The following is a 230,686-nucleotide window of genomic DNA, read 5'->3' as shown; positions in this document are numbered from 1 at the left end:
CCCCTGGCGGGTACAACGCGCCGCAGCCCACCGAGGGCCTCCCGCAGCCGAGCCGTCCGGCCGCGGCGCCCGGCGGGTACACCGCGCCCCAGCCGCCGGACGCCCTGCCCCAGCCGAACCCCCGCTTCTCCGCGCCGGGGCAGGTGCCGTGATGACCCAGGCACCCGGGCCCGCGCCCCGCGCCGGTGAGCCCGTCGACGTCGCCGACGCTTCGGTCGGCGAGCTGATGTCCAACGTGATGAAAGACGTCTCCACTCTGGTGCGGCAGGAGGTGGAACTGGCGAAGGCCGAGGTGAAGGCCGAGGCGGGCAAGGCCGCGAAGGGCGCGGGCATGCTCGGCGGCGCCGGGTTCGCCGGCTACATGGTCGCGCTGTTCCTCTCCATCGCCCTGTGGCAGGCCCTGGAGAACGTGATGGACGGGGGCTGGGCGGCGCTGATCGTCGCGGTCGTGTGGGTGATCGCCGGTGCCGTGCTCTACACGACGGGACGGCGCGAAGTCCGCCGGATCAACCCGAAACCCGAACGCACCGTCGAGACGCTGCAACAGGTCCCCGACGCACTGAAAGGCGAACGATCATGACCGAACCGGAGCGGATCCGCCGCGAAATCGAAGGTACGCAACGCAATCTCAGCACGGACGTGAACGCCCTCACCGAGAAGGTGACGCCGGGCCGGATCGTCGAACGCCGCATCGGCCGGATGCGCACGGCAGTGGGCAACGCGCGGGACCGCGTCATGGGCACGGCGGCCGACCACGCGTCGACCGCGGGCGACAAGGTGGGCTCGGTCGCCTCGACCACCCAGGACAAGGTGAGCTCGGCGGCCGACGCCGTCAGCGAAGCGCCGGCGTCGATCCGGCGCGGTACGCAGGGCAACCCGCTGGCCGCCGGCCTGATCGCCTTCGGCGCCGGCTGGCTCGTGTCGTCCCTGCTGCCCGCGAGCGAGCCGGAGCGCCGGCTCGCCGGTCAGGCGACCGACCTCGCCCGCGAGCACGTGGCCCCGGTGGCCCAGCACGCGGCCGAGGAACTGAAGGAGAACCTGCGGGAGCCCGTGCAGCAGGCGGCCCAGTCGGTGAAGTCGGAAGCGGCCGACGCGGCGTCCACGGTCAAGGACGAAGCGCGCTCGGCCACCGGCGACGTCACCGACCGCGCCCAGGAGGCCCGGGAGAACGTGCGCTCGCAGAGCTGAGGCGCCGGTTCCGGGGCGCGGCCCGCCCGGCCGCGCCCCGGCCCCTGCCCGCGGGAAGGAATTCCGATGTCCGCGTACGCCCCACCCCGCGGCGACTCCCTGATGTTCGTGGGGACCGCGACCACGGTGCTCCGGCTGGGCCCGTTCACGCTGCTCACCGACCCGAACTTCCTGCACCGCGGCCAGTGGTCCTACTTCGGACAGGGCCTGTTCTCCCGGCGGCGCACCGAACCCGCGCTGCAGCCGGCGGACCTGCCGCCGCTGACCGCGGTGCTCCTTTCCCACCTGCACGGCGACCACTTCGACCGGATCGCCTCGCGCGAACTCCCTCGCGACACCCCGATCCTCACCACCGGGCACGCGGCCACCCGGCTGCTGCGGCGGGGTTTTCACGCGCCGCTCCCGCTGCCGACGTGGACGACGGAGACCTTCTCGGACGGCGACGCGCGGCTCAAGGTGACGTCCGTGCCCGCCCGGCACGCCCCGGGGCCAGCCCGGCGGCTGCTCCCGCCGGTCATGGGCAGCGTCCTGGAGTACCGCGCGACGCCGGAGGCCGAGCCACTCCGGATCTACTTCAGCGGCGACACCGTGCTGCACGACGAACTGCGGACCATCCGGGAGCACTTCCCCGGCCTCGACCTCGCGGTCGTGCACCTGGGCGGCACGCGCGCGTTCGGCGTGCTGGTCACGCTCGACCACCGCGGCGGCGTGGACCTGCTGAACCTGCTGGAGCCCCGGCGCGCGGTCCCGGTGCACTTCGACGACTACGGGCTTTTCCACTCACCGGTGTCCAGCTTCCTGGACGAGGTCCGGCGCCGCCGTCCGCCGACCCGGGTGCACCTGCTGCAGCGGGGCGAATTCCTTTCCCTGTGATCCCGGCACGGTCCCGGTGCCGCCGGGCGGCACCGGGACCTGCGGAGGAACCAGCGTGTCGAAACCGTTGTCCTGGTTGCGCGAACTCGACGGCTCCCGGCACGCCGGCGTCGCTGCCGCGAGCTGCGCCTGGAGGCGCGGTGGCCGGGCCTGAAGAGGCTCTACCGGCCGCTGTCGGGGCAGGCAGCGCACGCCGTCGCCGGGGAAAACCCGGAAGCCGTCACGGCATCACTCCCCTTTCCTCGGTGTCCGTTCGCTTCGCCGTCCGCGGCCGCGGAGGAGCTCTCTCCCGCCGCGGGCACTTCGCGGCGAGCAGGCGGACACCCGGACGTTTCCTGTCCGGCATCGTCGTTCACTCCCCGGATCGTCTCGCGATGTCACCAGGTCATGTCCTGCTCTCCCTTATTCGTATAGCACCGAACGGAGATCGCTTCAAGTCCTCAAAGGACTCACAGCCCGCGGGCCAGCACCGCTTGCGTGACCCGGTCGTCGACGGACGACGTCGGCGCTTCCCGCCCCACCCACGGCTCACCGCCGAAGTAGGTGCCGAAGATGTTCTCGGCCGTGCGGGTCGCCAGCGCCTGGGTCGTCAACGTCGGGTTGGCGCCGCCCACCGCGTTGGGCAGGGCCGAGTTGTCGGCGATGTACAGCCGGTCCACCCAGCGGGCCTCGGCCGTGCCGTCCAGCACCGAGTCCGCGGCGTCGAAGCCCATCCGCATGCTCGACTGCACGTGGAGCAGCAGCGGCGCCCAGCCGAGCCGGTGCACCCGCCGCGCGCCCGCGAGCCGCATCAGCTCGGCCGAGCGCGCGGCGAGGTGCTCGCGGTTGCGGCGGGTCCGCGCGGTGCGGGCGCGGTGGCGGACCTCCACGCGCGGTACCGGGCCGTGCGGGTCGGGCGGGATGACCGGCGACCGGGTCACCCGGTTCCCGGGCTGGACGTCGTCGTCGGTGACCACGAGCGCCGTGAGCAGCTTGTTGACGTCGCCCAGTGCTGCCTTGAGGTCGGTGCCGACCAGCCGCCCGAGCGTGTCGGCGCCCTGGGGGCCGACACCCGCGCCGTTGTCGTAGTAGCCGGCCATCCCGGCGTCGCTGTAGGCGAACGCGAAGGCCTGCAACGCCGGCGGCAGGCAGACGTTCTCCACGCCGCCGTAGCCGGGGAAGTCCATCCGGCAGTTGGAGCCGGCGCCCTTGGCCGCACCGGTGTGTTCGTCGAAGACGCCCACGACCCAGTCGAGGTGGTGCTCGGTCAGCCCGCGCCCCACCCAGTCGTTCGGGTTGGGCAGGCCGCTGTTGAGCCACAGCCGCGGGTTTTCGACGCAGCCGCCGGCGAGCACGACCACGCGGGCCTCCACGGTGTGCAGCGCGCCGTCGGGCGTGCGGAAGACGACCCCGCGCGCCACCGTCCGCGAACCGGACTGCTCGGTCAGCACCCGCACGACGTAGGCGCCGGTCAGCAGCTCCGCGGCCCGCCCGCCCGGCGCCCACGCGTCCGCGGTGAGCATCATCGGGACGTAGGAGTTGTCGGTCGAACGCTTGGCCTTGAGGTTGCGCGGCGCGCGCCGCGGTTCGAGGCAGCCCTGGAAGCAGTGCCCGCAGAAGGTGCAGCCCTGTGCTTCGGGGAAGAGGAGCCGGGCCGGGTCGCCGGTGCGGCCCGCCGTGCCGTGCGGCTGGAGGATCGCGTTCTCCTGCGCCCGGTAGGACGGGCCCCGCAGGTCCTTCCAGGTCTGGTGGACCAGCCCCATCCGCTCGGCGCCGCGGAAGAAGACGGCTTCCTTGGTGCCCATCGGCGCGGTGCGCACCGGGAGCGTCTCCTCGCACCACTCGAAGTACGGCCGGAGTTCGCCGTAGGTGAACGGGAACACGTGCGCGGTGTCGTACTCGGCCCGGTCCGCGCCTTCGTAGCCGGCGAACACGCCGGGCGCCGGGCGCGGGCTGTTGCCGAAGTAGTGCAGGGTCGTCCCGCCGACACCCGCGATCTGCCAGACGAACGAGTTCTGCGGGAAGTCCCGCAGCCACGGCGCTTCCTCGCGCCGGGCCGGCCCGACCCGGAACCGCCCGGTGAGCGGTTCGTTGGTGTCGTACTCCAGCCGCGTCCACTCCTGTTCGGGGCGCAGGTGCCGGGCCCCGGCTTCGAGCACGAGCACGTCCAGCCCGCGCGCGGCGAGTTCCTTGGCCACGACGGGCCCACCGCCGCCGGCCCCGACGACCACGATGTCGCGCATGCGCTGGTGCCTCCCTAGTCCGTCACCGGTCGATTCCGCGGTAATAGCCCCGGAATTCGCTCCACCCTTCGCCGACCCCCTGGTAGGCGCTGATCCGCCAGCCCACCGGAACCGCGGTCAGCCGATTCGTCACCCGGTCGAACACCCCCGCTTCGGAATAGGCGAGGAATGCGGCGAGCGTCGGGAGCGTGTCGAGGATGAATCGCACCGGCGTGCCGTCGGCCAGTCCCGGTTCCTCGAGGCGCCGGAAGACCTCCACCTTGCCCGCGAAGGAGAGGTTGGCGAACGACGCGGCGAACGGGCCGAACGCGGCCATGGGGTCCACCTCGATCGCCACGAGGTTGAGGATGGCCGCGACCGCGGCCGCGCCCGGCAGGTTCAGGTCGAAGGGCCGTCCGACGATCGGGTACGGAATCGCCTGGTCGTAGCCGTACCGCAGGGCCGGACCGGCACCGGCCGCCACGCCGCCGTCGGTGCTCGACGTCCGTCCCTGCCGGACCGAAAACGCGTCCCGGCCCGGCACGAGGAAGGCCGCGAGCCCGTCCAGGGCGTCGTCGACCGGTGGCAGCGGGAGGACCGCGGCCCGGGCCGGAACGGGACTGCCCAAGGCGAGCAGAAGGGGGATCGCCGCGGCGCCGCCGAGCACCACCCGCCGCCGGATCGGCGCATTTTCCGGGGGTTCCGGGACAGGAGCAACCATGATCACCACCACGTTTCTCGTCCGGTCGGGGAATGCCTCGGAAACGTCCGTGCCTGACGACTTTAGGCGCGTCCCGCCCCTTCTCCTGCCGGCACCGGCGGATCACCCGATCGGCCCCGGCCGGGTTGTGGCGGGAGACGGGATCCGCGGGGCTTTCCCCGTCCTCCGGTGACAATTTTTCCGGATGCACCCGTGCGGAGCAGCCGGCCGGCCCCGTGCTCACCGGGCGTCTCCCGGCCCGGGCCGATCGGGCGGCCCGGGGGCCGCGTCCTTCCGCCGTTCAGTAACCGTTCAGTCCGCTTCCGTGCCGGAAACCACCGCACCGCAACGGTTCGGCGAAGATCGTGCGGTGGCCGGTGGCGGGCGCGCCGCGTATGGTCGTCCGGCGTCACCTTGGGAGCGCTCCCAAGGTGGGCACCGACGAAGGAGGACAGCGTGGTTCCCCGACGGATCCGCCCCCGCAAAACCCTGCTTTCCCTGGTGGTGACGGCCGTGACCGCCGTGCTGCTGGGCGGCGTGCTCAGTGGCGTCGCCGACGCGCACGGGTCGGCGACCGACCCGCCCTCGCGCAACTACGGCTGCTGGAACCGCTGGGGCAGCGACTTCCAGAACCCGGCGATGGCGACGACGGACCCGATGTGCTGGCAGGCCTGGCGAGCCGACCCGAACGCGATGTGGAACTGGAACGGGCTCTACCGCGAAGGCGTCAAGGGCAACCACCAGGGCGCCATCCCGGACGGGACGCTGTGCAGCGGCGGCCGCACCCAGGCGCCCCGGTACAACGCCCTCGACACGGTCGGCGCGTGGCAGATGGCGAACAAGGACAACCGGTTCACGCTCACCATCACCGACCAGGCCCGCCACGGCGCCGACTACCTGCGGGTGTACGTCACCAAGCAGGGCTTCAACCCGGCCACCCAGCCGCTGGGCTGGGGCAACCTCGAACTGGTCGCCCAGACGGGCCGCCTCGCGCCCGCCGGGCAGTACCAGGTCGCGGTGAACGCGGGCACCCGGACGGGGCGGCACATCGTCTACACCATCTGGCAGGCGAGCCACCTCGACCAGTCGTACTACTTCTGCAGTGACGTGAACTTCTCCGGACGCTGACCGGCTTCACGGCTGACTGATTTCACGGGCGGAGCCGGGCCGCGGAACACCCCGCGGCCCGGCTCCGGGCTACGCGGGCGCGTACCGGCCGAACCAGGCCGCGGCCGCCCGCAACGGGACGTCCACCGGCGCGATGCCGGGGTACCAGGCCTTTTCCCATTCCAGCGACACCCACCCGGACCACGAACGCAGCAGCTCACCGCACTCGCCGAGCGGAACGACCCCCTCCCCCGGCGGCACGGGCGCCGGGTCCGGCCGGCCCGCGACGTCCTTGACCTGGAAGTAGCCGAGGTAGGGGCCGAGCACGGCGAAGGTGGCGGCCGGTTCCTCGCCGGCCCGCCACGGGTGGACGGCGTCCCACAGCACGGCGGCCAGGTCCGGTGCCTCGAACCCGGCGACCAGGCTCCGGGCGGCGGCCCCGGTGGGGTGCGAGTCGTGCGTCTCGACGAGCAGCCGCACCCCGGCATCCCGCAGCTCGTCGAGGACGGCGGCGATCCGGGGCCGGGCGTCCGCGTCCCCACCGGGGAAGACGCGGATCCCCGGGGCACCGATGCGGTGCGCCAGGGCGATCAGGGCTTTGAGCTCGTCGACGACCGGCCGGTCGGCCCCGGGCGCGGCGACTTTCACGTACCCGGCGAGGCAGGAGACGGCCAGGCCCGCCCCGTCCAGGACGGACCGGACGGCGTCGGTGGCCGGGCCGGAGAGGCCCAAGTGGACTTCTTCGTCGGGGTGCACGCGCAGCTCGAGGCCGGCGCAGTGGTGGGCTTGCGCGATGCTCACGGCTTCGCGGACCGGGATGCCGGGCATCCCCAGCGTGCTCACCGCAAACCGCCACCCCATGGCAACCTCCCCGCTCGGCTGCGGCGAGTGTAAGCGCTTTCAGCCGCACCGTGCCACGCCGGTCGCGGCTGGGGTTCCCCGCCGTTCGCCCTCACTTTCCCTATGAAAGTGATGTGGAGGGTCCACCTCCGGATCGCTGTGGAGGCGGGCGCGCCGGGTGCCCGCGCCCGGCGGCCAACACCGCCGTTCGCCCCCCACGGCGGAGGCGGGCACGCCGATGCCCGCGCCCGTGATCACCTCGGGCGCGGGCATCGGACCCGGCTCAGTGGGCCTTGTTCTGACCGCGGCCCGCGGGCGCACGGCCGTTCGCGCCGTCGGCGGCCTTGGCCGCCTTGTCGGCGGGCTTCTCCGCCGGAGCCGGCGTCGGGGTCTGCGCCGGCTTGGCCGCCGCCTGCGAGGTCGGCGTCGGGGCCTGCGCCGGCTTGGCTGCCGCCGGCTGCGGGGCCGGGGCCGGCTTGGCGGCTTCGGCCGTGGTCGCCGTCGGCTGGGTTGCCGGCTTGTCCTCCGGCTGCTTCGCAGCGTTCTCCTCGGCCAGCGGGTTCGGACGGCGGATCTGGACGACCGCCACGATCGCCGCCGCCACCGCGCCCATCGCCACCAGCCACGGCCAGCGGGACCGCTTCGTGCGCTCCCCGCGCGCCACGCCCTTCGCCTCCTGAAGCGCCACCGCCAGGTCGCGCTTCGCCGTGGCCACGGCCTTCCGGCGCCGCCGGCCGGAGTCGCCGGCCGAGCTCACCACCGTCGCCACCGCCTGGGCCGCCTTGCGGCCCGGGTCGCGCATCTTCGCCGCGCGGGCCAGCACCTCGTCGCGGGCGGCGCCGGAGTTCGCCAGCACGTCACGGCGTGACGACCGCGTGCTCTTGTCGAGGTCCTTGGTCGCCGCCCGGCCCACCTTCGCGAGTTCGTCCTTGCCCTCGGCCAGCTTCCGATCGGTGATTTCGACCGCCCGCGCGGCCGCGGCCGCCCCCACCCGCGCGGCCTCCGCGGCGAGATCCCGTACGCCGGCCGCCGCCGTCTTCACCGATCGCCCGACCGGGGCGTCGCCCTGGCTCATGTGATCACCTCTCACTCGTCGCAGCAGGCATCACCTGCTCAGCTCACACCTGTGGGCTACCCAGTGAAGGCGCATCCGGAACCTCGACCACCCATCGGCGTCACCGCGGCCGCTCAAGCCCGCTCCACGTCCAGCGGCAGGTGCCGGACGCTCACGATCACCGAAGGGTTCTGGAACACCACCGGCGCGTCCCTGGCGACCGCCAGGTCCCGGTACCGCTCGAACAGCACTTCGAACGCGACCCGGCCCTCCAGCCGGGCCAGCGGTGCGCCGAAGCAGAAGTGGATGCCGTGGCCGAACGTCAGGTGCGGATTGGGGTTCCGCGCCGGTTCGAACGACTCCGGCCGGTCGAACAGCGCCGGATCCCGGTTGGCCGCCGCCAGGTCCGCCATCACGATCGAGTTCTCCGGGATCCGGTGGCCACCCAGCTCGATTTCGCGCGTCGTGCGGCGGCCGAGCTCGGGGAACGGCGGCAACATCCGGAGCACTTCCTCCAGTGCCGCCGGCAGGCCACCCGGCGAAGAGCGCAGTCCGGCCGCCGCGAGCGGGTTCCGGTCGAACGTCACCACCGCGTTGCCGAGCAACGCGGTGGTCGTGATGTGGCCCGCGATCAGCAGCAGCGCGACGAACCCCACGATCTCCTGGTCTTCGAGGCGTTCGCCGTTGAACTCCGCCGCCACCAGCCTGCTCGTCAAGCCGGGGCCGGGGTGGGCGCGGTGGTGGCGGATGTGGTCGAGGATGTAGGCGTTCATCTCGCGGATCGTCGGGGCGATCGCGTCCAGCGCGCGCTGGATGTCGGCCATGTCGGCCGACTCCCCCAGCTGGTCGCCGCTGAAGAGCACCTGGGCCCAGCGGGTGAACAGCGGGCGGTCGGCCACCGGGACGCCGAGCAGCTCCGCGATCACGATGATCGGCAGCGGGTACGCCAGCGCGTCGACGACGTCGAAGCGGGACTCGCCGGCGACCTCGTCGAGCAGCTCACCCGCGATGGCCCGGATCCGCGGTTCGAGGCCCGCCACCACGCGCGGGGTGAACGCCTGGCTGACCAGCGTGCGCAGCTTGCGGTGGTCCGGCGGGTCCATCCCGACGAAGTTGCCCTTGCGGAAGGTCTCGAAGTCCTCCTGGACCGGGGTGAGCCCGCTGAAGTCCGACGAAAACGCCGCCGGGTCGGACAGCACCCGCGAGACGCCCGGGTGGTCGAGCACCCGCCACAGCCCCCGCTCCTCGTCGTGGTGCACCGGGCCGCGCTCGCGCAGCTCGGCCGAGCGGGCCAGCAGGTCTTCGAAGGCGAAAGCGAGGTCGGGTTCCTGGGTGGTCATGACGTTTTCTCCTCGGTCGTCGTCGGCTGAGGTGCGGGGACGGTTTCGGCGGGCGTCAGTGCGTCGCTGCGGGGGAAGTGGCGCAGGGTCGGGCTGACCGTGACGACCAGGGTCACCAGTGCGATCCCCGCGGCGCACAGCACGACGGCGCCGGAGCCGGGGAACGCCTGCACCATCAGGCCGCCGAAGGCGGGCCCGGTCGCCGCGGACACCCCGCCGATCACGCCCATCACGCTGGTCAGCCGCCCGCGCAGCCGGTCGGGGGTGAGCAGCAGCTGGTAGGTCCCGATCGTCGTGTTGGCGGTCGGCGGCAGCAGGGCCATGGCGACGAACAGCGCGCCCAGCAGGTAGCCGTCGTGGATCACGGCCGCGAGCGGGGTCAGCAGCGTCAGCACCCAGAACACGCTCATGATCGACACGTAGGGGCTGAGCCGCCGTTGCAGGTAGGGCGCGATCAGCGACCCCACCACGCCGCCGACGCCGAGCATCGCGGCCATCACGCCGATCTCGCCCGAGGTGACGCCGCGTTCCTTGGCCAGCACGATGATCACGATGTAGTAGGCGCTGAAGAAGAAGTTCAGGCTCACCGCGCACGCCACCGTGACGCGCACGTGCCGTTCGCTCCACACCCAGCGCAGCCCCTCGGCCATCTCCTTGCCGAGGTGCCCGCCCTCGACCGGTGCGGCCGCGGGGCGCGGCGCCCGGACGAAGGTCAGCGCGACCAGCGAGATCAGGTGGACGAGCACGTCGAAGGCGAACGGGACGACCCGCCCGATGCCGTAGAGGAACCCGCCCACCGCGGTGCCCGACAGCTGGCCGAGCGCGCCGCGCGCGGAGTTCATCGCCAGTGCGGTGGGCAGCTGGGCCGGGGCCACGACCCCGGCCAGCATCGCGCCCTCGGCCGGGCCGAACAGCGACCGGCAGCAGCCCATCACCGCCGCGACCGCGATGAGGTGGGGGATGCTCACCGCCTCCCACCAGATCGCCGCCGCCAGGCTCGCCACGGCCAGCGCGTACACCGCCTCGCAGACGAGCAGGATCTTCTTCCGGTTCCAGCGGTCGGCCAGCGCGCCCGCGGGCAGCCCGGCGACCAGCTGCGCCATCGCGTCCACGCCGAGCACCAGCCCGGACAGCGCGGGCGAGCCGGTCACCGCCAGCACCAGCAGCGGCAACGCGATCATCGACGCGCTGAACCCGGCCTCCGACAGCGCCTGGCTGCCCCACAGCAGCTGGTAGTTGCGGTTGCGTGAAAGCCGCGTGGTCACCGCCGCTCCTTCCGGGGAGCCGGGGCCAAGCTGTCGGCGGCGATCCGCCGCAGGGCCGCCGCGAAGTCGCCGGCCACCCCTTCGACGGTCCGCCGGTCGTGGCGACCGGGCTGGTAGATCAGGGAGAACACCAGCTCGCCGTCCTGGACCGCGCCGACCAGGTCGAGCAGGTGCGGGTGGTGCTCGGCCGGGTCGTGGTCGCGGCCGAGCGAACCGCGGACGGCGGCGTAGAGGCTCTCGGACGCCGGCGTCCCGGCGGTTCCGGAACCGTCCCACTGGCCGAGGTAGTTGAACGAGATCTGGGGCCGCGGCCCGGCGAGCCGCTCCCGGACGCCCGCGCCGGCCAGGTGGCGCAGGGCGCCGTAGCCGAATCCGTTGCCGGGCACCGCCCGCAGCTGCTTGCGGACGGACTTGACGAGCGTCCGCCAGTCGGGCGTGTCCGTGGTGCCGACCGACAGCGCCACCGGGAACAGCGTGGTGAACCAGCCGACGGTCCGGTTGAGGTCGACGCCGTCGAGGACGTCCTCCCGGCCGTGGCCCTCCAGGGCGATCGACACGTCCGGGCGGCCGGTCCACCGGGCCAGCGCCCAGGCCAGGGCGGTGAGCAGGACGTCGTTGACGCGCGTGCGGTAGGCCGCGGGCGCCGACCGCAGCAGGGCGTCGGTGTCGGCGGCGTCCAGCGTCACGGTGACCTCCGCCGTGCCGGTGGCGTCGCCGTCGTGGTCCACCGGCAGTTCGCCGGGGACGGGCAGGCCGGTCCAGTACGCCAGTTCGTCGTCGAAGCCGCCGTTCCGGACGTGGTCGCGCAGGCGGTGCGCCCAGTCCCGGAACGACGTCGTCCGCGGGCCGAGGTCGACCGGGACGTCCCGGGCGGCCTGGCGGTAGGCGGTGTCGAGGTCGTCGAGGAGGATGCGCCAGGAGACGGCGTCGACCACGACGTGGTGCGCGGCCAGGAACAGCCGCGGCCGCCACGCCGGACCGGCGGTGACCAGGACGGCGGCCAGCAGCGGGCCCTTGGCGAGGTCGAACCCGGCGTGGACGTCGTCGGCGATCCGCTCCAGCGCGGTCGGCCGGTCGGCCTCGGGCACGGCGGCCAGGTCTTCGTGCCGCAGCCCGGGCACCGGCTCGACGTCGGCGTTGTGCTGGTCCCAGCCGTCTTCGGTCTTGTCGAACCGCATCCGCAGGGCGTCGTGGTGGGTCCACACGGCGGCGAGGGCCTTCCGGAGCGCGGCGGCGTCGAAGCCGTCGGCGAGCTCGACCAGCATCGACTGGTTGAAGTGGTGCGGGTTGACGGTGTGGGTGGCGAAGAACCAGTCCTGGATCGGGGTCAGCGGCACGGGGCCGACGACCGGGCCGTCCGCCTCCGTCGGCTCGGCCACCGCGCCGGCTTCGGGTGCCAGTGCGGCGACGGTCTGGTGCAGGAAGATGTCCTTTGTGGACAGCCGAAGGCCTGCCTGCCGGGCCCGGGACACCACCTGCATGCTGAGGATGGAATCGCCGCCCAGCTCGAAGAAGTTGTCGGCGGTGCCGACCCGGTCCAGGCCGAGGACCTGGGCCCAGATCTCGCAGAGCACGCGCTCGGCCGGGGTCGCCGGCTCGACGTGCCCGGTGGCGGGCTCGGCCGCGGCGGCGACCACGGGCAGGGCGCGGCGGTCGACCTTGCCGCTCGGGCCGAGCGGCAGGGCGGGCAGTTCCAGCAGGGCCGCGGGCACCAGGTGCCCGGGCAGCGACCGGGTCAGGAACTCGCGCAGGGCCGCGGCGCCGACCGGGTCGGTCCCGGCTTCGGCGACGAAGCACGCGACCAGGCGCTTGTGCCCCGACTCGTCCTGCTGGACGGCGGCCACGGCGGCGGCCACCCCGGGGTGGCGGGTCAGCGCCGCCTCGACTTCGCCGAGCTCGATCCGGAAGCCGCGGACCTTGACCTGGTCGTCGGCCCGGCCGGAGAACTCCAGGTGCCCGCCGGCGGTCCACCGGACGACGTCGCCGGTGCGGTACATCCGCTCCCCCGGCGCGCCGAACGGGTTGGCGGTGAACCGGTCGGCGGTCAGGCCGGGCCGGTCGAGGTAGCCGCGGGCGAGGCTCGGCCCGGCGACGTACAGCTCGCCTGCCACCCCGACCGGCACCGGTTGGAGGGCGGCGTCGAGCACGTAAACGCGGGTGTTCGGGATCGGCCGTCCGATGGGTGGTGGCGTGCCCGGCACCAGGGGGTCGCTCCAGGTCGCGACGATCGTCGACTCGGTGGGGCCGTAGGCGTTGATCATCCGCCGTCCGGGTGCCCACCGGTCGACGAGCTCCGCCGGGCAGGCGTCGCCGCCGACGACGAGCGTACGCAGGTCCGGCAGGCCGGTCGCCGGGACGGTGGCCAGCGCGGCGGGCGGGATCAGGGTGTGGGTGATCCGGTGGTCGCCGAGGAATTCGGCGAGGGGCTCGCCCAGCAGCGGCTCGGGCGGGACCACGACGAGCGCGGCGCCGGCGGGCAGGGCCAGGCAGAGTTCGAGGATGGCCGCGTCGAAGCTCGGCGAGGAGTAGGCGAGGACGCGATCGCCTTCGGTGACGCGAAGGTGCTCGGCCTCGGCGGCGGCGAAGGACGCCAGCCCGGCGTGGGTGACGACCACGCCCTTGGGGCGGCCGGTGGAGCCGGAGGTGTAGATGACGTAGGCCGGGTGGTCGGGCCGGACGGCCACGGGCGCGGCCGGCGCGGCCTCGAACAGGGCCGGATCGTCGAGGTTCCGCACGGCCACGCCGTCGGGCACCGGCGGTGCCAGGTCCGCCAGGCTCAGCACCAGGGCCGGACGGGCGTCGGCGAGCATGAACGTGATGCGCTCGATCGGGTAAGTCGGATCCACCGGGACGAACGCTCCCCCGGCTTTCCACACCGCGAGCTGCGCCACCACGAGCTCCACCGACCGCGGCAGGGCCAGCGCCACGATGCGCTCCGGGCCGATGCCGTGCCCGGCCAGCACCCGCGCCAACCGGGCAGCGCGGTCGTCCAGCTCGGCGTAGGTCAGGGACTCGCCCGCGACCACCGCCGGCGCGTCCGGCGTCCGCCGCGCGCGGGCCGTGATGAGCTCGGGCACCGTCGCCGGCTCCACCGGGCGGGCCGTGTCGTTCCAGGTGTGCAGGACCAGGTCGCGTTCGGCCGCGCCGATCAGCGGCAGCCGGGCCAGTGGCCGGTCCGGGTCGTCCGCGACGCCCGCCAGCAGCACACCCAGGTGCGCGGCCAGGCGGTCGATCGTGGCGGCGTCGAACAGGTCCGTGTTGTACGTCAGCGCGGCCCGCAGCTCGCCGCCGTCCGGCTGGAACTCCAGCGTCAGGTCGAAGTTGGCCGCCGTCGCCGTCTGCGGGAGCTCCTCGGTCTCCAGCCCCGGCAGCCGGGTCGCCTCCCGGGGGCTGTTCTGCAGCACCACCATCACCTGGAACAGCGGCGTGCGGCTGGGGTCCCGGCCGGGCTGCACGGCGTCGACGACCCGGTCGAACGGCAGGTCCTGGTGGTCGAACGCCGCTCGCACCCCCGCGGCGACCTCGTCGAGGAACGCCGTGAAGGCCGTCTCCGGGCGGACCCGCGACCGCAGCACCAGCGTGTTGACGAAGAACCCGACGAGCCCTTCGAGCTCGGGCCGCTCCCGGCCGGAGGTGACCGTGCCGACGGCGACGTCGTCCTGGCCGGCCCAGCGGCCGAGCAGCACCTGGCACGCCGCGACGAGCGTGGTGAACAGGGTCGTCTCGCGCTGCCGGCTCACCTGCTCGAGCCGGCCGGTCACGGCCGCCGGGACGACGATCTCGCGGGTCGCGCCGCGGGTCGTGCGCACCGGCGGGCGGGGCCGGTCGGTGGGCAGCTCCAGCGGGGCGAGGTCGCGCAGGCGCTCGGTCCAGTAGCCGGCCTGGCCGGCCAGCACCCGCTCGGCGAGCCGGCCGCGTTGCCAGGCCGCGAAGTCCGCGTACTGCACCGGCAGCGGCGCCAGGTCCGCCGGTTCGCCGTGCAGCGCGGCCGCGTAGAACGCGCCGACCTCCTCGGCGATGAGCCCGTTCGACCAGCCGTCGGTGACGATGTGGTGCACGACCACGGTGAGCACGTGCTCCCGCGGCGCGAGCCGGAACAGCTTCACCCGCAGCAGCGGCCCTTCGCCCAGGTCGAAGGGCTGCTCGCCGTCGGCGCGCAGGAGCTCCGCGAGCTCCTCCTCGCGAGCGTCGACGACCGGCAGCGGGACCGGCGACGGCGGGTGCACGACCTGGACGCCGTGGCCGTCGGCCGAGCCGAACGTGGTGCGCAGCGGCTCGTGCCGGGCGACCAGCGCGGTGAACGCCCCGGCGAGCGCGTCGACGTCCAGTTCGCCGCGCAGGCGCACGGCGGAGCTGGTGACGTACTCGGTGCCGCCCGGCTCGAACTCGTCGAGGAACCACAGCCGCTGCTGGGCGAAGGACTGCGGCAGCTCGCGGTCGCGGGGTACCACCGGGATCGGGTCCTGGACGGTCGCTCCGACGGTTTCGATCGCGGCGGCGAGCCGGGACACCGTCGGGTGGGCGAACACCGCCCGCGGCGACAGCGAAACGCCGCATTCGGCCAGCAGCCGGGACACCAGCCGGATGCTGAGGATCGAATCGCCGCCGAGCTCGAAGAAGTTGTCCTTCGCGCCGACCCGCTCGACCCCGAGCAGCCGCTGCCAGATCTCGGCGACGGCGCGCTCGGTCGCGGTGGACGGCTCGACGTAGGCCCGCTGCGAGGCCACCGGGCCGTCCGGGACGGGCAGCGCGCGGCGGTCGACCTTTCCATTGCGGTTCAACGGAAGCGCGTCGAGCACGAGGACGACGGCGGGCACCATGTACTCGGGCAGCGCCGCGGCGGCGTGCGCGCGCAGCTCGGCGGGGTCCGCGGTGCGCCCCGGCGCGGCGACGACGTGCGCAATCAGCCGCCGAGTACCGGAAGCGTCCGTGTGCACGGTCGCCACCGGCTGGGCGATCGCCGGGTGCGCGGCCAGCACGGCCTCGACCTCGGCGAGCTCGATCCGGAACCCGCGCAGCTTGACCTGGTCGTCGGACCGGCCGAGGAACACGAGTTCGCCGCCGGGGCCGCGCCGGACGACGTCGCCGGTGCGGTACATCCGCTCCCCCGGCGCGCCGAACGGGTCCGGGACGAAGCGCTCGGCGGTCAGGCCGGGACGCCCGAGGTAGCCACGCGCCAGACCCGCGCCGGCCAGGCACAGTTCGCCGGGTGCGCCGGCCGGCAGTGGCCGCAGCTCGGCGTCCAGCACGTACGCGCGCATGCCGTCGAGCGGACGGCCGATCGGCACGGGCTCGGGAACGCCGGCCTCGCCGGTCATCCGGAACGCGGTGGCGAAGGTGGTGGTTTCGGTGGGGCCGTAGCCGTCGACCACGACCAGGCCGGGGCACGCGGCCTGGACCGCCCGCACCACGGCGGGCGGGACGACGTCGCCGCCGGTCCACACCTCGCGCAGGCCGCGCAGGCAGTCCGGGGCGTCCTGGGCGAGCAGCCGGAAGAGCCCGGCGGTCAGCCACGCGGCCGTCACGTCGTGCGTGGAAACCGCGCGCCGCAGCGATTCGACGGTCAGGTCGGGCCCGGCGGGCAGGACCGTCGCGCCCCCGGTGAGCAGCGGGACCCACAGTTCGTAGGTGGAGGCGTCGAAGGCCAGCGGTGAGTGCGCGAGCACCCGCGTGTGGGCGCCACCGGTGAACCGGCCGTCCTGCGCCAGCGCGGTGATGTCGCGGTGGCGCACGGCAACGCCCTTGGGGACACCGGTGGAGCCGGAGGTGTACATGACGTACGCGAGGTTTTCCGGGCTCACCGGGCAGTCCGGCGCGGTCCGCGACCGCTGCTCGCCCACCGTCAAGACCGGTCCACTGTGGACGGCTTCGGCGGTCGGCACCCAGGTGTCGCCGGCCACCACCACCGACACCCCGGCCTCGGCGAGCACGGCACGCAGCCGCTCGTGCGGCGCCCGGGTGTCCAGCGGCACGTAGGCCGCCCCCGCCTTGAGCACGGCGAGTTCGGCGACGACGTGCGCGGGCGAGGGTTCCAGCAGCAGCCCGATCCGGTCCTCGGCGGCGACGCCCAGCTCGGCCAGCCGGTGCGCCAGGTGGTTCGCCCGCTCGTCGAGCTCGGCGTAGGTCAGGGTCCGGTCGGCGGCGTGCACCGCGGGGGCGTCCGGACAGCGCCGCACCTGGTCGGCGAACAGCGCGGGCACGGTGGACGGCGTCCCGGCGGCACCCGGGCCGTGGGCGTCGGCGAGCACCCGGGCACGTTCGGCGGCGTCGACCCACGGCACCCGGGCCAGCGGCCGGTCCGGGTCCGCGGTGACGGCGTCGAGCAGCAGCACGAGCCGGTCGGTCATGGCCGTGACCGTGCCGGGGTCGAACAGCGCCGGGTCGTAGGCGAGGTCGAGGGCGAGGCCTTCGTCCAGGGACGCGCGCAGGCACAGCGGGAAGTTCGTGGCGTCGGCCGAGGCGACCTCGACGACCCGGGGTGCGCCCGCGGTGGCGGGCTCGCTGATCGGGTAGTTCTCGAACACGACCATGCTGTCGAACAGGTTCTGCCCGGCGGGGACGTCGCTGAGCGGGCGCAGCCGGGCCAGTGACACGAAGTCGTGGTCCCGGGCCTCGCTCTGGGCCGTCTGCAGCTGCCCGAGCCACCGCGCGACCGGCTGGGTGCCGTCCACGCGGACGCGGGTGGGGATGGTGTTGATGAACAGCCCGATCATGGTCTCGACCCCGGCCAGGTCGGCCGGGCGGCCGGAGACGGTGGTGCCGAAGACGACGTCCCGGTCGCCGGAGAGCATCGCCAGCAGCAGCGTCCAGCCGCCCTGCACGACGGTGTTGACGGTGAGGCCGTGGGTCCTGGCGAACTCCCGCAGCCGCAGGGTCGCGGCCGGCGGCAGCTCGATCCGGACCGAGTCGGTGGAGCGGGACTGGTGGGCTTCGGCGGGCGGGCGGTCGTAGGGCAACGCCGTCGGCGTGTCGAACCCGGCCAGTGCGGCCCGCCAGAACTCGTCGGCGGCGGCCTGGTCGCGCCCGGCCAGCCAGCCGAGGTAGTCCCGGTACGGGCGGCGGGTGACCAGGGCGGGCCGGACGCCGGCGGTCGCGGCGGCGTACTGCTCGCAGGCCTCGGCGAAGACCTGCGCGGAGCTCCAGCCGTCGAACAGCACGTGGTGGGACGTCCAGATCAGGTCGGCTTCGTCGCCGGGAAGGGCGGCGATCGTCAGCCGGGTCAGCGGGGCGCGGGTCAGGTCGAACGGGACGGCCCGGTCGGCGGACAGGGCCTTCGCCAGTGCGGTTCCGCGCTCCGCGGGGCCGAGGTCGCGCCAGTCGTGGTGGGTGACCGGCAGGGTCGCCGCGCGGTCCACCACCTGCACGGGCTCTTCGACCCCGGTCCAGACGAGCCGGGTGCGCAGCACCGGGGTCCGGTCGACGACCCGCTGCCAGGCCGCGGCGAGCGCGGCGGGGTCGGTGACGCCGGCGAGCCGGATGCGGACCTGCTCGAAGTAGGCCGGGGAGCCGTCGTCGAGCAGGGTGTGGAACACCATTCCGGCCTGCAGCGGCGTGAGCGGGTAGATGTCCTCGACCGCGCGGCCGTCGCCGGCCACCGTGTCCAGTTCGGCCGGGCTCAACCTGACCAGGGGGAAGTCCGACGGCGTGCGGCCGCCGGCCCCCGGGGTGGCGCAGTGCGCGACGATTTCGCGCAGCGCCGTGAGGACTTGTTCGGCGAGCCCGCGCACGGTGTCCTCGCGATGGACGTCCGGCGCGTAGGTCCAGGCCAGTTCGAGGCCACCGCCGTCGACGATGCCGACGACGTCGAGCAGGGCCGTGCGCGGCCGCTCGGGGTCGACGTCGGCGCCGAGGTCGCCGCCCCAGCCGCGGTACAGCCCGGCTTCGTCGCCGCCCGCGGTCCACTGCCCGTGGTAGTTCAGGGAAATCTGCGGCACCGGGCCGTCGCGCAGGGGCGAGTCCGGCGTCAGCCACCGCAGCACGCCGTAGCCGACGCCCTTGCCGGGCACGGCCCGCAGCTGCTCCTTGACGGTCTTGAGTGTCGGGCCCCAGCCGTCGCCCGCCGGGAGGGTGAGCGCCACCGGGAACTCGGCGGTGAACCAGCCGACCGTGCGGGACAGGTCGAGGTCGTCGAAGATCTCCTCGCGGCCGTGCCCCTCCAGGGCGACCAGGACGCGCTCGCGGCCGGTCCAGCGGGCCAGCACCCGGCCGAGCGCGCTGAGCAGGACGTCGTTGATCTGCGTGCGGTAGACCTCGGGGACCCGGTGCAGCAGGGCGTCGGTCGTTTCGGGCTCCAGGCGGACGGTGACCGTGCGGGCGCGCCCGGCGGTGTTCTCCCCCGCCGCGTCCACCGGCAGGTCCGGGACGACGCCGTCGAGCACGTCGGTCCAGTACGGCAGTTCGGTCTCGAAGGCGTGCCCGGCCAGGCGGTCCGCCCAGCGGAGGTGGCTCACCGGGGCCGGGCCGAGGTCGGCCGGCCTGCCGGAGACCACCTGCCGGTAGGCGGTTTCCAGGTCGTCGAACAGGATCCGCCACGAGACGCCGTCGACCACCAGGTGGTGGACGACCAGCAGCAACCGCGGCGGCCGTCCGGGCGTCGTGAGCAACGCGGCCGCGACGAGCGGACCGTCCTCGACCCGCAGGGTGGCGCGCATCCCGGCCGCCACCGCATTGGTGTCCACATCGGACAGTTCGGGCACGGTGACGTGCCGGAGCGCCGGGATCTCCGCGTCCGGCCGGAACTCCTGCCGCCACCCGCCGCCGGTGCGGGTGAACCGGGTGCGCAGGGCGTCGTGGCGGGCCAGCACCGCGTGCAGGGCGGTTTCGAGGGCGGGGATCTTCACGTCCGCGTCGAGTTCGGCGAGCGTGGACATCGTGAAGTGGTCGTGGTGGCCGGTTTCGAAGAACCACCGCTGGATCGGGGCGAGGGGGGCCGCGCCGGTGAACCCGGTTTCGGTTTCGGCGGGTGCGTCGGCGACGGCGACGAGCGCGAGTTCGGCGATGCTCTGGTGGCGGAAGACGTCCCGGGAGGTCAGGCGCAGGCCGTGCCGCCGGGCCCGGGAGACGACCTGGATGCTGAGGATGGAATCGCCGCCGAGTGCGAAGAAGTTGTCGTCCACCCCCGGGTCCGCGACGCCGAGGACGTCGGCCCAGATCCGCGCCAGCAGCCGCTCGGCCGGGGTGCGCGGGGCGGTCCGGCCCTCGGCCGGGGCCGGGTGGACGGCGGGCGCGGGCAGCGCGCGCCGGTCGACCTTGCCGCTGGTGGCCAGCGGCAGCCGCGCCAGGGGAACGAACACCGAGGGCACCAGGTGCTCGGGCAGGGTCGCCTTGAGCGCCGTCCGCAGCCGTGCCGGGTCCGCCGGGACGCCGTCGGAGCCGTCGGTGGGGACGACGTAGGCGACCAGCCGGGCGTGGCCGTCGTCGTGGCGGGCGACGACCACCGTGTCGGCGACCTCGGGCAGGGCACGCAGGGCCGCCTCGACCTCGCCGGGCTCGATCCGGAAGCCGCGGATCTTGACCTGGTCGTCGACGCGGCCGAGGTACTCCAGGTGCCCGTCGGCGGTCCAGCGGGCGCGGTCGCCGGTGGCGTACACCCGGCTGCCGGGCGGGCCGAAGGGGTTGGCGCGGAAGCGGTCCGCCGTCAGCCCGGGCCGGTTGAGGTAGCCGCGGGCGAGCTGGACGCCGGCCAGGTGCAGTTCGCCGGGCACGCCGATCGGCGCCGGGCGGCCCCGGTCGTCGAGGACGTAGGCCTGCACGTTGCCGAGCGGGCGGCCGATCACTTCGCGTGCGGTCTCGCCGATCCGGCACAGGGTCGCGTCGACCGTGCACTCGGTCGGACCGTAGAGGTTGAACGCGGTGACGCCGTCGAGATCGCTCAGGTCGCGCCACAGCGCTTCGCCGACGGCTTCCCCGCCGAGCAGCAGCACCGGCGGCCGGTGTGCCGCGAACCCGGCGTCCAGGAGGTGCCGGACGAACGACGGCGTCGAGTTCACCAGGTCGATCCGGTGCTCGGCGACGTAACCGGCGAGCACGGCGGGGTCGAGCCGGGTGTCGCCGTCGATCACGTGCAGCTCGTGCCCGGCGGTGAGCATCAGCAGCACGGTCTCCCAGGACGCGTCGAACGAGAACGCCGCGGTCAGCGCCACCCGCAGCCGGTCCTTCCCGGCCGCGGCGGTGAACTGGCCGGCGTGGTCGACGGCGAAGTTGGCCAGGGCGCGGTGGCCGACGAGCACGCCCTTCGGCGTTCCGGTGGAACCCGAGGTGTAGATCGCGTAGGCCGCGTGGTCCGGGGTGAGCGGCGCGAGCCGGTCGGCGTCGGTGAGGTTCGCGTCCGTGTCCCCCGCGGTGACCGGCTCGGTCAGCACGAGCACCGGCTGCGCGTCGGCCAGCAACGCTGCCCGCCGCCGGGCGGGCAGCTCCGGGTCCAGGGGCAGGTGCACGGCACCCGCCTTGAGCACCGCGAGCATCGTGACCACCAGCTCGGCCGAGCGCGGTAGCGCGACCGCCACCAGGCGCTCGGGCCCGGCACCCCGGGCGACGAGGACGCGCGCGATCCGGTTGGCGCGGGCGTTGAGCTCGGCGAAGGTCAAGGTCGTGTCGCCGCAGACCAGCGCGGTCGCGTGCGGGGTCCGGTCCGCGAGGGCCTCGAACAGCTCGACGACGGTGGCGTCCGGTACCGGCCGGTCGGTGGCGTTCCACCTCGCCACGACCAGTGCCTCTTCGGCCGCGGGCAGCGGCAGGGTGTCGACGGGCCGGTCCGGCGCGGCCACGACGGCGGTGAGCAGGACCGTCAGCTGCTCGGCGAACCGCCGCATCGTCGCCGCGTCGAACAGGTCGGTGTTGTAGTTCAGCGACCCCCGCAGGCCGTCCGGGTTCTCCTCGAACTCGACGCTCAGGTCGAACCCGGCGGTGGTCATCGGCAGGGTCAGTTCCCCGGCCGTGAGCCCGGCGAGCGCGGGCAGGCGGTTGCCGGCGTTCTGCAGCGTCACCAGCACCTCGAACAGCGGGGTGCGGCTGGGATCGCGGTCGGGGCTCAGCTCGTCGACGATCCGCTCGAACGGCACCTCCTGGTGGGCGAAAGCGTCCAGGACCGTCCGGCGGACCGCGCCGAGCAGTTCGCCGAAGCCCCGCCGTCCGTCCACACGGGACCGCAGCACGACGGTGTTGACGAAGAGGCCGACGAGGTCCTGGACCTCCGGGTGGTCCCGGCCGGAGGTGACCGTGCCGACGGCGACGTCGTCCTGCCCGGCCCACCGGCGCAGCACCAGCTGGCAGGCCGCGACCAGCGCCGTGAACAGGGTGGTGTCGCGGTCCCGGCTCAGCCGCCGCAGTCCGGCGAGGGCCTCGGCGCCGATGCTGAACTCGTGCTCGGCACCGTTCGCCGTCCGCGTGGCCGGCCGTGGCCGGTCGGCAGGCAGGTCGAGGGGGCGCAGCCCGTCGAGTTCGTGGCGCCAGAAGCCGAGCTGTTCGTCGAGGAAGTCGCCGGTGAGGCGCTCGCGCTGCCACGCGGCGAAGTCGGCGTACTGGATCGGCAGCGCGGGCAGCTCGGCCCGCTCGTCGCCGTAGAGGGTGGCCAGCTCGCCGATCAGGACGCCCATCGACCAGCCGTCGGTGATGATGTGGTGCAGGGACAGGACCAGGGCGTGGTCGGCCGGGGCCAGGCGGACGAGCCGGGCCCGCAGCAGCGGCCCCCGGGCCAGGTCGAACGGCCGGGCGAGGTCGTCGGCCAGCAGCCGTCGCAGGTCGTCCTGGCCGGCCGCTTCGGTGACCGGCAGGGCGAGCTGCCACGGTTCCCCCACGACCTGGCGGGGCCGCCCGTCGACGGCCGGGAACGTGGTGCGCAGCGACTCGTGCCGGGCGATCAGCGTGGTGAGCGCCCTGGCGAGGGCGTCGGGCCGCAGGTCCCCGCGCAGCCGGACGCCGAAGACCGTGACGTGGTCGGTGCTGCCGGGGGCGAACTCGTCGAGGAACCACAGGCGCTGCTGGGCGAAGGACAGCGGCAGCTCGCCGTCGCGGTCCACCGGGGTGATCGCCGCGGAGAGCGGGGTGGCGGACGCGGCGGGCAGCACGGCCGCCAGTGCCGCCACCGTCGGGTGGTCGAACACCGTGCGCGGGGACACTTCGACGCCGAAGGCTTCGCGCAACGCCGAGGTGAACCGGATGCTGAGGATGGAATCCCCGCCCAGTTCGAAGAAGTTGCCGTCGGCGCCGACGCGCTCCAGGCCGAGCGTGGCCGCCAGCACCGTCGCCACCGTGCGTTCGGCCTCGGTGCGGGGCTCGGTGAACCCGGCGTCCCCGGTGCCCGCCGAGGCCGGGGCGGGCAGTGCCCGGTGGTCGAGCTTTCCGTTGCGGGTCAACGGGAGTTCGTCGAGGGTGACGAACGCCGAGGGCACCATGTAGTCCGGCAGCGACCGGCCGAGGTGCTCGCGCAGCCGCGCCGCGCTCGGCGGGGCGTCCGGTGTCGCGGCCACGACGTAGGCGACGAGCCGCTTGCGGCCGGGCTCGTCCTCTCGGGCCAGCACCGCCGCCGAGCCGACGTCGGGCAGGGCGAGCAGGGTGGCCTCGATTTCGCCCGGTTCGATCCGGAAGCCGCGGATCTTCACCTGCTGGTCGGCGCGGCCGTGGTAGCGCAGGACGCCGTCGCGGGTGCGGGACACCCGGTCGCCGGACCGGTACATCCGGGACCCGGGCGCGCCGAACGGGTCGGCGACGAACCGGGCGGCGGTCAGCCCGGCCCGGCCGAGGTAGCCGCGGGCGAGGCCGTCGCCGGCCACGTACAGCTCACCGGGCACGCCGGCCGGAACGGGGTTCAGGTCCGTGTCGAGGACGTACCCGCGCAGGTCGGGCAGCGGGGTGCCGATGTGTCCCGGAGTATCCACTTCGGACTCGAGGTCGTGGTGGGTGACGTGCACGGTGGTTTCGGTGATGCCGTACATGTTCACCAGCCGCGGGCCGCGGTCGCCGTGCCGGGCGAACCAGCCGGTCAGCCGCCGCGTTTCCAGGGCTTCGCCGCCGAAGACCACGTACCGCAGCGCGAGCCGTTCGCCGGCTTCCGGGTCGTCTTCGTCGGCCCGGATGAGCTGGTAGAACGCCGACGGGGTCTGGTTGAGCACGGTGACGCCCTCGTCGGCCAGCAGGCGCAGGAACTCCCGCGGCGAGCGGGACACCGCGTGCGGCACGACGACGAGCCGGCCGCCGTGCAGCAGCGGGCCCCAGATCTCCCACACGGAGAAGTCGAACGCGTAGGAGTGGAACAACGTCCAGACGTCGCCCGAGCCGAAGCCGAACCGGGCGGCGGTCGCGGCGAACAGGCGGGTGACGTTGCGGTGCGGGATCACCACGCCCTTGGGCAGCCCGGTCGAGCCGGAGGTGTAGATGACGTACGCCGGGTGGTCCGGCGTGCAGCGCGGCGGCGGGTCGGTCACCGGGCCCGTCTCGTCGTCGACGGCGGCGAGGTCTTCGGGGGCGAGGACGGCGACGGGATCGGTGTCGGCGAGCATCCGCTCGACGCGCTCGCCCGGCGTGGCCGGGTCGATCGGCAGGTAGGCGGCCCCGGCCTTGAGCACGGCGATGATCGCGACGACCTGTTCCGGCGAGCGCGGCAGGCGCAGCGCGACGAACCGTTCGGGTCCGGCGCCGAGCGCGATCAGCCGGTGCGCCAGGCGGTTCGCCCGTGCGTTGAGCTCGGCGTAGGTCAGGTGGGTGCCGTCACCGGTGAGCGCGACCGCGTCCGGGTGCGCCGCGACCTGGGCGGCGAACAGCTCGGTGATGGTCGGCGCGGGCAGCGGCACGGGCCGGTCGGCGGTGAGCCCGGCGCGGTCGGCGGCCGGCAGCCACGGCAGCCGCGCGATCGGGCGCTCCGGGTTCCCGGCGATCTCCAGCAGCAAGGTCTCCAGCCGGGCGGCCAGCTCGGCGGCCGTTTTCTCGTCGAACAGCGCCGGGTCCGTGCCCAGCTCGAAGCCCAGCCGCCGGTCGACGTAGGCCCGCAAGGTGACCGGGAACGTGGTGGCGTCGAGCGCGGTCACCTCCCGCAGGGTGACGCCCGCCTGCGCGGCCGCGTTCTCGTCGAAGGGGTAGTTCTCGAACGCGACCATGCTGTCGAACAGGTTCTGCCCCGAAGGGACGTCGCTGAGCGAGCGCAGCCGCCCGAGCGCGAGGAAGTCGTACCGCCGGGCCTGGTTCTGCTCGTCCTGAAGCCGCTGCAGCCACGACAGCACCGGTTCGCGGCTGTCGATGTGCGTGCGCGTCGGAACGGTGTTGATGAACATCCCGATCATGTTCTCCACGCCCGGCAGGTCGTCGGGGCGGCCGGAGACGGTGGTGCCGAACACGACGTCGGACTCGCCGCTGGAGTGCGCCAGCAGCAGCGCCCACGCGCCCTGCACGAGGGTGTTGACGGTCAGGCCGTGGCGCCGGGCCACGTCCCGCAGCCGCGTGGTGTCCTCTGTGGACAAGGTGGTCCGGATCGTCCGCGACGAGCGCGTCCGGTGGGCCTGGGCCGGCGGCCGGTCCCACGGCAGCGGGGTCGGGGCGGCGAAGCCGGACAGCACGGTGCGCCAATGGTCTTCGGCGGCCGTGACGTCCTGCGCGGCGAGCCAGCCGAGGTAGTCGCGGAACGGCCGGTGGGCCGGCACGCGCGGCACCCGGTGCTCGGCGAGGGCGGCGTACTGCTCGCACACCTCGGTGAAGATCTGGGCCAGGCTCCAGCCGTCGAGCACGATGTGGTGGGAGGTCCAGATCAGCAGCACGCGGTCGTGGGTCAGCGCGATGACGGCCAGCCGCATCAGCGGCGCGGTGGTGAGGTCCAGCCCGGTGGCGGCGTCTTCGGCCGAAAGCCGGTCCAGCTGGGCGGTCTGCTCGGCCTCGGACAACCCCCGCCAGTCGTGGCGGGTGATCGGCACGACCGCCCGGTGCCGCACGATCTGCAGGGGTTCTTCGACGCCGTCCCAGACCAGCTCGGTGCGCAGCACGGGGGTCCGGTCGGCGACCTGCTGCCAGGCCCGGGCGAACGCGTCCGGGTCGCGGACGCCGTCGAGCAGCATCCGCGCCTGGTCGACGTAGGCGTCGGCGGTGGGATCGAGCAGGCTGTCACATCCGGCGCTCCGCCCCGGGCCGGGGGCTCCGCCACCCGGACCCCCCGCAAAGAGGCTGTGGAACAGCATGCCCGCCTGCAAGGGAGTCAGCGGGTAGATGTCGTCGACTTCGCGGCCGTCGCCCGCCAGCCGGTCCACAGTGGACTGGTTGAGGCGGGCCAGCGGGAAGTCCGACGGCGTGCGGCCGCCGCTGCCGGGCGACGCGCAGTGCGCGACGATCTCCCGCAGCGCCGTCAGCATCGCCTCGGCCAGCCCGCGGACGGTGGCTTCGTCGTTGACCTGGTCGGAGTAGGACCACGTCAGCGACAGCGCACCGGACTCGACCACGCCGGTCACGTCCAGCTGGTAGGTGCTCGCCTCGTCCGGGGCGATGTCCGCGCCCGGGCTGTCGAGCCTGCCGCGGAAGAGCCCGTCCGCGCCGGCTTGGGCGTCCCAGCGGCCGTGGTAGTTGAAGCAGATCTGCGGCAGCGGGAACGCCTGCAGGGCGTGCCCCGGCGCGCCGGGCTCGCCGAGGTACCGCAGGGCTTCGTAGCTGAGCCCCCGGCGCGGGACGGCCCGCAGCTGTTCCTTGACCGCCTTGAGCGTGGCACCCCAGTCCCGCGACGGCGGCAGGTCGAGCGCCACCGGGAACTGCGTGGTGAACCAGCCCGCCGTGCGGGAGAGGTCGACGCCGTCGAGGACGTCCTCGCGGCCGTGGCCCTCCAGGGCGATCAGGACACCGTCGTCCCCGGTGCGGTCGGCCAGTGCCCGTCCGAGCGCGCTCAGCAGCACGTCGTTGACCTGGGTCCGGTAGGTCGCCGGGACGCGGTGCAGCAGCGCATCGGTGTCTTCGGTCCCGAGGGTCACGGTCAGCGTGCGGGTGGAGCCGGTGGTGCCCGCGCCCGCGTGGTCGGCCGCCAGGGCCGGCGGGACCCGGCGGGCCACGCGCGTCCAGTGCTCGAGGTCGTCGTCGAACCCGCCGGCCCGGACGTGCTGCTCCAGCAGGTGCGCCCACTGGGTGAACGGCGTGGCCGTCGCGGCGAGCCGGACCGGTGCCCCGGCGACCACCTGGCCGTAGGCGGTTTCGAGGTCGCCGAGCAGCAACCGCAGCGAAACGCCGTCGGCCACGAGGTGGTGCACGGCCAGGAACAGCAGGGGCGGCCGCGTGCCGCGGACGAGCAGGGCCGCGCCCGCGAGGGTGCCGGTGGTGAGCTCGAGCCCGGCGCGCACCTGCGCGGCCGCCGCCTCGATCCCGGCGCGCTGCCCGGCGTCGCCGAGGGAGGACAGGTCCCGGACCCGGAGGACCCCGGTCGGCGGTGCGGGCGTGACTTCCTGCCGCCACTGCCCGTCGACGGTGAAGAACCGGGTCCGCAGGGCGTCGTGGTGGGCGACGACCGCGTCGAGAGCGGTCCGCAGCGCCTGCGCGTCGACGTCGGCGGGCAGTTCGAGCAGCTGCGACATCGTGAAGTGCGCCAGCGGCCCGTGGGTGGCGAAGAACCAGTGCTGGATCGGGGTGAGCGGCGCCGGGCCGGCGACCGGCCCCGCCGCCGGGGTGTGCACCGCGGCCGTCTGCACCGCGGTTGCGAGCCCGGCGATGGTCTGGTGCAGGAAGATGTCGCGCGAGGTGAGCCGCAGGCCGGCCTGGCGGGCCTGGGCGACCACCTGGATGCTGAGGATCGAATCGCCGCCGAGGCCGAAGAAGTTGTCCTCGACGCCGATGCGGTCGTTGCCCAGCACCTCGGACCAGATCGCCACGAGCTGGTGTTCGACGGCCGTGCGTGCGGGCACGTAGGCCTGGCCGCCGTCCGGCGGCGCGTCCGGTGCCGGGAGCGCGCGCCGGTCGACTTTGCCTTGCGGGGTCAGCGGAATCGCGTCGATCGGGACGAACGCCGATGGCACGAGGTAGTCGGGAAGGGTGGCCCGCAGCGCCGTGCGCAGGTCCGCCGCCGACGGCGGGACTTCGCCGGCCCCGACGACGTAGGCGACCAGCCGGGCGTGGCCTTCCGCCGGCCGGGTGGCGACGACGACGGCCGCGGCGACCTCGGGCAGCCGCACCAGCGCGGCCTCGACTTCGCCCGGCTCGACGCGGAAGCCGCGGATCTTCACCTGGTCGTCGAGCCGGCCCAGGTACTCCAGCTGCCCGTCCGCCGTCCAGCGGACCCGGTCGCCGGTGCGGTACATCCGCTCGCCCGGCTCGCCGAAGGGATTCGCGACGAAGCTGCCGGCGGTCCGGCCCGGCCGGCCGAGGTAGCCGCGCGCGAGCTGCGCCCCGGCGAGGCACAGCTCGCCGGGCACCCCCGCGGGCACCGGCCGCAGGTTCTCGTCGAGCACGTAGGCGCGGGTGTTGGCCAGCGGACGGCCCAGCACCGGACGGCCCGTCGCGCCGACCCGGCACGACACCGCGTCCACTGTGTACTCGGTCGGGCCGTAGAAGTTGTGCGCCACGGTGACTTCGGCGCCGGCGAGGTCCCGCCAGAGCGTGTCGTCCAGTGCTTCGCCGCCGAGCATGAGGATCTTCGGCCGGTGCCGCGGATCGGTGAGCAGCCCGGCGGGGATCAGCCGGCGCAGGTAGGTCGGGGTGAGGTCGAGGAAGTCGATCCGGTGCTCGGCGATGTAATCGACCAGGGCGTCCGCGTCGAGCCGGACGTCGTCGCCCACCAGGTGCAGCTCATGGCCATCGGCCATCAGCACCGGGCCCTCCAGCGACGTGTCGAACGACAACGTCGCGGTCAACGCCACCCGCAACCGCCGCCCCGGCGCGGCGAAGTCGTTGCGGTGGTTGAACAGCAGGTTCGTCAGGTTGCGGTACGGGACGGCCACCCCCTTCGGGCGGCCCGTCGACCCGGAGGTGTAGATGACATAGGCCGTGTTGTCCGGCCGGAGCGGCGCCACGCGGTCCGCGTCGGTGAGATCCGCGGCCGAGTACTCCCCCAGTTCGGCGCCGATTTCCAGGGTGTCGAGGACGAGACCGGCACCGGCGTCGCGCAGCAGCAGTTCCTTCCGGTCGGCGGGCAGCGCGGGGTCGATCGGCAGGTACACCGCGCCGGCCTTCAGCACGGCGAGGAAGGCGATGACCGCCTCGGCCGTGCGCGGCAGCGCGAGGGCCACGACCCGCTCGGGTCCGGCTCCCCGGGAGACGAGGTGGCGGGCCAGGCGGTTGGCGAGTGCGTTGAGCTCGGCGAAGCTCAGCGCGATGTCCCCGGCGACGAGGGCGGTCTCGTCCGGACCGCGCTGGGCCTGGGATTCGAACAGCTCGGTGACGGTGGCCGCGGGGACGTCCAGCGCGGTGTCGTTCCACGCGGTGAGCAGCCGGTGCCGCTCGTCCCCGGTCAGCAGCGGCAGCTCGCCGACCGGGCGGTGTGCCCCGGCGGCGATCGCGGTCAGCAGCACGGTGAGGTGCTCGCCCAGCGCGACGGCGGTCCGCGCGTCGAACAGGTCGGTGTTGTACTCCAGGGACCCTTCGAGCGCGTCGGCGGCCGGCTGGAATTCGACGGTCAGGTCGAAGTTGGCGGCCCGGCGGGCCACCTCGACCGGCTCGGCCGTGAGCCCGGCGAAGTCCGCCTGCCCGGCCTGGCTCCCGTGCAGCAGCACCATCGCGTCGAACAGCGGGTTGCGGCTGGCGTCGCGGTCCAGGCGCAGTGCTTCGACGAGCTTTTCGAACGGGGCTTCGGCGTGTTCGAAGGCTTCCAGCACCGTCGAACGGACGGCGTCGAGGAACGTCCCGAACGGCACCGATTGGTCCACAGTGGACCGGATGACGACGGTGTCGACGAAGAACCCGACCGTCCGCTGCAGCTCGGGGCGGTTCCGGCCGGAGACGACGGTGCCCACGGCGATGTCGGTCCGCCCGGTGTAGCGGGCGAAGAGCACCTGGCAGGCCGCGACCAGGACGGTGTACAGCGTGGTGTCGTGGACCCGGGCCAGTTCGGCCAGCCCCGCCGCGACGCCGGCGGGGACGCTGAAGTGGTGCACGGCGCCGGCCGTGGTGCGCACGGCGGGCCGCGGCCGGTCGGACGGCAGGTCCAGCGGTTCCACGCCGGCCAGCTGGGTCGTCCAGTAGGCGAGGTGCCGGTCGAGGGCGGGCCCGGCGAGCCGGTTCCGCTGCCACACGGCGAAATCGGCGTACTGGACCGCCGGTTCGGGCAGCTCCACGGCCTCGCCGCGGACCGCGGCCGCGTACAGCGTGCCGAGCTCGCCGACCAGGATGCCCATCGACTCGCCGTCGGTCACGATGTGGTGGGCGGTGACCAGCAGGACGTGGTGCGTCTCGGCGACGCGCACCAGCAGCAGCCGCACCAGCGGACCGCGGCGCAGGTCGAACGACCGGCCGTACTCGGCCTCCAGGACCTCGTCGAGGTCGGCGGGCCGCAGCGCGGGATCGGTGGTCAGGTCGACCGTCCGCACCGGGATCTCCGGCGCGGGGTGGACGACCTGCACCGGGGTGCCGCCGGTGTCGTCGATGGTCGTGCGCAGGGATTCGTGCCGCGCGACCAGCCGCGCGAGCGCGCCGGTGAGCGCGCCGGTGTCGAGCGGGCCGGTCAGCCGCAGGGCCACCGCGCTGTTGTACTCCGCGTCCCCCGGGCGGAACTCGTCGAGGAACCACAGGCGCTGCTGGGCGAACGACAGCGGCAGCGCGTTCTCCCGCGGCGCCCGGCCGATGACGTCGGTCCGCTCCGCCCGCCCGGCCAGCCGGCGCTTGAGCGTCTCCCGCAGCTCCGCGGGCAACGCGTCGATGCGGCTCTTCCTCGAGGTGGTCATCGCTTTCGTTTCCTCACAGCGCAAGTCGGGGGTGGTGCGGGGGCGGTCGGTCAGGAGGCGCGGCGGCGGCGCCGGGCGACGCGGCCCCCGGCCTGCATGGCGCTGACGGTGCCGGTGGCCGGGTCGGTCAGGAAGCGGCCGCCGATGATCCGGCGGCCGGTGCCGGGTTCGCGCACCGAGAACGACCCGTCGCGCAGCAGCGCCAGCTCGGGGTAGACCTCGCCGTCGACGACGAGGACGGCGCCGCCGTCCGCGCGGACGTCCACCTGGTACTCGAGGTCGCCGTTGGTGTAGCTGCCCGTCAGGTCGGCGGCCGGGCGGGCGGCCCGGCCGAGGTCCTGGGGCAGTTCGTAGTCGCCGACCGGGAGGCCTTCGGCGCGCAGGGCGGCGACCAGGTCCGTCCACAGCGCCGAGCCGGTGCTCCCGTTGGTGGTGAGTGCGACGACCCGGCCGTGTTCCGGGTCCACCCGCAGGTGGCAGGAGGTGCCGTCCGCGGTGCCGTCGTGGCCGGTCCAGTCCGCGTCGGCGCCGCGGTAGCCGGCCAGGCCGAGCCCCCAGCTGTCGGCCAGGCCGAACGGCTCCGCCCCCGGCACCGGGCCGCGCATGAGGTCGACGAGGTCCGGCGGCAGCGGGCCGTCGCCGCCGCAGATCATGCGGCCGAACGCGGCGAGGTCCCCGGCGCTCAGCGCGAGCGCCCCGGCCGCGGCCTCGACGGGGGTCAGGGTCTGCGCGACCGGCCGGGCCCGGCCGGTCGCGGCGTGCACGGCGTGCCCGCTGACGTGGGCGCCGGTCCGGCGCCGCGCACCCGGCGCCACGACGAACGCGGCGTCGATGCCGAGCTCGCCGAGCAGCAGCGTCTCCATCGCCTCCCACCAGCTCATCCCGGTGATGGCCTCGACGACGTAGCCGGTGAGCACGTACCCGACGTTGGAGTAGGAGAAGCACTGGCCGGGCGGCTGGACGAGCCCGGCGTCGCGGCAGGCCCGCAGGTACCGGCGGGCCGAGCCGGCCCCGTCGGTGGCGGCGCCGAGCGCGGCGGGCAGCCCGCCCGTGTGGCTGAGCACCTGCCCCAGGGTGGGTCTGCCGACCTGGGCGCCGAGGCCGTCCAGGTGCTCGCCGAGCGGGTCGTCCGGGCTCAGGTCGCCGTCGGCGACGAGCAGCATCGCCAGTGCCGCGGTGAACGCCTTGGTGATGGAGCCGGCCGGGAACTTCGCCGTGGCGGCGATCCCGCCGGCCACGGCGGAGCCCGTCCGGCCGCCGTCGTGGACGACCAGCTGGGCGGCCGGGACGCCGTGGCGGTGGGCCAGGCCGGTCAGCAGCCGCTGCAGCCTGCCGTCGGTCGTGGACCGCGGCTCGCGGACCGGCACCCCGGGTGTGGACTGGGAAAGCGTCGAAGGGTAGGGCATGAGGTGGGGACCTTCCGCGTCGGGTCGAGGGAACGGGTGGTCGTGCGTGGAAAGGCGGGTGCTAACCCGCTTTCTCACTCACCACGAGCCGCGGCAGGCTCGGCGTCGGCGGCCATCTGCCGCTGCAGGCTCAGCGGCCGCATGTCGGTCCACACCTCGTCGACGTGGTCCATGCATTCCTGCCGGCCGCCGCGGAACCCGTCGGCGCGCCAGCCCGCGGGTACCTCGTTCGCCACCGGCCACAGCGAGTACTGGCCCTCGTCGTTGACCAGCACCTGGAATTCGGCGTCGTCCTGCATGGGTTTTTCACCTTTCCGGTAAGGGGTTTTCAGAGGTCTTGGGCGGCGGCGAGCCGTTCGAGGTCCTGCAGGACCCGTTCTTCGACGAGCTCCGCCAGCGCCAGCACGGTGCCGGCGGTGAGCACGTCCTTGGGGGTGATTTCGACGTCGAAGGCGGATTTCGTCATCGACGTGATCTGCAGGCTGCGCAGTGAATCGCCGCCGAGGGCGAAGAAGTTGTCCTCGACGCCGACCCGGTCGAGGTCGAGGGCCTCGGCCCAGATCGCGGCGAGCACCTCCTCGGTCTCGGTTTCCGGGGCCGCGTACCCGGCGCTTTCCACCGGCGCGGCCGGGGCGGGCAGGGCCCGCCGGTCCAGTTTTCCGTTGGCCGTCAACGGAAGCGCGTCGAGCCGGACGAACGCGGCGGGCACGAAGTGGGCGGGCAGGGCGGCGGCGGCGTGCTCCCGCAGCCCGTTCCCGATCCCCGGCTCGCCCACCACGTAGGCGATCAGCCGCCCGCCGTCCGCGACGACGGCGGCGTCGCGGACTTCCCGGTGCTTGCGCAGCACCGCCACGATTTCGCCGGGCTCGATCCGGAAGCCGCGGATCTTGACCTGGTCGTCGGCGCGGCCGAGGAACTCCAGCGTGCCGTCGGCGCGCCACCGCACCAGGTCGCCGGTGCGGTACATCCGCTCCCCCGGCGCCCCGAACGGATCGGCGAGGAACCGCGTGGCGGTGAGCCCGGGCCGGTCGAGGTATCCGCGGGCGAGCCCGGCGCCGGAGACGTACAGCTCCCCCGCGACGCCGATCGGCACCGGCCGGAGGGCGGCGTCGAGGACGCGGACGCGGGTGTTGCGGATCGGGCGGCCGATCGGCGGGGTCGCGCCGGGTTCGAGGGGTTCGCTCCAGGTCGCCACCACCGTGGTCTCGGTGGGCCCGTAGGCGTTGACCATCCGGCGGCCCGGCGCCCAGCGGGCCACCAGGTCGGCCGGGCAGGCCTCGCCGCCGACCACCAGCGTGCGGAACGCGGGCAGGTCGACGTCCGGCACGCTCGCCATGGCCACCGGCGGGATCAGCGCGTGGGTGACGCCTTCGTCGCGCAGCACGGCGGCCAGGTGCTCGCCGAGCAGCGGCCCGGGTGGCGGCACGACCAGCGCGGCCCCCGCGGGCAGTGCCATGCACAGTTCCAGCACCGACGCGTCGAAACTCGGCGACGAGAACTGCAGCACGCGATCGCCCGGCCGGACGTCGAAGTGGGCGATCTCGGCGCCGGAGAAGCTCGCCAGGCCGGCGTGGGTGACGACGACGCCCTTGGGGGTCCCGGTCGAGCCCGAGGTGTAAATGACGTACGCCGGCGCGGCCGGCGACACCGAACGGGCGAGCGGGCCGGCCGGGCTGTGGGTCTCCGAGCCGTCGAGGACGAGCACGTCGGCCACCGGCAGCGGCGTCCCCGGTTTGGTCACCACGACGACCGGCTTCGCGTCGGCGAGCATGAACGCGATCCGCTCGGCGGGGTAGTCCGGGTCGACCGGCAGGTAGGCGGCGCCGGTCTTCAGCACGGCCAGCTGCGCGACGACGATCTCCACCGAGCGCCCCAGGGCGAGCGCGACGATCCGCTCGGGCCCGGCACCGCGCGCGGCCAGCAGCCGGGCCAGCCGGTCGGCGCGGGCGTCGAGCTCGGCGAAGGTGAGCCGTTCGTCGCGGGAAACCACCGCGACGGCTTCGGGCGTGCGAGCCGCCTGGGCCTCGATCAGCTCGGTGAGGGTGACCGGCGGGACTTCGTGGCCGGTGTCGTTGAACGCCACCAGGACCTGGTCGCGTTCCTCGGCGTCGAGGACGTCGAACTCCCGCAGCGGCCGGGCCGGGTCTTCGGCGATCGCTTCCAGGAGGTGTTCGAGCCGGCGGGCCAGCCGCCGGATCGTCGCCTCGTCGAACAGCGCCGGGTCGTAGCCCAAGCCGAGCGACAGGCGCGGGCCGGGTGCGGCCACGACGCTGAGCGGGTAGTTGGTCGTCTCCATCGCCTGCAGGTCCCGCAGCCGCACGCCGGGGGCAGCTGCATCATTGGCGGTGACCGGGTAGTTCTCGAACACCACGAGGCTGTCGAACAGGTTCCGGCCGCCCTCGACCCCGCTCCAGGCCTGTACCGCGGTCAGCGGCACGTGCTCGAACCGGCGCGATTCCGCCTGCGCGGTCTGCAGGCCGCGCAGCCAGCCGGCGACCGGGGCCGCCGGGTCGGCGGTGACCCGCACGGGCAGGGTGTTGATGAAGATGCCGGTGATGTCGTCGACGCCGGCCAGCCCGGCCGGGCGGCCGGACACCGTCGCGCCGAAGCAGACGTCGTCCTGGCCGCTGTGCCGCGCCAGCAGGAGGGCCCACGCGCCCTGCACGACGGCGTTGACGGTGAGCCGCTCGCGCCGGGCGAACGCCGCGAGCCGGGCGGTCGCCGCCTCGCCGAGGTCGCGCCCGACCCACGTCGACGAGCTCGATTCGTGAGCGGACGCGGGGATCCGGTCGTACGGCAGCGGCGTCGGCTCGGTGACGTCGGCGAGTTCGCGGCGCCAGTATTCTTCGGCGCCGTCGGCGGTCTGGGCGCTCAGCCACGTGACGTAGTCCCCGAACGGGCGCCGGTGCGGCAGGGCGGGCGGCGTGCCGTCACGCAGGGCCGCGTAGGCGGTGCAGACGTCGGAGAGCACCTGGAAGACGCTCCAGCCGTCGAGCAGGACGTGGTGGAACGTCCAGACGAGCTGGACGGCGTCGTCCGGCAGCCGGGCCACGGTGACCCGCAGCAGCGGTGCGGCCGCCAGGTCGAACGGTTCGGCGCGGTCGCTCGCGAGCAGTTCGCGCAGGGCTTCCTCGCGGTCGCGGTCCCGCCAGTCGAGTTCGGTGACCGGGACCCGCGCCGCGCGGTGCACCACGAGCAGCGGCTCGGGGACGTCCTCCCAGACGACACCGCCGCGCAGCACCGGCGTCCGGTCGACCACGTACTGCCAGGCTTCGCCCAGCACCCGCGGCTCGGTGACGCCGTCCAGGACGGCGGTGACCTGTTCGAAGTAGACGCCTTGGGATTCCTGGGAAAGCCCGTGGAAGACCATGCCCGCCTGCATCGGGGTCAGCGGGTGGATGTCGGTCACGCCGCGGCCGTCGCCGGCGATCCGGTCCACCCGCCGCTGGTCCAGCCTGGACAGCGGGAAGTCGCTCGGCGTGCGGCCGCCCGCGCCGGGCTCGGCGCAGTGCGCGACGGCTTCGCCGAGGGCGGCCACCAGTTCCGCGGCCAGCTTCTCGACCGTGGCGGCGGTGTGCGTGTCGCGCGAGTAGTACCAGGTCAGTTCCAGTGCCTCCCGGTCCACCCGGCCGACGACGTCGAGCAGGTGCGCCCGGCCCGCGCCGTCGCCGACCGCGGAGTCGAGGCTGCCGGCGGCGCCGTCGAGGCGGCCCAGGTAGTTGAAGCTGATCTCGGGCCGGAGCGCGGGCGCGGTCCCGGTCAGGTACCGCAGCGCGCCGAAGCCCACGCCCCGGCGGGGCACGGCACGCAGCTGTTCCTTCACCGACTTGAGCAGCGCGCCCCAGTCGCCGTCGATCCGCAGTGCGACCGGGTACAGCGAGGTGAACCAGCCGACCGTGCGGGACAGGTCGACGTCGTCGAACAGGTCCTCGCGGCCGTGGCCCTCCAGGTCGATCAGCACGCCGTCGCGGCCGGTCCAGCGGGCCAGCACCCGGCCGAGTGCGGCCAGCAGCACGTCGTTGACCTGCGTCCGGTAGACGCCGGGGACGTCCTGCAGCAGTGCCCGGGTCAGCTCGGCGTCCAGGCGGGTGGTGACCGTGCCGGTGCCTCCGCCGTCGCCGTCGCCGTCGCCGTCGACGGGCAGGGCGGCGTCGACGGCGAGCGCCTCGCGCCAGTGCGGCAGTTCGTCGTCGAAACCGCCGGCCTCGGCGTGCGCGGCGAGCCGGTTGGCCCAGTCGCGGAACGACGTCGTCTTCGGCGGCAGCGGGCCACCGCGGTAGGCGGTTTCCAGGTCCTCCAGGAGGATCCGCCACGAAACGCCGTCGACGACGAGGTGGTTGACGGTCAGCCGCAGGGTCGCCGGGTCGAGCAGCTCGGCGGTGAGCAGGGGCCCGCGGGCCACGTCGATCCCGGCGCCGAGGAGCTCGGCGGCCGGTTCGGCCGGGGCGTTTTCCTGGCCGCAGACGGTGAACCGCATCCGCAGCGCGTCGTGGTGTTCGACCAGGGTGGCCAGCGCCGCACGCAGCATCTCGACGTCGAAGGGCCCGGCTCGCTCGATCCGGACCGACTGGGTGAATTCGTTCGGGTCACCGAAGTCTCCGGCGAAGAACCAGAGCTGGATCGGGGTCAGCGCAGCGAAGCCGGTGACCGGCCCCTGCTCGGCGGCGGTGACCGCGGCCGAGCCCGCCGCGACGGCCAGCGCGGCGACGGTCTGGTGGGCGAACAGGTCCCGCGGGCTGAGCGCCAGGCCGTGGCGCCGGGCCCGGGAAACGACCTGGATGCTGAGGATCGAGTCGCCGCCGAGTTCGAAGAAGTTGTCCTCGACGCCGACGCCCGGCACGCCGAGCACGTCGGCCCAGACCTCGGCGAGCACGCGTTCGGTGTCCGTCCGCGGCGGCACGTACCCGGCCGCCGGTGCCGCGGCGGGTTCCGGGAGCGCCCGGCGGTCGACCTTCCCGTTGGCGCTCAAGGGAAGCACGTCGAGGGTGACGAAAGCCGACGGCACCATGTAGTCGGGCAGTTCCCGCTGCAGCCACGCCCGCAGGTCCGGCTTCCCGGTCGTGACGACGTAGGCGGCCAGCCGCCGGTCCCGCGCGACGACCACGGCCTCGGTGACGTCCGGGTGCGCGGCCAAGGCCGTCTCGATCTCGCCCAGCTCGATCCGGAAGCCACGGATCTTCACCTGGTCGTCCGCGCGGCCGACGAACTCCAGCACGCCGTCGCCGGACCAGCGGACGACGTCCCCAGTGCGGTACATCCGCGTGCCCGGCGCGCCGAACGGATTGGCCACAAAGCGTTCCGCCGTCAGCCCCGCCCGGCCGAGGTACCCGCGGGACACACCCATACCGGCGACGAACAGCTCCCCCGTCACGCCCGGCGGGACCGGCCGCAACCCCTCGTCCAGGACGTAGGCGGCCATGTTGTCCAGCGGCCGCCCGATCGGCATCGCGTCCGGGACCGTGGCTTCGGGAGCCAGGAAGTACCGGCTGGCGAAGGTGGTCGTCTCGGTGGGGCCGTAGCCGTCGACGACGGTCAGCCCGGGGCAGGCGGCCCGCACCTGGCGGACCGCGGCGGCGGGCACGACGTCCCCGCCGGTCCACACCTCGCCGAGACCTCGCAGGCACCCAGGGTCCTCCTGTGCCAGCAGCCGGAACAGCCCGGCGGTCAGCCACAGCGCACTGACTCCCTGCCGGGTGACGACGTCACGCAGCACCTCGGCGTCCACATCGCCGGGCGGGGCGACGACCACCCGGCCGCCGTTGAGCAGCGGCACCCACACCTCGTAGGTGGAGGCGTCGAACGCCTGCGGCGAGTGCAGCAGCACGGTCCGGTGTGCCTCGCCCGTGAACGACCGGTCCGAGGCCAGGGCCACGATGTCGCGGTGGGTCACCGCCACGCCCTTCGGCTTGCCGGTCGACCCGGACGTGTACATCACGTACGCGAGGTTTCCGGGCCGCAGTGGGACATCCGGCGCATCCGCCGGGCACGTCCCGGCCACCCGGACGACCGGTCCACTGTGGATGTCCTGATAGGACTCTTCCGCGATGACCACGGAGACCCCCGCTTCGGCCAGGACCAGCCGCATGCGGTTCGCCGGGGCCCGCAGGTCGACCGGCACGTACGCGGCCCCCGCCTTGAGCACCGCCAGCTCGGCGACGACGACGTCGGCCGACCGCTCCAGCAGCAGCCCCACCCGGTCCTCCGCCCGGACACCCAGCTCGATCAGCCGGTGCGCGAGCCCGTCGGCACGGGCGTTCAGCTCCGCGTAGGTCAGGTCGTCGACCGCCGGAGCGTCCGGGGTCCGGCGGACCTGGTCGGTGAACCGGCTCACCACCGTGGCCTCGGCCACCGGGTGCGCGGTGGCGTTGAACGTCCGCAGCACGCGCTCGCGGTCGTCGTCGGTCAGCAGGTCGAGCTCGCCGACCCGCGTTCCGGGGCTCGCGGCGATGCGCTCCAGCGCCAGCAGCAGCTGCCCGGCCAGCCGGTCGATGGTGGCCCGGTCGAACAGGTCCGGGTCGTGGTCGAACGACACGGCCAGCCGCTCCCCGGGCGTGACGACCACGCTGAGCGGGTAGTTGGTCGGCTGCAGCTCGCCTTCCTCGTGCAGGCCGATCCCGTGCGCGGCCACGGCCTCGGTGTCGAACGGGTAGTTCTCGAAGACCAGGATGCTGTCGAACAGCGTGCTGCCGCCCGCCCAGCCCTGCAGCTGGGCCAGTGACACGAAGCCGAACCGGCGCGCGCGGGCCTGGGCCGTCTGCAGCTCGCGCAGCCAGTCCGCCACGGTGAGCCCGTCGTGGACGCTCACCGGCGCGGGCAGGGTGTTGATGAACAGCCCCGCCATCGACTCGACGCCCGGCAGGTCGGCGGGCCGCCCGGACACGGTGGTGCCGAAGACGACGTCGGATTCCCCGCTGTAGCGGGAAAGCACGAGCCCCCAGGCGCCCTGGACGATCGTGTTGAGCGTCAGGCCGGCGCGCCGGGCCAGCTCACGCAGGCCGTCGGCGGGTGCCGACACCCGGACCGACGCCGCGGACCGCGCCCGGTGCGCTTCCACCGGGCGGCGGTCGTAGGGCAGCGGCGTCGGCATCCGCAGGCCCGCGAGCTGCTCGCGCCAGTGTGTCTCGGCGGCCGCGGTGTCCTGCTCGCCGAGCCAGCGCAGGTACTCGCGGAACGGCGGGCGCCGGCCCGCGACGGCGGCACCGGCGTATCGGGCGCACACCTCGCCGAACACCTGGGCGGCGCTCCAGCCGTCGAGCAGGACGTGGTGGAACGTCCACACCAGCAGGACGTCGCCGCCGGGCAGCCGGGCGAACGCCAGCCGCAGCAGCGGCGCGGCCGCCAGGTCGAACCCCTGTGCGCGGTCGGCTTCGAGGAACCGGTCCTGTTCGCGGGCGCGCTCGTCGCCGTCCAGTGCCGTCCAGTCGAGGTGGACGACCGGGACAGTGACGGACCGCTCGACGACCTGCACCGGTTCGTCGAGGCCTTCCCAGACGACCCGGGTGCGCAGCACCGGCGTGTCGGCGACGACCTGCTGCCACGCGCGGGCCAGGCGTCCGGGGTCGGTGATGCCGGTCAGCCGCAGCCGCACCTGGTTGAGGTAGGTCCCGGCCGCGCCGTCGACGAGGCTGTGGAAGACCATGCCCGCCTGCATCGGGGTGAGCGGGTAGATGTCCTCGACCGTCCGGCCGGTGCCGGCGAGGCGGTCCACCGCGGCCTGGTCGAGCCGGGCCAGCGGGAAGTCCGACGGCGTGCGGCCGCCGGCGTCCGGCCGGGCGCAGTGCCCGGCGATCCCGCTCAGCGCCGCGAGGAGCGCGTCGGCCAGCCGGCGCACGGTGGCTTCGGTGTGGACGCCGGTGGAGTGGTGCCAGGTCAGTTCGAGCTCGTCGCCGACGACCGCGCCGACGACGTCGAGCTGGTGCGCGCGGGTCTGTTCGGGGTGCGCCGCACCGCCCAGCCCGCCGCCGTGGTCGAAGCGGCCGAGGTAGTTGAAGCTGATCCGGGGTTCGAGGCGCGGGGCGGTGCCGGCGAGGTGGCGCAGGGCGCCGTACCCGATGCCCCGGCGCGGGATCGCGCGGAGCCGTTCCTTCGTCGTCTTCAGGGCTTCGCCCCAGTCCGCGCCGGACGAGGTGAGCTCGACCGGGAAGATCGACGTGAACCAGCCGACGGTCCGGGAGAGGTCGATGCCGGGGAACAGGTCTTCCCGCCCGTGGCCTTCGAGGTCGACGAGGACGCGGTCGCGGCCCGTCCAGTCGGCCAGGACCCGGCCGAGCGCGGTCAGCAGGACGTCGTTGACCTGCGTCCGGTACGCCCCCGGCACGTCGTGCAGCACCGCGCGGGTCTCCGCCGCGGGCAGCCGCACGACCACCGAGCGGGCCGAGCCGTAGGTGTTGTCGCCGGTCGCGTCGACCGGCAGGGCCGGGTCGGCGTCGATCGCGGTCCAGTGGGCGAGTTCGTCGTCGAAGAAGCCGTCGGCCGTGTGGCTGGTCAAGGTGCGTGCCCAGTCCCGGAAGGACGTCGTCCGGGCCGGGAGCTCGCCGCTGTCCAGGAGGGTGTGCAGGTCTTCCAGGAGGATCCGCCACGACACGCCGTCGACGACGAGGTGGTGTGCTTCGAGCGTCAGCGTGGTGCCGGACAGTTCGGCCCGCAGCAGCGGTCCCCGTTCCAGGTCGATGGTGGCGCCGAGGACGTCCTGGGCGTCGGGCGCGTGGTGCTGGCCGTCGGGGGTGAACCGCAGCCGCAGGGCGTCGTGGTGCAGCTGGAGATCGTGCAGCGCGCGGCGCAGCACGGCCGGGTCCGGCGGGGCGGGCAGCTCCACCGAAACGGACTGGACGAACTGCCCGGGGTGCACCGGCCGCGGGTCGAGGTACCAGTGCTGCACCGGCGTCAGCGGCATCTCCCCGGTGACCGGTTCGACATCGGCGACCGCGGCCGGGGCCGCCGGGGCGGCGGCGAGGGCGAGCGCGGCGACGGTCGGGTGGTCGAACACCTGGCCGGGCATCAGGTCGAGGCCGGCCCGGCGAGCACGGGAGACCACCTGGATGCTCAGGATCGAGTCGCCGCCGAGCTCGAAGAAGTTGTCGTCGGCGCCGACCCGGTCCGCCCGCAGCACTTCGGCCCAGATGCCGGCGAGCAGCCGCTCGGCGTCGGTGGCGGGTTCGCGGTACCCGAGCCCGGAAACGAAGTCGGGCGCGGGCAGTGCCCGGCGGTCGACCTTCCCGTTCTGGTTGAGCGGCAGGGCCGCGAGCGGCACGAACACGGCCGGGACGAGGTAGTCCGGCAGCGAGCGCAGCAGGTACTCGCGCAGGTCCGGTGTCCCGGTCGCGACGACGTAGGCGACCAGCCGCTTGCTCCCGCCGTGCTCGGCCGCGACGACGACGGCCTCGGCGACGTCCGGGTGGCTGGTCAGCGCGGTCTCGATCTCGCCGAGTTCCACGCGGAAGCCGCGGATCTTCACCTGGTCGTCGGCGCGGCCGACGAACTCCAGCACCGCTGCGTGACTACCGGGGCTTCGCCCCGGGCCGGGGGCTTCGCCACCCGGACCCCCTGAAAGCGAGCCGCCGGACCAGCGGACGAGGTCCCCGGTCCGGTACATCCGCGCCCCGGGCGCGCCGAAGGGATCGGCCAGGAACCGTTCGGCCGTCAGCCCCGGCTGCCCGAGGTAGCCACGGGCCAGCCCGGTGCCGGCCAGGTACAGCTCGCCGACGGCGCCCGGCGGCACCGGCCGCAGCCCGTGGTCGAGGACGTAGGCGGCCGTGTCGTCCAGCGGACGGCCGATCGGCAGCACGTCCGGCACCGGCTCGCCCGGCGGCAGGGGGAACCGGGTGGCGAAGGTCGTGGTTTCGGTGGGGCCGTAGACGTCCACCACGGTCAGGCCGGGGCAGGCGGCCGCCAGCTGGCGCACCGCGGCCGGCGGCACGACTTCGCCGCCGGTCCACACTTCCCGGACGCCGCGCAGGCAGGTGGGGTCCTCCTGCGCCAGCACCCGGAACAGTCCCGCCGTCAGGAACAGCGCGGTCACCCCGTGCGCGGCGACGACCCGGCGCAGCACGTCGGCGTCCAGGTCGCCCCGCGGCGCGACGACGACGCGGCCGCCGCTCAGCAGCGGCACCCACATCTCGTAGGTCGACGCGTCGAACGCCAGCGCGGAGTGCATGAGCACGGTCCGGTGCGCGGGGACGGCGAAGGACCGCTCCCGCGCCAGGGCGACGACGGCCCGGTGGCTGACCGCCACGCCCTTGGGGGTCCCCGTCGAACCCGAGGTGTACATGACGTACGCCAGGTTCTCCGGCCGGATCGCCACCTCCGGCGCCGCGGACGGCTCGTCGCCGAGCCGGTCGATCGACACCGTCGGTCCACTGTGGACATCCTGGGCGAGCGCCAGGCCGGCGTCGTCGGTGACCACCACGCGCACGCCGTCCAGCAGTGCCGTCAGGCGGCTCCGGGGCGCGCGGGCGTCCAGCGGCAGGTACGCACCGCCGGCCTTGAGCACCGCGAGTTCGGCGACGACGACGTCGGCCGAGCGGCCGAGCAGCAGGCCCACCACGCCGTCCCGGGGTGCTCCGAGGTCGAGCAGGCGGCAGGCCAGCCGGTTCGCCCGGGCGTCCAGCTCCGCGTAGGTCAGGGTTTCCCCGCCGGTGACGGCGACCGCGTCCGGGGTGCGGCGGACCTGCTCGGCGAACAGCGACGGCACGGTCGCGTCCGGGTGGTCCTGCGCGGTGTCGTTCCACCGCGCCACGACCTCGCGGTGTTCGGCATCGGTGAGCATGCGCAGCCGGGCGAGCGGCTCGTGCGGCCGGGTCGCGAACTCGGACAGCAGGGTTTGCAGGTGCCCGGCGAACCCGGCGATCGTCTCCGCGTCGAACAGCGCGGGGTCGTACCCGAACAGGAACTCCAGGCGCTCCTCGCCGGGGTAGGCGACGACGCAGAGCGGGTAGTTGGTCGTCTCCACGCCGCGCAGGTCGCGCAGCCCGAGCTCCGCGGTGACCGGGTAGTTCTCGAACACGAGCAGCGTGTCGAACTCCCCGCCCCAGCTCTGCAGGCGCGCCAGGGAAAGGTGGTCGAACCGCCGCGCCTCGGCCTGGGCGTCCTGGAGCTCGCGCAGCCAGCCGGCGGCGACGGCCCGCTCGTCGACGTCGGCGACGACCGGCAGCGTGGTGATGAACATGCCGGTGATCTCGCCGGCCCCGGGCAGCTCGGCGGGCCGCCCGGCGACCGTGGTGCCGAAGCAGACCTCGGGCCGCCCGGTGTGGCGGGCCAGCAGCACCGCCCAGGCACCCTGGACGAGCGTGTTGAGGGTCAGCCCGTGCCGCTGCGCGGCGGTGCGCAGCGGCCCGGCGGGCAGCTCGATCCGCAGCGAGGCCGTCGACTCGACCGGGTGCCCGCCGGGGACGCGGTCGGTGCGCAGCCTGGCCGGCTCCGGCCGTCCGGAAAGCCGGGCCCGCCAGTAGTTCTCGGCCGCCGGCTCGTCCTGTTCGGACAGCCACCGGACGTGGTCGCGGAAGGGGCGGCGGGCCGGCAGCGGGCGCCCGGCGTGCGCCGCCGCGACGTCGGAGAGCACCTGGAAGAGGCTCCAGCCGTCGAGCAGCAGGTGGTGGAACGTCCAGACCACGCGGACCTCGGTCGCCGAGACGCGCGCGAGCAGCAGCCGCATCAGCGGGAGCTCGCCCAGGTCGAGGCCTTCGTCCCGGTCGGCCGCCAGCACGGCGTCGAGGTCCACCGGTCCGGTCGTCCAGTCCTGGTACTCGACGGGCAGGGTGACCTGCCGGTGGACCACCTGCACCGGGGCGTCGAGGCCGTCCCAGACCACCCGGGTGCGCAGGACCGGCGTCCGGTCCACCACCCGCTGCCAGGCACGGCCCAGCGCTTCGGGGTCGGGGGCGTCGCCCAGCACGAACGTCACCTGCTGGAGGTAGGCGTGGCGGCCGCCACCGGTGAGCCGGTGGAAGAGCATGCCGGCCTGGGCCGGGGTGAGCGGGTAGATGTCCTCGACGTCGCGGCCGTCGCCGGCCAGCCGGTCCACCGCGGCCTGGTCGAGCGCGGCCAGGGGGAAGTCCGACGGCGTGCGGCCGCCGGCGCCCGGTCCGGTGCAGTGCGCGGCGATCCCGGCGAGCCCGTGGACGAGGTCGTCGGCGACGGCGCGGATCGTGGCTTCCGCGTGGAGCTGCTCCGAGTAGAACCAGGTGATCTCCAGGCGGCCTTCGGTGACCCGGGCCACGACGTCGACGGCGTGCGCGCGGACGTCCGCGGGGTGCTGCGAAAGTTCCAGCTCCCGCTCGAGCCCGCGGTAGAGCTCACCCTCGACCTCGAAGCGGCCGAGGTAGTTGAAGCTGAGCCGGGGCGTCACCGCGGGGGCGGTCCCGGCGAGGTACCTCAGCACGCCGTAGGACAGGCCACGGGCCGGGATCGCGCGCAGCTGCTCCTTGACGGACTTGAGCAGGGTCGCGATGTCGCTGCCGGCCGCGTCGAGCGCGACGGGGAACATCGACGTGAACCAGCCGACCGTGCGGGACAGGTCGACGCCGTCAAACAGGTCTTCGCGCCCGTGGCCTTCGAGGTCGACGAGCACGCGCCCGGCACCGCTCCAGCGGCGCAGGGCCCCGCCGAGCGCGGCCAGCAGCACGTCGTTGACCTGGGTGCGGTAGACGCCCGGGACGTCCTGCAGCAGCGCCCGGGTCAGCTCGGCGTCCAGCCGGGTGGTCACCGTGCGGGTGCTCGCCACCGTGTTGACGCCGTCGGTGTCCAGCGGGATCTGGGCCCCCGTGACCGCCCGCCAGTACGGGAGGTCGCCGTCGAAGGAGTGGACGGCGAGCCGATCGGCCCACTCCTGGAAGGACGTCGTCCGGGCGGCCAGGCCGCGCCCGTGGTAGGCGTGTTCGACGTCCTCCAGGAGGATCCGCCACGAGACGCCGTCCACCGCCAGGTGGTGCACGGCCAGGCGCAGCGTCGTGCCGGTGAGCTCGGCACTCACCAGCGGGCCGTGTTCGATGTCGATCTCCGCGCCGAAGACGTCGGCCTCGCCGGGCTCGGCGTGGAACTGCGTCCAGCCGCCGTCGGTGCGCCGGAAGCGCAGCCGGAGGGCGTCGTGGTGGGCGGCGACCGTGTTCACGGCCGCGCGCAGGCGGTCTGCGTCGACGTCGTCGGCGAGCCGGACACTCAGCTGCTGGACGAAGTGGTCCGGGTCGGCCGGGCCGGTGTCGAGGAACCAGTGCTGGATCGGGGTGACGACCACCTCGCCGGTCGCCGCGGGCCGCTCGGCCACGGCCGCGGGCTCGGCCACCCCCGCCGCCGCGGCGAGCGCGGCGATCGTCTGGTGCCGGAAGACGTCCTTGGTGGTGATCCGCAGGCCGGCCTTGGCCGCCTCGGACACCAGCCGGATGCTGAGGATCGAGTCGCCGCCGAGCTCGAAGAAGTTGTCCTCGACGCCGACTTCGGGCAGCCCCAGCGCGTCGGCCCAGATGGCGGCGAGGAGCCGTTCGGTCTCGGTGCGCGGCGCGACGCGGGTGGTGCCGCCGGTCCAGTCCGGCGCGGGCAGGGCACGCCGGTCGAGCTTGCCGCTGGGGTTGAGCGGCAGCCGCTGCAGCGGGACGAACGCCGCGGGCACCAGGTGGGCCGGCAGCGAGGCGGCGAGGAACTCCCGCAGGCCGGCGGGTGCCTCGGGCACGACGTAGGCAACCAGCCGCTGGTGCCCGGCATCGGTGCGCGCGACCACCACCGCCTCGGTGACGTCCGGGTGCTTCCGCAGTGCGGCCGCCACCTCGCCGGGCTCGATCCGGAAGCCGCGGATCTTGACCTGGTCGTCGGCGCGGCCCAGGTACTCCAGCTCGCCGCGGGCGGTCCACCGCACGACGTCGCCGGTCCGGTACATCCGGGCGCCCGGCCCGGCGAAGGGGTCGGCCACGAACCGGCCCGCGGTCAGGCCCGGCCGGCCGAGGTAGCCGCGGGCCACCCCGGCACCGCCGAGGTGGAGTTCGCCGGGCACGCCGACGGGCACCGGCCGCATCCCGCGGTCCAGGACGTACGCGCGGATGCCGGCGATCGGGCGGCCGATCGGCGGCGGGCGGTCGGTGTCGTGGTACCACGCGGTGGCGTACACAGTGGACTCGGTGGGCCCGTAGATGTTGGCGACCCGGCTGCCGGGCAACGCTTTCCGGATGTCGTGCAGCGCGTGCAGCGTCAGCGCCTCGCCGGCCAGGACCACAGTGGACGGCCGCACCGACACCGCGCCCTGGGCCAGCAGCTGGGCGAACGCCGACGGCACGCCGCTGACCAGGCCGACCGGACGGCCGGTGTGCTCGCCTTCCCCGAGGGCCAGCACGTCCCGGACGATCTCCACGGTGGCGCCGGTCATCAGCGGCGCGAAGATCTCGAACACCGAGACGTCGAAGTTGAGCGACGTCGAAGCGACCACTGTGGACCCGGGCCGGAAGACGTCCCGGAAGCCGGTTGCCGCCCAGGCCATCAGGTTCGCGGCGCTGCGGTGGGCGACCACGACACCCTTGGGGCGGCCGGTCGAGCCGGACGTGTGGATCACGTAGGCGGGGTGGTCCGGGTTCGTGGCGCGGGCGAGCGGGTCCGGGGACCGGCCGTCGAGCAGGGCCGGGTCGTCGAACGCGAGGGCGGGCACGGACCCGGGGCCGCGGCCGTCCGGGGTGAGCAGCAGGGCCGGGCCGGCGTCGTCGAGGATCAGTTCCTGCCGGTCGGCCGGGTAGGCCGGGTCGACCGGGAGGTAGGCGGCGCCGGACTTCAGCACACCGAGCAGGGCCACCAGGATGCGTTCCGTGCGCGGCAGGGAGACGGCGACGAACCGCTCGGGGGCGGCTCCCCGCTCGGCCAGGACCCGGGCCAGCCGGTTGGCCTGCTCGTCGAGCTCGGCGTAGGTGAGCGAGCGGTCCTCGCAGACGACGGCGACCGCGTCCGGCGTGCGGGCCGCCTGCGCCTCGAACAGCTGCGGCAGCGTGGCTTCCGGCGCTTCGAGCTCCGGCCCGCGGGACAGGTCGCGCAGGTGGGCCAGTTCGGCGTGGCCCATGAGCGGCAGTTCGGCCACCGGCAGGTGCGGCTCGGCGACCACCGCCTCCGCCAGCACGCGCAGGTGCCCGGCGAAGCGGTCGATCGTCGCGGCGTCGAAGAGCGCGGTGTCGTACTCGATCGCGAAACTCCGGCCCTGCGGCCGGAACTCCAGCACGAGGTCGAACCGGGCCCGGGGGCGGGGCAGATCGTGCTCGCCCATGCGGAGGGCGCCCGCCTCCCGGGGCCGGACGAGGTCCTGCTGCAGCACCAGCAGGACCTGCACCAGCGGGGTCCGGCTCGGGTCGCGGGCCGGCCGCAGGTCGTCGACGACCTGGTCGAAGGGCACTTCGGCGGCGGCGAAGGCCGCCAGCGTCGTTTCCTTGACCCGGCCGAGGAAGGCGTCGAACGGCTCCGCGGGGTCGACCGCGGACCGCAGCACGAGGGTGTTGACGAAGAACCCGGCGAGCCGTTCGAGCTGGTCGTGGTCGCGGCCGGACACCGCGGTGCCGACGGCGACGTCGTCCTGCCCGGTGTAGCGGGCCAGCAGCACCTGGACGATCGCGGTCAGCGTCGTGAACAGCGTCGCGCCGGTGTCGTGCCCCAGCTCGGCGAGCTTCCCGGCCAGGTCCGCGGGAAGTGCGTACCGGCGGATCGCGCCTTCGGTGCCGCGGACGGGCGGGCGCGGCCGGTCGGTGGGCAGGTCCAGCGGTTCGAGGCCGGCGAGCTGCGTGCGCCAGTACGCCAGCTGCCGGTCGCGCACCGGCCCGGCCAGCCGGTCGCGGTGCCACCGGGAGTAGTCGCGGTAGCCGATGTCCAGTGGCGCGGGCTTCTCCCCCGCGTAGAGCGTGGCGAGCTCGTCGACGAGCAGGCCCACCGACCAGCCGTCGGTGACGATGTGGTGCTGGCACAGCAGGAGCAGGTGTTCCTCCGGGCCGCGGCGGATCAGCGTGGCGCGCGTGAGCGGCCCGGCGGCCAGGTCGAAGGGGCGGTCCAGTTCGGCGGCGAGCTGCGCGTCGAGGTCCGGCTCGGCGTCGGCTTCGCGGAGCGGGATGGTCCCCTCGGCGGCGACGACCTGGACGCCTTCGCCGTCGACGGTCCGGAACGTCGTCCGCAGCGGCTCGTGCCGCGCGGCCAGCCCGTCCAGTGCGGCGCGCAGGGCCTCGCGGTCCAGCGGGCCGGAGAGGGTGAGGCCGACACCGGCGTTGTATTCCGTGCTGCCGGGGTGCTGCTGGTCGAGCACCCAGAGGCGGCGCTGGACCGGCGAGAGCGGCACGACGGCGTCGTGGGACGCTGGCTCGATCCGGCCGGCCGGGGCACTGGATCGAGCCGGCAGCAGCTCGGCGAGCTTCGCGATGGTGCGGGCGTCGAACACCACCCGCGGGGACAGCTCGGCGCCGAAGCGGGCGCGGATCCGGGCGAGCGCCCGCGCCCCGAGGATGGAGTCCCCGCCGAGTTCGAAGAAGTCCGCGTCGACGCCGATGTCCGGCACGCCGAGCACGTCGGCCCAGATCTCGGCGAGCGCCTGCTCGGCCGGGGTCCGGGGCGCGGTGTGGGCGGCCCGGACCTGGGCCTGCCAATCGGGTTCGGGCAGCGCGTCGCGGTCGAGCTTGCCGTGGTGGGTCAAGGGCATCCGCTCGAGCGGGACGAACGCGGCCGGCACCATGTACGGCGGCAGCCGGTCGGCCGCGGCGGCGCGCAGGTCCGCCGGATCGGCGTCGCCGACGACGTAGGCCACCAGGCGCTTGACGCCGGGCCGGTCCTCGCGGGCGGCGACGACCGCCTCCCGGACGTCCGCGCGGCTCAGCAGCAGCGCTTCGATCTCGCCGGGCTCGATCCGGAACCCGCGGATCTTGACCTGGTGGTCGGCCCGCCCGACGAACTCCAGCTCGCCGTTCGCGGTGCTGCGGACGACGTCGCCGGTCCGGTACATCCGGGCACCTGGCTCGCCGAACGGATCGGCGACGAACCGGCTCGCGGTCAGCCCCGGCCGGTCGAGGTAGCCGCGGGCCAGCCCGGGGCCGGAGAGGTAGAGCTCCCCGGTGGCGGCCGGGCGCAGCGCCTCGTCGAGCACGTACGCGGTGGCGTCCGGCAGCGGACGCCCGATCGGGGGCGTGCCCCCGGGGACCAGCGGGTCGCTCCAGGTGGCCACGACGGTGAACTCGGTGGGGCCGTAGGAGTTGATCATCCGGCGCCCGGGGGCCCAGGTCCGGACCAGTTCGGGCGGGCAGGCGTCCCCGCCGACGATCACGGTGCGGAAGGCCGGCAGCGCGGCGGCGTGCTCGGCGGACAGCGTCGCCAGCGCGACGGGCGGGATGAGCGCGTGGGTCACCTCGTGCCCGGCCAGCACCTCGGCGAGCCGGTCGCCCAGCAGCGGGCCGGGCGGGGGCACGACCAGCGCCGCCCCGTGCGGCAGCGCCATGCCGAGCTCGAGGATCGACGCGTCGAAACTCGGCGAGGAGAACTCCAGGACCCGGTCGCCGGGCCGCACGTCGTACCGTTCCCGCGTCGCGGCGAAGAACCCGGCCAGGCCGCGGTGGGTGACGAGCACGCCCTTGGGCACGCCGGTCGAGCCGGACGTGTAGATGAGGTACGCCGGGTGGTCGACGTGCAGCGGGCGCGTCCGGTCGGCGTCGGTGAGGTCGTCGCCGGGCAGGCCGTCGAGCAGGCCGGGTTCGCCGAGGTCGAGCGTGGCCGCCTCACCGGCGCCTGTCACGGCGGCGCGCTTCACGACGAGCACCGGCCGCGCGTCGGCGAGCACGAAGGCCAGCCGCTCGGCGGGCTGGTCGGGGTCGACGGGCAGGAAGGCGGCGCCTGCCTTGGCCGCCGCCAGCTGCGCGACGACGAGGTCGGCCGACCGCGGCAGGACCAGCGCGACGACGGTTTCCGGGCCGGCGCCGTGCCGGATCAGCAACCGCGCCAGCCGGTTCGCCCGCGTGTTCACCGCCGCGTAGGTCAGCGTGCCGCCGTCGCCGGTCAGCGCGGGTTCCGCGGGGGTGCGAGCGGCTTGGGCCTGGAACAGCCCGGCGAGGGTACGCGCGGGTACCGATCTGTCGTCGTCGGCGGCAGGAACCGAGACGTCGTATCGCGGCATTGCGAGAGCCTTTCGAGCACGGGGTGAGGTCAGCGCAGGGCCGTCCGGGCGCTGGGAGAGAACACACAGCTGGGGCCCGCGACCAGGGAATTCGCGAGAAACCGCGACCGGATCCGGGCATTGCTCCCGCCGCGGCCGCCGGCTTTTTGCCACTCGTTCAACAAATCGGCCCGGCGTGCCACACACCGGGCGAACATGCTGGAACGAGCGCGAGACACATTGATCCTTTCCACCTGACAGCCGCGTGGCAACTCCCGGAAACTGTTCCGATTTCGACGGCACCCCCGCCGCGCCGATTGGGCACCAGCGACCGCCGAACGCTCGCGACAACCAGCGTTCTTCGTGCAACAGGTCGGTCACCCGGCAGTCGAGTACCCCCAAGACCAGCCGGATTGGCCTCACGCTACCCAGTGGACGCCCTACTCGTACCGCCGAACGGAGCATTGGCAAAAATGTTCGAAAATCGCGGAGGTTTGCCCAGACAGCGAGTAGTACAGCGACGATTATTGTTCACTCTTCTGCCGGAAAATGTTACCTCGATTGGGAGGTTTGGCTTTACGGCAGACCGCTCACCTGGGACGACACACCGGCACCAGGGTGACGAGGGCGGCCGAGACGCCGAAGTGGGCAACTTTCGAACGTTGTGCTTCAGCTTACGCCGCATCACCCGATTGGCGGGTAACGCGGAAGACACGGCCACATCGGTGAAATGATCGAATTGATGAGGAGGGTTCGGGAGGTGTAGCACAGATCCTTCGAAGTCCCACCAAGCGGGCAAAGGTGCCCCGGGAATGCGGCGGCCCCCGTTTGCCCGGCGGTTGAACAGCGTTCAACTGGGGCGGGGCCGGGGTCCGCCCGGGGAGGGACAGCGGGACCCTAGAGGAGGAGGCCGGAGCCAACGAGGCGCGGACAGGAGCCACCCGGGGCGGCGGCCGGGCCCCGCCCACGGCGACGACCACGGGAGCGATCCGGAGCAGCAGCACCCACCCACGGCAACGATCACGAGCACCATCCGGAGCGGCCCGCCGGCACACGCCACCGGCCCAGCGGCGAACCCGGCGCGATCCAGCCGCCCCCCGCCGCCCGCACCTGCCCCGCGGCGAGCGGCACCGGCCGCGGACGGCGTTGAACCGCCACGGGGACGGCCGCGAGCCGCAGTGGTTGCCGCGAGCTGCCGCGGCTCGCCGCGAGCCGCCCCGAGCTGCCGACTCCAGCCCAGCCCGGCCATAGGCGGCACTTCCCCCTCCCCCGGCAGAGTTCCCGCAAAGTTGCCTATCTGCGTCTCGCGCCGTCCGTCGCGGGCCGGGGCCGGCGGGCCAGGCGGTCGCCGACCGGACTCGAGGCAAGGAACGGCCGGACCAGGACTTTGCCAGGCCCTGCCTCCCCGCGGCGGTCGCACCCACCGATCCCCCGCCCGGCCGCCCCACCAATCCGCGGCGGCCGTCAACTCCCCGCTTTCGTCCATCACCGCCCACCACCGGCCGCCACCCTCGGTCGGGCATTTCGGGAACGGGCCCCACACCGAACCGGGAAACGGCCGGGCACTCGCGGGCGCCGCCGCGAGGCCACCATCCCCGGCGCTGTCCGGAAAGGACGTCCACAATAGACCCGAAACCACCCATGCCGGGAGGCCTCAGCGTCTCTGCCGTCGCGACACCCCGGTCGCCGACGGCCAGGGTGGGTGAAGTTGTTCTTCACCCATTGAGGCGATACCGGCCTGCTTGCTGCTCCGATGCGGGCAATTACGCCGAACGGACCCGCCCGTTTCCGCGCGAGTTGAATTCCCTTTCGGGCCGGTTGTGGATACACTTCGCGGCGAACGCTGCGCGCATTGTGCAGTTCGCGTTCTCGAGCGCACATCCACCGGAGGAGGACCCAAGTGGCCCAGAAAGTCTCCGTCGAGATCCTCGACGACATCGACGGCAGCACCGCCGCCCAGACCGTGCAGTTCAGCCTCGACGGCGTCGCCTTCGAAATCGACCTTTCGGATCGGAACGCAACCGCCCTGCGCCACGAACTGGCCCGTTACATCGACGCCGGCCGCCGTGTCGGCGGGCGCAAGGTCCGCGTGGCCACCGGCCAGTCGACCACCGCCTCCGATCGCGAGCGCAACCAGCGGATCCGGGCCTGGGCGAACGCGAACGGCTACGACGTCTCCGAGCGGGGCCGCCTCTCCTCCGAAGTCGTCGCCGCCTTCGAGCGGGTGCACGGCGCCGACACGGAATCGTCCGCGCCGTCCCCGCGAAAGCGCGCTCCGCGCAGGAAAGCCGCCGCCTGACTCCCGAAAACGGCAGGTCGCGCGCGGCGGCTGAGGCCGCCGGAAAGAACAAGACTGTTTCTCCGCCGAATCGCCGTGCACCCTCGATGTCACCGATCACCGGATGACAAGAGGAGCTCGAGCGTGCCCGCCGGCAACGAAACCGATCGCGAACTCGACGTCGAACAGGAATACCTGACCACCCTCTACGCCGAAGCCGACACGCTGCGCGAACACGCCGCCGCCCGGCTGACCGCGGCGGACCCGGCGACGGCGCCGTTCTGGCGAGCGGAAGTGTCCCGGCTGGAAGCCGCCGAAGACGGGCTGTGCTTCGGGCGGCTGGACATGCGGGACGGCAGCCGTGTCCACGTCGGCCGGCTGGGGCTGTTCCGCGGCGACGAGCCGCTGCTGCTCGACTGGCGCGCGCCCGCGGCCCGGCCGTTCTACACCGCGACCATGGCCGACACCCACGGCGTGCGAAGGCGGCGGCGCATCACCACGCGCGGCCGGGCGGTCCTCGCCCTCGACGACGAACTGCTGGACACCGAGGCGGGCGGAGACGACGTCCTGGTCGGGGCCGCCGCGCTGATGGCGGCGCTGACCGCGCAGCGAACCGGCCGGATGCGTGACATCGTCACCACGCTGCAGGCCGAGCAGGACCGGATCGTCCGCGACGACCACCCCGGCGTCCTGGTGGTGCAGGGCGGCCCGGGCACCGGCAAGACCGCCGTCGCGCTGCACCGCCTGGCCTACCTCCTCTACACCCGCCCGCACCTGCGTGGCCGGGGGGTCCTGGTCGTCGGCCCCAGCCAGGTCTTCCTGGCCTACATCGGCCAGGTCCTGCCCGGCCTGGGCGAGCACGCCGTGGTGACCTCGACCGTCGCCGGCCTGTACCCGGGCATCACGATCGGCCGGACCGACCCACCCGAAAGCGCGGTGGCCAAGGGCCGGGCCGACCTGGCCGTCCGGATCGCGGCCGCGGTGCGGACGCGGGTCCGCCTGCCCGGCGAGCCGGTCGAGATCGCGTTCGAGCGGGAAGTTCTGGTGCTGGACCCGCGTACGTGCCGGAAGGCCGCCGACGCGGCGGCGCACACCGGGCTACCGCACAACCAGGCCCGGCTCGTCTTCCAGCAGCGGATCGTCGCCGCGCTCGCGCAGGACCTGATCGACAGCATGGAAAACGTGGTGTTCACCGAGACCGGCGAGTCGCTCGACGGCGGCAGCGCCGACGGCCGGCTGAGCGCGGCCGACCTGCGTGCCCTCGCCGCCGCCGGCGTGGTGGTCGACCCCGGCCAGGAGGACGGCCCGCGGCGGCTGCTCGACGAGACCGACGCGGCCCGGCTGCGGGCCGCGCTGCTCGCCGACACCGGAGTGGGTGCCGTGCTGGACGAGCTGTGGCCGCCGCTGACCGCGCCGGAGGTGGTGGCCGGCCTGCTCGGCACCCCGGGTGACGTCTGGAGCCCGGCCGACGTGCCGTTGCTGGACGAGGCCGCCGCCGTGCTCGGCGAACGGGCCGGCGAGACCTTCGGGCACGTGGTCGTCGACGAGGCGCAGGAACTGTCCGCGATGGCCTGGCGGATGCTGCTGCGACGGTGCCCTGCCAAGTCGATGACCGTCGTCGGCGACCTCGCCCAGACCGGCGACCCGGCCGGCGCCACGTCGTGGGACGACGCGCTTCGGTCGCATGTGGACGATCGATGGCGGCTGGCGCAGCTCACGGTCAACTACCGCACCCCGGCCGAGATCATGGCCGCCGCGGCCGGGTTGTTCGCCGCCCACCACCCCGGTCTGCGGCCTCCGCGGTCCGTCCGCCACGCGGGCGAACACCCCTGGCGCCGTCGCACCACGCTCGAGGAGCTGCCCGGCATCGTCGCCGCCATCGCCGCCCGCCACGAGGACGGCCGGCTGGCGATCATCACCCCGCCGTCACACCACGACCGGCTCACGGCGGCCGCGGCGGTGCGCACCCCGCCCGAGCTCACCGACCCCGTCGTCGTGCTGACCCCCGGCCAGGCCAAGGGCCTGGAATTCGATGCCGTGCTCGTCGTCGACCCGGCCACGATCCTCGCCGCCCCGTTGGGGCACAACGATCTCTACGTCGCCATGACCCGCGCCACCCGGCACCTGGGGATCCTGCACCCCGGCCCGCCACCCGCCGAACTGGCCGGCCTCCTCGAGCACACCGCCTGATCGGCCCTTGTGACCAACCCCCGGGCACCCTACGGTCGGCGGGGTCCGGGTCGTCGCGGGGAGGAGCCTCGGGTGCTGGGAACCCTGCTGGCGAGCGCACTTCTGCTGACCGGCACCGCGCCCGCCGTGGCCGCCGCCGGCTGGACGCCGTCACCGATCGTCTGGACCACCTGCCCCGATGATCCGGACAGCCCCGCGCCGCCGGACGGCGAGTGCGGCACGGTGCGGGTGCCGCTGGACTGGAACTCCCCGCACGGGCCGTCGATCGAGCTCGCGGTGGCCCGGCACCGGGCCACCGATTCCGCGCACCGCCTCGGGGTGCTGCTGGCCGATTTCGGCGGCCCCGGCTCGTCGAGCACGGAATTCGCAGTGACGCCCGGGGTCTTCTTCAGCCCGGAGGTCCAGGCCCGGTTCGACGTCGTGGGCTTTGACGTGCGCGGCACCGGCCGCAGCGAGTTCATCGAGTGCCCCGACACGGGCAAGCCGCCGAGCGCCGAGCCGGCGGGCCCGGCCGAGTTCGCCGCGCTGCGGGCCTACAGCGAGAAAGCGGTCGCCGATTGCCGCGCCCGCAACCTTCCCGTCTTCGACCACGCGAACACCGCGGTCAACGCCCGGGACATGGACGCGGTCCGCCGCGCGCTGGGCGAAGCCCGGATCAGCTTCCTCGGCATCTCCTACGGCACGCTGCTCGGCCAGCAGTACGCCGAACAACACGGCGACCGGGTGCGGGCGATGGTGCTCGACAGCTCCATCGACCACAGCGCCGGCATCGAGCGCTTCCTCGGCGACCGGGCCACTGCCGCGGACGAGGGGTTCCGCCAGTTCGCCGCGTGGTGTGACCGGACGACGACCTGTGCGCTGCACGGCCAGGACGTCTTCGCCGTCTGGCGGAAGGCCCTCACCATGACCAGCGGGATGCCGGAGGAGCGGATCGAGCTGCGCGACCGGGTGCTGAAGGACATGTACGGCCCGGACTGGGACGACGCGGGCCAGGCGATCGCCGAGGCCGTGGCCGGCCGGCCACGGGTGACCACCCGGTTCTCCTACAACTACGCCTCGATCCGCCTCGCGGTCGTGTGCCAGGACTTCGACCTCCGGATCCGCGGCTTTGCCCACTACTCGGCATTGCACGCCGAAGAGCTGCGCCGCGGACCGCTCATGCGCGGCAGCACGCTGAGCCACGGCGAAGCGATGGCGTGCCTGGGCGTCCAGGGCCCGCCGGCGAACCCGCCCCACCGGCTGAGCATCCCGCGCGCCCCGCGGATCCTGCTGCTGAACGCCCGTTACGACCCGGCGACCCCGTACGCCTGGGCCCTCGCGGTCCACCGGCAGGCACCGGCGAACACGACGTTGCTGACGTACGAGGGCTCCGGCCACGGGGTCTACCAGCGGAATGCCTGCACCCGGTCGGCGACGGACCGCTACCTGCTGACGCTGGAGACACCGCGGCACGACGTCAGCTGCCCGGCCTGACCCGCCGCTACCGGTACTCGGGCGTCCACCGCGTTTCCCGGACCGCCTTCGCGACGTCGTCTTCGCTCATCTGCGGGGCGACGCCGTCTCGAACGGCCTGGACGGCGACGGCGGTCGCGATGCGGGTCGCGATTTCCGGGACGTCGTCCCAGGACGGCAGCAGCGGTTCGTCCGGGTCGGCCAGCGCCGGGGACGCCTCGCCGAGTGTCTTGGCCGCCACCCGCATCATCTCGTCGGTGACCCGGGTGGCCCGCACCGCCGTGACCGCCAGGCCCACCGCGGGGAAGATGTAGACGTTGTTGCACTGCGCGACCCGGCGCTTCCGGCCGTGCCGCTCGACCGGCGCGAACGGGGAGCCGGTCGCGACGAGGGCCCGGCCGCCGGTCCATTCGTCGAGCTCGCGCGGGTGCGCTTCGGCGCGGCTGGTGGGGTTGGAGAGCGGGAAGACGATCGGCCGGTCGGTCTTGCCCGCCAGTTCGCGCACGATTTCTTCGGTGAACGCCCCGGCCGCCGTGGACAGCCCGAGCAGCACGCCTGCGTCCACGTGGTGGACGACGTCGGCCAGCCCCGTGCCGTCCCAGTCCCGGACGCGCTTCGCCGGCTGTGCGAACCGGCGCTGCCCGGAAGAAAGACCCGCCCGGTCGTCGGTGAGCAACCCGTCGATGTCCACCACCCAGATGCGTTCCGCGGCTTCGGCGTCGGACAGTCCTTGCGCCACCATCTCCTGGCGGATCATTTCCAGCACGCCGATGCCGGCCGAGCCCGCACCGAGCATGACGACCTGCTGCTGCGACAGCGGGCGTCCCGCGGCCTCGGCCGCGCCGTGCAGGGCGCCGAGCGTGACCGCGGCGGTGCCCTGGATGTCGTCGTTGAAGGTCAGCATTTCGCCGCGGTAGCGCTCGAGGATCGGCAGGGCGTGCGAAGTCGCGAAGTCCTCCCACTGCAGCAGCACGTCCGGCAGTTCCTCGCGCACCGCCGTCACGAACTCGTCGACGAAGGCGTAGTACTCGTCGTCGCCGATCCGGCGGTGGCGCCACCCGAGGTAGTTCGGGTCCTCGAGCCGTTCGACGTTGTCCGTGCCCACGTCCAGCACGACCGGCAGCGTCCGGGCCGGGTCGATGCCACCGATGAGCGTGTACAGCGACAGTTTCCCGATCGGGATCCCCATCCCGCCGATCCCCTGGTCGCCGAGGCCGAGGATGCGCTGGCCGTCGGTGACGACGATGACGTCGACGTCCGCGTCCGGCCGGTTCCGGAGCACCTCCCGCAGCCGTCCCCGGTCGGGGTAGGACACGAACAGGCCGCGCGGGCGGCGGTAGATGTCGCTGAACCGCTCGCACGCCTCGCCGACCGTGGGCGTGTACACGATCGGCAGCATTTCTTCGACGTGCCCGGCGAGGAGCCGGTAGAACAGCGTCTCGTTGCGGTCCTGCAGGGCCCGCAGGTAGATGTGCTTGTCCAGGTCGTCGCGGCGCCGGGAGAACTCCTGGTAGGTGTGGGCGACCTGGTCGTCGAGGGACTTCACCGCGTACGGCAGGAGGCCGGTCAGCTCCAGGTCGTGGCGTTCTTCCCGGGTGAACGCCGTCCCTTTCGTCGTCAACGCGTCGAACAGCCTGCTCTGTCCTTTGTGTACCATCAGCTCCTCCGCGGGCCGGGTGCTCCTCGTCCACTCCCGACACTGCCACAGGAGCCGCCGCGGGGCAGGCCGGTCACCAGCGGTAGTTGCGGCGCAGGGCCCGCTTCACGACCTTCCCCGTGGCGTTGCGCGGCAGCTCGTCGACGAACACGACGTCCCGGGGCACCGCGAAGCGCGCGAGCCGCTCACGCACGTGGGAACGCACCGTGTCGGCGTCCAGCCGGGCGCCCGGGACCAGCACGAGGTAAGCCGCCAGGCGCTGGCCGTACTTGGGGTCGCGGACGCCGACCACCGCCACCTCGCGGACTTCCGGCAATGCGAGCAGGACTTCCTCCACCGGCCCCGGGGCCACGTTTTCGCCGCCGGACACGATCATCTCGTCCTCGCGGCCCTGGACGAACAACAGGCCGTTCGCGTCGACGTACCCGCGGTCGCCGGTGTCCATCAGGCCGTCGCGGACGTCCAGCTGTTCGCCGTCGGTGTACCCGTCGAACAGCAGGCGGTTGCCCACGTAGAGGCGGCCGGTCGCGCCGGGCGGCACCGGGTTGCCCGCGCGGTCGAGGACGCGGAGCGCCGTGCCGATCGGCGGGCGGCCCGCCGTGCCGCGCGCCGCCCGGAGGTCACGCGGGCCCGCGATCGCCGCCCACGAGACCTCCGTCGAGCCGTACAGGTTGTAGAGGATGTCGCCGAAGGCGTCCATGAACTCCTCGCCCAGCCGGCCCGGCAGGCCCGCGCCGGAGCTGGCGACCACGCGCAGCGAGGACAGGTCGTAGCGGGCGCGCGTCTTCTCCGGCAGGTCCAGCAGCCGCCGCAGCATCGTCGGCACCGCGAACAACGCCGCGCACCGCTGCCGTTCGATCATCGACAGCGTTGCTTCCGCGTCGAACCGCCGGGGCAGCACCAGCCCGGCCCGCAGGGCCATGCCGAGCTGGAGCGCGGCCAGGCCCCAGGTGTGGAACAACGGGGCGGCGACCAGGATCGGCTCCCCGGAGCGCAGCGGGATCTCCGACAGCACCGCGGCCGCGTCGGCGACGCTGTGCGGGGTCGGGCGGCGCGCGCCCTTCGGCGGGCCGGACGTGCCCGAGGTGAGGACGACGAGCCGGCCGGGCTTGCCCGGCGGGGCGATCCGGGTGGGTGGCTGCGCCTCGATCAGTCCTTCGATGGTCGGACCGTGCCACCCGTCGCCGGGCGGCCACGTCCACAGCTGCGGGATCTCGGACGGCAGGTGACCGCGCAGGGCGGCGAATTCGGCGTCGGCGAGCACCAGCTGGGACCCGTGGTGCAGCGCGAACTCGGCCGCCTGCCCCAGTGCCAGCCCGGTGTTCATCAGGGCCACGTCCGCACCGAGCTTGCTGCAGGCGATCATCGCTTCGACCATCGCGTTGTGGTTGCGGCACATCAGGAGGACCCGCGACCCCTCGGTGATGTCGTGGCGCTTCAGCACCGCGGCCAGCCGGGTGGTGCGGTCGTCGAGCTCGCCGAACGTCCGCTCGGACCGTTCGTCGCACAGCGCGAGGGACTCCGGCGCACGGCGCGCCGCCGCCTCGTAGCCGCCGGCCAGGGTCGAGCCCCACCGGCCGACCGACCTCAGCTGCCGCAGCGTGCCGGTGGGCTGGGCCGGGGTGAGCACCCCGGCCTTGACCAGGATCCGGGCGAGCTCGCGCTTCGACGGGCGGGGCGGCGGCGGATCCGCCGCGGGAACGCCGCCGAGGTGGTCGCTGATCGCCGCGACCGCGTCCAGGATCCGCTGGCGGATCTTCGGGACCGCCGGCGACCGGCCCTCGAGCAGCGTGAGCAGGATGGTGATCGTGCAGCCTCCGGACACCGGACGCAGCACGACGGACATCCGGTGCTGCCGTCCGGACCAGGCCAGGTGCTCGTCCCGGCGGTGGACGAAGATTTCGGCCTCGCCCTCGCCGCCGGCGCGGTACCGGTAGCGGGCACCCCGGCCGATGGCCTCGGAAACCGGCTCACACGAGGTGATTCCCCGGACGAACCGCGAGTACAGGTGGGGACTGCCCACGATCGTCCACACAGCCGCGGGTGCGTGCGGCACGGTGGCGGTGATCTCGATGAGTTCCGGCTCCATCAGGTCGCATCGGGAGGAGCCGCCGGCACGGTGGTCATGACTCGGCTCTCCCTTTGTCGTTCCGGAGGTTCAGTCGTTCCGGGACTTCGGTCGTTCCGGGGTTCGGTCATTCCGGGGTTCGGCCTTTCGGCCGGTACGCCGAGCATCCGTTTGCGCCGACGGTCGTGTCAACACACGGTCGCACGATTCGATGTATTCAATCGCGAAGAGCGAGCAAAAACCCGGGAAGCACGGAACGCTTAACACGTTTCTCACGCTTTCGCGGACAACCACGGCGGCGGGCCGGTGCTGCCCCGGACCACCAGCGACACCGGCACCCGTTCGAGCGTCGCCACCCGGATCCCCGACCGGACCTCGTCGAGCAGGGTCCGCACCACCTGGGTGCCCAGTTCGGCGAACGACTGCCGGACCGTGGTCAGCGGCGGCCAGAAACTCCCCGCCTCCGCCATGTCGTCGAAACCGGCCACGCTGACTTCGCCGGGCACGGACCGGCCGGCTTCGTGCAGCGCACGCAGCAGTCCCAGTGCCATCTGGTCGTTCGCCGCGAACACCGCCGTCACGGCCGGGTCGTGGGCGAGCACCCGGCCGAGCGTGTAGCCGGACCCGGCCGTCCAGTCCCCCACCACCGGCAGCGGCACCCGCCGGTCGAACCGCGTCAGCGTCTGCCGCCAAGCCCGTTGCCGGTGCTCGGCCGCGAACGAATCCGTCGGGCCCGCGATGTGCCAGACGCTCTCGTGGCCGAGCTTGAGCAGGTGCTCGGTCGCCAGCACGGCTCCCTGCGCCTGGTCGGTGTCGACGGTCGGATACCCGGCGCGGGCATTCGAATCGACGACCACCATCGGCAGCTCCTGCGGGAAAACGCTGCCCGGCCAATCCAGCGCGTATTCTTCGACCAGCACGACCAAACCGTCGACGTCGTGCTTGCCCAGTTCCCGGAAAGCGTCGGTCACCGCCTCGCGGGTCGGTTTGCCCAGCGGCATCAGCTTGATCGCGTATCCCTCGGCCGCGGCCGCCTGCGCGATGGCGTCGAGCGTCCGGCTGTTGCCGAGCGTGGCCAGCGTCGAGGTGAGCACCCCGATCGAGCGCGCCGGATCCGGCAGCACGACCGCCGTGCCACCGCAGAGCTCCCCTGCCGTCCGCTGTCGCACGCCGCCCACCCCTCCCGGTAACTCCCGCGCCGGCTTCCCGTTACGACGAGGTGACCACAACGCGGCGCGATGTTCACCTTGACGTCGGCAACACCACCCTTCGCGACGCTCGTCAGTCACCCGCCATCCCCCGCGCGGAAGCGGGCTCCGACCTGGGCGCCTACGGCGCCGAAGGCCCTCGGCGGCCGAGGGCGTGCCGGCTCGCCGGTGAACAAGGTCACTAAGCGCGCGCTCAGTCAGGGCCGGCCGCGACCCGGAGCGTCACGATCAGCTTCCCCGTGACCAGGACTCCAGGGCGATCAACGTCTTCGTCCCCGTCACCTGGTGGTGCCGCCGGATCTCGTCGATCGTCTTCTGCAGGTGGGCCATGTCCCTGACCCGCAGCCAGACCAGCGCGTCCGGGTCGCCCGCGATCGTGAACACCGCCTGGGCCTCCGGCATGCGGGTGGTCGTCCGGAGGATCTCGGCCACCTTCGTGTTGCCGACGAACCGCAGCTCGGTGAACGCCTCGATCCCCCAGCCCAGTTTCGCGTGGTCGACCTGGACCGTGAACCCGGTGATCACCCCGCTCTCGCGGAGCCGGTCGATGCGGCGCTTGACCGCCGCCGTGGACAGCGTGACGCGGCCGGCGATGTCCGACAGCGTGCGGCGGGCGTCCTCGCGCAGCAGGCCGAGGATCTCGTGGTCGGTGGCGTCGAGCAGCTCGTCGGGCATGCGCCTCAGCGTAATCACACGCAAAAATCCGCGCCCGATGACGCCGAACACCACCGAAATTTGCGTCCACTACCCCGATCCCGGGACACCTGTTGCGCGACTGTGGCGCACGTCGCACAGTGCCCGAACCGCACCCGAGGCGAAGGGAGCCGCGCCGTGGAGACGTTCACGCTGGAGGACCGCTACCTGCGGGAGGCGGGGACCGTGCACCTGACCGGGGTGCAGGCCCTCGTGCGGCTGCTGTTCGACCGCGTCCGCCACGACCGCGCCCGCGGCGGCGACCCCGCCGTCTTCGTCTCGGGCTACGAGGGCTCGCCGCTGGCCGGCTACGACCTCGAACTCGGCCGCCGGGCGACGCTGCTGGAGAAGCACGACGTCGTGCACCGGCCCGGCCTCAACGAAGAGCTCGCCGCGACCTCGGTCATGGGCAGCCAGCTCGTCGCGGGGGCCGGCGGGCGCCGCGGTGTCACCGGCTTCTGGTACGGCAAGGCACCCGGTCTCGACCGCGCCACCGACGCCCTCCGCCACGCCAACCTGGCCGGCACCGACCCGCGCGGCGGCGCGGTCGCGCTCGTCGGCGACGATCCCAACGCCAAGTCGTCCACCGTCCCCTGCGCGTCCGAGCTCGCGCTCGCCGACCTGGCCATCCCGGTGCTCTTCCCCACCGACGCGCAGGACGTCCTCGACCTCGGCATGCACGCCGTCGAGCTGTCGCGGGCCAGCGGGCTGTGGACGTCGCTGAAGGTCGTCGCCAACGTCGCCGACGCCTCGGGCACCGCCACCGTGAGTCCTCAGTGGACCGCGCCGGAGGTCGACCGGGCGTACCGGCACCAGCCGACCTCGCGGCTGCTCGGCACGAGCCTCGCCGAGCTGGAGCGCAGCCTCTTCACCGTCCGGCTGCCGCTCGCCTTGGCCTACCTGCGGGCGAGCGGGGTCAACCGGATCACCGTCCGCGGGCCGGCCGACCGGATCGGTATCGTGTCCGCCGGGAAGTCCTACCTGGACCTCCAGCAGGCGCTCCGCGCACTCGGGCTCGACACCGAAGCCCAGCGGCGGCACGGCATCCGCGTCCTCAAGCTCGGCGCGATCCACCCCCTCGAGCCCGCGATCGTCCGCGAGTTCGCCGACGGGCTCGACGAGATCGTCGTCGTCGAAGAAAAGCGTGCCTTCATCGAGACCGCGCTCAAGGAAATCCTCTACGGCGCCCCCGGCGCGCCGCGGATCACCGGCAAGAAGGACCTCGACGGCCGCCCGCTGTTCACCGAACTGGGCGAGCTGGACCCGGACGGCATCGCGACCGGGCTGGCCCGCCGGCTACCCGGGGACATCCCGCCGGTCGCGGCCTACCGGGGACGCCGCCGTCGCGAGCGCATCGCCGTCCCGCTGCTCGCGCGCACGCCGTACTTCTGCTCGGGCTGCCCGCACAACTCCTCGACGAAGGTCCCGGAAGGCACGCTGGTCGGCGGCGGCATCGGCTGTCACACCATGGCGCTGTTCATGGAGCCCGACCAGGTCGGCACCGTCCTGGGCGTGACGCAGATGGGCGGCGAAGGCACCCAGTGGATCGGGATGGCGCCGTTCGTCGAGGCCGGGCACTTCGTCCAGAACATCGGCGACGGCACGTTCACCCACTCCGGCAGCCTGGCCGTGCGCGCGGCGGTCGCCGCCGGCGTCAACATCACCTACAAGCTGCTCTACAACTCCGCCGTGGCGATGACCGGCGGCCAGGACGCCGTCGGCGGGCTGCCCGTCGAGAAGGTCGCCGCGCTGCTGCTCGTCGAGGGCGCGAAGCGGGTCGTGATCACCACTGACGCGCCCGCGAAGCTGCGACGCCGGAAGCTGCCCGCCGGCGTCGAGGTCCGCGACCGCACCGAACTCCTGCGCACGCAGGAAGAACTGGCGGCGGTCAAGGGCGTCACCGTGCTGATCCACGAGCAGGAGTGCGCGGCCGAAAAGCGCCGCAAACGCCGCCGCGGCAAGCAGGCCGCGCCCGCGACGCGCGTGGTCGTCAACGAGCGCGTCTGCGAAGGCTGCGGCGACTGCGGCACCAAGTCGAACTGCCTGTCCGTGCAGCCCGTCGACACCGAGTTCGGCCGGAAGACGGCCATCCACCAGTCGTCGTGCAACGTCGACTACTCCTGCCTGGCCGGCGACTGCCCGTCGTTCGTCACCGTGGTGCCGTCCGGCCGGACGCAGCGCCGGAAGGCCGCCGAACTGCCCGCGGACGCCGTCGCCGCGCCGCCGGTGTCCACCAAGGACTTCACCGTGCGGATCACCGGGATCGGCGGCACCGGCGTGGTCACCGTGACGCAGATCCTCGCCACCGCCGCGGTGCTCGACGGACGGCACGTCCGCACGCTCGACCAGACCGGGCTCGCGCAGAAGGGCGGCGCCGTCGTCTCCGACCTCAAGGTGACGGTGGAACCGGTCGAACAGGCCCCGAAGCTCGCCGGCGGCGAGTGCGACCTCTACCTCGCCTGCGACGCCCTCGTCGGGGCGGACGCGGCGAACCTCGGGGTCGCCGACCCGGCCCGCACGACCGCCGTCGTCTCCACGACCGAGGTCCCGACCGGCCGGATGGTCGTCGACACGACGGTGTCCTTCCCGGACCGCGGCAGCGTGCTCGCCCCCATCGAAGCCGCCGCATCGCGCACGGTGTCGCTGGACGCACGCGGCCTGGCCGAGGAGTTCTTCGACGACGACCAGTTCGCCAACGTCCTGCAGCTCGGCGCGGCCTACCAGACCGGCGCGATCCCGCTTCCCGCGCCGGTGATCGAACGCGCCATCGAGCTGAACGGCACGCAGGTCGCCGCGAACCTCCAGGCGTTCCGCCGTGGCCGCCTGCTCGTGGCCGAGCCCGCGGCGCCGTCCCCGGCACCGAAGCCGGCCGCCGCGAAGCCCACCGCGGCGCGGGCGCTGGTGCACGCCGCGCCCGGCTCCGAACTGGCGCGGCTGCTGGACATCCGCGTCCCGGACCTGGCCGCCTACCAGGACGAGGCCTACGCCCGCGCGTACGCGGAGTTCGTCGAGCGGGTGCGGGTGCTGGAGGACGGGCCGACGGAGATCACCGAAGCCGTCGCCAAGCACCTGTACAAGCTGATGGCGTACAAGGACGAGTACGAGGTCGCGCGGCTGTCGCTGGACCCGGCGTTCACCGACGGCCTCGAGGACCGGTTCGGCGCGGGCACGCGGTACGCCCACCGGCTGCACCCGCCGGTCCTGCGGGCGCTCGGGATGCGGCGCAAGATCAGCCTCGGGCCGTGGTTCCGCCCGGCGTTCCGGCTGCTCCACGCGCTGCGCCGGCTGCGCGGCACCCGCTTCGACCCGTTCGGCCGCGCCGAAGTGCGGCGGGTGGAGCGGGCGCTGATCGAGGACTACCGCACCGTGGTCCTGCGGGCGTTGCGCTCCGGGGACGCCGGCCGGGCGCGGGTGCTGGCGGAACTGCCCGACGTCATCCGCGGCTACGAAGACGTCAAGCTGGCCAACGTGGCCCGCTACCGCGAGCGGCAGGCCGAAGTCCTCACGCCCGCAGGTAGCTGAGCATCGCCTGGGCGCCGTCGGGGACGCGCAGCTTCGTGCCGACGTCCCCGGCGTGCTGCCGCGCGGCGGCGGTGCCGATGCCGAGCAGCCGCCCGATCGTCGGCACCGAATGGCCCTCGGCCAGCAACGCCACGACCTCGCGCTCGCGGGCGGTCAGCGTCGCCACCGGGTCGCCGGGCCGGGGCCTGGCCAGCTGGACCGCCACGACGTCCCGGTCGAGGACGGTGCCGCCGGCGGCGACGCGCCGCAGCGCGTCGAGGAACTCCTCGGGTTTGCCGACGCGCTCCTTGAGCAGGTAGCCGGCCCCGCCGCCCCCGGCGGCCAGCAGGTCGCCGGCGTAGCCGTCTTCGACGAAGGCCGAAAGCGCGAGGATCGCCAGGCCCGGCACGCGGCGCCGGGCTTCGAGGGCGGCGCGGAGCCCTTCGTCGGTGAACGTCGGCGGCATCCGGACGTCGACGACGGCCAGGTCCGGTTCCGCGATCTCGACCGTCGTCACCAGGTCACCGGGGTGGTCGACGGCGGCGACCTCGAACCCCTCGCTGCGCAGGAGCAGTACCAGCCCTTCGCGCAGCAATGCGTCGTCCTCCGCGATCACGATCCGCACGGCGGCTGCCTCCTCGCGTCCACGTCATCCCCTGCCTGGATGCACGGACGCGCGCGGGAAAGCGTTCAGCTTTGGTCGGACCAGCCGCTCAGCCGGGTCAGCAGGCGCTCGAGGACCGCCGGGTCCGCGGCCACCGGGTCGCCGGAGACGGGCTCGTCGACGAGCGTGCGGCGGTCCTGGCGCCGCGGCAGGCGCACCTGCCGCGCGGTCATCCCGCCCGGCAGCGGCAGTTCGCACCAGGTGGTGCGGCCACCACCGTCGGCGGGCGCGACGCCCATCCGTTCGCCGGGCCGCCCCGGCGTGTCCGGCCGCCCGGGGACGTCGTCGTCGACCTCGATCGAGAGCACCTCGGCGCGCAACCGCAGCCGCAGCGTGACGAAGGCGGGCGCCTTCGGATCGCCGGCCTCGACCACGGCTCCGACCAGGTGTCTCGCGGTGGCGGTCACCTGCTCCAGCATCGGCAGCAGGGACCAGTCGGTGAGAATCAGGCGGACGAACAGCTCGGTGACCGGAAGCGCGCTGGGCTGCGCGACGAGCCGGATGTCGTCCATCTGGGAGGTGTGCGCGCTCAAACCCGACCTTCCTCGCCCCGGTACAGCCCGTGCCGCACCACGTCAGTCCGCCCGCCGCGGCACGGTACCGCCCAGCCCGGGTGTTGCCGCCGTCGGGGCCACGGGTGCGAGATCCTCCCGCGGGTGGGCCGCTGGTGGGGGGCCATGGGATCGAGCGCGGGACGGCCGGATCACGGCGGCGAGGGTTCCGCGCGCCGCCCGGGGCCAGGGCGAGATCCCGCCACGCGGCTGCGGCCGCGGCCGCGGCTGCGGCTGCGGCCATCGGGCGAGGCCCGCCACCGGCACCAGAACCGCCCACCGGCCGCAGCCCTCGGGCGAGGCCACCGCCCGCCACCGGAACGCCCCGAAGCCCCGCCTCCGAGCCGACCCGCACCGCCCCGGCCCCCGCCCGCGACCAGTGCCACCCCGAGGCCCCCGCCTCCCAGCCGGCCCCGCCCCGCACCGGCCGCGCGGGCGTCACCGCGCGGCCGGGCTCCGGACCCCCGGCACGGCCCTGATCACACCCGGGCCGGCACCCACAGCTCGTCGATGGCGCGCTCCGCCGCCGCGAGGCTCTCCTCGGCGAGGGGAACCAGCTCCGCCATCGCCGGGCGGACCGCTGCCAGCGTCAGCTCCGCGGTGATGAAGCGCGGCTCCAGCCCGGTCAGGGAAACGCCGTGCGGCAGCCACTGCTGGGCGTGGTCCCAGCCTTCGCGGGGCGTGCCTTCGCCGTAGCCGCCGCCCCGGCTGGCCAGCACGACGAACTCGCGGCCGCCGAGCAGGCCGGTGTAGGTCTCGGGGTCGATCGAAAGACCCGGGGCGATGAGGTGGTCGACCCAGGCCTTGACGCTGCTCGGCGGGCCGAAGTTGTACAGCGGCAGGCCCAGCAGGACCGTGTCGGCCGCCTTCACCTCGCCGACGATGTCGAGGGTCCGCGCCCAGGCCGCCGTCTGCTCCGGAGTGTGCTGTTCCGGCGGGGTCCGGTCGGCCAGGCCGCCCGCCGCGTCGAGGTGCGGAAGGGGGTTCGTGCCCAGGTCGCGGTAGGTGACCGTGCCGTCCGGGTGCGCCGAGCGCCACGCCGCCGCGGCCCGCGCGCTGAGCCGCCGGCTCACCGAGGCCTCGCCCTGGATGCTCGAGTCGATGTGCAGGAGATGCGCCATGTCGTTAGCCGTCCATAGATCGTTGGTGCAAGACAAACTATTGATAGCACATCGACCATTGGCTTGCCCATATACTGGGCGCATGACCTCGCTCCCGGTCGTCGACCAGCCCCCGCACCGCTGCGGTGCGCTGGTCGACCACCTCGCGCGCCGGCTGCGGCTGCGCAGCGAGTCGGTGCTGGCCCCGCTCGGGCTGCGGCCGCGCCACCTGATCGCCCTCACCGTGCTGCGCGACCGCGGTGGCAGTTCGCAGCAGCACCTGGCGAAGATGCTGGAAATGGACAGCACGAACGTGGTCACCCTGCTCAACGAGCTGGAGAACGAGAACCTGATCGAGCGGCGCCGGTCACCCGCCGACCGCCGGCGGCACCTGGTCGAGCTGACCGACGTCGGCGCGAAGCTGCTGGCCCGCGCCGAGTTCGCCTTGACGGCGGTCGAGGACGAGGTGTTCAGCGCGCTGAGCGACGACCAGCGCGAAACGCTCTACACGCTGTTGCGGCAGGCGGCGAGCAAGACGGCGACGGAAGCCTGCCGGGAAACCCCGCCCTGCTGAGGCTCAGGCGCCGGCGATGTCCCGCGCCAGCTGCCGCGCTTCCGGCAGCGTGAACTTCCCGGCGATCTGCGTGGCCCCGTCGGTGATGGCGGCCTGGATCTGCGGCGCGGTGAGCACCTGGCTCCGCACGACCATCGCGACCTGCTTGCCGACGTTGCGCCCGGTCCACTCCGCCCACGTCCGCGCCGCGGCGGCGGTGAAGGTGAGGTCGACGAAGGAACTGCCCGTCGCGGGATCGAGGCGGGCCTGGACCCAGCCCACGTCCGCACCGCTGAGGAAAACCGGGCCGAGCACGTACCGGGTGCCCTGCACGCGGTCGCAGCTGACCAGCGGAAGCGCCGGGTCGTCCCGGCCGTCGAGGGCGTCCGGCGCGCCCGCCGCGCAGTCGAGCGCTCGCGCGGCGGCCTCCTGCGTGGCGGGGTCGGTGCTCTGCCGCTGCCCCGGTGCGCCGGCGGCGGGCCCGGGCGGCAGCTCGCTCAGCACCGGACGGAACCGCAGCCTCGTCCCGTCTTCGATGACGAAGCCGTCCTGGGAGGCGTGGGCCCGGCCGGGCACGTCGGCCGAGCACCCGGCGGCAGCAGCGAGGACGGCGACGGCCGCGAGGAGAATGCGCACAACCGCTCATCCTGGCGGGTGCGCACCGGATTCGTCGAGAGTTTCCGGCGGAAAGAGGCGCGGCATGAAGCCGAGCATCAGCGCCGACCAGACCACGTGCGTCAGCAGCGGCGCCTGCACCCCGCCCGACCGGCCGCGCTGCCAGGCGAACAGCGTGCCCATCACGGCCGAAGCCAGCACCAGCGCGGGATTGCGCGTCGCCGTCGTGGAAAGCACGTACACCGCGGTCGAAACCCGCGCTCCGGCCGCGTCGTAGAGCGCGCCGCGGAAGAACACCTCTTCCGCCGCTCCCGTGAGCAACGTCGTCGCCGCCACCGAGGCCGTCGAGCCGCGGCGGGCGTGGTCCAGCACGCCGGCGATCGCCCGGCGCAGCGGCGGGATGCGGCGGGCCACCAGCGCGCACCCGTAGAACACGCCGAACGCGCCCGTCCCCGCCGCCACCGGCTGGACGACGTCCCGGCGGCCCCGGCGGACCGGCCCCGCGGCCCGGGCGCCGGCGAACCACGTCGCCGCGACCGACGCCGTGAGCACGTGGAACCGGCGGGATCCGGGACGGCTGGCCAGTGACGCGCCGAGCAGCCCGGAGCCGGCGGCGGTCACCACGGCGAGGACCGGCTTCACGCCGTCCGCCTGCTCTTCGCCCGCTCGCCCAAGGCCTGCAGGACGGCTTCGTCGTAGCCCATCGGCTCGAACTCGACGATCCGGCGGATCGCGTCGTCGCGGACGACGACCTCGTTGGTCATCGAGTCGATCAGCGCCCGGCCGGTCGTGACGTCGATGTCCGTGACGAGCGAAAGCCAGTACGACGACAGCCGCGGGGACAGCAGCGGCACCGGCAGGATCAGCAGCGGCCGTCCCTCGATCGCCGCCACCCGCTGCAGCATGTCGCGGTAGGCCAGCACTTCGGGGCCGCCGATGTCGAACGTCCGCCCGGCGGCTTCCGGGTGGCCGAGGACGCCGACGAGGTAGCGGACGACGTCGGCGACCGCGATCGGCTGGGTGCGCGTGCCGACCCAGCGCGGGGTCACCATCGCCGGCAGGTGCTCGACCAGCTGCCGCGTCAGCTCCCACGACGTGCCGCCGTGCCCGACCACGATCCCGGCGCGCAGCACCGTGACCGGCACCCCGGTTTCGCCCAGCAGCCGCTCGACCTCGCGTCGGCTGGCCAGGTGGTCCGACAGGGCATCGTCGTCGTCCCCGAGCCCGCCGAGGTAGACGATCCGGTGCAGGCCGGCGTCGCCCGCGGCCCGGGCGAACGCCCGCGCGGCGTCGGCGTCGCGGCGCTTGAAGTCCGCACTGTCGAGTGAATGCACGAGGTAGTAGGCGGCCTCGACGCCCTTGAGCGCGTCACGCAGGGAACCGACGTCGGCGACGTCGCCGCGCACGGCTTTCCCGGCGCCGCGGTACTTCGCGGGGCTGCGGGTCATCGCGAGCACCTCGTGCCCGGCCGTTTCCAGCGCCGGGCACAGGCGGCTGCCGACGAACCCCGACGCTCCGGCCACCAGCACCCGCATGCCCGCGACGTTAGCCGGGACGGCCTTCGCGCGCAGATCGTCCGCTGCCGGCGAAGCAGACCGCGGCGACGACCCCGGCGCAGCCGGTCAGCTGCGCCCACCCGGGTGTCTCGCCGAGCAGGCCGATGCCGAGCACCGCGCCGACCGGCTGCAGCAGCATCAGCGTCGCCCCGGTGGTGGCGGACATCCGGTGCAGCGCGGCGGAGATCAGCAGCCAGCCCGCCAGCTGGCCGACCCCGGCGAGCGCGGCCAGCCAGCCGAACGCCGGCCAGCCCGGCGCCAGGTCGAGCGTCCCGGTCGGCACGCCGAGCACGACGGCGACCGCGCCGGCCGAGACCGTGGCGAGCACCAGCGCGTGCGCCTGCGTGCCCGTGCCGCCGCTGAGCCGGATCAGGAAGAGGTAGCCGGCGTACCCGGCGCCGGCCAGCAGCGCCGCGACGGCGCCGGTGACCGGGTCCGGGCCGAACGAACCGGTGCCGGCGAACCCGCCGGCCAGCACAATCCCGGCGAGCAGTACGGGCACCACGACGAGGAACCGCTTCGACGGCCGCTCGGCCAGGAAGGCGAAGGCCAGCAGCGGCACGATGACGACCTGCACGGCGAGGAGCACGGTGGCGATGCCGGCGCCGACCCGCGGGATCGCTTCGCCCCAGAGCACGAAGTCCAGGCCGAGGCCGGCCCCGGCCAGCAGCGGGAAGAGCACGCGGCGGCGCGCTGCCGGGCCGGCCTTCCGCCGTTCCCGCCCGGCCAGCAGGACCAGCACCGGCAGGGCGAGCAGGCAGCGCCAGAACGCGCTCGTGCTGCCGCTGACGTGGGAAACCCTGATGAAGACCGACGACAACGCGATGCAGAAGCTGCCGAGGGCGGCGAGCAGCCGCGGATCGAAGCGGCGGGTGAACGTCGGGGCGGGGCGGGCGGCGGTCGTGAGCACGCCTCCAGCGTGCGGGGCACAACTGTCAAGGACAAGCGACGATTTCTGCGGGAAATTCGGTAGCATCACTACCGTGTTTGGACTCGAGCGGATGCGGGCGCTGCACGCGGTCGCCACCCACGGCTCGGTCGCCGCGGCGGCCGAGTCCCTGCACGTCACGCCGTCCGGGGTGTCGCAGCAGCTGGCGAAGCTGGAACGGGAAGCCGGCCAGCGGCTGCTGGAGCCGCGCGGCCGCGGCGTCCGGCTGACGACGGCGGGCCAGGTGCTGGCCGGGCACGCGGAACGGATCCTCGCGCAGGTCGCCGCGGCGAAGGCCGACCTGGAGCTGCTGCGCGAGGACGTCATCGGGCCGCTGCGGATCGGCGCCATCCCGACGACGGTCCACGCACTGCTGCCGCCCGCGCTGGCCACCCTCGCCGCGCAGCACCCGCGGCTGGCGGTGACGCTGCACGAGGGCGAGGCCGAGCAGACCATGCCCCGCGTGCTGGCCGGCGACCTCGACGTCGGGGTGCTGGAGAGCTGGAACGACCGCCCGACGGTGATCCCGCCGTCGGTGACGCGCATCGCGCTGTTCTCCGACGTCGCGGACCTCGCCTTGCCCGCCGGGCACCGGCTGGCCCACCGCAAGGCGGTCGATCTGTCCGAAGTGGACGACCTGCCGTGGATCGGCTGGAGCGCCGGGTCCGGGTGCCACGAGTGGCTGGTGCAGGTGCTGCGCAAGCAGCGGCTGGAGCCGCGGATCACCTGCACGGTCGGCGGTTACCCGACCCAGCTGGCGTTGGTGGCGGGCAACATCGGCGCCGCGCTGGTACCCCGGCTGGCCCGCGACCGGCTGCCCGACGGGGTCAGGATCCTGACCACGCGCCCGGCACTGACCCGCACGATCTACGCGGTCTGCCGCGCGGGTGAGGAGGACCGCGGGGCGGTCCGGGCGTGCCTGGACGCGTTGCGAACGGCCTCGGCGCGCTTCGAGAGCGCGGGACGGCCCGCCGCCTGATCCATCTACTGTGGACGGTTGAGCCGGGCCACCATCTCGGTCACCAGCCGGCCCGGACGCCGGTGGTGCACCAGGAAGATCTCCCGCGCCGGCCGCGCATCCGCCGCGTCGCGCACGTCGACGCGCGCCGGACTCACCCGTTCGAGCACGCTCTCCGGCACGAACGCGACGCCCAGCCCGGCCTCCACCAGCGCCACGATCACCTGGTAGTCCCGGGTCTCGTACGCCACCCGCAACCGGACGCCGGCGGCGCCGGCGAGCTGCTCCAGACAGGCCCGGTTGGGCACGCCCGGGCTGCCCGAGATCCAGTCTTCCGCGGCCAGCGCCGCCAGGGTGAGCCGGCGGACGCGCGCCTTCGCGTGCCCCTTCGGCAGGATCAGCCGGAACCGCTCCGAGCGCAGCAGGGTCCGGTCGAGGCCGCGCGGGTCGGGCAGCGGGGCGCCGGGGTAGCGGTGGGTGATCAGCAGGTCGAGGTCCCGGGCGCGGACCAGGCCGTACCCGTCCGGTGGCTCCAGGTCCAGCAGCCGCAGCGCCACCCCGGGGTGGTCACGGCGGAAATCGGCGAGCGCGGCGGGCACCAGGGTCATCCCCGCGCTCGCGAACGTGCCCACGGTGAGCTGCGCCGGCTCCTCCTCGAGCAGGGCGCGGACCGTCCGCTCGGCCGTGCGCAGCTCGCCGACGATCGCCTCGGCGTGGGCGAGCAGCGCCTCCCCGACCGGGGTGAGCGTGACGCCGCGGGCGTGGCGGCCCAGCAGGCGGGCGCCGACGTCGCGCTCCAGCTTGGCCAGCTGCTGCGAGACGGCGGACGGGGTGAAGGCGAGTCTCTTGGCGGCCGCGGCGATCGAGCCGGCGTGCGCGACCTCGGCCAGCACGGCCAGGCGGTGGGCGTCGAGCACGGAAGCCTCCAGCCGTAAGTTGTGCTAAATCGAGCATAGGAGACGTCGCTGGTGCTTACGCCCGGTCCGCGCGCATGCTGGACACATGATCAGTACTGCGGATGTGGAACGGGCGGCCGCGCGCATCGAGGGCCGGGTCCGCCGGACGCCGGTGCTCGCCGCGGACGAAGGCGTGTGGTTCAAGCTGGAGCAGCTCCAGCACACCGGGTCGTTCAAGGCCCGCGGCGCCTTCAACCGGATCCTCGCCGCGGGTGCGCAGACCGGGGTCGTGGCCGCTTCGGGCGGCAACGCCGGCCTCGCCGTCGCCTACGCCGCCCGGGAGTTCGGCCTCCCGGCGCGGGTCTACGTCCCGGCGACCGCGCCCGCGGTCAAGGTCGCGAAACTGCGGCAGTTCGGCGCGGCCGTGGAACTGGTCGGCGAGAAGTACCTCGACGCCTACGACGCGGCTGTGAAGCACGCCGCGGATTCCGGCGAGCTGTTCTGCCACGCGTACGACCAGCCGGACATCTGTGCCGGTCAGGGCACCCTCGGCCGGGAACTGCTGGAGCAGGTGGGCGACCTGGACACGATCGTCGTCGCGGTGGGCGGCGGTGGGCTGCTGGCCGGCATCGCCGCCGCGGTCGAGGGCCGGGCACGGGTGGTCGGCGTCGAGCCGCGCACGATCCCGACGCTGCACTCGGCGCTGGCGGCGGGCGAGCCGGTCGCGGTCGACGTCTCCGGCGTCGCCGCCGACTCGCTGGGCGCGACCCGGCTCGGCGACATCGCCTTCGCGGTCGCCACCCGCACGAACGCGGGCTCGGTGCTGGTGGACGACGCCGCCATCGTCGAAGCGCGGGCGGCGCTGTGGGACCGCTACCGCCTCGCCGTCGAACCGGGCGGGGCGACGGCGTTCGCCGCGCTGCTGTCCGGCGCCTACCGGCCCGCACCGGGCGAACGGGTGGCCGTCGTGCTCTGCGGCGCCAACTCCGACCCGGCGACGCTCACTTCCCCGACAGCAGCGCCACCACCGGGGCGAACTCTTCGAGGAACGCACCGTTGACGCTGACGTAGGACACGCCGAGTTCTTCGCGGCGCCGTTCGAGCTCCGCCGCCATGTCGTCGGCGCTGCCGCGGAGCATGGCCAGCGAGTCGTGTTCGGCGAGCGTCTCGGCGTCGACCCCGAGGAAGCCGCGGATCCACGGCGGCACGTGCTCGCCGACGGCCCAGATGTTCAGCGACAGCTCCACGTCGCGGTCACCGGCCGCCTCCCGGATTTCCCCGACGTGCCCGGCCATTTCTTCGCGGGTGGTCAGCGGGCCGCCGGCGAGGGCGACGATGTCGGCCTTCGCCCCGGCGAGGCGGCGCACCTTCGGCCCGCCCGCGGCGATCATCACCGGCGTGTGCGCGTCGCCGTCGAGCCGGCGGACGTGGTCGACGGTCTCGGAGATCGAGTCGAGGCGCTCCTGCCCCGAGCCGTAGGGCAGCCCGAGTTCTCCGGCCTGCTGCCGCATCTCCGGCCGCCCGGTGCCGAGACCGAGTTCGAACCGGCCGCTGGTCACCACGGTCAGGCTGTGCGCCTCCCAGGCGGCCGCCCGCGCGGTGCGCAGCGGGCTGGCCAGCACGAACGAGCCGACGCGCAGCTCGGTCGTCGCCGCGGCGGCCGCGGCCAGCGCCGCGGTCGGCGTCGGCATTTCCAGGCTGTCCGGGCACAGCAGCGTCGAATAGCCGAGCTCTTCGGCGCGGCGAGCGGTGGCCAGCCAGCCAGCTGCGTCATTGGCGCCCGCGACCACGCCGAACCGGAACGCCTTCTGCGGCATCGAAGTACCCCCACGTCGTTGGTCCTTCGATCAAACCACCGGTGCGCCCGGCCGTGCCACCACGACCGGGCGCGCGCCCGGCATCAGCCGCGCTGGTACTCCTCCCAGGTGACCTTCGCGACCTGGGGGCCGTCGTCGGCGCCGCGGCCGGCCAGGCCGTTCATGCCCAGGTAGTAGTCGCCGGTCTGGTGCTGGGCACCCGACGACAGGTCCGGGTCGGAGATGGCCATCGCGTGGATGTGGGGGTCGAAGCCCTGCGCCGGCGTGCGGTACCAGGCCGCGAACCCGACGTTGCGCAGCGCCTTCAGCAGGTTCGTCCGGTTGGTCGACGACATGCCGGACACCGAGATGTCCATCGCGCCGCCGCCGTCGTGCGTCCCGGCCGAGGCGTCGACGCCACCGGCGTTGTACGAGCCCTGCGTCAGGACGACCTGGAAGCCCGCCTTTCCTTCCGCCGCAACGAGCATCGCCTTGGTGCGGGTGTTGAGCGTCCGGCCGTGGTAGGTCACGCGGCTGCCGGCGGAAACCGGGTTCGTGACCGTGTAGCGGCCTTCGCCCAGCTTCTCCAGCGAGGTCTTGCCCGGCAGGCCGGAAGCGTCGAGACCGGTGTAGCCCAACGACTTCTGGTACTGCGAGTACGCGGTGATCGTGGTGGTGCCGAAGTAGCCGTCGACGTACTGGCTCGCCAGCAGGCCCTTCGCCTGCAGCGCCTGCTCGACGAGCAGGACGCTGTCGTGCGCGCCGGGGGTCTGGGTGTCGTCGGCGCGGCGCGGGTCGATCTGGGCCGCCTTCAGCACGGTCTCCATGTTCGCCGCGGGCAGCACCGTCGTGGCCGCAGTGTCGGCCTGGGCCGGTGCGGCCACGGCGAACGTCGCGGCGGTGAGCGCCGTGAGCACGGCGGCCTTCGTGAACATCCTTGTCCTCCATGGGTCGGAATCTCTACGACGAGGAGAATCACGCAACCGGATACAAGGGACGTACAAACCGGATCCGCCCGGCGCGGAGCCCCGTCGGCCGCCGGTGACGAGGTGTAATCCCACCCACAATCCTTTCGGGTTTCCGCTGGTCCAGCCGTGTCAGCTGTCGTCACGCAGAGTTTCGAGCGTCCCCCTCTGGACGCTCCCGTGCTCGTTTCGTAACCTGTTCGAGATCTCGCGGCCCCCGGTCGTCCCCCCAGACGGCGACGCGAGATCGCCGCCGATACCCCCTCCCCGGGTACCGGACCCCACCGCGGGCTCTTCCTGTTGCGGTCGAGCGCGCCCCGGGGACGGCGAGGCCCCCGACTCGCCGTCCGGTACCCGCCGGCGGCCGATCAGCAAAGGAGCCCGCGCGAGAATGCGTTCGCATCCCGTCAAGCGCGTGGTGTCAGGTGCCCTCGCTGCAGCCTCGGTGATCACCGTCGTCACCATGGCCCAGCCGGCTACCGCCGCCCCCGTCCCCGTCCTCCAGGCGCCGCCCACCGGCTCGGACGCCCTCGCCAAGTACCGCGATCTCGCGGCACAGGCGGAAAAGCTCAACGAGGACCTGCTTCGCGCCCAGGACGACCTGACCGCGAAGCAGGGGCAGCTCGACAAGGCCAACGCCGACGTCACCAACGCGAAGAACGCCGGCGCCCAGGCCATCGAGGCCAAGAAGAAGTACCAGTCCGAAGTGGACAAGTTCGCCGACGCATCCTTCACCAGCGGCGTCCAGATGAACAAGCTGTCGGCACTGCTGGCCGGAACGTCCACCCAGGACTTCCTGGACCGCTCCGCGGCGCTCGAGGTCATCGCGACCGACAAGAACGCCGCGATGGACAACCTCAGCGGCGCGGCGGCCAAGGCCGCGGCGGCCGAGAAGACGGCCGCCGACGCGGCGAAGCAGGCGCAGGACGCCCGTGACGCGGCGGCGAAGCTGACGTCGGACATCGAGGCCAAGAAGAAGGACCTGCAGACCCAGATCGACCAGATCGAGGCGCAGAGCCGGACCCTCAGCAGCGCGGACCGGGCCGCCCAGAAGGACACCGGCGGGGCCGCGCCGAACGTCAAGGCGCCCACCGCGGCCGCGCAGGCCGCGGTCAACGCGGCGCTGAGCAAGCTCGGGAGCGCCTACGTCTGGGGCGCCACCGGGCCGGGCACGTTCGACTGCTCGGGCCTCATGCAGTGGGCGTACAAGCAGGCCGGCATCACCCTGCCGCGGAACTCCGCGGCGCAGGCCGGTTTCGGCACCCCGGTGTCGCGTTCGCAGCTGCAGCCCGGCGACCTGGTCGCCTACTACTCCCCCGTGTCCCACATCGGGATGTACATCGGCGACGGCAAGATGGTGCACGCCCCGACGAGCGGCGACGTCGTCAAGATCTCGCCGCTGATGAGCGAGTACGCGGGAGCCACGCGCCCCACCGCCTAGCGTCCGGCCGGTGCCCCGTTCCGCGAAGTGTAGAAATCGCGGAACGGGGCACTTTGCGCACATGGACGAGAACCCTGACGCCGCCACCGTCGAAGCCGTCGGCAAGGTGACCGAGGCGCTCGAGACGATCGAGCGCGCCCGGGGACACCTCTACTCCTTCCACCAGCTGACCGGAAGCGGGGACCTGGCCCTCGGCGAGGCCGTGGAGCAGCTCCGCGAAGCCGGGCACGGCGACTGGGCGCGGCGGATTTCCGAAGAGCTCATCGGGCTGAACGTATTACCCGATCGGTGGACTTTCCAGGTCGTCGAGGAGTACGACGACGGCTACTACAAGGCGTGCCGCGACCTCGAGCGCGAGCTGCTGGCTTCCCTCACCGGAGGGCGCCGCCACCTGCACGAACAGCAGATGAAGGACGACCGCCGCACGCACGGGCGGCCCGGCCACGAGGCGGGTGCCCCGAGCACGCCCCCGGCCGGCACGTGAGCGGCGGTTGTCGGACCCCTGCGCTACAGTCGAACGCAGGCGAACAGGTGTTCGATCAGAGTCGAGGCCTCAAGGATTCGAGGGGAGCTGTGTCATGACGGATCAGGTGGAACCGAACCCGGAGAAGGACCCCAGCGACTGGACCACCGGGGACGAGCCGATGACCGGGCCGCAGAAGTCCTACCTGCAGACGCTGGCCCAGGAAGCCGGCGAAGAGGTGCCGGACAACCTGACGAAGGCGGAGGCGTCCGAGCGCATCGACGCCCTGCAGAAGGCCACCGGCCGCGGCACGTGAGGGCGCACCGAGGCGTGGATTCGGGGGGCGCCGCTGTGCCCGACGCCACGGCTTGCCGCTCACCGGTGCGGGTAGCCGGGCAGCTGATGCCTCGATGAGTGAAGGCTCGCGTACCGGGTATCTCCTGGGCATGTCCCAGCCGAACGAACAGCAACCCGAGATCGCGCGGCCCGCCACCCCGGATCCCGGCCGGCCCGAAGACCGGCTCTACCGTCCCGGCGACGGCGAACCGCCGGACAGTCCCGAAGAAGCCCGGGACATCGGGGCAAAAGTGATCGGCGAACTGCGGGAGCGCCGCGGAAGCTGAGCGTTCAGGCCGCTTCCGGCAGCGCCGCACCCGTCACGCGGAGCAGGAACTCGGCGTTGGAACCGGTCTTGCGGAGCTGCTCCAGCAGCTGCTCGATCGCGTGCGGCCCCGGCAGCGCCCGCCGGACCTCGCGCATGGCCACGAGTTCGGCCGGGGTCACCAGCAGTTCTTCGCGCCGGGTGCCGGATGCCGCCACGTCGACCGCCGGGAAGACCCGTCGCTCGGCCGCCTTGCGGTCGAGCTTCAGCTCGGCGTTGCCGGTGCTCTTCAGCTCCTCGAAGAACACCGTGTCGGCCAGCGAACCGGTTTCCACCAGCGCCGAGGCGATGATCGTGAGCGAACCGCCACCTTCGATGTTCCGTGCCGCGCCGAGAATCCGCTTCATCGGCTGCAACGCGGCCGCGTCGACGCCGCCGGACAGTGTGCGGCCGGACGGGCGTGCCGAGAGGTTGTACGCGCGGCCGAGCCGGGTCAGCGAGTCGAGCAGCAGGACGACGTCTTCGCCGTGCTCCACCATGCGTTTCGCGCGCTCGACGGCGAGTTCCGCCACCGCAACGTGTTCGGCGGGCGGACGGTCGAAAGTGGACGCGATCACCTCGCCGCGCACGGTCCGGCTCAGCTCGGTGACCTCTTCGGGACGCTCGTCGGCGAGCAGGACCAGCAGCCGGCAGTCGGGGTGGTTGACCGACAGCCCGTGGCCGATTTCCTGCAGCACGGTGGTTTTCCCGGCTTTCGGCGGCGAAACGACCAGGGCCCGCTGCCCCCGGCCGATCGGGGTGACGAGGTCGATGACGCGGGGCAGCAGCCGCCCGGGTGTGGTTTCGAGCAGCAGCCGCCGGTCCGGGTGCACCGGCACGAGGTCGGTGAAGCGGGGCCGCGGTTCGTCCGGGTCGCGGCCGTTGACGCTGACGATCTTCTCGGTGGTGCCGACGAGTTCGTCGCCGGGCCGCAGGTTGTGCTTGCGGACCAGCGAAAGCGGGACGGCGACGTCTTCGGGCACCGGCCGGTAGCCGGGCCGGACGAACGGGGTTTTGCCGGACAGGTCGAGGATTCCGTGAAAAGACATGGGTGTCTCCAGAGAGGGTGCCGGGCCTGCGCACGACGGCGAGACCGGTGGTGGAGGAAAGAGGCCGACTGGCCTGGATTCCGGGAAGCTGCCTCCGGGCGGCCGAGGGGCCGACATCCGCGAGGAGCGTTTCCACTGTAGCGACAGATCTCACGAAGCACAACGGGTAAGACCCCGTGGCGGTGGGTAGTCCACCGGAGAGCCCGCTGATACGGGGAACCGCGGCTGAACGATGGGAGCGGATCGTGTATCGACATACCCCGGAGACTGGCGTCGATACGGGCGAGAGCACCGACGCCGACCAAGCCGGGACCACGGCCCCGGAGCGCTTCACCGCCGGAGCCGTGGTCGTCTCGACCTTCGAAGAGCTGGCACCGGCCTTGCCCAACGAGATGGCCGGCCTGCGCCGCAAGCTGATCCACTGGCTGGGCGAGTTCCCGCTCGACCCGGACAGCACGCACGACATAACGCTGGCCACGTACGAAGCACTGGCGAACGTGGCGGCGCACGCCTACCCGGACGGCCACGGCTGGGCCCGCTTGCAGGCCCGCCGAGAGGGCGACACGGTCACGGTGACGGTCACGGACACCGGCTGCGGCATCCCGGCAACGCGCCCCCGGGCAGCGGCCCTGCGCACCTCGGGTGGCCGCGGCTTGCTGCTGATCGACCAGGTGGCGGACCAGTCCGACATAGACACGGGCACAAAGGGGACAACGGTCCGCATGACCTGGCGTCCCCCGTCCCTCCGCGACGCAGGCTAGGCTCGCCACGCCCCGCCGACCAGGCCCGGGCCTGTTGCGAGCCAAGCGGCAGCCAGATGACTCACCGAGCCTGCCGCAAGCCCAGCAGCGGCCAGTCGACTCGCCAAAGCTCCGGCCGCGAGCCAAGCAGCAGTCGGCTGACTCGCCGAAGCTCGTCGCGAGCCAAGCTGCGGCCAGGCGACTCACCAAGCCCGCCGCAAGCCCAAGGCAGCCGACAGCTGACTCGTCAAAGCCGCGCGAGCCGTGAGCCGCGAGCCAGGCAACAGCCCATCGACTCGCCGAACCCCTATCCCCGCGCCAACCGGCGGCCGATCGGCTCGCCAAAGCGCCAGATCACCCCACGCCCGCCGGCCGCCCAGCAGCGCGCCGGCGGGCCCGTGCGCGGCGGCCTACCGGTTCAGCCCGCCGCTCACCGAGCACATCGCCCGGTCGTCCCTCTTTCCCCGGCCGCCCTCCCCCGGCGGCCCGTGCACTCCCCCAAGCTCCCCTCAAGCTTCCCTCAAGCCGCCTCGGCCAGGCGGACCAGCCTGTTCCTCGGGTACGAAACCAGCTCTCGCTCCTCATCCGTGGTGAAGATCTCGACGGAATCCTCCAGCAACTCCGCCGAATTCACCTGCAGCTGCCACGCGGGCAGCCCCGGCGCCGGCTCGTGCCAGAACCACTGGCCCTTGGTGAGCTGGTGCGCCGGGACTGTCGCGTCGTCCGTTTTCATGTGCTGAGGCTATCCGTCACCACCGACAGTTTTCGCAGCACCTCGAACCTGTGACGGCGACCACTGATGACGACCACTGTGGACTAGCCGGTCGCGCAGGTCACGGTCGGCGCCGTCAGGTTGCCGCCGTGCTGGACCGTGAAGCCGATGACGTTGCCGCTGCCGTTCGGCCTGGCCGTCAGGACGTAGCCCGTGCTGTCCCACGTTCCCGTGTAGTTCCAGCTGCCGCTCACCTTCTGCGGCGCGTGGAACGTCACGGTCAGGACCCAGTTGTTCGTCCCCGACACCGTCACCTGGCCGTTGAAGCCCACGTTCCACTCGGCCGTCTTCACGTAGGCCGCCGAACAGCCACCGGGGGAAGGCGTGGTGGGGGTGGTCGGGGTGGTGGTCGTGCCGCCGTCCGGGGGTGTTCCGCCGTTCAGCGCCTCGAGCACCGCCGTGTAGGCCGCCTTCTTCTGGCCGTTGCCGTCGAAGAGCAACGGCTTGGCCGACGCCCGCCACGAGTCCGTGTCGCGGATGCCCCACACCGTGATCCCGGTGCACCGCACGACCGCGAGGCACGCCGAAGTCACCGTGCGGAAGTTGTTCGCCTGCGCCGTCCCCGAGCCCTCGATGTCCAGCTCGGTGATCTGGACGTCCACGCCGAGGTTCGCGAAGTTCTGCAGCGTCGTCTGGTAGTTCGACGGCACCGGGCTGTTGGGGTTGAAGTGCGACTGCAGGCCGACGCAGTCGATCGGCACGCCGCGGGACTTGAAGTCCTGGACCATGCGGTACACGGCCTGGGTCTTCGCGTGGCTCCAGTCGTCGGTGTTGTAGTCGTTGTAACACAGCTTCGCGGCCGGGTCGGCGGCCCGCGCCGCGCGGAACGCCGCCTCGATCCAGTCGTCGCCCGTGCGCTGGAGGTTCGAATCACGCCGGGCACCGGAGCTGCCGTCGGCGAACGCCTCGTTCACCACGTCCCACGCGAAGATCTTGCCGCGGTAGTGGGTGGCGACCTGGGTGACGTGGTTGAGCATCGCCTGCCGCAGCGCCGGCCCCTCCATGCTCTGCATCCAGCCCGGCTGCTGCGAGTACCAGGCCAGCGTGTGCCCGCGCACCCGGGCGCCCTGGCTCGTCGCCTGGTTCACGATCCGGTCCGCGTTGGCGTAGGAGAATTGGCCCTGCGAAGGCTCGGTCGCGTCCATCTTCATCTCGTTCTCCGGCGTGATCATGGAGAACTCGCGGCTCAGGATGCCGGTGTACACGCTGTCCGACAGCTTGCCCGCCGAGACCGCCGTGCCGAAGTACCGCCCGGTCCGGGCCGCCGCGCTGCCCAGCGTGCTCCCCGCGGGCGGCGTCGAAGACGTCGTCGTGGTCGGCGTGGTGGTCGTCGAACCACCGCTGTTCAAGCCGAGGAACGCGATCGCGTACTGGAGCATCCCGTTCTGCGGCAGGGAGTGCCCGGCCCCCTGGACGCTGATGCCCTCGACCGGCGCCTGCGTGCCGGTGCCGCCGTAGCGGGTGCGCGTCCAGCCGGACTGCGGGGCATCGCTCGACGACGGCGTCTGGCTCAGCCCGTGCAGGTTCGTCCACTGCTTGATCTCTTCCCCGAAGTTGGGGTAGCGCAGGGTGTCGTCCGCCGTGCCGTGCCACAGCTGCATCCGCGGGAACGGGCCGGTGCGGCCCCCGCTCAGCTGGCGGGCCTGGTCGCCCCACTGCTGCGCCGTCTTGGTGACCTGGCCGTTGGCGCACTGGCTGTTCCAGCTCGACCCGTCGGTGGTCGCGAAGCAGCCCGCGGGCACGCCCATGAACGCCGAGCCGGCGGCGAACACGTCCGGGTACTCCGCGGCGAGCACGTTCGTCATCATCGCGCCCGAGGAGAACCCGGTGGCGTACACGCGGGAGGAGTCGACGTTGTAGCGCTGCTTGGCCCAGTTGACCATGGAAAGGATGCCGACGGGGTCGCTGCCGCCGCCGCGGGTGAGCGCCTGCGGTGAGGAAACGTCGAAGCACTGCCCGCTGCGGGTGGCTTCCGGGAACACGATGACGTACCCGTACTGGTCGGCCGCGGTGACGTAGTCGCGGGCGTAGCCGTTGAAGATCGCCGACGCCGATCCGGTGCAGTAGTGGACGGCCACCAGCAGCGCCGGGCGGGCGGCGACGCGGTCCGGGACGTACGTGTACATGTTGAGGTTGCTGGGATTGCTGCCGAAGCCGGTGACCCGGGTCAACGTGGCCGCGGACGCCGGCTGCGCCGCCACGACCAGCACGATCGCCGCGGCGATCGCCAGCACGGCGGCGGAAAGGGCGGTGAGGAGTCTTCGCACTCGAGGAGATCCTTTCCGGGGCGGGAACGCAGCTTGCCGACAGATGGTTCGTCGCCGCGCCCGGCCGGTCAACGATTATCGAAACGTTTCGGGAACTTTCGAGCGGTTCACCGATCGGCCGTCCCGGCGGAGTTCTGACAGGATTCCGGGATGACCGAGCTCCTGCTGGGCCCGCTGCTGCGGCACGTCGACGCCACCTCGGCGACGATCTGGGTCGAGACGGACGGCCCGTGCGAAGTGCGCGTCGGTGACACCGCCGCCCGGACGTTCGAGGTCTCCGGCCACCACTACGCGCTGGTCGTGCTCACCGGGCTGGCACCCGGGCGGAGCACGCCGTACCAGGTGCGGCTCGACGGCGACGTCGTCTGGCCCGAACCGGACGCCGGCCTGCCGCCGAGCCGCATCCGCACGCTGAAACCCGGCGACCCGCGGTTCCGGCTGGTGTTCGGGTCCTGCCGCAAGCCGCTGGAGCAGAACGCGCTGGGCTCGGACGCGCTCGCCGCCTACGCCCACCGGATCGCCGCCCTCGACGAGGCGGAGTGGCCGGAATCGCTGCTGCTGCTGGGCGATCAGGTCTACGCCGACGAAACCACCGGCGCGACCCGCGAGTGGCTGGCCACGCGCCGCGACACGAGCCGCCCGCCCGGCAACGAGGTCGCCGACTTCGAGGAGTACTGCCACCTGTACTTCGAGGCCTGGTGCGATCCGGCGGTCCGCTGGCTGCTCTCCACCGTGCCGACGTCGATGATCTTCGACGACCACGACGTCCGCGACGACTGGAACACCTCGCAGGCCTGGCGCGAAAAGATGGCCCGCACGCCCTGGTGGCCGGAACGCATCCGCGGCGCGCTGGTCTCGTACTGGGTCTACCAGCACCTGGGCAACCTGGGGCCGCGGGAACTGGCCGAAGACGACCTCTACCAGCGGGTGTGCAAATCGGGTGTGAACAACGCCGAGCTGCTGCGCGAGTTCGCCGACCGGGCCGACCGGGAGGCCGACGGCGCCAAGGGCACCCGGTGGTCCTACCGGCGCGACTTCGGCGCGGTCCGGCTGCTGGTGATCGACTCGCGGGCCGGGCGGATCCTCGAGGGCGGGCAGCGGTCGATGATCGGCGAGGAGGAGTTTCGCTGGATCGAACAGCAGGCGTCCGGCGAGTTCGACCACCTGCTGATCGGCACGTCGCTGCCGTGGCTGCTGCCGACGGCGCTGTCGGCCGCGCAGTCGGTCAACGAACGGCTCTGCGCCCGGCCCGGGCTCGTCGGGCGGGTCGGCGAGTGGTTCCGGCAGCTGGTGGACATGGAGCACTGGCCCGCGTTCCGCGCCTCGTTCGAGCGGCTGGCGAAGCTCATCGCCCGGGTCGCGGACGACGGACCGGCGTCGGTCAACGTGCTTTCGGGCGACGTGCACCACGCCTACGTGGCGCGGGCCGCGTTCCCCGGCGGGACCGCGGCACCGGTCCACCAGCTGACCTGCTCGCCGGTGCACAACACCGTGCCGTGGTACATGAACCGGCTGTTCCGGGCCGGCTGGTCGAGGCCACTGACCAGGGCGAGCGAGTGGCTGGCCCGCCGCGCCGGGGTCCGGACGGCGCCGCTGTCGTGGCGCTGCGTGTCCGGGCCGCACTTCGGGAACGCGGTGATGGCGCTGGACATCGACGGGCGCACGGCCACGGCGACGCTGCTGCGGCCCGGCGCCGACGAGGAGCCGGTCCGGCTGGCCTGAGGGTGGGTGTGGCACGGCCACCCTCGTGAAGCGGTTCCGGGTTAGCCTCGGATCGTGGCCAAGGAAAACGCGCTCGGAGAGTTCCTCCGGGCCCGCCGTCAGCAGGTGGGCCCGGAAGAGCTGGGCCTGCCCGCGGGCGGGTCGCGCCGGGTCGCGGGCCTGCGCCGCGAGGAGGTGGCGCTGCTGGCCGGCGTCAGCACCGACTACTACATCCGGCTCGAGCAGGGCCGGGAGCGCAACCCGTCGGCGCAGGTCGTCGACGCGCTCGCCCGCGGGCTGGCGCTGGACGACGACGCCTCGGCCCACCTGCACCGGCTGGCCCAGCCGGTGCCGGGACACCGTCGCCGCGCCCGGCGGCCGGCCGTCCACCAGGCGCAGCGGGTCAGCCCGAACCTGCTGCGCCTGATGGACGGCTGGCCGGGGACGCCCGCGGTGGTCCTCGGCCGCTGCCTCGACGTGCTCGCGCACAACGCGCTGGGCCAGGCGCTGTTCGACGGGCACACCCACAGCGGCGACCTGGTCCGCCTGGTGTTCCTCGACCCGGACGCCCGCGAGTTCTACCCGGACTGGGAGCGCGTGGCCGTCAACACGGTCGGCGGCCTGCGGGCGGCCGCCGGGATCGACCCCGACGACCCGCAGCTCATCGACACCGTCGGCGAGCTGTCGGTCAAGAGCGCGGACTTCCGACGGCTGTGGGCCCGCCACGACATCCGGCAGAAGACCCACGAAACCAAGCGGTTCCGCCACCGGCTGGTCGGCGAGCTGGAACTGAGCTACGAGGCGCTGACCGTCAACAGCGCCCCCGGCCGGCAGCTGATCGTCTACCAAGCCGAACCGGGCAGCCCGTCGGAAGCGGCACTGGCCCTGCTGGGCAGCCTCGCCGCCTCCTGAACCACCCTTTCCCATCCATCCACAATGGACGGAGTACTTCGTCGTGCCCGAAAAGCGTGCCATTCCAGGAAAACCCGCCGGTTCCGAAGATACCGTTTGGTTCATCACCGGTTGCTCCACCGGCCTCGGCCGCGCACTGGCCGAAGCCGTGCTCGACCGCGGACTGCGCGCGGTCGTCACCGCCCGCGATCCGGCGCGGGTCGCCGACCTCGCCGAAGCGCACGGCGACCGCGCGTTGGCCCTGCCGCTCGACGTCACCGACCACGCCCAGGTCGTCGACGCCGTGAAGCGGGCCGAAACGGCGTTCGGCCGGATCGACGTCCTGGTCGGCAACGCCGGCTACGGCTACCTCGCCGCGGTCGAGGAAGGCGAGGACGAAGAGATCCGGAAACTGTTCGACACCAACGTGTTCGGCCTCGCCGACGTCACCCGCGCGGTGCTGCCGGGCATGCGGGCGCGCCGCCGCGGCCACATCGTCACCGTGTCTTCGCTCGGCGGCTTGGCGGCCTTCGGCGCCACCGGCTACTACCACGCGACGAAGTTCGCCGTGGAGGGGTTGTCGGAATCCCTGGCCGCGGAAGTGGCGCCGCTGGGCATCAAGGTGACCATCGTGGAGCCCGCCGCGTTCCGCACCAACTGGTCCGGCCCCTCGATGCGGCAGTCGGCGATCCGCATCGACGACTACGCCGGCACGGCGGGCGCCCGCCGGGAGGCGACGCTCTCGACGTACGGCCGTCAACCGGGCGACCCGGCCCGCGCGGCCGAGGCGATCCTCACCGCCGTCGGCAGCGACGAACCTCCGCTGCGCCTGCTCCTCGGCCGGGCCGCCCACGACATCGCCACCGCCCGGCTCGACACCCTCCGCGCCACGTTCGGCGCCTGGCGCGAGACCACCCTCGCCGCCGACTTCCCGGAAGGAACCCTGTGAAGACCGTCCTCATCACCGGAGCCAGCAGCGGTATCGGCCGCGCCACCGCGCTGCGCCTCGCCCGCGAAGGCCACCACGTCGTGCTCGGCGCCCGGCGCGAAGACCGGCTGACCGCGTTGGCCGAGGAAATCCACGACGCCGGCGGCACCGCCGACGTGCACCGCCTCGACGTCACCGACCGTGCGGCCGTCGCCGCGTTCGCCGACGCCGCCGTCGAGGCACACGGACGGCTCGACGTCTTCGTCGCCAACGCCGGCGTGATGCCGTTGTCCCGCCTGGATTCGCTGCACGTCGACGAGTGGGACCGGATGCTCGACGTCAACGTCCGCGGCCTGCTGCACGGGATCGCGGCCGCCCTGCCGCACTTCCGGCGCCAAGGCGGCGGCCACTTCGTGACGATCGCCTCCACCGGCGCGCACGAGGTGGTGCCGACGGCCGCGGTCTACTGCGGCACCAAGTACGCGGCCCGGGCGATCACCGAAGGCCTGCGCCGGGAAGCCGGCCCCGGCCTCCGCGTGACGACCGTCTCCCCCGGCGTCACCGAGTCCGAACTGGCGGACAGCATCACCGAACCGGGCGCGCGGGAGGCCATGCGCGCCTACCGCGCGGTGACCCTCTCACCGGACGCCATCGCCGGAGCCGTCTCCTATGCGATCGGCCAGCCGGACGACGTCGACGTCAACGAGATCGTCGTGCGGCCCACCACCCAGCGCTGACCCGCCGTGTCGACCCGCCCATCACGCGTGTCGGCTCGGCAATCACGCGTGTCGTCCCTTCCGGCACGGCGGCCGCAGCGCTCGGCGGCCGGCCCGGGTGATCGGGGAGCCGACACGCGTGATCAGGAGGTCGACACGCGTGCTTGCGGGGTCGACACGGCGGGGGTGGGCTCAGCGCTCCAGCTCGGCGATGACCCGCGGGATCTCCGCGACGAGTTCCCGTGCCAGCAGGCCGGTGCTCCCGGTGTCCGGGATCAGCCGCTGGCCGGCGACGGCGTGGACGTGCGTTGCCCAGCAGGCCGCCTGGTCGACGGCCGCGCCGCGGGCGAGGAAGCCGCCGGTCAGGCCGGCCAGCACGTCGCCGCTGCCGGACGTCGCCAGCCCGACGTGGCCGCTGCCGTCGCGCCAGACCCGGCCGTCCGGCGAGGCGACCACGCCCATGAGCAGCACCACCCCGCCGTAGCGCGCGGCGATCCGCTTCGCCGTCTCCAGGTCGTCGACGTCCTTTTCCTCGCAGCCGTCGAGGAAGGCGGCTTCGACCCGGTTCGGGGTGAGGAGGAGGCGGCCGGACAGGGGTTCCGCGAGCGCGGGGTCCCGGCTCAGCGCGCCGAGCGCGAACGCGTCGAGCACCACCCGCGCGGCCGGGGCGATGGCGGGCACCAACCGCCGCAGCAGGTCTTCGGTCTCCGAAGCGCCGGTCAGGCCCGGGCCGACGACGACGGTGCCGGCGTCGGGCAGCACTTCGGCCAGCCGGTCGACGGCGTCGGCGGCGATCGCCCCGGTGCCGGTCTCGGGCAGGCCGAACACCGACGATTCGGGCACCGAGACGCCGAGTGCCGTCGCGTGCCGTTCGGCGACCGCCACCTGCAGCGTGCCGGCCCCGGCGCGCAGGGCGGCGGTCCCGGACAGCGCCGGCGCCCCCGGCACGGTCCGGGCGCCGCCGACGACGAGCACGGTGCCCCGGTCGGCCGCGCCGATCCGCCAGTCCCGCAGCAGGGCCGGGCTGATCGGCGCCGGCTCAGGTGAGCTGCTGCGCGGCATCGTCGTCCGCCGTCGGCGGGGTGTCGGTGGCGTGCAGGTGGCCGATCTCCTGGGCCAGCACCATGGTGAACCCGCCGTCGGAGTCGCGTTCCCAGGCCGTGACCGAGCCGTTCGGGACCTCGGTGGCCTCGGCCGCCCGCAGCAGGTCGGGTTCGGGCAGCCCTTCGAGCAGGTAGCGCAGGGCGAAGACGGTCATCTCGTGGGCGGCCAGCAGAACGCGCTTTCCGGCGTGTTCCACGCTCAGCTCGGTCAGCAGGGACCGCAGCCGCAGCACGACGTCCGCCCAGGACTCCCCGCCCGGCGGCCGGTAGTAGAACTTGCCCAGCCGCCGCTTGCGCCGCAGCTCGTCGGGCCACCGCTCGCGGACGCCGTGCGAGGTCAGCAGGTCCAGCACGCCGAGCTCGCGGTCGCGCAGCCGTTCGTCGGGGATGATCGCCACCCCGTCGGGCGTGGCCAGCCGTGCGGTGTCCCAGGCGCGGCGGTAGGTCGAGGTGACGACGACGTCCGGCGGCCGCTGCGCGAGGAACTCCCCCGCCGCCGAAGCCTGTTCCCGCCCCAGGTCCGTGAGCGGCACGTCGGCGTCGCGCTCGGCGACGTCGATCACGTCCGCGCCGGCCGACTCCGCCGCTTCCCTGGCCATGTTCCCGGTGCTCTGGCCGTGCCGCAGCACACCCACCCAGTCCAAGTCGACGTTCACGTCGCCCAGGTACCCCGGGAGACCCGCCGACGAAACCCGGGATGGTTAGGCAGGCAAAGGAGCCAAGGCTAGGGTCGTTCCATGTCGCGAAGTCTCGACGCCCACGGCCGGCTGCAGCAGCTCGAATCGATCATCGGTGCCCCGGCCGAGCACCTCGGCCTGACCGAGCTGCTCACCGAAACCCTGCGGCGCCTGCGCGAGGCCATGGCCGTCGACACCGCGACCGTGCTGCGGTACCAGGCCAACGGCCGTCAGCTCGTGGCCACCGCCGCGGCCGGCATCGAGGAGGAGGTCCACCAGGGCGTGCGGGTGCCGGTGGGCAGCGGGTTCGCCGGCCGGGTCGCGCTCGAGCGGGCGCCCGTCATCCTCGACCACGTCGACGAAACCACCGTCGTGAACTCCCTGTTGTGGGAACGGGGACTGCGCGCCATGCTCGGCGTGCCCATGGTGGCCGGGAGCGAACTCGTCGGCGTGCTGCACGTCGGCTCGGTGACGCCGAGGCGGTTCGACGAGACCGAAGTGGCCACGCTGCAGCTGCTCGCCGACCGCCTCGCCATGGCGGTCCAGGTGGAGGCGCTGGAGGAGAACCGCACCGCCACCATGGCACTGCAGCACAGCCTGCTGCCCAGCAGCCTGCCCGAGGTGCCGGGCCTGTCCTTCGGCACCCGGTACGTGCCCGGTGCGGAAACCGGGCTCGGCGGCGACTGGTACGACCTGTTCTCCCTGCCGGGCGACCGGCTCGGCGTCGTGATGGGCGACGTCTCCGGCCACGGTCTCGACGCGGCCGTGATCATGGGCCGGCTGCGCAGTGCCCTGCGCGCCTACGCGCTCGACTGCGAAAGCCCCGCCGAGGTGCTCACCAAGCTCGACCGCAAGGCCAACCACTTCGAGCACGGCGCGATGGCGACGGTGGCCTACGGGATCATCGGCCCGGGCCGCGAGGCGTTGACGTTGTCCCTCGCCGGCCACCTGCCCCCGGTGTTCGCCCGGCCGGGCGAACCGGGCCGGCTGGTGGACGCACCCCCGGATCCCCCGATCGGGCTGACCATCGGCGAGCCCGAGCGGCGCACCACCGTCGTCGAACTGCCGCAAGAGGGCGTGCTGGTGTTCTACACCGACGGGCTGGTCGAGCGACGGGACCGCCCGGTGGACGTCGGCATGCGGAAACTGGCGGAGACCGTGCGCGCCGGCGATCCCGAACGGGTGTGCGCGCAGGTCATGGCCAAGATGATCGGGAACCGGGCGGCCCAGGACGACGTCGCCCTGCTGGCCCTCCGGCGGTGGAGCGTCCCGGCCGGCGGCTGACGCGGCCGGGACGGCACGGTCAGGACCCGGCCAGTGCCGCTTCCCGGGTCGGGAACAGCGAAAGGCTCGACTCGAGCCCGGTCAGCTGGATCGGGCGCAGCGTGGCCCGGCCAGACGCGACGATCCGGACAGCGGTGGCGGATCCGGCGTTGCGGTGGATGGTCAGCAACGCGGTCAGGCCGGGCGAGGCGAGGAACTCGACGCGGCTCAAGTCGACCACCAGCACCGGCGGCTGCTCCGCCAGTGCTTCGTCCGCGGCCTGGACGAGGGCCGGCGCCGTGGTCGTGTCCACGTCTCCGGCCACCTCGACGACGACTGCCTCTCCTTGCCCGGTCCGGGCGATGCGGAATTCCCCGAACGGCACCGCGGTGGCCGAGCTCTCGGTGTGGGTGTGCTCGGTCATGGTGTTCTCCTGCCCTCGGCGCACCACCGGTCGGCCCGGTGGGCGCACGTGATCACGAAGGCTGTCTGCTCAACCGTGGTCAATCATGCCTGTCCCGGCGACACACCGCCGTGTCAGCGCCCCCTCCGCTTCTCGCCGCCGTCACGAGCAGGCAAGATGGGCGCCATGGGCGAACGGGACGTGACGGGGGACGCACTCGGCGACGCGGTCGGCTCGGCGGGATCGGTGGCGCTGGAGCACCGGGACGGCACGGCAGTGCTGCGTGTCGAGGGCGCGCTCGATCTCGCCCTCGCACCGAAACTGCGCCGGATGGCCGAACGGGCGGCGCGGCTGCGGCCGTCGATGCTCGTCATCGACCTCACCGGCGTCACGTTCCTGGCCTCGGCCGGCATGGCCGAACTCGTCCGCGCGCACCGCGGGCCTGCCGCTTCGGCGCCGCTGCGGGTGGTGGCCACCGGCCGGATCACCCTGCGCCCGCTGGAACTGACCCGGCTGGTCGACGAACTGGCCGTCTACCCGTCGCTGTCCGACGCGCTGGTTCCCTGATGACGTCCCGGCCGGGGTTCGACGCGGTGCTGGCCGCCGTGCGCCGGGCTTTCGTGGACGGCGACGGCGCTCCGGTGGCCACCGCGGTCCGTCCACTCGGTCCGGCCGAGGTACGCGCGGTGCTCGGCGACCACGTCGCGCTCGCGGTGACCGACGGTGTGGTGCTGGCGGATCTGGTACCGGGCAAGGAGATCACCCACGCGATCGCCGTCGCCGCCGACGGCGACCTCGGCGCATTGATCTACACCACTCGGGAAACCGGCGAGCTGCCCGCGGCCGTCACCGCCGCCATCGAGGCCGTCACCGCCGGCCTGGCGGGCACCGTCCGGCGCCTGCGGGGCGAAACCGCGGTCCTCGACGCACTGCACTCCATCGGGCGCGAACTGACCGCGCAGCTCGACATCGACCGGATCGTGCAGGCCGCGACCGACGCGGCCACGAAGGCCACCGGAGCCGGCTTCGGCGCGTTCTTCTACAACCTGATCGACGAGTTCGGCGAGTCGTACACGCTGTACACGATTTCCGGGGTGCCGAGGGCGGCGTTCGCCCGGTTCCCCATGCCGCGCAACACCGCGGTGTTCGCGCCGACCTTCGACGGCACCGGCACCGTGCGCAGTCCCGACATCACCCAGGACCCGCGGTTCGGGAAGAACGCGCCACACCACGGCATGCCGGAAGGCCACCTGCCCGTGTGCAGCTACCTGGCCGTCCCGGTGACCAGCCCGACCTCCGGGGAGGTGCTGGGCGGGTTCTTCTTCGGCCACCCCGAACCCGGCCGGTTCACCGCGCGGCACGAGTACCTGGCCGAGGGCATCGCCGCCTACACGGCCATCGCGCTGGACAACGCCCGGCTTTACGAACGCGAGCGCACCCTCGCCACCGAACTCTCCCGCAGCATGCTGCCGGTCGCCCCGCCCACCCCCGGCCTCGACGTGCTCACCCGGTACCTGCCCGCGGCCACCGGCAGCAAGGTCGGCGGCGACTGGTTCGACGTGCTCCGGCTGCCGTCGGGCGCCACCGCGTTCGTCATCGGGGACGTCGTCGGTCACGGCGTCACCGCGGCGACGGTGATGGGGCAGATCCGGACGGCCGTCCGCAGCTACGCCCTGCTCGAGCTGCCCCCGTCGGAGGTCCTGCGCAACGTCTCCGAGCTGGCCACGGGGCTGTTCGGCGAAAGCTTCGTGACCTGCTTCTACGCGGTCCACCGGCCCGCCGACGGCACGCTCGCCTACGCGAACGCCGGCCACCTGCCCGCGATCCTGATCCGCCCCGGCGAGCCGCCCGAGCAGATCGGCGAGGCGCTGGCGCAGCCGCTGGGCGTCGGCTCGGTCTTCCCGCAGCGCACCGCGGGCTTCCCGGTGGGCGCGGACCTGGTGCTGTACACCGACGGGCTGGTCGAAAGCCGCACCCGTGACCTCACCCTCGGCGTCGAATGGCTGCTGGCGGGTATCCCCGCGCTGCTCACCGCGGCCGACCTCGAAACGGCGTGGGACAAGCTCGTCGACGAACTCACGCGCGGACGGCACGACGACGACATCGCCGTGATCCACGTGCGCCACCGCGGAGAGGACACCCCATGACGGACCCCCTCCCGCCGGGTGCGCCGGCGCCCCCGGCCTCGTTCCACCAGCGCACGGCCGCGATCGCCGAACGGCTGCCGGACCTGCGCGAAGCACTCGCCCGCTGGCTGGCCACGCTGCAGCTGAGTCTCGAACGGCGGGAGGACATCGTCCTCGCCGGCTACGAAGCGATGGCCAACTCGGCCGAGCACGCCTACCCCGCCGGGGAGGCGGGCCCGGTCGACGTCCGGGCCGAAGTGCTGCCCGGGCGGGTGATCGTGACGGTCACCGACTACGGCACCTGGCGGCCGCCGTCCGGCTCGGACGGGCTGCGGGGGCGCGGCCTGCTGCTCATCGACACCCTCGCCGACCAGAGCGCGCAGGTGCACCGCGACGACGGCACCACGGTCACCATGACCTGGCTGACCAGCTGACTCATCGGGACGCGGTGTTCCCACACACATCCGGCGGGGCGATGCCCGGTGAAGTAGGCTCGGCGCGGGCCGCGTGAACCTGGAGTGTGATGAGCGTCGGGGAAGAGGCCGGCCAGCGCGCCGTGTTTCCCGGGACCAGCCGGATGGCCGCCCGGATGCGGGACTTCGACTGGGCTTCGTCCCCGCTGGGCGAGCCGCGGGACTGGCCGGCCAGCTTGACGACGGCGGTCCGGATCTGCCTGACCTCCCGCTTCCCGATGATCGTCTGGTGGGGCCCGGAGCTGCGGTTCCTCTACAACGACGCGTACCTGCCGCTGCTGGGTACCAAGCACCCGGCGCTGGACAAGCCGGGCCCGGAAGTCTGGGGCGAGATCTGGCACATCATCGGGCCGATGCTGGAGAGCGTGATGGTCACCGGCGAGGCGACCTGGTCGGAGGACCTGCTGCTGCCGATGAACCGGCACGGCTACTGGGAAGAGACCTACTGGACGTACTCCTACAGCCCGGTGCACGACGACCGGGGCGCCGTGCGGGCCGTGTTCACCGCGGTCACCGACACGACCGAGCGCGTGATCGGCGAACGCCGGCTGGCGACGCTGCGCGAGCTCGGGGCCCGGGCCGGGGTCGCCCGGACCGTGGACGAGGCCTGCGAGGTGGTCGCCGAGGTGCTGGGCCGGGCCGGCGCCGACGTCCCCTACGCCGCGATCCACCTCCGGGACGGCGATGGCGAGCTCACGCTCGCGGCGGTCACCCCCGGCGGCGAAGGCGCGGGTGACGCGGCCGCCTGGCCGCTGAAGGACGTGCTCGCCGACGGGGTCGCGCGGACGGTGTCGGGCGGGGCGTTCGGTGAGCTGCCGCCGGGCGGCTGGTCCACGCCACCCACCGAGGCGATGGTGCTGCCGCTGCCCGGCGACGCCGGCGACGCGGCCACCGGGGTGATCGTGCTGGCGGCGAGTGCCGGACGCGCGCTCGACGAGTCCTACCGGACGTTCCTCCGGCTGGTCGCCCAGCAGACGACGGCCCTGGTCAACGGCGCGATCGCCTATCAGGTCCAGCAGCAGCGCGCGGAGGAGCTGACCGCGCTGGACGCGGCGAAGACCACGTTCTTCGCCAACATCAGCCACGAGTTCCGGACCCCGCTCACGCTGATCCTGGGCCCCGCCGCCGAGCTGCGGGAGGCGCTGGCGGGCGCCGGCGAGCGGGTGCGGGAAGAGATCGACGTCATCCAGCGCAACGCGCAGCGGCTGGGGCGGCTGGTGAACAACCTGCTCGACTTCTCGCGGATCGAAGCCGGCCGGATGCAGGCCCGCTTCGAACCGGTGGACCTCGGGACGTTCACCGCGGAGCTGGCGAGCGTCTTCCGCGCCGCCGTCGAGCGGGCCGGGCTGGCGTTCGAGGTCGATTGCCGTCCGTCGGACGACCCCGTCCACGTCGACCGCGGGATGTGGGAGAAGGTCGTCTTCAACCTGCTGTCCAACGCGGTCAAGTTCACCTTCGACGGCGCGATCCGGGTGACCGGCACCGTCGAGGCCGGGCACGCCGTGGTCGCCGTGTCCGACACCGGGATCGGGATCGACGCCGCCGAGCTGCCCCGCCTGTTCGAGCGGTTCCACCGGATCCCGTCGGCGCGGGCGCGGTCGAACGAGGGCAGCGGGATCGGCCTGGCGCTGGTGCGCGAGCTCGTCGGCATGCACGGCGGCAGCGTCGCCGTGGAGAGCGCGCCGGGTGCCGGGACGACGTTCCGGGTCCGGTTGCCGCTGGGCACCCGGCACCTGCCTGCCGAGCACGTCGTCGAGGAAGCCACGACCGGCGGGCCGACCGCCGAGTCCGCGGAACCGTACGTGCAGGAAGCCCTGCGCTGGCTGCCGGACGACGACCGGTCCGCCGATCCGGCGCCTCGCGACGAGCAGGCGGGTGCCCGCGTGCTCGTCGCCGACGACAACGCCGACATGCGCGACTACCTCGTCCGGCTGCTGCGCGACGACTACGCGGTGACCGCGGTGCGCGACGGCGTCGAGGCGTTCGCGGCCGCCTGTGCCGAGCCGCCGGAGCTGATCATCAGCGACGTCATGATGCCGCGGCTGGACGGCCTCGGCCTGCTGGCCGAGCTGCGCGGCGACCCGCGCACCGCCGCCGTGCCCGTGCTGCTGCTGTCGGCGCGGGCCGGGCAGGAAGCCGCCGTCGACGGGCTGGCCGCGGGGGCCGACGACTACCTCGTGAAACCGTTCTCGGCGCGGGAACTGCTCGCCCGCGTCCGCACGACCGTCCAGCTGGCGAGGCAGCGGACGCAGCACGCCCGGTGGCGCGCGGCGATGATCGACTCGCTGCAGGAAGGCTTCTTCGTCTGCGACGCCGAAGGGCGCGTCGTCGAGATCAACGCGGCGTTCACCGAGCTGCTGGGCTTCGGCACCGGCGGGCTGCCCTACGCCCCGCCGTTCCCGTGGTGGCCGGACCGGGACGGCGATCCGGCCGCCCACCGCCAGGTCGCCGAGGCGGCCGGTCGCGCGTGGGACGAGCCCGCCGGCAGCCTGGTGCTGCCGATGCGGCACCGGGACGGGCACCGGGTGTGGACCGCGATCGCCTACAGCCGGCTGCACGACGACGAGGGCCGCCGCCGGGTGGTCGGCACGGTCCGGGACGTCACGGCCGAGCGGTACGCCGTGCAGCGCGAAAGCGCGCTCGCCTCGATGAACCAGCGCCTCGCCGTCATCAGCGGCGTCACGGAGGTGCTCCGCGCCGGGCTGGAGCTGCTGCGCGAGCTGTGGGACGCGCAGCGCGTGCTCGCGGTGACCTGGCCGCGGGACGGCGAGCCGGAGCTCGCGTCCACCGATCCCGCCGACCGGCGCTGGGCGGACCTCGCCGCGCCGCTGCGGGCGACCCTCGACCACGTCCGCTCGCTCCCGGCGTTGCACGCGGCCCCGGCCGGCAGCGGCGCGGGCACCACCGTCGACCACCCCGGCGGCCGGCTGACGCTCTGGGTCGACCCCGCGCCGGGCCGCCCGCTCGGCACCGAAGACCGGACGCTGCTGGCGCTGCTGGCCGGGACGCTCGCGCACGCCCTGCGCCGCGCCCACCGCGACGACCGGCAGCGGGAGGTCGCCCTCGCGCTGCAGCGCTCGATCCTGGGCCCGGCCCGGCTGCCCGACGGCTTCGCGGTGCGCTACGAGCCGGCGAACCCGCCCCTGGAAGTCGGCGGCGACTGGTACGACGTCGTCCCGCTGGCCGGCGACCGGATCGGCATCGTCGTCGGCGACTGCGTCGGCCGGGGGCTGGCCGCGGCCGCGGTGATGGGCCAGCTGCGCAGCGCCTGCCGCGCGCTGCTGCTGGAGGCCAGCAGCCCGGCGCACACCCTCGCCGCGCTCGACCGCTTCGCCTGGCGGCTGCCCGGTGCCCTGTGCACCACCGTCTTCTGCGGCATCCTCGACCCGGCCACCGGCGCGCTCACCTACAGCAGCGCCGGGCACCCGCCCGCCACCCTCGTGCACCGCGACGGCACGACGGAGCTGCTGGACGACGGTGGCAGCGTGCCGCTGGCCGTCCGCGTCGCGGCGCCGCGTCCGGAAGGGACGGCGGTCGTGCCGATCGGTTCGCTGCTGGTGCTCTACACCGACGGGCTGGTGGAGCGCCGCCGCGAGTCGCTCGACGAGGGCATGGACCGCGCCACGAAGGTCGCCCACGACACGCGGGACGCGGAGCTCGGCGACCTGGCGGCCGCCCTGATGAACCGGCTCCGCCCGGCCGACGGCTACGAAGACGACGTCGCGCTGCTGCTCTACCGCCGGTCGGTGCCCCCGCTGGACTTCGAATTCCTCGCGCACCCGGACCACCTCGCCTCGACCCGGCGCTGGCTGCGGGCGTGGCTGGACAACGCGGCCCTCGAACCGGATCTCGCCCAGGACGTGCTCGTGGCGGCGGGCGAGGCCTGCGCCAACGCCGTCGAGCACGCCTACCGCGACGGCGCCGGGGCGACCGCGCACCTCACGGCCACGCTCACCGGCGCGCACCTGGTCGTCACGGTGACCGACCGGGGCCACTGGAAGCAGCCGCCGCCGGACAACCACGTGCTGCGCGGGCGCGGCGTGCCGATGATGGAAGCGCTGGCCGACGCGGCCGCCTTCCGGCACGACGCCACCGGGACCACCGTCACGCTGGAATGGAGGATCGGTTCGTGACGACGGCACTCACGCTGGTCAGCGGCCCGGGCGACGACGGCGACCGGGTCCTGACCGTCACGGGTGAGATCGACATGAGCAACGCCGCGGAGTTCGGCGCCGCGCTGGACCGCGAGCTGGCGGCGGGCACCGCCGTCACGGTGGACCTCACCGCGGTGACCTACCTCGACAGCGCCGGCGTCGCGGTGCTGTTCGACCGGGCGGGCGAGCACGACCTGCGGCTGCTCGCGCCGCGGCTGCTCGACCGGGTCCTGCGCGTGTCCGGGCTGAGCCAGGTCGCGAAGGTCATGATCCGCTGAACGGTTGACCGCCGGGACACGGGGTAAGCGGGCCGCAGCGACGGCCGTCGGATGGGTTGTGCTGCTGTCCGTCGCCAGGTGGCCCCGGCGCCCAACCCACGACGTTCAGCAGCGAGCGCCGGGCCGGAGCCACCGCCCCCTTTCGGTCTCCGGTGTTGCGGCGGTGTTGCAAGATGCCCGGCGGACGCGGGTAAGGTTTTGCCGATCCGTTGAAGCAGCAGCGGTTCGGCACTGCCGCAGCCGTCCGGGACGGAGATGACCGAGTGACCGGTGAGCCGATCCTCCCCGAGCACCTCGACGAGCTGACCGCCGCGATGGCGGACCTCACGGGGGCACTGGAGACCGAACCAGCCGAAGCGGAAATCCTCGACGCCGTCTGCGCCGAAGCCGTCCGGGCCATCCCCGGCGCCGACATGGCGAGCATCACGGCCATCCGGGAAGGCGAGCCGACGACGGCGGCCTGCACGGACGAGCGAGCCGTCGAGATCGACCGCATCCAGTACGCGGCGGGCGCGGGTCCCTGCCTGGAGGCCGCGAAGACCGGCGAAATCGTCCGGGTGCCACTGGCCACGGCGGGAGCGGCGTGGCCCGAGTTCACCACCCACGCCCGCCGGCTCGGGGTCGGCAGCTACCTGGCCGCGCCCCTGCGCGTCGACGAACGCCTGTTCGGCGCCCTGAACCTCTTCGGCTACGGCAACCACGGCTTCGAGGAGACGGACTCACGGCTGCTGCAGCTCTACACCACGGTCGTCTCGTTCGGCCTGCGCACCACAAGGCGCTACCACCGCGCCCGTCAGCGAACGGTCGAGCTCGAAGCGGCCATGCGCTCCCGAGCGGTGATCGAGCAGGCCAAGGGCATCTTGATGGCCGTACACCGGATCAGCGCGGACGACGCGATGAAGCGCCTGGTCACGGAGTCGCAGCACACCAACGTGAAGCTGCGGGAAATCGCGACCCGGTTCGTCGAAGACCTGTCCTCGGCGGAGTCGCCTTAGGCCGGTCAGGCGGTGTGACGGTTGGCGACCTGCAGGTGACTACGGTCTGGCCAGTTCACGCCGCCCGACATCGGTCAGGACGTAGTGGCGCTGGGGTTCGGCGGATGAGGGATCGTCCCACCCGTCCGTGACCCAGCCGCGTTCGAGCAGCAGCGTCAGCAACGGGTACAGTCGTCTGCTCTGCACGTTCGCCGCCCGGCGCAGATCGTCACCGTGGAAGCGAGCGTCGGCAGCTCCCGCGAGAAGCACCGCCGCCAGCCTGCGCATTTCCCGGGTCGACCGCATGACCCGATCCTAGACCTCGTCGTCCTGCCCCGGCGGATCCTGTGGCCACGCCGGTGGGTTCGGCGGCCACCGGAACAGGCTCGACCGGGAGCCACCGCCCGGTCGGCTTGGACCGGTCGGCTGCTGCGGTGGGCAGCTCCCCGCCGAGCCATAGGCCACATTCCCTTCCTGGCCTCCGGTGAGGCAGCTCCGCCGGTCGCGGCGACGTGGGCTCTTGGACCTCCGGGGCATGGGCTGCTCCTAGCGCCTCGGGGGCGGAGGCTGGACGGGACCTCGTTGCGGGGCGGGGTTGTCGCGTGTGGGAGAGCTGGGCCTGTCCTTGCCCGGCCCCGGCCTTGTCGGCCCTGGTCCTGCGGGATTGCGCGGCATCGACCGTCCTTCGGTCCGGTGCGCGGGAGATCAACTGGGTGCATCGCGGGTCACCACCTCGAACAAGCCGCCGGTGAACTCACCGGCGGCGGACGTGCCGGTGCGGGGTGCGGACGCGGGCCCGGACGTGCACGGCGCACGCCGGACACGTCCACCCGCGCCGGGGCACCACGACGTGCCGGCTGATGCCGGCACGGTCGTGCTCAAGCGGAAACGGTGCGCGGAGCAGGCACCACGGCAACAGCAGCTCCAAGCGCGGGCGATCCAGTTCGGCGACCCGGTACAGGTGCGCCCGCCGATCAGCATCGAACAGGCGCCACTCCCACCGGAGGTCGATCTCGGTCACCCGCTCACCCCGGCAGCTGAACACCGGGGCGCCGCCCTCATCGTCATTCCTGTCGCGCACCGTCACGTCGTTGACGCTATGGGCGATAATGCCTGGTGGGAGGAGCCCGGAAAGGGGGCCATTCGCAGCAGGTGGCCAGATTCGGGGGCCAGCGCGATGATGGCCACCTGGCAGCGTATGGACGGCGAGGAGTTCAGGTGGAGCAGCAAGGGGTCGGTGCACTGCTCCGAACCCGGCGCAGGGGAACTGGCCGTTCTCAAGCGGATCAGGCCGCGGTGCTCTCCGAGGTTTCGGGCCGGGCCATCACTCGGAACGAGGTATCCCGGTGGGAGTCCGAGCGACGACTGCCGACGCCGTTTTGGCAGAAGTACATCGCCACCAGTTTCGAAATCGAAGTGCAGGAGATACGGCAAGCGGTAACGGCGACTCGCACAGAACAGCGGAGGGCGAAGGCGGGAGAGGCAGTGCAGCGACGCAAGTTCATCGGAGCAATGGCCGCCCTGGCGATTCCGCCGGCCCACACCGAACAATCGACGGCGCGCCGGATCGGGCAATCCGACATAGCCGAGTTACAGCGCCGAACAGCCCGGCTCCGCCGCCTCGACAACATCATGGGTGGCGCTGAAACCTTTCCGGTGTACTCGGCCGAGGTCGATTTCACGCAGCAGCTGCTCCGCGAATCCAGCCACGCGATCGAGATCGGCCAGCAGCTGCGGACGCTCCTGGCCGAGCAACAGCAACAGGCTGGTTGGGCAGCGTTCGACCACGGCCGGCACGCACTCGCGCACCGGCTCTACAGCGACAGCCGGCGGGCCGCCGAGGAAGCCGGTGCGCTCGACCTCGTCGGGAACGCCCTGGCCTACGCCGCCTACCAGCAGACCGCCACCTCGCGGAACGGGACCGCACTGGCCACCGACTCGTACGAGGTCGCGCGGTCGATCGCCACGCCGAAGGTGAACGCCCTGTTGCTTGAGCGGAAGGCCTGGGCACACGCGACGGCCCACGAGCCACAGGAAGCCGACCGGGCGCTGAACCTGGCCCGTGAAGCCCTGCGGGCGCGGGACGACCGGCCGGAGCCGGATTGGGTGTTCTGGGTGAACGATGCCGAGATCGACATCATGGCCGGCCGGTGCTGGACCGAACTACGCCGCCCGCTGCGGGCCGTTCCGGTGCTCGAACAGGTTCTGTCCGGATTCGACGACACACATGCCCGGGACAAGGCGCTGTACCTGTCGTGGCTTGCGACGTCCTACCTGCACGCCCACGAGGTCGAACAGGCCACCGCCACCCTCGCGCGCGCCGCGGACCTGGCCGCCGGAGTGAGCTCGGTACGCCCCGCAATCCGGATCCAGGCCGTAGCTCGCCAGCTGACGCGGTACCGGTCGACGTCAGTGGTCGGCGATCTGCTGTCCCGGCTGGGCGTTTAGCTGTCCGAGCTCGTCGACGCTTCAACCCACCGCAGATACTCGGCCGAGCCGCGGCCGAGTTCGACCGCGGTCACCTCTGGTTTGCTCCACGGGTGCTGCTCGATGATGTGCGCTTCCAGCTCGGCGTAGCGGTCGCCGGTGGTCTTGAACGTCACGTTCCACTCCTCGCCCTCGCCCTGCTCGCCGAGGTGCCAGAAGAACGACGCGACCGGGCCGGTGACCTGCGCGGTGGCCGCCAGCCGCGCGGCCACCGCCGAGCCGGCCAGCTTCGCGCCGGAGTCGCGGTCCGGGGTTGTCGTGGTCACGAGTAGGTGGACAGCCATGACACCACCCTAGGGGCATCGAGACCCCGGTCAGGCGGTGTGACGGGCCGGGAACGGCCAGGTGAGCGTGATGACCGTGCCGCCGTCGGTCGAGCGGAGGTCCAGTCCGTCGACCAGGGCCTGGATCAGGCGCAGCCCGCGGCCGCCGTCTGCGCGCTCGGCGAGCGTCGCCCAGCGGCCCTGGTCGGCGACCGTGACGATCAGCACGTCCTGGTCGATCCGGGCGCGGACGTCGATCAGCCCCGGCCGGCCGTGGTAGGCGTGGTCGAGCACGTTGGCCATCGCTTCCCAGCAGGCCAGCACGACGTCGTCGGCCTGCCGCCCGACCTCGTCACCGGCGCGCCGCCGCAGCCACGACACCAGGTGCCGGCGCAGGCTCGGCAGCGTCCGTGGCGAAATCGTGCCGCGGTACCGCCATCCGTCCGATCCCAGGTCTTCCACGTTCACCTCCTCGGGGGGACTTCCGGGTTGCTACCCACGAGTTCGGATTCTCAATCACCGGTAATGGGCTTTCCTGGCGCCGTTCGGACCTGGTGCGCCCCCGGGCCGTCGTGATCGGATGGGCGGATGATTCGGTCGACGTCGTCCGTGGTGCTGTGCGCGGTGCTGGCCGCGACCCTCCTGCCCGCTGTATCCAACACAGCCCATGCAGCCGCCGCGGCGCCGGGACCGGGCGCCGTCTCGCACTTCGGCCTGGCTCGCAAGGACTGCCTGGGCACCGCGCGGAACACGGCGAGCAAGGCGTGGTTCACCGTGGCGAACGGCGTGCTGTCCGACGTCTACGCGCCGGTGATCGACAACACGAACGTCGAGACACTGCAGTTCGCCGTCACCGACGGACGCAGCTTCACCGACCTGCAGGCGCGGGACATGACCTACACGGTCCGCACGAGCGCGGGCGGGATGGCGTGCGAGGTGACGTCGACCCCGCGCAGCGGCCGGTACCGGCTGGTCACCGAGTACCTGGCCGACCCCGCCCGGACCGGCGTGCTCATCCGCACCCGGCTGGAGCCGCTGCGGGACTCCGGCCGGGACCTGAAGGTGTACGTGCGGTTCGACGCGAGCGTCAACGGCCACGGCGGGGGCGGCCCGGCCAACGGCGGCGGCGACACCGCCACCGTCGACGCGGCGACGTCCGCGCTGGTCAGCGCCGACACCACCACGGTGTCCAGCGCGCCGGCCCGCGACTACGGCACGCCGCTGGCCGCCGCGCTGCGCGCCGACCGCCGGTTCCTGGCCACCGGCAGCGGCTTCGCGGGCACCGCCGGCGACGGGCTGGCCCAGCTCGACCGCGACCACCGGCTCACCGGCACCACGCCGTCAGCGGTGAACGGCAACGTCGTCCAGACCGCGCAGCTGGACCTCCAGCCGCGCCGCCCGGCCGTGCTGGCGCTCGGGTTCGGCGCGGACGCCCGGGCCGCCGTCGCCACGGCCGGCGCGAGCCTGCGCACGCCGTTCGACCAGAGCTACCGCGAGTACGCGCGCCAGTGGCGTGCCTACGACGACGGGCTGATCCCGGTGCGGGGCAGGGATTCCGACGCGTACTACCACTCCGTCAACGTGCTGAAGGCCAGTGAGGACAAGACTTTCCCGGGCGCGGTCGTCGCCTCGCTCGGCAGCCCGTGGGGCCAGGCGGTGTCCGCGGGCGACGCGCCCGGCGGCAAACCGGTCTACTTCGGCTCCTACCGCGAGATCTTCGCCCGTGACCTCTACGAAAGCTTCTCCGGTCTGCTGGCCGCCGGCGATCGCGAGACGGCGCGGGCGAGCGTCCGGTGGCTGTTCACGCGTCAGCAGCAACCGGACGGCCGGTTCCCGCGCAACTCGCTGCTCAACGGCAAGAAGGCGCCCGACTCCGGCGGTGACCAGCTCGACGAGAGCGCGTACCCAATCCTGATGGCGCTGCAGGCCGGGCTCGACCGCGACCGCACGCTCTACACCGAGCACATCCGCGCGGCCGCGGACTTCGTCGTCGCGCACGGGCCGGCCTTCGGCTCGGAGCGCTGGGAAGAGCAGGGCGGCTACTCCCCCTCGACGATCGCCGCGGAGATCGCCGGGCTCGTCGCCGCCGGCGTGATCGCCGACCGCAACGGCGACCCGGCGCGCGCGAACGTCTACCGCGCCACCGCCGACCACTTCCAGCGCAGCGTCAAGGGCTGGACGGTGACGCGGAACGGGCCGTACGGCGGCCGGTACTTCCTGCGGCTGACCAAGAACGGCGACCCGGACTCCGAGTGGTTCTACAACCTGGGCAACGGCTCGGTCGACGCCGACCAGCGGGCGGTCGTCGACGCCGGGTTCCTCGAGCTGACGCGCCTGGGCGTGCTGCCCGCGAACGACCCGGACGTCGCCGCGTCGCTCGCCGTCGTGGACCGCGTGATCAAGCGGGACACCCCGGCCGGGCCGGGCTGGTACCGCTACGGGACGTCGGCGCCGGGCAGCGAGGACGGCTACGGCGACTGCTACGAGCCGGACCCGACGAACTGCGGCCCGACCGGCGCTCCCTGGCCGTCGACGAACAGCGGGTCCGGGCACCTGTGGCCGGTGCTCGCCGGCGAACGCGGCGAGCAGGCCGTGCAGACCGGCGACCGGGCCGGCGCGGCGGCACTGCTGCGCGCGATGCGGGCGCAGACCGGCGGCACGGGCCTGATCCCCGAACAGATCTGGGAAAACCCGGCGCTGCCCGCGTCGCCGTACGGCACGGACCCCAAGACGGCGTCGATCGGCTTCACGCCGGGGCAGTCCGTCGGCTCGGTGGCGCCGCTGAGCTGGGCCCAGGCGCAGTCGGTGCGGCTGGCCAGGGCCCTCGACGACGGACGGCTCCCCGAGCAGCCCGCCGAGGTCCGCTCGCGGTACGTCTCGCACGCGCCGCCCGCGGCGCTGGCGGTGACGCTCGACGCGCCCGCGTCGGTCTCCACGGCGACCGCGGCGGTCACCGGCACCGCACCCGCCGGCAGCCGCGTCGACCTCGCCGTCTCGGCCACCGATGCCGGGACGACGACGGTGCTGTCGACCCGGGCTTCGGCGGCGGGGACGTTCAGCGCGACGGTGCCGACGCCGCTCGGCGCGAACGTCGTCACGGCGGCCGCGACGGGTGCGGGCACCGGGTACGCGCAGAAGACGATCAGCTCGGACTTCGTCACCGGCACCGTGTTGCTGGACACCACGGACCCGGACGGCGACGACAACGGCCCCGGCACGTACACGTACCCGACGGCGGGCGACTTCCACGCGGGTGCGTTCGACCTGCAGCGGTTCCAGGTCATCGATTCCGGCACCAACCTGGTGTTCCGGGCGCAGATCCGCGACCTGTCGCCGACGTTCGGCTCGCCGCTGGGCGCCCAGCTGCTGACGATCTACGGGCACGACCCGGCCGCGACGGCGACGTCGACCGCGGCGCCGTTCCCGAGCCGGGCGTACACGATCGCGCCGCAGGACGCGTGGAGCCGGCGCATCGAGGTCCAGGGCTTCGCCGAGCCGGCGCTCGTCGACGCTTCGGGCGCATCGCTTGCCACGCCGTCCGTGCAGGCTTCGCAGGCCACGCGGTACATCACGGTCAGCGTGGCGAAGGCGGCCTTCGGAACGCCGGGGCCGGGCTGGACGTTCGCCGTGGTGCTCACCGGGCAGGACGGCAATTCCCCCGACCAGGCCCGGCCGTTCACGCCGACGGCGGGCCAGTACACGTTCGGTCTCTGTGCGGCCGGCGGGACGGCACCGGTCTGCACCGCGGATCCGGCGACCGCCCCGAAGGCGTTCGACGTGCTGACGCCGTCCGGAGTGGACCAGAAGGTGGAGCTGGACCCGACCCTCGGGCCGGTCGCGGTGCGCGGCGTGCCCGTGGGCTGATCTGGCAGGCTGGCGTCATGATCGACGAGTTCGCGAAGAACTACCTGCACGGAGACTTGCGCGAAGTCCGCGAAGAGCTGGTCGGGAAACTCGACGGGCTCGGCGAGTACGACGCCCGCCGTCCCCTGACCGCGACCGGCACCAACCTGCTCGGTCTCGTCAAGCACCTGACCTTGAGCGAAGCCCGGTACTTCGGCGACATCTTCGGCCGGCCGTTCCCCGAGCCGATGCCCCGGTGGGACGACCTCGGGGCACGCGGCACGGACATGTGGGCGACCGAACACGAGACGCGCGCCGAAATCATCGACCGGTACCGGCGGGTGTGGGCACACTCCGACGCCACGATCACCGCGCTCGCCGTCGACACCCCGGGCCACGTGCCCTGGTGGCCCCGCCCGGACGTACTGCTGTTCAACGTCCTGGTGCACGTGCTCACCGAGACCAGCCGCCACGCCGGGCACGCCGACGTCCTGCGTGAACAGCTCGACGGCTCGCTCGCCACCGACGGACACCGCGACGCGGAGTTCTGGGCGGCCCGGCACGCGGAGGTCGAGCGGGCCGCCCGCGCCGCCGCCGGCCACTGACGTCCACTATGGACACTGCCGCCGCAGACGTCAGCCCGGCAGGGACGTCGCTGAGCCCCACCGCCCGGACCTTCCCGGCGCGCACGAGGTCGCCGAACGCCGCCACCACCTCTTCGGCCGGGGTGAAGCCGTCCCAGATGTGCAGCCAGTACAGGTCGACGTGGTCGACGCGCAGCCGCCGCAGCGACGCCTCCAGCGAGGCGATCGTGTTCTTGCGCCCGTTGCTGCACCGGCGCGGGTCGGAGCGCGGCGCACCGCCGCTGAAGCCGGGCCCGGAGTCCTTCGTGGCGAGCACGACGTCGTCGCGGCCGACGTCGCGGAGGAATTCGCCGACCAGCTCCTGGAGCGCGGTCCGGGGCAAACCCGCACCGGGTGTTCGAGGGCATCATCGGAGGAACAACCAGGCACACTCCCGGCTCTCGCCGGACGGCCGTCCGGGGTGCGCTAACCTGCCGCTCATGGGATCCGGCCGAGCGGGCCGGCGCGTCGAGGAGTCGATTTCGTGCAACCGAACCTGGGGCCAGGCGAAGACTTCCAGCTCCTGCTCGAACGGCAGGTCCGGGAGATGCAGTCGAAGGCCGCGGCGCTGAACGAGGCACTTTCTTCGGCCGGGGCGACGGTCCGCACCCGCGACGGCTCGGTGACCGTGACGCTCGCCCCGAACGGCGCGCTCACGAACCTCGAGCTCGGGCACCGGGCGTGCGAACTGGGCCCGGCGCGGCTGACCGCGGCGATCATGGGGGCGGTGCGCGACGCGCAGCGGCAGACCGCCCGCGCCGTCGCGGATTCCTTCGCCACCATCAACGGCGACGGCGAGTCGACCGAAATGGTCCGGTCCTTCCTGCCGCCGGACCCGCCGCCGGACGGGGACTTCGCCGCCCCGGACAGCGCCGAGCCCACCCCACCGCCTCCGCCGCCTGCTCCGCCGTCCGCGCCGCGGCGCCGTCCCGCGGCCGCCGAACGTCCCGACGACGAATCGAACCCCTGGTGACCGGCGGCGGCTTCCGCGTCTCTTCGGAGCCGCTGGTGAACTTCGGCAAGCACCTGGACGAGCTGCAGAAGAACCTGCAGAGCACCGCGGACCTGGTCGGCGGCATGGTGTGCGACCCGGGCATGTTCGGGATCAACCCGGCGTGCCAGCTGATGGCCGCCGGCGCGAGCACCTGGACCGACAAGGCGCACCACCAGTTCGGCGAGTACGCCAAGACCGTCGGCGAGCTCGCCGACAAGGTCGCCGAGGCGGCGAAGCGCTACCAGTCGGGCGAGGAAGACGCCGTGAACTCGATCGTGAGGTTCGAATAGTGGGCGACGACTACCAGAGCAAGGACGTCAGCCTCCACGGTTCGGAACTGTTCAACGACGACAACCGGTCGGCCGGAGCGGGCTTCTTCGAGGCGGCGACCGGTCTGGACAAGGCCGTCAAGGAGAACGACCAGGTCGCCATCGGCATCGGCTCGGCGGGCATGGCGCTGGAGACCATCGGTCTCGTGCTGGACCCGATCGGCAGCCTGCTGACGGCCGGGATCGGCTGGCTCATCGAGCACATCACGATCCTGCGGTGGCCGCTGGACATCCTGATGGGCGACCCGATCGGCATCGCGGCGGCCAGCGAAGCGCTGACGGCGGAGAAGAAGAAGCTGGAGCAGTGGTCGGCCGACCACCAGCAGGCGCTCGACACGCTGCTGAAGGAGTGGAGCGGGCAGGCCGCGGACCAGTTCAAGAAGGACATGGACGCGGTCACCGAGCAGCTGGCCTCCCTCGGCGGCTACCTCGACCAGGCCGGCAAGAACATGAAGATCGCCGGCGGTATCGTCGGCGCGTTCCGCGGCATCCTCCGCGACCTGATCGCGATGCTGCTGGCGACGATCATCAAGGGCGCCCTGATCGCAGCGGCACTGGCCCCGGTGAGTTTCGGGGCGTCGATCGCCATCTTCATCGGCACGACGATCGGCATGGTGGCGACGGCACTGGGCAAGATCGGCGCCAAGCTGGCCCAGCTGGCCAAGAAGCTGGGCGACCTGCTGCAGGCGCTGACGAAGATGGGCAAAGCGGGCGACGACCTGGCGGCGGCCAAGCCCCCGGCGAGCAGCCTGACCCCGACGCCCACGCCGAAGCCGGACACCACGCCGGCGCCGGCGCCGAAGCCGGAACCCAAGCCCGACACCACCCCCTCCTCGGCGACCCCGGACCCCAAGCCCGAGCCCAAACCGGACACCACGCCCGAGCCCAAGCCCGAGCCGAAACCGGAACCGGCACCCTCGGCCACCCCGGACCCCAAACCCGACACCACGCCCGAGCCCAAGCCCGAGCCGAAACCGGAACCGGCACCCTCGTCCTCCTCGGCCACCCCGGAACCGAAACCCGAACCCAAACCCAAACCGGACACCACGCCCGAGCCGAAACCGGAACCCAAGCCCGACACGACCCCTTCCTCGGCAACTCCGGAGCCCAAGCCCGAGCCCAAACCGGACACCACACCGGAACCCAAGCCCGACACCACACCCGAGCCGAAGCCGGACACCACGCAGTCCACTCCGGACCCGGCCCCCAAGCCGCACAAGCCGTTCACCGACCAGATGACCGACGCCATCAAGACCAAACTGTCCCAAATGGACGGTGTAACGCCCGAGATCATGCAGAAGTTCGACAAGATCAGCAACTTCTCCGTGCACGAGCTCGGCAAGCTGTTCGGCAAGGAAGGCGCGGAAAAGTTCGAGTCGGCCGTCAAGGTCATGACCGACCCGTGGTTCGGCAAGTCGGGTCTGGCCGGCAAGACCGTCGTCGACATGATCAAGGGCGTGCCCGCCAGCGTCGGCAACGTCACCGGCGGAGACGACGACTCCTAGCCCTGCAAAAGAACTAGCCGAGCGGCTCCACGCCGGTCAGCGCCACGCTTTCGGCCCACAGCCGCGCGGCGGCCGCGTCGTCGGTCAGGTTGGCCCACCGGCGCTCGAGCCGCGGGCGGCCGCGCAGGCCGAACACGCGCGGGCCCCACAGCTGACCGCCCTCGACGTCCGGGCCGAGGATCACGCGCACCGCGGGCCGTGCCCCGGCGTCCTTGCCGTGCAACACCACCCGGGCCGGGAGCCCGCGCAGCCACGCGCCGGCCGTGCGGGTGTGCACCGGCGGCCGTGACGGCGTCAGCGAGTCGAGCGCGCCACCGGGGTGGGCGAGGACGCTGACCCGCCGTGAGCCCGCCGCCCGCAGCCGCCGGTCGAGTTCGAGCGCGAACAGCATCTGGGCCAGCTTGGACCGCTCGTAGGCACGTTTCGGCCGGTAGTCGCGCTCGCTCTGCAGGTCGGCGAAGTCGAGGCTGGCCGACTTCGCCGCGAAGCTGCCCGTGGTGACGATCCGCGCGGCCGGCGTCAGCACCGGCAGCAGCCGCGCGACCAGCACGAAGTGGCCGAGGTGGTTGGTGCCGAACATCAGCTCGTGCCCGTCCGGCGTTTCCCGCCGCGGCGGCGCGTCGAGCGCGACACCGGCGTTGCACAGGACGGCGTCCAGCTCCCCCACGTCCGGGTCGAGCGAGCCGAGGTCGGCCAGGTCCAGCCGCACGTGCCCCACCTTCGCCCCGGCGATCCGCGAGCGAATCGACTGGATGGCGGCCTGCGCCTTGACCGGGTCGCGGCTGCCGATCACGACCTCCGCGCCCCGCGCGGCCAGCTGCTCGGCGGCGAAGTACCCGATTCCCGCGTTGCCCCCGGTCACCAGTACCCGCACCGCCGCCCTCCCCGCGTGCCAAACTGTCCGCCGTGGACAACGCTACCGACGAACGGGCTCGGGCGGGTTACCGGCGGTCGGCCGGGTCACCCCGCGGGGAGGCCCGGCGCCGGGAGCTGCTGGCGAAGATCACCGACGACGTTGCCGAGAACGGGCTCGTCGACTTCTCGCTGCGACGCGCCGCGCGCGCGGCCGGGACGACGCACAAGGTGCTGCTCTACCACTTCGAAGGCACCGAGGACCTGCTGCGGCAGGTGGTCTTCGCGCTGCGCGAACGGCGGATCGGCAACGCGCTGGCGGCTGTCGCGACGGAGTCGCCGACGCTCACGGGCGTCGTCCGGGCGGCCTGGGCCAGCCTCCGCGACGAGGAAACGCAGCTGCGCCGCGTCCTCGACCAGGCGATGGGCCTGGCGATGTACGACCCGGGCCGGTACGCCGCGCTCGGCCGGGGCGCGTCCCAGCAGTACCTGCCGACGCTGGTGTCGTTCTGCCCGCCGCACTGGCCGGAGCAGCGCAAGCTCGAGGTCGCCGAAATGATCCTTGCCACGCTGCGCGGTTTTCTCGTGGACCTGCTGACCAGCCCGGACGGCGACGGCGCGGAGGCCGGGGTCGCGGCGTTGCTGCGGGCGGTCGAGCGGGAGGAAGCGGCGCCCTGATCCTCGACAGTTTGCGAACCACGTGGTTCACTTCTGTTCGGGGACTTCACCGGGGAGGCATGAATGCAGATCGAGCTGTCCGCGGGCACTGTCGAGTACACCGACACGGGCGGGGAAGGTCCTGCCGTCGTCTTCGTCCACGGCCTCCTGATGGACGGTTCGCTCTGGGACGGCCCGGTAGCCGGCCTGGACGGCCGTCGCTGCGTCGTCCCGACCCTGCCGCTGGGCGCGCACCGGCACCCGATGCGGGACGACGCCGATCTGTCGCTGCCCGGCCTCGCCCGGCTGCTCGCGGAGTTCCTCGAGCGGCTCGATCTGCGGGACGTCACCCTGGTCGGCGTCGACACCGGGGGCGCGCTGGTGCAGCTGCTCATGGCGGACGGCGCGCCGCGGATCGGCCGCGTGGTGCTCGCGTCGTGCGACGCGTTCGACAACTTCCCGCCCGGCCTCACGGGCAAAGCGCTGTTCCTGACCGGGAAACTCCCACCGCGCCTGTTCGGGGCGTTCATGCAGCAGCTGCGGCTGCGAGCGATGCGCCGGCTCCCGTTCACGTTCGGCTGGCTGACGAAGCGCGGGGACGCGGCCACCGCCCGCTGGCTCCGGCCGCTGCTGAGCCAGGCCGGCATCCGCCGCGACACGATTCACGTCCTGCGGGCGGCCGCCGCCGCACCGGGCATCCTGCTGGAAGCGGCCGAGCGGCTGCCGGCCTTCGACCGGCCGGCACTGGTCATCTGGGCCACCGAGGACCGCGTGATGCCCCTCGATCACGGCCGGCGGCTGGCTGCCCTGCTGCCCAAGGGAAAGCTTGCCGAGGTGGCCGACAGCTACACGCTGCTGCCACTCGACCAGCCGGCGGAGTTCGCCCGGCTGGTCCGGGAGTTCACAGCCGGCTGAGGCCGTGGAGGATGCGCTTCATCAGGTCCATGTTCGGCCGGTTGCCGTTGCCCCGCTTCGCGGTGTGCACGGCAACGAGACCGCGGTCGGCGAGGTCGGAGAGCAGAACCCGCGCTACCCCGAGCGGCAGCCGCCGCCGAGCAGCCACCTCGGCCACCGACTGCGAAGTAGTGCACAGCACGCAAATTTCCGACTCTTCCGCCGTACTCCCCCGCGTCATGGCCCGCCCGCGCGCAGTGGTCGAGACGAGCGTCTCGACGGGAAGATCCCGCGTCGGTCGCGTCCGGCCATGGGTCCGGAAGTACGGGCGGACGAGTCCCGCAGCCCCTCCGTCGTCGAGCGCGGTCCCCCAGTGCACAGCCAGCTCCTCACGGCGATTAATCCTTGTAGGCGATTATTCCACACCGTGATCGACTCTCCCGCAATCGACCGAACAGGCTAACGGAAGGTAAACTGCAGGTCAGTGCGACACCGTTGAACGACACCACCCTGAGGGAGGAAGGTCATCCCCCCGGATTATCAGAGTCTGACAACTCCACCGGCTTCGAACCCGCCGGACACGGGCCAGCCGCCGACGCCACCAGCCGACGGTGAACTCGTACCGGACCTCGGCGACGCCCGCGCGGAGGCAGGTCAGAGCCGGATGGGCTTCTTGTTCCTGAACTATCCAGGCGGTCAGTGGGCCTGGGGACGTTCTTGGGCACACCGCCTCTGACCTGCTCTCTTGCGCCTGTTGGGTCCGGTCGCGTCCGGGCCTGTCTGGACGTCTGACGGCCTGTAGACGGCCTGGCTTTCTGCCGCCGCTGTGTCTGTCTGGCCTGGTGGCAGCCCTCCCCCGTCTTCCTCGTCCCCGCTGCTGTTACCTGACTTGGCTCAAATTAGTGCGCACCGCGGTCGTGGATGCGGGTGAGGGCATCGCGGAGGTCGTCGGGTAGCGGGTCGACGGCGGTGAGGGTGTGCTCGCCGGCCTGGATGTTGATGGCGCGGTAGCGGCGGGTGGTGCGCACGAACTTCTTGATCGACCAGCCGGTGGTCTGCTCGATCCACCTGCTGACGGCCAGGGCGGCGAACACGACCGTCAGGTGCGCGTCGATCGACTCGCGCTTGTGGTGGTAGATCGGCCGCGCACGTAGGTCGTGTTTAGACATTCGGAACGACTTCTCGATGTGGAACAGTCGGTGGTAGGCGTCGATCACGAACTCGGCGGTGACGTCCGGGAGGTTGGTGACGTAGCCTTTGAGGCCGGCAAGGGCGCGTGCCTTGGCTTCCAGGGTCCGGTTGACACTCTTGGTGGCGCCGGTGAGCTGGATGAACCGGTTGCGTTTGACCGCGGTCTTGCCGGCGACGGCCTGCTCGGCCTTGGCGACCTGTTCGTCGATGCCGTGCAGGGTGCGCCGAGCCCGGTCCGCCCGGTACTGGTAGTAGATGATCTGGTCGCGGCGCTGGTCCTTGGGGCCGGCAGGCCAGGGCTGGGTGAAGATGTGCCCGTCGGGGATCTGCTCATCCGGGTGCTCGTGGCGCCACGCCTGGACCACGTACGGCACGTCGGGTATCCGCGCGCCGAGGATGAACGACAACCCCGCGGCCTCGATGGCCTGCTGGTTGGCCGCAGAGATCATGCCCGCGTCGGCCACGACCGTGACATCAGCCAGCTGGTGGGCATCCATGAACGCACGGATGGTCGGCAGCATCGTAGTGGTCTCGCCCCGGTTGCCCTCGGCGTTCTTTGGAGAACCCGGGCTCACGGACCCCGTCCCCGGCATCGGTCTCGAAGTACAATGTGGACACATCGTAGAGAACCAGTGACGCCGGCCCCAGATCAGCGGTGCGGGCGCACGCCGCGGCCAACTTCTGCCGCCAGATCCGTGCCAGCACCAGTAATCGGAACACCTCGTCACCACCAGCGGCCTCCTCGAACCCCAACAGCTGGTAGGCGTGGCCGAGCGCGTCCCACAGGTACCCCATCCGCGACGACGTGATCGCAAGCGGCCCACCACCAGCACCACTGCCGGCCTGCAACGCCGCGAAGTCCGGGCCAAAGTCGAGCTCGGGCTGCCCCACAGCCAGACGCTGCCTCGCCACCGCCTTGAGCGCCTCCAACGCCGCATCGTCATGCGCCGAGCCGATGTGCTCGATGTCCCGCGACCCGCGACGCGAGGAGTGCACGATCTGCACCGCCCTGGCCCCCGACGCCGTCTTCACCGTGCGCACATACGCCACGAGAGACAGCCTAGAACCGGCCGCTTAGTGCGCAGATTTTCGCCGTTCACACGACGAAACCGCAGCTCAACAGCCAGCACCCTACCCAAGATCAGCGATCTTGAGCCAAAGTCAGGTAAGGTGACGGAATGGTCATGCGGGTGGCGGTTCCCGTGCTGCCGTGCCGAGATGTGCAGGCAGCGCGGTCGTACTTCACGGACGCGCTCGGATTCGACACCATATTCACCTGGGAGACCCCACCTAGCTACGCGGCCGTGATCCGCGACACCGCCGAGTTCCACCTGTACGCCGAAAGCAGTGTCGGCCCGGCCAGGGTGACGGTTGTCGTCGACGACGTCGATTCCTGCCACGACGAGCTGCGCGCCCGCGGCGCCGACATCGTCGAGCCACCGGCTGACCGGCCCTACGGGATGCGCGACTTCAACGTACGGACACCCGATGGGCACTTGTTGATCTTTAGCCAGCCGCTTACCGAGTACGGGTGACCATCAGCGGACCAGCCGGAAGAATGACCGGACCTCGTCGACGAACAACGCCGGCTGCTCGAACGCCGCGAAGTGGCCGCCCTTGCCGGGCTCGTTCCAGTACCGGATGTTCGGGAACCGGCGCTCCGCCCACCGCCGAGACGGGCGCTGCAGCTCCTTGGGGAAGACCGAACAGCCGGTGGGTACGGTCACCGGCGCGCCGGCCGACCCGGAGATCCATTCGTTGACCTGCCGGAGGCTTTCCCAGTACAGCCGGGCGGATGAGGCACCGGTGCCGGGCAACCAGTAGAGCATCAGGTTGTCGAGCAGCTCATCCCGGGTAATAACCCGATGCAGGTCGCCACCGGAGTCGGTCCACGACCAGAACTTCTCGACGATCCAGGCGCAGAGGGCGGCCGGCGAGTCGACCAGCCCGTAGCCGACCGTCTGCGGCCGGGTCGACTGCTGCGCCGAGTATCCGGAGCCCATTCGTCCGCCTCCCGCAGTGTCGCGAGCGCCGCCCGCTCGGCACCGGTGAGGTCGTCCAACGTGGCCGGATCGGGCGGTGCGAGCGGCGGCATGAGATGGATGCCGGCGACCCGATCGGGTTGCCGTTGACCGATGCTCGTGGCGATGCTGGTGCCCCAGTCGCTGCCCTGGGCGCCGAACCGCCGGTAGCCGAGCCGGGCCATCAGCTCGCACCACGCGTCGGATATCCGCTCGATCCCCCACCCCGGCGCGGCCGGCTTGTCGCTGAAGCCGTAACCGGGAAGCGATGGGCAGACCCCTAGAACCGGCCGCTTAGTGCGCAGATTTTCGCCGTTCAATCGACTCGGCGACGTCTGTGGGCGTATGGGGACGAGTGGATCAACCAGCTCGCGGCGGCGCGCGTACGCGGCCGACCCTCCGGCGGGCCGCCCGGCGACCGGCGGCCGAAGCGGAGCGGCAGGCCGTCCGTGTCGCATGAGGGCAGGCCCGCCGCACGGGTGGTGACGTGCGCGCCGCCGACGGCGGCGCGCCTTGATCCCATAGAGCCAAATTCGGCAAACACCCATCGAAGGTCTAGATATGCCACTAGAACTGGATTCTCAACACTGGGGCGATTTCTGGTTAGCAGATGCCCCTGAACGTCGCCTCCCAGGAGTATTGGACCTCTCGACAGGAAGACCCACGGTCACGATCCGCGGGCAACTCACGCCCTGGGTTCCCGCAAGGGAAGAATCTTTTACTATTCACGGCGAACTAACCGTCGGAGGACTACGCAAGGTTACAATACTGGATGCTTTCACTAAATCGCGCCGGACAAACGGTATTCATCACCCGCACTCCACTGATGGGATGCTTAATGGAACACATGAAATTAGTGGAGCGTGGACAATCAGAGGTTGCCATGTGAGTCCGGGCGACGTAATCGAGTATGCGTCAATTCAATTCACACACTTAGATAGATGGGTTGACGATGACGGATTAACGGATTTGACCAACCACAGCGAAGAGCCATTGATACTTGAGTATCGTCAACCCGCCTCGAAGTCTGTCGATATCCTAGAGGGGCGCGGCACAGTCAAGACCGAATTCCAATCTCCAATTCTGCCACTAGTAGGCAGGGAGATACATATGAAGCATCGAGCATGGTTAAGCTTCACTGACCTCAAGGTAGATTCACTTAGCATCCTACTTGAGTCCATCATACTTCCAACACTGTCCCTTATGACAATAATGGTTGGCAGAAAGTGTGAATTAACAGAGCTTGATGTTTCCTTCAAACCCCACGGGAAGCGATCCAGTGTTCACCATCCCACCATCAAGCCAGATGCAGAGCAGCCTGAGATCGATCCAGGCTTTGAATTTCTACTCCTGTCAGACATAGGAATCGAAAGCGTGGCGAATTGGATTGCAAAGGCGGCAGATTTCGCACCAATTCCAAACATTATCTACTCAACATTCGGGACGAATGACGATCAGGCCATCGAAAGTTTAGTTCTTCAGCTTGCAGCTTGCGCCGAAGGATTCGACCGGAGGAAATACGGCGACAAAAAGGTCATCCCCCGGAGTCGAGTCAGGCGAGCCCGGAGCATTGCCGTCAAGTCCATCGAAGACGAGCTTGGCAACGAGATTGCCAATAGGGCCAGAGAGGCGCTCGGGCAATTCGATCGGAGCACCTTTCCGGAAAGACTCAATAGACTTATCAGACTAACAGAAGGAGCCCTACCAGGAATCACAGGGCGAGAAGCCGAGTGGATTCAACGTGTTAAAAACGCAAGGAACGGCTACGCTCACATGCTCGACGGAGTCGGCGAGGAATGGGAAGTGAGCTACGCGTTGTTCCACTCGCTAAGATGGATGCAAATGGACTATAAGCAACTTAGACAAATCAGTAGTCGCTTGGCACCAACGATATATCCGTAGCCGCCCACAACCTGAATCACGTGAAGAATGGAGGGTCACCAACATTCATCGCGTGAGATAACCTCAGCTGAATGGATGGATGGATTCGCAGACTCGCCAGGTCTTCCAGGGAAACCCACAGCACTTCTTTGCTTTCATCACTAACAGCTTCAGTGCCACCTAAGTAGCGAGCTCGAAAGCAGATGGAGAACTCCTGGCGAACTTCCCCGTCGTCGTATGCGATAACGTGTTTGGGATCTGAATACAAGCCGATTACCCCAGTAACCTCACACTCGATACCTGTTTCTTCGCGGACCTCCCGGATCGCCGCTTGAGATAGAGTCTCACCTAGTTCCAGCTGACCCCCCGGGATGGAGTACAGGTCGTTGTCCGTGCGCCTGATCATTAGAACGCGGTCATCGCCATCCTGTATGAATGCCGACACCGCCACAGCGATGCTGTTTGCCTTAGGGGCGTTAGGGTCGTTGTAGTAGTCGACTCGGGTCATGCTGCCTCCTAGAAGGTGGCGGGCTTGGCGAGGTTCCAGACTGATTCGAAGCTCTCCGAGTACGTCTCGAAGAGGTCCCCGGCGGAAAGCCGCCTGAGATGGAGTGACGGGGCATGTGCCCCCTGGAACCCATACACGTGCGTATTGATGATCATCTCGTCGTCGAACCGGAAGATCGAGTTGTAGAGCGTCGTGTTGTGGAATCGCATCTCGATGCCTTCCACACCGATCAACGGTCGGTAGAACGCAAGGGCGTTGCGGATACGCGCCGGAAGCGTCCCGTCTCCGAGCTGCTCCTCCTCGCCGCGTAGCGCGACGCTGTCCCCCTCCGGGTCACCGAACGCCAGTCGGATCTTCGCGCCGGCCGCAGCCTTGGCCATCAGGTCCTTGATGAAGCGCGGCCGCTCGACCAGGAACAGCGCGGCGTGCACCAGTACCTCAACGGTCTCCGACGCCTCCTTGATCAGCCGGTCCCACAGCTCGACCGGGATGGCGTTGCGGTGAGGAAACACCCGCACGACCTCGGCGGCCGCCGTCTCGGCCTTGCGCTCCGGTGCGACCGAGTCCGGCCACAGGTACGTCTCTGACTCGCGCGCCATCGCCGCGAGCTTGTGCCGATGCTTCGGGTACGGCAGGCGCCCCTTGGTGATCCAGCGTTCAACGGTCTTCTGGTCGACGCCGACGGCCTTGGCGACCTGTTCCAAGGTCAGGCCGTTGCGCAGCAGCGCGTCACGCAGGCGTTCGTTCGGCATCAGCACCCCTTGGGACTTTTAGGGACGTCTTCGACCGTACCAGGGACGTCCCGAGATGTCCCGCCACGTGGTGATCATGTCCCGCCTTTGCCGGAGATTGGAGGGCAGATTGCCGGGGTCCGCCCGGCGGCGAAGAGAGGAAGGCAGGCATGACGACTCGAAGCGTGTCGCGTGGCGGGGGAACACGGGCACTCGACCGGCTTGCGGCGTAGGCGCGACCGGCATGCGTGACACGGTCCAGATCCACGTCACGGCAGACCTCCCCATCCGGGTCCGGGCGCTCACATACGCGAACCGGGCAGAGATCCGGTTCGGCAAGGCGTTCCCGGTGGTCCTGCTCGTGGATTCGGACGCCATTGCGGTGCTGAGCAAGGAACTCGAAGAGGTGCGAGCCGCACTGAACTCGACGGCACGAGTCGACGACCAGACGCCGGAAGTCACTGACTGAGAAGCAATATCCAGGGAGCTAACAAGATGGCTATCGCCAAGGGTTTCAGGTTCGAAATTACGTTTGACCAGGCGTTCCCTCAGGGGCTCTCGCTCCTGGTGACCCTCGTAGTGATCGGACTGGTGCAGCTCGTCTGGTGGCGGCTGGACGCGGTGAGCTATGACCAGTGGTGCGGCCGGTGGCTGCGCTCGTGGTGGCTGCGCTGGGCGCTCTACGGCCGCAAGCTGGCCGGCTGGCTGACCGCCTGCGGCCTGGTGGTCCGGGACGCGTCGGTGCCGGTCGATGTCACGGTGTCCCTGGTCGGTCGTCGACGGGGCCGGAACACGGTCGCCCGCAGTCAGGACCGCTCGGTCGCGGTGCCTGCGCTGCTGTCGGTCCGGTCCGGGGCCTCGTGGGACGAGGTCCGGGTGCGGCTGGTGCCGGGGCAGAAGCCGGAGGACTTCGACGACGGTGCCCGCGCGCTGGCGGTCGCCCGGAAGGTCACCCGCTGCCAGATCCGGGAACTCGAGCCCGACGTCGTGTCGATCGACTTCATGCGCCGAGACCTGCTGGCCTCCCCGGTCGCGTGCCTGCCGGTGCCGGACCTCGTCGCGGTGGACGGCACCGGGGTGGACTTGCGGGCGGTGTTCGCCGGGTCGACCGAGTACGGCAAGCCCTGGCAGCTCCCGCTCGTCGGTACCGGCGCTCACACCCTGGTTGCCGGGGCCACCGGGTCGGGCAAGAACTCGGTGATGTGGTGCCCGCTGGTCGCGGCGGCCTCGGCGATCCGGGCAGGTCTGGTGCGGGTGTCCGGGATCGATCCGAAGGCCATGGAGCTGTCCTACGGGCGCGGGATCTTCGCCCGCTACGGCCAGAGCGGGCAGGAAGCGGTCCAGGTCCTTGACGCGCTCCTGGACGAGCTGGACAAGCGCAAGTGCGAGTTCGCCGGGCACACCCGGCAGGTCCCGATCTCCACCGACTACCCGGTGGAGCTGCTGGAGTTCGACGAGATCGGCGCGCTGACCAAGTACACCGACCGCAAGACCCGCGACGCCATCGTGGAGAAGGTCGCGATCCTGACCACCCAAGGCCGGGCGCTCGGCTTCACGGTCCGGGGCTACGTGCAGGAGCCGACGAAGGACACGGTGCCGGTGCGGGAGCTGCTGCCCCGGCGGATCGCGATGCGGCTGACCTCGAAGACGCAGGTCCCGATGGTCCTCGGCGACGGCGCGTACGAGCGTGGCGCGTGGGCCAACCGCATCCCGGAATCGGCGGCCGGTGTCGGCTACGTCTGGGGCGAAGGCATCCGCGAACCGCTGCGTGTGCGGGCCGGATGGGTGCCCGATCACACGATCAAGCAACTGGAGCACTACGTCACCAACGGCGGCGCCCAGGTGATCAGCCTGTCCGATCGACGCACGGGCGAAAGAAGGTCGGCATGACCACCATCAGCGAAGACCTGCAGGCCCCGGCGGTGCCGGCCACCCCGATCGAGCGAATCCGCGGTGCTCTCTCCGCCGACGTCGTCAAGGCCACGGCGGAGAAGCACGGAGTGTGTACCCGGCCGTTCACGATGGAGGTCGGCGACACCGAAACCGGCGAGGTCCGCTACGTCCCCGTCCCGTGCGGCTCCACCGTGGAGTCGGTGTGCTTGCCGTGCGCGCGGAAGGCGAAAGCGTTGCGGCAGGCCCAGTGCCGCGAGGGATGGCACCTGACCGAAGAGCCGGCGATCCCCCGGGAGAAGCCCTCGGAGACCCAAACCGAGCTGCTGACCTACCGGGCCGACCTGGCCGACCTGGCCGCGCACTACCGCGACGTGATGGCGGCCGGGAACGAGGCAGAGGCCGAAGAGCTCCGGGCAGAGGTCGCGAGTGTGGACGCGGAGCTGCGGGCCTCGGGCATGACCGGTCGCCTGCCCACTCTCGACGTCCCGGAACGCAAGGCGGTGAAGCGGTCGACCAAGCGGCGCCAGGACGCACCGAACCTGCCCCGGCGCAAGGTCGCAAAGACGACGGTCGGGAAAGAGTTCGCGGGCAAGTTCCGGCCGTCGATGTTCGTCACGCTGACCTGCGACACCTACGGGCGTGTCCGGTCAGATGGGTCTCCGGTCGACCCGGCGTCGTATGACTATCGGCGGGCGGCTCGGGATGCGGTGCACTTCGCGGCGCTGGTGGATCGGTGGTGGCAGAACCTCCGCCGGGTCGTCGGCTGGGACGTGCAGTACTTCGCCACGGTCGAACCCCAGCGGCGGGCGGCCCCGCATCTGCACACGGCGTTGCGGGGCGCGATCTCGCACGAGACCATCCGGCTCGTCACCGATGCGACCTACCACCAGGTGTGGTGGCCTGCTCATGACGAACTGGTCTACACGGACCGGAACCCGTTGTGGGATCCCGATTCCCGTTCCTTTGTGGATCCGAAGACCCGGGAGCCGTTGACGGCGTGGGATGACGCGGTGGCTGCCGTGGAGGAACCGGCTCATGTCGTGCGTTCGGCACGCAGGTGCACTCGAAGGGCATCCTCGGCGGGACGGAGGAGGCCGGGCGGCACATCGGCTACCTGACCAAGTACCTGACGAAGTCGACCGGTGAGGTCGTCGATGCGGACACGGCCGGCCAGCGGGATCACCACGACATGCTTCATGCCCACCTGGCCGTGACGCCGTGCTCGCCGCGCTGCGCGGTGTGGCTGCTGTATGGCATCAACCCGAAGGGGGCGAACGGGAAGACGGTGCCAGGGCACTGCAAAGGCCGGGCGCATCGCCGGACAACCCTCGGGCTACCGGGGCGACGAGTCCTCGTGTCGCGCAAGTGGTCCGGCAAGACGGTGGCCGACCACAAGGCCGACCGCCGGGGGTTCGTGCTCTCGGCGTTGGCGGCGGTCGGGATCAGCAAGCCGGAACCGGCCCCGGATCGGTTCGTATGGCGCAAAGTCGAGCCCGGCGACACCCACTGCCCGCCACGGGACCAACTGGTCATGCGTGCCATCTCGGAGCGGATCACGTGGAAGGCCGAGTACGACCTAGCGCTACTCGCGGCCGGACCACCGGGCGAAGTTACTTCGGCAACTCCATCTCTGGCGGCCTGCGGGGGCAGACATGAGTGCACGGATCAAGGTGGTGAGCATCGAGGGCCTGTGGACGCCTGAGGACTTGGCCACCTTCCTCGGGATACCCGAGAAGACCCCTGCGGGACTGGCGTTTCAAGAGCTACGGCCCGGCGTGGATTCGGATGGGCAAACACGTCCGGTACGCCCCCGAAACGGTACGAGCTTGGATCGACCAGCTCAGCCATGACGGCGCCGCATAGGAGGTCCCGGCTACGACACCCCATGCCCGATCAACCTCGGGCATGGGGTTAAGCCGCATCAAAACCCAACCAGGATAGGAGAAAGCGATGAAAGGACACGTGCAAGATCGATGGTGGCGGCAGAAGAAAGACGAGACGGGTAAGCCGGTCTTCAACGCCAAGGGGCACCCTGTCCGAGAGAAGACCGAACTGTTCGGCAAGGGCGACCGGTACAAGGTCCGGTACTACGACCCCGAGGGCAACGAACGGAGCAAGTCCTTTCCGGACAAGCAACTCACGAAGGCCAAGACCTTCCTGACCAAGATGCAACACGACGTGCTCGCCGGTGAGTACATCTCGGCTGAGTCCGGCGAAGAGAAGTTCCGTGACTACACGGCCCAGTGGTGCAAGGGCCAGTCCGCCGACGCAGGCACCCGGCAAACGGTGAGCAACCACCTCAAGACCGGGATCTTCCCGTTCCTCGGGGACAAGCCGCTCAAGGTGGCTGCGAAGACCGACACCATTCGGGACTGGCTCGACTGGTTGGAACGGCCGAAAAACGAAGGCGGACGCGGCCTGATGGCATCCACCCGCGCGGTACTCTTCGACACCGTGTCCGCCATCCTCCAGGCGGCCTACGACGACAAGAAGATCCGGGCGAACCCGTGCCGGGCGAAGAGCGTCAAGCGGCCCAAGCCCGTCCAGCGGAAGGTCATCCCGTGGCCGGACAGCCGGGTCCGCGCGGTGCGGCTCGCCCTGCCCGCCGAGTACACCGTCACGGTGCCGCTCGGAGCCGGGCTCGGGTTGCGGCAGATGGAGATCTTCGGGTTCAGCCCGGACGACATCGACCGGGACGAGATGATCGTCAACGTTCAGCGTCAGATCCGGTGGATCGGCACTCAGCCGGTGTTCTCACCGCCCAAGGGTGGCAAGACCCGCGTGGTGCCGCTCGGGCAAGGCATGCTCGACGACATCGACGACTACATGGCCACCTTCGAGCCCGTCACGCTGACGCTCCCCTGGCTCGAACCGGGCGGCAGGCCGGAGACGGTGCGCGTCCTGATCGGCCGGGTCATCAAGCGCAGCGCCTACGCCGGGCAGCCGATCGGGAACGTGATCAAGGGGTCGAACTTCGCGTACCACGCCTGGCGTCCGGCCTTCGCGCGTGCGGGGCTCGACTATGTCGAACGCCGGGACGGGATGCACGCCATGAGGCACTTCTTCGCCTCCACGATGCTTGCCAACGGCGTGTCGATCAAGGAAGTCGCCGAGTACCTCGGTCACCACGACCCGGGATACACGCTCCGGATCTACACCCACCTCGTCCCGTCGAGCCACAAGCGGGCTCGGGCGGCCACCAACCGCGTGTTCAAGCCCCGCCGGCCGCAGCAGACGGCCCAGGATTCCGTGACGGCCTGACGACGGCCTGGCGGGGCCAAACGCAACAAAACAGCAGGTCAGAGGCGTATAGGTTTCTTGTTCATGAACTCCTCGATCCCCAGCACGCCCAGCTCCCGCCCGATTCCCGACCGCTTGATCCCGCCGAACGGCAAGTCCGCCTCCGAGCCACCCGACTTGTTGACGTACACCATCCCCGCCTCTATCCCCCGGGCCACGCGAGCCGCGCGGGCGCGATCCGCCGAGAACACGCTCGCGCCCAACCCGAACGGCGTGTCGTTGGCCAATTTCACCGCCGCGTCCTCCGTCTCCGCCCGGAACAGCAGCGCCACCGGGCCGAAGATCTCCTCGTAGTACGCCGCCATCTGCGGGGTTACCTCCGTCAGGACCGTTGCCTCCACATACGCGCCCGGGCCCGGGATTCGGTGGCCGCCCGCGCGCAACGTCGCCCCTTGGCTTACTGCTGTCGCTATCTGGCCCGCCACCTCGTCCGCGGCCGCCGCCGAGGCCAGCGGGGGCAGCGTTGTCGATGGATCTGCCGGGTTGCCCGGGACGTAGTACTCCGTCACCCGCTTGGCGAACCGGTCGGTGAACTCCTCGTACAGCTCGCCCAGCACGATGATGCGCTTGGGCGCGTTGCACGACTGGCCGCAGTTGCGCATCCGGGCGGTCGCGACGGTCTTCACCGTTTCGTCCAGGTCGTCGGTGTCCAGCACGATCAGCGGGTCGGAGCCACCGAGCTCCAGGACGCACTTCTTGAGGTTCCGCCCGGCTTCGGCCGCCACCGAGATGCCCGCCTGCTCGCTGCCCGTGAGCGACACGCCGGCCAGCCGCGGGTCCGCGAGCATCCACGGCACCTGACGGCTCGATGCGAACACGTTCACGTACGCGTCCGAAGGCACGCCGGCGTCCCGCAGCACGGACTCGATGGCCACCGCCGAACGCGGGCAGATCGACGCGTGCTTGAGCAGGATCGTGTTGCCCAGCACCAGGTTCGGCGCGACGAACCGGGCCACCTGGTAGCACGGGAAGTTCCACGGCATCACGCCCAGCAGCGCCCCGATCGGCTCCTTCGTCAGCACCGCCTCGCCGCCGCGGATCGCCAGGGGCTCGTCCGCCAGCAGTTCCGGGCCGCGCTCGCCGTAGTACCGGAAGATGTCGACGACGACGCCGACTTCGCCGCGGCCTTCGCCGATCCGCTTCCCCATCTCCAGGGTCATGATCGCGGCGAGTTCCTCCGCGCGCCCGGCGAACAGCTCCGCCGCCCGCAGCACGATCGCGGCGCGCTCGGCGACCGGCCGGGACCGCCAGGCCGCGTACCCGCGGTGGACCCGGTCGATCGCGACGCGGACCTCGTCGTCGGCCGCGTTCGGGATCTCGTCGACCAGCTCACCCGTCGCCGGATTGGTGACTGTATACAAAGCGGCCTCCTTCACCAGGCTACTGGATACTGTATACACTATGTGAACCGAAAGCGGCACCCGCGCGGCGGTACCCTTCGCGCCTTGATCGACTATCGTTCCCCCATGACGCTGGAACTCACCGGCGGACCCGACTTCGCCGCGCAGGCACCGAAAAAAGCCCGCTGGACCCGGCAGTACACCGCCGTCGCGGTCACCTTTGGCTGTCCCGCCCGGCCATCGGAACGCACGCCGCGCGTCTGGAGCGGACGTGGTCTCGGCCTGCCGGAGACCGAACTCGAGGGATTCGCCGCGCAGCTGCGGCGCGTCATGAAGCACGAGGCCTACTGGATCGCGCGGGATCGCCACGTCGGTGACCCGGCGGTCTGGTCACCGGGCCGCTACGACGACGAAGACGGCTTCGTCTACTTCGCCGGCCCCTGCACGCACGGCGACCCGTGGCCCGGTTACCGGCCGGCGCGGACGTTCACCATCGCGCTCCCTCGCGTCCGCGGCCTGCGGATCCGGGTGGCGGCGTACCTGGCTGAACAAAACGGGTGAAACCGGCCGAAGCGGGCGCAGTGGCCGCGGTCGTGAGCGGGATACCGTCGACCGCGCATGCGCTGATCACCGGCCGTGACGTCCTGGCGGCCACCAAAGCGGCCGGCACCCTGCTGCCGGGACGGCGCAACCGGCCCGGCGTCGCCGCCGGGCTGATCGCGCACGTCGTCGTCTCCGCCGCGTGGACCGGCGTGCTCGCCGCGATCGCGCGTCACCACCGGCTCGGGGCCGGCGGCGGTGCGCTCGCGGGACTGGCCATCGCGGCACTGGACCTCGGGATCGCGGCCCGCGCGTACCCCGCCGTGCGGGCGTTGCCGCGCGGGCCGCAGATCCTGGATCACCTGGTGTTCGGCGCCGTCACGGGCGCGCTCCTGGACCGTCCACAAGCGACGGATCAGCGCACGACCTCGACGACGTCACCGGGCCTCAGCGAGTTGTAGAACTTCACCGCGGCAGCGCGCGAAAGGTGCACGCACCCGTGGGACTTGGCCTTCAGGCTGCCCTGGTGGAAGGCGACCCCGGTGGTGGTGAAGAACACCGAGTACGGCATCGGCCCGTTGTACTGCTTGCTGTAGTGGTCGATGTCCTTCCACTGCACGTGGAACTTCCCGAGCGGGGTCGGGTACTTCGCCATCCCCACGGTGATCGGGACGCCGCCGTAGGTGACGTTCCCGGCGCCGTCGGTCAGCCACGCGGTATTCGAACTGCGCTGGACGCAGGCCTTCGCTTCGGCACTGCACGGCGTGGACGCCGCTTCGGCCGTTCCCGCGAACGCCACGGTCCCCGCCATCGCGGCGACCCCGCCCAGAAGTGCGATCATCCTCCGGTTCATCGTGTGCCTCCCGTTGTCGTTCGGCTACCCGATGAGAGTGCCCAGCCGGGCGATCTTCGAACCCGGAGAACCCGAGAACCTGGAGAACCCGGGAATCAGTTCTGCGGCTGCGAAAGCCCGAGGAACTCGGCCTGCTCGCGGTCGTAGCGGCGGGTCAGGCCGTTGCCGTAGCGGTCCCACCAGTTCTGCGTGTGCCCGCCCTGGGTGGTCGTCGTCCCGCCGTAGATCTGGCGGTCGTATTCGACGCGGGCGTCGCGGAACTCCTGCTGGAACTGCTCCGGCGTCAGCCCCTGGACGTGCTGGATGGTCGCGTCGCTGAGCGTGCGCGAACTGCGCACGATGTCCTCGCCCGCCATGTGGTTGAGGATCGCGCGCACGCCGCCGGCACCGCGCATGTGCGCGCCGGACATGATCGCGGCCTGGGTGCCGGGATCGGTGAAGTTGAGCGCCCCGGCCGTGCGCGCGTTCGCGGTCATCAGGTCGGTGACGACCGCGCGTTCTTCGGCGCTGCCGATCCCGTACTGCTCGCGTGCGGCGATGATCCGGTCGTAGCCGTTGTGCATGTTCTGCCGGAAGCCGTAGGCCTCGGGCACGCCGCCCTGCTCCCCCGTCGCGCCTTCGGACCGCATGATCGAGTCGACGACGCGGGGATCCAGCTGCGGCGGCGCGGCGGCCGCGGCGGCGCCACCCCCGCCCTGACCGCCGCCGCCGTAGGCCTGGGCGACGTCGGTGTCGGCGGCGCGGTAACCGTCCGCGGCCGTCTGGACGTTCTGGTTCACGTTCACGAGGAGGCTGAGGAGCTTCTGCAGGGCGCTGCCCAGCGTCGAGTGCAACGCGGTGTTCGCGGCGGCGACGCCGCTGCCGATCCCGGCGAACGACAACGCGTCCAGCACCAGGCCTTCCAGATCGCGGGTGGCGGACAGGAAGGACGACCCGACGTCCTCGACCGCCCTCACGACCGTTCCCATTTCCGCCGTTTCGGCGCGGTAGGCCCCGGCACTCATGGTCTGCTCCCTCCGGACACCGGCTGTGCGCGTCGAGAATTCCCCACCCCGCCCGCCGGGCCCACGGCCGAATTACCCACTGGTCGCGGCAGGACTGCCCACACCGGCGCTAAGGTCGGGAGATGAGCAAACCCGACGGCGACCCGAACGTGGTCGAGGGCGAGATCGTCGACGACACCCCCACCGGCGCACTGGCGATCCCGTCGCCGCCGCTGCCGGACCCGGACTACAGCGAGGGCGGGGTCCCCAGCTTCGACTTCGTCCGCGACAAGATCGAGAACCGGTACACCACGTCGCTCGGCTCGGTCGACGTCGCCGGTCTCGGCACCGAGGACACCGCCGAGACCCTCGACAAGAAGATCGCCGACCGCGACCAGGCCGCCAAGGACAGGCTGGCCGAGATCCGCCGCTCGATGCGCGGCGAGTGAGCCCGCACCTTCACGTCCGACGCGCGGAGCTCGTCCCGCAATCCGGTGCCCCGCTGCCGCGGAGGAAGTGCGCGGCCGCGTAGCCGGCGCGGCCGCCGGCGGTGCCGCGCAGCCACCGGTCGTCGCCGGACGCGGGCGTTCCGTGCGTCCAGCACTCCGCCTCGAACGTGCCACCCTCCGCGATCCAGCCGACCCGCCGGCACGTCGCGGCCGCGCAGGAACGGACGTTGAGGCCGTTCCTGCCCGTTCCCGCCACGACGTACGGCGCCGGCGTGGTGCGCGCGAGCAGGTCACCGGCGGGGTCCGCGGGCGGTGCGCCGGATGAGCCGTCCGGGCCCGGGATCAGGCCGCCGAGCAGCAGGAAGAGCAGGACGGCCGCAAAGGCGGTGGCGGCCAGCACCCGGACGAGCACACCCGGTCTCAGCACGACGAACATGGCGGTTCCTTCCCCTCGGCGCCGTCCGCCGGGCCGGGTCGGTCCCCTGTCGTCGTCCTGGTGCGTCCTCACTGTCTTGGGGTTCCGGCCCTGGCACGGCTTGCCCTGCAAGTGTCACTCCGGGACATCCCGCTTTGCAATTCCCACGGAGGAATCCCAAGGCGAAACACCCGTTCGGCGCAGCAGGTCGTTGACCAGCCAAAATCCGTCAAGAGCCGCATCAAAGGGGTGGCTTCCCACTCCGAGAGAGCCGGAGGGAGTATGTTCGCGGCGCGGTGGGAAACCCACGAGCCGGGTCCCACCGTGAACGGCCCCACCGTGAGAACGAAGGTCCCATGGCCCCGACGCAAGGTCCGATCGTGCCCCGCCGCCGGATCGCGGACACGCTCAAGACCCTGCGGGACGAATCCGGCCGCACCCTCGAAGAAGTGGCCGACGCGCTGCTGATCTCGACGTCGAAGCTGTCCCGGCTCGAGAACGCCCAGGGCAGCCCGCAGGCCAGGGACGTCCGCGACCTGATCCGCTTCTACGGCATCGAGAACACGCAGCTGGCCGAGCGGCTGATGCGCTGGGTGAAGGCGTCCGGGCGGCAGGGCTGGTGGACCGACTACTCGCAGACCACGGCGACCCCCGGGCTCGACGCCCACCTCGCATACGAGTCCGAAGCGACCGTGGCCCGGATCTACACGATCCCGCTGCTGCCGGTGCTGCTGCAGACCCCCGACTACGCGCGGGCCCAGTACTCGACGCACGAGCCGTGGTGGTCGGCCGAAGAGGTCGAACGCCTTGTCGACCTGCGGGAACACCGCAAGCACGTCCTCGCCGGGCGCGAGGACATGGAGCCGCTGCGGCTGATCGCGGTGACCCACGAGGCCGCACTGCGGCAGCTCGTCGGCTCCCGCGAGATCATGCACGCGCAGCTGGACCACCTGGTCGAGCGGTCGACCGCGCCGAACATCGAACTGCGCGTTTTCCCCTTCGCCCATCCGCCGCTGTTCTCGATGAGCTGCATGTACGCCTACTTCGAGTTCGCGAACGAGCTCGACCGCGACATCGTGCACATCGAAACCCACGCCGGGTTCCGGCACATCGAGACCGCCAAGACGGTCGAGCAGTACCGCGGCTACCACGACGCCCTCGTGGCCGCCTCCCTCGAACCCGGCGAGAGCCGCGCTCTGATCCGCGAGATCCAGTCCGCGCAGTTCGGCTGATCCCCCTTCCCTTCACGTTGGGACCCACGCATGGCTTTCGACTTTCCCCTTCCCGCAGGCGAAGAACTCCGGCTGCACCGGAAGCGGTTAGACACCGACGGCTACCTCGTCGTGTCCGACGACGAGCTCGGCCTGCCCGGCGCGCGCCTGCGCGAGCACCTCCTGCGCACGTACTTCACCCCGGGCGTCCTGCGCTGCTACCCCGGCGACGTCCCCGCCGACCGGGAGCGGGCCCGGGACGTCGTCGAGTACGCGTGGCACGGCAACGACCTGACGCTGGACGAGCACCCCGAGATCGCCATCGAGGACCGCGGCGGCCGCCCCGGGCGGCGCGAATACGTCCGCACACCCGTGGCGGGCGACCCGCTGTTCGCCTCCTGGATCCGCGCCGCGCTCGGCCTGCTCCCGGAACACCGTCGTCGCCCGCGGGGGACGTTCGGGGTCAACATCTTCCGGACGTTCACCAACGTCGTGACGCGCCCGCACGCCGACGGCGAGGAGTTCGTCTTCGTCTACGTCGTCGACCGCGACGGCACCGGCGCCGAGACGACGCTGTTCCGCCCCGGCGCCCCGGACACCGCGGTCCACCGGCAGCGGCTGGAGCCGGGGCAGCTCATCGTGTTCGAGGACGCCCGCTTCCTGCACACCGCCAGCCCGCTCATCGCCCCGCCCGGCGGCCGCGCGCGCCGTGACGCCCTCGTGTGCACGGTCGACCACCCGCAGACCTACGGGCTCGGCTGACGCTCAGCAGAGCAGCCAGCGCACCTCGACCGGCTGGTAGGCGACGATCGTCGCCAGCCGATCGGGGAACACCCGCACCAGCTCGTCGAGCCCGGTGCGGCGGACCACCCGTTCGACCCCCGTGCCCGGCGAGGCGACCAGGCACCCCGGCAGGCCCCGGTCCCGGCAGCGCTCGATCGCCTCGAGCAGGCCGCGGACCCCGCGCTCGGAGAGGAAGTCCAGCCGGCCGAGGTCGATCACCAGCAGCCGGGGCCACGGCAGTTCGCACAGGGCGGTCTCGAGCACCGACACCCTGCGCAGCACCGTCGTGATGCCCGGCTCGCCACGCATCTCGACGACCAGCACGCCGCCGGAGCCTTCCGAGGCGATGTCGTCGTTGCGCATCGCGCCTCCCGGGAGTCATCCCGTCCCGGGACCATCGTCCCACGTCACGTCAGGCTTCCGTAATACCCGCATGGAATCATCGGGGGTCCGGGGCAGTTGTAACGGGCGGTAGCACCGCACGAGGAGAAGGAGTGACGCCGTGACCACGTCAACCGAAAGGGCCGTCCTGGCCGGCGGCTGCTTCTGGGGCATGCAGGAGCTGTTCCGCCGTCAGCCCGGGGTGATCTCGACCCGGGTCGGTTACAGCGGCGGCGACGTCCCGAACGCCACGTACCGCAACCACGGCACGCACGCCGAGGCCATCGAGGTGATCTACGACCCCGCGCAGACGACGTTCCGCGACCTGCTCGAGTTCTTCTTCCAGGTGCACGACCCCACGACGAAGGACCGCCAGGGCAACGACATCGGCCTGAGCTACCGCTCGGCGATCTTCTTCGAGAACGACGAGCAGAAGCGGGTCGCCGAGGACACGATCGCCGACGTCGACGCGTCGGGGCTGTGGCCGGGCAAGGTCGTCACCGAGGTCAGCCCGGTGGGTGACTTCTGGGAGGCCGAGCCGGAGCACCAGGACTACCTGCAGCGCATCCCGAACGGGTACACGTGCCACTTCGTGCGCCCGGGCTGGAAGCTCCCGAAGCGTGAGAGGACCGCCTGACACTCGGCCCCCCGAGAGAGCAGTGAAGACCGGCCGAGCGACGGTGATCCGCATCGAGTCCTCAGTGGACAGCGGACCCCGTTCTCGGCCCGGCAGTCACCGGGCCGGTTCGCCCTGTCGACCGGCTCGGCCACCGGCACGACCGGCGGCTGCTCCGGCCAGAAGTTCGCCAACGGCGGCTTCGAGTCGGGCAGCACCAGCTGGACCACCGAAGAGCTGCGCGCGACCCAGGCGCCGCTGAAGAAGCTGACCGAGCGCTACTGCGTCGTGTTCCAGTCGCTGCGGACGCCGCCGGAGTTCGCCGTCACGCTCTCGGCGAACTGAATCGGCTCAGGGAGAAACCCGGAGGACAAACCGGGCGGCGTGCCCTAGCTTGTCGGGGTCACCTGAAGGGGGAGCCGACATGTCCCAGCCGGAACCGGACCCGGCCGTCCGGGTACGCGGGCTCGTGAAGACCTACGGTTCGACGCGCGCGCTCGACGGCGTCGACCTCGACATCCCGGCCGGGCAGGTGCTCGGCCTGCTCGGCCCGAACGGCGCCGGGAAGACCACCACCGTGCGCATCCTGACCACGCTGCTGCGCCCGGACTCGGGCGAGGCGCACGTGGCCGGGTACGACGTGCTGGCCGAGCCGGACGAGGTGCGGCAGCGGATCGGGCTGTCCGGGCAGTACGCGGCGGTCGACGAGAATCTGACCGGGTTCGAGAACCTGTACATGGTCGGGCGGCTCTACGGCCGGAAGAAGGCCGCGGCCCGCTCGCGCGCCCGGGAGCTGCTCACGCGGTTCCGGCTCGAGGAGGCCGCCGACCGGCCGGCGAAGGGCTACTCCGGCGGCATGCGCCGCCGGCTCGACCTGGCCGGTGCGCTGGTCGCCGAGCCGACCGTCGTCGTGCTGGACGAGCCGACCACCGGCCTCGACCCGGGCGGGCGCCTCGACACGTGGGAGGTCATCAAGGAACTCGTGGCCGACGGCACGACCGTGCTGCTGACCACCCAGTACCTCGAAGAGGCCGACCAGCTCGCCGACTCGATCGTGGTGATCGACCACGGCCGGGTGATCGCGCGCGGCACGGCGGACGAGCTGAAGGCGCAGATCGGCGGCGAGCGCCTGGAGCTGGTCGTCGCCTCGGCCGCGGACCTGCCGGTCACCCTGGACGTGCTGCGCGAGGTCGGCACCGGCGAGCCGTCCGGCGACGACCACACGCGGCGAGCCGAGATCCTCGTCGACACCGGGCCGAAGGCGCTGATCGAGGCCCTGCGGCGGCTCGACGCCCACGGCATCACGGTCCAGGACGTCGGCCTGCACCGGCCGACGCTGGACGACGTCTTCCTGTCCCTGACCGGCCACGGCGCCGAGTCCACCGAGGAGGTGGCGAAGTGAACGCGCTCGCGAAGGGCATCTCCGACGGCGGCATCGTCACGTGGCGCAACCTGATGAACGTCCGCCGCAACCCCGACTGGCTGATGGCGGCCACCCTCCAGCCGATCATGTTCGTCCTGCTGTTCGCCTACGTCTTCGGCAACGCGATCGGCGGCGAAGCGGGCGGCGCGGCGTACCGCGAGTTCCTGATCGCCGGGATCTTCGCCCAGACGGTGGCGTTCAACTCGGCGTTCACGGTCATCGGCTTCGCCAACGACCTGCAGAAGGGCATCATCGACCGGTTCCGGTCGCTGCCGATGTCCCGCATCGCGGTGGTGCTCGGCCGCACGACGTCGGACCTGGTGGTCAGCGTGGTGGCGCTGGTCGTGATGTCGGCGTGCGGCCTGCTGGTCGGCTGGCGCATCCGCGGCAGCTTCTGGGACGCGCTGCTCGGTTACCTGGTGATGCTGATGTTCGCGTGGGCCCTGTCCTGGGTCGGCGCGCTGATCGGCCTGGCGGCGCGCAGCGTCGAGGTCGCGCAGAGCGCCGGGCTGATCTGGATGTTCCCGCTGAGCTTCATCTCCTCGGCGTTCGTCCCGACGGACACGCTCCCGGCGTTCCTCAAGGCGATCGCGGACTGGAACCCGTTCACGGCGGTGATCAACGCGACGAGGGACCTGTTCGGCAACCGCTTCGGCGCCCCGCCGACGGGCTGGCCGGCGGAGAACGCCGCGCTGTACGCCATCCTGTGCTGCGTGGCGATCATCGCGATCTTCGCCCCGCTGGCGACGGCCCGCTACCGCCGGGTGGCGAGCAAGTAGGACAGTCCGAAGAGGACTGACAACTCAGTCCTCTTCGGACAGCTCCACGACCGGGATCACCCGTTTGGCCTGCCGGGCCTTCGCCTGGTGGTCCGCCAGGAACGGGTAGTGCTTCTCCAGCTCCGTCCACGTCCGCACGTAGTCGGCCCCGAGCAGGGGCAGCGCCTCCGCGTCGAACGACCGGCCGTCCACCTCCACCCGGACCCGCGCGTCGGCCTCCAGGTTCAGGTACCAGTCCGGGTGCCGGGGCGCGCCGACGTTGGACGCCACCACCAGCCACCGGGACCCGTCGCGGTGGACCATCATCGGGGTCGTGTGGGGCTCCCCGGACGTCCGGCCCGTCGTCGTCAGCAGTGCCAGGCGCTCACGGTGCATGCCCTCGACCTCGCCGCCGGCGCGGAACTGTTCGATCACCCGGCGGTTGGTTTCCCGGATGTCCACCACGGTCACCGGTCGTAGTACCGGGTCGGCGGGTCCTGCTGGGTCCACTGCTGCCGGGTCGGTGGCGGCGCGGCGCTCTGCTGGGTGCGGCGCCGGTGCAGCGTGCGGGCGCTGGCCGCCATGCTGTTCACCACCGCGGCGATGACCAGCCCGATGACGAGGTTGATGACGGCCGTGGCGATCTTCGCGCTCGGGGTGACCGTCAAGGTCAGCGGCAGCACCACGGCGATCAGCGTGACCAGCACCATGATCCAGCCGAAGAACTGCGACGGCGCCGGCGTCGCCACGCTCAGCAGGTGCATCAGCCCGGTGGCGAGCAGGGCCACCGCGGCGGCGACCAGCGCGTACGTCGTGGTGCTCGCGTTGCCCCAGACGCCTTCGCCTTTTGGGGCGAGCACTTCGACCTCGAAGATCCCGCGTGCGATCAGCAGCCCGACGACCGCGAGCAGGGCCGCGACCACCGCCGTCGCCACGCCGCCCGCCCACAGGCGGCGCGCGTCGATCCCCGGGCGGACGTCCTGGGGCTGGTTCCCGTAGTAGTCGGACATCAGAGCCTTCCTGGGTCGGCTGCGCCTCTTCCCCCGATTGTCCCCCGTTTCGGCCCCGGCCGCGATTTGCGCTGGAGTGCACTCCAGCTCGTAGCGTCGGAGCCATGACCAACGCACACCACAAGATCGGCTCGGGCTTCGGCGCCACCACCACGGCCGCCGAAGCCGTCGCAGGCGTCGACCTCACCGGGAAGCTCGCCGTCGTCACCGGCGGGTACTCCGGGATCGGCCTCGAAACCACCCGTGCGCTGACCGCCGCCGGCGCCCACGTCGTCGTCCCGGCCCGCCGCCGCGAAGTCGCCGGGGAAGCGCTCGCCGGCCTCGGCGACGTCGAGGTCGACGAGCTGGACCTGGGCGACCTCGAGAGCGTCCGCGCCTTCGCCGGGCGCTTCCTGGCGACCGGGCGGCGGATCGACCTCCTCATCGCCAACGCCGGCGTCATGGCCTGCCCCGAGACCCGCGTCGGACCGGGCTGGGAGGCCCAGTTCGCCACCAACCACCTCGGCCACTTCGCGCTGGCCAACCGGCTGTGGCCGGCGGTCGCCGACGGCGCCCGCGTGGTTTCGCTGTCCTCGCGCGGCCACCACTACTCGCCGATCCGCTGGGACGACGTCCACTTCGAGAACGGCTACGAGAAGTGGCAGGCGTACGGCCAGGCCAAAACGGCGAACGTGCTTTTCGCCGTCCGGCTCGACGAGCTGGGTGCCGAAAAGGGCGTCCACGCGTTCGCGCTGCACCCCGGCGGCATCATGACGCCGCTGCAGCGGCACCTGCCGCGGACGGAAATGATCGAACGCGGCTGGATCGACGAGGCGGGGAACCACCTGGTGGAGTTCAAGACCCCCGAGCAGGGCGCGGCCACGACGGTGTGGGCCGCGACCTCGCCGCAGCTGGCCGGGCTCGGCGGGCTGTACCTGGAGGACTGCGACGTCGCCGAGCTCGCGCCCGAGGACTCCGTGGGCCTCTCGGCCGCCGGTGTCCGCCGGTACGCCGTCGACCGCGCGGAGGCCGCGCGTCTGTGGACGTTGTCGGCCCAGCTCACCGGCGTGGACGCGTTCGCGCGGGACTGATCGCGACCTGGGTGTCACGTCGGCGGGCCGCCGGACGATACTTTCTTCGTGATCTTCCGACGTTTGCCGGGCACGGGGCCGGGGTACCTGGCGCCCGTGGCCGACGATGCCGGGAGAACGGGGCGCCCGCCGACGGGCGACGGGGCGGAGGTCACGCGCGGCCGTTACGCGCTCGGTGAATTCACCATCACCCCGCGCCGCACCCTCGACGACGAGCGGCCGCCGGGGCTGCTGGGCGGACGCTACGAGGTCGGCAGGCTGATCGGCAGCGGCGGCACGGCCCGCGTCTACCGCGCCTTCGACGTCCGGCTGAGCCGCGAGGTCGCCGTCAAGATCTACGACCGTGACGCGGTCGCGCTCGACCAGCGGCGCCGGCTGCGCGAGATGACGATCCAGGGCAGCATCAGCCATCCGGGCGTGGTGGCGCTGCTGGACAGCGGCACCGAGCACGGCCGGACGTACCTGGTGATGCAGCTCGTCGAGGGCGAGAACCTCGCGGAGCGCCTGCTGGGCGGCCCGATGCCGGCGGCGGACGTGACCGCGCTGGCCGACGGGCTCGCCGAGGCGCTGGCCCACGTCCACGCGCGGCGGATCGTGCACCGCGACCTGAAGCCGGCCAACGTGTTCCTGTCCGCGGACGGTCCGCTGATCGGCGACTTCGGCATCGCACACGCCCTCGACGCCACCCACATCACGGGCACCGGCCTGATCCCGGGCACGGCGGCGTACCTGGCGCCGGAGCAGGTGTCGGGCGAACCGGCGGGCCCACCGGCGGACGTGTACGCGCTGGGCTTGATCCTGCTGGAATGCCTGACGGGACAACGGGAGTACCCGGGCACCATGGTCGAGGCGGCCATGGCCCGGCTGACCAGACCACCACGGATCCCGGAGGACACGCCGGCGACGTTGGCGTACGCGCTGCGCCGGATGACGCAACGCGAACCCGCCGACCGGCCGACGGCCGCGAAGGTCCTGGACATGCTGCACGCACCACCGCCGACGCAGCCGTGGAGCAGGACCCAGCGCAGCCCGCGGTGGCGCCGCCGCCCGGCACGGGCCCACGATTCGACATCGGTTGCGGGCGCGGCGCAGCACGGCCCGGCTCGAAGCGCGCCGGACCCCGCCGGTGCGAGTGCTGCCCACCACGAGGTGGCCGCGGGCCCTTGCGCGGCAGGAGGCGACCAAGCCGCCGGCCCGCTCGCCGCAGCCGCGGCCCGCGATGCGGCCCCCGGCCCCGCGCACCGCGGCGAGGCCGCCGCCGATGCCCCGACGCACCTCCACGACGTCGCAGCCGTTGCTTCTCCCCCGGCCGCCAACCCGCGGCGACGGCAGCTGGCCGCCGCGGCCGGGCTGACCGCCGCCGCCGTTGCCGTCGTGTCGGCCGTGCTGCTGACCGAACAGGAAGCCGGGAGCGGCACGCCCGCCCAGCCGCCCGCCGCGCACTCGCCGGCCGCCACCTCCAGCCCTTCGTCCGCCGGGCCCTCCGCCGAGTCCGGGACCCGCGCCCCGCGCCCCGGCCCTGGTGGCTCCGGCTCGCAGCCGGGCACCGACGAAGCGGCTTCGCTGGAACCCGCCGCCGTGACCGAGGCGGCCCCGTCCTCGAACGGGCAGCCGTCGAAACCGGACAAGACCGCGAAGCCCGATCCGCCCGGCAAGACCAAGGGCAAGGGACCCGGCCGCGACTCCTGAGCGGGACTTCCGGCGCGCGAATCCGGGCCGAAAGGCCCTGGTGCGGAAAACCTTCCAGAATGGCCGGTAATTCAATTTCACGAATTGAGACTCAAACCAATAACGACCGGTAACCGGAGCGGGCGCAGGCCGATACACACCACGTGCAGGCTGCGTCGTTGCGCGCCGGCACGGCCGCCGGGAATCCGTCCCCGCCGGTTCGACGACATTTCCGGAGGTCTGGATGAGTGTCCACGCTGCCCTCGCACGGCCGTTTTTCCGCACATCGCGTGGCCGGCACGCCAAGCTCCGCCCCACGTGGCCGCGGGTGACCGGCCGGGCAGTGTTCCTGATCTTCGCGCTGTTCTGCGCCGTCGCCGTCGCCGGTTTCGGCCGCCCGCCCGTGCTGCTGGTGGTGCCCGCCGCCGCGTTCGTCCTGCTCGTGGCGAGCATCGCGAAATTGCGGACCGCGGCCCGGAAGATCGACACCATCTTCGCCGAAGAGCTGCCGGAAACGGAATACTCGGGCCCATGGAGTTCTTCTGCTACCACCGCGACCGCCCCGGCTCGTCGGCACTGAGGCAAGGAACACTGGAGGCGCACTGGACCTACATGGACCGGTACGCGGCCGGCATGATCGCCCGCGGCCCGACCCTGGACGGCGACGGCACCCCCACCGGCAGTGTGCACGTCCTCGACCTGCCGGACCCGGCCGCCGCCCGGGCGTTCGCCTTCGACGAGCCCACCTACCAGGCCGGCGGGTACCGGGACGTCCTGCTGCGCCGGTGGCGCAACAGCCTCGGAACCACCATGTGGGACTCCCCCGGCGAGCCGTCCGGCTACCTGGTCCTCGGCCTCGGTGAAGGCCCGCCCGCCGACGTCGAACCCCCGGACGGGCACGATCTCATCGGCTACGGACCGCTGCTCTCCGACGACGGCGCCACCTGGCTCGGCACCGCCGCGCTGACGAGGGCGGCGAACCCGGACGCGGCACGCACCGTCCTGACCCGGGATCGGTACGCCGCCGTCGAAGTGCACCGCTGGCGGTTCGGTGGGCGGGTCAGCGCAGGTCCAGCCACATGATGCGGAGCCCGACGTCGCCCGCGTCGGGGTGGCGGAACGCGCCCGGGGCCGTGCCGAGGGTCACGAACCCCAGGCTCTCGTACAGGCCGATCGCGGCCGTGTTCACCTCGACGACCGCGTTGAACTGGATCGCCGCGAACCCGCTCCGCCGGGCCCAGCCGATGAGGTCCGTGGTCAGGGCCCGCCCCACGCCCGCGCCGCGTGCTTCCTCCGCGACCATCAAGCTGCCGGAAGCGACGTGGCTGCCGGGCCCCGGGCGGTTGGCGTACATGTTCGCGGTGCCCGTCACCCGGTCGCCGTCGAGCGCGACGACCACCCGGGCGGGCGGGTCGCGCAGCCACATCTGCCGCGCGTCGCGCTCGGTCATCGCCGGGTCGTAGGGGAACGTCCGCTGCTCGGTGACGACGTCGTGGATGATCGGCCAGATCGCGGGCCAGTCGCCGGCGCGGGCTTCGCGGATCATCCGTTCCGCACCTTCGCCACCGCGGTGCAGAGTTCCGGGACGACGGTCTCGATGTCGTCCCGCAGCACGAAAGCGGCGTCCTCGTCGTACGGCGTCGGGTCGCGGTTGACGACGACCAGTGTCGCGCCGGCCCGCACGGCGACCGTGCACAGCGACGCCGCCGGCTCCACCTGCAGCGAACTGCCGATGGCCAGGAAGAGCCCGCTCGCCGCCGCGATGTTCCGCGCGTGGCCGAGAACGGCGCCGTCCAGCATCTGTCCGAAAAGGACAATGTCGGGCTTGAGGATCCCGCCGCAGTGCGGGCACGACGGGTTGTCGTCGCCCGCTGCGAGGATCCCGGCGGTCGTGAAGCCGGCCGCGCACCCGGTGCACCGCGTGGTGTGCACGCTGCCGTGCAGTTCGAGGACCTTGCGCTCGGCGAGCCCGGCCCGCTGGTGCAGACCGTCGATGTTCTGGGTGAGCACCCGGACGGCGGCCCCCGCGTCGTCGAGCTCGGCCAGCGCGCGATGGGCCGCGTTCGGTTCGGCGCGCCAGGCGGCGTGTCCCGCGTACGTGCGCCAGAACTCCCGGCGCACGTCGGCGCCGGCCATGAAGTTCTCGAGCGTGAAGGCGTTGACCGCACTCGGCGTGCGCGTCCAGACGCCTTCGGGCCCGCGGTAGTCGGGAATCCCCGACGCGGTGGAGATGCCCGCGCCGGTCAGCGCGGCAACCCGCCGGGCACCGCGGAGCCGGTCGATGAGCTTGCCGTCCATGGTGGCGAAGGCTAACGGCTCACCCGCGGCGGCACGACCGGATTGTTCACCCGCGACCGGCCGCGCTGTGATCATCGTTCGGGGCGGGAGCAGTTCGGCGAGCAGGGCCCTTCTAGAGTGCCGGTATGTCCTTCTTCGTGGTGCACCGGAACGGGCGGGCGGCGACGACCGAGGAGCTGGCACCGCTCGCGTTCGCCGGCTACGCCCACTTCACGGCCATGCAGGTGCGCGACGGCCGGGTGCGGGGCCTCGACCTGCATCTGGACCGGCTGCGGTCGGCCTCGGTGGAGCTGTTCGGCCGCGCGCTGCCCGACGACCGGGTGCGCTCCTTCCTGCGGACGGCGCTGGACGACGGCCCCGCCGACGTCTCACTGACCGCAACGGTGTCCTCGCCCGCCGGGGAGTTCACCGCGGGCACGGCCGCGGAACCGGACGTGCTGGTCCGCACCGGACCGCCGGCCACCGGGCCGGCCGGACCGCTGACGCTGGCGATCAGCGAGCACGAACGGTTCCTCCCGGCCGTGAAGCACGTCGGCGAAGTGGCCAAGACGTACCTGCTGCACCAGGCGATCGCCGAGGGCGCCGACGACGCGGCGTTCGTCGACCGCCGGGGCCGGTTCAGCGAAGGCACCATCTGGAACCTCGCCTTCTGGGACAGCACCTCGGTGGTGTGGCCCGAGGCCGCCATGCTCCGCGGGACCACGATGGGCATCGTGGCCAGGCAGCTGAATCGCCTCGGGCTGCCCCAGCGCGTCCGGGAGATCACGCGAGCCGATCTGCCGTCCCTGGCCGGGGCCGCGGTCATGAACTCGTGGACGCCGGGCGTGGCGGTCCACCGGATCGGTTCCGTGCCGGTGCCCGAGGCACCGTCCTTCCTGGCCTTGCTGCACCGGGCGTACCAGGAGGAACCGCTCACCGCGCCGTGAGGTCCGCGGGGTCAGTCCAGCTTGCGGAGGCCGTCCAGGATGCGGCGCATCAGGTCGGTGTCCGGCGGGGCGAAGGCGAACCGCGGCGCCGGGGCCCCCGCGGTCGCCGGGCGCGGCGGGAGGACGCCGGCCACGCGGGACGGCAGCCGGGTCATGGCGGGTTCGCGGCGGGTCTGCGCGGGGATCGGCAACGTCGGCAGGGCCACCGTGCCCGCTTCGGCCAGCCGCCGCGTGACCAGCTCGCGGCGCAGGCGCGACTGGATGCCGGCCACGGTGAAGTCCGGCTCCGGTTCGGGGGCCTCGGGGAGCCGGCGCGGCCGGCGTTCCAGGGTGATCGCCCAGGCCGCCGCGGCGAAGGCCGGCAGCAGCAGCCCGGCGACGATCGCGAGACCCGGCAGGTCGACGGCCATCAGGCGGCCCCGGGCACAGGTAGGAGCATGACGTTCACTTCCGGACGTACGGTTCTTCCGCAGCATGGCCGACACCTGGATATTCGACTTCAACGAATTTTCGCGGCCCCCGAAGCCCATCATGAATGACGGTCGACGCTCCCGCAAGCGACCGAACGGGATCGACCGTCCGGACGGTAAAACTGCAGCTCGGCACGGGTTTCGCGGCGGGTATACCGCGGCCCTCACCCAGTAGTACGGACACCGGTTCGATCCGGTTCACCGCATTTTTGTACGATTCGTGTACGCGGCCGCGGCAAACTGGGGAAATGCGTACCCAGACCTGGCTCGTGGCCGCCGCGCTGGCGCTCACCGGGCTCGCCCCCGCGTCCCCGGCCTTCGCCGCGGACGGCAATCCGCTCGAGAAGACGAACGGCTTCTACGTCGACCCGGACTCGAACCCGGCGGCGTGGGTCCGCGACCACCCGAACGACAGCCTCGCCGGCCCGATCAAGGCGTCGATCGCGACCAAGCCCGGCGCCCGCTGGTTCGGCAACTGGAGCGGCGACATCCGCGCCTCGGTCGACAAGTACACCTACGCCGCCGACGTCGCCGACAAGCTGCCCGTCCTGGTCGCCTACAACATCCCCGGCCGCGACTGCGGCGGCGAGTCGAACGGCGGTGCCGGCAGCCCGCAGGCCTACCGCGACTGGATCTCCGCGTTCGCCGACGGCATCGGCGGCAAGCCGGCGATCGTGATCATCGAGCCGGACGCGCTCGCCCAGCTCGACTGCCTGCCCGGCGACGCCCGCCAGACGCGGCTCGACCTGCTGAAGTTCGCCGCGACGCAGTTCGCGCAGAAGGCGCCGAACACGTGGGCCTACATGGACGGCGGCAACGCCACGTGGATCCCGGCCGCGACGATGGCCTCGCGGCTGAAGTCGGTGGGCGTGCAGTCGATCCACGGGTTCGTGCTGAACGTGTCCAACTTCTACACCACGGCCGAGTCGACGACGTACGGCAAGGCCGTCGGCTCGGCGCTGGGCTACGCGGCGCCGTTCGTGGTCGACACCAGCCGCAACGGCAACGGCCACGGCAACCCCGACGACAAGCTGTGGTGCAACCCGCCGAAGCGCAAGCTGGGTGCGACGTCGCAGCTCGGCGGCGGCCCGGAGATGCAGCTGTGGATCAAGGTCCCCGGCGACTCCGACGGCAGCTGCGGCTACGGCAACGGCATCCCGGCGGGCACGTTCAGCCCGATCTTGGCCAACCACCTCATCAAGGGCGACTGACCGAGTCCCCCAACGCACCCAATGTGGCCTTGGGTGCGTCCAACGCACCCAAGGTGGCCTTCGGTGCGTCCAACGCACCCAATGTGGCCTTCGGTGCGTCCAACGCACCCAATGTGGCCTTCGGTGCGTCCAACGCACCGAAGGCCACCTTGGGGCGCTCGTGGGTCAGCCCAGCGAGCAGGTGGCCGCCAGCTCCGCCGGCGTCGCGCCGGCCGGGCGCGCGATCGTCGCCGAGGCCGGGGGACGCACTCCGCGCAGCCAGCCGCCGAGGGCGTCGAACGCCGTCCGGAAGCACGGGCCCAGCGGGCGCAGCCGGTCCGGGAAGGCGTCGACGAGCCCGTCGACGTGGTTGCCGCCCTCGATCCGGTAGTACCGGTGCAGTGCCCCGCGCCCCGCCGCCGTGATCATCCGGTCGTAGACGTCGGAGTCGCGCGTGATCGGCAGCAGCGTGTCGAGCGTGCCGTGCAGTGTCAGCAGCGGCTTGCCGATCCGGCCGGTCAGCGAGACCCGCTCGACCGCCCGCGTCACCGCTGCGGGCCGCGAGGAGTACGCGTAGTCCGCGTCGCAGGCAGGCGTGCCACTGGCGCAGAACGGGGTTCCGGCCGCGAGCGGACCGTCGAACGCCGGGTCGACCTCTTCACGGTAGATCCGCTGGGTCAGGTCCCAGTAGACGCGGTAGTGGTAGTCCCACAGGAACTCCGACCCCGGCGCGAACCCGGCGTCCAAAATGGCCTGGTGGGCCGACGACGAACCCGCCGCGTACGCCGGGTACGCGCGCAGCGCCGGTGGTAGGAACGTGAGCAGGTTCGGCCCGTCGGCCCGCCACAGCGTCCCCTCCCAGTCGACCCCGCCGTCGTAGAGCCACGGCCGGTTTTCCAGCTGCCACCGCACGAGGTACCCGCCGTTGGACAGCCCGGCCGCGAGGGTCTTCGCGACCGGACGGCCGTAGTGGCGGGCCGCGGCGGCGCGGGCGGCGAGCGTCAGCTGCGTGACGCGCGAGTTCCACTCCGCCAGTGCGTCACCCGGCCGGACGCCGTCGGTGAAGAACGCCGCCCCGGTGTTGCCCTTGTCGGTCGCGGCGAACGCGTAGCCCGCCGCCAGCGCCTGATCGCCGATCGCGCGGTCGTTCGCGTACTGGCGCCGGACGCCGGGCGAGCCGGAGACGACGAGGCCGCCGTTCCACCGGTCCGGCAGGCGCAGCACGAACTGCGCGTCGTGGTTCCAGCCGTGGTTGGTGTTCGCCGTCGAAGAGTCCGGGAAGTAGCCGTCGACCTGGACGCCGGAAACGCGGCCCACCGCCGGCAGCCCCGCCGACGTCAGCCCCGCCCAGTCGGCCTCGACGGTGTGCCCGGACGCGAGCGTGCCGGTCGTCGTCAGGTCGTCCAGGCAGGCGGCGACCTGACGTTGCGCACCGGGCACGTCCACCGAGCAGCGCCCGGCCGCAGCCGACGCCGGTGCGGGCAGCGCCACCGCGAGCGCCCCCGTCAGAACCCAAGCCAGCCAACCCCGCACGGTTCACCTCCGTCTCGTCCGATACCCGAACCCAACCTCGTGGGGCACCCGTGGGCCATCCCGGCGGCCACCATGAATCGGCGAGCCGATGTGGTGGACGGCCACATGGTCCGAACCGCGAGGCCGCCTTAGCGTCGCTGGGGCCCCTCTCAACGACGAGAAGGAACTCACCATGCGCAAGCTCGCCTTCGCCGGACTCGCCGCGATCACCGCCGCCGTGCTCAGCACCGTCGGAGTGGCCGCCGCCGATCCGCCGCCGTCGTCCCTCGTGCAGATCCCGTCCTTCGGCGCCAATCCCGGCGCGTTGGCGATGTACACCTACACCCCCGCCGGGCTCGGGACCGGGCGTCCGGTGGTCGTCGCGCTGCACGGCTGCACGCAGAGCGCCGCGGACTACTACGCCCACTCCGGCTGGCCCGAGCTGGCCGACCGCTGGCGGTTCGAGGTCGTGTTCCCGCAGCAGTCGACCGCGAACAACTCGCTGAAGTGCTTCAACTGGTTCTCCACCGCGGACGACACCCGCGGCAACGGCGAGGCCGCCTCCATCAAGTCCATGGTGGACAAGGCGATCGCCGACCACGGCTCGGACCGGTCCCGGGTGTTCGTCACCGGCCTGTCGGCGGGCGGCGGGATGACCGCGAACCTGCTCGCCGCGTACCCGGACGTCTTCGCCGCGGGCGGGATCAACGCCGGGCTGCCCGCCCAGTGCGCGACGAGCGTCGTCGAGGCGACGAACTGCCAGCAGAACGACCAGCGCCTGACGCCGGCGCAGTGGGCGTCGAAGGTCAAGGCGCAGTACCCCGGCTACGGCGGGCCGTGGCCGCGCGTGGCGATCTGGCAGGGCACCGCCGACTACACCGTCTACCCGGTCAACGGCACCGAGCTGCGCGACCAGTGGACGGCGGTCCACGGCCTCTCCCAGACACCGACGAGCACGCAGTCCCTGCCCGGCGGCACAACACTGACGAACTACGGCGGCAAGGTCCAGCTGTACTCGATCGCGGGCATGGGCCACGGCACCGCGGTCGACCCGGGCACCGGCCCGACGCAGTGCGGCAGCACCGGCGCGTACTTCCTCGCCGGCATCTGTTCCAGCTACCACACGGGGGTGTTCTTCGGCCTGGACAACGGATCGGGCACCCCGACGACGACCTCGGCGCCGCCGACGACCGCTCAGCCGGGAACCTGCGTGAGCGCCAGCAATTACGCCCACACGCAGGCGGGCCGAGCGCACCAGAGCGCCGGCCAGACGTACGCGAACGGTTCGAACCAGGCCATGGGACTGTGGAACACCTTCACCGTCCACGCGTTGCGGGAGACGTCCCCGGGCTATTGGGTACTCGCCGACGGGCAGTGCTAGGACTTCGGGGGCTGCTCGGGCTGACTGAGCAGCCCCGGAATTTCTGGTCGCTTACCAGCCAATTTTCGGGCAATTCCTTGACATATACCGGAATTCGTCCGTTCAGTCCTGACGCCCACACTCCCGATCGAGATAAGATGGCTCACTTTACGAGCTCGCCCGGGATGGAGGAGGGCATGGGGGACAAAGCGTGCGTCGGCGGCACCGAACGGCTTCAGCTGAGATATCTCCCGGACCTCGATCGGGTGGTTCTAGACAGCGATGTCCGACCACGGTTGCTCAGCGTGTGCTTCGAGCCCACGAATCAATGCCCGGGCAAGTGCCCGTACTGCCTCATCGAAGAGCATGATCGGGATTGGCCGGCGAGTGCACTCGAGGCAGTCCTTGAAGCGCTTCTCGCGCACGGCACCGCGCGATTCGGATTCGGCGGCGGCGAACCCCTGCTGCGTGAGGATCTGCGTGACCTCGGCCTGCTCGTCAGGCAACACGGTGCGGGCGCCCTGCTCCGGACGAGCGGCATGTTCCCGATGGACGTCCCGGCCCTGTCCGCGGCCTTCGACTGGTTCGACCTGTCTTTCGACTCCGTCGATGCGGACGTCTTCCGCCGGTGCCGGCCGGGTGTTCCGCATGACGTTCTGATCGCCAACCTGCTCGGCCTGGTCGCAAGCGGCGCCCGGGTTCGGGTGAGTGTGCTCATCACCGCGCGCAACCTCGAATCGATCGATCGCACCGTCCGCTGGCTCGCCGCGACGGGTGTTCGCCACGTGCGGTTACAACGACTTGTCCGCCGCGGCCAGGCCAAGGTCACCTGGGAGAAGCTCAGTGTGCCGGCCGAGGTCGTCGGAGCCGTGCTGGCGGAGCAGGTGACCGTCGGCAAGGAGCTCGGCATCGACGTCCGCGAGCTGAAGACCGTATCCGACACCACGTTGTGCATCGTCAAGGGCAACGGTGATTTCTTCAGCGGTGAGCCGACGGGAATCGTCCGGCGCGGCAGCGTCTTTCAACCGCCCGATCTGATCGATATCGCTTCCCGCTTGTTCGACGCTCAATCCAGGGCGTACCTCCATGGCTGATGACCTGCGGTCCGCTTTCGAAGAACACGTGACCGCACTGTCGGGCGATCATGTCGAGAGGCTCGTCGACCGATCTGCAAGTGTGCTCGCGTTCACGGGAGATCGTGTCTTCAAGATGTTCACCCATGAGCCACTGGAACGAACCCGGCGCCGGCACGGTTGGCTCACTCGATATGGCGACCTCGAATGCCGGTACCACGTGGTCGAGCTGGCTTCGGCGAACCGGGCGGTCTTGGCCATGGAAAGACTTCCCGGCGAGAAGTGTTTGCTGGAACTGCTCACCGACTCTTCCGTACTCGCCCACGTCGACCGCGTCATCGCCCGGGTGACGCATCTGCAGTCAACTTCGAACGCCGCGCCACTACCGGCCGAACTTGTCGGCGTGGAACTGATGGAGAACGTCGAAAAGCAGGCATTGCTGCTCCGCGGGGACGCACTCGCCGCACTGGCCGAACGGCTTCTCGCCGTCGGTCGCCGGCTGTTGTCAAAGCCGTCCAACGCCGGCTGGCCGCCGGTGGCGCACGGCGATTTGCACGCCGCGAACATCTTCGTGCTGCCGGAGCGGGTGGCTCTAATCGATCCCGTTTTCTCGGAGCGGAGAGCACGCAGCGCACCCGGGTTCACCGAGCTGGCATCCCTCTACGCGGACGCACTGGCGCTCGGGCTGACGGACGTGACAGAGCGGATCAACCGAGATTTCGCAAGTCGGAGCCGGGTGGCACCCTGGCCCGTCTTCCTGTTGAGTGTCTGCCTGAAGGCCTTGGTACGCTACCGCGTCGCCAAGGACGCACCGGACACACGAACAGCACTCGCCGACCGGCCGGATGACGAGTGGTGTTCAAGTGCACGAAAGGTGGCGGACCTGGTGGAGGTCCTGCTGGCGGAGCTCGGGGCCGCCGACGGACCGCGGCGGTAATCGAACGAGTGGGTGACGTGGTGTTGTTCAAGCGGCGTCGGCCGGAACCTCCGACCGAACAGCCTGCAGCTCCGGAAGCGCTGCCGGTGCAAGTGGGACAGCTGGTACTCCAGACCTTCGAGCACCGACGAAACCAGCTCACGACCAAGTCGACGATCTGCGCCACCGCCGCTTCCGGCGTCATCGTTCTGGTGATACAGATCTTCTTGCTCAGCCCGTCGACTCGCGTTCCGGTGCGGCTGCTCGGCCTTGCCGCCTTGATCTGTGCCGCACTGGCCTTGATCGAAGACCTGAACGTGATCAAAAAGCTGTCGAAACGGACTCGGTCGAAGCGAAGTCGCAACCACATCTTGTTCTTCGGAACTTTTGTGAATCTGCACCCCGACGAAGCTCACCACAAGTTCGTCGAGCTCACCGAGGAGCAATACATCCGCGAACTCGCCGTGCAGGCTGTCGAACTCTCCCGCAACCTGCGATCCAGGTACGACGCTCTGGGAAAGGCCCATCGATGGCTCACCGCGTCGATCGTGATGTTCGTTGCCACGCTGGTGTTACAGCAAGTGTACTTCATCTTCTTCCCGTGATCGACTTCGGAAAGCTGGATCAAAATGAGGCTGCGCCTGGTCGGAACCGGCTCCATTCTCACTTCACATCTCAGCGCGTGCACCTTGATCGACGATCGGATCCTCGTCGACGTCCCGAATGGCTCAGTGAAAGCCATTCGCCGATGCTCCGTGAATCCTGGATCCCTTCGAGGCTGCTTGATCAGTCACTTCCATGCCGACCATTATTTCGACGTCGTTTTCCTTCTGCTCGAACTGGGTTTGCGGCAGGTACAGGACCAAGATTTTCACCTGGCCGGTCCACGCGGCCTCGAGGAGCGCGTCGATATCCTTTTCAAGCTGGCTTACCCGGAATCATGGGAAAAAGTGCGAGAAAACTCACGAGTCGCCTTCCACGAGTGGCCGGACAGTGGCGGCGAACTAAAGATGGACAACTACACCATCCAAGCCGTTCCCGTAATCCATTCCATCGCTCCAGCATTCGGCTACCTAGTCGACGACGGTACTGTCGCGGCGGGATTTTCGGGCGATTCGGAGTTGTGCGAGGGCATACACCGGATAGTCGCCAAGGCGTCCACCGCCGTACTCGACGCCTCGTTCACCGAACCTCGTGGTGGCCACATGGGAATTTCGGATCTGGTGGATCTGGCCGAAAAGTATCCCAGCACCCGGATCATTGCGACCCACCTGAGCGATCAGGTCCGGGAACGCGAGTGGCCGGGGGTCCGATTGCCCGCAGATGGTGACTGCGTTTCCCTGTAGCCATGCGCTTGTTCCTGCGTATCGGATCCTTGACGGAATTGGGCTCCCCGGCCGTCGAGGTCCGCGGGTTGCAGTCGGAGGAACAGTCGACGCTGTTCGCCTTCGTCGAGCCGTACTGGACGGTGCAAGCGGACGCCGACCCGGATCGGGCCTCTCGCGTCGAAGTCGTGGGGCGCCCGGAGGTCTCCACAAGTGACGCCGAAGAGGGATACTGGAGTCTCGACGGACGGCGGGTGCTCATCCGCCGCGGCGATACCGCAACGACGACCGTGTTGCGCGTGATCAACGTCGTCCGGGCCATCTTCAAGGTCGCTTTGGTGGGCTTGGGCGGCGTCAACTGTCACTCCGGCGTGCTGGACAGCGGCGGACACGGTGTCCTCGTCACCGGAGCAAGGGGAGCGGGGAAGACGACGGTGGTCCGGGTCTGCGCCGCGTCCGGTATGACGGTCGTGGCGAATGACCAGTGCGTGCTCCTGCCGGGCGAACCGGCACGGGCGATCGGCTTTCCCGCGCTCGTGGCGGTGCGTACCGGCTCATCGCCTGCGGGCTGCCCGTTGCCGGACAGGCCGTTGCTCGAAACCACCGATCGTCAGGACGGCCGACCGAGGAGGCGGTACACGATCCAGTCGGTGGCCGAGGCGAGCGGATCACTGTGTTCGGGTCACACGACCGCCGAACTGCTGGTGAGCTACGCAAAGACCGCCGAGCCGGGAGTGCTTGCGCTGACCCCCGGCTCAACGGTGGAGTGGCTCACCGCCGCCGGTTTCGGCTTGCCCGAAGCATACGGTCCTGACCTGATCCACCTCGCGACGACGGCGCTGGGAGTGCCCTCCGCCGAGCACCGGTTCGCGAGTGTCCGCGCGGCCCTGCGAAACACGGTTCACTACCGAATCACCTGCGCGGCCGACCGGCTGGCTCAGCTTCCCGGGCGGTTTCCGGAGCTGATGCCCGGGCGCTAGCGACTGGCCGAAGCCCGGGCTCAGGCGTCGCGGAGGCGGTGCAGCCGCAGGGCCAGCTGGATCTCCAAGGCCCGGTCCGGCGCCTGCCAGTCCTCCCCCAGCAGCGATGCCACCCGCTCCAGCCGCTGGACCACCGTGTTCACGTGGACGTGCAGCACGTCCTTCGTCCGCGCCAGTTGCGAGCCGTTCGCGAAATACGCCCGCAGCGTGGCGACCAGCTCGGTGCCGCGGCGCTCGTCGTAGTCCAGGACCGGGCCCAGGGTCTGGCGGACGAACGCGTCCAGGTCCGCGCGGTCGCCGAGGAGCTGGCCGAGGAAACCCAGACCCGCCATCGCCGCGCCTTCGCCGGTCCGGCCGAGGGCCAGCAGTGCCCGGACGCAGCGGGCGGCCTCCGCGTGGGCCTCCGCGATCGCCGACGGGCCGCTCGCCGGCCCCGCCGCGCCCACCGTCACAGGGCGGCCGGTGGCCGAGCCGAGGTCGGCCGCGACGCGGCGGGCAAGCTCGTCCGGGTCGCCGGTGGCGAGCAGCACCACTTCCTCCGCGTGCACCCCGACCAGCGTCGCGTGCCGGGCGGCCGCGCTCGCCACGCGCCGCCGGGAGCCGCCGTCCGCGTGGGCGACCAGCACCGCGTGCGGGGCCGACAGGTCGATGCCCAGCCGGCGGCCGCGGGCGAGCAGCGCGCGGGGGTTGCGGCCGGGTGCGGTGAGCAGGTCGGTCAGCAGCTCGCCGCGGACCTCGTCCTCGGCGCGCACCACCGAGCGCCGCAGCATCAGCAGCAACGCCGTCACGACCCCGGCGCGTTCGAACAACCGCCGGTCGGGGTCGCTCAGCCCGGCGCGGCCGGCCAGCACCAGGCTGCCGAGCAGTTCGGGGCCCGCCTGCACCGCGCACACCCAGTTGTCCTTTGTGGACACTGCGCGGCCGGTGGTGCGGGCCGCGGCGAGCGCGTCCGGGTCGAGCGCCACCGGCTCCGCCGAGCTCGCCAGGAGCGTGCCGTCGGCGTCGTACACCGTGAGCGCTCCGTGCAGCACGTCGGCGACCGCGCCGGCGACGTCCGGCAGGTCGCCGCCGCGCAGGACGAGGTCGGTCAGCCGGTCGTGGGCGTCCTCGGCGCGTTCCATCGTCGCGTTGGCCTCGTTGAGCTCGGCGACCGCGCGGCGGGTCTGGTCGAGGAGGTTCGCGCTGTCCAGGGCGATCGCCGCGTGGTCGGCGAGCGACGACAGCAGCGCGACCTCGTCCGCGGAGAACTCCCGGGTGGCGCGGTCGGACGCGAACAGCACGCCCAGCACCTTCGGGCCGATGGCCAGCGGGACGCCGAGGATGGCGGTCAGGCCCTCGTCTTCGACGCCGGAGTCGATGTGCCGGGTGTGCTTGAACCGGTCGTCGTTGAAGTAGTCCGACGTGGCGTACGGCCGCGCGGTCTGCGCGACCAGCCCGCCGAGGCCCTCCCCCATGCCCAGCACGATCTGCTGGAACTCGGCCGAAACCGAGCCGTCGCTGACCCGGATGTAGGTCTTGCCTTCGGCCTCGTTGTTGAGGCTGAGGTAGGAGACGTCGACGCCGAGCAGCGCCCGCGCCCGCCGCACGATCGAGCGCAGCACGGTGTCCGGATCGGACAGCGCGGCGAGCTCGCTCGCGGTCTCGAACAGCGCGGTGAGCTGGGCTTCGCGGCGCTGGTGCTCGGCCAGGGTTTCCCGGATCCGCAGGGCCAGCTCGCCCGCGCTGGCCAGCGCGGCCAGGTCGGCCGCGTCGAGGGCGCCCCCGGCGCGGGCGGCCACGACGACGTGCGCCAGCTGCTCGGTGCTCGCCCCGGAGGCGAGCAGGTCGAGCAGCCGGCGCAGCGCGTCCGAGGGTGCGGTCACGGCGGTCATGCTAGGGCGAAACGACTGCCTTCTCCGCCTCGACGTCGTCGTGCAGCGATTCGCCGCGGGTCTCGCGGGCGGCGAGCAGCGCGATCACCGTGATCAGGCACATCGCCGCGACGTACAGCGACACCGGCACGGTGCTGCCCCAGGCGGAGAACAGCGCGACGGCGATCAGCGGCGCGACGGCCCCGGCGGCGATCGACGACAGCTGCCCGCCGATCGAAAGGCCGGTGTAGCGCACCCGGGTCGGGAACTGCTCGGCGAAGAAGGCGGCCTGCGGGCCGTACATCGCGCCGTGCAGCACCAGCCCGACGGTGGCGGCCAGCACGATCACCGCCGACGACTTCGTGTCGAGGAGCGCGAAGAACGCGAAGCCCCACAAGGCCATCCCGATCGCGCCGAACAGGTAGACCGGACGGCGCCCGACGCGGTCGGACAGCGCGCCCCACACCGGGATCGTCACGAAGTGCACGGCCGAGCCGATGAGCACCGCGGTCAGGCCGACACCCTTCGGCAGGTGCAGCCCGGTCGTGACGTACACCAGGATGAACGCGGTGATCACGTAGTACGAGACGTTCTCGGCCATCCGGGCGCCGATGGTGATGAGCACCTGGCGCCAGCTGTTGCGGAAGACGTCGACGACCGGGACGTGCTTCTCGGTGTGCGCTTCGGCCTGGCGCTGGGCGGCGAGGAACACCGGCGACTCGGAGACGGCCAACCGGATCCACAGGCCGATCAGCAGCAGCACGCCCGAGAGCAGGAACGGGACGCGCCAGCCCCACGACATGAACGTCGCATCGGACTGGGTGGCCGAGAGGAGCGCCAGCACCCCGGTGGCCAGCAGGTTCCCGCCCGGCGCACCGCACTGCGGCCAGCTCGCCCAGAACCCGCGGCGGCGGTCGTCACCGTGTTCGGAGACGATCAGGACGGCGCCACCCCACTCGCCACCGAGCGCGAAGCCCTGGACGAGCCGGAGCAGCGTGAGGAGCAGAGGTGCCGCGACGCCCGCGGTGGCGTACGTCGGGAGGACGCCCATCAGGCACGTCGAGCCGCCCATCAGGACGAGGCTGAAGACCAGGAGTTTCTTGCGGCCGAGCCGGTCGCCGAAGTGACCGAAGACCAGGCCGCCGACCGGGCGGGCGAGGAATCCGACGGCGTAGGTCAGGAACGCCAGCAGCGTGCCGGTGAGCGGGCTCGCCGTGGGGAAGAACAGCTTGTTGAAGACGAGGGCGGCGGCCGAGGTGTAGAGGAAGAAGTCGTACCACTCGATGGTGGTGCCGATCAGGCTCGCGCCGACGATCTTGGCGATCGCCGACCGGGGGGGTTGGCTCACTGCGGGCTCCACTTCCTTGTGGGGTTAAGCGGCGGTCCAACCGCCGTCGAGGGGGACTGACGCCCCGGTGATGTGACCGGCGTGCGGCGAGCACAGCCACACCACCAGGGAAGCGACGTCTTCGGGTTCGATGAGCTTCTTGATCGCGGCCCGCTTGAGGAGGACCTCGGCAACGACGTCCTCACGCGGGATGTCGTGCTCGGCGGCCTGGGCGTCGATCTGCCCGTCGACCAGAGGGGTGCGGACGTACCCGGGGTTCACGCAGTTGCTGGTGACACCGTGTTCGGCGCCTTCCAGCGCGGCGACCTTCGACAGGCCTTCGAGCCCGTGCTTCGCGGCGACGTAGGCGGCCTTGTAGGCGGAGGCGCGCAGCCCGTGGACGCTCGACATGTTGACGATCCGCCCCCACCCGCGGGCGTACATGGCCGGAAGCGTGTGCCGGATGAGGAGGAAGGGAGCGGTGACCATCAGGGTCTGGATCCGCGTGAAGATCTCCGGCGGGAAGTCTTCCAGGGGCGAGACGTGCTGGATCCCGGCGTTGTTGACCAGGACGTCGACCTCGGCGGGCAGGCCGTCGATCGACGCGGGATCGGTGAGGTCGGCAACGTGCGCCCAGCCGCCGACCTCCGCGGCGGCGGCTTCGGTGCGGTGCTCGTCGATGTCGACGACGTGCACCTTGGCCCCGGCCGCGGCGAGAGCGCGGACGCAGGCGAGGCCGATACCGCCGGCACCGCCGGTGACGAGGGCGGTGCGCCCGTCCAGATCGCTGGTCATGGACGGGAACGGTAAGCGTGACCCCGGTCGCTAGCTATGTGTGCGGGAGCTACACCTCGGGAAGATCCAGTGTGGCCGGGCGACACAGTGCGGAGAGTAAGGCGTCCCACGATCGGGTGGAGATTTCGAGGGTGCCGCCGGACCGGTCCTTGGTGTCGCGGATTTTTGCCGCAGGTCCGAGTGCCACTTCGACGCACTTGTCCTCGGTTGCGCTGTAGCTGGATTTCCGCCAGGTCATGCTGCCTCTCCCAGGTCGGCGATCACCTCCCGGATGAACTCGCCGCTCTCGCGCTCATCCATCGCCAGCGCCGCCATGGTCTTCGCCGCCGCGCGGTAACTGGCCACCTGATCAGCATCGTAGAGGTAGGCACTCGCCCGGTAGAGCTCCACGAAAACGATCGCGGGCAGGGACTCGAACTCGAGCACACCGAAGTTGTGGGAGACCGCCTGCGCGCTGGCTCGCATAGGCAGTACCTGGAGCCGAATGTTCTTCCGCGCCGAAGCCTGCGCCAAGTGCCGAAGCTGCTCGACCATCACAGGCGCACCACCGACCTCGGCCCGCAGTGCGCCCTCACCGACCAGCACGTGGTAGTCCAGCGGATGATGCCTCGTCAGCACTTCCCGCCGCGCCATCCGCGCGTGCACGATCCGCTCCATCCGCTCAGGCTTCTCCCGGCCGCCCAATAAGGCCCGAATGTAGTCCGGCGTCTGGAAAAGCCCCGGGATCACCGCGGGTTCCCAATCGAAGATTGCCGTTGCAGCGCGCTCGTTCTCCGCATAGCTGGAGGCACTCGGCGCCACGCCGGGCACCGCCTTCTCCAACCAGCTCAGTTCGTGGGCGGTGCGAGCCAGGTCCAGCAACCTCGCCCGTTCCGCCGGCTCCACCATCAGCGCCCCCATCAGCAGCGCCACCTGCTCCACCTTGGGGATCCGCTTCCCGTACTCCCAGTTGGACAGCTCCTGCGCATGCACGCCGATCTTCCGGGCCAGCTGCCGCACGCCGAGGTTCCGCGCTTCCCGGCAGGTGCGCAGCCCGAACCCGAGCGCTCTCGCCCGGGGTGTCGCGAAGGGTGTTGCCATGACCGCATTGTGTCACCGGGGTCCGGCATTTCTCCTCCGCCGCCCGTCCGCTGGTGTCGCGGATCCGCGTCAGTTTCGCTGCTGGTCATGGACCCGGACCACGCTCTTCTGACCCGTCTCCGCGACCTCGCCGAAACCCTCCCCGGCGACGTCGCCTGGCTGACCGGCCCGCCCTTGCGCGCGGACGGCCTGCGCGACCTCGGCGAGCGCCTCAGCTGCCTCGGCGCGGACCTGATCAGCCGCGCGGGGGTCCTCGACGAGATCGCCGCGGCCCGGCTGCCCGCCCACGGGTGGATCCCCGAGTGCGGGCCGGAACCGCGTCGACGGCTCAGCCACTACGTCGGCCGCGGCGAGGTGCGGCTCGGCCTGATCTACTTCGCGAGCTGCGGCGCGGGCTGCTTTCCCTTCTACGGCACGGATCCGGCGGGCAAGACCACGCGGCACGAGCGGTGCGAGAAGTGCGTCAAAGAGGCCTACCGGCTCATGAGCGTTCCGCCAGCACCGCGAGATAGTGCACGTTCGTCATGATCCCGAGGACGTTGCCGAACGGGTCGACGACCGACGCCGTCACGAACCCGGGCCCGCGTTCGATGATCGGCTCGTACTCCTTCGCGCCCAGTTCGAGCAGGCGCGCGAACGTCGCCTCGAGGTTGTCGACGTGCCAGCGGACGATCTCGCCGCCCGGCTCGGTGTGCGTGAACGGGGCGTACTTGCGGTCGATGATGCCGAGTTCGTGCTGGTAGTCGCCGATCCGGAACTCCGCGTACCCGGGACGCTGGAAGTAGGGCTCGACGCCCAGGAATTCCGCGTACCACGCCTTCGCGGCCTCGAGGTCCTCGGCGTAGTACGTGACGGTGGCCATCCCTCGCAGCATGTCCTGCTCCTCTCAAGCGGTGTGGAGCCATCATGCCGGGACAAAGTGCTCACCGACTGAGCACTTTTACCCACCTTCTCGGAGACCGGGTGCCACACTGCGTCCATGCGAGCCGACCGCCTCGTGGCCACACTTCTGCTGATGCAGACCCGCGGCCGCGTCACCGCCGCCGAACTGGCGGCGGAGCTGGAGATCTCCGTCGCCACCGCCCGCCGCGACCTCGAAGCCCTCTCGGCCGCCGGTGTGCCGGTCTACCCGCAGCCCGGGCGCGGTGGCGGCTGGCAGCTCGTCGGCGGCGCGCGCACCGACCTCTCGGGCCTGAGCGCGGGCGAGGCGCAGGCACTCTTCCTGCTGGCCGGCCCGGCCGCGGCGGGCGCGCCACAAGTAAAGTCCGCGCTGCGGAAGCTGATGGGCGCGCTGCCGGGCACGTTCCGGGCGGACGCCGAAGCGGCGGCGGACGCGATCGTCGTCGACCAGGCCGGCTGGGGCGAGCGTCCGAAGGAACGGCCGCCGATGGTCTCGCTGCTGCAGGACGCCGTCATCGCGCGCCGCCGGGTCAGCCTCACCTACGCCGGGCGCGAGAAGTCGGAACGGCTCGTCGACCCGTGGGGCCTGGTCGACAAGGACGAGGTCTGGTACCTGGTCGCGGGAACGGCGAAGGGCAGGCGCACCTTCCGCGTCGACCGGATCGTCTCGGCCACGCCGACGGACGAGCCCGCGGACCGGCCGTCCGACCTGGAGCTGGCGGAGGTCTGGCAGGAGGTCGTCGAGGAGGTGGAAAAGCGCCGTTCGCTGCTCAGTGCGGACGTGGTGCTCGACCGCCGGTACTTCCCGGTGTTGCAGGGGCGGTTCGGGCGGCACTGCGAGCTGGTCGCGGAGCTGCCCGGGGAGCGGATCCGTGCGCGGGTCGCCGCGCCGGCGCCGGTGATGATCGCGCAGGAGCTGGCGGGGTGGGGTGCGCTCGTGGAGGTGGAGGGCCCGGAGCCGGTGAAAGCCGAGCTCGCCCGGCTCGGCGCGGAACTGGTCGCCCGCTACGGTGCGTGATGACGAAACCGTCTGTCACCGGCGCCGCGTTCGGCGGGAAACCCGGCCTGAAGCGAGCCGATTCCGCAGCTTGCCGCCCGTTGTGCACCTTGTGTCGGAAACACCCCGTTGCGCTTCCGCGGGTCCCGAAGAACTCCTGCGCACCGCCCCGGACGTCCCCGATCGCCACTATGCTTGGTGAACGCCGTTAATCGGTCTACAATGGACTTCCCGCGAGCTACTGCGAGTGTCCGTTACCCGCCGGTAGCTGGCCGTTCGGAGTATCCCTGATCACCCGTTTGCTGCTATTGTGATGCCTCCGTGACCTGAACGTGCGTTCGGTGACACCCTGGTGAGGGCAGACAATGCGTGACGATGTGGTGGAAGCGAGTGCCGTGGTCGGGCACCCGCCGGACGTGGTGTGGCAGATCGTCGGATCGCCGGAGTGGTACTCGCGGTTCGTGCCGGAGATCAGCTGGTGCGAGATCCAGGAGCCGGCCGGGCGCGGGCGCGGCCCGAAGGGCGTGATCCGGATCGTCCCCGCGCGGGGACCGATGCTGGAGACGCAGATGCAGGCCGTCGTCTACCGGCCGGGCGAGCACGTCGTGTGGTGCGGCGTCCCCGACGAGGGCACCTGGGTCTCCCTGGAGCTGAGATCGCTGGCCGGCGGCAAGACCGAGCTGTTCGTGCGGATGATGCTGCCGCCGTCGCACCTGGACCTGGTGTCGTCGGTCAAGAAGGACGTCCGCACCCTCGCCCGGCGCCTGGACCTGCACCTGGCCGGGGAGCACGACCCCGAAGCCGACAGCGAGACCAACAAGGCCACCAAGCTGCGCACCACCAGCATCCTGCTGCGCGCCGGCGTGCTCGGCGCCGGGCGGCCGGACAAGCTGGCGCGGCAGCTGAACTCCCTCGCGCAGTGGGGCGCCACGGTGGCGGGCGGTTACCAGGCCGCGGCGGCCCGCGTCCCGGACGAGCTCGCCCTGCACGACGAACGCAGCATCCGCACCTTCCGCCAGGTCCAGGAGCGCAGCGACCGGCTCGCCAACGCGCTGAGCGAACTCGGCGTCGTCGAACGCGACCGGATCGCGCTGATGTGCCGCAACCACGCCGCGATGATCGAGTCGTTCGTCGCCGCCAGCAAGCTCGGTGCCGACGTCATCCTGCTGAACACCGGCCTGTCCGCCGCCTCGGTCAAGGACGTGCTCGCCGAACACCGGCCGTCCGCGGTGCTCGCCGACGACGAGTTCGCGCAGACCATCGCGAACGTGCCGGGCGACTTCGCCCGGATCAGCACCTGGCCGGACGCCGACACCGGCTACCCGACCGTCGACGAGCTGATCCACGCCGCGCCCGCCGACCGCCCGAAGCCGGTCGAGCGCCCGGGCCGGCTGATCGTGCTCACCTCCGGCACCACCGGCACGCCGAAGGGCGCACGCCGTCCCACGCCGAAGGGGATGGGCACCGCCGCGGCGATCCTCGACCGGATCCCGCTGCGGGCGGGCGACCGGCTGCTCGTGGCCGCGCCGCTGTTCCACACCTGGGGTCTCGCGGCGATGCAGATCGGCATGGCGCTGCGGTCGTCGCTCGCGCTGATCCGCAAGTTCGACGCCGAAGAGACGTTGCGGACGATCGCCGAGCAGAAGTGCGACGCGCTGTTCGCCGTGCCGATCATGCTGCAGCGGATCATGGACCTGCCCGAACGGATCCGCGCGCGCTACGACCTGTCGTCGCTGCGGATCGTGGCCAGCAGCGGCTCGGCGCTGTCCGGGCCGTTCGTGACGTCGTTCATGGACACCTTCGGCGACGTGCTCTACAACTTCTACGGCTCGACCGAGGTGTCCTGGGCGAGCATCGCCGACCCGGCCGACCTGCGCGCGGCGCCGACGACGGCGGGCCGCTGCCCGCTCGGCACGCGGCTGGCGATCCTCGACGAGGACCGCAAACCGGTGCCGCCGGGCGGCGAGGGCCAGATCTTCGTCGGCAACGACATGCTGTTCGAGGGCTACACGAGCGGAACGGATCCCGCCCGCGCGGCGGACATGATGGCCAGCGGCGACGTCGGCTACCTCGACGCGGCGGGCCGCCTGTTCGTCACCGGCCGCGCGGACGAGATGATCGTTTCGGGTGGCGAGAACGTGTTCCCCCGCCCGGTGGAGGAAGCGCTGGTGGCGCTCCCGGGCGTGCACGACGCGGCGGTGGTCGGCGTGGCGGACGCGGAGTGGGGCCAGCGCCTGGCGGCGTACGTCGTCCCGCGCCGGGGCGCGTCCCTGCACGCGGAGGACATCAGGCAGTACATCCACCACCGCCTGGCCCGGTTCGCGGTGCCGCGGGACGTGTACTTCGTACCGGACCTGCCCCGCAACGCGACGGGCAAGATCCTCAAGCGCCTCCTCCACGACGACACCTGGCCGGCGACCAGCGAATACTGACCTCCCGCCCTGCTCCCCCGGCTCCGCCCAAGCGCCCCAATGTGGCCTTGGTTGCGTTCAACGCACCCAAGGTGGCCTTCGGTGCGTCCAACGCACCGAAGGCCACCTTGGGGCGCTGGCGACCGGCCAACGAGCAGGCGGCTCAGCCGACCGGCTGACGCAGCACCGTCCGCAGCTTCGCGGGCTCGACGCGCCTCGGGTCGCCGAGGTACACCTCGTGGTGCAACCCGGTCGGCTTCAGCCCTTGCTCCGCAAGGTATTCGCCGTGCAGGCGGGCCAGCAACGGGCCTTCGTCGTCGTAGGACCCGGCGTGGAGCGCCTGCGCGCACCGGCCCTCGTGCAGCTTCTCCAGCCGAACCGGCGCGTCGAGCTTCTTCTTGCGCCGCACCGTTTCCCTGGCGTCCTCGACGGCGTCCTCCCCGATCCACGAAGGCTGCGCGATGAGCATCGTCCACTGCCAGGAGTCCTTGGCGCGCACGGTGAACGCGGTGTAGTCCTCGGCCCACCACAGGCCCTCCAGCGGCCCCACCACGAAGTCCTCACCGCGCTGCTTCGCCGCCATCTTGATCGTGTAGGCGAAGGCGTAGAGCGCCTCGACGGCCTTCTGGTAGCTCTCCGCCGTGTTCGGGTTGCCCCGGCCGTCGATCGCGAGGAACTGCTGCTCGGGGACGTCGACCAGCGCCCACTCGGTGTTCTTGGGTGCGTAGAGCTGCTTGAGGTCCTTCTTGATGTCGTACGGCATCAGGTCATTCCTTCCAGCCACCGGGCTTCCGCCTCGAGTTGCGCAATGGAGTAGTCGAAGATCGCCCGGACGAACGGCGGGGCGTACCGCTGGGCCGCGGCGGTCCGCCGGACCTCGGCCAGCCGCTCCCCGACCGCCTCCGCGCGCCGGGCCAGCGCGGCCGCGAGCCGTTCGGGTGGGATGGCCGGGCTGTTCGCCAGGCCGACGAGCACCGGCTGGTGCACCGGGCGCAGCTCCGCGATGGCGGCTTCGGCGGCCGCCGCGCACGCCTTGCGGCCCGCTTCGGTGGCCGTGAACGTCTTTTTGGCCTTGGGGTGCACGCGTTCCCCCTCGACCTCGGCGACCAGGCCGCGGTCGCGGAGTTTGCCGAGGACGTAGTAGATCGAGCTGAACCCGAGCGCCGTCCAGTCGCGCATGCCGCGTTCCGAGACGACCTCGTCCAGCTCGTAGCCGTGCCTCGGCCGCTCGGCCACCAAGCCGAGCACCGTCAGTTCCGCGTCGGTCAGCACCGCCGTACTCTAGCACTAGAATACTCGGCTTCCGGAGATTGTCGGTGACATCTGGGGCTTCGCCACCCGAGCCCCTCAAAAAATGTCGGTGGGTGCTGGCATGCTTCAGCGAGAACCGGAAAGCGAGGGAGCACAGTGGGGGGACAGGTGGTGACGGCGGTGCCGTGGACCGCGGAACGCGTGGCCGGGCTGGCACCGGATCCCGCTTCGGAGAAGGCGGGCCGGGCGCTCGCCACGCCCGCGAAGTGGTCGGGCGCGGGCGCGTCCGAAGAGGCCGTGTGGGGCTTCTGCCAGGGCAGTGGCAAGAAGCCGTACCAGACGTGTGTCGAGCTCGCCGAGCCCGCGTTCCGGTGTTCCTGTCCCAGCCGGAAGTTCCCGTGCAAGCACGCGCTGGGGTTGCTGCTGCTCTGGGCGGCAGGCCGGGTCGACGCGGGACCGGCGCCGGACTGGGTGCACGCCTGGCTGGCCGAACGCGCGGACCGCGCCCGCCGGGCGGAAAAACGCGCTGAAGCGGCGGGCCCGAAGGACGAGGAGGCGGCCGCCCGGCGCGCTTCCGACCGGGCGGCCCGCGTCGAAGGCGGCGTCGCGGAGCTGAAGGTCTGGCTCACCGACCGGATCGGCGCCGGCTTCGCGGGCTTCGAGCGCAATGGCGGCGAAGAGCTGCGCACGGTCGCGGCGCGCATGGTCGACGCGCAGGCGTCGGGCCTCGCGGGCGGCCTGCGCCGGGCGGCGGGGATCGTCGGCCGCCGCGACTGGCCGGAGGCGCTGCTGGCCGAACTGTCCCAGCTGTACCTGCTGGCGGACGCGGCCACGCGCCTGGAGTCGCTGCCGCCCGCGTTGGCGGAGACAGTCCGCACGCGGCTCGGGTTTTCCGTGGAGACGGCCCGGGTGCTGGAAAGCGGCGAGCGCGTCGCGGACGAATGGCTGATCACGGGCGCGGCGGACGAGGAGAACGACCGCCTGCTCACCCGCCGGACGTGGCTGCGCGGCCTCGGCACGGGCCGGGACGCGCTGGTGCTGTCGTTCGCCCCGCCGGGCCGTCCCCTCGACGCGTCGCTGCCACCGGGCCACCGCCTGGCGGCGGAGCTGGCCTTCTACCCGGGCGCGGCGCCCATGCGGGCCTTGGTGGCGGAGCGCGGGATTCCGGCTCCGGCCCCTAGCGCCGAAGGGGGTTCGATCCCGGAAGCCCTGGCGGCCCACGCCAAGGCGATGGCGGCGGACCCGTGGCTGGAGCGCTGGCCGGTGCTGCTGTCGGCCGTCACCCCGGCCGAGCACCCTGGCGGCTGGTGTCTGTCCGAACAGGACGGAACCGCGATGCCGCTGGTGCCGTACGCCTTCCCGTGGTCGTTGCTGGCCCTGTCGGCAGGCCGCCCGGTGACGGTGGCGGGCGAATGGAGCCAGGCGGGGCTGAGGCCGCTGACGTGCTGGCACGAGGGCCGGGCGGTGCGGCTGTGAACCTTGAGACCTGCCCACAAGAGCGAACCACCGCCCCAGCCGGCCCACACCGCCGGCAACTCCACACTCCTCGAACCCGAACGCATCCAGTCCGAAAGGCGGTGAAGCCGTGAAAGCCTGGGAAGATCTCGTCGGCACCGCCCTCCTCGGCACCCGGCGGCGCGCCCTGGACCCGGCCGCCCAGCCGCCCGCCGTGCAGGAGCTCGTCGCCGGCCGTGCCGATCCGGCCGAACAGCTGCTCGCCGCCGCGGCCGTGCTCACCAGCTACCGGCGAGCGGGGCGGCAGCCGCTGCGCGATGTCCGGCCGCTCCCCGAAGCCGCTCCCGATGAGCGGCCCTTCGTGCCGCCGCTCGCGCGGGAACGGCTCGGCCGGCTGCTCGCCGCCAGCCATCCCGACCTCCTGCTCGAATGGCTCGGCATCGTCGCCGGCACCGGCTACCGCGTCCCGCCCGAAACCCTGCCGCTGCTCGCCGAGGCCGCCCGGACCAAGGCCGCCCTGCGGGGACCGCTGGCCGCCGTCGCCGGGCCGACCGGCGCCTGGCTCGGCCAGCGCAATCCCGACTGGGCCTTCCTGGCCGCCCCGCCCGAAGAATCCGGGGACGTCTGGCAGTACGGCAGCCTCGCCCAGCGCCGCCGCTGGTTCGCCGCCAAACTCGCCGAAGACCCGGATGCCGCCCGCGAAGCCCTCGCCACGTCCTGGAAGAGCGAGCCCGCCGATGTCCGGGCCGACTTCCTCGGCGTGCTCGCCGGACACGTCCGGGCCGAAGACGAGGCCTTCCTCGAAGCCGCGCTCAGCGACCGCGCCGCCGCCGTCCGGGAACAGGCCGCCGATCTGCTCGGACGGCTGCCCGGCACCCGCTACGGACGCGGCATGGCCGAACGGCTGCGGCCACTGGTCCACCGCCGGAACCGGGTGCTCACCATCGCCCTGCCCCACGGCGAACGCGGCGACGGCACCGTCCGGCTGCGCACGCTCGTCGCGGCCGCTCCGCTCTCCTTCTGGGCCGAGTTCGGCCCGCCGGCCGAGGTCGTGCGGATGACCGTCGAAGGCTGCCCGGCCGCCGTGCTGCGGGACTCCTGGGCCACCGCGGCCCTGCGGCAGCGCGACGAAACCTGGGCACAGGCACTGATCGGCGCCGACCCGGGCGGGCGCACCACGCCGCCGCTGCTCGGCGTGCTGAACCCGGCGAGCCAGGCCGCCACCGTCGGGCACCTGGTGAGCAGGCTGCCCGTCGAATCGTTCGCCCGGCTGGTGCACGAACTGCCCCGGCCGTGGACGAAGGCACTCGGCACCGCGCTGCTCGACTGGATCGCCCGCCAGGACGACCACCGCCTGGTCTCGCACGCCGCCGTCGTGATCGCCCGCGCGGTCCCGCCGGAGTGCCTGCGCCACCCGCTGGCCACCACCCGCCTGACCATGGACGCCGGGCCGTGGCGCCGGGCGCTCACCGAAACGCTGAACTTCCGCCGCGAAATGTACGAGGAGCTCGCATGACCGCCCCCACCGTCCTCCGGCCGCACGCCGAACAGGACCACGCCGCCGAGCTGGCCGCGCTGGCCGCCGCCGACGATCGGGCCAAGCCGCCCAACTGGAACCTGTCGCCCTGGGCCGTCGTCGAGTACCTGCTCGGCGGCACCCTGCCGGACGGGACCGTGATCAGCCCGAAGTACGTCGGCCCGCGACGGCTCGTCGAGGTTGCCGTCGCCACGCTGGCCACCGATCGCGCGCTGCTGCTGCTCGGCGTGCCCGGCACGGCGAAGACGTGGGTGTCCGAGCACCTCTCCGCCGCCATCAGCGGCGACTCGACACTGCTGGTGCAGGGCACGGCGGGCACGTCCGAGGAGTCGATCCGCTACGGCTGGAACTACGCCCGGCTGATCGCCGAGGGCCCGAGCGCCGCCGCGCTGGTCGAAAGCCCGCTGGTGCACGCGATGCGGGACGGCAAGATCGCCCGGCTCGAGGAGCTGACGCGCATCCCCGCCGACGTCCAGGACTCGCTGATCACCATCCTGTCCGAGAAGACGCTGCCGATCCCGGAACTCGGCAGCGAGGTGCAGGCCCGGCCGGGCTTCAACCTGATCGCGACGGCGAACAACCGCGACAAGGGCGTCAACGAGCTGTCGAGCGCACTGCGGCGGCGGTTCAACACCGTCGTGCTGCCGCTGCCGGACAGCGCCGAAGCCGAGGTCGAGATCGTCAGCAGGCGGGTCGCCGAGCTGGGCACATCGCTGCAGCTGCCCGCGGAGGCCGCCGCACTGGCCGAGATCCGCCGCGTCGTCACGGTGTTCCGCGAGCTGCGCTCGGGCCGCACCGAAGACGGCCGCACGGCGGTGAAGTCGCCGTCCGGCACGCTGTCGACCGCGGAGGCGATCAGCGTGCTCACCGGCGGGCTCGCACTGGCCGCCCACTTCGGCGACGGCGTGCTGCGCCCGCACGACGTCGCGGCGGGCATCCACGGCGCCGTGGTCAAGGACCCGGTGGCCGACCGCGCGATCTGGATCGAATACCTGGAGACCGTGGTCCGCGAGCGCGACGGCTGGGCCGACTTCTACCGGGCGGGCCAGGAGATCTCTTGACCACCCACCTGCTCGGCATCCGCCACCACGGCCCGGGATCCGCCCGGGCCGTGGCGACGCGGCTCGCCGAACTCCAGCCCGACGTCGTCCTCATCGAAGGCCCACCCGAAGCCGACGCACTGGTCGAACTCGCCGAAGACCCGGCCATGGCACCGCCGGTCGCCCTCCTCGCCTACGCGACCGACGACGTCTCGCGCGCCGCGTTCTGGCCGTTCGCCGTCTTCAGCCCCGAATGGCAGGCGCTCGTCTACGCCCGCGAGGCCGGGGTCCCGGTGCGGTTCTGCGACCTCCCCGCCGCGCACACGTTCGCCGCGCCCCCGGACGAGCACACCGGACCACCGGTCGATCCGCTGGCCCTGCTGGCCTCGGCCGGCGGGTACGACGATCCGGAACGCTGGTGGGACGACGTCGTGGAGTCGCGGCGGGACACCGAAAGCCCGTTCGAAGTGATCGCCGACGCGATGACCGCGGTGCGCGAAGACGAAGAACCCGCGCGGGGCAACGAAGCCCGCCGTGAGGCCTACATGCGCTCGGTGCTGCGCCGCACCCGCAAGGACGGCTTCGACAACATCGCCGTCGTCTGCGGCGCCTGGCACGTGCCCGCGCTGGCCGATCCGCTGCCGCCGGCGTCGCACGACCAGGCCGTCCTCAAAGGACTCCCGAAGCGGAAGGTCGCGTGCACCTGGGTGCCGTGGACGCACGGCCGCCTCGCCACGGCCAGCGGCTACGGCGCGGGCGTGCGGTCGCCGGGCTGGTACCACCACCTCTTCACCACCTCCGGCGACGTCACCGCGCGCTGGCTCGCCGGCGTCGCCGCGGTGCTGCGGGAGGAGGACCTGCCCGTCTCGACCGCGCACGTCATCGAGGCGGTCCGCCTCGCCGAGACCCTGGCCACGCTGCGGGGCCGGTCGTCGGCCGGGCTCGCGGAGGTCACCGAAGCCACCCGGTCCGTGCTGTGCGGCGGGGACGAGGTGCAGGTCGAGCTCGTCACGCGGCGGCTGGTGGTCGGCGAACGGCTCGGCGAGGTGCCCGACCGCGTCCCGCAGCCGCCGCTGGCCGCGGACCTGACCGCGACCGCGAAACGCCTGCGGCTCAAGAAGGACCCGGTCGTCAAGGAGCTCGACCTCGACCTGCGGACGCCGGGCGGGATCGACCGCTCGAAGCTGCTGCACCGGCTGCGGATCCTCGGCATCGAGTGGGGCAGCCGGGAAGCGTCGGCGCGGCGCAACCGGGGCACGTTCCGCGAGACGTGGGCGTTGTGCTGGGAACCGTCGTTCGAGGTCGACCTGGTCGCGGCCGCGGTGTACGGCACCACCGTGCCGTCGGCGGCCACCGCCGCGGTCCGCGGCGCCGTCGAAGGCACGCCCCCGCTGGACGAGGTCACCACGGCCGTCGAAGACTGCCTGCTCGCCGACCTGCCGGAGGCGCTGCCCGAAGTGCTCGCGGCGCTCGACGCCCGGGCGGCGGCGGACGCGGACGTCGCCCGGCTGATGTCGGCCCTGCCTGCGCTGGCCAGGGCGACCCGGTACGGCAACGTCCGCGGCACCGACACCGGGGCGTTGCGGGCGGTCGCCGACCGGATGCTGGACCGGATCTGCGCCGGCCTGCCGCCGGCCGCCCACGGCATCGACGACGACGCCGCGGCCCGGCTGGCGAAGCTGGTCGACGGGGTGCACGATGCGACGTCCCTGCTGGGCGACGAGCCGAAGGAACGCTGGCTGACGGCGCTGGCCCGGCTGGCGGAGCGGCCGTCGCTGCCTCCGCTGCTGGCCGGGCGGCTCACCCGGATCCTGCACGACGCCGGGCTGTTGACCGCGCTCGACATCGAACTGCGGCTGGGCCGGGCCCTCACGCCGGGTGTCGTCCCGTCGGCGGGCGCGGCGTACGTCGAAGGCTTCTTCGACGGCGGCGCTCTGCTGCTGGTGCACGACGAAGGCCTTCTGCGGGTGATCGACGCGTGGCTGGCGGCGATCCCCGCCGACGTCTTCACCGAGGTGCTTCCGTTGCTGCGCCGGACTTTCGGTGCCTTCAGCGGGCCCGAGAAGCGGGCGATCGGGCAACGCGCGGCCGGGCTCACCGGCACCGCGCGGGCCGTGCTCGTGGCCGACGAACTGGACGAGGACCGGGCCGGGCTCGTGCTGCCGGTCCTGGCGACACTGCTGGGGGTGGGGGCATGACTAGTGCGGATACCGACCGGGTGCGGCGCTGGCGGCTGGTGCTGGGCGGGGACGGCGCCGGGCCGGGGTCCGGGCTCGACGGCGCCCAGCTGTCCGAAGAGGACAGTGGGGTGGACGCGGTGCTCGCCGCCCTCTACGACAAGCCCGACGAGGAAGCCACGGGCGGGCCGCGCAGCGCGAACCTGGGCGCGTCGGCGCCGCGGGTCGCGCGCTGGCTGGGCGACATCCGGCGCTACTTCCCCAGCACCGTCGTGCAGGTGATGCAGCGCGACGCGGTCGACCGGCTCGGGCTCACCCGGATGCTGCTGGAGAAGGAACTCCTGTCGGCGGTCGAGCCGGACGTCCACCTGGTCGGCACGTTGCTGTCGCTGAACGGCGTGCTGCCGGAGGAGACCAAGGAGACCGCGCGCGAGGTCGTCCGCAAGGTCGTCACCGAGCTGGAGGAACGGCTCGCCGAGCGCACCCGCGCGGCGATCCGGGGCGCGCTGGACAGGGCATCGCGGACCCACCGGCCGCGCCCCGGCGACGTCGACTGGGCGCGCACGATCCACGCGAACCTCAAGCACTACTCCCCCGAACTGCGCACGATCGTCCCGGAGAAGCTGATCGGCTTCGGCAGGCGGCAGCAGGCGGTGCAGCGGGACGTGATCCTGGCCGTCGACCAGTCGGGCTCGATGGCGGAGTCGGTGGTGTACTCGGGGTTGTTCGGCGCGGTCCTGGCGTCGATGCAGGCGCTGAAGACGTCGTTCGTCGCGTTCGACACGGAGGTCGCGGACCTCACCGAGCACCTCGCCGACCCGGTCGACGTGCTGTTCGGCACCCAGCTGGGCGGCGGGACGGACATCAACCGGGCGATCGCGTACTGCCAGGGCCTGGTCGAGCGCCCGGAGCGGACGCTGCTGGTGCTGATCAGCGACCTCTACGAGGGCGGCGACGAAGATGAACTGCTGCGCCGGATCGCCGAGCTGGCCGGCTCGGGCGTCCAGGTGGTGACGCTGCTGGCGTTGTCGGACTCGGGCGCACCGTCGTACGACCACGAGAACGCGGCGGCACTGGCCGAGCTGGGCATCCCGGCCTTCGCGTGCACCCCGGACCAGTTCCCGGACCTGATGGCCGCGGCCATCCGCGGCGACGACCTCCAGGGGTGGGTGGCCCGCCAAGGCTGACACGCACCTCGGCGTGGGACGCACGCCGCGACCTCAGCCGCGCGCCACGGCCGCGCGGCCGAAGTGCAGCACTCCGTCGTTCACCCGGCTCAACCGCATGTCCGCCAGATCCAGCAGGTAGTTCTGGCGCATCATCCACGGCCGCCGCCCGCCTTGCTTCGGCAAGACGGCGGCGGCCCGTTTGATGTAGCCCGACTGCAGGTCCACGATGGGCCGCGACCGGCCCGCGCCCGCGGCCGAGGCCTCGTCCGGCACGCAGAACGCGAACCCGTGCCGGTCCAGGTACGCGAGCAGGCGGCACACGTACTGCGACGCCAGGTCCGCCCGCAGCGTCCACGAGCTGTTCGTGTACCCCACGCACCACGCGAGGTTCGGCACCCCGCCGAACATCGTGCCCTTGTACGTCCGCTGCTCGCCCGGCTCGATCGCGCGTCCGTCGACCGTCAGCGCGATCCCGCCGAACGCGACCAGGCGGAGCCCCGTCGCCGTCACGATGATGTCGGCCGCCAGCGAGCGGCCGGAGTCCAGCGCCACGCCGGACGAGGTGAACCGCGTGATCCGGTCCGTCACGATGTCCGCCCGGCCCGAGCGCAACGCCCGGAACAGGTCCGCGTCCGGCACCAGGCACAACCGCTGGTCCCACGGGTCGTACGACGGCACGAAGTGCGGGTCGACCGGGATCGACGGCGGCAGCTGCGCCGCCACGCGCTTGCGCAGCGCCTGCGCCGCCCGGCCCGGCAGCCGCCGCAGCAGCTGGAAGTACAGCGTGCCCAGCACCACGTTCTTGCCGCGGACCACCCGGTGCGCCGGCTTCTCCGGCAGCAGCTTCCGGAGCCGGTCGGCCAGCGCGTCCCGGCCCGGCCGCGCCACGATGTACGACGGCGATCGCTGCAGCATCGTCACGTGCGAAGCGCGCGACGCGAGCGCCGGGACCAGCGTCACCGCCGTCGCCCCGCTGCCGATCACCACGACCCGCTTGCCCGTGTAGTCCAGCGATTCCGGCCAGTGCTGCGGATGCACGATCTCGCCGCCGAACTCGGCGCGGCCGGGGAAGTCGACGACGTGCCCGGACTCGTACGAGTAGTAACCGCTGCACAGGTACAGGAACCGGCAGGTGAACGTGGCGCCGTGCGCGGTCGAGACCGTCCACCGCGCGGCCGGCGACGACCACGACGCCTGCACGACCCGGTGCCCGAAGCGGATGTGTGCGGTCACCCCGAAGGCCTCGGCCGTCGAGCGGATGTAGCTCAGGATCGACGGCCCGTCGGCAATCGCCTTCGGGTCCGTCCACGGCCGGAACGGGTAGCCGAGGGTGAACATGTCCGAATCGGACCGGATGCCCGGGTACCGGAACAGGTCCCAGGTGCCGCCGACGGTGTCGCGTGCCTCCAGCACCGCGTACGTCTTGCCCGGCAACCGCTCCTGCAGCCGGCAGGCCGCGCCGATCCCGGACAGGCCGGCGCCCACGATCAGGACGTCCACGTGCTCGGCAACGGTCATGACCAGCAGCCTAACCGAGGTGGGTCCCCCGCCGGACCGGGTCGGGGCACCGGTCCGGCGGGGAGGCCTCGCCTACACCAGGACGAGTTTCGTCGCGCCGAACGTGCCCCTCACCGGCACCACCACGGACCGGCCGCGCACCGTCACCGTGACGCTGTCCTGCAGCTGCGTCGGATCCGACACGGCGAGCTGGGTCCGGGCCCCGCAGCGCCCGAACGCCACCGACGCCGGTCCGGACACGCTCAGCTCGCCCACCGAGCCCGCCGCGAAGAAGTTCGCCAGCACCGTGCCGCCCGCCACGCGGATCGCCTGCGCCACCGGGGTGTTCGCCAGCACCCGCCACGCCCACGACGCCGCGACCGTGCCGATCACCGAAGCGCCCGGCAGCACCGCGTACGCGTACTTCGCGTCCGTCGGGTTCACTCCGTGCTCCAGGATCAGCTTCTGGTACCGGCGGGTGTGCGGGGTCGTGGTGCCCTTGGTGTTGGCGCCGGTGTCGATGTCGCGCCACGCCCCCGTCCGGTCTTCGCGCAGGGCCGTCACCGAAGCGTCGTCGAGGAGCACGTACCCGCCGACCTTCTCCAGGTGGACCCAGCGAGGGTGACGCAAAGCCGCCGCCTTACCGAGATCGGCGGGCACGCGCCGGCCGTCCGAGAGGAGCACCCCGCGGCCACCCTCGCCGAGGTTGCGGTTCTCGATCGTCGTGCGCACCGCGTAAGAGGACGTGCCCGTGATCCCGGCACCGAGGCAGACGATCCCGGCCGGGGTGAAGAACCACGATTTCTTTGCGACCAGCGACCCGTCCCAGTTCTCGAAGTCGAACGCCCAGGCGCCGTGCCGCGCGTCCCAGCGGACACCGCCGGTGTGCGCGTTGGGCCCCACCGGCACGCCGCCGAACCCGGGGTCGACCGGGCCGTCGTGCTCGGTCGTGCCGGGCAGCAGCAGCGGGTCGATCGTCGGCCAGTAGGCGTCCGTGTAGTGCCCCTTGGCGTTGGGCAGGAACGTGTAGAGCACGCCGTCGCCGACGTGGTGGCCCTTGAGGTTCTGGCCGTTGATGGCCTCGTAGCGCGAAATCCGGGTCGAGCCGACGCCGAGCGAAGCCGACCAGCCGTCGGTGACGTGGACCAGCCGGTCCTGCTGACCGAAGACGCGGTGCGTTGCCTCGCCCCGCGCCGGGCGCGCCCCCGACGCCAGCAGGTCCTGCGCGAACTCGATGCCCGGCGTCGCCACCAGGTCCGGGCCGGGCGCGAACCGCTCCGGGTCCGGGATCTTCAGGAACGGCGCGTACTCGCCTTCCTTGATCCACTTCGCGGCCAGCGCGTTCAGGCAGGTCTTCGGCTTGCCCGACGCCGTCCGGGCCAGCACCAACGTGGCGACGGTGAGCTGGTGGCCGATGTCGTGGCCGGTCTCGCCCTGGCGCGACAGCATCCGGCCACGCACCGGCTCCATCAGCGCGCCCGCGTAGACGAAGGGCGCGAAGCTGTCCTCTACCAGCGCGTAGACCTTGTCCTTCAGCGGCTGCGGGAGCGCGTACTCGGTGCCGTGCGTGACGTGGATGACGCCGGCGAGCGCCGTCAGCAGCACGATGCCGTAGTGCCCGGCGTACGGGATGGTGTCGTGCTGGATGAACGAGCCGTCGACGTGGAAACCGTCCCCCGCCGCGCGATCCAGCTTCGCGACGACGCTCGCCGCGCCCCCGCCCGCGACGTCGGTGAGCGCGTCGACGCCGGTCTTGATCCACGCCGTGTCACCCAGCATCGCGCCCGACACGATCGAAATGAGCGCCTTGTCCGCGCGGTTGGCGCCGGTTTCGATCACCGACGGGTTGTTCGCCCGCAGGTTCGGGTTGCCGGCGAACCGCTTGACCGGCGCCAGGTAGCGGGCCAGCTGCTCCGCGGCGAGCTGGTCGGCGACCACCGACAGCGTGTGCAGCAGGTAGTACGGAATGCCGATTTCGTAGGTGTACCAGTTGCCGATCTCGCCGACGTTTTCGTTGTACTGGGCGGCGTGGAGCAGTTCCAGCGCGGCCTCGATGCGGCCGAGCACCACCGGGTCCCCGGCCAGCGCACCGCCCGGCGTGCCCCAGTCGACGGCGATCGCGCGCAGCCGCGCGTACATCGACGTCGTGTAGCCGCTGCCCGGGCCGAGCGGCAGATCCGTCCACAGTGGAGTCCCGCCCCCGGCGACGGACAGGCTTGCGTCGTACGCTTTGGCGACGCGGCCGAGGTTGGCCAGCGCCTCGGTGCGTTCCGGCGACGGCCGGTTGATGCCGGTCTGCAGCTGCCGGTACGCGGCGACGATCGCCGCGGTCGCGGTGGGCACCGGGCTCGCCGCCTTCGCAACGGGATCGGCCGCGGGATTGGCCGCCGCCGCCGCGGCGCTCGCGCCGGAGGCCGGGCGGGTCAGGAGCACGGTGGAAGCGGCCGCCAGGGCACCACCGCGCAGGACATTTCTCCGGTTCACAGGCATGACAATGCCTCCCATGATCAAGACAACTTTGGCTTGCAGGGAACGGAATTCAGTTGTGCGGCGGCGGATTGGTCTTCCGGGAGCCACCTTCGAGGCATGCCCCGAAGGTGACTTCCACGGCTCTCGGCCACGGAAACTGTCGGTGCCGAGCGATAGAGTGGAACCGGGGGGCGCCCCCGCGCGCTCGGGGGGTGCCGGGTCAGTGGTGCGGGGTCCGTGGTGCGGGGTCAGTGGTGCGGGGTCGGCGGCCCGGAAACTGTCGGTGCCGCGCGGTAATCTGGAACCGGGGGGCGCCCCCGCGGCGTCAGTGCGGCAGGGGCGGCCGGGTCAGCGGGCGCCGTCGGTGCGGCGGGGCAGTTGCCAGGGGTTGGCCTCCTGCAGGGGTTCGGGCAGCAGGGCGTCCGGGAAGCCCTGCCAGGCGATCGGGCGCAGGAACCGCTCGATCGCCGCGGTGCCGACCGATGTCGTCGCCGGGGCGGTCGTGGCCGGGTACGGGCCGCCGTGCTGCTGGGCCCAGCTCACCGTCACGCCGGTGGGCCAGTCGTTCCACAGCAGCCGTCCGGCGATGCGGGCCAGCCGCGGCAGCACCGGCCGGATCCAGTCCACATCGGACTCTTCGCCGTGGATCGTGGCGGTGAGCCCCGGTTCGACGACGTCGAGCAGGCGCAGCAGCTCGGCCTGGTCGGCGTAGGTGACGATCAGCGACGCCGGCCCGAAGCACTCCTCGTGCACGGCGGCGCCACCCTCGAGGAACTGCTTGCCGGTGGTGGCCAGCAGCGTCGGCGTGAACGCGGGCGAGGCGGACGGCGACTCGGCGACGACCTCGACGCCCGGGACCTCGCGCAGCTTGGAAAGCTGCGCCGAGTAGCCGCCGGCGATGCGGTCGTTGAGCAACAGCTGCGCCGCGGCACCGTCCAGCGCCGAACGCAGGGCATCGGTCAGGCCGTGCTCCTCCGGCAGGAACAGCAGGCCCGGCTTGGTGCAGAACTGGCCGGCGCCGAGGGTGAACGATCCCGCGTAGCCCTTGGCCACGGCTTCCCCGCGCGCGGCGACCGCGGCCTCGGTGACCACGACCGGGTTGACGCTGCCCAGTTCGCCGTAGAACGGGATCGGCCGCGGCCGCGCGTTCGCGATGTCGAACAGGGCCCGTCCGCCGGGGATCGAGCCGGTGAAGGACGCCGCCGCGATCCGCGGGTCCTTCAGCGCGGTGACGCCTTCCTCCTGGCCGAAGATCACGTTGAACAGCGCGGCCGGGGCGCCCGCCTTGATCAGCGCCTCCCGCACGATCGAGCCGGTCCGCGCGGACAGCTCCGGGTGGCCGGGGTGGGCCTTGAGGACCACCGGGCAGCCCGCGGCCAGCGCGGACGCGGTGTCGCCGCCGGCGACGCTGAACGCGAACGGGAAGTTGCTCGCGGCGAACACCAGCACCGGCCCGATCGCGGTCTTGACGCGGCGGATGTCCGGACGCGGGCCCATCGGCCAGTCCGGGTCGGCGTGGTCGACGGTGGCGCCGAGGTACTCGCCGTCGGAGAGGACCTCGGCGAACAGGCGCAGCTGGAACGTCGTGCGCTTCAGCTCGCCGGCCAGCCGCGGTGTCTCGGGCAGGTGCGTCTCGGCGTGCGCCAGCGGGACCAGTTCGCCCGCGGCGGCGTCGAGGGCGTCGGCGACGGCGGTCAGCCAGCCGGCGCGTTCGGCCGGGGTCGCCTCGGCGGCGGGACGGGCCGCGTCGGCGGCTCCCGCCAGGATCTTTTCGAGCGTGGCGGCATCGGTGGCCTGGCTCATCGGTGGAACAGCTCCTCGATCGGTTTCCGGGTCCGGGGGCGGGCCCCGGATAGCTCAGTGCGTCTCGTGGGCGGCGGCGGTGGCCGCTTCCAGGTCGTCCCAGCGACCCGGGCCGGCCAGGCCGAGGTGGTACAGGTGCAGCTCGGCGGTGCCCGCCTTGGCCAGCTCGCCGACGTAGGCGGCGATGTCGGGCACCGGCGCGGCGGCGACCGCCGTGATGTAACTCCCGATCGCCACGCGTTCGGGCAGGGCGTCCCGGGCCGCCGCGACGGCCTCGGCACCCGTGGCGGGGGCCCACCCGAACAATACGACCGCGTCGACGTCGTCGGGTGCCGACGGGGTCAGCCCGGGCAGCGCGCCGGTGACCCACGGGTCGAGCGCGCCATGCAGCACGATCCGGATGCCCGGCGGCAGCGTGGCCAAAACCGCGGCCCGCAGCTCGTCGGTGGCCCGCTGCCGGACGCGCAGCAGCAGCTGGGTGAGCTCCGGCGGCAGGTCATCGGCCGTCAGGCCCAGGTCGCCGGTGGCGATCAGCCGCCGGACCTCTTCGACGAGCTGCGCCCGGACGGCGTCCGCATCGACTTGCCACGAAGAAGCACAGGCGTCGCAGCAGCAGATCGACAGCAGCCGGGCCACCGCGGGCGCCCACACGCCGTCGGTCTTCTCGTGCTGGTGCTGGTGCACCGCGCCGAGCGGGCCGCAGGCTTCGAGGATCACCGAAGCCAGCTCGAGCCCCGCGACGGCTTCCGCGGTCACCTTCGCCGCGTACTCGCGCACGGCGGGCTGCGAAGGGCACAGCGCCCACGGGTAGGCCTCGCCGAAGCAGTTGCGGACCACGACGTCCGGGTGCTCGTAGCCGAGCTGGGAGTTGTGGGTCAGGACGATCCAGGCGGCGGCCGGGATCCCGGCTTCGTTGAGCAGCCGGACGGCGTCGCCCCCGGCGTCCTCCGGCGCCATCCAGTCCGGAGTGGACGGTCGCAGCGCACCCCACCCGTCCGGGCGCACCGGCCGGTAGAACGCCGCGTGCCGCGCCACGACGGCCGTCCGGGACGGCGACCACGGCGTCGCCGCGCGGGCGCTGTGGTACGACAGCGCCACGGCCACCTCGTCGACGCCCAGTGCCCGGGCACGCGCGGCGAACTCGTCCTCCAGGACGTCCCAGGGGTAGGCGTATCCCGTCACCTTCACCGGTTCACCACCTCGCCGTGTTCGGCTCGAACCCGGGAACGTAGTTCCGCATGTAGGTCCCGTCGTCCCGCTTCGTCAGTCCACATCGGACGTAGTTCTCGTGCAGCTTCGCCAGCGCGTCCTCGTCGAGGGTGATGCCGAGCCCGGGGGTCGTCGGCACCGCGACGGCTCCGCCCCGGAACTCCAGCACGCCGGGCTCGATGACGTCTTCGACCTTCCACGGCCAGTGCGTGTCGCAGGCGTAGGTCAGGTGCGGCGTCGCCGCGGCGACCTGCACCATCGCGGCCAGGCTGATCCCGAGGTGGCTGTTGGAGTGCATCGACAGGCCGACGCCGAAGCTCTCGCACGTCACCGACAACGCCTGCGTTGCGCGCAACCCGCCCCAGAAGTGGTGGTCCGACAGCAGCACGCCGATCGCCCGCGCCCGGAAGCCCGGCTCGATGTCGCCGAAGTTCACCACGCACATGTTGGTGGCCAGCGGCATGGACGCCTGCTCGGCGACCCGTGCCATGCCCTCGATGCCCGGCGTCGGGTCCTCCAGGTACTCCAGCACCCCGTCGAGCTCACCCGCCACCCGGATGCTCGTCTCGACCGTCCAGGCGCCGTTCGGGTCGATCCGCAGCGGGTGCCCGGGGAACGCCTCGGCCAGCGCGCGGACGCCGTCAATCTCCTGAGCGGGCTCGTAGACCCCGCCCTTGAGCTTGATCGACTTGAACCCGTACTCGTCGAACATCCGCTTCGCCGACCCGACCAGCGTCTCGGGCGTGGTGATCTCGCCCCAGGAGTCTTCGCGGCCGTCGATGTGCTTGCCGTACTTGTAGAACAGGTACGCGGAGAACTCGACGGCGTCGCGGGCCCGGCCGCCGAGCAGGTCGGTCACCGGGCGGCCCAGGCAGCGCCCCTGCGCGTCGAGGCAGGCGACCTCGAACAGCGAGTACACGCTCGCGATCGTCTTGCGGATGGAGAACCCGCCGATCAGGCCGTGCGCGTCGGTCAGCACCGTCTCCGACAGCGCTTCCGCCACCAGCCGCTGCAGGCCGGGCAGGTCGAACACGTCGTGGCCGCGCAGCCGCGGCAGCACCTTGCGCACCTCGCCGAGGAAGGCGTCGTCGCCGTAGGACTCGCCGAGCCCGACGATCCCGTCCTCGCACTTGACCTGGACGACGCTGCGGAGCGCGAACGGCTCGTGCACGCCCATGACGTTGAGCAGCGGCGGGTCCGCGAACGCGACCGGGGTCAGCACCACGTCGAGGATCTGCATCAGCCGAGCCCCTTCAGCGTCAGGAAACCGTCCTCCACGACCTTCTCCAGCCGGCGGATCTGCTCCGGTGTCGGCTCGACCAGCGGTGGCCGGACCGGGCCGACCTTGTCGCCGCGCAGCCGGGCGGCGGCCTTGACCAGCGAGACGGCGAAGCCGGGCGTCTCGTCCCGCAACGCCACCAGCGGCAGGTAGAACCCGGTCAGCAGGGCGTCCATCACCCGCGTGTCGCCTTCGCCGAGCGCGCGGTGGAACCGGTGCGCGATCTCCGGCGCGAAGCAGTGCACGGCCGAGGAGTACCGGGCGACGCCGATCGCGGCGTACGCCTTGGCCGAGACCTCCGCGGTCGGCAACCCGTTGAAGAACAGGAAGTCCCGCGCCCGCTCGGTGTCCAGTGCCCGGATCGTGGTGACGATCCGGGTCATCGCCTCGACGTCGCCGTAGCCGTCCTTGAGCCCGGCCACCGACGGGATGTCCAGCAGCGAAACCGCGGCCGGCGCGGTGAACACGCCGGTGCCGCGGTGGTAGACGATGACCGGCACCGACGAGTCGCCGACGGCGTACCGGACGAAGTCGACCAGGCCCGCCGACGGCCCGGTGACGAGGTACGGCGGCAGCAGCAGGACGCCGTCCGCGCCACCCGCCTGAGCCGCCGCGATGCCGGCCCGCGCCGACGCCGCACCGCCCCCGGCGCCCACCCAGACCGGGACACGGCCGCCGGCCACCTCCCGGGCCCGGGCGAGCACCGAGGCGTGCTCGGCGGGCGAGAGCGAGCTGAACTCGCCGGTGCCGCACGCCACGAACAGCGCACCGGCGCCCGCCGCGATGTGGCTCTCCACGTTCTCCGCGAGCGCGTCGAGGTTGACCTCGAGGTCCTCGGTGAACGGGGTGAGGGGGAACGCCAGCAGGCCGTCCAGCTCGATCTCGTTCTGTGCCATCTGTTTTCTGCTCTCTCGTCCTTTTTCGGGTTCGGCCGGGTCTGGCCTGGCTCAGGCGGGCACGGTCGTGCCTTCCTGCTTCCGGTCGACGTCGTCGTCGGCTTTGTTCACGGTGTCGACGATCTCATCGGCGACTGCACTGCGCTCGGGGGCGAGCAGCCCGAGGCCGACGTAGAGCGCGAGCGAGACCAGGATCGGCGTCGCGACGAGCACGGTCTGGTTCGCCTCGAAGACGTAGTACACCAGTGCGTAGTCGATCAGGCCGCCCGCCCAGGAGATCAGCGCCGCCCGGGGGCCGCACTTGCGGAACCACGGCAGCATGCCCAGCAGCAGCGGGATCGAGATCGGGCCCATCAGCGCGGCCACCCAGTTGACGACGATCTGCAGCACGCCGCCGAGGTTCTGCGCCTGGGTGGCCACGAGCATGGTCAGCGCGACGAAGATCACCGTGGTGACGCGGGCCGCCTTCAGGCCCTGGACGTCGGTCCACTGCCGGGTCCGGCGGAACATCGCCGGGATCATGTCGCGGGTGATGACCGCGGAAATCGCGTTGGCGTCGGAGGAGACCATCGCCATGGTGTGCGAGAAGATGCCGGCCAGCACCAGGCCGATCAGGCCCGGCGGCAGGAACGTCGTGGTCATGATCGCGTACGACTGCGTCGGGTCCTTGACGCCGGGGATGAGCAGCGGCGCCGCGAACATCGGGAACATCAGCACCAGCGGCCACAGCAGGTACAGCGCGGACGAAAGCCGCGCGCTGCGCTTGGCCTCGTGGGTGTTCGGCGCGGCCATGTACCGCTGCGCCAGGTTCCACATGCCTCCGTTGTACTCCAGCGTCTTCACCAGCACGTAGATGAGCAGGAAGATGGTGGTGTACCTGGACGTCACCGGGTCGACGTGGCCCGCGGGCAGCTTGTCCCACATCGTCCAGAGCGCGGAGATCCCGCCCAGCTTGCCCAGCACCACGACGATCATCACGATCGCGGCGACGGCCTGGATGACGAACTGGCCGAAGTCGGTGAGCGCGTCGGCCCACAGGCCGCCGATGGTGCAGTAGATCAGGGTGACCGCGCCGGTGATGAGGATGCCGAGGTTGTAGTCCAGCCCGGCGAACACGTGCAGCAGCGTCGCGACAGCGAACCACTTGGCCGCGATGTCGAAGATCTTCAGCAGGCTGCCGCTCCAGGCCAGCGCCTGCTGCGTCGGCACGTTGTACCGCTTGGCCAGGTACTCCAGCGGCGAAGCGACGCCGAGCTTCGAGCGCAGCCGGTTCCAGCGGGCCGCGAACAGCCAGCTGCCGATGCCCACGCCGATGCCGATGCTGGCGAAGCCCCAGAAGTACACGGTGACGCCGCTGGTGTACGCGACGCCCGCGTACGCGACGAAGAGCACGGCGCTGTAGCCGGACATGTGGTGCGAGATGCCGGCCAGCCACCACGGCATCTTGCCGCCGGCGGTGAAGAAGTCCTTCACATCGCTGACCCGTTTGTGCGACCACCAGCCGATCACGATCATCAGCGCGAAGTACGCGCAGATCATCGTCCAGTCGAGTGCGTGCACCGCAGGCTCCCTTCCGCGTCCACGTCGATGTGGTCCCCCAGGCTCGCAGGTGTTCACATCTATGAACGGAGTCTGTTATAGTGATTATGTTCATCTATAAGAACGTTGTTCGGACGCTAATATGGCCGGGGTCACAAGTCAACGGCCGGACGGAGGAGCACAAATGCCGCAGAAGGTGGACAACGCGGCGGAGAGCGCCCCGGCCGAGTCCTCGGGCGTCAAGTCCGCGCGCCGGGCCGTCGACCTCATCGAGACGTTCGCGGCGAACGACGTCTGGCTGTCACTGTCGGACCTGCACGCCCGCACCGGCTTCCCGCGCTCGTCGCTGCACGGCCTGCTGCGGACGCTCCTGGAAGCCGGCTGGCTGGAGGCCGACGCCAACACCGCCCGCTACCGCCTCGGCGTCCGCGCGCTGATCTGCGGCACGGCGTACCTGGACCGCGACGCCGTCGTCCCGTTCGCCACCGAAGCACTGGAGCGCATCCGGGAGAAAACCGGCTTCACCGCGCACTTCGCGCGTCGCAACGGCACCGAGGTCGTCTACCTGGAAACGCGCGAGTCACAGCGTTCGACGCACCTGGTCTCCCGCGTCGGGCGCACGCTGCCCGCGCACGCGACCGCGCTGGGCAAGGCACTGCTGGCCGAACTGACGCACGACGAGATCGAAGCGCTGATGCCGTCGACGCTGCCCGCGCTGACCCCGAACACCATCACCACGCTCGAAGCCCTGCACGCCGAGTTCGCCGCCACCCGCGAACGCGGGTACGCCGCCGAGGTCGAGGAAGGCACGCTGGGCGTCCGGTGCGTCGCCGCGGTGATCCCCTACCGCATCCCGGGCACCGACGCGATCAGCTGCTCGATGCCGATCGCCCAGGTGACCGACGACGACGCCCGCCGCGTCGGCGAGCTGCTCGCCGAGACCACCGCCGAGCTCGGGCAGCAGCTGCGCCGGGCCGGCATCCGTTAACTCTTCTGTGTGAGTAGTCCTTCTGTGTGAAAGGAACCCCATGACGGACCAGCGCGTGCTCATCACCGGGTCGGCGGGCGTCGTCGGCACCCTGATGCGCCCCCGCCTGCGGCGCCCCGGCCGGGTGCTGCGCCTGCTCGACCTGGCCCCGCAGACGGCGTCTTCCGACAGCGAGGAGATCGTGACCGCTTCGGTCACCGACGCCGCGGCGATGGCCGCGGCGTGCGAGGGCGTCGACGCGCTGATCCACCTGGGCGGGCACAGCCGCGAGAACTCCTGGGAAGCCACCCTCGACGTCAACATCAACGGGACGCAAAAGGTCCTGGAAGCGGCGCAGGCCGCCGGGATCCGGCGGGTGATCCTGGCGTCCAGCAACCACGCGGTGGGCTTCCGCCGGGTGGATTCCGACCTCCCGGCGGACTCCTCACCGAGACCGGACACGTACTACGGCGTCTCGAAGGCGGCGATCGAAGCGCTCGGGAGCCTGTACCACTCCCGGTTCGGCATGGACGTGATCGTCATCCGGATCGGCTCGTGCTTCGAGACACCGTTGCCGCTGGGACCGCGTGGTTTGGCGACGTGGCTCTCCCCCGACGACGGCGCGCGGCTGTTCGAGGCGTGTCTCTCGGCGCCTTCACCGGGGTACCGGCTGATCTGGGGCGTCTCGGACAACACGCGCCGGATCTACTCGCTGGAAGAGGCCGAAGCGCTGGGCTACAAGTCCTTGGACGACGCGGAGGTGTACGCGGACCAGCTGGCTTCGAAGCCGGCCCCGACCGGCCCGGCCGCCGAGTACGTCGGCGGCCCGTTCTGCACGGCACCCCTCGGCGTCTTCAACCCGCTCTGAGTCCCCAGCGCCCCAATGTGGCCTTGGTTGCGTCCAACGCACCCAATGTGGCCTTCGGTGCGTCCAACGCACCGAAGGCCACATTGGGGCGCTGGCGACCGGACAACAAGCGGGCCAGAAGTTCAGTGCACCCAGGGCGGTCAGCGCTGACGGTGCGACCGCCGTGCGGCCCGTCGTGTGCTGGTAGCGCCGCACGATGTCACCACACCGGGACCGGCGCCCCATCCGGCGCTCGGCTCGCAGCAGCCGGTTGCGCCGTGGCGGCGGGAAGGTCGCGGCCAGGCGGGCCAGCAGTTCCCCGCGGTCGACGCCGGCGGCACGCATCACCCAGTCGGCGCCGGGATCGAGGGCGACGAGCGCCAAGGCGAGGTGTTCGACGCGGTGCCGGCGTTCCCGGCGGGCGAGCGCGAGCCGCAGGGATGCGGCGTAAGCGGCTTGGACATCCAGGCCGATCGGCGGCTCGGCCCTGGCACACCGCCGCCGGGCCTTTCCCGCGCCCAGCGGAAACACGAACTCCTTGGACGGCGGCCGGTCCGCGAGCGCACCCGGCAGCGGCCCGAGGTCGACGCCGAGCGCGGCCAGCGCCTCCCGGTCGGCGGCCACGCCCGCGCCGTCCGGGGCGGCCCGGCGCACAACCTGCTCGATGCCGCCGAGCCCGGACAGTGGCCCTTCGGTGAGGGCGAGCAGCAGGTGTTCGCTGCCGACCCGGGGGTGCCCGAGCTCTTGTGCGAGCCGGTACGCCCGGATCATCGCCCGCCCCACCGCGGGGTGGTCACCCTGGAACATCAGCCCTCCCGGCCGCGGTGCTTGCGGTGCACGGTCTGCTTGGTGACGCCGAGCCGCTCGGCGATGTCCTGCCACGACCAGCCGGCCCGCCGCGCGGCCGCCACCCGGTCGGCTTCGAGCTGCTCGGTCAGCCGCCGCAGCCGCGCGACGGCCCGCAGTGCGACGTCCGGATCGGTGCTGCGCACGGCGTGGTCGAGGTCGGTCGGCAAGGTCACCGCGTCAGCATATGCTGACATCCGCGAGGTCGTCAACACATGCTGACGGGGTACTAGTACCTTTGCGGCTTCCCCCGCTCCGGCGGCCCCGCCAGGGTGGCGGCCATGATCTTGAAATCCCGCCGCGCCCGGAAGTGGACGATCGTCGTGGCGAGCCTGCTGGTCGTCGTCCTCGCCGGCGCCTACACGCTGCTGCAGGTCGCCGGCTCGCGGACGTTCCAGTTCTTCGGCACCCTCGTGAACCGCGTCGAAACCAGCGAGAAGATCGTCGCCCTCACCTTCGACGACGGGCCCGATCCCGCGGGCACCAGCACGATCCTGGACACGCTGAAGAGCCGTCAGGTGCCCGCGACCTTCTTCCTCATCGGCCGGGACATCGCCGCGCACCCGGACCTCGCCCGCGAGATCGCCGCCGCCGGGCACGAGATCGGCAACCACAGCTTCAGCCACGACCGGATGATCGGCGTGACGCCGTCCTGGGTGGCCGACGAGATCGAAGCCACCGACGCCCTGATCCGCACGACCGGTTACACCGGCGACATCCACTTCCGGCCGCCGAACGGCAAGAAGCTCTTCGCCCTCCCCCGCTACCTCGCCGCGCACAACCGCGTCACGATCACCTGGGACGTCGAACCGGACTCCGCCGGCATCCCCGGTGCCGCCACCATCGAGCAGGACACCATCGGCCAGGTGCGGCCCGGTTCCATCATCCTGCTGCACGCGATGTACCCGGCACGCGAGCAGACCCGCCTCGCGCTCGGCCCGGTCCTCGACGGGCTCAAGCAGCGCGGCTACCGGTTCGTGACCGTGTCGCAGCTGCTGGCAGCTCGACGCTGACGACCCACTCGCCGTCCCGCGGGCCGTGGATCAGCGCGCCCCCGGCGGCCGCGGCCTGCTCCGCGAGCCCGGCCAGCCCGTAGCCGCCGCCTGCAGGTGACGTTCCCTTGAGCGCGTTCCGCGCTGTGATCGTCACCCGCTCACCGGCTCGGACGTCCAGGCGCAGCCGGACGCCGGGGCCGTTGTGCCGCAAGGCGTTCACCGCCGTCTCGGCGATGAACCGCTCGGCCAGCTCCCGCACCGGGCGCGACAGTTCGGGCAGCACCGGGTCGCGGTCGAGGACCAGTCCGGCGGTGCGGAGCCGGGCCAGCACCTCGGCGAGGTCCGGAGCGCGGTCGGCGTCGTCGCGCAGGTCGTCCAGCGTGCGGCGGACGAGCGTGAGCGCGCCTCGGCCGGCCGCCAGGAGGGTGTCGAGGCGGGCCCGGTCGGCGTCGGTCAGGTCGCCGACCGCGCGCAGCGTCTCGGCCTGCACGAGCATGACGGCCGTGGTCTGGGCGAGCGTGTCGTGCAGCCGCCGGGCCGCCCGCTCGGCCCGGTCGGCGAGCGCGCGACGGCGTTCGGCACCCAGCAGCCAGGCCACCGCGGCGATCGCGACGGCGAGGACCGTGCCGTCGAGCAGGCCCTTCGCCGGGAACACGGCGGCCCCGACCACCAGGGCCGCGGTGGCCGCGAGCCACCGCCGCGGCGTGCTGTAGAGGGCGAGCAGCACCGGCACGTACATCGTGTTGCGCGGCTGGTCGAGCAGCAGGTGCCCGGCTGTCGCGAGGGTCACCACGACGAGCACGAGGGCCGGCGCGCGGCGGGACCACAGCAGCGGGACGAGCTGGGCCGCGCTGAGCCCGGCCGCGAGCCACCCCTGCTGCGGCGTCCACGCCCCGCTGGCGAGGAACACCGCGGCCACCGCCGCCGTCGTGACGAGAGACTGACGCATGGCCCGACAGTAGAGTGCGGGGCATGATCCGGGTTCAGGTCGTCGACGACCACGCGCTGGTGCGCGAGGGCATCGCGCTGATCCTGGGCGCGCAGCCGGACCTCGACGTGGTCGCGCAGTACGCGAGCGGACCGGAGCTGCTCTCCTCGTCCGTGGCGGCCGACGTCGTGCTGCTCGACCTCTACCTGCCCGGGATGGACGGCCTCGAAGTGCTGCGCCGGCTCGGGCCCGCGGCCCCGCGCGTGCTGATGCTGACGACGGTCGGCCGTCCCCGGGAAATCCGCGAAGCCCTCGGCGCGGGCGCGGCGGGGTTCGTGCTCAAGGACGCCTCGGGCGACGAGCTCGCGGCTGCCGTCCGGGCGGCCCACCAGGGCGTGACGGCACTGAGCCCGGCGGTGGCGTCGGCACTGAGCGCCGGCGGTGCGCTGACACCGCGCGAGCGGGACGTGCTGGAGCTGCTGGGCGAAGGACTGTCCAATCGCGACATCGCGGTCCGGTTGCGGCTGGCCGAGCGGACGGTGAAGGTGCACGTGGGGAACGTGCTGGCCAAGCTCGGCGTGACCAGCCGCACCCAGGCGGCACTCGTGGCCCGGGACCGCTGAGACGGCCGGGCCGGGCGCGACTTGTACGGCCCGTGTACGCCACCGGGTTAACGTCGCGCGCCATGTCGAACCAGTGGAAACTGCTCTCGCTCGGCGTGTTCGCCGCCCTCGCGGCCACAACGGTCACCACGGTCACCGCCACCGAAGCGGCCGCCGCGCCGAACACCTACTACGTCGACCAAACCCTCGGCAACGACAACGCCGCCGGGACCCAGGCCGCGCCCTGGAAGTCCCTCGCCAAGGTCGCCGCGACCGAACTGAAGCCCGGCGAAACCGTGCTGCTGCGCCGGGGCCGGACCTGGACCGGCGGGCTCACCGTCTTCGGCAAGGGGTCGGCCTCCGCGCCGGTGACCATCGGCGCGTACGGGGACGGCGCACGTCCGATCGTGCAGGGCAACGAAGAGGCCTGCATCGCCCTGCCCGGCGACTACACCACCGTGCAGGACCTGCAGATCGGCGTCGCGGCCGACGCCGGGCGCTGCTCCTGGGCCGGCGTCGAAGTCGGCGGTGACCACAACAAGGTCCTGTCGAACTACATCACCGGAGCCGGCGCGGGCGTCTACATCGCGCCGAGCGCCGACGGCACCGAGGTCACCCAGAACGACCTCGTCGACAACAACCACATGACCGTCGTGACACCGGGTGGCAACGACGACTCCGGCGCCTTCGCGATCTTGGTGCAGGGCAACGGCTCGGACATCGGCTGGAACCGGATCAGCGGGTCGATCGCGGTGAGCGAAGACTTCGGCGGCCTCGACGGCGCCGCGGTCGAGATCTTCTACGGTTCGGACAACGTCATCCACCACAACATCTCCGAGGACAACGAGTCCTTCACCGAGCTCGGCACCGACGCGGACGACCCGGACGGCGTGTCCCGCAACAACGTCTACGAGTACAACGCGGTCTTCGGCGCCAAGACCCGCGGCGGCATCGTGACGCGCGGCGCCCAGGACGGCAACGGCCCGGTGACCGGCACGGTCTTCCGCAACAACTCCCTCCGGCTCGGCCACGCCGAATCCGAAGGGTTCGTCTGCTACGGCGGCTGCACCAACCAGACGCTGAAGCTGACCCAGAACGTGATCCAGTCCGCGATGAAGGTCGGGTACGCCGACACCGGCTGGACCGCGACCGACCACAACGTCTTCTTCGGCGGCCAGCGGCAGTTCACCCCGGGCGCCACGGACAAGGTCGCCGATCCGAAGTTCACCTCCGCGACGAACCTGATCCTCAGGACCGGCAGCCCGGCCATCGGCCTCGGCGTCACGAAGTACGCGGACATCGACGTCGACGGCAACGCGATCGGCACCCGGATCGACGCGGGCGCCTACCAGTTCACCCCGTGACGTAGCGCGTCAGCATCGCCACCATCTCGTCCTCGAGGCGCCGGGCGTCGACGGGATCCGGCTCGGCGAGCAGGTCGTGGACGGCCAGCTCCACCGTCGCGATGACCAGGCGGGCCGCCGTTCCGGTGTCGGCGACGCGGACCTCGGGGTGGCCCTCCAGGAGGGCGCGGGTGTGGCCGACCATGGTCCGCTTCACCCGGCCGACCCGCTCGAGCAGCTCGTCCGACCGCGGGGCCTGCTCGAGCAGCATGCGCAGCAGGTGGGGATCGTCGAGGTGGGCGTCGACCGCGAGCCGGACGAAGATGCGGAAAATCTCCTCGATCGAATCGGGCAGCGGGCCGGTCAGGACCTTCGCCGCGGCCGCCGTGCCGTCGTCGAGGTGCCGGGTCAGCAGCTCGGCGAGGATCGCGTCCTTGTTCGGGAAGTACTGGTACAGCGAGCCGATCGAGATCCCGGCGCGCTCGGCGATGCGGTTGGTGGTGCCGGCGGCGTAGCCGTGGTCGGCGAAAACGTGAGCAGCCGCGGTCAGGATCCGCTGCCGGGTCAGCTCGGCGCGGACCTGACGCGGCTGTTTACGTGGCTGGATGCGGCGCTGGTCCGGCGTCACGGATCCTCCGGGGAAAGCGAGTAGTCAAGACCTGAATATTTGCTCATAATTGTGCCATGACCAGCACAAATACACTGCGCCGCGTCTCCGCGGCCGAGGTGCGGGCCCGGCTGGGCGAGCCGGAAGAGATGATCAAGGCCAAGATCGGCGACCGCATCGACGCCCACGCCCGCCGCTTCATCGCGCACTCGCCGTTCCTGACGCTGGCCACCGCCGACGCCGCGGGCCGCGCCGACTGCTCCCCTCGCGGCGACTACCCCGGCTTCGTCAAGGTGCTCGACGAGCGCACGCTCGCGCTGCCCGACCGGCCCGGCAACAAGATTGCCGACTCCTTCCGCAACATCGCCGAGAACGACGGCGCCGGCCTGCTGTTCTTCGTCCCCGGCATGCGGGAGACGTTGCGGGTCAACGGCAGCGCGTACGTCACCGACGAGCCGGACGTGCTCGCCCGGATGCGCACCGAAGCGAAGGCGCCGGCCCTGGCGATCGTCGTCGACGTCGCCGAGGTGTACTTCCACTGCGGCCGCGCGCTGGTCCGGTCGCGCCTGTGGGACCCGGCGAGCCAGGCGCTGGCGGCGGAACTGCCGTCGGCAGGCGAGATCGCCGCCGAGAAGATGAACCTCGACCCGGCGCTGCTCGACCAGCTGCTCGAAGCCGGTTACCGGAAGCTGTACTGACATGACGGACATGCAGAAGACGATCCTGGAGCGCGTCGAGCACGTCACCGAAGACGTCGTCTCGCTGGTCCTGCGCGGCGACGAAGGCCCCTTGGCCCCGTGGGAGCCGGGCGCGCACATCGACCTGGAGCTGCCGAACTGGCTGACGCGGCAGTACTCGCTGTGCGGCGATCCCGGCGACCGGTCGGCCTACCGCATCGCCGTCCGCCACGACCCGCTGAGCCGCGGCGGCTCGGAGTACGTCCACCTGTTCCTGCGGCCGGGCCGGACGCTGTCGGTTTCGCTGCCCCGCAACCACTTCCCGCTGCGGCCGGCGCCGGAGTACCTGTTCCTGGCGGGCGGCATCGGGATCACGCCGATCGTGCCGATGCTGCGTTCCGCCGTCGCTTCCGGTGCCGCGGTGACGCTGGCGTACGCGGGCCGGACCCGGCCGTTCGCCGCGGAACTCGCCGCGGAGTACGGCGAACGCGTCCGGTTCGGCCGCCCGGACCTCGCGGCGCTGGCCCGGGAGTTCCCGGCCGCGGCCGTCTACTGCTGTGGCCCGGCGTCCATGGTGGACGCGGCCGAGGCGGCGTTCCCGCGGGTGCACACCGAACGCTTCGAGCCCACCCGCCGGACGTTCGGGCCCGCCACCCCGTTCGAGGTGGTGTGCGCCCGATCCGGGACGACGATCCCGGTCCCGGCGGACGAGCCGTTGCTGGACGCGCTGAACCACGCCGGGAAGCCGGTGCCGTCGGCGTGCCGGGAAGGGGTGTGCGGCAGTTGCGAGGTCGCGGTCGTCGCGGGCGAACCCGACCACCGCGACGACATCGGTGCCGCTCCGGGCCGGATGTACCCGTGCGTGTCCCGTGCGCGGTCACCCCGCCTCGTGCTGGACCTCTGACCGATCAGCCGGTAGCTCGTGTCGACCCTTCGATCACGCGTGTCGACCTCGCAATCACGCGTGTCGGCGGTTCCGTCACGGGGTGGCGGTGACGTGGGTGAGGGTGACGGGGACCTTCGGGGGACCGCTGCCGTCGCCGATGCCGGGCTTGGCCGGGTCGGTTCCGGCGCGGGCGATGACGTCGAGGGTTTGCAGGCCCGGGTCGTCGATGCTGCCGAACACCGTGTACTCGGGCGGGATGTCGATCTCGCCGAAGACGAGGAAGAACTGGGAACCGCAGGAGTCCGGGGCGGTCGACTTCGCCATCGCGAGGACGCCGCGGCCGTACGTCAGGCCCGGGAACACCTCGTCGCGGATCGTGTAGCCCGGGCCGCCGGTGCCGTCGCCGACCGGGTCGCCGCACTGGAGCATCTGCAGTCCGGTGCTCACCGCCAGCCGGTGGCACGACGTGCCGTCGTAGAAGCCCTGCTTCGCCAGGCTCAGGAAGTTCACCACGGTGCACGGCGCCAGCGCGCGGTCCAGGGTGAGGCCGATGGCGCCCGCGGTCGTCGCCAGCCGCACGTCGGCGGTCCCGGCCGACGGCGCCGGGCCGTCGGGCGGCAGGGCGACCTTCTTCGGCGCCGGCACGCCGGGGTCCGGGGTGAACGCGCACGTCACCGGGTCGGCCAGCGGCTTCGGCCGCTTCGGCATCGGCGCCCGGCCGCCGGGGATCGCGGCCGGCGGGCGGGCCACGGTCGCCGGCGGGGAACTCGACGGGGAACTCGACGGCGTGGTGGCCCGGAACACGACGCCGGCTTCGCCGTCCGGCTCACGCAGGAACCCGGGATACCCCCAGGCCAGGAACGCCAGCACCATCACCACGACGACCACGGCCGACCCGGCGACCAGCACCACGGCCGCCGGGGACAGCTGCTTCGGCGGCACCGGTGGCTGCCACTGCGGGTAATGGTGCGGCGGTCGGCCGTGCCCGGGTCTGCCGTCCGGCTCGCTCATCCACGCTCCCTCGTCGGAGAGCACCATTCTGCCGTCAAAGTCACCTCCCCCGTGCGAAAACACCCGATCACGGCAAACCCCACGGCACGCTCGCCCCGCCCGGCGCGACCGGCCGGACGCCGAAGTCCGGCCGATCCCCCTTCGGGAAGACGAACGCGTCTTCGCCGCACCCGAGTTCGACCTGGACGTCCCCGTTCGCCAGCCGCCGCCAGCGCCGGGCCCGGCCGCGCGCGTCGGTCACCGCGAGGTCGCCGTCGATGCCCGGCCGCAGCACGCACGGCGCCCCGGCTTCGCTGTGCACCTTCAGCCAGCGCGTCTTCCCGCCACCAGCGCCGGTGGTCCGGGGTGAGCGCGGCGAACTCCCCCGCCCGGCGGACCGTGCCCAGCGCCCGCGTCACCGACGTCTTTCGGGGTGCGACCAGGCCACCGACGTGTACAGCGTCCGTGCGCCGCCGCGCGTGACCTCGCGCCAGGCCGTCACGTGCTCGCCGCCGGCCAGCGGCTGGACGGCCAGGTGCGCGTCTCCGCTCGCCGACAGCTGCACCGGCGGGTTCGCGGTGTACCCGGCGGGCGGCGGCTTGTTCCACACCGGGGTCGGCGCGCGGGCTGACCGCCACCGCGGGGTGGAACACTCACGCGAACCCGCGTTCCCCTTCGGCCGGATTTCGACGGCGAGCAGCGACTGTCCGTTGTGGACGATCGCACGCAGGCCGGGCCAGGCCGAACAGGGAGCCGAACTCCGGGCGGCGGTCCTGGACCTGGCTGTGCTGGACGTTGAACCGGATGGCGTTCCGCCCCGGCTCGGCGTAGATGCCGGAGCCGAGGAACCCGTTGCCCAGGAACGGGCCCTCCTACCAGGTCTTCGGCAGCCGCCGCCAGCAGAGGTCCGCGGTGCCCAGGAACCCGGCCCAGCCGAAGCCGTCGCTGCCGGGTGCCGCTTCGGCGAACCCCGGGGTGAGCCCCGTGGCGATCCCGGCGAGCACGGTTCTGCGGGTGATGTCCATTCGACCTCCTCGTCGAAGCGGAGTTCAGCTCGGCAGGCCCCACGCCGGCGCGGGACCGAGCGCGGGGACGTCCCGCGGTGCGAAGTCCGGCCGCCCGCCCCGCGGGGTGACGACGGCGGTGCCGCCGCGGCGCAGCCCGATCGCGATCCGGCAGGGCCCGGCCGCCCGCCACGGCAGCCGTCGGCCGTGTTCGTCGCGGACGTCGACGTCTCCGCCGACGCCGTGCTGCAGGACCAGCGGCTCGCCGGCTTCGCTGTGCACGCGGACGAATTCCGTCCGGCCGTCGCGGCGGGAGGCGTCCACGAGGAACGCGCCTTCCGCGCGCAGCCCGGCGATCGAGGCGTCGCGCCAGGTCGCCGACACCGACGGGAAGATCTTCAGCACGCCACCGGAACCCTGCATCAGCATGTCCACAACGGACTGGGCGGCGGTGATCGGGCTTTCGATGGCGAAGTTGGAGCCCTCGCGGTACATCGTGTTCGCGGTCAGCCCGGTGTCGGCCACGACGTTCCGGTCGAGGAAGAACTTCAGGTAGCGCAAAGCTTCCTCGGGCGCGTCCATCACCGAGCTCATCGACGACGCGGCCGCGTAGCTGTAGCCGTGCCACGCCGTCTGGTCGGCGGCCCAGTGGGTGAAGGTGCGGGTCATGAGGCCGCGGTCGCCCGGGGCGTCCCAGATCTTCTCCCGCAGCGGGTAGAGCCACAGCAGGTGCGAGAAGTGCCGGTGCGACGCGGCCAGGGGAACGCCGTCGCCGATCAGCACGCCGTTCGCGGGGTCTTCGTGGTACGGCACGAGTTTCGCGCCGATTTCCCGCCAGATCGGCAGCCGCGGCTCGTCGAGGCCCAGGATCCGGGCGGAATCGACGAGCGTGCGGGCCGCCCACCGGATCAGCGACAGGTCGTAGGTGCAGTCGGGCGCGTCGGCGTACTCCGGCGACCGGGTCAGCGGCAGGTGCAGCGAGCCGTCCGGACCGGTGAACAGGAAGTGGCGGTAGAAGTTGAGCGCCTTGGCCAGGGTCGGGTACAGGACGTCGCGGAGCACGCGCCGGTCCAGGTGGTGCCGGTAGGCCAGCCAGACGTTGTGCAGGCCCCACAGCAGGTTCCCGGTCTGGTCGGTCTTGGACGTCGTCCCGGGGACGCCCACCGAGCGCGTGCCGCCGGGACGCAGCCGCCAGTCACCCGGGTGGGAGAGGGCGTAGGTGTCGCCGTCGCGGTACGCCGGCGGGACGGACACCTCGAGGTTCGCGTGGTCGCGCCGGAAGGTCTCGGTCACGGCGTCGAGTTCGGGGTGGTTGGTGCTGTTGACGATCGGGTACGTGACCTGGACGTTGAGGTTCCACCAGACCGCGGTCCAGCTGTTGCCGACCTCGGGGAACCACGGCCCCCATTCGGACACGACCGGCCCGTCCGCGCGGGTGGCGGCCGCGATCTTGTACAGCTGGATCCAGTAGAACCGCTGCACCTGCTTGTCCGGCACCGAGACGAAGCTGCGCCGGTGGTAGTCGTTCCACCAGCGGCGATGGCGGGCGAGCAGCGCGTCCGGACGGGCGGCAAGCGCCTTCCGGACGGCCTCGCGCGCGTCCGCGGTGTGCGTGGTGCCCGGGAAGCTGTAGGCGACGGTGGCGGCGAGCAGCCGTCTCGTCCCGATCGCGCGTTCCTGCCACGCGGTGGTGTACCCGCCGCCGGCGAGCATCGGCTGCGCGCAGTAGCCGGAGCCGAGCTCGGGCGCCGGGTTGGCGACGTACTCGGGCGGCTTGCGGACGGTCCGGGTGGTCGCCGACTCCAGCGGCTGGAACGCCCAGGCGGCCCTCGCTTCGCCGGCGCTCGGCGTCAGCGAAACGAGCAGCACGCCGAGGTTGTTGTGCACGACGGCGGAGAAGGCGACCGAGCCCTGCGTCGTGGTGATGGTGCCGCCGAGCTCGGCGTTGTAGAGGTCGAGGGTCCAGTCGACGGCGGTGATCGCGCCGGCCAACGTGAGCGTGAGGTAGCCGATCGGCAGGCGCGAGAGCCCGATGCCGGCTTCCCACTGGATCCGCTGGTCCTGCACCTGGGTGTGGCTGAGCACCACCTTGAGCACCTGCGGCGTCTTCCCGGCGTAGACCTGGGCGCCGAGGTGGCCGTTGGCGAGGAACGGGCCTTCCTGCCAGTTCTTCGGCAGCCGCCGCCAGACCATCCGCGCATCTTCGGCCACGTCCCGGTGCGGATTGCCTCCGGCAGCGAGCGCGGGTGGGGCGGCCTGGGCCCACAGACCCCCGAAGGCAGCGGCCCCGGCGAGTACCGAGGCAGAGCGGAGCACCGTCCGCCGGGACACCGCGTCCATGAACACTCCGTCCATGAAGCATCCTCCGAATTCATACTACGTTTCGGCGAGATCATGCGGCGGCGTCCGGCCATACTTGCAGAGGGGACCCCAAAAGGCCAGGGAAGTTCACCCAGACAGCGGCAGAGACATCCGATGAATCCCCCGCAGGAGGACCCAAGCGCCCCAATGTGGCCTTCGGTGCGTTGAACGCACCGAAGGCCACATTGGGGCGCTGTTGGTCAGGCGCCGGGAAGCGGTGGCAGCGCCGGCGTCTCCAGCCAGCGGGTGAAGAACGCGCGCAGCGAGCGGCCGGCCTGTGCCTCGGCCGCGGCCACGAAGAGATCCGTCGTGACCAGCCCGTGCCGGTACTGCCCGGCCCACGACTTCAGCAACGCGAAGAACGCCGGGTCCCCCAGCTCCGCCCGCAGCGCGTGCAGCGTCAACCCGCCGCGCTTGTAGACGCGCTCGTCGAACATCCGGGCCACCCCCGGGTCGGCGATCCGGACGTCCGCCGGCTTGGCCTTGATGCGGGCGTGCCAGTCGCGGGCCAGCGCGGAAGCGGACGGCCCGCCCGACTCCTCCGACCACAGCCACTCGGCGTACGTCGCGAAGCCCTCGTTCAGCCAGATGTGCCGCCAGTCGGCCACCGTCAGGCTGTTGCCGAACCACTGGTGGGCCAGCTCGTGCAGCACGAGCCGCTCGTGGGTGCGGCGGCCGTCGACGTGGTTGGCGCCGAAGATCGCCATGCCCTGGGCCTCGATCGGGTCGTCGAGGTCGTCATCGGTGACCACGATGACGTACTCGCCGAACGGGTACGGCCCGAACAGGCGCTGCAGGAACTCCATCATCCGGCCCTGCCGCCCGAAGTCCCGCTCGAACGCGCGCCGCAGCCGCGGGGGCACGGCCGCGCGCTGCGGCACCGTCTCGAAGATCGACTCCACCTGGCCGCTCGCGCGGCCGATGCCGAGGCTCAGCCGGCGCAGCCCGACCCCCGCGTGCGGGAACCAGCCCCGGCCGGTCAGCTCGACCTCGTCGTAGCGGCCGATCTGCACGCTCATCAGGTAGGTCGCTGTCGGCTCGCGCCGCTCGTAGACCCACTTAGTCGTGCTGGCCAACGTGGTGCGCTCGACCAGCGTGCCGGTGACCGCGACCAGGTACGGCGACGCCGTCGTCACGCTCACCCGGTACGGCGCCTTGTCCGACGGGTGGTCGTTGCACGGGAACCACGACGGCGCGCCGACCGGCTGGCTCGCGACGAGCGCGCCATCGGTCAGTTCGTCCCAGCCGACGTCACCCCAGCGGCTCCCCACCGGGCGCGGGTTGCCGACGTAGTGGACCTCGACGGTGAACGCCGCACCCGCCGGGATGGACTTCGCCGGCTTGACGTGCAGCTTGGCGCCGCGCTTCAGGTACTTCGCGGCCTTCCCGTCGACCAGCACGCGGTTGATCCGGAACTCGCCGAAGTCGAGGCTGACGCGGGAAAGCGCCTGCGTCGCCTCCGCGGTGATCACCGCCGACGCCGACAGCCGGTTCGGCGCGACCTTGTAGTCGAGGTTCAGGTCGTAGTGCCGGGTCCGGTAGCCGCCGTTGCCGTGGGCGGGCAGGTAGGGGTCGCCGGAGGTGTCCGCGCCGGGTGCGGGAGCGGGGGCCTTCGAAATCACCCGTGGCGAGCCTTTCCTCGTGCGTGCTCACACCAGGCTCGCACGGACGGGTGAATCCGGCGAGCCAGGTGGACACTTCGTGACTTTCTACTTACCCGGCCACGCGGAGATCGGGTTGCCCAGCCAGCGCGTGTCGGCGGGCACCTCGTCGCCGCGGGTCACCAGCGAGCCGGGGCCGACCGTCGTCCGGGCCCCGATCCCGGCGCCCGGCAGCACGATGCCGTGCGGGCCGAGCGTCGCGCCCTCGCCGAGGGTCACCCGCGACATGCTCATGATCCGGTCGTGGAACAGGTGCGTCTGCACGACGCAGCCGCGGTTGATCGTCGCGCCGTCGCCCAGCGACACCAGGTCCGCCTCGGGCAGCCAGTACGTCTCCAGCCAGACCCCGCGGCCGATCTTGACCCCCATCGTGCGCAGCCAGGCGGACAGCAGCGGGGTGCCGCCGACCGAGCCGATCAGCCACGGCACCGCGAGGGCTTCGACGAAGGTGTCGGCCAGCTCGTTGCGCCAGACGAAGGAGCTCCACAGCGGGTGGTCGACCTCGCGGAACTTCCCGACCAGCAGCCACTTCATCACCGTCGCCGTCAGCGCCGCGACGATCCCGGCGGCCAGCAGGGCGGGCCCGGCCAGCAGCGCGGCCACGCCGAAGCCGAACGCCGTCGCCGTCCACAGCAGGCCGAAGGCGACCACGACGGTCAGCGCGACGCCGCACATCACCGGGATGATCCGGCACAGCTCGACCAGCGACCGCGCCGCCTTGAGGTGCAGTGCCGGGGTGTAGGTGCGGCTCGTGTCGGCGTCGCCGATCGCACGGCGCACCGGCAGCGGCGGCATTCCCAGGTACGACGAGCCCTTCTTGGCCTTCAGCGGCGTCGACGACAGGACGCCGACCAGGCCGCGCTTGGGCACCGAACGGCCGGGCGCGGTCATCCCCGAGTTGCCGAGGAAGGCCTGCTTGCCGATCCGGGCCGGGGCGACGTGCAGCCAGCCGTGGCCGAGTTCGTAGGTGGCGACCATGGTGTCGTCGGCGAGGAAGGCGCCGCTGTCGACCTTGGTCATCTTCGGCAGCGCCAGCACGGTCGACACCTCGACGTTGCGGCCCACCTTCGCGCCCAGCAGCCGCAGCCACACCGGCGTGAACAGGCTGGCGTACAGCGGGAACAGGCCTTCGCGGGCCATGCTCATCAGGCGCTCGGTGGCCCAGACCTGCCACGCGACGCGGCCGTGCACGGGGTGGTAGCCCTCGACCATGCCGAGGCTCAGCGCCCGGACGCCGATCAGCACCAGCAGCAGGTACGCCAGGAAGTACGCGGCGGTCGCGACCGGCACGAAGATCAGCGCCTGGGTGAACGCTTCGAGCAGCGTCGGGGCACCGGCGATCGCGTAGCCCAGCACCGCGACACCCGCCAGCGCGGCCACGCCGGGCAGGAAGCCGAGGGCCAGCGAAGTCACGCCGTAGACGGTGGCCCAGAAGTGCGACCGCGGCGGACGGCTCGACGGCCACTTCAGCGCGTCCCGCTCGTCCTTCGCCACGCGCGCGGCGGGCGAACCGGCCCAGCGCTGCCCGGCCGGGACGGCCCCGCTGACGGTCGAGCCCGCCGCGATCTCCGCGCCCTTGCCGATGCGGACACCCGGGAACAGCGTGCTGCGCGCACCGACGCGGGCCTCCGCGCCGACGCGGACCTTGCCGATGTGCACGACGTCGCCGTCGACCCAGTGGCCGGTCAGGTCGACCTCGGGCTCGATCGCGGCGCCGCGGCCCAGCTTGAGGAAACCGGTGACCGGCGGCGGCGAGTGCAGGTCGACGTCCTTGCCGATCCGCGCGCCGAGCGCCTTGGCGTACGTCGTCATCCAGGACGCGCCGGCAATGCTGTCCGCGCCGCTGAACTCCGCCAGCTTCTCGGCCGTCCACAGTCGCAAGTGGACACTCCCGCCGCGCGGGTAGGTGCCGGGGCGCACGCCGGACAGCAGCACGCGCGCGCCGCCCGCGGCGATGGCGATCCGGCCCGCCGGGCTGAACAGCACCACCCACGCCAGGCCGATCCAGGCCCAGCTCAGCGTCGGCGCCCAGGCGAAGCCGAGCAGGGCCAGGACGTTCGACAGCGCGGCGGCCAGCGTCGCCCAGCGCAGGCCGGCGAGGCCCATCAGCGGGACCATCAGCAAGGTCTGGATCACCCCGGCGCGGCGCTTCGTCGGCGCGATGTCCCGGCGTTCGGTGGCCTGGCCGCTCAGCGCGTCCAGCACCGCGGCCATCGCACCCAGCTTGGGGTGGGCGTAGATGTCGGCCACCGACACCTGCGGGTGCCGGGTGCGGATGCGCGCGACCACCTGCGCGGCGGTCAGGCTGCCGCCGCCGTGGGTGAAGAAGTCCGCTTTCGGGCTGTCGACCGACACGCCGAGGATTTCGGCCCAGCCTTCGGCGAGCCAGGTCTCGGTCGGGGTCAGCCCGGAAGCCTCCACTGTGGACAGCGGCCACGGGAGGGCGTTGCGGTCGACCTTGCCGGAGGTGCGCGTCGGCAGGTCGTCGACGACGGCGAGCAGCGGGACCAGCGCGGCGGGCAGGTGCTCGCGCAGGCGGGTCGCGGCCTGGTCGTGATCGAAGGCCTCACTGCCGGGGACGACGTACCCGACGAGGACCTGGTTGCCGGCCTTGGTGCGGCGGATCGCGGCGGCCGCGCCCTGCACGCCCGGCAGGGCCTGCAGCGCGGCGTCGACCTCACCCAGTTCGATGCGGCGGCCGCCGAGCTTGACCTGCTCGTCGAGGCGGCCGAGGAACAGCAGGCCTTCCGCTTCGGCACGGACCATGTCGCCCGAGCGGTAGGCGCGCTGCCAGCCCAGCGACGGCAGCGGCGCGAACTTCTCGGCGTCCTTCTCGGTGTCGAGGTAGCGGGCCAGTCCGACGCCGCCGATGACGAGCTCGCCCGTCTCGCCCATGGCGACCGGCTCACCGTCGTCGTTGACCACGGCCAGCTGCCAGCCGGCGAGCGGCAGGCCGATGCGGACCGGGCCGTCGCCGGTCAGCTGCGCGGCGCAGGCGACGACGGTGGCCTCGGTCGGGCCGTAGGTGTTCCAGACTTCGCGGCCTTCGACGGCGACGCGCTCGGCCAGCTCGGGCGGGCAGGCCTCGCCGCCGAAGATGAGCAGGCGGACGTCTTCGAGCGCGTCCGCGGGCCACAGCGCGGCCAGCGTCGGCACGGTCGAGACCACGGTGATGCCCTGCGCGACCAGCCACGGGCCGAGGTCGACGCCGGTGCGGACCAGCGCGCGGGGCGCGGGGACCAGGCAGGCGCCGTGCCGCCAGGCCAGCCACATCTCTTCGCAGGAGGCGTCGAAGGCGACGCTCAGCCCGGCCAGGACGCGGTCGCCGGGGCCGATCGGCTCGTCGGTGAGGAAGAGCTCGGCTTCGGCGTCGACGAAGGCGGCGGCACTCGCGTGGGTGACCGCGACGCCCTTGGGCTTGCCGGTGGAACCGGAGGTGAAGATGATCCACGCGTCGTCGCCCGGGCCGGGGCGGCCCTCGCGGCCACCCGGCGTGGAGTGCACGTTGATGGCCCCGTCGGTCGCCACGGCCGCGACCTGGGCCTCTTCGAAGACCAGCTCGGCGCGCTCGTCGGGGTCGTCCGCGTCGACCGGCACGTAGGCGGCGCCGACGGACAGGGTGGCGAGGATGGCGGTGTACAGCTCGGCGGTGCCGGAGGAGATCCGGATGCCGACGCGGTCGCCGAGGCCGACGCCGTAGCTCTTGAGGCGGCGCCCGTAGGCGTCGATCTCCTCGAGGAGCCGCCGGTAGGTCAGCGTGGTGGTGCCGTCGTCGATCGCCGTGGCGTTCGGGTGCCGCTCGGCGGTGGCGGCCAGGACGTCGAGGAGGGTGCGTTCGCCGGCACCGAGGCCGGACCAGAACAGGGCGCGGTCGGCGACCGGGGCGAGCGTCACTTCGGCCGTCACCTCGGCGGGCCCGGTGGGTTCGATGGTGACGGTCATCGGCCACTCACCACGGACAGCTTGGAATCACGGGCGCGCAAGCCCACCACTCACCTTTCGGGAGCCTCAATCGGGCTTGCTCTCCGAATGAGGCGCCCGCAACCGACCTTCAACCATACCTGCTGATCACCAAAAGATATCCCCCGGGTCACGCCCGCGTGTCAGACCTCACGATCATGGCCCTGACCAGCGTGATCCAGGTCGCATCTCGCGTGATTGAGGCCGGAACTCATGTGATTGAAGCCGGAACTCGCGAGTTACGGCTTCAATCACGCGAGTTCCGGCCCCGATCACGCGAGTTCCGGCAAATGACTCACCGGGTTTTGGTGGACCGGGCGGCTTTTCCGCCGACCGGCCTGGCCTTCTTTTCGCGGACCCGGACGTTCACCCGGACGGGGCTGCCGGTGAAGCCGAACTGCTCACGGAACTTGCGCTCGATGAACCGGCGGTAGCCCGCCTCGAGGAAGCCGGTCGTGAACAGCACCAGCGTCGGCGGGCGGATGCCGGCCTGGGTCGCGAACAGGACCTTCGGCTGCTTGCCCGAGCGGACCGGCGGCGGGGTGGCCGCGATCAGGTCGGACAGCCACGCGTTGAGCTGGCCGGTCGGCACCCGCTGGTCCCACGACTTCAGCGCCGTCCGCAGCGCAGGCGCGAGCTTGCGCACCGAGCGGCCGGTGAGCGCCGAAATGTTGACCTTCTCCGCCCACGGCACGCGGACCAGGCCGCGGTCCAGCTCGCGGACCATCGCGTGGCGGCGGTCCTCGTCGACCAGGTCCCACTTGTTGAACGCCAGCACGCAAGCGCGGCCGGCCTCGACGACCATGGTCAGCACCCGCAGGTCCTGCTCCGACAGCGGCTCGGCCGCGTCCAGCAGCACGATCGCGACCTCGGCCGCGTCGATCGCGGTCTTGGTGCGCAGCGAGGCGTAGTACTCGGCGCCGGCGGCGAAGTTGACGCGCTTGCGCAGGCCCGCGGTGTCCACGAACCGCCAGGTCTCGCCGTCCAGCTCGACCAGCGAGTCGACCGGGTCGACCGTGGTGCCCGCCACCGAGTCGACGACCGAGCGCTCCTCGCCGGACAGCTTGTTCAGCAGGCTCGACTTGCCGACGTTCGGCTTGCCGACCAGCGCGACGCGCCGCGGCCCCGACGTCACGGCACCGCCCTCGCGCGGCGACTCGGGCAGCGCCTTGAGGATCGCGTCCAGCAGGTCGCCGGAGCTGCGGCCGTGCAGCGCGCTGACCGGGTGCGGCTCACCGAGGCCGAGCGACCACAGCGACGCGGTGTCGGCGAGCAGCCGGTCGTCGTCGACCTTGTTCGCCGCCAGCAGCACCGGCTTCTTCGAGCGCCGCAGCACCTTGGAGACGGCTTCGTCGGTCGCCGTCGCGCCGACCGAGGCGTCGATGACCAGCAGCACCGCGTCCGCGGTCTGCATGGCCAGCTCGGCCTGCGCGGCGACGGAGGCCTGCAGCCCGGTCGCGTCCGGTTCCCAGCCGCCCGTGTCGACCAGGGTGAACTTGCGCCCGCCCCAGTAGGCGTCGTAGGCGACGCGGTCGCGGGTCACGCCCGGCACGTCCTGCACGACGGCTTCGCGGCGCCCGAGGATGCGGTTGACCAGCGTCGACTTGCCCACGTTGGGCCGGCCGACGACGGCGAGCACCGGCTGCGCGAGCGCGGCCTCTTCGGCTGCTTCCGCCGCCTCGATCTGCGCGTCGAGCGCGGCGAACTCGGTCTCGTCCGACCAGGTGCCGTCGATCTCGCCGACGCTGTCGAGCTCTTCCATCACTACCCTGTTTCCCTTACGGCGAGCCGAAACCGTTTTCGGTACGCCAATCGTCCAAAGTCTTCACGAGCGCCGCGAGCTCCCCGCGCAGCTCTTCGGTGCCCTGGTCGAGCCCGGTTTTCCCGGGACCGACCTTCGGCGAAAACGGCTCGCCCACGAGGATGTCCACCCGCGGGCGGAACCGCCGTTTGCCGTCGGCCGGCTTGAGCGTGCCCCGCGTCGCGACCGGGAGCACGGTCGCGCCGGAGGCCCGGACCAGCCAGGCCGCGCCGCGTTCGGCCGCACCGACGTCCCCGCTACCGCGGGTGCCTTCGGGGAAGATCCCGACGACACCGCCGTCTTTCAGGACGCCGACCGCGGTCAGCAGCGGCTTGCGGTCGATCTCGCCGCGCTTGAGCGGGATCTGCCCGATCGCCAGCATGAACTTGCCGACGACCCCGCCGAACATCTCGGCCTTGACCAGGAACGCCGAACGCCGCGGAAGCATTCCGAAGATCAGCTGCGGTTCGATCATGGAACTGTGGTTGGCGATCACCAGCACCGGCCCGGTGGCGGGCATGCGCTCGCGGCCGTGCACGCGGATGCGGAAGGCCGACCGCAGATAATACCGGGCGATGACCCGCCCGGCGTCGTGGAGTGCGCCGACGGAGCCTTCCGGCAACCCGTCAGCTCTCATCGAGCTACCTCTGCGTTGCACCCCGCCAGCAGACCTCGGTGGCTGGCCAGTTCGCTCAGCGCGACTATTACCTGGTCGATCGACAGCTCGGAGGTGTCGACGGGCACGGCGTCGTCGGCCGCGCGCAGCGGCGAGGCGGCGCGGGTGGAGTCGAGGTGGTCGCGGCGCTCGACGCTCGCCAGCGCGTCGGCGACCGACGACTGCCGCCCGGCCGCGGTGTCCTGGGTGCTGCGGCGCGACGCGCGGACGTCGGCCGACGCGGTCAGGAAGACCTTGAGCGGCGAGTCCGGCGCGACGACGGTGCCGATGTCCCGGCCCTCGACGACGATCCCGCCGCGGTGCGCCACGACGTCGTCGATGATCTGCCGCTGCCGCGCGACCAGCAGCTCACGCACGTGCGGCACCGCGGAGACGGGCGAGACGGCCTTGGTGACCTCGGGCCCGCGGATGTCGGCGGCGACGTCCGCGCCGGCCAGGCGGATCTCGGGCCGCTCGGGGCTGGTGCCGATGCTGAACTCGGCCCGGTCGGCGACGGCGGCGACGGCGTTCGCGTCGGCCGGGTCGACGCCGGCGTGCAGCACGGCGAGGGTGACCATCCGGTACATGGCGCCGGTGTCGAGGTAGCCGGCCCCGAGGCGCTGGGCGAGCTTGCGGGCGACGGTGGTCTTCCCGGTCCCCGAGGGGCCGTCCAGCGCGACCACACCACGTAGGGCTCCCGTCACCGGCACTCTCCTTGCGTTCTCGTCCCGTTCGGCTCGGCCCCCATTCTGCCGGTCGGGGTGCGGAGGAGATCAGTCGGGCCGCGCGCCGAAGCGCGCGACCACCAGCGCGAGGCGCTCGTCACGGTGGGCCGGTGACAGCCGGCGCCCCCGATCCAGCGTGACGAGGCCGTGCAGCGTGCTCCAGAACACCTCGGTCAACGCGCCCGCGTCCTGCCGCCCCGCCGCCGGCTCGACGACCGCCAGGAGCTCCGCGAAGCACGCCTTCATCACCTCGGGGGTGTCGTCCTCGGCGAACCGCAGCTCCGAGGCGAGGGTGAACATCGCGTCGTAGAGACCCGGTTTCGCCTCGGCGAAGGCCAGGTACGACCCCGCCACCCCGCCAAGCCCGCCGGGGCGGGCCGACACCAGCGTCGCGGCCAGCTCGGTGAAGCCCTCCAGCGCGGCCGCCGTCATGATCGCGTCCTTGCCGCCGGGGAAATGGCTGTAGAGCACCGGCTGGCTGTACTCGATCAGGCCCGCGAGCCGCCGGGTGGTGACGGCGTCCCAGCCCTCCGCCTCGGCGAGCTCCCTGGCCGCGGCGACGATCCGCTGCCCTCGCTCGGTCCGGTCGCGCACACGCCGTTGTCGCTGGGTCATACGGCAGATGCTAGCACTGCTAGACAAACTAGCGTCGCTAGATTAGCGTTGCTAGCAATCCTAGCGATGCTAGAAAACTGGAGGGGACACCATGCTCGTCACCGGCTACATCCTCGTCGCGATCGTCAGCCTCGGGATCATCTACGTCGGCCTCAACTACCTCTTCGCGCCGCGGAAGATCGCCGCGGGCTTCGGTTTCACCGAAGTACCCGAGAACGCCGGCACTTTCTTGAACGTCAAAGGCGGCCGCGACATCGGCGCCGGCCTGGTCCCGCTGGCCCTGGTGCTCTACGGCGACCCGCACGCGCTGGGCTGGGTCATCCTCGTCGCGGCCGTCTGGCCCGTCTTCGACATGCTGATCGTCCTTCGCCACCGGGGGAAGAAGGCGGTGGCCTTCGGGGTCCACGGCCTGACCGCCCTCGTGATGGTCGTCGCGGGTCTGCTCCTGCTGCTCGGCTGAAATCCCGTGAATCGGACACCTGGGTTACGGTGGTTGGGTGAACGTCGAAGTAACGCCTCTGCCCGGCATCGGGGTCCGCAAGGACTTCGCCACCCGCACCGGCCGCCGCATCGGCGTCGTCACCCAGCGGGACGGCCACATCGAGCTGATCGTGTCCAAACCGGACGATCCCGATGCCTGCGCCGCCTCGATCCCGCTCACCGCGGACGAGGCCGGCGCGCTGGCCAACCTGCTCGGCGCGCCGCAGCTGGTCGCGCAGCTGACGGAGGAGCACCGGGACCTGCCGGGGATCAGCACGCGGCAGCTGCCGATCAAGCCGTCCGGCCCGTTCGACGGCCGCACGCTCGGCGACACCGCGATGCGCACCCGCACCGGCGTCTCGGTGGTCGCGGTGGCGCGCGCGGGGCAGGTGCACCCGTCGCCGACGCCGGACTTCACACTCACCGGGGGCGACCTGCTGGTCGCGGTCGGCACGGGCGAGGGCCTCGAAGCCGCCGCCAAGATCCTCAAGTACGGCTGAGCGGCCGATGGACCACACCGCGCTGTCCTTGATCGAATTGGGGGCGGTCTTCTTCGTGCTGGGCGTGCTCGGGCGCCTGGCGGGCAAGATCGGCCTCTCCCCCATCCCGCTCTACCTGCTCGGCGGCCTCTGCTTCGGCGAAGGCGGGCTGATCCCGCTGACCGACATCGGCGGCTTCACGCACCTGGCCGGCGAAATCGGCGTCGTGCTGCTGCTGTTGCTGCTCGGCCTCGAGTACTCCGCGGCCGAGCTGTTCACCGGGCTGCGCCGCTCGTGGACGGCGGGCCTGCTCGACATCGTCCTCAACGCGGCACCCGGCGCCGCCGTCGCGCTGCTGCTGGGGTGGGGCCCGATCGGCGCGATGGTGATGGCGGGCGTCACCTACATCTCGTCGTCCGGGATCGTCGCCAAGGTCCTCGGCGACCTGGGCAGGCTCGGCAACCGCGAGACGCCCGTGGTGCTCTCGATCCTCGTGTTCGAAGACCTCGCGATGGCGCTCTACCTGCCGATCCTCACCGCGGTGCTGGGCGGCGTCTCCCTGCTCGGCGGCCTGGAGGCGGTCGGCATCTCGCTGCTGGTGATCACCGTGGTGCTGGTGATCGCGCTGAAGTTCGGCCGGTACGTCTCGGCCGCCGTCGACAGCCCGGACCGCGAGGTGTTCCTGCTCAAGGTCCTCGGCGCGGCGCTGCTGGTGGCCGGCCTGGCGTCGGCGATGCAGGTTTCGGCCGCGGTCGGCGCGTTCCTGCTCGGCATCGCGATCTCCGGCTCGACGGCGGAGAACGCGACGCGCATGCTGGAGCCGTTGCGGGACTTGTTCGCGGCGGTGTTCTTCGTGGTCTTCGGGCTCAACACGAACCCGGCGTCGATCCCGCCGGTGCTCGGCTGGGCGATCGTGCTGGCGGTGGTCACGACGCTGACGAAGGTCGGCACCGGCTGGTGGGCGGCGCGCCGTCAGGGCATCGGGAAGATGGGCCGGGCCCGCGCGGGAGCCGCGTTGGTGGCCCGCGGCGAGTTCTCGATCGTCATCGCCGGCCTGGCGGTGACGGCCGGGGCGGTCGAAGGCGAACTGGCCGCCTTGGCCACGGCGTACGTCCTGCTGATGGCCATCCTCGGCCCGACGGCGGCGCGGGTCGTGGAGCCGGTCGCCCGCGCCCTGCAACGGAAGTCGGCCGCGAAGACGGCCCCGGCCGAGGCGAACTAGCGCCGGTCCGAGCGCCCCAATGTGGCCTTCGGTGCGTTGAACGCACCGAAGGCCACATTGGGTGCGTTCAACGCAACCAAGGCCACCTTGGGGCGCTTGAGGTCAGCGCAGGTCCGCCCGGCCCGCGGACGGCACGAACGCGCCGCCGGCCGGGGCCGGGTGGGTGGTCACCTCGGGAGCCACGCCGACGAGCGGGACCGATACCGAGGTGCGGGCCAGGTCCAGTGTCACCCGGCCCGGCTGGGCCGGTCCGCGGATGAAGCTGCCGTCCGTGCCGCCGATGATCAGCGCCAGCGCGTGGCCGCGGGGCACGATGTGGTCCGTCGACGCCAGCCGGAACGTCATCGTGTACGGCGTTCCCGGCGTCAACGGCCGTTCCTGGGACAGCGAAGCGTAGTTCGCGAGGTCCGCCCAGCCGCGGCTGAGGATCGTGTAGTTCACCTTCTTCACGTCCGCCGACGCCACGCGGTAGCAAGCGTCGTCACCGGGCGCCGACGAGCCCCAGCAGGTCTCGGCGGTTCCCGTCTTGATCCCTTCGCCGCTGCCGGCGAAGTTGCGGATCGCCGCCGGGCCGAGGTCCACGAGCAGGGCCGAGATCCGGGCGGACGACGTGCTCGGCGTGGCCGTCACGGTCACCGAAGCCGTGCCGGAGACCTGCAGGTCCGAGGCCAGGGTTCCGGTCGAGTACGGCAACGCGGCGCTGCCCGGGTTGGTCACCCAGGTGTCTTCGCCCACGCTCGGGTTGTCGGTGAACGACGCCGTGCCGTCGGCGGCCGCCGTGCCGAGGGTGCCGGAAGCGTGGGGCCGCAGCGTCGTCGCCACCACACCTGCCGCCGGGTACGCGCTCTGGTCCGCCCACTGGTCCGGCTGCCGCTCGACGCTGGCCATCGGGCCGTTCTGGACGCCGTTGTCGATGCCGAGCAGGTAGTGGTCGAACCACCGGTGCAGCAGGTCCACCCAGCCGTCCCGCCGGTAGTCGAACGGGTCGACGTGCCCGGTCTGCGACAGCCAGATCTTCTTCTCGACGTTCAGCGCGGCCCACCACTGTCCGAAGTGGATGGTCTTGACGTTGAGGTCGTTGACGCCGTGGGACAGCAGCACGCTGGCGCGCACGTTGCTCGCGCGGGCGACGTAGTCCCGCTCCGCCCAGAGCGGCCCGTAGTCGCCGTTGGCCGTCGCGCCCCGGGTCAGCGCCTGGTTCTGCGCCGAGCAGTTCTGCCCGCCGTTGCGGGCCTCGACCGTCTGGGCCAGGCCGGCCGGGTTGAAGCCGAAGGTCGCGCCGTCCGAGCGGTAGTAGTCGTACCACGAGCTGATCGCCGCGATCGGGACGATGGTCTTGAGACCCGCGACACCGGTCGCCGCGACGCCGTTGGCGATCGTGCCGTCGTAGGACTTGCCGATCATCCCGACGTTCCCGGTGCTCCAGCCCGCGGTCACGGCGCTGCCGCCGGTCTTCGCGCGGTAGCCGGGCGCGCGGCCGTTCAGCCAGTCGACGACCTTGCGGGCGGAGTCGACGTCCGAGGCGCCGCCGACGTCCGCGCAGCCGGCCGAGCGGTTCGTCCCGGCCAGGTCGACCAGCACCACGGCGTAGCCGCGCGGCACGAAGTAGTTGTCGTAGAACAGCGGGAACTTCACCGGTTTCCCGGCGCTGTCGTACGACTTCAGCTCGCTCTCGTTGCCGCGCCCGCAGCACGAGTAGTACGGGCTGGCGTCCATGATCACCGGAACGGGTGAAGCCGCCTCGCCCGGCCGCACGATGTCGGCGGCCACGCGGTCGGACCGGCCGTCCCCGTCCCCGTCGCGGCCGATGTCGACCCAGACGGTTTCGCGGATCGCCTTCGCGTAGTCGTGGACCGGTTCGCTCCCCGCGGGGGCCGCGGCGGCCGGGGCCACCGTGCCGGACAGGAGCACCGCGAGGATCCCGCACACCACTCCGAGTCGCATACCGGTCACGCTAGCGAGCCGGAGTCCGTGCCCACCACGGCGGAAAGTCGGGCGTACGTTGGGAATCGTGACCGGCTCCCTGCCCGCGGTGAGCCGTACGGCGGTCGGTGTCGCCGCCCTGCGCGCCGCCGAAAGCCGCCGCCCGGACCGCTTGTTCGACGACCCGTACGCGGCCGCGTTCTCCGAGGCGGGCCGCTCGGCGCTGCCCGACGCGGCGCCCGAGGGACCGCCGGGCGGGCTCGGTGCGCTGTTCTGCCCGCAGGTCGTGATCCGCACCCGGCTGGCCGCCCACGGCTGGCAGCCGTCGACGGTCACCCGTGCCGAGCTCGCCGCCGGGTACGGCCGCCCCTCGGACGACGACGCGACCGCCGGCGGCTTCGTCACCGCCGTGCGGTGACGAGCGGCGTCAGAGCTCGACGGTCCGGTAGAGCGAGCCGACCTCGCCCTTGGTCAGCCGCCGGATCGAGCCGACGCGCTGGTTGCCGAGCTGGACGTCGCCGACCGCCGTGCGGACCAGCTTGAGCACCGGGTGCCCGGTGTCCTTGAGCAGGCGGCGCACGATGTGCTTCTTGCCCTCGTGGATCACCAGCTCGACCAGCGATTTGCCGGAGTGCATGTCCTTGACGCGGAACTGGTCGACCTTGACGATGCCGTCCGGCAGCTCCCAGCCCTTGCGCAGCTCCTTGCCGAGCCCGCGCGGCACGAGGCCGTCGACCTCGGCGAGGTAGGTCTTGAGCACCCGGTAGGACGGGTGCATCAGCCGGTGCCCGAGGTCGCCGTCGTTGGTCAGCAGCAGCAGGCCTTCGGTGTTCTCGTCGAGCCGTCCGACGTGCACGACGCCGGGCGTCTCCTCGTAGCGGCCGCGCAGGTAGTCGCCGACGCAGGGGCGCCCGCGGTCGTCCGACATCGTCGAGTGCACGCCCTTGGGCTTGTTCAGGGCGAGGTAGATCAGGTCGTCGCGCAGGTTCACGCGGGTGCCGTCGACGTGGATGACCGCGGCGTCCGGGTCGACGCGGCGGCCCAGCTCGGTGACGACCTCGCCGTCCACCTCGACCCGGCCGGCGACGATCAGGTCCTCCGCCGCGCGCCGGGAGGCGACCCCGGCCTGCGACAGCACCTTCTGCAGCCGGACGCCGTCGGGGTGTTCACTGGATGTCATCGATGGTGTCCACTTCGGGTAGCAACGGAGCGATGGCGGGGAGGTCGTTCAGCGACGACAGCCCCAGTCGCTCCAGGAACAGTTCAGTCGTCACGTACAGCGTGCCGGTCGTCTCGGGATCGGTCCCCATCTCCTCGATGAGGCCGCGCGCGAGCAGCGTCCGGATCACGCCGTCCACGTTCACGCCGCGCACCGCGGCAACCCTGGCACGGGTCACCGGCTGCCGGTACGCGATCACGGCGAGGCTCTCCAGCGCGGCCCGGGTCAGCTTCGACCGCTGGCCGTCCAGCAGGAGCTTCTCCACGAACGGGGCGTAGACGTCCCTAGTGTAGAACCGCCACCCTTCGCCGACGCGCCGCAGGTCGATCCCGGAGGTCCGGTCGGTGAACTTCTGCGCCATGGTCCGCAGCGCGACGACGATCCGGGACCGGGGCTGGCCGAGGGTGTCGGCCAGGAGTTCTTCGCTCGCGGGCGAGTCGACGATGAGCAGAAGCGCCTCGAGCGCGGCTTCGAGAGCCTCGTCGGAGCTGAGATCGGGCGCGGACTCGGCATCCCCGGCAGCAACCAGCTCGGACGCGGAATCCTCCGGCCCGAGCTCCGGCTCGGGCTCCGGTTCCGCGGCTTCGGACTCCACCGGCACGGAGCCTTCACGTGAAAGTGCCCCGGTTCCCTCGGGGTCTCCGGCGGGGGCCTCCTCGACCAGCGGGGCCGGCGGGTCCAGCGGGTCGCCGTCCTCGGTCACCGGCTCGCCGGACAGGGCCTCGTCCAGGGCCAGTTCCGCCGCGGCCGCCACCGGCTCACCCGCGGGCGGTTCCGGTGGTGCGGGCGATGCGTTGTCCTCGGGGTTCACCCGTACTCCTCTTCGTCTCCGGCGGCGCGGTCCAGCTCGGCCGCCGCGGAGGCTTCTTCCGTCGAGCCGCCCGTCCAGCGGACGTGCAGCTCGGCCAATGCCTCGCTTTGCTCGAACTGGACCGTCGCCTCGCGGTAGAGCTCCAGCAGCGCCAGGAAGCGCGCCACGATCTCCACCGTGTGCTCGCAGTCGTCGACCAGCTCGCCGAACGTCGCCTGGCCGCGTTCGGCCAGCATCACCCGCAGGATCGCCGCGTGCTCGCGCACCGAGATCCGCCCCATGTGGATGTGGGCGATCGACACCGTCGGCGGCGGCTTCGGCCGGAACACCGCCACCGCGATGTCGGCGAACTTCTCCGGCGTCACGCCCAGCATGACCTCGGGCAGCAGCCCGACGAACCGCTCCTCCAGGGCCACCGACCGCGGGTACCGCCGCAGCGCGTTCTGCTCCAGCTCGCCGAACAGCGCCGCCACCTGCTTGTACGCGCGGTACTGCAGCACCCGCGCGAAGAGCAGGTCGCGGGCTTCCAGCAGCGCCAGGTCGTCTTCGCTCTCGACCTCGGCCGAGGGCAGCAGCCGGGCCGCCTTCAGATCCAGGAGCGTGGCCGCGATGACCAGGAACTCCGTCGTCTCGTCGAGGTTCCAGTCGGTGCCCAGCGCACGCGTGTACGCGATGAAGTCGTCGGTGACCTGGTGCAACGCCACTTCGGTGACGTCGAGCTGGTGCTGCGAGATCAGCTGCAGCAGCAGGTCGAACGGTCCCTCGAAGTTGGCCAGCCGCACCTTGAACTTCGACGTGCTCAGCTCTTCGGTGTTGACGCCTTCGGGGATCATCCCGCCGTGCACCGTCTGGTGCGGTTCGGGAACCTGGTCCTCCGGAGCCGGGGCCGGCTCGTCCATCAGTCCTCGGTTTCGCCGCCGTCTGAGCCGACCACCCGCAGCCGCTGGACCAGCACCGATTCCTCGCCGTGCTGGTCGAAGTCGGCCAGCAGCACCGCCACCGCCTCGCGGACCAGCCGGCCGCGGTCGACGACCAGGTCGTGCTTCGCGCGCAGCGTCAGGCGGGCCTGCTCCATGGCCAGGAGCTCGTCGCCGGAGACGTACACGGTGATCTTCGCGTCGTGCTTGGTCCGACCGGATCCGTGCGGGGCCGCGTCGCCGCTGCGGGCGAGCTGCTCCTTGCGGCCGTTGCCCTTGGCCTTGCCGTTGCCGTTTTCAACGGGTTCGGCGGGCTCGGGCGGTGCCTGGGGAGGGAGATCGAGAGCGGGGCTGGAGGTGATGCGGAAGAGCTCCGACGCTCCGGGCAGGGAGGCGCGCCTGCTCACCGAGCGATCACCTCGCGGGCCAGCTGACGGTACGCCGCCGCGCCGGCCGACTTGGGCGCCCAGGTCGTGATCGGCTCACCCGCGACCGTCGTCTCGGGGAACCGCACGGTGCGGTTGATGACCGTGTCGAACACGGTCTCGCCGAATGCCTCCACCACGCGAGCCATGACCTCCTTCGAATGCAGGGTTCTCGGGTCGTACATGGTGGCGAGAATCCCGACTATGTCCAGTTTGGGGTTGAGGCGTTCCTGGACCTTCTCGATGGTGTCGATCAGGAGGGCGACGCCTCGCAGACTGAAGAACTCGCACTCCAGCGGGATGATCACGCCGTCCGCGGCGGTCAGCGCGTTCACCGTGAGCAAGCCGAGCGAGGGCTGGCAGTCGACAAGAACATAGTCGTAGTCGTTCATGACCGGACGCAGGACCCGTAACAACGTGTGCTCGCGCCCTACCTCGGCGACGAGCTGGACCTCGGCGGCGGACAGGTCGATGTTGCTCGGCAGCAGGTCAACGCCGTCGACGCGGGTTTTCATCAGCACGTCGGTGGCACTGACCGAGCGCTCCATGATGGCGTTGTAGACGGTCTGGTCCAGTTCGTGCGGCTGGATGCCGAGGCCGACGGCGAGCGCACCCTGCGGGTCGAAGTCGACGAGCAGCACCTTGCGGCCGTACTCGGCGAGGGCGGCACCCAGGTTGATGGTCGACGTCGTCTTGCCGACGCCGCCCTTCTGGTTGCACATCGCCATGATCTTGGCCGGGCCGTGCTTGTCCAGCGGTGCCGGATCCGGGTGCTCGCGGATCGGGCGGCCGGTGGGCCCGATGCCCTCGAGCTTCGCCTTTTTGCCGTTGCGCTCCTGCTGTTCGTCGCCGTCGTGGACGGCGGGCGTGGCGATGGTGACCTGGCTGAGGTTCGCCGCCGCCGACCCGGCGGACTCGGCCGGGACGGCCGGCTGGTTCGGTGTCGACATGGCGCGAAAGCTCCTTGTTCGTCAGCGTCGCCGCAGCCTATGTCCGGAGTCGGAGCCCCGGCAAAGCAACGCGCCGGACTCGACGGGGCAATGTCACTCGACCGTCGGTCCAGGTTAGGAAGGCTGTCGGCCGCTTTCAGGGCCGTCTAGCCCAGTGCCCGGGGGTGCGCTGTCGCGTACACCTCGCGGAGGGTGTTGACCGTGACCAGCGTGTACACCTGGGTCGTCGTCACCGACGCGTGGCCGAGGAGTTCTTGGACGACGCGGACGTCGGCGCCGCCTTCGAGCAGATGCGTGGCGAAGGAGTGGCGGAGGGTGTGCGGTGAGACGACGGCGGTGATGCCCGCCCGTTCGGCGGTGTCCTTGAGGACCTGCCACGCGCTCTGCCGCGACAGCCGGCTGCCGCGGGCGTTGAGGAACAGCGCCGCCGTGCCCCGGCCGTGTGCGGCGAGCGCCGGCCGGGCGCGGACGGTGTAGGCGTGCAGTGCCGCGAGGGCGGGACGGCCGATCGGCACCAGCCGCTGCTTGCCGCCCTTGCCGTCGAGCAGGACGGTCCGCTCGGTGTCGTCGACGTCGTCGACGTCCAGGCCGACCGCCTCGGAGATCCGGGCCCCCGTCGAGTAGAGCAGTTCCAGCAGCGCCCGGTCGCGCAGCGGGCGCTCGCCGTCCGGGGGCGGGGTCTCGAGCAGCCGCAGCACGTCGTCGACCGGCAGTGCCTTGGGCAGCCGCTTCGCCGGCGTCGGCGGCCGGACTTCGCGGGCCGGGTTGTGCTCGGTGAGGCCCTCGGCGTGCGCGAACTTGTGCAGGCCCCGCACGGCGACCAGGGCACGGGCCGCCGACGACGCGGCCAGCGGCATGTGCTCGTCGTCGCCCTCGCGCAGGGCGGCACCGAACGCCGTGACGTGCGCGGAGGTGACGTCGGCGATCTTCGCGACGCCCAAGCCGTCCAGGTGCGCGGCGTACCGGCGCAGGTCGCGGGCGTAGCTGTCCAGGGTGTTGCGCGCGGTCCCGCGTTCGACGACCAGGTGGTCGAGGTACGCGGCGATCACGCCGACGGTGCTGCCCGCGGCTCCCACGCCGTCACCTTAGGCCGCCCGGCGGTCGTGACCCGGCAGAAACCCCGTTCCCGGCCGGACGCGGTTACCTTGGATCCATGGGGTCCGACGAACTTCGCATCGGAACGGCCGAGCGGGAGGAAGCCGCGCGGCTGCTCGCCGATCACTTCGGCATGGGCCGCATCACGCCGGACGAGTACGAGACGCGGGTGACCGACGCCTACGCGGCGACGACGCTGGGCGACCTGCGGCCGCTGTTCCGCGACCTGCCGCAGCCGCACCCGGGGTTCTTCGGGCCACCGTCGACCCCGATGCCGATGCCCCTGTCGATGCCGGTGTACGCACCGCCCACGACGCCGGTGCCGCTGCCGGTGCCGTACGCACCATCGATGCCCGTGCCGTACTCGCACCGGTCGAAGACGGTGGCCGGGGTCCTGCAGATCGTGCTGCCCTTCGGCGTCGGCCGGTTCTACACCGGCCAGATCGGCCTGGCCCTGCTGCAGCTGTTCGTCTGCTTGATCACCTTCGGCGCCGGCATGATCTGGCCGATCATCGACGGCATCGTCCTCCTGGCCAACGGCGGCATGGACGCCGAAGGCCGCCCACTGCGCCCCTGACCCAGCGCCCCCCGACCAAAGCGCCCCAATGTGGCCTTCGGTGCGTTCAACGCACCGAAGGCCACCTTGGGTGCGTTCAACGCAACCAAGGCCACATTGGGGCGCTCGGGGTCAGGACTCGCGGCGCTTGGCGAACGCCGTCGGGCGGTCCTCCCAGGGGGCGTCCGCCGGGCGAGGCGACGCCGCGCCGGTGACCACCGCGTGCGCGGCCAGCACCCCGGACACCGTGGCGCCGTTCACCAGCTCGCCCGCGAGGGCCATCCGGACCGCCTCGGCGAGCGGGAACTTGCGGATGACCAGGTCCGCCTCCTCCTCGCCGAGCACCTCGCGGTCCACATCGGACAGCCCGCGGGCCAGGAAGACCCGCACGACCTCGTCGGTGAAGCCGGGCGACGCCGCGACGTCGACCAGGGTCACCCAGTCCGACGCGGCCAGGCCGACCTCCTCGACGAGCTCCCGGCGAGCCGTGCCGACCGGGTCCTCGCCGAGGTGGTCGATCAGGCCCGCCGGCAGCTCCCACAGCCGGTGCCCGATCGGGTGACGGTACTGGTGGATCAGCGTGACCTGGTCGTCCTCGTCCAGCGCGACGATCGCCACCGCGCCGAGGTGCTCGATCACCTCGCGGACCGCGGTGTCCCCGCCCGGCATCACGACGTCGTCGATGCGCAGGCCGACGACCCGTCCGATGTGGACGTCGCGGCTGGCCGCGACGCTGAACTCGTGCTCGCCCGGCGCGGTCACCGGGCCGCCACCGGGGCTTCGGGCAGCTCGACCGGCAGCCGCTCGGCCACCTTGCGGTCCACGACGGCCTTGACGAACGCGCTGAACAGCGGGTGCGGCCGGGTCGGGCGGCTCTTGAGCTCCGGGTGCGCCTGCGTGCCGACGAAGAACGGGTGCTTGTCGGCGGGCAGCTCGACGAACTCGACCAGGTGGTCGTCCGGCGAGGTGCCGGAGAAGACCAGGCCCGCGTCCGAGAGCTGCTTGCGGTAGGCGTTGTTGACCTCGTAGCGGTGCCGGTGCCGCTCGGAGACCTCGGTGGTGCCGTAGGCCTTCGCGACCTGCGAACCCGCCTTGAGCTTCGCCGGGTAGGCGCCGAGCCGCATGGTGCCGCCCATGTCCCGCTCCCCCGCGACGACGTCGCGCTGGTCGGCCATGGTCGAGATCACCGGGTGCTTGGTGTTCTCGTCGAACTCCGACGAGCCCGCGTCCTCGATCCCGGCCAGGTTCCGGGCGGCCTCGATGACCATGCACTGCAGGCCGAGGCACAGGCCGAGCAGCGGGACACCGCGGGTGCGGGCGTACTCGATCGCGCCGACCTTGCCCTCGATGCCGCGGATGCCGAACCCGCCCGGGATCAGCACACCGTCCACATCGGACAGCACGGACGCGGCCCCGGACGCGGTCTGCGCGTCGTCGGAGGCGACCCAGACGATCTCGACCTTGGCGCGGTGGGCGAACCCGCCGGCCCGCAGGGCCTCGGTGACCGAAAGGTAGGCGTCCGGCAGGTCGATGTACTTGCCGACGACCGCGATCCGCACGACCTCGTTCGGGTTGTGCACCCGGTCGAGCAGGTCGCCCCACACGGTCCAGTCGACGTCCCGGAACGGCAGCCCGAGGCGGCGGACGACGTAGGCGTCGAGCGCCTCGCGGTGCAGCACCTTCGGGATGTCGTAGATGGACCGCGCGTCCGGACAGGCGATGACGGCCTCGTTGTCGACGTCGCACATCAGGCCGATCTTGCGCTTGAGGTCCTCGGGGATCTCCCGGTCGGCCCGGCAGACCAGCGCGTCGGGCTGGATGCCGATGTTGCGCAGCGCGGCGACCGAGTGCTGGGTCGGCTTGGTCTTGAGCTCGCCCGACGGCGCCAGGTACGGCACCAGCGAGACGTGCAGGAAGAAGCACTGGTCGCGGCCGACGTCGTGGCGGACCTGGCGGCAGGCCTCCAGGAACGGCAGGGACTCGATGTCGCCGACCGTGCCACCGACCTCGGTGATGACGACGTCCGGCGACTGGCCGGTCTCGTCGGGCCCGGCGGCCGCGGTGATCCGGGCCTTGATCTCGTCGGTGATGTGCGGGATGACCTGCACGGTGTCGCCGAGGTACTCGCCGCGGCGCTCCTTGGCGATCACCTCGGAGTAGACCTGGCCGGTGGTGACGTTGGCCTTGCCGTCGAGATCGCGGTCGAGGAACCGCTCGTAGTGCCCGATGTCGAGGTCGGTCTCGGCACCGTCGTCGGTGACGAACACCTCACCGTGCTGGAACGGGTTCATCGTCCCGGGATCGACGTTGAGATAGGGGTCGAGCTTCTGCATCGTGACGCGAAGCCCGCGTGCGGTAAGAAGTTGTCCCAGGCTGGAAGCCGTGAGTCCCTTACCCAGAGAGGAGGCGACGCCTCCGGTGACAAATACGTACTTGGTAGCCCGCGACTGAAGTCCCACGGGCCGCCAGCATATCCCACCGCCGCGGATCCGCGCGCTGTGCCTCGCCCGAACCTTCCGCTATGACCGAGGCCACCCGTCCGGGTGACTCAAACCGCAACCTTCGCCGGACGCAGCCGGGGACGGCCGGTGAGTGCCCGGCTACCGGGCAGCCGCCGCAGGACCTCCACGATCGCGATCGTCAGGACGATCGTCCCCACGTAGATGATCACGCTGAGCCACGGCGCGCCGAACCGCTCCGCGACGTGCGGGATCACCGGGCCGAGCAGCGCCAGCGCCAGCGGGTGCACGAGGAAGATGCTGAACGAACGGTTCGCCGCCCACGAGACCACCCGGGCGCCGCGGCTGCCTTCCCGGCGGCGCGCCGCCCACCTCGTGGCGAACGCGTAGATCGCCGCGATGACGGTGAGGAACCACGGGATCAGGTACGGCTGGAACGGGTCGCTGGCCACCTGCGGGAACGTTCCACTGTGGACGGTGTGGAAGTAGTACCACTCGGTGCCCGCGAGCACCGCGACGAACGCGCCGCCGAGCAGCAGCCGGTGCCGGCCCGCCCAGGCGTGCACGGTCTCGAAGTGCATGGCCACCACGGCGCCGAACAGCGTGTAGAACTGGTACGGCAGGACCGTGCCGTACAGGTGGGTGATCGTCTCGTAGCTCACGCCGAACGGCTGGTAGGTCATGAACAGCGTCACGCCGACCTGCACCAGCCCGCTGCCGAGCAGCAGCCACTTGTGCTTGCCCTCGGTCGCCCGCAGCACCTTCATCAGCAGCGGGAAGAGCAGGTAGACCTGCATCGTCACGAGCAGGAAGTACAGGTGGTACCACGCCCCGCCGGTGACGAGGTCCTTGAGCAGCAGGCGCATCGACGCCTCGAGCGAGCCGGGCTGCTGCGCGCCGGTGACCAGCGAGTACGCCCAGAAGAACATCGACCACGCGAGGTAGGGCGTCGCGACCAGCGGGAGCCGCCGTCGCCAGAAGTCACCGGCGGTGAACTCGCGGCGGCGGTTCTGGAACACCAGCACGAACCCGGTGAGCGCGAAGAAGGCTTCACGGGTGAAGTGCAGCGGCGTCTCGACGGCGTTGGCGCCGACGTCCTGCGCGAAGTTCGTCGCGCCCACCACGTGGATGAGGATGACGCAGGCGAACGTGATCAACCGGAACAGGTCGATCTGGTGCAGGTAGGGCGCTTTGCCGCCCGGTCTCGTACCGCGGGCGGGGGCCTCGAGTGTGGCTTGGGCAGTCGTCATCGTGCCGCCGATCCGGCACCGTCGTCGGCGTGGTTCACGTTGTCAGACTTGCCACCCATTCTGTGAATTTCCCATGAAGCCGCTGGGAAGCGCCTGTTGGCGGGGCTTCTGGGGCGTGTCGGATATGCCACTTCCGCTCGGGATGCGCGAGTACGGTGATCATGTTAGTGCTCAGCGTGAAGGGCCACCACGTGAGCGTGCCGCCGTCCACGTGATGACCCTTACCCGGATCGGCCTCAGAACGCGGCGGCCCCGTTCGGGCTGCCGAGCCCGGTCGGGCCGTCGTAGCCGGTCACGGCGGTGCAGAGGGAGCCGCCACCGCACGAGCCGTTGCTGCCACCGCGCACATCGTTGAGCGACGATGTGTGCGAGTACACACTGTTCGTGCCCGTGACACCGCCGACACCGCCGAGGGCGTAGATAGCTGAAACCGGGCGCGGACCCGCAATCTTCGCCAAACCGGGCGAGGTCAGCCCGCGGGCCGCTCGCCGGCTTCTTCGCCGAAGAGGGAACGCAGCGTGACTTCCCGGTTCACCCGCACGTGGTCGACCGCGGACACCTTCGCGCGGTCGGCGTCCCGCGACGCGATGGCGTCGTAGAGCCGCCGGTGCTCGTCGAGCAGTTCGGCCCAGTGTTCGTTCTGGCTCGTGAGCCAGCGGAGCCTGCCCTCCAGGGGCTGCAGCATGGTGGAAAGCAGCGCGTTGCCCGCGATGGCGACGATCTCGTCGTGGAAGCGCGAGTTCAGCACGGTGATCCGGGCGGCGTCACCACGGGCCGTGGCGCGGGCGGCCTCGGCGAGGACGCGCTCGAGCCGGGTGAGCTCGGCGGCGCCCGCCCGCTCGGCGGCGAGCCCCGCGGCCAGGCCTTCGAGCGCCTCGCGGACGTCGAACAGCTCCTCGACGTCGACCCGCGCCAGCTGCCGGACGACGACCCGCCGCGGCGACTGGACGACGAGGAAGCCCTCGGCCTCCAGGCTGCGGATGGCCTCGCGGACCGGCACCCGGGATACGCCGAGGTCTTCGGCCAGCTCGCGCTCGACCAGCCGGTCGCCCGGCCGGAGCCGTCCGGTCAGGATCCGTTCGCGCAGCTCCTCGCGCACCCGCTGCCGCGTGGCCGCCAGGGGCTGCCGCTCGCTCACCGCTCCCCCTCCTTCAACACCGCCGTAACCGGCCGTAACAGGAGTTTATCGGCCGCAGGGTTGACTCGACCGGACGCCGGGGCGATATTTGGGATTCCAAAGTTTGGTATCCCAAATCGCCGTCCCTGCACGTCGCGATCGGAGGGCCCATGACCGCCGCCCCGCTCACCGAACCTTCGCACGAGACGAGCCCGCCGCCAGACCCGCGGCTGTGGAACGAAGACCTCGCGCCGGCGAAGGAGCGCCGGTGGAAGGTCTACGACATCTTCGCGCTGTGGATGTCCGACGTGCACAACCTCGGCAACTACACCTTCGCCGCCGGGCTGTTCGTGCTCGGGCTGTCGGCCTGGCAGGTGTTCACCGCGCTGCTGTTCGGGTTCGTCATCATCTACGCCGGGATGAACCTGATGGGCCGGATCGGGCAGCGCACCGGCGTGCCGTTCCCGGTCGTGGCGCGGATCAGCTTCGGCACGTTCGGTGCCAACCTGCCCGCGCTGATCCGCGCGGTCATCGCGATCTTCTGGTACGGCATCCAGACCTACCTCGCGAGTGTGGCCATCACGCTGCTGGTGCTGACCATCGACCCGGGCTTGAAACCCCTGACCGAACACGGTTTCCTCGGCCTGCACGCGCTCGGCTGGATCTGCTTCGTCGCCCTGTGGGCGGTCCAGGCGCTGATCCTGACCCGCGGCATGGAGTCGGTGCGCAAGTTCCAGGACTGGTGCGGCCCGGCGATCTGGGTCGTGATGATCGCCCTCGCCGTCTGGATCCTCGCCGCGGGGAACTGGAACATCTCCTTCACCAGCAGCCCCAAGCAGCTGTCCACCGGTGAGCAGATCCGGCAGTGGTTCGGCGCGGCCGGGCTGATCCTCGCCACCTACGGCACGCTCATGCTCAACTTCTGCGACTTCTCGCGGTTCGCCCCGGACCAGAAGACCGTGAAGCGCGGCAACTTCTGGGGCCTGCCGATCAACTCGACGGCGTTCGCGCTGCTGTCGGTCGTCGTCACCGCGGGCAGCATGCAGGTGTTCGGCGAGGCGATCACCGACCCGGCCGAGCTGCTGTCCAAGGTGGACAACACGCCGGTGCTGATCATCGGCGCGCTCACGTTCGCCGTCGCCACCATGGGCGTCAACATCGTCGCCAACTTCGTCTCGCCCGCCTACGACCTGGCCAACATCTGGCCGAAGCGGATCACCTTCACCATCGGCGGGATGATCAGCGCGGTCGCGGCCCTGTGCGTGCTGCCGTGGAAGCTGTACTCCTCGCCGGCGGTGGTCAACTACTTCCTCGGCGGGCTCGGCGCGTTCCTCGGCCCGCTGTTCGGGATCATGATCGTCGACTACTACCTGATCCGGCGCGGCAAGGTCGACGTCGCCCAGCTCTTCGTCGACCGCGGGGAATACCCGCGCGTGAACCCGCGTGCCCTGGTGACGTTCTTCCCGACCGCCACGCTGGCTGCGGTGATCGCGCTGGTGCCCTCCTTCGCGCCGGCCGCGCCGTACTCGTGGTTCATCGGCACGGCGTCGTCGGCGGCGTTGTACTTCGCGGTCTCGAGGAAGCATCGATGAGGATCGTCGTCACCAACTGCAACACCACCGAGGCGATGACGAAGGAGATCGAAGCCGGGGCCCGCGCGGCCGCGAGCCCCGGCACCGAGATCCTCGCCCGGACGCCACGCTGGGGCCCGGAATCGGCGGAGGGCTGGCTGGACAGCTTCCTGTCCGCGGCGGCCGTGCTGGACCTGCTGCGGGGCCTGGACGAGCCGTTCGACGCCGTCGTGCTCGCCGGGTTCGGCGAGCACGGCCGCGAAGGCGCACGCGAGCTGCTGGACGTCCCGGTCGTCGACATCACCGAAGCCGCCGCGCACCTGGCGTGCCTGCTGGGCCGCCGCTACGGCGTCGTGACCACTTTGGACCGGACGTGCGGCCTGATCGAGGACAGCCTGCACGCCGCCGGGGTCGCGCAGAACTGCGTCACGGTCACCGGCGCCGGGCTCGGCGTGCTGGAGCTGACCGACGGACGCCGGACCGAGTCGGCGTTGCTCACCGCCGGCCGCCGCGCGCGGGACGCCGGCGCGGAGGTCCTGGTCCTCGGCTGCGCCGGGATGACCGGGCTCGACCGGAGAATCGCGACGATGCTGGACATCCCGGTCATCGACGGCGTGGCGGCCGCGGTCCGGCTCGCCGAGTCCCTGGTGGCCTTGGGGCTGAAGACGAGCCGCGCGGGGTCGTACGCGCGACCACTGGACAAGCGGCGCACCTGGCCCGGTTGCCCCTGAAGGTCACCCGTGCGGGTGATCATCGCGGCCGGCTCTCAACCGGGACCGGCCGTCGGGTGTGGTGCAGGCAGTTATGCGGCACCCGCGCCGCGGCCGATTCGAGGAGACACCTTGCGCACCGCTGGAAAACGTCTGGTCCGGGCAACGCTCGCCATCGCGGGGGCCGTCGCCCTGCTCGTCACGGCCACGCCCGCGGCGAACGCGGCGACGGCTCGCAACGGCATTTGCGAGAGGGGCGAGTTCTGCCTGTACTACGGCTACGGCTTCACCGGATCGGTGTCGGACTTCAACGGGGCGATCCCGAACTACGGCAGCACCCTTCCGAGCTGCTACGAGTTCAAAGGCCCGGGCGCCGGTCAGGGGCAGTGCGTCAAGAACAACGCCCGCTCGGCGCGAAACCTCACCAGCATCTGGGTGGTGAAGGTGTTCTACAACAGCAACTACGGCGGCAGGAACGTCACCTACAACCCGGGCGGCGAGGGCAGCCTGACTTACATCGCCACCGAGAACGCCTCACACCTGTACGAGCTCGTCAGCTGAAGCGGCACGCCGGCCGGGATCAGTTCCCGGCCGGCGCGGTGACGCCGGGGGCGGGCGCCTGCGCGTTGCCCGCCACCCCGTAGCGGCCCGCGCCGCCGTCGAGCTGTTCCTTCAACGCCAGCACCGTGCTCACCCGGCCCGCCGACGTGTCCGCGTTGTCCACCGTGGACAGGATGGACGTCGCCGAGGTGTCCGCCCGCACCACGCCCAGCGCGCCGGTGCCGTCCGCGGAACCGGCGTCGCCCGCCAGCACCGTGCCCGCGCCGCTGCGGTCGAGCTGCGTGGTGAACCGGGCGATCGTCGCCGCGCGGTCGCCGGCGCCGTCACCGGTCGCCTGGGCACCCGTGAGCACGATCGCCAGCTGGGCGGGCTTGACGTCCTGGGTCGCCTTGACGAACCCGCCGTCGGTGAGCCCGCTCAGCGCCGCCGCCAGTTCCTCACCCGAGGACTGCGGTTTCGCCGTGGTCTTGTCCAGCAGCAGCACCGAACCGAGCAGTGCACCGGCGAGCGTGCCGGAGTCCCCGGCCGTCGGGAACGTGGAGCCGGCCGGCTGCAGCCGCGTGACGACGTCGCGAAGCTGGTCGGCCTTCTCCGGGTCGGCGAACGCCGACGTCAGCTGCACCTCGCCGGTCACCGAGGCACCGGCCTGGCCGATCAGCTGCTTGAGGGCGTCCCGGTCGGCCGGGCGCGCGTCTTCGGTCGTCACCAGCACCACCGACCGCTTGTCCAGCACACCGGCGACGACCTTCGGGCCCATCGAGCCGGCGAAGGCGTCGGCGTCGGTCAGCCGGGCGTTGAGCGCGTTGCGCTGGGCCTCCAGGTCGGCGACCTGGCTGCCGAGGTCCTTCTTCTCCCCCGCGAGCCCGGACAGCAGCGAGCCGTTCAGCGCCGTGGAGCCGAGCACGACGCCGACGGCCAGTGCGAGGAAGCAGGCGGCGATGGAAACTACGTGGTAGCGCAGCGAAATCACGTGAACAGTCCCTTGACCCAGGCGGCGAACGAGTTCCAGGTGTCCTTGAGCCAGTCCAGGTAGACCGTGCCCACATCGGACACCAGCAGGGCCGCGGCGACCACCACGACCGCGGCGAGCACGAGCAGGATGACCGCGCCGATCGACACCCGGTTGCGGTGCAGCGTCGCCACCGCCTTGCCGTCGACGAGCTTCGTGCCGAGCTTCAGCCGGGTCAGGAACGTCGACGGGTTGGAGCCGGACCGGCCGTGGTCGAGGAACTCGCGCAGCGTGGCCTGGAAGCCGACGGTGACGACCAGGCTGGCGCCGTGCGCGTCGGCCAGCAGCAGGGCGAGGTCTTCGGCGTTGCCCGACGCCGGGAACGTCACCGCGCCGATGCCGAGGTCCTGGATCCGCTCGACACCGGGGGCGTGCCCGTCCGGCTGCGCGGGCACGACGACCTCGCCGCCGCCGCGCAGCGTCGCGGTGCCGATCCCGGTGGGGTCGCCGACGACGATGTCCGGCCGGTAGCCCTGCACGCGCAGGGTGTCGGCACCGGCGTCGACGCCGATGAGCACCGGGCGGTGCTCGGCGACGTACTTCTTGAGCTTCTTGAGGTCTTCGGCGTGCCCGTTGCCGCCCGCGACGACGAGCACGTGCCGGTCGCGCAGCGGCACCTTCAGTTCGGGCACACCGACGCCGTCGAGGATCAGGGTGCGCTCGCGGCGCAGGAACTCGATGGTGTTCGCCGAGAACGCCTCCAGCTGCGTCGACATCCCGGCCTTGGCCTCGATCATCTGGTCGGCGACGCTCTCGACGGTCTGCTCGATGCCCGAGGCGACCTGCCGTTCGCCGATGTAGACGACGCCGTCGAGCAGCCGCAGCTTCGTGCCGTCCTTGATCGAGCGCAGCAGCTCGCCGCCGACCGAGTCGACGAGCGGGATGCCGGCCGCGACGAGGATCTCCGGGCCCATGTTGGGGAACCGGCCGGAGATCGACGGCGACGCGTTGACCACGCCGGCGACCTCGGCCTCGACCAGGGCGTCGGCCGTCGCGCGGTCGAGGTCCAGCTGGTCGAGGACGACGATGTCGCCGGGACTGATCCGGCGCAGCAGCTCGCGGGTGCGGCGGTCGACCCGGGCGACCCCGGTGATCCCCGGCAGGGGTTCTTGATTCCGCGTGAGCAGACCCGTGAGCTTCATGTGGCCGATGGTGACAAATTTGCTCGTGGGACGAGGTACGCCACGCCGTAGCCGCCGTGACTCGTTGTGGTGAGCCCGGTCGCCGTCCCCCGCGCGGGTCAGGCGTCCGACTCCTCCGAAAGCGAGCCGAAATCGAGGTTCAACCAGGGACTCGCCGGATCCTGAAGGAGCTGGTGGTGGACCCGCACGGCCGCCGGGTACCACTCGCCGAACCCCTCCTCGCCGTCGTGCAGCACCCGGCCCATGACGTACCCCGCCGACAGGTCGGCCCATGACTGGTGGTAGCGGCGGGCGAGGGAACCGGCTTCGAGCACCATCAGCTCGGCGCTCAGCGCGTCGCAGTACCCGGCCGCCAGCCCCTCGCGGGCGATGGTGACCGCGCGGCCGACGTCCCAGGACAGCGCCGTCGTGACGCAGCCGTCCGCGTCGACCAGGCCGTCGGCGCGGAGCCGCCGCTCGTACCGCGAGACCCGGCGGACGGTGTCCCGCAGCTCCTCGGCCTGGTCCGCGGCGTCGTTCTCCGTGCACCACCGGTCCACCAGCCGCGCCCAGGTCAGCGGGTCGAACTCGGCGCCCGGCAGCCCGTACTCGGCGGCGAACCGCAGGCGCAGCATGAGAACCAGGTTGCCGGGCGTCAACGCGTAGCCGTCGCCGATCAGGCCGGTCATGGTCGCGCGCCAGCCGGGCGGGTCGGGCACGCCCCACCAGTCCCGCAGGCTGCGCACTTCGGCGACGTAGTCGTGGTAGCGGCCGTCGAGGACGTTCCAGGGCGCCGCGTTCAGCACGGCGAGGTGCGCGCCGCAGGCCAGCGCGTGCGCGATGGGCCCTTCGAGGTGCCCGTACGACGCGGTGATCAGCCGCTCGACCTGGTCTTCGAGCGGCGTGACGTCGTCCGGGTGCGCGTCGAGCCACGGCTGCAGCGTCGCCCCCGGCAGCCGCCACTCGGCGCGGGTGCCGCGGTTGAACACGACGCGCTCGTGCCGCCCGACGCCGTCGACGGCCCAGTCGAGCGCGCCGCTCATGGCCACGACGTCCGGGCCGAAGTCCGGCAGCGCGCCGCGGGTGAAGACCTGCAGGAACTCGTCGCCACCGGTCTCGAAGTAGACGTTCGGGAAGGTTTCCGCCCGCTCGTCGAGGATGCTCCGGGCGTCCACCCGCCGGATCGGCACGAACAGCTCCTCGCCCGCGAGCAGGCCGAGGTAGCGGTCGAGGTCGCCGTCCCGCCGCGCGGCGGCGAGCTGGGCTTCGACATCGGCGGGCGGCGGCAGGATCACGGTGCGGCTCCCTCCGCTCGGCCGGTCAGCACGACGAGCTTGCCCGCCGTCCGGTTGTGCTCCAGGTCGTCGTGCGCCTGCCGGATCTCCGCCATCGAGTACACCTTCGCCGGGCCGAGGGTGGCTTCGCCGTCGGCGATCCGGTCGAGGTGGCGCTGGAGAACGGGAGCGGGCAGGTCGTCCGCCTCACCACCATAAGCGGTCAACCGCACCCCGGCGGGAAGGTAGCCGATCGGATAGAAGTTCGAGATCGTCCACTGGTTGGACAGCATGCCGGTGAAGCACACGGTCCCGTGCACGCGGGTGGCGTTCAGGGTGTCCGGCAGGGCCGTGGTGCCGACCGCGCGCATGGGGATCCTTTCTTCGCCGTCGAACAAGTCCTCCAACCGCTTCGCCCGCGAGAACCTTCCGTGACCGTCGAGGGCTTCCGAGGTGTTCGCGCGCGTTCTCGAATTTCACGAGAGGTTTTACCAACTATTTACCCGAAATGTGGATCTCGCCACCCGGCACTCCTGGTTGGAAAGTGACAGGCAAGGCTCTCATCAGGAGAAAAGGCCGAGCATAGGCCGTTTGCCGCCGTGGTGACTGTGCGTTCGCGATCCGTTTCCTAACGCTGTCACAATTCTCAGGAAGATTTCTCGCGGGGACCGCCGATACTTGGTCGCACAGCCGACAGCTGTGCAATGCATCCTCATGGGGGGTGATCGCATTGCGCCACCGAGCGTTTCTCATGCCACCCAGGAGTTTGCCCATGCAGTCCAGCGATGTCGGTGTTCCCGGAACCGGTGTGGTTCCGGGCGTGCCCACCCTGCCCGACGTCCCGGCGCCGCGGATCGCCGCGCTCGAGCGCCTCGCCCCGCCCGCCGTGCGGACCGGCTTCAACCACGCCGCGCTGTCGGTGACCGACCTCGACCGCGCGGTTGCGTGGTACGAGCAGGTCTTCGGCCTCAAGCTCCTGCTCGGCCCGTTTTCCATCAGCAGCGACGCGCCCGGCGGCGGGCCCGCGTCGGACATCTACGGCGAGGGCTGGCAGAGCGCCCGGATCGCGCACATGGTCATGCCGGGCGGCACCGGAATCGAATTGTTCGAATTCACCGGCCCGGTCGCCGAGCGCCGCGCCGACAACTTCGACTACTGGCGCACCGGCATCTTCCACATCTGCTTCACGTGCCTCGACGTGACGGAGACGGCCGGCCGCATCACCCTTTTCGGCGGCCGCCAGCGCAGCAAGATCCACCAGGTGGGGCCGAAGTCGTGGTTCTGCTTCTGCGAAGACCCGTTCGGCAACGTGCTCGAGCTCGTCGACCAGACCTTCGAGGAACTGTTCACCCCGCCTCCGGGTGTCGAGGACCCGGACGCCTGCTGAGCCGCGTCGGGTGGGGCACCTCGGGCCCCACCCGGCAAGCCGGCAGCCCGGCTACTTCTTCTTGGCCCGCTTCCGCTTCGGCTCGAACTCCGTCTTGTCCTTCTCCGCCGTCGCCAGCAGTTCCTCCGCGTGCGCGCGGCCGGTCTCGTTGTCCATGCCCGCGAGCATCCGCGCCAGCTCGCTCACCCGCTCTGTCTGGCTCAAGTTCTTCACGCCGCTTCGCGTGACGCCGCCGGTGTGGCCCTTGTCCACCACCAGGTGCTGGTCCGCGAACGCCGCGACCTGCGGCAGGTGCGTCACCACCAGGACCTGGTGGGTCCGGGCCAGCCGGGCCAGCCGCCGGCCGATCTCGATCGCCGCGCGGCCGCCCACCCCGGCATCGACCTCGTCGAACACCAGCGTCTGGACCGTGTCCGCGTGGGCCAGGACCACCTCGATCGCCAGCATCACCCGCGACAGCTCACCGCCCGACGCCGCCTTGTGGACCGGCAGCGGCGGCGCACCGTCGTGGGCGCGCAGCAGCAGCTCGACGTCGTCGACGCCGTCGGGGCCCGCGTGCACCGCGCGGCCGTCGATGGTCAGCGCGTGCGTGTCGCCGTGCTCGGCCGGACGCTGCTCGACCGTCACCTCGATCGCGGCCTGGCCCATCGCCAGCCCGGACAGCTCACGGGTGATCTCCGCCGCCAGCGACGCTGCCGCGTCGGCGCGTGCGGCCGACACCTCCCCGGCGTGCACGGCCAGCTGCACCGCGAGCTGGTCGCGCCGCACCGCCAGCTCGGCGAGCGCCTCCTCCGACGTGTCCATGGTTTCCAGGCGACGCCGGGCGTCGTCGGCCCAGGCGAGCACACCGTCGACGTCCGCCGCGTACTTGCGGGTCAGCCGCTTGAGATCGGCCTGGCGGGCCAGCACCTTCTCCAGCAGCGCCGGGTCGGCGTCCAGCGACTCGACGTAGTTGCCCAGCTCGGCGCCGACGTCGGTGAGCAGCACCGACGCCTCCTCCAGCCGCGGCGCCAGCTCACGCAGCACGGCGTCCTCCGACGTCGAAAGCCGCCGCAGCGCCTCGGAGACCAGGCCGGCCGCCCCCGGCGCGTCCGGGTCGCCGTCCGGGGAGCCGGACACCGCGACGTGCGCCTCGGTCGCCGCCGCCCGCAGCTCGTCGGCCGCCGCGAGCCGCTTGATCTGCTCGGTGAGCTCGACGTCCTCGCCCGGTTCCGGCGCGACGGCGTCGATCTCGGTCAGCCCGTGCTTGAGCAGGTCGGCCTGCTGGGCCATCTCCCGCGAGCGCGTCGACCGCTCGGTCAGCTCGGCGATCACCGCCAGCCACTCGGACCGGATCTCCTGGTACGCGCGCAACGGCTTCGCCACCGCGTCACCCGCGAACCGGTCGATCACCGCGCGCTGCTCGGCCGGACGCAGCAGCCGCAGCTGATCGTTCTGCCCGTGCACCGCGATCAGCTGCTCCGACAGCTCCGCGAGCACACCGACCGGCACGGACCGGCCACCGAGGTGGGCACGGGACCGCCCGTCCACAGCGACCGCGCGCAGCGCGATCACGCTGCCGTCCTCGTCCACGTCCGCACCCGAATCGGCGACGATCCGTTCGGCACCTTCGACACCGGAGTAGGTGAACCGTCCTTCCACGAATGCCTTGAGCATCCCCGTCCGGACCTTGGACACCTCGGCGCGGCCCCCGGACAGCAGGTGCAGCCCGGTGACGACCATGGTCTTGCCCGCACCCGTTTCACCAGTCACGACGGTGAAGCCCGCGTGCAGTTCCAGCAGGGCGTCCTCGATGACTCCGAGGCCCTGGATGCGCATCTCGGCCAGCACGCCGCCTACGGTAGCGGCCACCACCGACACTCTGCGCGCGCGGGCACCCGCGCGTCGCCGATGTGTTCGAATTACTCGCCGGGACGCGCGTGGCGTTCGCGCCAGCTCTTCACCGGCAGGGAGAACTTCTGCACCAGGCGGTCGGTGAACGGGCCGTCCCACAGCCGGACCAGCCGCACCGGGATCTTCCCGCAGGTCACGCGCACCCGGGCGCCCGGCGGCAGGTCGATCGGGCGGGTCCCGTCGCAGGTCAGCACGGCCGACGAGCCGTCCGGGTCGATCCCGACGGTGATCACCGAGTCGCGGGAGACGACCAGCGGCCGCGAGAACATCGCGTGCGCGTTGCTCGGCACCACCAGCAGCGCCTGGACGTCCGGCCAGATGATCGGGCCACCCGCCGAGAACGCGTACGCGGTCGACCCGGTCGGTGTGGCGCACAGCACACCGTCGCACCCGAAGGCGGACACCGGGCGGCCGTCGACCTCGATCAGCGCGTCCAGCACCCGCTCCCGGGTGCTCTTCTCGACGCTGGCTTCGTTGAGCGCCCAGGTGCGGGCGACCTCGGCACCGTCGACGGTGACGGTGACGTCGATGGTCATCCGCTGTTCGACCTGGTAGTCGCCGTCGACCACGCGCTGGACGGTGTCGGCCAGCGCGTCGGAGTCGGCTTCGGCGAGGAAGCCGACGCGCCCGAGGTTCACGCCGAGCACCGGGACCCCGGCGGGCCGCGCCAGCTCGGCCGCGCGCAGCAGCGTGCCGTCGCCGCCGAGGACGAAGACCAGCTCGACGCCGTCGGCGGGGTCGTCGTCCGGGTCGACGACGGTGCAGGTGGCGCCGACGCCGTGCTGTTCGGGGTTGATCAACGCGCAGACGTCGTGCTCGGTCACCCGGATCCGGATGCCGGCCTTGGCGAAGCGCGCCGAAACCTCGCGCGCGGCTTCGCCCGTCGCGTCGCGATCGGGGTGCACCAAGAGGAGCACTTCACGTTCGGTGGTCATGCGGGCCCTTCCTCGACGGCGGTCCGGACGAGCCGCTCGGCCTCAGACCTGTCTACCGCGTCCACAGTGGACTCGGCCACGGTGGCTTTCTCCAGCCACACGAAGTACTCGACGTTCCCGGACGGGCCGGGCAGCGGGCTGGCGGTCACCCCGCGCAGCGCGAGCCCGAGTTTCGCGGCCTCGTCGATGACGGTGAGCACGGATTCGGCGCGCAGCTCCGGGTCGCGGACGACGCCGCCGCTGCCGAGGCGGTCCTTGCCCACTTCGAACTGCGGCTTCACCATCGGCACCAGATCGGCGCCTTCGCGCGCGCAGGCCGCGAGGGCGGGCAGCACGAGCTTGAGCGAGATGAACGAAAGGTCGCCGACGACGAGGTCGACCTGCCCGCCGAGGTCGTCGGGCGTGAGGTTGCGGACGTTCGTGCGATCCATGACCACTACACGTTCGTCGGTGCGGATCCGCCAGTCGAGCAGCCCGCGGCCGACGTCGGCGGCGATCACGGTCGCGGCGCCGTTGCGGAGCAGGACGTCGGTGAAGCCGCCGGTGGACGCGCCGGCGTCGAGGCAGCGCTTGCCTTCGACGCTCAGCTCGGTGAACGCCGCCAAGGCGCCCAGGAGCTTGTGCGCACCGCGCGAAGCCCAGCCGGGGTCGTCTTCGTCCTTGACGACGATGGGCGCGCCGGATTCCACGCCGGTGGCGGGCTTGGTCGCGACCATGCCGCGGACGGTGACCTTGCCGCCGGCGATCAGGGCCGAGGCCTGCTCGCGCGACCGGGCAAGACCGCGCCGAACCAGTTCCGCGTCGAGGCGGGCCCGCTTGGGCACGCCGATCAGACCTTGTCGATGCTGGACAGGGCGACCGTCAGCTCGGTGTGCACGGCGTCGAAGCGCTCGACGTGCTCCGCGAGCGGCAGCGCGTCCAGGTCGTCCAGCCCGGCGACGGCTTCCTCGATGCCGGCCCGCGGGTCGGTCTGCTGCGAGAACGAACCGGGCGGCGGGCCCGGGACGGGGTAGGGATGGTCCTGCACAGTGCAGACGGTATCAGTCAGGACAGACCGAGCCGTGTCTTGGCGTCGCCGTCGACCGCGGTGACGCCGGTCTCCCAGGCCGTGTGGCACAGCGCGCGGAGCAGGTCCAGGTCGTCGCCTTCGCCCTTCGCCGTCAAGGTCCGGTTCTCGACGGTCACGGTCCAGCCCGGCCGCGGCCCGATCCTCAGGTCCTCGGCCCGCTCGGTCAGCGCCGTGAGGTCGTGGGCGAGGTAGGTGCCGCGCTCGGCCGGGATCGCCTCGATCAGCTGCTTCGGCGTGGCGACGCCGGACAGGACGACCAGGGAATCGATGCCCGCGGCGACCGCGCCCGCGATGTCAGTGTCGAGCCGGTCGCCGACGACCAGCGGCCGCTCCGCGCCGGCCGACCGCGCGGCCGTGTCGAACAGCAGTGGCTGCGGCTTCCCGGCGACCACGGGTTCGACGTCGGTGGCGGTGCGCAGCGCGGCGACCATCGAGCCGTTGCCGGGCAGCAGGCCACGCTCGCTGGGCAGCGTCGCGTCGACGTTGCAGGCCACCCACAGCGCGCCGGCGCGGATGGCCAGGCAGGCCTCGGCCAGCGCGGCCCAGGTGTTGTCCGGCGAGTGCCCCTGCACGACGGCCCGGACGCCCGGGCCGTTCTCCCGCACCGGCTCGAGCCCCGCCTGCGCCACTTCGGCGGCGAGGGACCCGGTCCCGACGACGAGGACCTCGGCGCCGGGCTCGAGCCGTTCCTCGAGCAGCTGCACGCCGGCCTGGGCGCTGGTGTGCACCTCGTCGGTCCCGGCGGGCATGCCGAGCCCGGTGAGATGCGCGACGACCTCCCCGGGTGCCTTGGAGGCGTTGTTCGTGACGAACCGGACGGGCGTGCCGTGCTCCCGCGCGGCCCGCACCGTCTCCGCGGCACCCGGGATCACCCGGGTGCCGTGGTAGACGGTGCCGTCGAGGTCGAAGAGGACCGCGTCGTAGGCCGCGAGGAGAGCGTCACTCATCGGTGTCTTCGGCGTCCTTCTTGTCGGCGTTCTTTTCCTCGGCGTCCTTTTTGTCGGCGTTCTCGTTCGACAGGTCGGCGGCCCGCTCGGCGGCGTCGGTGTCGTCCTCGGCGTCGGCCTCGGCCGCGTTGAGGAACCACCGGATGGCCTCGTCCTTGCGCCCGGCGGCCGCGAGGTTGTCGGCGTAGGCGTAGAAGAGGCGAGCGCTCCACGGATCGCGCTTCTCGGCCTTGAGGTCGTCACCCTGCAGCGAGACGACGGCGGCATCGAGCTGCCCGAGGTCCCGGCGCGCCCCGGCCGAGACGATCGCGAGCTCGACCTGGATGGCCTTCGCGAGCTTCGCCGTGTCGGCCTCCTTCGCGAGGTCGAGGGCCCGCTCGGGACGGCCGAGCGCCCGCTCCGCGTCGGCGATGATGGCGATGTGGTCGTCGCTGCGGGTCATCCGGCGGACGGCCCGCAGTTCGGAGAGGGCTTCGGACCAGTTGCCGGCGTGGTAGGCGACCAGGCCGAGGGCTTCGCGCACGATCGGGACGCGTGAGGCCTTCGCCTTGGCGTACTTCGCGTGCTCGAGGGCGGCTTCGGGATCGCTGTCGATCAGCCCGCCGGCGGCGACGAGGTGCTTCCCGACGGTCTCGGCCAGGCCCTTCGGCAACGTCCGCAGCTCGCGGCGGGCCTCCTCGTCGAGGTCGGAGAACTCGATGCCCTCGGGGAGCTCGGGCGCCTCGAGGAGTTCCCTAGCGAGGGCCTCGTCGTCCAGCGGAGCACCGACCCTGGGCCGCGGGTTTTGGTGGGGCCGGTCGTCACGGCGGTCCTTGCGGTCGCCGTGGTCCCGGCTGCCGGGACGGCTGGTGTTGTCGCGGTCGTAGCGCTTGCCGGAGTCGCGGAAGCCGCCACCGGTGCGCTCGCCGCGGTTCTCACGGTTGTCGCTGCTGCTGCCACGGCTGTCGCTGCTGGTACGGCTGTCATTACTGGTACGGCTGTCGCTGTTGCCCCGGCTTTCGCGGCTGTCGCTGCTGTCGCGACGCTGGTAGCTGCCACGGTCGCCGCGCGAGTCGTCACGGCGGTCGTCGCCGGACCGGCCGCGGTCGTCGGACCGGAAGCTGCCGGTCCGCGTACCGCGGTCGTCGTCGCGGCGCTGGTAACTGCTGCGCTCGCCGCGCGAGTCGTCACGACGGTCGCGGTCGTCGCGGCCCTGGTAGCCGCCACGCTCGCCACGCGAGTCGTCGCGACGGTCGCTGCCGCCGGACCGGAAACCACCCGTCCGGGTGCCGCGGTCGTCATCGCGGCGCTGGTAGCTGCCGCCACGGGAATCGTCGCGACGGTCGCTGCCGCCGGACCGGAAACCACCCGTCCGGGTGCCGCGGTCGTCGTCACGGCGCTGGTAGCTGCCACCGCGGGAATCATCCCGGCGGTCGCTGCCGGTACGGCCACGGTCGTCCGAGCGGAAGCCACCCGGACGGCTGCCGCGGTCATCGCGACGCTGGTAGCTGCCGCCACGGGAGTCCTCGCGACGGTCGCTGCCGCCACGGCCGCGGTCATCGGACCGGACGCCACCGGTGCGGGTGCCGCGGTCGTCGTCACGGCGCTGGTAGCCGCCGCCACGGGAATCGTCGCGACGGTCCCGGTCGTCGGAGCGGAAACCGCCCGGACGGGCGCCACGCGAATCGTCGCGACGGTCGGATCCGCGCCCGCGGTCGTCCGAGCGGAAACCGCCCGGACGGCTGCTGCGCTCGTCGTCGCGGCGATTGCTGTCCCAGCGGGGCTTGCGGTCGCCGAACGACGACTTGCCCTGCGGCCGGCCGCCACGGTCCTCGGAGCCGCGGCCGGAGCTGTCGTTGCGGGTACCGGAGCGGCTGTTGCCCCGGTCCTCGTAGCGGCCGCCCGGCCGACCGGTGCCGCGGTCTTCGTAGCGCCCTCCGCCGGAGCGGCTCGGGCCGTCGGAGAAGCGGCTGCCACCCGGCCGACCGCCGGAGTCACGGCTGCCACCCGGCCGACCGCCGGAGTCACGGCTACCGCCCGGCCGCCCGCCTGAATCGCGGCCACCGCCCGGCCGACCACCGGAGTCGCGGTTGACGTACCCGCCGCGGCGGTCGTCGCGATCGCCGAAGCTGCGGCCGCCACTGCTGCTCTGACCTGCGTGTCCGCCGCGCTGATCGCGGTCACGGGGACCGTCGCCGCCGCGGAAGGGCTTGCCGCCGCCGCGGACACCGCGGTCGTCACGGCGCGGGCGTCCCTGGTGGGTGCTGTCGCGGCCGCCGCGGTCCTGCCGCGCGCCGCGCCGGTCTCCCCCGGGTGCGTCCGGCCGGCCGCGGGAGCTTTCGTCCCGGCGTGCCGACCGGCCGGACCCATCATCGCTTGAGTCTCGTCGACCGAACTCGGACACCTGGCCTCCTGCCATGGAAAAAATCTTGTTCTGGACATACGCGTACGGCCCGTTAGGGCAGCCAACTGGCTATCCTAACGGGCCGTACGGAAGGTAAGTTCGGCGGTGTCCTACTCTCCCACAACCCTTCGGTTGCAGTACCATCGGCGCTGTCAGGCTTAGCTTCCGGGTTCGGAATGGGACCGGGCGTTTCCCTGACGCTATAACCACCGAAACACTCCGAAACAACACACACTGTGACACGTCACCAGTGTGGTGTTTCAGAACCGTAGAGTGGATGCGTAACATCTTTGTAGGCAAGTCCTCGGCCTATTAGTACCAGTCAACTCGACAACACATTACTGTGCTTCCATTTCTGGCCTATCAACCCAATGGTCTGTTGGGGGCCTTAACCCACAAAGGGGTGGGATACCTCATCTTGGAACAGGCTTCCCGCTTAGATGCCTTCAGCGGTTATCCCTTCCGAACGTGGCCAACCAGCCATGCCCTTGGCAGAACAACTGGCACACCAGAGGTTCGTCCGTCCCGGTCCTCTCGTACTAGGGACAGCCTTCCTCAAGTATCCTACGCGCGCGGCGGATAGGGACCGAACTGTCTCACGACGTTCTAAACCCAGCTCGCGTGCCGCTTTAATGGGCGAACAGCCCAACCCTTGGGACCTACTCCGGCCCCAGGATGCGACGAGCCGACATCGAGGTGCCAAACCATGCCGTCGATATGGACTCTTGGGCAAGATCAGCCTGTTATCCCCGGGGTACCTTTTATCCGTTGAGCGACACCCCTTCCACCAGGAGGTGCCGGATCACTAGTCCCGACTTTCGTCCCTGCTCGACATGTCTGTCTCACAGTCAAGCTCCCTTGTGCACTTGCACTCAACACCTGATTGCCAACCAGGCTGAGGGAACCTTTGGGCGCCTCCGTTACTCTTTAGGAGGCAACCGCCCCAGTTAAACTACCCATCAGGCACTGTCCCTGAACCAGATCATGGCCCGAGGTTCAGATTCCCAATTCGACCAGAGTGGTATTTCAACAACGACTCCACAGCCACTAGCGTGACCACTTCACAGTCTCCCACCTATCCTACACAAGCCGAACCGAAAACCAATACCAAACTATAGTAAAGGTCCCGGGGTCTTTCCGTCCTGCCGCGCGTAACGAGCATCTTTACTCGTAGTGCAATTTCGCCGGGCCTGTGGTTGAGACAGCCGGAAAGTCGTTACGCCATTCGTGCAGGTCGGAACTTACCCGACAAGGAATTTCGCTACCTTAGGATGGTTATAGTTACCACCGCCGTTTACTGGCGCTTAAATTCTCAGCTTCGCCCCGAAAGGCTAACCGGTCCTCTTAACGTTCCAGCACCGGGCAGGCGTCAGTCCATATACATCGTCTTGCGACTTCGCATGGACCTGTGTTTTTAGTAAACAGTCGCTTTCCGCTGGTCTCTGCGGCCACCCACCCCTAGCCTGTAAAAAGCTTCAGGATGTTTGGCCCCCCTTCTCCCGAAGTTACGGGGGCATTTTGCCGAGTTCCTTAACCACAGTTCACCCGATCGCCTTGGTATTCTCTACCTGACCACCTGTGTTGGTTTGGGGTACGGGCCGTGCATGCACTCACTAGAGGCTTTTCTCGGCAGCATAGGATCACTCTACTTCGCCTCAAACGGCTACGCATCACGTCTCAACCTAT

185 protein-coding genes, 2 rRNA genes and 6 pseudogenes (1 of these 193 cut by a window edge) are annotated in these 230,686 nt (G+C 71.9%); 86 read left to right on the top strand and 107 right to left on the bottom strand.

Annotated features, from left to right (window positions below):
* From ACLJQE_RS20995 to ACLJQE_RS20980, 4 genes are all read left to right on the top strand, one after another.
* On the top strand, nucleotides 1–152 hold the 3' end of the coding sequence (locus ACLJQE_RS20995) for a hypothetical protein (RefSeq protein WP_410640990.1). It extends 658 nt beyond the left edge of the window; only the last 152 of its 810 coding nucleotides appear in the window; its start codon lies beyond the left edge, outside the window; its stop codon occupies nucleotides 150–152.
* A complete protein-coding gene (locus ACLJQE_RS20990; protein ID WP_410640989.1) occupies nucleotides 152–580 on the top strand; it encodes a phage holin family protein in 429 nt (142 codons plus the stop codon). The genes ACLJQE_RS20995 and ACLJQE_RS20990 overlap by 1 nt, the downstream gene beginning before the upstream one ends.
* Complete coding sequence (locus ACLJQE_RS20985) at nucleotides 577–1,188, top strand: DUF3618 domain-containing protein (protein WP_410640988.1); 612 nt, start codon at nucleotides 577–579, stop codon at nucleotides 1,186–1,188. The genes ACLJQE_RS20990 and ACLJQE_RS20985 overlap by 4 nt, the downstream gene beginning before the upstream one ends.
* Before the next feature lie 66 nt (nucleotides 1,189–1,254).
* Complete coding sequence (locus ACLJQE_RS20980; protein WP_410640987.1) at nucleotides 1,255–2,061, top strand: MBL fold metallo-hydrolase; 807 nt, start codon at nucleotides 1,255–1,257, stop codon at nucleotides 2,059–2,061.
* A 449-nt stretch (nucleotides 2,062–2,510) separates the two neighbouring features.
* On the opposite strand, the gene ACLJQE_RS20975 is transcribed toward ACLJQE_RS20980, so the two are convergent.
* Nucleotides 2,511–4,283 (bottom strand): GMC family oxidoreductase N-terminal domain-containing protein, encoded by a 1,773-nt coding sequence (locus ACLJQE_RS20975; RefSeq protein ID WP_410640986.1) that lies wholly within the window; start codon nucleotides 4,281–4,283, stop codon nucleotides 2,511–2,513.
* Between the two features lie 22 nt (nucleotides 4,284–4,305).
* Nucleotides 4,306–4,983, bottom strand: coding sequence for a hypothetical protein (locus ACLJQE_RS20970; RefSeq protein WP_410640985.1), 678 nt, complete (start codon nucleotides 4,981–4,983; stop codon nucleotides 4,306–4,308).
* A gap of 435 nt (nucleotides 4,984–5,418) precedes the next feature.
* Between ACLJQE_RS20970 and ACLJQE_RS20965 the strand changes: the two genes are divergently transcribed.
* A complete protein-coding gene (locus ACLJQE_RS20965) occupies nucleotides 5,419–6,090 on the top strand; it encodes a lytic polysaccharide monooxygenase (RefSeq protein ID WP_410640984.1) in 672 nt (223 codons plus the stop codon).
* Between the two features lie 69 nt (nucleotides 6,091–6,159).
* On the opposite strand, the gene ACLJQE_RS20960 is transcribed toward ACLJQE_RS20965, so the two are convergent.
* The 8 genes from ACLJQE_RS20960 to ACLJQE_RS20925 form a co-directional block, all read right to left on the bottom strand.
* Nucleotides 6,160–6,930: a sugar phosphate isomerase/epimerase family protein gene (locus ACLJQE_RS20960; RefSeq protein ID WP_410640983.1), complete on the bottom strand. Its 771-nt coding sequence runs from the start codon at nucleotides 6,928–6,930 to the stop codon at nucleotides 6,160–6,162.
* 262 nt (nucleotides 6,931–7,192) lie between these two features.
* Nucleotides 7,193–7,984, bottom strand: coding sequence for a hypothetical protein (locus tag ACLJQE_RS20955; protein ID WP_410640982.1), 792 nt, complete (start codon nucleotides 7,982–7,984; stop codon nucleotides 7,193–7,195).
* 113 nt (nucleotides 7,985–8,097) lie between these two features.
* On the bottom strand, nucleotides 8,098–9,303 hold the full coding sequence (locus ACLJQE_RS20950; protein WP_410640981.1) for a cytochrome P450: 1,206 nt from the start codon (nucleotides 9,301–9,303) through the stop codon (nucleotides 8,098–8,100).
* Nucleotides 9,300–10,568: an MFS transporter gene (locus ACLJQE_RS20945; RefSeq protein WP_410640980.1), complete on the bottom strand. Its 1,269-nt coding sequence runs from the start codon at nucleotides 10,566–10,568 to the stop codon at nucleotides 9,300–9,302. Before ACLJQE_RS20945 ends, ACLJQE_RS20950 begins: the two co-directional genes overlap by 4 nt.
* Nucleotides 10,565–30,394, bottom strand: a complete 19,830-nt coding sequence (locus ACLJQE_RS20940; protein ID WP_410640979.1) for a non-ribosomal peptide synthase/polyketide synthase — start codon at nucleotides 30,392–30,394, stop codon at nucleotides 10,565–10,567. The genes ACLJQE_RS20945 and ACLJQE_RS20940 overlap by 4 nt, the downstream gene beginning before the upstream one ends.
* A 50-nt stretch (nucleotides 30,395–30,444) precedes the next feature.
* The gene (locus ACLJQE_RS20935; RefSeq protein WP_410640978.1) at nucleotides 30,445–31,800 is read right to left on the bottom strand and encodes a serine hydrolase domain-containing protein; all 1,356 of its coding nucleotides are present in this window, start codon (nucleotides 31,798–31,800) and stop codon (nucleotides 30,445–30,447) included.
* A 74-nt stretch (nucleotides 31,801–31,874) separates the two neighbouring features.
* A complete protein-coding gene (locus ACLJQE_RS20930) occupies nucleotides 31,875–32,099 on the bottom strand; it encodes an MbtH family protein (RefSeq protein ID WP_410640977.1) in 225 nt (74 codons plus the stop codon).
* Between the two features lie 29 nt (nucleotides 32,100–32,128).
* Complete coding sequence (locus ACLJQE_RS20925) at nucleotides 32,129–49,897, bottom strand: non-ribosomal peptide synthase/polyketide synthase (protein ID WP_410640976.1); 17,769 nt, start codon at nucleotides 49,895–49,897, stop codon at nucleotides 32,129–32,131.
* 1,879 nt (nucleotides 49,898–51,776) lie between these two features.
* On the opposite strand from ACLJQE_RS20925, the gene ACLJQE_RS20920 reads away from it, so the two are divergent.
* The 3 genes from ACLJQE_RS20920 to ACLJQE_RS20910 all read left to right on the top strand — a co-directional run bounded on the left by ACLJQE_RS20920 (nucleotide 51,777) and on the right by ACLJQE_RS20910 (nucleotide 55,817).
* On the top strand, nucleotides 51,777–52,175 hold the full coding sequence (locus ACLJQE_RS20920; RefSeq protein ID WP_410640975.1) for a histone-like nucleoid-structuring protein Lsr2: 399 nt from the start codon (nucleotides 51,777–51,779) through the stop codon (nucleotides 52,173–52,175).
* Nucleotides 52,176–52,298: 123 nt separating this feature from the next.
* On the top strand, nucleotides 52,299–54,344 hold the full coding sequence (locus tag ACLJQE_RS20915; RefSeq protein WP_410640974.1) for a HelD family protein: 2,046 nt from the start codon (nucleotides 52,299–52,301) through the stop codon (nucleotides 54,342–54,344).
* A 72-nt stretch (nucleotides 54,345–54,416) separates the two neighbouring features.
* On the top strand, nucleotides 54,417–55,817 hold the full coding sequence (locus ACLJQE_RS20910) for an alpha/beta hydrolase (RefSeq protein ID WP_410640973.1): 1,401 nt from the start codon (nucleotides 54,417–54,419) through the stop codon (nucleotides 55,815–55,817).
* A gap of 7 nt (nucleotides 55,818–55,824) precedes the next feature.
* Here the strand turns inward: ACLJQE_RS20910 and ACLJQE_RS20905 are convergent, their stop codons facing one another.
* The 4 genes from ACLJQE_RS20905 to ACLJQE_RS20890 all read right to left on the bottom strand — a co-directional run bounded on the left by ACLJQE_RS20905 (nucleotide 55,825) and on the right by ACLJQE_RS20890 (nucleotide 61,404).
* A complete protein-coding gene (locus ACLJQE_RS20905; protein ID WP_410640972.1) occupies nucleotides 55,825–57,453 on the bottom strand; it encodes an NAD-dependent malic enzyme in 1,629 nt (542 codons plus the stop codon).
* A 73-nt stretch (nucleotides 57,454–57,526) separates the two neighbouring features.
* Nucleotides 57,527–59,542 (bottom strand): AMP-binding protein, encoded by a 2,016-nt coding sequence (locus tag ACLJQE_RS20900; protein WP_410640971.1) that lies wholly within the window; start codon nucleotides 59,540–59,542, stop codon nucleotides 57,527–57,529.
* A 251-nt stretch (nucleotides 59,543–59,793) separates the two neighbouring features.
* A complete protein-coding gene (locus tag ACLJQE_RS20895; protein ID WP_410640970.1) occupies nucleotides 59,794–60,690 on the bottom strand; it encodes a substrate-binding domain-containing protein in 897 nt (298 codons plus the stop codon).
* A gap of 267 nt (nucleotides 60,691–60,957) precedes the next feature.
* Nucleotides 60,958–61,404: an Lrp/AsnC family transcriptional regulator gene (locus tag ACLJQE_RS20890; protein ID WP_410640969.1), complete on the bottom strand. Its 447-nt coding sequence runs from the start codon at nucleotides 61,402–61,404 to the stop codon at nucleotides 60,958–60,960.
* A gap of 156 nt (nucleotides 61,405–61,560) precedes the next feature.
* Between ACLJQE_RS20890 and ACLJQE_RS20885 the strand changes: the two genes are divergently transcribed.
* The gene (locus tag ACLJQE_RS20885; RefSeq protein WP_410640968.1) at nucleotides 61,561–64,944 is read left to right on the top strand and encodes an indolepyruvate ferredoxin oxidoreductase family protein; all 3,384 of its coding nucleotides are present in this window, start codon (nucleotides 61,561–61,563) and stop codon (nucleotides 64,942–64,944) included.
* Here ACLJQE_RS20885 and ACLJQE_RS20880 read toward each other — a convergent pair.
* The 3 genes from ACLJQE_RS20880 to ACLJQE_RS20870 form a co-directional block, all read right to left on the bottom strand.
* Nucleotides 64,925–65,548: a response regulator gene (locus tag ACLJQE_RS20880; RefSeq protein WP_410640967.1), complete on the bottom strand. Its 624-nt coding sequence runs from the start codon at nucleotides 65,546–65,548 to the stop codon at nucleotides 64,925–64,927. The two genes, ACLJQE_RS20885 and ACLJQE_RS20880, sit on opposite strands and share 20 nt — an antisense overlap.
* Nucleotides 65,549–65,613: 65 nt before the next feature.
* Complete coding sequence (locus ACLJQE_RS20875) at nucleotides 65,614–66,120, bottom strand: ATP-binding protein (RefSeq protein WP_410640966.1); 507 nt, start codon at nucleotides 66,118–66,120, stop codon at nucleotides 65,614–65,616.
* 497 nt (nucleotides 66,121–66,617) lie between these two features.
* Nucleotides 66,618–67,259, bottom strand: a complete 642-nt coding sequence (locus ACLJQE_RS20870; protein ID WP_410640965.1) for an FMN-dependent NADH-azoreductase — start codon at nucleotides 67,257–67,259, stop codon at nucleotides 66,618–66,620.
* Between the two features lie 82 nt (nucleotides 67,260–67,341).
* On the opposite strand from ACLJQE_RS20870, the gene ACLJQE_RS20865 reads away from it, so the two are divergent.
* On the top strand, nucleotides 67,342–67,812 hold the full coding sequence (locus tag ACLJQE_RS20865) for a MarR family winged helix-turn-helix transcriptional regulator (protein ID WP_410640964.1): 471 nt from the start codon (nucleotides 67,342–67,344) through the stop codon (nucleotides 67,810–67,812).
* Nucleotides 67,813–67,815: 3 nt separating this feature from the next.
* On the opposite strand, the gene ACLJQE_RS20860 is transcribed toward ACLJQE_RS20865, so the two are convergent.
* From ACLJQE_RS20860 to ACLJQE_RS20845, 4 genes are read right to left on the bottom strand one after another with little or no spacing between them, the layout of a single operon-like run.
* On the bottom strand, nucleotides 67,816–68,427 hold the full coding sequence (locus ACLJQE_RS20860; protein WP_410640963.1) for a SecDF P1 head subdomain-containing protein: 612 nt from the start codon (nucleotides 68,425–68,427) through the stop codon (nucleotides 67,816–67,818).
* Nucleotides 68,428–68,433: 6 nt separating this feature from the next.
* On the bottom strand, nucleotides 68,434–69,048 hold the full coding sequence (locus ACLJQE_RS20855) for a CPBP family intramembrane glutamic endopeptidase (protein ID WP_410640962.1): 615 nt from the start codon (nucleotides 69,046–69,048) through the stop codon (nucleotides 68,434–68,436).
* Complete coding sequence (locus ACLJQE_RS20850; protein WP_410640961.1) at nucleotides 69,045–69,941, bottom strand: NAD(P)H-binding protein; 897 nt, start codon at nucleotides 69,939–69,941, stop codon at nucleotides 69,045–69,047. Before ACLJQE_RS20850 ends, ACLJQE_RS20855 begins: the two co-directional genes overlap by 4 nt.
* Nucleotides 69,942–69,951: 10 nt before the next feature.
* On the bottom strand, nucleotides 69,952–70,872 hold the full coding sequence (locus tag ACLJQE_RS20845) for a DMT family transporter (RefSeq protein WP_410640960.1): 921 nt from the start codon (nucleotides 70,870–70,872) through the stop codon (nucleotides 69,952–69,954).
* Nucleotides 70,873–70,945: 73 nt separating this feature from the next.
* On the opposite strand from ACLJQE_RS20845, the gene ACLJQE_RS20840 reads away from it, so the two are divergent.
* Nucleotides 70,946–71,869 (top strand): LysR family transcriptional regulator, encoded by a 924-nt coding sequence (locus ACLJQE_RS20840; protein WP_410640959.1) that lies wholly within the window; start codon nucleotides 70,946–70,948, stop codon nucleotides 71,867–71,869.
* Between the two features lie 5 nt (nucleotides 71,870–71,874).
* Here the strand turns inward: ACLJQE_RS20840 and ACLJQE_RS20835 are convergent, their stop codons facing one another.
* Nucleotides 71,875–72,765 carry a LysR substrate-binding domain-containing protein gene (locus tag ACLJQE_RS20835; RefSeq protein WP_410640958.1) on the bottom strand — a complete coding sequence of 297 codons (891 nt, stop codon included), beginning with the start codon at nucleotides 72,763–72,765 and terminating at the stop codon, nucleotides 71,875–71,877.
* 85 nt (nucleotides 72,766–72,850) lie between these two features.
* Here ACLJQE_RS20835 and ACLJQE_RS20830 point away from each other — a divergent pair, with 85 nt between their 5' ends.
* Nucleotides 72,851–73,804, top strand: coding sequence for a threonine/serine dehydratase (locus ACLJQE_RS20830; protein ID WP_410640957.1), 954 nt, complete (start codon nucleotides 72,851–72,853; stop codon nucleotides 73,802–73,804).
* On the opposite strand, the gene ACLJQE_RS20825 is transcribed toward ACLJQE_RS20830, so the two are convergent.
* Both ACLJQE_RS20825 and ACLJQE_RS20820 read right to left on the bottom strand, forming a co-directional pair.
* On the bottom strand, nucleotides 73,746–74,561 hold the full coding sequence (locus tag ACLJQE_RS20825) for an LLM class flavin-dependent oxidoreductase (protein WP_410640956.1): 816 nt from the start codon (nucleotides 74,559–74,561) through the stop codon (nucleotides 73,746–73,748). The two genes, ACLJQE_RS20830 and ACLJQE_RS20825, sit on opposite strands and share 59 nt — an antisense overlap.
* 83 nt (nucleotides 74,562–74,644) lie before the next feature.
* Nucleotides 74,645–75,475 (bottom strand): peptidoglycan-binding domain-containing protein, encoded by an 831-nt coding sequence (locus ACLJQE_RS20820; RefSeq protein WP_410640955.1) that lies wholly within the window; start codon nucleotides 75,473–75,475, stop codon nucleotides 74,645–74,647.
* Between the two features lie 421 nt (nucleotides 75,476–75,896).
* Between ACLJQE_RS20820 and ACLJQE_RS20815 the strand changes: the two genes are divergently transcribed.
* The 4 genes from ACLJQE_RS20815 (at nucleotide 75,897) to ACLJQE_RS20800 (ending at nucleotide 78,032) form a co-directional block, all read left to right on the top strand.
* Entirely contained in the window at nucleotides 75,897–76,946 is a 1,050-nt protein-coding gene (locus tag ACLJQE_RS20815; protein ID WP_410640954.1) for a C40 family peptidase, read from the top strand.
* Between the two features lie 61 nt (nucleotides 76,947–77,007).
* Nucleotides 77,008–77,430: a hypothetical protein gene (locus ACLJQE_RS20810; protein WP_410640953.1), complete on the top strand. Its 423-nt coding sequence runs from the start codon at nucleotides 77,008–77,010 to the stop codon at nucleotides 77,428–77,430.
* A gap of 94 nt (nucleotides 77,431–77,524) precedes the next feature.
* Nucleotides 77,525–77,725 carry a DUF3072 domain-containing protein gene (locus ACLJQE_RS20805; RefSeq protein WP_387047639.1) on the top strand — a complete coding sequence of 67 codons (201 nt, stop codon included), beginning with the start codon at nucleotides 77,525–77,527 and terminating at the stop codon, nucleotides 77,723–77,725.
* A gap of 130 nt (nucleotides 77,726–77,855) precedes the next feature.
* Nucleotides 77,856–78,032 carry a hypothetical protein gene (locus ACLJQE_RS20800; RefSeq protein WP_410640952.1) on the top strand — a complete coding sequence of 59 codons (177 nt, stop codon included), beginning with the start codon at nucleotides 77,856–77,858 and terminating at the stop codon, nucleotides 78,030–78,032.
* A 4-nt stretch (nucleotides 78,033–78,036) separates the two neighbouring features.
* On the opposite strand, the gene rho is transcribed toward ACLJQE_RS20800, so the two are convergent.
* Nucleotides 78,037–79,098: a transcription termination factor Rho gene (gene rho, locus ACLJQE_RS20795; RefSeq protein WP_410640951.1), complete on the bottom strand. Its 1,062-nt coding sequence runs from the start codon at nucleotides 79,096–79,098 to the stop codon at nucleotides 78,037–78,039.
* Nucleotides 79,099–79,343: 245 nt separating this feature from the next.
* Between rho and ACLJQE_RS20790 the strand changes: the two genes are divergently transcribed.
* The gene (locus ACLJQE_RS20790) at nucleotides 79,344–79,859 is read left to right on the top strand and encodes an ATP-binding protein (RefSeq protein ID WP_410640950.1); all 516 of its coding nucleotides are present in this window, start codon (nucleotides 79,344–79,346) and stop codon (nucleotides 79,857–79,859) included.
* Between the two features lie 499 nt (nucleotides 79,860–80,358).
* Here ACLJQE_RS20790 and ACLJQE_RS20785 read toward each other — a convergent pair whose 3' ends face one another.
* Nucleotides 80,359–80,571 (bottom strand): hypothetical protein, encoded by a 213-nt coding sequence (locus tag ACLJQE_RS20785; RefSeq protein ID WP_043775223.1) that lies wholly within the window; start codon nucleotides 80,569–80,571, stop codon nucleotides 80,359–80,361.
* A gap of 83 nt (nucleotides 80,572–80,654) precedes the next feature.
* Complete coding sequence (locus tag ACLJQE_RS20780; RefSeq protein WP_410640949.1) at nucleotides 80,655–82,877, bottom strand: PHB depolymerase family esterase; 2,223 nt, start codon at nucleotides 82,875–82,877, stop codon at nucleotides 80,655–80,657.
* Between the two features lie 150 nt (nucleotides 82,878–83,027).
* On the opposite strand from ACLJQE_RS20780, the gene ACLJQE_RS20775 reads away from it, so the two are divergent.
* The 4 genes from ACLJQE_RS20775 to ACLJQE_RS20760 are packed head-to-tail and all read left to right on the top strand — an operon-like array spanning nucleotide 83,028 to nucleotide 87,134.
* Entirely contained in the window at nucleotides 83,028–84,599 is a 1,572-nt protein-coding gene (locus ACLJQE_RS20775; protein ID WP_410640948.1) for an alkaline phosphatase D family protein, read from the top strand.
* A gap of 54 nt (nucleotides 84,600–84,653) precedes the next feature.
* Entirely contained in the window at nucleotides 84,654–85,490 is an 837-nt protein-coding gene (locus ACLJQE_RS20770) for a helix-turn-helix transcriptional regulator (protein WP_410640947.1), read from the top strand.
* A 43-nt stretch (nucleotides 85,491–85,533) separates the two neighbouring features.
* Nucleotides 85,534–86,418 (top strand): oxidoreductase, encoded by an 885-nt coding sequence (locus ACLJQE_RS20765; protein ID WP_410640946.1) that lies wholly within the window; start codon nucleotides 85,534–85,536, stop codon nucleotides 86,416–86,418.
* Nucleotides 86,415–87,134 (top strand): SDR family oxidoreductase, encoded by a 720-nt coding sequence (locus ACLJQE_RS20760; RefSeq protein WP_410640945.1) that lies wholly within the window; start codon nucleotides 86,415–86,417, stop codon nucleotides 87,132–87,134. Before ACLJQE_RS20765 ends, ACLJQE_RS20760 begins: the two co-directional genes overlap by 4 nt.
* A 171-nt stretch (nucleotides 87,135–87,305) precedes the next feature.
* Here the strand turns inward: ACLJQE_RS20760 and ACLJQE_RS20755 are convergent, their stop codons facing one another.
* Both ACLJQE_RS20755 and ACLJQE_RS20750 read right to left on the bottom strand, forming a co-directional pair.
* A complete protein-coding gene (locus ACLJQE_RS20755) occupies nucleotides 87,306–88,175 on the bottom strand; it encodes an NAD(P)H-hydrate dehydratase (protein ID WP_410640944.1) in 870 nt (289 codons plus the stop codon).
* On the bottom strand, nucleotides 88,153–88,872 hold the full coding sequence (locus tag ACLJQE_RS20750; RefSeq protein ID WP_410640943.1) for a histidine phosphatase family protein: 720 nt from the start codon (nucleotides 88,870–88,872) through the stop codon (nucleotides 88,153–88,155). Before ACLJQE_RS20750 ends, ACLJQE_RS20755 begins: the two co-directional genes overlap by 23 nt.
* Before the next feature lie 81 nt (nucleotides 88,873–88,953).
* Between ACLJQE_RS20750 and ACLJQE_RS20745 the strand changes: the two genes are divergently transcribed.
* On the top strand, nucleotides 88,954–90,177 hold the full coding sequence (locus ACLJQE_RS20745) for a PP2C family protein-serine/threonine phosphatase (RefSeq protein ID WP_410640942.1): 1,224 nt from the start codon (nucleotides 88,954–88,956) through the stop codon (nucleotides 90,175–90,177).
* A gap of 19 nt (nucleotides 90,178–90,196) precedes the next feature.
* Here the strand turns inward: ACLJQE_RS20745 and ACLJQE_RS20740 are convergent, their stop codons facing one another.
* Nucleotides 90,197–90,580, bottom strand: coding sequence for an STAS domain-containing protein (locus ACLJQE_RS20740; protein WP_410640941.1), 384 nt, complete (start codon nucleotides 90,578–90,580; stop codon nucleotides 90,197–90,199).
* Between the two features lie 165 nt (nucleotides 90,581–90,745).
* Here ACLJQE_RS20740 and ACLJQE_RS20735 point away from each other — a divergent pair, with 165 nt between their 5' ends.
* From ACLJQE_RS20735 to ACLJQE_RS20710, 6 genes are all read left to right on the top strand, one after another.
* A complete protein-coding gene (locus ACLJQE_RS20735; protein WP_410640940.1) occupies nucleotides 90,746–91,126 on the top strand; it encodes an STAS domain-containing protein in 381 nt (126 codons plus the stop codon).
* On the top strand, nucleotides 91,126–92,706 hold the full coding sequence (locus tag ACLJQE_RS20730) for a PP2C family protein-serine/threonine phosphatase (protein WP_410640939.1): 1,581 nt from the start codon (nucleotides 91,126–91,128) through the stop codon (nucleotides 92,704–92,706). Before ACLJQE_RS20735 ends, ACLJQE_RS20730 begins: the two co-directional genes overlap by 1 nt.
* Nucleotides 92,703–93,119, top strand: a complete 417-nt coding sequence (locus ACLJQE_RS20725) for an ATP-binding protein (RefSeq protein ID WP_410640938.1) — start codon at nucleotides 92,703–92,705, stop codon at nucleotides 93,117–93,119. Before ACLJQE_RS20730 ends, ACLJQE_RS20725 begins: the two co-directional genes overlap by 4 nt.
* 89 nt (nucleotides 93,120–93,208) lie before the next feature.
* Entirely contained in the window at nucleotides 93,209–97,291 is a 4,083-nt protein-coding gene (locus ACLJQE_RS20720) for a SpoIIE family protein phosphatase (protein ID WP_410640937.1), read from the top strand.
* Nucleotides 97,288–97,590 carry an STAS domain-containing protein gene (locus ACLJQE_RS20715; RefSeq protein ID WP_410640936.1) on the top strand — a complete coding sequence of 101 codons (303 nt, stop codon included), beginning with the start codon at nucleotides 97,288–97,290 and terminating at the stop codon, nucleotides 97,588–97,590. Before ACLJQE_RS20720 ends, ACLJQE_RS20715 begins: the two co-directional genes overlap by 4 nt.
* Nucleotides 97,591–97,853: 263 nt before the next feature.
* Complete coding sequence (locus tag ACLJQE_RS20710; protein WP_410640935.1) at nucleotides 97,854–98,585, top strand: ANTAR domain-containing protein; 732 nt, start codon at nucleotides 97,854–97,856, stop codon at nucleotides 98,583–98,585.
* Between the two features lie 39 nt (nucleotides 98,586–98,624).
* Here ACLJQE_RS20710 and ACLJQE_RS20705 read toward each other — a convergent pair whose 3' ends face one another.
* The gene (locus ACLJQE_RS20705) at nucleotides 98,625–98,870 is read right to left on the bottom strand and encodes a helix-turn-helix transcriptional regulator (RefSeq protein WP_410640934.1); all 246 of its coding nucleotides are present in this window, start codon (nucleotides 98,868–98,870) and stop codon (nucleotides 98,625–98,627) included.
* 448 nt (nucleotides 98,871–99,318) lie between these two features.
* On the bottom strand, nucleotides 99,319–99,651 hold the full coding sequence (locus ACLJQE_RS20700) for a hypothetical protein (protein WP_410640933.1): 333 nt from the start codon (nucleotides 99,649–99,651) through the stop codon (nucleotides 99,319–99,321).
* Nucleotides 99,652–99,782: 131 nt separating this feature from the next.
* Between ACLJQE_RS20700 and ACLJQE_RS20695 the strand changes: the two genes are divergently transcribed.
* Complete coding sequence (locus ACLJQE_RS20695) at nucleotides 99,783–101,012, top strand: hypothetical protein (RefSeq protein WP_410640932.1); 1,230 nt, start codon at nucleotides 99,783–99,785, stop codon at nucleotides 101,010–101,012.
* Here the strand turns inward: ACLJQE_RS20695 and cutA are convergent.
* Together cutA and ACLJQE_RS20685 are read right to left on the bottom strand one after the other, a co-directional pair.
* The gene (gene cutA, locus ACLJQE_RS20690) at nucleotides 101,009–101,335 is read right to left on the bottom strand and encodes a divalent-cation tolerance protein CutA (protein ID WP_410640931.1); all 327 of its coding nucleotides are present in this window, start codon (nucleotides 101,333–101,335) and stop codon (nucleotides 101,009–101,011) included. The two genes, ACLJQE_RS20695 and cutA, sit on opposite strands and share 4 nt — an antisense overlap.
* A 30-nt stretch (nucleotides 101,336–101,365) precedes the next feature.
* Nucleotides 101,366–101,776: an ATP-binding protein gene (locus tag ACLJQE_RS20685; protein WP_410640930.1), complete on the bottom strand. Its 411-nt coding sequence runs from the start codon at nucleotides 101,774–101,776 to the stop codon at nucleotides 101,366–101,368.
* A gap of 126 nt (nucleotides 101,777–101,902) precedes the next feature.
* Here ACLJQE_RS20685 and ACLJQE_RS20680 point away from each other — a divergent pair, with 126 nt between their 5' ends.
* Entirely contained in the window at nucleotides 101,903–105,178 is a 3,276-nt protein-coding gene (locus ACLJQE_RS20680) for a glucodextranase DOMON-like domain-containing protein (protein ID WP_410640929.1), read from the top strand.
* A 17-nt stretch (nucleotides 105,179–105,195) separates the two neighbouring features.
* Nucleotides 105,196–105,762 (top strand): DinB family protein, encoded by a 567-nt coding sequence (locus tag ACLJQE_RS20675; protein ID WP_410640928.1) that lies wholly within the window; start codon nucleotides 105,196–105,198, stop codon nucleotides 105,760–105,762.
* Nucleotides 105,763–105,793: 31 nt separating this feature from the next.
* On the opposite strand, the pseudogene ACLJQE_RS20670 reads toward ACLJQE_RS20675, so the two are convergent.
* Nucleotides 105,794–106,123: pseudogene (locus tag ACLJQE_RS20670) on the bottom strand (aldo/keto reductase); the annotation flags it as partial.
* A gap of 141 nt (nucleotides 106,124–106,264) precedes the next feature.
* Between ACLJQE_RS20670 and ACLJQE_RS20665 the strand changes: the two are divergent.
* Genes ACLJQE_RS20665 through ACLJQE_RS20655 form a run of 3 tightly spaced genes read left to right on the top strand, consistent with a single transcriptional unit; the run spans nucleotide 106,265 to nucleotide 108,608 of the window.
* Complete coding sequence (locus ACLJQE_RS20665) at nucleotides 106,265–106,753, top strand: YbaB/EbfC family nucleoid-associated protein (protein ID WP_410640927.1); 489 nt, start codon at nucleotides 106,265–106,267, stop codon at nucleotides 106,751–106,753.
* The gene (locus ACLJQE_RS20660; RefSeq protein WP_410640926.1) at nucleotides 106,750–107,064 is read left to right on the top strand and encodes a hypothetical protein; all 315 of its coding nucleotides are present in this window, start codon (nucleotides 106,750–106,752) and stop codon (nucleotides 107,062–107,064) included. The genes ACLJQE_RS20665 and ACLJQE_RS20660 overlap by 4 nt, the downstream gene beginning before the upstream one ends.
* Nucleotides 107,064–108,608 carry a WXG100 family type VII secretion target gene (locus ACLJQE_RS20655; protein WP_410640925.1) on the top strand — a complete coding sequence of 515 codons (1,545 nt, stop codon included), beginning with the start codon at nucleotides 107,064–107,066 and terminating at the stop codon, nucleotides 108,606–108,608. Before ACLJQE_RS20660 ends, ACLJQE_RS20655 begins: the two co-directional genes overlap by 1 nt.
* Nucleotides 108,609–108,621: 13 nt before the next feature.
* Here the strand turns inward: ACLJQE_RS20655 and ACLJQE_RS20650 are convergent, their stop codons facing one another.
* The gene (locus tag ACLJQE_RS20650) at nucleotides 108,622–109,482 is read right to left on the bottom strand and encodes an SDR family NAD(P)-dependent oxidoreductase (protein WP_410640924.1); all 861 of its coding nucleotides are present in this window, start codon (nucleotides 109,480–109,482) and stop codon (nucleotides 108,622–108,624) included.
* Between the two features lie 32 nt (nucleotides 109,483–109,514).
* Here ACLJQE_RS20650 and ACLJQE_RS20645 point away from each other — a divergent pair, with 32 nt between their 5' ends.
* Complete coding sequence (locus ACLJQE_RS20645) at nucleotides 109,515–110,138, top strand: TetR/AcrR family transcriptional regulator (protein WP_410640923.1); 624 nt, start codon at nucleotides 109,515–109,517, stop codon at nucleotides 110,136–110,138.
* 63 nt (nucleotides 110,139–110,201) lie between these two features.
* Entirely contained in the window at nucleotides 110,202–111,032 is an 831-nt protein-coding gene (locus tag ACLJQE_RS20640) for an alpha/beta fold hydrolase (RefSeq protein WP_410640922.1), read from the top strand.
* Here ACLJQE_RS20640 and ACLJQE_RS20635 read toward each other — a convergent pair.
* The gene (locus tag ACLJQE_RS20635; RefSeq protein WP_410640921.1) at nucleotides 111,019–111,390 is read right to left on the bottom strand and encodes a DUF742 domain-containing protein; all 372 of its coding nucleotides are present in this window, start codon (nucleotides 111,388–111,390) and stop codon (nucleotides 111,019–111,021) included. The two genes, ACLJQE_RS20640 and ACLJQE_RS20635, sit on opposite strands and share 14 nt — an antisense overlap.
* Nucleotides 111,391–111,910: 520 nt before the next feature.
* Nucleotides 111,911–113,207, bottom strand: a pseudogene (locus tag ACLJQE_RS20630) (transposase).
* A gap of 173 nt (nucleotides 113,208–113,380) precedes the next feature.
* On the opposite strand from ACLJQE_RS20630, the gene ACLJQE_RS20625 reads away from it, so the two are divergent.
* Complete coding sequence (locus ACLJQE_RS20625) at nucleotides 113,381–113,737, top strand: VOC family protein (protein WP_284742606.1); 357 nt, start codon at nucleotides 113,381–113,383, stop codon at nucleotides 113,735–113,737.
* 3 nt (nucleotides 113,738–113,740) lie between these two features.
* Here the strand turns inward: ACLJQE_RS20625 and ACLJQE_RS20620 are convergent, their stop codons facing one another.
* Both ACLJQE_RS20620 and ACLJQE_RS20615 read right to left on the bottom strand, forming a co-directional pair.
* The gene (locus ACLJQE_RS20620; protein ID WP_410641157.1) at nucleotides 113,741–114,205 is read right to left on the bottom strand and encodes an alpha/beta fold hydrolase; all 465 of its coding nucleotides are present in this window, start codon (nucleotides 114,203–114,205) and stop codon (nucleotides 113,741–113,743) included.
* A 101-nt stretch (nucleotides 114,206–114,306) separates the two neighbouring features.
* Nucleotides 114,307–114,681, bottom strand: a pseudogene (locus tag ACLJQE_RS20615) (alpha/beta fold hydrolase); the annotation flags it as partial.
* A 103-nt stretch (nucleotides 114,682–114,784) separates the two neighbouring features.
* On the opposite strand from ACLJQE_RS20615, the gene ACLJQE_RS20610 reads away from it, so the two are divergent.
* Nucleotides 114,785–116,125, top strand: coding sequence for a HEPN domain-containing protein (locus ACLJQE_RS20610; protein WP_410640920.1), 1,341 nt, complete (start codon nucleotides 114,785–114,787; stop codon nucleotides 116,123–116,125).
* Between the two features lie 16 nt (nucleotides 116,126–116,141).
* Here the strand turns inward: ACLJQE_RS20610 and ACLJQE_RS20605 are convergent, their stop codons facing one another.
* Nucleotides 116,142–116,612 carry an NUDIX hydrolase gene (locus tag ACLJQE_RS20605; RefSeq protein ID WP_410640919.1) on the bottom strand — a complete coding sequence of 157 codons (471 nt, stop codon included), beginning with the start codon at nucleotides 116,610–116,612 and terminating at the stop codon, nucleotides 116,142–116,144.
* Between the two features lie 8 nt (nucleotides 116,613–116,620).
* Nucleotides 116,621–117,364 carry a helix-turn-helix domain-containing protein gene (locus ACLJQE_RS20600; RefSeq protein ID WP_410640918.1) on the bottom strand — a complete coding sequence of 248 codons (744 nt, stop codon included), beginning with the start codon at nucleotides 117,362–117,364 and terminating at the stop codon, nucleotides 116,621–116,623.
* A 223-nt stretch (nucleotides 117,365–117,587) separates the two neighbouring features.
* Here ACLJQE_RS20600 and ACLJQE_RS20595 point away from each other — a divergent pair, with 223 nt between their 5' ends.
* From ACLJQE_RS20595 to ACLJQE_RS20580, 4 genes and pseudogenes are all read left to right on the top strand, one after another.
* Nucleotides 117,588–117,812, top strand: coding sequence for a hypothetical protein (locus ACLJQE_RS20595; RefSeq protein ID WP_325151751.1), 225 nt, complete (start codon nucleotides 117,588–117,590; stop codon nucleotides 117,810–117,812).
* Nucleotides 117,813–117,898: 86 nt separating this feature from the next.
* Nucleotides 117,899–119,233 (top strand): annotated as a pseudogene (locus ACLJQE_RS20590) (FtsK/SpoIIIE domain-containing protein); the annotation flags it as partial.
* Nucleotides 119,230–120,863, top strand: a pseudogene (locus ACLJQE_RS20585) (replication initiator); the annotation flags it as partial. The pseudogenes ACLJQE_RS20590 and ACLJQE_RS20585, both read left to right, overlap by 4 nt.
* 323 nt (nucleotides 120,864–121,186) lie before the next feature.
* Nucleotides 121,187–122,497 carry a tyrosine-type recombinase/integrase gene (locus tag ACLJQE_RS20580; RefSeq protein WP_410640917.1) on the top strand — a complete coding sequence of 437 codons (1,311 nt, stop codon included), beginning with the start codon at nucleotides 121,187–121,189 and terminating at the stop codon, nucleotides 122,495–122,497.
* A 38-nt stretch (nucleotides 122,498–122,535) separates the two neighbouring features.
* Here the strand turns inward: ACLJQE_RS20580 and ACLJQE_RS20575 are convergent, their stop codons facing one another.
* Entirely contained in the window at nucleotides 122,536–123,897 is a 1,362-nt protein-coding gene (locus ACLJQE_RS20575) for an NAD-dependent succinate-semialdehyde dehydrogenase (RefSeq protein ID WP_410640916.1), read from the bottom strand.
* Between the two features lie 105 nt (nucleotides 123,898–124,002).
* On the opposite strand from ACLJQE_RS20575, the gene ACLJQE_RS20570 reads away from it, so the two are divergent.
* Both ACLJQE_RS20570 and ACLJQE_RS20565 read left to right on the top strand, forming a co-directional pair.
* On the top strand, nucleotides 124,003–124,437 hold the full coding sequence (locus ACLJQE_RS20570) for a hypothetical protein (RefSeq protein WP_410640915.1): 435 nt from the start codon (nucleotides 124,003–124,005) through the stop codon (nucleotides 124,435–124,437).
* Nucleotides 124,434–124,877 (top strand): hypothetical protein, encoded by a 444-nt coding sequence (locus ACLJQE_RS20565; RefSeq protein WP_410640914.1) that lies wholly within the window; start codon nucleotides 124,434–124,436, stop codon nucleotides 124,875–124,877. Before ACLJQE_RS20570 ends, ACLJQE_RS20565 begins: the two co-directional genes overlap by 4 nt.
* Here the strand turns inward: ACLJQE_RS20565 and ACLJQE_RS20560 are convergent.
* Both ACLJQE_RS20560 and ACLJQE_RS20555 read right to left on the bottom strand, forming a co-directional pair.
* Nucleotides 124,832–125,269 carry a L,D-transpeptidase gene (locus ACLJQE_RS20560; protein WP_410640913.1) on the bottom strand — a complete coding sequence of 146 codons (438 nt, stop codon included), beginning with the start codon at nucleotides 125,267–125,269 and terminating at the stop codon, nucleotides 124,832–124,834. The two genes, ACLJQE_RS20565 and ACLJQE_RS20560, sit on opposite strands and share 46 nt — an antisense overlap.
* 95 nt (nucleotides 125,270–125,364) lie before the next feature.
* A complete protein-coding gene (locus ACLJQE_RS20555; RefSeq protein ID WP_410640912.1) occupies nucleotides 125,365–126,273 on the bottom strand; it encodes a hypothetical protein in 909 nt (302 codons plus the stop codon).
* A 122-nt stretch (nucleotides 126,274–126,395) separates the two neighbouring features.
* On the opposite strand from ACLJQE_RS20555, the gene ACLJQE_RS20550 reads away from it, so the two are divergent.
* On the top strand, nucleotides 126,396–126,701 hold the full coding sequence (locus ACLJQE_RS20550) for a hypothetical protein (protein ID WP_410640911.1): 306 nt from the start codon (nucleotides 126,396–126,398) through the stop codon (nucleotides 126,699–126,701).
* Between the two features lie 10 nt (nucleotides 126,702–126,711).
* Here ACLJQE_RS20550 and ACLJQE_RS20545 read toward each other — a convergent pair whose 3' ends face one another.
* The gene (locus ACLJQE_RS20545; RefSeq protein WP_410640910.1) at nucleotides 126,712–127,137 is read right to left on the bottom strand and encodes a hypothetical protein; all 426 of its coding nucleotides are present in this window, start codon (nucleotides 127,135–127,137) and stop codon (nucleotides 126,712–126,714) included.
* A 335-nt stretch (nucleotides 127,138–127,472) separates the two neighbouring features.
* Between ACLJQE_RS20545 and ACLJQE_RS20540 the strand changes: the two genes are divergently transcribed.
* The gene (locus ACLJQE_RS20540) at nucleotides 127,473–128,348 is read left to right on the top strand and encodes a helix-turn-helix domain-containing protein (protein ID WP_410640909.1); all 876 of its coding nucleotides are present in this window, start codon (nucleotides 127,473–127,475) and stop codon (nucleotides 128,346–128,348) included.
* Between the two features lie 30 nt (nucleotides 128,349–128,378).
* Complete coding sequence (locus tag ACLJQE_RS20535; RefSeq protein ID WP_410640908.1) at nucleotides 128,379–129,089, top strand: 2OG-Fe dioxygenase family protein; 711 nt, start codon at nucleotides 128,379–128,381, stop codon at nucleotides 129,087–129,089.
* 3 nt (nucleotides 129,090–129,092) lie between these two features.
* On the opposite strand, the gene ACLJQE_RS20530 is transcribed toward ACLJQE_RS20535, so the two are convergent.
* Complete coding sequence (locus tag ACLJQE_RS20530; protein ID WP_410640907.1) at nucleotides 129,093–129,473, bottom strand: STAS domain-containing protein; 381 nt, start codon at nucleotides 129,471–129,473, stop codon at nucleotides 129,093–129,095.
* A gap of 139 nt (nucleotides 129,474–129,612) precedes the next feature.
* Between ACLJQE_RS20530 and msrA the strand changes: the two genes are divergently transcribed.
* The 3 genes from msrA to ACLJQE_RS20515 all read left to right on the top strand — a co-directional run bounded on the left by msrA (nucleotide 129,613) and on the right by ACLJQE_RS20515 (nucleotide 132,309).
* The gene (msrA, locus tag ACLJQE_RS20525; protein ID WP_410640906.1) at nucleotides 129,613–130,128 is read left to right on the top strand and encodes a peptide-methionine (S)-S-oxide reductase MsrA; all 516 of its coding nucleotides are present in this window, start codon (nucleotides 129,613–129,615) and stop codon (nucleotides 130,126–130,128) included.
* A 403-nt stretch (nucleotides 130,129–130,531) separates the two neighbouring features.
* The gene (locus ACLJQE_RS20520; protein WP_410640905.1) at nucleotides 130,532–131,509 is read left to right on the top strand and encodes an ATP-binding cassette domain-containing protein; all 978 of its coding nucleotides are present in this window, start codon (nucleotides 130,532–130,534) and stop codon (nucleotides 131,507–131,509) included.
* Complete coding sequence (locus ACLJQE_RS20515) at nucleotides 131,506–132,309, top strand: ABC transporter permease (RefSeq protein WP_410640904.1); 804 nt, start codon at nucleotides 131,506–131,508, stop codon at nucleotides 132,307–132,309. Before ACLJQE_RS20520 ends, ACLJQE_RS20515 begins: the two co-directional genes overlap by 4 nt.
* A 24-nt stretch (nucleotides 132,310–132,333) precedes the next feature.
* Here the strand turns inward: ACLJQE_RS20515 and ACLJQE_RS20510 are convergent, their stop codons facing one another.
* Entirely contained in the window at nucleotides 132,334–132,759 is a 426-nt protein-coding gene (locus tag ACLJQE_RS20510) for a nitroreductase/quinone reductase family protein (RefSeq protein WP_410640903.1), read from the bottom strand.
* Nucleotides 132,756–133,298: a DUF6069 family protein gene (locus tag ACLJQE_RS20505; RefSeq protein ID WP_410640902.1), complete on the bottom strand. Its 543-nt coding sequence runs from the start codon at nucleotides 133,296–133,298 to the stop codon at nucleotides 132,756–132,758. The genes ACLJQE_RS20510 and ACLJQE_RS20505 overlap by 4 nt, the downstream gene beginning before the upstream one ends.
* Nucleotides 133,299–133,402: 104 nt before the next feature.
* Between ACLJQE_RS20505 and ACLJQE_RS20500 the strand changes: the two genes are divergently transcribed.
* From ACLJQE_RS20500 to ACLJQE_RS20485, 4 genes are all read left to right on the top strand, one after another.
* Nucleotides 133,403–134,368, top strand: a complete 966-nt coding sequence (locus ACLJQE_RS20500; protein ID WP_410640901.1) for an SDR family NAD(P)-dependent oxidoreductase — start codon at nucleotides 133,403–133,405, stop codon at nucleotides 134,366–134,368.
* Nucleotides 134,369–134,416: 48 nt separating this feature from the next.
* Nucleotides 134,417–136,057 (top strand): serine/threonine-protein kinase, encoded by a 1,641-nt coding sequence (locus tag ACLJQE_RS20495; protein WP_410640900.1) that lies wholly within the window; start codon nucleotides 134,417–134,419, stop codon nucleotides 136,055–136,057.
* Between the two features lie 307 nt (nucleotides 136,058–136,364).
* Nucleotides 136,365–136,616: a hypothetical protein gene (locus tag ACLJQE_RS20490; protein ID WP_410640899.1), complete on the top strand. Its 252-nt coding sequence runs from the start codon at nucleotides 136,365–136,367 to the stop codon at nucleotides 136,614–136,616.
* Nucleotides 136,568–137,119 (top strand): YciI family protein, encoded by a 552-nt coding sequence (locus ACLJQE_RS20485; protein ID WP_410640898.1) that lies wholly within the window; start codon nucleotides 136,568–136,570, stop codon nucleotides 137,117–137,119. Before ACLJQE_RS20490 ends, ACLJQE_RS20485 begins: the two co-directional genes overlap by 49 nt.
* Here the strand turns inward: ACLJQE_RS20485 and ACLJQE_RS20480 are convergent.
* The gene (locus ACLJQE_RS20480) at nucleotides 137,097–137,582 is read right to left on the bottom strand and encodes a GNAT family N-acetyltransferase (protein ID WP_410640897.1); all 486 of its coding nucleotides are present in this window, start codon (nucleotides 137,580–137,582) and stop codon (nucleotides 137,097–137,099) included. The genes ACLJQE_RS20485 and ACLJQE_RS20480 overlap by 23 nt on opposite strands.
* Nucleotides 137,579–138,334 (bottom strand): SIR2 family NAD-dependent protein deacylase, encoded by a 756-nt coding sequence (locus tag ACLJQE_RS20475; RefSeq protein ID WP_410640896.1) that lies wholly within the window; start codon nucleotides 138,332–138,334, stop codon nucleotides 137,579–137,581. Before ACLJQE_RS20475 ends, ACLJQE_RS20480 begins: the two co-directional genes overlap by 4 nt.
* Before the next feature lie 125 nt (nucleotides 138,335–138,459).
* On the opposite strand from ACLJQE_RS20475, the gene ACLJQE_RS20470 reads away from it, so the two are divergent.
* Entirely contained in the window at nucleotides 138,460–139,260 is an 801-nt protein-coding gene (locus ACLJQE_RS20470) for an aminotransferase class IV family protein (protein ID WP_410640895.1), read from the top strand.
* Between the two features lie 11 nt (nucleotides 139,261–139,271).
* Here the strand turns inward: ACLJQE_RS20470 and ACLJQE_RS20465 are convergent, their stop codons facing one another.
* Entirely contained in the window at nucleotides 139,272–139,670 is a 399-nt protein-coding gene (locus tag ACLJQE_RS20465; protein WP_410640894.1) for a hypothetical protein, read from the bottom strand.
* Nucleotides 139,671–139,978: 308 nt separating this feature from the next.
* On the opposite strand from ACLJQE_RS20465, the gene ACLJQE_RS20460 reads away from it, so the two are divergent.
* Nucleotides 139,979–140,941 (top strand): glycoside hydrolase family 6 protein, encoded by a 963-nt coding sequence (locus ACLJQE_RS20460; RefSeq protein WP_410640893.1) that lies wholly within the window; start codon nucleotides 139,979–139,981, stop codon nucleotides 140,939–140,941.
* A gap of 165 nt (nucleotides 140,942–141,106) precedes the next feature.
* Here the strand turns inward: ACLJQE_RS20460 and ACLJQE_RS20455 are convergent, their stop codons facing one another.
* Nucleotides 141,107–142,411, bottom strand: a complete 1,305-nt coding sequence (locus tag ACLJQE_RS20455) for a 3-hydroxybutyrate oligomer hydrolase family protein (RefSeq protein WP_410641154.1) — start codon at nucleotides 142,409–142,411, stop codon at nucleotides 141,107–141,109.
* A 214-nt stretch (nucleotides 142,412–142,625) separates the two neighbouring features.
* On the opposite strand from ACLJQE_RS20455, the gene ACLJQE_RS20450 reads away from it, so the two are divergent.
* From ACLJQE_RS20450 to ACLJQE_RS20425, 6 genes are all read left to right on the top strand, one after another.
* Nucleotides 142,626–143,813, top strand: a complete 1,188-nt coding sequence (locus tag ACLJQE_RS20450) for an alpha/beta hydrolase family esterase (RefSeq protein ID WP_410640892.1) — start codon at nucleotides 142,626–142,628, stop codon at nucleotides 143,811–143,813.
* A 176-nt stretch (nucleotides 143,814–143,989) separates the two neighbouring features.
* Nucleotides 143,990–144,886, top strand: coding sequence for a radical SAM protein (locus tag ACLJQE_RS20445; RefSeq protein ID WP_410640891.1), 897 nt, complete (start codon nucleotides 143,990–143,992; stop codon nucleotides 144,884–144,886).
* The gene (locus ACLJQE_RS20440; RefSeq protein WP_410640890.1) at nucleotides 144,879–145,802 is read left to right on the top strand and encodes a phosphotransferase; all 924 of its coding nucleotides are present in this window, start codon (nucleotides 144,879–144,881) and stop codon (nucleotides 145,800–145,802) included. The genes ACLJQE_RS20445 and ACLJQE_RS20440 overlap by 8 nt, the downstream gene beginning before the upstream one ends.
* A gap of 8 nt (nucleotides 145,803–145,810) precedes the next feature.
* Entirely contained in the window at nucleotides 145,811–146,386 is a 576-nt protein-coding gene (locus ACLJQE_RS20435) for a Pycsar system effector family protein (RefSeq protein ID WP_410640889.1), read from the top strand.
* Nucleotides 146,387–146,410: 24 nt separating this feature from the next.
* On the top strand, nucleotides 146,411–147,127 hold the full coding sequence (locus ACLJQE_RS20430) for an MBL fold metallo-hydrolase (protein ID WP_410640888.1): 717 nt from the start codon (nucleotides 146,411–146,413) through the stop codon (nucleotides 147,125–147,127).
* 2 nt (nucleotides 147,128–147,129) lie between these two features.
* Nucleotides 147,130–148,086 (top strand): hypothetical protein, encoded by a 957-nt coding sequence (locus ACLJQE_RS20425; protein ID WP_410640887.1) that lies wholly within the window; start codon nucleotides 147,130–147,132, stop codon nucleotides 148,084–148,086.
* A gap of 20 nt (nucleotides 148,087–148,106) precedes the next feature.
* Here the strand turns inward: ACLJQE_RS20425 and ACLJQE_RS20420 are convergent, their stop codons facing one another.
* Genes ACLJQE_RS20420 through ACLJQE_RS20400 form a run of 5 tightly spaced genes read right to left on the bottom strand, consistent with a single transcriptional unit; the run spans nucleotide 148,107 to nucleotide 153,138 of the window.
* A complete protein-coding gene (locus tag ACLJQE_RS20420) occupies nucleotides 148,107–149,957 on the bottom strand; it encodes a helix-turn-helix domain-containing protein (RefSeq protein ID WP_410640886.1) in 1,851 nt (616 codons plus the stop codon).
* Between the two features lies 1 nt (nucleotide 149,958).
* Entirely contained in the window at nucleotides 149,959–151,284 is a 1,326-nt protein-coding gene (locus tag ACLJQE_RS20415) for an MFS transporter (RefSeq protein ID WP_410640885.1), read from the bottom strand.
* A gap of 24 nt (nucleotides 151,285–151,308) precedes the next feature.
* Nucleotides 151,309–152,058, bottom strand: a complete 750-nt coding sequence (locus ACLJQE_RS20410) for a 3-hydroxybutyrate dehydrogenase (protein ID WP_410640884.1) — start codon at nucleotides 152,056–152,058, stop codon at nucleotides 151,309–151,311.
* Between the two features lie 49 nt (nucleotides 152,059–152,107).
* Nucleotides 152,108–152,296: a DUF397 domain-containing protein gene (locus tag ACLJQE_RS20405; protein WP_410640883.1), complete on the bottom strand. Its 189-nt coding sequence runs from the start codon at nucleotides 152,294–152,296 to the stop codon at nucleotides 152,108–152,110.
* Nucleotides 152,293–153,138 carry a helix-turn-helix domain-containing protein gene (locus tag ACLJQE_RS20400; RefSeq protein WP_410640882.1) on the bottom strand — a complete coding sequence of 282 codons (846 nt, stop codon included), beginning with the start codon at nucleotides 153,136–153,138 and terminating at the stop codon, nucleotides 152,293–152,295. Before ACLJQE_RS20400 ends, ACLJQE_RS20405 begins: the two co-directional genes overlap by 4 nt.
* 87 nt (nucleotides 153,139–153,225) lie before the next feature.
* On the opposite strand from ACLJQE_RS20400, the gene ACLJQE_RS20395 reads away from it, so the two are divergent.
* Nucleotides 153,226–153,666 carry a hypothetical protein gene (locus tag ACLJQE_RS20395; RefSeq protein ID WP_410640881.1) on the top strand — a complete coding sequence of 147 codons (441 nt, stop codon included), beginning with the start codon at nucleotides 153,226–153,228 and terminating at the stop codon, nucleotides 153,664–153,666.
* Here the strand turns inward: ACLJQE_RS20395 and ACLJQE_RS20390 are convergent.
* On the bottom strand, nucleotides 153,620–154,012 hold the full coding sequence (locus tag ACLJQE_RS20390; RefSeq protein ID WP_410640880.1) for a VOC family protein: 393 nt from the start codon (nucleotides 154,010–154,012) through the stop codon (nucleotides 153,620–153,622). The two genes, ACLJQE_RS20395 and ACLJQE_RS20390, sit on opposite strands and share 47 nt — an antisense overlap.
* Nucleotides 154,013–154,117: 105 nt before the next feature.
* Here ACLJQE_RS20390 and ACLJQE_RS20385 point away from each other — a divergent pair, with 105 nt between their 5' ends.
* Together ACLJQE_RS20385 and ACLJQE_RS20380 are read left to right on the top strand one after the other, a co-directional pair.
* On the top strand, nucleotides 154,118–155,056 hold the full coding sequence (locus tag ACLJQE_RS20385) for a helix-turn-helix transcriptional regulator (protein WP_410640879.1): 939 nt from the start codon (nucleotides 154,118–154,120) through the stop codon (nucleotides 155,054–155,056).
* 344 nt (nucleotides 155,057–155,400) lie between these two features.
* Nucleotides 155,401–157,467: an AMP-binding protein gene (locus ACLJQE_RS20380; RefSeq protein WP_410640878.1), complete on the top strand. Its 2,067-nt coding sequence runs from the start codon at nucleotides 155,401–155,403 to the stop codon at nucleotides 157,465–157,467.
* A gap of 142 nt (nucleotides 157,468–157,609) precedes the next feature.
* Here ACLJQE_RS20380 and ACLJQE_RS20375 read toward each other — a convergent pair whose 3' ends face one another.
* Entirely contained in the window at nucleotides 157,610–158,209 is a 600-nt protein-coding gene (locus ACLJQE_RS20375; RefSeq protein ID WP_410640877.1) for a GyrI-like domain-containing protein, read from the bottom strand.
* Complete coding sequence (locus ACLJQE_RS20370) at nucleotides 158,209–158,718, bottom strand: PadR family transcriptional regulator (RefSeq protein WP_410640876.1); 510 nt, start codon at nucleotides 158,716–158,718, stop codon at nucleotides 158,209–158,211. The genes ACLJQE_RS20375 and ACLJQE_RS20370 overlap by 1 nt, the downstream gene beginning before the upstream one ends.
* Before the next feature lie 147 nt (nucleotides 158,719–158,865).
* Here ACLJQE_RS20370 and ACLJQE_RS20365 point away from each other — a divergent pair, with 147 nt between their 5' ends.
* From ACLJQE_RS20365 to ACLJQE_RS20345, 5 genes are all read left to right on the top strand, one after another.
* Nucleotides 158,866–160,173 carry an SWIM zinc finger family protein gene (locus ACLJQE_RS20365; protein ID WP_410641153.1) on the top strand — a complete coding sequence of 436 codons (1,308 nt, stop codon included), beginning with the start codon at nucleotides 158,866–158,868 and terminating at the stop codon, nucleotides 160,171–160,173.
* A gap of 109 nt (nucleotides 160,174–160,282) precedes the next feature.
* Nucleotides 160,283–161,668, top strand: a complete 1,386-nt coding sequence (locus ACLJQE_RS20360) for a DUF5691 domain-containing protein (RefSeq protein ID WP_410640875.1) — start codon at nucleotides 160,283–160,285, stop codon at nucleotides 161,666–161,668.
* Nucleotides 161,665–162,750: an ATP-binding protein gene (locus ACLJQE_RS20355; protein WP_410640874.1), complete on the top strand. Its 1,086-nt coding sequence runs from the start codon at nucleotides 161,665–161,667 to the stop codon at nucleotides 162,748–162,750. Before ACLJQE_RS20360 ends, ACLJQE_RS20355 begins: the two co-directional genes overlap by 4 nt.
* Nucleotides 162,747–164,927: a DUF5682 family protein gene (locus tag ACLJQE_RS20350; protein WP_410640873.1), complete on the top strand. Its 2,181-nt coding sequence runs from the start codon at nucleotides 162,747–162,749 to the stop codon at nucleotides 164,925–164,927. The genes ACLJQE_RS20355 and ACLJQE_RS20350 overlap by 4 nt, the downstream gene beginning before the upstream one ends.
* Nucleotides 164,924–166,093 (top strand): VWA domain-containing protein, encoded by a 1,170-nt coding sequence (locus ACLJQE_RS20345; RefSeq protein ID WP_410640872.1) that lies wholly within the window; start codon nucleotides 164,924–164,926, stop codon nucleotides 166,091–166,093. Before ACLJQE_RS20350 ends, ACLJQE_RS20345 begins: the two co-directional genes overlap by 4 nt.
* Nucleotides 166,094–166,126: 33 nt before the next feature.
* On the opposite strand, the gene ACLJQE_RS20340 is transcribed toward ACLJQE_RS20345, so the two are convergent.
* The 7 genes from ACLJQE_RS20340 to ACLJQE_RS20310 all read right to left on the bottom strand — a co-directional run bounded on the left by ACLJQE_RS20340 (nucleotide 166,127) and on the right by ACLJQE_RS20310 (nucleotide 176,788).
* On the bottom strand, nucleotides 166,127–167,593 hold the full coding sequence (locus ACLJQE_RS20340) for a flavin-containing monooxygenase (RefSeq protein ID WP_410640871.1): 1,467 nt from the start codon (nucleotides 167,591–167,593) through the stop codon (nucleotides 166,127–166,129).
* Between the two features lie 72 nt (nucleotides 167,594–167,665).
* The gene (locus ACLJQE_RS20335) at nucleotides 167,666–170,062 is read right to left on the bottom strand and encodes a polysaccharide lyase 8 family protein (RefSeq protein ID WP_410640870.1); all 2,397 of its coding nucleotides are present in this window, start codon (nucleotides 170,060–170,062) and stop codon (nucleotides 167,666–167,668) included.
* A gap of 327 nt (nucleotides 170,063–170,389) precedes the next feature.
* The gene (locus tag ACLJQE_RS20330) at nucleotides 170,390–171,844 is read right to left on the bottom strand and encodes an aldehyde dehydrogenase (NADP(+)) (protein WP_410640869.1); all 1,455 of its coding nucleotides are present in this window, start codon (nucleotides 171,842–171,844) and stop codon (nucleotides 170,390–170,392) included.
* Nucleotides 171,845–171,898: 54 nt separating this feature from the next.
* Nucleotides 171,899–173,032, bottom strand: a complete 1,134-nt coding sequence (locus ACLJQE_RS20325; RefSeq protein WP_410640868.1) for a hypothetical protein — start codon at nucleotides 173,030–173,032, stop codon at nucleotides 171,899–171,901.
* Between the two features lie 4 nt (nucleotides 173,033–173,036).
* The gene (locus ACLJQE_RS20320; RefSeq protein WP_410640867.1) at nucleotides 173,037–174,293 is read right to left on the bottom strand and encodes a glucarate dehydratase family protein; all 1,257 of its coding nucleotides are present in this window, start codon (nucleotides 174,291–174,293) and stop codon (nucleotides 173,037–173,039) included.
* Nucleotides 174,293–175,228 carry a 5-dehydro-4-deoxyglucarate dehydratase gene (locus tag ACLJQE_RS20315; RefSeq protein ID WP_410640866.1) on the bottom strand — a complete coding sequence of 312 codons (936 nt, stop codon included), beginning with the start codon at nucleotides 175,226–175,228 and terminating at the stop codon, nucleotides 174,293–174,295. Before ACLJQE_RS20315 ends, ACLJQE_RS20320 begins: the two co-directional genes overlap by 1 nt.
* 51 nt (nucleotides 175,229–175,279) lie before the next feature.
* Complete coding sequence (locus ACLJQE_RS20310; protein ID WP_410640865.1) at nucleotides 175,280–176,788, bottom strand: sodium:solute symporter family protein; 1,509 nt, start codon at nucleotides 176,786–176,788, stop codon at nucleotides 175,280–175,282.
* Between the two features lie 163 nt (nucleotides 176,789–176,951).
* Here ACLJQE_RS20310 and ACLJQE_RS20305 point away from each other — a divergent pair, with 163 nt between their 5' ends.
* Together ACLJQE_RS20305 and ACLJQE_RS20300 are read left to right on the top strand one after the other, a co-directional pair.
* Nucleotides 176,952–177,755: an IclR family transcriptional regulator gene (locus ACLJQE_RS20305; RefSeq protein ID WP_410640864.1), complete on the top strand. Its 804-nt coding sequence runs from the start codon at nucleotides 176,952–176,954 to the stop codon at nucleotides 177,753–177,755.
* Nucleotides 177,756–177,795: 40 nt separating this feature from the next.
* Nucleotides 177,796–178,602, top strand: coding sequence for an NAD-dependent epimerase/dehydratase family protein (locus ACLJQE_RS20300; RefSeq protein WP_410640863.1), 807 nt, complete (start codon nucleotides 177,796–177,798; stop codon nucleotides 178,600–178,602).
* Between the two features lie 678 nt (nucleotides 178,603–179,280).
* Here ACLJQE_RS20300 and ACLJQE_RS20295 read toward each other — a convergent pair.
* Nucleotides 179,281–179,352, bottom strand: a pseudogene (locus ACLJQE_RS20295) (Clp protease N-terminal domain-containing protein); the annotation flags it as partial.
* Nucleotides 179,353–179,387: 35 nt separating this feature from the next.
* A complete protein-coding gene (locus tag ACLJQE_RS20290; protein ID WP_410641152.1) occupies nucleotides 179,388–179,597 on the bottom strand; it encodes a helix-turn-helix domain-containing protein in 210 nt (69 codons plus the stop codon).
* A gap of 111 nt (nucleotides 179,598–179,708) precedes the next feature.
* Between ACLJQE_RS20290 and ACLJQE_RS20285 the strand changes: the two genes are divergently transcribed.
* The gene (locus ACLJQE_RS20285) at nucleotides 179,709–180,440 is read left to right on the top strand and encodes a polysaccharide deacetylase family protein (RefSeq protein ID WP_410640862.1); all 732 of its coding nucleotides are present in this window, start codon (nucleotides 179,709–179,711) and stop codon (nucleotides 180,438–180,440) included.
* Here the strand turns inward: ACLJQE_RS20285 and ACLJQE_RS20280 are convergent.
* Nucleotides 180,382–181,371 carry a histidine kinase gene (locus tag ACLJQE_RS20280; RefSeq protein WP_410640861.1) on the bottom strand — a complete coding sequence of 330 codons (990 nt, stop codon included), beginning with the start codon at nucleotides 181,369–181,371 and terminating at the stop codon, nucleotides 180,382–180,384. The two genes, ACLJQE_RS20285 and ACLJQE_RS20280, sit on opposite strands and share 59 nt — an antisense overlap.
* A gap of 23 nt (nucleotides 181,372–181,394) precedes the next feature.
* Between ACLJQE_RS20280 and ACLJQE_RS20275 the strand changes: the two genes are divergently transcribed.
* Together ACLJQE_RS20275 and ACLJQE_RS20270 are read left to right on the top strand one after the other, a co-directional pair.
* Nucleotides 181,395–181,973, top strand: coding sequence for a LuxR C-terminal-related transcriptional regulator (locus ACLJQE_RS20275; RefSeq protein ID WP_410640860.1), 579 nt, complete (start codon nucleotides 181,395–181,397; stop codon nucleotides 181,971–181,973).
* Nucleotides 181,974–182,035: 62 nt separating this feature from the next.
* A complete protein-coding gene (locus ACLJQE_RS20270) occupies nucleotides 182,036–183,316 on the top strand; it encodes a right-handed parallel beta-helix repeat-containing protein (protein ID WP_410640859.1) in 1,281 nt (426 codons plus the stop codon).
* On the opposite strand, the gene ACLJQE_RS20265 is transcribed toward ACLJQE_RS20270, so the two are convergent.
* Complete coding sequence (locus ACLJQE_RS20265) at nucleotides 183,306–183,923, bottom strand: TetR/AcrR family transcriptional regulator (RefSeq protein ID WP_410640858.1); 618 nt, start codon at nucleotides 183,921–183,923, stop codon at nucleotides 183,306–183,308. The genes ACLJQE_RS20270 and ACLJQE_RS20265 overlap by 11 nt on opposite strands.
* Before the next feature lie 56 nt (nucleotides 183,924–183,979).
* On the opposite strand from ACLJQE_RS20265, the gene ACLJQE_RS20260 reads away from it, so the two are divergent.
* Nucleotides 183,980–184,600, top strand: coding sequence for an MSMEG_1061 family FMN-dependent PPOX-type flavoprotein (locus ACLJQE_RS20260; protein ID WP_410640857.1), 621 nt, complete (start codon nucleotides 183,980–183,982; stop codon nucleotides 184,598–184,600).
* A 10-nt stretch (nucleotides 184,601–184,610) separates the two neighbouring features.
* Nucleotides 184,611–185,483, top strand: coding sequence for a PDR/VanB family oxidoreductase (locus ACLJQE_RS20255; RefSeq protein WP_410641151.1), 873 nt, complete (start codon nucleotides 184,611–184,613; stop codon nucleotides 185,481–185,483).
* A 75-nt stretch (nucleotides 185,484–185,558) separates the two neighbouring features.
* On the opposite strand, the gene ACLJQE_RS20250 is transcribed toward ACLJQE_RS20255, so the two are convergent.
* From ACLJQE_RS20250 to ACLJQE_RS20200, 11 genes are all read right to left on the bottom strand, one after another.
* Nucleotides 185,559–186,476, bottom strand: coding sequence for a peptidylprolyl isomerase (locus ACLJQE_RS20250; protein ID WP_410640856.1), 918 nt, complete (start codon nucleotides 186,474–186,476; stop codon nucleotides 185,559–185,561).
* 67 nt (nucleotides 186,477–186,543) lie between these two features.
* Nucleotides 186,544–186,777: a hypothetical protein gene (locus ACLJQE_RS20245; RefSeq protein ID WP_410640855.1), complete on the bottom strand. Its 234-nt coding sequence runs from the start codon at nucleotides 186,775–186,777 to the stop codon at nucleotides 186,544–186,546.
* Nucleotides 186,778–186,870: 93 nt separating this feature from the next.
* Nucleotides 186,871–187,065 (bottom strand): hypothetical protein, encoded by a 195-nt coding sequence (locus ACLJQE_RS20240; RefSeq protein ID WP_410640854.1) that lies wholly within the window; start codon nucleotides 187,063–187,065, stop codon nucleotides 186,871–186,873.
* A 262-nt stretch (nucleotides 187,066–187,327) separates the two neighbouring features.
* The gene (locus ACLJQE_RS20235; protein ID WP_410640853.1) at nucleotides 187,328–187,480 is read right to left on the bottom strand and encodes a hypothetical protein; all 153 of its coding nucleotides are present in this window, start codon (nucleotides 187,478–187,480) and stop codon (nucleotides 187,328–187,330) included.
* Between the two features lie 24 nt (nucleotides 187,481–187,504).
* Nucleotides 187,505–189,799, bottom strand: a complete 2,295-nt coding sequence (locus tag ACLJQE_RS20230; RefSeq protein WP_410641150.1) for a glycosyl hydrolase family 95 catalytic domain-containing protein — start codon at nucleotides 189,797–189,799, stop codon at nucleotides 187,505–187,507.
* 221 nt (nucleotides 189,800–190,020) lie between these two features.
* On the bottom strand, nucleotides 190,021–191,442 hold the full coding sequence (locus tag ACLJQE_RS20225) for a M1 family metallopeptidase (protein WP_410640852.1): 1,422 nt from the start codon (nucleotides 191,440–191,442) through the stop codon (nucleotides 190,021–190,023).
* Nucleotides 191,443–191,529: 87 nt separating this feature from the next.
* Nucleotides 191,530–195,423 carry a Pls/PosA family non-ribosomal peptide synthetase gene (locus ACLJQE_RS20220; protein WP_410640851.1) on the bottom strand — a complete coding sequence of 1,298 codons (3,894 nt, stop codon included), beginning with the start codon at nucleotides 195,421–195,423 and terminating at the stop codon, nucleotides 191,530–191,532.
* A gap of 313 nt (nucleotides 195,424–195,736) precedes the next feature.
* Nucleotides 195,737–197,203: a ribosome biogenesis GTPase Der gene (gene der / locus ACLJQE_RS20215; RefSeq protein WP_410640850.1), complete on the bottom strand. Its 1,467-nt coding sequence runs from the start codon at nucleotides 197,201–197,203 to the stop codon at nucleotides 195,737–195,739.
* 16 nt (nucleotides 197,204–197,219) lie between these two features.
* Complete coding sequence (locus tag ACLJQE_RS20210) at nucleotides 197,220–197,879, bottom strand: lysophospholipid acyltransferase family protein (protein WP_410640849.1); 660 nt, start codon at nucleotides 197,877–197,879, stop codon at nucleotides 197,220–197,222.
* Nucleotides 197,876–198,580: a (d)CMP kinase gene (gene cmk, locus ACLJQE_RS20205; RefSeq protein ID WP_410641149.1), complete on the bottom strand. Its 705-nt coding sequence runs from the start codon at nucleotides 198,578–198,580 to the stop codon at nucleotides 197,876–197,878. The genes ACLJQE_RS20210 and cmk overlap by 4 nt, the downstream gene beginning before the upstream one ends.
* Before the next feature lie 90 nt (nucleotides 198,581–198,670).
* Nucleotides 198,671–199,216 (bottom strand): TetR/AcrR family transcriptional regulator, encoded by a 546-nt coding sequence (locus tag ACLJQE_RS20200; RefSeq protein ID WP_410641148.1) that lies wholly within the window; start codon nucleotides 199,214–199,216, stop codon nucleotides 198,671–198,673.
* Nucleotides 199,217–199,328: 112 nt separating this feature from the next.
* Here ACLJQE_RS20200 and ACLJQE_RS20195 point away from each other — a divergent pair, with 112 nt between their 5' ends.
* The 3 genes from ACLJQE_RS20195 to ACLJQE_RS20185 are packed head-to-tail and all read left to right on the top strand — an operon-like array spanning nucleotide 199,329 to nucleotide 201,418.
* Entirely contained in the window at nucleotides 199,329–199,697 is a 369-nt protein-coding gene (locus ACLJQE_RS20195) for a DUF4267 domain-containing protein (protein ID WP_410640848.1), read from the top strand.
* A gap of 37 nt (nucleotides 199,698–199,734) precedes the next feature.
* Nucleotides 199,735–200,217, top strand: a complete 483-nt coding sequence (locus ACLJQE_RS20190; RefSeq protein ID WP_364733535.1) for a cation:proton antiporter regulatory subunit — start codon at nucleotides 199,735–199,737, stop codon at nucleotides 200,215–200,217.
* 7 nt (nucleotides 200,218–200,224) lie between these two features.
* On the top strand, nucleotides 200,225–201,418 hold the full coding sequence (locus ACLJQE_RS20185; RefSeq protein ID WP_410640847.1) for a cation:proton antiporter: 1,194 nt from the start codon (nucleotides 200,225–200,227) through the stop codon (nucleotides 201,416–201,418).
* A gap of 102 nt (nucleotides 201,419–201,520) precedes the next feature.
* Here the strand turns inward: ACLJQE_RS20185 and ACLJQE_RS20180 are convergent, their stop codons facing one another.
* Entirely contained in the window at nucleotides 201,521–203,362 is a 1,842-nt protein-coding gene (locus tag ACLJQE_RS20180; protein ID WP_410640846.1) for a Xaa-Pro dipeptidyl-peptidase, read from the bottom strand.
* Between the two features lie 67 nt (nucleotides 203,363–203,429).
* Here ACLJQE_RS20180 and ACLJQE_RS20175 point away from each other — a divergent pair, with 67 nt between their 5' ends.
* The gene (locus tag ACLJQE_RS20175; RefSeq protein ID WP_410640845.1) at nucleotides 203,430–203,759 is read left to right on the top strand and encodes a class I SAM-dependent methyltransferase; all 330 of its coding nucleotides are present in this window, start codon (nucleotides 203,430–203,432) and stop codon (nucleotides 203,757–203,759) included.
* Between the two features lie 9 nt (nucleotides 203,760–203,768).
* Here the strand turns inward: ACLJQE_RS20175 and ACLJQE_RS20170 are convergent, their stop codons facing one another.
* The 6 genes from ACLJQE_RS20170 to xerD form a co-directional block, all read right to left on the bottom strand.
* Nucleotides 203,769–204,521, bottom strand: coding sequence for a pseudouridine synthase (locus tag ACLJQE_RS20170; RefSeq protein ID WP_410640844.1), 753 nt, complete (start codon nucleotides 204,519–204,521; stop codon nucleotides 203,769–203,771).
* A complete protein-coding gene (gene scpB, locus ACLJQE_RS20165; protein ID WP_410640843.1) occupies nucleotides 204,508–205,371 on the bottom strand; it encodes an SMC-Scp complex subunit ScpB in 864 nt (287 codons plus the stop codon). Before scpB ends, ACLJQE_RS20170 begins: the two co-directional genes overlap by 14 nt.
* Entirely contained in the window at nucleotides 205,368–206,270 is a 903-nt protein-coding gene (locus ACLJQE_RS20160) for a segregation and condensation protein A (protein WP_410640842.1), read from the bottom strand. The genes scpB and ACLJQE_RS20160 overlap by 4 nt, the downstream gene beginning before the upstream one ends.
* Nucleotides 206,270–206,695, bottom strand: coding sequence for a cobyrinic acid a,c-diamide synthase (locus tag ACLJQE_RS20155; RefSeq protein ID WP_410640841.1), 426 nt, complete (start codon nucleotides 206,693–206,695; stop codon nucleotides 206,270–206,272). The genes ACLJQE_RS20160 and ACLJQE_RS20155 overlap by 1 nt, the downstream gene beginning before the upstream one ends.
* Nucleotides 206,692–207,663 (bottom strand): ParA family protein, encoded by a 972-nt coding sequence (locus ACLJQE_RS20150; protein WP_410640840.1) that lies wholly within the window; start codon nucleotides 207,661–207,663, stop codon nucleotides 206,692–206,694. The genes ACLJQE_RS20155 and ACLJQE_RS20150 overlap by 4 nt, the downstream gene beginning before the upstream one ends.
* Before the next feature lie 146 nt (nucleotides 207,664–207,809).
* Entirely contained in the window at nucleotides 207,810–208,712 is a 903-nt protein-coding gene (gene xerD, locus ACLJQE_RS20145) for a site-specific tyrosine recombinase XerD (protein WP_410641147.1), read from the bottom strand.
* A gap of 104 nt (nucleotides 208,713–208,816) precedes the next feature.
* On the opposite strand from xerD, the gene ACLJQE_RS20140 reads away from it, so the two are divergent.
* Nucleotides 208,817–209,335 (top strand): DUF1707 domain-containing protein, encoded by a 519-nt coding sequence (locus ACLJQE_RS20140; protein ID WP_410640839.1) that lies wholly within the window; start codon nucleotides 208,817–208,819, stop codon nucleotides 209,333–209,335.
* A gap of 111 nt (nucleotides 209,336–209,446) precedes the next feature.
* On the opposite strand, the gene ACLJQE_RS20135 is transcribed toward ACLJQE_RS20140, so the two are convergent.
* The 5 genes from ACLJQE_RS20135 to ACLJQE_RS20115 form a co-directional block, all read right to left on the bottom strand.
* Entirely contained in the window at nucleotides 209,447–210,076 is a 630-nt protein-coding gene (locus tag ACLJQE_RS20135) for an NUDIX domain-containing protein (protein WP_410640838.1), read from the bottom strand.
* Complete coding sequence (locus ACLJQE_RS20130) at nucleotides 210,073–211,773, bottom strand: CTP synthase (protein WP_410640837.1); 1,701 nt, start codon at nucleotides 211,771–211,773, stop codon at nucleotides 210,073–210,075. Before ACLJQE_RS20130 ends, ACLJQE_RS20135 begins: the two co-directional genes overlap by 4 nt.
* An 89-nt stretch (nucleotides 211,774–211,862) precedes the next feature.
* Entirely contained in the window at nucleotides 211,863–213,023 is a 1,161-nt protein-coding gene (locus ACLJQE_RS20125; RefSeq protein ID WP_410640836.1) for an acyltransferase, read from the bottom strand.
* Nucleotides 213,024–213,259: 236 nt separating this feature from the next.
* Nucleotides 213,260–213,400 (bottom strand): hypothetical protein, encoded by a 141-nt coding sequence (locus ACLJQE_RS20120; protein WP_410640835.1) that lies wholly within the window; start codon nucleotides 213,398–213,400, stop codon nucleotides 213,260–213,262.
* A gap of 92 nt (nucleotides 213,401–213,492) precedes the next feature.
* Nucleotides 213,493–214,161 (bottom strand): GntR family transcriptional regulator, encoded by a 669-nt coding sequence (locus tag ACLJQE_RS20115; protein ID WP_410640834.1) that lies wholly within the window; start codon nucleotides 214,159–214,161, stop codon nucleotides 213,493–213,495.
* A 149-nt stretch (nucleotides 214,162–214,310) separates the two neighbouring features.
* On the opposite strand from ACLJQE_RS20115, the gene ACLJQE_RS20110 reads away from it, so the two are divergent.
* Genes ACLJQE_RS20110 through ACLJQE_RS20100 form a run of 3 tightly spaced genes read left to right on the top strand, consistent with a single transcriptional unit; the run spans nucleotide 214,311 to nucleotide 216,982 of the window.
* The gene (locus ACLJQE_RS20110; RefSeq protein WP_410640833.1) at nucleotides 214,311–215,732 is read left to right on the top strand and encodes an NCS1 family nucleobase:cation symporter-1; all 1,422 of its coding nucleotides are present in this window, start codon (nucleotides 214,311–214,313) and stop codon (nucleotides 215,730–215,732) included.
* Complete coding sequence (locus ACLJQE_RS20105; RefSeq protein WP_410640832.1) at nucleotides 215,729–216,442, top strand: aspartate/glutamate racemase family protein; 714 nt, start codon at nucleotides 215,729–215,731, stop codon at nucleotides 216,440–216,442. The genes ACLJQE_RS20110 and ACLJQE_RS20105 overlap by 4 nt, the downstream gene beginning before the upstream one ends.
* Before the next feature lie 9 nt (nucleotides 216,443–216,451).
* Complete coding sequence (locus ACLJQE_RS20100; RefSeq protein WP_410640831.1) at nucleotides 216,452–216,982, top strand: peptidase inhibitor family I36 protein; 531 nt, start codon at nucleotides 216,452–216,454, stop codon at nucleotides 216,980–216,982.
* Between the two features lie 19 nt (nucleotides 216,983–217,001).
* Here the strand turns inward: ACLJQE_RS20100 and ACLJQE_RS20095 are convergent, their stop codons facing one another.
* The 4 genes from ACLJQE_RS20095 to ACLJQE_RS20080 form a co-directional block, all read right to left on the bottom strand.
* Nucleotides 217,002–217,952 (bottom strand): copper transporter, encoded by a 951-nt coding sequence (locus ACLJQE_RS20095; RefSeq protein ID WP_410640830.1) that lies wholly within the window; start codon nucleotides 217,950–217,952, stop codon nucleotides 217,002–217,004.
* Nucleotides 217,949–219,133, bottom strand: a complete 1,185-nt coding sequence (gene steA / locus ACLJQE_RS20090) for a putative cytokinetic ring protein SteA (RefSeq protein ID WP_410640828.1) — start codon at nucleotides 219,131–219,133, stop codon at nucleotides 217,949–217,951. The genes ACLJQE_RS20095 and steA overlap by 4 nt, the downstream gene beginning before the upstream one ends.
* Nucleotides 219,134–219,231: 98 nt before the next feature.
* Nucleotides 219,232–220,407: a DUF1266 domain-containing protein gene (locus tag ACLJQE_RS20085; RefSeq protein ID WP_410640826.1), complete on the bottom strand. Its 1,176-nt coding sequence runs from the start codon at nucleotides 220,405–220,407 to the stop codon at nucleotides 219,232–219,234.
* The gene (locus ACLJQE_RS20080; protein ID WP_410640825.1) at nucleotides 220,404–220,757 is read right to left on the bottom strand and encodes a zinc-binding dehydrogenase; all 354 of its coding nucleotides are present in this window, start codon (nucleotides 220,755–220,757) and stop codon (nucleotides 220,404–220,406) included. The genes ACLJQE_RS20085 and ACLJQE_RS20080 overlap by 4 nt, the downstream gene beginning before the upstream one ends.
* Nucleotides 220,758–221,158: 401 nt before the next feature.
* Between ACLJQE_RS20080 and ACLJQE_RS20075 the strand changes: the two genes are divergently transcribed.
* Nucleotides 221,159–221,773 (top strand): VOC family protein, encoded by a 615-nt coding sequence (locus ACLJQE_RS20075; protein WP_410640824.1) that lies wholly within the window; start codon nucleotides 221,159–221,161, stop codon nucleotides 221,771–221,773.
* A 51-nt stretch (nucleotides 221,774–221,824) separates the two neighbouring features.
* Here the strand turns inward: ACLJQE_RS20075 and recN are convergent, their stop codons facing one another.
* The 8 genes from recN to ACLJQE_RS20035 form a co-directional block, all read right to left on the bottom strand.
* Nucleotides 221,825–223,603: a DNA repair protein RecN gene (recN, locus tag ACLJQE_RS20070; RefSeq protein WP_410641146.1), complete on the bottom strand. Its 1,779-nt coding sequence runs from the start codon at nucleotides 223,601–223,603 to the stop codon at nucleotides 221,825–221,827.
* Between the two features lie 71 nt (nucleotides 223,604–223,674).
* Entirely contained in the window at nucleotides 223,675–224,601 is a 927-nt protein-coding gene (locus ACLJQE_RS20065; RefSeq protein ID WP_410640823.1) for an NAD kinase, read from the bottom strand.
* Entirely contained in the window at nucleotides 224,598–225,425 is an 828-nt protein-coding gene (locus ACLJQE_RS20060; protein ID WP_410640822.1) for a TlyA family RNA methyltransferase, read from the bottom strand. Before ACLJQE_RS20060 ends, ACLJQE_RS20065 begins: the two co-directional genes overlap by 4 nt.
* A 5-nt stretch (nucleotides 225,426–225,430) precedes the next feature.
* The gene (locus ACLJQE_RS20055) at nucleotides 225,431–225,628 is read right to left on the bottom strand and encodes a hypothetical protein (RefSeq protein WP_072480075.1); all 198 of its coding nucleotides are present in this window, start codon (nucleotides 225,626–225,628) and stop codon (nucleotides 225,431–225,433) included.
* A 17-nt stretch (nucleotides 225,629–225,645) separates the two neighbouring features.
* Nucleotides 225,646–226,617, bottom strand: coding sequence for an HAD-IIA family hydrolase (locus ACLJQE_RS20050; RefSeq protein ID WP_410640821.1), 972 nt, complete (start codon nucleotides 226,615–226,617; stop codon nucleotides 225,646–225,648).
* Nucleotides 226,610–229,000, bottom strand: coding sequence for a hypothetical protein (locus ACLJQE_RS20045; protein WP_410640820.1), 2,391 nt, complete (start codon nucleotides 228,998–229,000; stop codon nucleotides 226,610–226,612). Before ACLJQE_RS20045 ends, ACLJQE_RS20050 begins: the two co-directional genes overlap by 8 nt.
* Nucleotides 229,001–229,097: 97 nt before the next feature.
* Nucleotides 229,098–229,214 (bottom strand): 5S ribosomal RNA (gene rrf, locus ACLJQE_RS20040).
* A 78-nt stretch (nucleotides 229,215–229,292) separates the two neighbouring features.
* Nucleotides 229,293–230,686 (bottom strand): 23S ribosomal RNA (locus tag ACLJQE_RS20035); the annotation flags it as partial.

Source organism: Amycolatopsis sp. lyj-346 (genome assembly GCF_046548975.1).
Classification (GTDB): Bacteria; Actinomycetota; Actinomycetes; order Mycobacteriales; family Pseudonocardiaceae; genus Amycolatopsis.
Note: the sequence above shows the minus strand (reverse complement) of the source record. Positions and strands in the feature narration are given on the sequence as shown.

Coding starts and splice junctions, on each gene's coding strand:
- ACLJQE_RS20440 (WP_410640890.1), top strand. CDS start 144,879: ATGGCTGATGACCTGCGGTCCGCTTTCGAAGAACACGTGACCGCACTG.
- ACLJQE_RS20755 (WP_410640944.1), bottom strand. CDS start 88,175: ATGCCGCGCAGCAGCTCACCTGAGCCGGCGCCGATCAGCCCGGCCCTG.
- ACLJQE_RS20160 (WP_410640842.1), bottom strand. CDS start 206,270: ATGGACGAGCCGGCCCCGGCTCCGGAGGACCAGGTTCCCGAACCGCAC.
- ACLJQE_RS20470 (WP_410640895.1), top strand. CDS start 138,460: ATGTCCTTCTTCGTGGTGCACCGGAACGGGCGGGCGGCGACGACCGAG.
- ACLJQE_RS20985 (WP_410640988.1), top strand. CDS start 577: ATGACCGAACCGGAGCGGATCCGCCGCGAAATCGAAGGTACGCAACGC.
- ACLJQE_RS20230 (WP_410641150.1), bottom strand. CDS start 189,799: ATGGACGCGGTGTCCCGGCGGACGGTGCTCCGCTCTGCCTCGGTACTC.
- ACLJQE_RS20320 (WP_410640867.1), bottom strand. CDS start 174,293: ATGCAGATCCTCGACGTGGTGCTGACCCCGGTCGCGTTCGCGGACCCG.
- ACLJQE_RS20600 (WP_410640918.1), bottom strand. CDS start 117,364: ATGCCGAACGAACGCCTGCGTGACGCGCTGCTGCGCAACGGCCTGACC.
- ACLJQE_RS20125 (WP_410640836.1), bottom strand. CDS start 213,023: ATGACGACTGCCCAAGCCACACTCGAGGCCCCCGCCCGCGGTACGAGA.
- ACLJQE_RS20560 (WP_410640913.1), bottom strand. CDS start 125,269: ATGAACCGGAGGATGATCGCACTTCTGGGCGGGGTCGCCGCGATGGCG.
- ACLJQE_RS20315 (WP_410640866.1), bottom strand. CDS start 175,228: ATGGCACAGAACGAGATCGAGCTGGACGGCCTGCTGGCGTTCCCCCTC.
- ACLJQE_RS20535 (WP_410640908.1), top strand. CDS start 128,379: ATGGCTTTCGACTTTCCCCTTCCCGCAGGCGAAGAACTCCGGCTGCAC.
- ACLJQE_RS20870 (WP_410640965.1), bottom strand. CDS start 67,259: ATGGCGCATCTCCTGCACATCGACTCGAGCATCCAGGGCGAGGCCTCG.
- ACLJQE_RS20705 (WP_410640934.1), bottom strand. CDS start 98,870: ATGCGGTCGACCCGGGAAATGCGCAGGCTGGCGGCGGTGCTTCTCGCG.
- ACLJQE_RS20450 (WP_410640892.1), top strand. CDS start 142,626: ATGCGCAAGCTCGCCTTCGCCGGACTCGCCGCGATCACCGCCGCCGTG.
- ACLJQE_RS20580 (WP_410640917.1), top strand. CDS start 121,187: ATGAAAGGACACGTGCAAGATCGATGGTGGCGGCAGAAGAAAGACGAG.
- ACLJQE_RS20620 (WP_410641157.1), bottom strand. CDS start 114,205: ATGGGCTCCGGATACTCGGCGCAGCAGTCGACCCGGCCGCAGACGGTC.
- ACLJQE_RS20340 (WP_410640871.1), bottom strand. CDS start 167,593: ATGACCGTTGCCGAGCACGTGGACGTCCTGATCGTGGGCGCCGGCCTG.
- ACLJQE_RS20815 (WP_410640954.1), top strand. CDS start 75,897: ATGCGTTCGCATCCCGTCAAGCGCGTGGTGTCAGGTGCCCTCGCTGCA.
- ACLJQE_RS20460 (WP_410640893.1), top strand. CDS start 139,979: ATGCGTACCCAGACCTGGCTCGTGGCCGCCGCGCTGGCGCTCACCGGG.
- ACLJQE_RS20390 (WP_410640880.1), bottom strand. CDS start 154,012: ATGCTGCGAGGGATGGCCACCGTCACGTACTACGCCGAGGACCTCGAG.
- ACLJQE_RS20305 (WP_410640864.1), top strand. CDS start 176,952: ATGCCGCAGAAGGTGGACAACGCGGCGGAGAGCGCCCCGGCCGAGTCC.
- ACLJQE_RS20250 (WP_410640856.1), bottom strand. CDS start 186,476: ATGAGCGAGCCGGACGGCAGACCCGGGCACGGCCGACCGCCGCACCAT.
- ACLJQE_RS20395 (WP_410640881.1), top strand. CDS start 153,226: ATGGACCCGGACCACGCTCTTCTGACCCGTCTCCGCGACCTCGCCGAA.
- ACLJQE_RS20935 (WP_410640978.1), bottom strand. CDS start 31,800: ATGCCCTACCCTTCGACGCTTTCCCAGTCCACACCCGGGGTGCCGGTC.
- ACLJQE_RS20420 (WP_410640886.1), bottom strand. CDS start 149,957: ATGACCGCCGTGACCGCACCCTCGGACGCGCTGCGCCGGCTGCTCGAC.
- ACLJQE_RS20400 (WP_410640882.1), bottom strand. CDS start 153,138: ATGGCAACACCCTTCGCGACACCCCGGGCGAGAGCGCTCGGGTTCGGG.
- ACLJQE_RS20890 (WP_410640969.1), bottom strand. CDS start 61,404: ATGCCCGACGAGCTGCTCGACGCCACCGACCACGAGATCCTCGGCCTG.
- ACLJQE_RS20405 (WP_410640883.1), bottom strand. CDS start 152,296: ATGACCTGGCGGAAATCCAGCTACAGCGCAACCGAGGACAAGTGCGTC.
- ACLJQE_RS20445 (WP_410640891.1), top strand. CDS start 143,990: ATGGGGGACAAAGCGTGCGTCGGCGGCACCGAACGGCTTCAGCTGAGA.
- rho (WP_410640951.1), bottom strand. CDS start 79,098: ATGTCTTTTCACGGAATCCTCGACCTGTCCGGCAAAACCCCGTTCGTC.
- ACLJQE_RS20430 (WP_410640888.1), top strand. CDS start 146,411: ATGAGGCTGCGCCTGGTCGGAACCGGCTCCATTCTCACTTCACATCTC.
- ACLJQE_RS20520 (WP_410640905.1), top strand. CDS start 130,532: ATGTCCCAGCCGGAACCGGACCCGGCCGTCCGGGTACGCGGGCTCGTG.
- ACLJQE_RS20385 (WP_410640879.1), top strand. CDS start 154,118: ATGCGAGCCGACCGCCTCGTGGCCACACTTCTGCTGATGCAGACCCGC.
- ACLJQE_RS20970 (WP_410640985.1), bottom strand. CDS start 4,983: ATGGTTGCTCCTGTCCCGGAACCCCCGGAAAATGCGCCGATCCGGCGG.
- ACLJQE_RS20680 (WP_410640929.1), top strand. CDS start 101,903: ATGATTCGGTCGACGTCGTCCGTGGTGCTGTGCGCGGTGCTGGCCGCG.
- ACLJQE_RS20555 (WP_410640912.1), bottom strand. CDS start 126,273: ATGAGTGCCGGGGCCTACCGCGCCGAAACGGCGGAAATGGGAACGGTC.
- ACLJQE_RS20500 (WP_410640901.1), top strand. CDS start 133,403: ATGACCAACGCACACCACAAGATCGGCTCGGGCTTCGGCGCCACCACC.
- ACLJQE_RS20980 (WP_410640987.1), top strand. CDS start 1,255: ATGTCCGCGTACGCCCCACCCCGCGGCGACTCCCTGATGTTCGTGGGG.
- ACLJQE_RS20545 (WP_410640910.1), bottom strand. CDS start 127,137: ATGTTCGTCGTGCTGAGACCGGGTGTGCTCGTCCGGGTGCTGGCCGCC.
- ACLJQE_RS20260 (WP_410640857.1), top strand. CDS start 183,980: ATGACCAGCACAAATACACTGCGCCGCGTCTCCGCGGCCGAGGTGCGG.
- ACLJQE_RS20050 (WP_410640821.1), bottom strand. CDS start 226,617: ATGAGTGACGCTCTCCTCGCGGCCTACGACGCGGTCCTCTTCGACCTC.
- ACLJQE_RS20745 (WP_410640942.1), top strand. CDS start 88,954: ATGTCGCGAAGTCTCGACGCCCACGGCCGGCTGCAGCAGCTCGAATCG.
- ACLJQE_RS20640 (WP_410640922.1), top strand. CDS start 110,202: ATGCAGATCGAGCTGTCCGCGGGCACTGTCGAGTACACCGACACGGGC.
- ACLJQE_RS20740 (WP_410640941.1), bottom strand. CDS start 90,580: ATGACCGAGCACACCCACACCGAGAGCTCGGCCACCGCGGTGCCGTTC.
- ACLJQE_RS20550 (WP_410640911.1), top strand. CDS start 126,396: ATGAGCAAACCCGACGGCGACCCGAACGTGGTCGAGGGCGAGATCGTC.
- ACLJQE_RS20730 (WP_410640939.1), top strand. CDS start 91,126: ATGACGTCCCGGCCGGGGTTCGACGCGGTGCTGGCCGCCGTGCGCCGG.
- ACLJQE_RS20475 (WP_410640896.1), bottom strand. CDS start 138,334: ATGGACGGCAAGCTCATCGACCGGCTCCGCGGTGCCCGGCGGGTTGCC.
- ACLJQE_RS20830 (WP_410640957.1), top strand. CDS start 72,851: ATGATCAGTACTGCGGATGTGGAACGGGCGGCCGCGCGCATCGAGGGC.
- ACLJQE_RS20140 (WP_410640839.1), top strand. CDS start 208,817: ATGGGGTCCGACGAACTTCGCATCGGAACGGCCGAGCGGGAGGAAGCC.
- ACLJQE_RS20530 (WP_410640907.1), bottom strand. CDS start 129,473: ATGCGCAACGACGACATCGCCTCGGAAGGCTCCGGCGGCGTGCTGGTC.
- ACLJQE_RS20625 (WP_284742606.1), top strand. CDS start 113,381: ATGGTCATGCGGGTGGCGGTTCCCGTGCTGCCGTGCCGAGATGTGCAG.
- ACLJQE_RS20270 (WP_410640859.1), top strand. CDS start 182,036: ATGTCGAACCAGTGGAAACTGCTCTCGCTCGGCGTGTTCGCCGCCCTC.
- ACLJQE_RS20345 (WP_410640872.1), top strand. CDS start 164,924: ATGACTAGTGCGGATACCGACCGGGTGCGGCGCTGGCGGCTGGTGCTG.
- ACLJQE_RS20805 (WP_387047639.1), top strand. CDS start 77,525: ATGACGGATCAGGTGGAACCGAACCCGGAGAAGGACCCCAGCGACTGG.
- ACLJQE_RS20375 (WP_410640877.1), bottom strand. CDS start 158,209: ATGCCGTACGACATCAAGAAGGACCTCAAGCAGCTCTACGCACCCAAG.
- ACLJQE_RS20570 (WP_410640915.1), top strand. CDS start 124,003: ATGACGCTGGAACTCACCGGCGGACCCGACTTCGCCGCGCAGGCACCG.
- ACLJQE_RS20285 (WP_410640862.1), top strand. CDS start 179,709: ATGATCTTGAAATCCCGCCGCGCCCGGAAGTGGACGATCGTCGTGGCG.
- ACLJQE_RS20180 (WP_410640846.1), bottom strand. CDS start 203,362: ATGCGACTCGGAGTGGTGTGCGGGATCCTCGCGGTGCTCCTGTCCGGC.
- ACLJQE_RS20905 (WP_410640972.1), bottom strand. CDS start 57,453: ATGGTACACAAAGGACAGAGCAGGCTGTTCGACGCGTTGACGACGAAA.
- cutA (WP_410640931.1), bottom strand. CDS start 101,335: ATGGCTGTCCACCTACTCGTGACCACGACAACCCCGGACCGCGACTCC.
- ACLJQE_RS20990 (WP_410640989.1), top strand. CDS start 152: ATGACCCAGGCACCCGGGCCCGCGCCCCGCGCCGGTGAGCCCGTCGAC.
- ACLJQE_RS20220 (WP_410640851.1), bottom strand. CDS start 195,423: ATGACCGTCACCATCGAACCCACCGGGCCCGCCGAGGTGACGGCCGAA.
- ACLJQE_RS20735 (WP_410640940.1), top strand. CDS start 90,746: ATGGGCGAACGGGACGTGACGGGGGACGCACTCGGCGACGCGGTCGGC.
- ACLJQE_RS20065 (WP_410640823.1), bottom strand. CDS start 224,601: ATGACCACCGAACGTGAAGTGCTCCTCTTGGTGCACCCCGATCGCGAC.
- ACLJQE_RS20235 (WP_410640853.1), bottom strand. CDS start 187,480: ATGGACATCACCCGCAGAACCGTGCTCGCCGGGATCGCCACGGGGCTC.
- ACLJQE_RS20105 (WP_410640832.1), top strand. CDS start 215,729: ATGAGGATCGTCGTCACCAACTGCAACACCACCGAGGCGATGACGAAG.
- ACLJQE_RS20150 (WP_410640840.1), bottom strand. CDS start 207,663: ATGTCGACACCGAACCAGCCGGCCGTCCCGGCCGAGTCCGCCGGGTCG.
- ACLJQE_RS20380 (WP_410640878.1), top strand. CDS start 155,401: ATGCGTGACGATGTGGTGGAAGCGAGTGCCGTGGTCGGGCACCCGCCG.
- ACLJQE_RS20785 (WP_043775223.1), bottom strand. CDS start 80,571: ATGAAAACGGACGACGCGACAGTCCCGGCGCACCAGCTCACCAAGGGC.
- ACLJQE_RS20410 (WP_410640884.1), bottom strand. CDS start 152,058: ATGACCAGCGATCTGGACGGGCGCACCGCCCTCGTCACCGGCGGTGCC.
- der (WP_410640850.1), bottom strand. CDS start 197,203: ATGGAAGAGCTCGACAGCGTCGGCGAGATCGACGGCACCTGGTCGGAC.
- ACLJQE_RS20960 (WP_410640983.1), bottom strand. CDS start 6,930: ATGGGGTGGCGGTTTGCGGTGAGCACGCTGGGGATGCCCGGCATCCCG.
- ACLJQE_RS20425 (WP_410640887.1), top strand. CDS start 147,130: ATGCGCTTGTTCCTGCGTATCGGATCCTTGACGGAATTGGGCTCCCCG.
- ACLJQE_RS20170 (WP_410640844.1), bottom strand. CDS start 204,521: ATGACATCCAGTGAACACCCCGACGGCGTCCGGCTGCAGAAGGTGCTG.
- ACLJQE_RS20940 (WP_410640979.1), bottom strand. CDS start 30,394: ATGACCACCTCGAGGAAGAGCCGCATCGACGCGTTGCCCGCGGAGCTG.
- ACLJQE_RS20865 (WP_410640964.1), top strand. CDS start 67,342: ATGACCTCGCTCCCGGTCGTCGACCAGCCCCCGCACCGCTGCGGTGCG.
- ACLJQE_RS20210 (WP_410640849.1), bottom strand. CDS start 197,879: ATGAGAGCTGACGGGTTGCCGGAAGGCTCCGTCGGCGCACTCCACGAC.
- ACLJQE_RS20925 (WP_410640976.1), bottom strand. CDS start 49,897: ATGCCGCGATACGACGTCTCGGTTCCTGCCGCCGACGACGACAGATCG.
- ACLJQE_RS20950 (WP_410640981.1), bottom strand. CDS start 9,303: ATGACCACCCAGGAACCCGACCTCGCTTTCGCCTTCGAAGACCTGCTG.
- ACLJQE_RS20595 (WP_325151751.1), top strand. CDS start 117,588: ATGCGTGACACGGTCCAGATCCACGTCACGGCAGACCTCCCCATCCGG.
- ACLJQE_RS20930 (WP_410640977.1), bottom strand. CDS start 32,099: ATGCAGGACGACGCCGAATTCCAGGTGCTGGTCAACGACGAGGGCCAG.
- ACLJQE_RS20505 (WP_410640902.1), bottom strand. CDS start 133,298: ATGTCCGACTACTACGGGAACCAGCCCCAGGACGTCCGCCCGGGGATC.
- ACLJQE_RS20255 (WP_410641151.1), top strand. CDS start 184,611: ATGCAGAAGACGATCCTGGAGCGCGTCGAGCACGTCACCGAAGACGTC.
- ACLJQE_RS20975 (WP_410640986.1), bottom strand. CDS start 4,283: ATGCGCGACATCGTGGTCGTCGGGGCCGGCGGCGGTGGGCCCGTCGTG.
- ACLJQE_RS20610 (WP_410640920.1), top strand. CDS start 114,785: ATGCCACTAGAACTGGATTCTCAACACTGGGGCGATTTCTGGTTAGCA.
- ACLJQE_RS20480 (WP_410640897.1), bottom strand. CDS start 137,582: ATGATCCGCGAAGCCCGCGCCGGCGACTGGCCCGCGATCTGGCCGATC.
- ACLJQE_RS20800 (WP_410640952.1), top strand. CDS start 77,856: ATGTCCCAGCCGAACGAACAGCAACCCGAGATCGCGCGGCCCGCCACC.
- steA (WP_410640828.1), bottom strand. CDS start 219,133: ATGAAGCTCACGGGTCTGCTCACGCGGAATCAAGAACCCCTGCCGGGG.
- ACLJQE_RS20075 (WP_410640824.1), top strand. CDS start 221,159: ATGCAGTCCAGCGATGTCGGTGTTCCCGGAACCGGTGTGGTTCCGGGC.
- ACLJQE_RS20720 (WP_410640937.1), top strand. CDS start 93,209: ATGAGCGTCGGGGAAGAGGCCGGCCAGCGCGCCGTGTTTCCCGGGACC.
- ACLJQE_RS20195 (WP_410640848.1), top strand. CDS start 199,329: ATGCTCGTCACCGGCTACATCCTCGTCGCGATCGTCAGCCTCGGGATC.
- ACLJQE_RS20485 (WP_410640898.1), top strand. CDS start 136,568: ATGGAGTTCTTCTGCTACCACCGCGACCGCCCCGGCTCGTCGGCACTG.
- ACLJQE_RS20775 (WP_410640948.1), top strand. CDS start 83,028: ATGACCGAGCTCCTGCTGGGCCCGCTGCTGCGGCACGTCGACGCCACC.
- ACLJQE_RS20850 (WP_410640961.1), bottom strand. CDS start 69,941: ATGCGGGTGCTGGTGGCCGGAGCGTCGGGGTTCGTCGGCAGCCGCCTG.
- ACLJQE_RS20185 (WP_410640847.1), top strand. CDS start 200,225: ATGGACCACACCGCGCTGTCCTTGATCGAATTGGGGGCGGTCTTCTTC.
- ACLJQE_RS20825 (WP_410640956.1), bottom strand. CDS start 74,561: ATGCCGCAGAAGGCGTTCCGGTTCGGCGTGGTCGCGGGCGCCAATGAC.
- ACLJQE_RS20955 (WP_410640982.1), bottom strand. CDS start 7,984: ATGAGCCAGGGCGACGCCCCGGTCGGGCGATCGGTGAAGACGGCGGCG.
- ACLJQE_RS20355 (WP_410640874.1), top strand. CDS start 161,665: ATGACCGCCCCCACCGTCCTCCGGCCGCACGCCGAACAGGACCACGCC.
- ACLJQE_RS20300 (WP_410640863.1), top strand. CDS start 177,796: ATGACGGACCAGCGCGTGCTCATCACCGGGTCGGCGGGCGTCGTCGGC.
- ACLJQE_RS20330 (WP_410640869.1), bottom strand. CDS start 171,844: ATGAGCCAGGCCACCGATGCCGCCACGCTCGAAAAGATCCTGGCGGGA.
- ACLJQE_RS20280 (WP_410640861.1), bottom strand. CDS start 181,371: ATGCGTCAGTCTCTCGTCACGACGGCGGCGGTGGCCGCGGTGTTCCTC.
- ACLJQE_RS20465 (WP_410640894.1), bottom strand. CDS start 139,670: ATGGCCGTCGACCTGCCGGGTCTCGCGATCGTCGCCGGGCTGCTGCTG.
- ACLJQE_RS20275 (WP_410640860.1), top strand. CDS start 181,395: ATGATCCGGGTTCAGGTCGTCGACGACCACGCGCTGGTGCGCGAGGGC.
- ACLJQE_RS20335 (WP_410640870.1), bottom strand. CDS start 170,062: ATGCCTGTGAACCGGAGAAATGTCCTGCGCGGTGGTGCCCTGGCGGCC.
- ACLJQE_RS20540 (WP_410640909.1), top strand. CDS start 127,473: ATGGCCCCGACGCAAGGTCCGATCGTGCCCCGCCGCCGGATCGCGGAC.
- ACLJQE_RS20900 (WP_410640971.1), bottom strand. CDS start 59,542: ATGGAGCCGGAACTCATCGAGATCACCGCCACCGTGCCGCACGCACCC.
- ACLJQE_RS20725 (WP_410640938.1), top strand. CDS start 92,703: ATGACGGACCCCCTCCCGCCGGGTGCGCCGGCGCCCCCGGCCTCGTTC.
- ACLJQE_RS20675 (WP_410640928.1), top strand. CDS start 105,196: ATGATCGACGAGTTCGCGAAGAACTACCTGCACGGAGACTTGCGCGAA.
- ACLJQE_RS20605 (WP_410640919.1), bottom strand. CDS start 116,612: ATGACCCGAGTCGACTACTACAACGACCCTAACGCCCCTAAGGCAAAC.
- ACLJQE_RS20820 (WP_410640955.1), bottom strand. CDS start 75,475: ATGTTCACGAAGGCCGCCGTGCTCACGGCGCTCACCGCCGCGACGTTC.
- ACLJQE_RS20110 (WP_410640833.1), top strand. CDS start 214,311: ATGACCGCCGCCCCGCTCACCGAACCTTCGCACGAGACGAGCCCGCCG.
- ACLJQE_RS20810 (WP_410640953.1), top strand. CDS start 77,008: ATGGACGAGAACCCTGACGCCGCCACCGTCGAAGCCGTCGGCAAGGTG.
- ACLJQE_RS20080 (WP_410640825.1), bottom strand. CDS start 220,757: ATGCGCGCGGTCGGCACCACGGCCCTGCCGGACACCCTGAACGCCACC.